This window comes from Marinovum algicola (assembly GCF_900109145.1).
GTDB lineage: Bacteria > Pseudomonadota > Alphaproteobacteria > Rhodobacterales > Rhodobacteraceae > Marinovum > Marinovum algicola.
The window spans coordinates 333,102-534,010 of sequence record NZ_FNYY01000002.1 but is presented as its reverse complement, the minus strand read 5'-3'; the positions used below and the strand labels follow the sequence as shown (position 1 = coordinate 534,010).

Genomic DNA, 200,909 nt, shown 5'->3' with positions numbered 1-200,909 from the left:
CGCACATCCTCCTGCGCACGGTGGCTTAACGGTTCCTTAAGCCATGCATAGAAGCCGGAGAAATGGACCCGCAGAACCCGGCACATGGCCCGGACGCCGAACTCTCCGGGATGCGCCCGGATGAAGGCGTACTTCATTGGGACCCTCGCGCGAAGTACACCGTTGCCTTCGTCAGGGAAACGCCCCACCGGGGCCTTTCCTGATCCTCCTCAGTTTAGGATATCGCGCTCCTCGGTCACCCTGGCCAGCTCGCGCTTCAGCCGCCGGTTCTCGGCCTCATGATCCACGACCGGAACCTTTGGCGCGGGATCACCGAACAGCTTCATCCACTTGTAGAGCGAATGAGTGCTGACCCCCAATCGCCGGGAAACCTCCCGAACCGGATACCTCCGCACCATAATCTGATCACCGCATCGCGCTTGAAATCGTCGCTGTAATTGCTTGTCCCCATGTCGGCCCCCTTGCCTCAAAGTTTGGGGGCAAAGCGTCTACAAATCTAGGGGCATCTCAATTCGCTACACCGAGCGCTTGGTCGAGGCCGGACTGGAGCCATCGGTGGGCAGCGTCGGCGACTCGTATGACAACGCGCTGGCCGAAACGGTCATCGGCCTGTTCAAGACCGAGGTCATCCACCGACTTGGACCGTGGAGATCGGCCGATGCCGTGGAATGGGAAACACTGAAATAGGTCGAATGGTTCAACAACCGCCGCCTTCTCGGGCCGGTCGGGAACATCCCGCCAGCCGATGCCAAGCGCAACTTCTATGAAACGATCGAAGGAGTTAATATGGTCGCCTGAGACCAAGCAACCTGCCTCCGATGGAACCGGGGCGGTTCAAATCGCCGAGGCGTCGGGGTCGGTCTACGAAGTCATGGCGCACTTGTCGCACAGCGACCCGAAGACCGCCGCCATCTACGCCAAACGGATCCATCGCGCGCGCCTCGCCGAGCGTGCCGCGCGTAGAAGAGAGTGCGGAAAACGCCGCGGAAGCCAAGAGTGTCCCACGCCACGAAAATCGTGGGACACTGAACGAGGTAACGTCCAGTAAAACAATGGGTATTGAGAAAAAGTGGCAGCCCGTAGGGGAATCGAACCCCTCTTTCCAGGTTGAAAACCTGGCGTCCTAACCGATAGACGAACGGGCCACTCTGTGTCGCTGCGGGGTGGGCGGTGTGGCCAACCCTGCGGCGTGAGGCGGGTTCTAAGTAATGCGGTGGGATTGCGCAAGCGGAAAAATGAAAAAAATCCCGCGCGGGTGCGATTTTTTTCGGCGCAGCGCAGCGGCGGGTAAGCCTTTGATATCCTTCACTTGAGAGGCGGGGATTCTGCGGAAAACGATCCACAGGCGCCGAATCACCCGGTGGCGCGGGCCGCGTCGTCGAGGCGCAGCTGCACTTTCTGACGGCCGCCCCAGGTGTTGATGTCGAGCTTGCCCGCCAGATGAAACCGTGCGCCGCCGTGGTCGAGCAGGGTCTGGCCCAGCGGGCCGTCGAAGGCGCCAAAGGCGATGGCGTCGAGGGGCGGCGTCAGCCCGTCGGAAAAGCTCAGCCGCAGGTGGCTCTCGCCGGCGCGTTTGGCAAAGCGGATCGCCATGTCGGGAAAGGCAAAGCGCGGGGCCGGGGCCGAGGCGCCATAGGGGCCGGCGTCTTCCAGCCGGGTCACCAGTTCGGCCGTCGCCGCACCGGGCATCAACGCGCCGTCACAGCGCAGATCGGCCGGGCCCGCGTCGCCGGCGCCCTGGCGGGCGAGCAGCTCGGACAGGCGCTCCATCGCCGGCGCGAGCTGCGCGCGGGTCAGGCTGAGGCCGGCCGCCATGCGGTGGCCGCCGCCCTTGGTCAGGTGGCCTTCGGCGGCAAGTTTCTGAATCGAGACGCCGAGGTCGACGCCGGCCACCGAACGGCCCGAGCCCTTGCCCTCGTCACCGTCAAAGCCGATCACGATGGCCGGACGGTTGGTCAGCTCTTTCAGCCGCGAGGCGACGATGCCCACGACGCCCGGGTGCCAGCCTTCGCCGGCGGCCCAGACCAGCGGCGCATCGAGGCCACGTTCCTCGGCCTGGGCCAGCGCGGCGGCGCGCACTGCCGCCTCGATCTCGCGGCGGTCGGCGTTCAGCTCTTCCAGCCGGTCGGCCATGGCGCGGGCCTCGGCCGCATTGTCGGTGGACAGGAGCCGGGCGCCCAGATCGGCCTTGCCGATGCGGCCGCCGGCATTCACGCGCGGGCCCAGCACATATCCCAGGTGATAGGCGGCCGGGGCACAGTCGAGCCGGGCGGCATCGCAGAGCGCCACCAACCCGGTCCTCTGCCGGCCCGCCATGACCTTGAGCCCCTGGCGCACCAGCGCCCGGTTGACCCCGGTCAGCGGTGCCACATCGGCCACGGTGGCCAGCGCCACCAGATCGAGCAGCGCCATCAGGTCGGGCCCGCGCTCGCCGGCCTCGCGCAGCTGTCGCCCGGCTTCGACCAGGCAGAGAAAGACCACGGCGGCGGCGCAGAGATGGCCCAGGGCGCCATCCTCGTCCTGGCGGTTGGGGTTCACCACCGCCACCGCATCGGGCAGGGTCTCGCCCCCGAGGTGATGGTCGAGCACCACGACGTCAGCGCCCCGGGCGGCGGCGATCGGCCCGTGCGAGAGCGTGCCGCAATCGACGCAGAGGATCAGGTCATGGTCGCGCGCCAGGGCGGCCATTGCCGGTTCATTGGGGCCATAGCCCTCGTCGATCCGGTCCGGCACGTAAAGCGTCGCCTGCCGCCCGAAATGCCGCAGCCAGGCGATGAGCAGCGCCGCGGAAGATCCGCCGTCAACGTCGTAATCGGCAAAGATCGCAATGCGTTCGCCGGCCTTCAGCGCCCGCAGCAGGCGCGCCGCGGCCTTGTCCATGTCGCGCATCTGGCGCGGGTCGGGCAGAAGATCGCGCAGCTTCGGTTCGAGAAAGGCCTGGGCCTCGGCGGCCTCGACCCCGCGGCGCGCCAGCACCTGCGCCAGAGCGCGGGGCAGGGCGGTGGCCTGCTCCAGCAGATCGGCCTGGCGTTCGACGGCCAGGCCGGGGCCGATCCAGCGGCGGCCGGTAAGCGAGCGCTCGACATTCAGGAATGCGGTCATCCGGCGCCCCCGGTGATTTCGGCGGTGCTGCGGGCGGTGACGAACTCGCCATGCAGATGGCTGATGGCGGCGTCGTGGATCGCCTCGGGGTCGGGCGCGACAAGGCCCGCCCGCCACGAGGTGTCGGCATTGCCGGCAAAGGCGGCGCAGGCGTCATGCGCCAGCGTCACCGCGAAGTCGAGGTTGGCGGCCATGCGGCAGGAGGTCGAGACGCAATGCGGCGTGGTCAGCCCGCAGATCACCAGATGCGTCACGCCCTGCGCGCGGAGGCCGGTCTCGAGCCCGGTGCCGATGAAAGCGGAATTGACCGATTTCTCGTGCTGCGCCTCGCCGGCCAGCGGGGCGAACCCGGGCAGAAAGGCGATATCGCCGGTTTCGGGGTGCAGCGGACTGCCGGGGGTGGTGCTGAGATGGCGCACCATATGCAGGGGCCAGCCCTGCGCGCGCGCGTGATCCGCCAGCCGCAGGGCCTGGGCCTCTGCGTCGGGGTTGTTGCGCGCCCCCCAGGCCGGATCGCGAAACCCGGCCTGGAAGTCGATCATCACAAGGGCGGTTGCCGCCATCACTCTTCCGGGTGACGATAGATCATGCGGCGCACCGATCCGGTCTTGGACCGCATCAGCAGCGTCTCGGCGGTGGTCCAGCCCGGCGTGCGCTTGAGCCCCGGCAGCAGCGAGCCCGAGGTGACGCCGGTTGCGGCAAAGATCACATGGTCGGTCACCATGTCGTCGCGGGTGTAGACCCGGTCGAAGTTGGTGATCCCGGCCTTCGTGGCGCGGCCTTTTTCATCGTCGTTGCGGAACATCAGCTTGCCATAGATCTGCCCGCCCATGCATTTCAGCGCCGCCGCGGCCAGCACGCCCTCGGGGGCGCCGCCAGAGCCCATGTACATGTCAATGCCGGTCAGTTCAGGTTCGGCGCAATGCATGACACCGGCGACGTCGCCGTCGGTGATCAACCGGATCGCGCAGCCGGTGGCGCGCAGCTCGGCGATCATCTCTTCATGGCGCGGACGCTCCAGCACGCAGACGGTGATGTCGGTGGTGGAACAGCCCTTGGCGGCGGCCAGCGCCGAGACCCGCTCGGAGGGGCTCATGCTCAGCGTCACCACGCCGGGTTTGAAGCCGGGGCCGATTGCCAGCTTGTCCATGTAGACATCGGGCGCATGCAGCATCGAGTCGCGCGGACCCATGGCGATCACGGTCAGGGCGTTGGGCATGTCCTTGGCGGTCAGCGTGGTGCCTTCCAGCGGGTCGAGCGCGATGTCCACCGCCGGGCCCTTGCCGGTGCCGACCTCTTCGCCGATGAACAGCATCGGCGCCTCGTCGCGTTCGCCTTCGCCGATCACCACCGTGCCCTGGATGTCGAGCTGGTTGAGCTGATCGCGCATCGCGTTGACGGCGGCCTGGTCGGCGGCTTTCTCGTCCCCGCGGCCAATCAGCTTGGCGCTGGCGATGGCGGCCTGTTCGGCCACCCGGGCGAGGCCCAGAGACAGCATGCGGTCGTTGAAATCCTTGGGAGCCATCGGCGAAATCCTTTGCAACAGAAGCGTCGGCCTCTGACTACCTTGTGCGGGGACGGGGCCGCAAGTGGGTTGCGGCGTGCCGGGCGCGCGGGGCGGCGCATTTCCGGCCGCTCAGGGCGCGCGCACCGTGTGCCGGGCCAGCGCCGCCATGAAATCGGTGCGGGTGACGATGCCGATGATCCGGCCACGGTCCAGGACCGGCACCGCATCGATCCCCGCGCCAGCCATCATCGGCATCAGCGCGGCGATCGGGGTTTCGGCGGTGGCGCGCGGCCCGGCAACCGACATGATCTCGGCGGCCGCCACCGGCCGGTCGCGGTCGCGGTCGAGCAGCCGTTTCAGCGCCGGCCCGAAGCCCCGGTCGAGGCGCAGGGCGTCCTCGCGGGCGCGGGTGATCAGGTGGATCTGAAAGATCACCCCCAGAAACCGCGCCCCGGGCCCGACCACCGGCAGGGCGGTGAAACGGTGCCGGGCAAAGAGACGCGCCACCTCGGTCAGCGGGGTCTCGGGCGTCACGGTGACCAGATCGCGCGACATGATGTCGGCAGCCGCGAGCGGCCCGGTGCGATGGGACGCCGCCTGAAGCTCGGCGGCGCCGATCAGCCGGGCCAGATCCTCGACCCCGAGGTTGAGGGATTGGCGATAACGTTCGAGGATCGCCGCCAGCTCTTCCTCGGACAGCCCCAGTCGCTCGACCGGATCGGCATCCTCGGTGCCATGGTGGCCGGGGTCGTCGAATTGCCGCAGCGGATAGTGGCGCCCGGTCAGCCGGGCATAAACCGCCGCCAGGGCCACCAGCGCCGCCGTGCCGAGGGCGATCGGCGCCAGCGCAAACCAGAAGCCCAGGCGTTCGACCGCCTCGGGGCTCATCGCCGCCGTCATCGCCACCGCGCCGGCCGGCGGATGTACCGCGCGGCACAGGATCGTCACCGTCACCGCCAGCCCGACCGCAAGCGCGATACGCAGCGCGGACTCGGGCAGCAGAAGCGCCACCGTGACCCCCACCAGCGCCGCCAGGGTATTGCCGACGATGGCCGACCAGGGCTGCGCCAGCGGGCTGTTGGGCACTGCGAACAGCAGCACCGAGGAAGCCCCGAAAGGCGCAACCAGATAAAGCCCGAGTTCGAGATCGACCACCGGCGAGAGCAGGAACAGCCCGACGAGGGCAAGGCCCGCAAAGGCGCCGACCCCGGCGCGCAGCGCCTCACCGGACGCGGGGCCGGCCACGGCAGGGCCAAGAGAACGCAGAATGTGCAAGACGGGGCCCCTTTTGCGACTGCGCGCAAAATTTCAGCAAACCGCCCGAAGTTCAAGCATCGCGCAATTCGCGCCGCGCCCCGTCGTCAGACCTCTTCGATGCGCAGCGCCACCGGATCGCCCAGCACCACATCGGTCGTGCTGATGGCATCCAGCGCCTCGTTCAAGGCCGAGCGCTGGGTCTTGTGGGTCACGATCAGCACCGGCGCGGCCTCGTCGGCGTGATCGTATTGCCGCATCCGGTCGATCGAGATCCCGGAGGCGCCGAGCAGCGTCGCCACCTTGGCCAGGGCGCCCGGCCTGTCGCGCAGGGTCATCCGCAGGTAATAGGGCGCGGGCGCGGCGCTCTGTGCCGGCTGCGCCTCGGACAGGGTCTTTGCCGGCTGGCCGAAGGTCGTGACCCGCAGCCCGCGCGCGATGTCCATCACGTCGCCCATCACCGCGCTGGCGGTCGGGCCTTCGCCGGCCCCCGGCCCGCGCAGCACCACCTGATCGACCGCGTCGCCTTCGATCACCACCATGTTGGTGCCGCCCTCGAGCTGCCCCAGCGGCGAGGCGGCCGGCACCAGGCAGGGCGACATCCGCTGCTCCAGCCCGCGGCCGGTCATCTGCGCCACGCCCAGAAGCTTGATGCGATAGCCCATGTCGGCGGCGGCGCGGATGTCCTCGATCAGGATGCGGCCGATGCCCTCCAGCTCGACCCCGGCGAAATTCACCTGGGTGCCAAAGGCGATCGACGACAGCAGCGCCAGCTTGTGGCCGGCGTCGATGCCGCCGACGTCCAACTCGGGATCGGCCTCGAGAAAGCCCAGCTGGTTGGCCTCTTCAAAGACCGTGTCATAGGGCAGGCCGGCGCTCTCCATCCGGGTCAGGATGTAGTTGCAGGTGCCGTTCATCACGCCCAGCACGCGGGTCACCTCGTTTCCGGCGAGCCCCTCGGTCAGCGATTTGATCACCGGGATGCCGCCGGCGACCGCCGCCTCGAAGCGCAGAACCGCGCCATGGTCCTCGGCCAGCTGCGCCAGCTCCTGGCCATGCAGCGCCAGCATCGCCTTGTTGGCGGTGACCACGTCCTTGCCGGCCTTGAGCGCCGCCTCGGTCGCGGCCTTGGCCGGCCCGTCCGAGCCGCCCATCAGCTCGACAAAGACATCCACGTCATCGCGCTTGGCCAGGGCCACGGGATCGTCTTCCCAATCGTAGGCCGCGAGGTTCACGCCGCGATCCTTGTCGCGGGTGCGGGCCGAGACGGCGCTGATCTCGATCGGACGCCCGGCGCGCACGGCCAGAAGATGCGCCTTCTGCCGGACGATCTTGACCGTGCCGGTGCCGACCGTGCCAAGCCCGGCGATACCAAGGCGTAGGGGTGTGGTCATGGGGGGTCCTCCGGCAAGATCAGGCGTTTCGCGCGATGTATCGCCAAGTGCGGCAGGGTGCAACGGCAAGGATGCGCCCTGCCGTCTATTCGGGCAGGACGATCTCGCCGACGCCCCGGGCCATGCGCGCCCGGGTGCCCCGGTCGATCGCCGGACGGCGCAGCCGCGCGGTGCGCGCTTCGAGCCCCCGAATGCGCGCCAGCAGACCTTCGGCCAGGGCGGTCGAGGTGGTGGCCTCCGGCACGGCGGCCAGTTCCTCGACGCTGAGCAGCCGGGGATAGGGCGCGGCGTCCACCGCCGGGCCCTCGCTGTCGGCCAGTTCGGGAAACTGGGTACAGGCCGCCAGGCTCAGGCAGAAACTTAACCGGATCAGGCGCATGAGGGCTCCGCAAATTGCTCCCTTCCTCATGCCGCATCGGCGGCGGGAGGGCAAGGATTGGTGATTGATCTGAACGTTTGTTCAGTTCATTGTGGCGCCATGGCACGCACCCAAGGCTCGCATTCCGACATTACCGGCCCCAAGGTCCGCGACGCGGCGCTGCGGCTTTTTGCCCGGCACGGCTTTGCCGCCGTCTCGATGCGCCAGATCGCCGGCGAAGTCGGGGTCCAGGCCGGGGCGCTCTACAATTACACTCCCGACAAACAAAGCCTGCTGTTCTCGCTGCTCAAGGGGCACATGGACGATCTGCTGGCCGCCTGGGCGGCCGAACCGACCGCGCGGGATCCGGTCGAAAGCCTCGCCCGGTTCACCCGCTTCCACATCCGCTTCAACATCGAGCGGCCGGAGGCGATCTTCATCTCCTACATGGAACTGCGCAACCTCGCCCCCGAGAATTTCGCGGTGATCGAGAAGCAGCGCCGCGCCTATGAGGACGAGCTCGAGGCGATCCTGCGCGCCGGCGTCGCCCAAGGCTGTTTCGAGGTGCCCGATCCCAAGATCGCCACGCTGGCGGTGATCGCCATGCTCACCGGGGTCAATACCTGGTACCGGGCCGGCGGCCGGCTGTCGCTGGACGAGGTGCAACAGATCTACTGGGACATGGTGCGCCGCGCGGTCGGCGCCTGAGCCGCGTCTGGTCTTTCCTCTTGCCGAAAATACCGCGGGGGAGTCGCGGCCTGCCGCGACGGGGGCAGCGCCCCCATAGGCCGTGCGCTTTCCTGTCCCATCGCCCGCGTCCCGAACCTGCCCCGGGACCTCGCCGCCAGCCCCGAGGCGCGATGTCAGTTGCCGCGCCGTTTCGCGCGCAGGGTGGGATCGGCCTCGCGCGGATCCTCCGGCCAGGGATGGCGCGGATAGCGGCCGCGCATGTCGCGGCGGACATCGGCATAAGAGCTGTCCCAGAAACCGGGAATGTCCATCGTGGTCTGCACCGGGCGGTGCGCCGGCGACAGCAGGGTGACGCGCAGCGGCTGGCCGGCCACCGTCGGATGGCGGGTCTGGCCGAACATCTCTTGCAGCCGCAGGGTGATCTCGGGGTGGGCGCCGGAGTAATCGATCGGGATCTTCCGGCCCAGCGGCGTCACGAATGCGGCGGGCACCGCCCGGTCGAGCGCCTGGATCTGATCCCAGGAGAGCCGTGCCACCAGGGCATCATGCGGATCGAATCCCTTCCATTGCTCCGCCGTCCGGAGGCCGGTGATATAGGGAAGCAGCCATTCCTCGAGCTCCGCGAGCAGCGCCGCTTCGGAGACATCCGGCAGATCGACGCCGCCATCGCGCGCCACCTCGATCCGGGCCACCAGCCGGGTCGCGCCCTTGCTCATCTTCAGCCCCAGCTCGCGCACCCCGTCGAGCATGGCGCGGGCCACCCGGTCCTCCGGTGCATCACTCCAGATCCGGTCCTGAAGCGCGATCTGCCCCAGCCGCTCCTGCTGTCGCGCCACCACCCGCCGTTCGCGTTTCGACCAGTCGCAGAGATCGACCCAGGCGATCTGATCGGCAAAGAGCGCGCGGATCTCCGCCTCGGAGATGGCGATGGCCTGGCGGATGCGGGCCTCGCGCGGGTTGCCGTCTGTGTCGGTCACCACGATCAGCCGCTGGCCGGCCAGCGGATCGGCGGGCTCCATCACCGCCCCCTTGCCGCCCGACAGCACGTAGCGCGGCGCGTCCCCCTGGCGGCGCAGCCCGATGCGGTCGGGATAGGCCAGCGCCGCCATCTGCGCGGCGCTCAGCGCGCCCGCAGGGCCGCGCCCCGCGGCACGGGTCAGGCGCTTCGCCTCCTGGTTGATGCGGTCGAGCGCCGGGCGGTGCAGCTCGTAGGGCCGGCGCTGGCGGAAGCCGCGCGGATCGCGCAGCGCCTCGAGCCTGAGCGCCAGGTCCACCGGCGCGCCGCGCAGCGGATCGCGGTCGGCCAGCAGCGCCGCCAGCGCCGCCGCCTCGGGCCCGGCCTCGGCCAGCATATGCGCCAGTCGCGGATGCAGCGGCAACGCCGCCAGCCGGCGGCCATGCGCGGTGATCCGGTTGCCGGCATCAAGCGCGCCCAGCATCCGCAAGAGACCCTGCGCCTCGGCCCAGCTGCCGGGGTTGGGCGCGGTGAGGAAAGGCAGCTCGTCGGCGCTGGCGCCCCAGAGCGCCAGCTCCAGCGCCAGCCCCGCCAGGTCGGCCACCTCGATCTCGGCCGGGGCAAAGGCCGGCAGCGCACCGTCCTCGCCCCGGGTCCAGAGCCGGTAGGCCACCCCCGGCGCCACCCGGCCGGCGCGGCCCGCCCGCTGGGTGGCCTCGGCGCGGCTGACCTTTTCCGTCACCAGCCGCGACATGCCGGAGCCGGGATCGAAGCGCGCGCGCCGTGCCCGGCCGGCATCCACCACCACGCGGATGTCCTCGATGGTCAGCGAGGTCTCGGCGATCGAGGTCGCCAGCACCACCTTGCGGCCCTGGCTCTCGGGCCGGATCGCAGCGCGCTGCCGGGCAAAGGGCAGGGCGCCATAAAGCGGCCGCAGCTGGCAGTCGCCGGGCAGGCGCGCGCTCAGCAGGGTCTCGCAGCGGCGGATCTCGCCCTCACCGGGCAGAAAGACCAGCACGCCCCCCTCGGTCTCTGCCACCGCCCGGGTCACCAGATCGGCGCAGGCCTCGGCGATCCGCGCCTTGGGCCCCAGCGGCCGGTCGAGCCAGCGGGTCTCGACCGGGAAAGAGCGGCCCTCGGAGGTGATGACCGGCACATCACCCATCAAGGCCGCCACCGGTGCGGCCTCAAGCGTTGCCGACATCACGATCAGCCGCAGGTCGTCGCGCAACGCCTCGGCGATCTCGAGGCAGAGCGCGAGGCCCAGATCGGCATTCAGCGAACGTTCGTGGAATTCGTCGAAGATCACCGCGCCGACGCCGGAAAGTTCCGGGTCGCTTTGAATCATCCGGGTCAGGATGCCTTCGGTGACCACCTCGATGCGGGTGTGTCTGCCGATGCGGCTCTCGCCCCGAATCCGGTAGCCCACGGTCTCGCCCGCCGTCTCGCCCAGGGTTTCGGCCATGCGTTCTGCGGCGGCGCGGGCGGCCAGCCGGCGCGGCTCGAGCATCAGGATGCGGCCGTCGACCAGCCCGGCCTCGAGCAGGGCCAGCGGCACGCGGGTGGTCTTGCCGGCGCCGGGCGTCGCCTGAAGCACGGCGCGGCCCTGGGCCGCGATCGCCGCCAGAAGTTCGGGCAGCGCGTCGTCGATGGGAAGGGGCAGGCGGGGCGTCATGCCGGCCTTATCGCCGAATGAGCAGCACCCGTCCACGCAGAGTTTTGGCGTCGATCCGGCTGACCTGCCAATGACCCGAGGCCGCCGGCGCATAGGATAGCTCGAAGGGGAAGGTCCGGCCTTCCTTCAGCGCCTTGCGGGAAAACCCGCCTTCGCGGATATACCGGCCCTTGCAGACCACCCGATCGGTGGCGCGGCTGTCTTCGGAGGTGGTCAGCCGGATGCGCCGCTCGCCGTCGAAATAGACGGTGTCGAGCCGGCAGAGATCGTCGCCATCGCGCGCCCGCAACAACTGCCAGAAGGCGGTCAGCGGATCGAGCGCGTCGCCCTGGCTGCGCGGATCGAGCCAATGCGCGTCGGGCTCTTCGCTTTCCTCCAGCACCGGCAGGCCGCCGCGATAGGCGATCACCTTGTCGCTGCTGCGCCGCCCGGTATCGAGGCTCTCTTCATAGCGCAGCGGCGCATAGCTGTCGCCATTCACCCGTCCGGTCACGTCGGCACGGTAGCGAAATCGGGCGATCGCGGCGATCAGGCCCGAGGATTTCACCCGGCCTGTCGCCGCGTACTGCCCGTTCTCGCGGGTCATTGCAAAGCGCACCTCGCCGGCCTTGAGACCGGCAAAATAGACCTCGAATCTGCCGGTTTCCGAGGCCGGCTGCGCTGCCGTCGCGCTGCCTGCGCCGAATGAGGCGGCCCCCAGCGCGAAAAAGGTTGTCAGGGCACAGAGCCTGTGCCGCATATGCTGCCCGATCATCTGTGGTGTTCCCGAGTCCTGCGCGGAAATGCATTGTCCGGTGGATTGTCGCCACCGCTCTGGACTAGAGGTACAAGCCGAGGCAGAAATTGCCAGCCGGTCCGCCTGCCGGGCCGCCAGCGCGCGAATTCCCGCGTATGCGGGGCGGGCTCTGTGCGGAAAGATGCCGGTCGCAGTAAAGTGAGGGACGAGATGGAGATTGCCGAACTGGCCGAGCGGGTTCTTGCCGGAGAGAGACGGGCGCTGTCGCGGGCGATCACGCTGATCGAAAGCCAGCGCGCGGATCACCGGGCCAGGGCCACCGAGCTGATGGAGCATCTGCGCGAATCCGACCGGCAGGCGCTGCGAATCGGGCTTTCGGGCACGCCCGGCGTCGGCAAATCCACATTCATCGAAAGCTTCGGCCTGATGCTGACCGGGCAGGGCAAGCGGGTGGCGGTGCTGGCGGTCGATCCCTCGTCGGCCCGTTCCGGCGGATCGATTCTCGGCGACAAGACGCGGATGGAACAGCTCTCGCGCGACCGCAACGCCTTTATCCGCCCCTCGCCCAGCCAGTCGCATCTGGGCGGCGTGGCGCGGCGCACCCGCGAGGCGGTGCGGCTCTGCGAGGCCGCCGGGTTCGACGTGGTGCTGATCGAGACCGTTGGTGTGGGCCAGTCCGAGACGGTGGTGGCCGAGATGTCGGACCTCTTCCTGCTGTTGTTGGCGCCGGCGGGGGGCGACGAGCTGCAAGGGGTCAAGCGCGGCATCATGGAAATGGCCGACCTGATCCTCGTCAACAAGGCCGATGGTGACCTGAAAGCCACCGCGACGCGAACCTGCGCGGATTATTCCGGCGCCCTGCGCCTGTTGCGCAAGCGGCCTCAGGATCCGCCGGGCTATCCCAAGGCGCTGACCGTCTCGGCGCTCGAGGAACAGGGGCTGGAGACTGCCTGGGACGAGATGCAGGCCCTGACCGGCTGGCGCCGCGACGAGGGCCATTTCGACGCGCGCCGCGCCGATCAGGCACGCTACTGGTTTGCCGAGGAGGTGCGGCAGGCACTGCTCGCGCGATTGCAAGCGCCGGCGGCCCGCGAGGCGATGCAGGCGTTGTCAGACGCGGTGGCCGAGGGCCGCACGACCCCGGCGCAGGCGGCACGGGACATGGTGACCCGGCACCTCGGCGGATGAGGTCGGAGACCCTCTTTGACGGGGCGCTGCTGCGCGCCACGCTGTTCAATCCGGGCCAGCGCGGGCTTTTTGTCAGCTTTCGTCAAAGACTTGCCGAGCCGGGCCACTTTGGCGATCCGCGACCGGTGCGCAGTTTTACCAATGCGGGCATGAGCCACCTGCACCTGCAATCGCGTTGGAACGACTGGTACATCAACCCGGAGACCGAGGCGCTGGAGGCGGCGCTTGTGGCGCATGCGGCGGGCTATGACGACGCCTGCGCGATGGGATTCTCCATGGGGGGGTATGCCGCCTTTCGCTTTGCCGCGGCGCTGCGGCTGCGCCGGATCATCGCGGTGTCGCCGCAATTTTCGATCTCGCCGCGGCAGGTGCCCTTCGACCGGCGCTACCGCGATTGCGCCAGCGGCTTCGACGACGTGCTCGGCGATCTGTCGCCGCGTGGCGCACCGGTGCAGGGGGTGATCCTCGCCGATCCGTTCCGGCCGCTCGATATCCGCAATGCCGCGCTGATCGGGATGGCCTTTGCCGGCATGCGGATCGCCCGGCTGGCCGGTGGCGGACATCCGGCGACGGCGGTGCTGCGCGACGCCGGGCGGTTCGGCAAGTTGCAGGCGCAGCTCGGCAAGCCGCGGGTGCCGGCGCGGCGGATCGTGATGCTGCATCGCAATGCCCGGCGCCGGAGCCCGACCTATTGGCGCCATCTGGCTGCGCAGGCAGAGAAAACCGGGCGCCACGCGCTGGCCCGCACCGCCCGGGCCCGGGCGGCCACGCTGGCGGCGGAGCCGGGTTGAAGAACCGCCCGGCTTTGTCACGAGGCTCTTGACGATCCCCGGCCGCGCGCGTAATAGCCTGCAAACCAGATTCCGGGCGCGGCCTATGCGGCGCCCTTTGATATTTGCGGGGCGCGTCCGGGCCAAGGGGTTCGATGTCCTGCTCTGAAACGATGAGGATGATCACATGTCGCGCCGCTGCGAACTGACCGGAAAAGGCCCGATGACTGGCAACAACGTCAGCCACGCCAACAACAAGACCAAACGTCGCTTTCTGCCCAACCTGAACGACGTGACCCTGCAATCCGAAACGCTGAACCGCGGCATCAAGCTGCGGATTTCGGCCTCGGCCCTGCGCTCGGTGGACCACCGTGGCGGTCTCGACAAATTCCTGGCGAAAGCCAAGGACGCCGAGCTGTCCGATGCGGCGCTCAAGATCAAGAAAGAGATCATGAAAGCGCAAGCCGCCGAGGCCTGAGCTTTCTGATGTACCGCGGCCTTTCGGGGCCGTCAGACCCTCGTCGGCCCACCCGGCGGGGGTTATTCTTTTTGCGCCTGTGCCAAGTGCGGCGCGCCGGGCAGGGCGCCGGATATTTCCAGAACCAGCTTGCGCTTGACCGCCTCGGCAAAGGAGGCGCGGCTTTCGGCGGTGACCACGAAGGCCCCCATGCCGCCGATGATCCGCTGTTCATAGAGCGCCTCGAGCCCGCCCTGGGCGCGCCCCGGATCGCCGGGCCGCAGGATCGGCAGGGCATTGATCGTGACCCCCGCCGCCAGCACCTGCGCCCGCGCTTCGGCAATGCCCGGCCCGGAATGATTGTTGGCGCTGTCGCCGGAAAAATCGATCACCCGCCGCCAGCCCTGGATGTCGTTTTGCTCGATCTGCCGCAGCCCTTCGAGCAGCGCGCCGCCAATGGCGTTGCGGCCCCGCGCCTGGCGCGGCTGGGCCAGCAGATGGGCGGCGAATCCCGCTGCCGCCTCGGCCCCGTCGATCCGCGTCCAGGGGGCAATGACGGCGGTGGTTTCGGCCCATTCGATATAGGTCACGGCGATGGTGCCATAGGCGGTGCCGGCGATTGCGGCCAGAACCTCGGGGTCGGTCAGGGCGGCGGCATAGCCCTGGCGCTGAAAGGCGATCTCGCGGCTGTCGATCGAGCCGGAGGCATCGGCCAGCAGCACCAGTTCGAGATCGGTGTCCTGGGCCAGCGCGGCGGCGGGCAGGGCGAGGAGGAGGCAGAACAGAAGCTGGCGCATGGTGCCACGATAGCGGCATGCGGCCGGCGGGCGGCTCACGTTTGTGTCACCGGGCGGGGCGACTATCCTTCGGGATAGTCAGCTTCGCCCAATGCGCTTTTGCGCTGCGGCGGCGGGGCGCGCTATACCAAGGACACGCGATATGTGATCCGCCGCAAAGCGCACACCCCTGAAGCGGTATCGGGCCGGAAGGTCAGAGCCGCTACGCGGCGGGGCGGGTCACTTCTCGTCAAAATATCAACCCTCCATTGTGAACGGCGATGGGGCGGCCCTGAACAGGCCGCCCCATGTGCCCTGCGCGGGTCACTTGGCCTTGGGCGTCCCGATGTTGAGCGGTTTTCCGAGGCCCGAATGCGCGGTGGCGAGGACCTTGGGTTTTTCCTGCTTGGGTTTCTTGGCTTCTTTGTTGCCGCGGTTCTTGTGTTTGGACATGGGTGATCTCCGAGGGATATCCCGCAGCGGAATTGCCACGGGCCGTCGCATCGTCAGACGATCAGGGTTGCCCGTTTCGGCGGGGCGATGATCCTTGGGAAGCGGCAGGGGTGAGTCGTCCTCACCGGGGCTGCGGCGGGGAATTTACGCCTGTGGCGGAGCGCTCGCAAGAGGGATGATGGGGGGGTGCGGTTGTGCGATGCGCGCGGCGGTCGCCCATCTCACCCGGCCCGGAATCAAGGCCGCAGGCCGCCGGTCTCTCGGCGCTTGCCTTGCAAACGCCTGCCCGCTCGATCGGGCTGGCGCTTTGGCTGGTCTTGCTGCTCCGAATGTCTGGGGGAAGTGCTTGGCTGGGATAAAGCGCTTTCGAACGGAGGGAGCAGCGCCACCCCGCGGGCAGGCGTTGGCCCGGCTTTCCATCTAACCAAGAATACGGGTTTCAACGTTGCTGTACGTAATTCTACGCTCAAGACTCAGGCTGTTCTTCAGGATACAGGTGTCGAGTTTTGCGGTCGAAAGTGCTATCGCATCGCGGGCATATTTGTTTTCGGAAATTTTGAGGATGCAATTGCAGAGCTATCTGCGACCCATCTGTTTCAAGGCATAAAGTGCAAATTGGGTTTCCGACTGGATTGCCATCAAGCTGTTTATACCAACTGTCGGCAATCTTTATCAGGTCTCCTTTCTCTACCAATCTCTTGGCTAATTCTTTGAGTTCCTGATCTTTTGCATGCATAGCCGTGGCTAACTCGGTGAGGTTGATTTGCGTCTCGGCTAGCTTCGAAGACAGCTCAGCAATCCTCAACTTGTAGTCGGCCTCATCCAGTTGGCGATCAATACTGTTTAGTTCCCTTACCAAACCAATACTGGCTGTCAGCGATGAGATAACCGCGCCAACGTCCATAGATATTCTCCTTTAAAAATCCAACTCTTCGACAAACTTCGCATTCGCCTGGATATATTCGAACCGCTTCTCCGGCTTCTTGCCCATCAGCCGCTCCACCAGGTCGCCGGTCTCGCCGGGCTCGTCCTCGTCGATCGACACCCGGATCAGCTTGCGCGTCTCGGGGTTCATCGTGGTTTCCTTCAGGTCCTTGGCGTCCATCTCGCCCAGACCCTTGAAGCGCGAGACCGAGATATTTCCCTTGCCGCCGAGGCCCTTCTCCAGCCACATGTCGCGCTCGGCCTCGTCGAGGCAATAGATCCGCTTGGCCCCCTGGGTCAGCCGGAACAGCGGCGGGCAGGCGAGGTAGAGGTGCCCGCGGTCGATCATCGGCCGCATCTGGGTAAAGAAGAAGGTCATCAAGAGCGCCGCGATATGGGCGCCGTCGACGTCGGCGTCGGTCATGATGATGATCTTGTCGTAGCGCAGATCGTCGATGTTGAACTTGGTGCCCAGCCCGACGCCAAGGGCCTGGGACAGATCGGAAATTTCGGCGTTCGAGCCAAGCTTGGACGAGGCCGCGCCGAGCACGTTGAGGATCTTGCCGCGCAGGGGCAGCAGCGCCTGGGTCTTGCGGTCGCGCGCCATCTTGGCCGAGCCGCCAGCCGAATCGCCCTCGACGATGAACAGCTCGGTGCCCTCGCGCGAGGTGGCCGAGCAATCCACCAGCTTGCCGGGCAGGCGCAGCTTCTTGGTGGCGGTCTTGCGCGCGGTTTCCTTTTCCTGCCGCCGCCGCAGCCGCTCTTCGGCGCGCAGCACCAGGAAATCGAGGATCGCGCCGGCGGATTTCGTGTCCGAGGTCAGCCAGTGGTCGAAATGGTCGCGCACCGCGCCCTCGACCAGCTTCGAGGCCTCGGTGGTGGCCAGCCGGTCCTTGGTCTGGCCGACGAATTCCGGCTCGCGGATGAAGCAGGAGACCAGCGCGCAGCCGCCGGTGATCAGGTCGTCTCGGGTGATCTGCGCCGCCTTCTTGTTGTTCGACAGCTCGCCATAGGCGCGGATGCCCTTGAGGATCGCCGCCCAGAAGCCGGCCTCATGGGTGCCGCCCTCGGGGGTGGGGACGGTGTTGCAATAGGACTGGATGAACCCGTCGCGCGAGGGCGTCCAGTTGATCGCCCATTCCACCTTGCCCGGGGTGCCGAATTTCTCCTTGAAATCCACCGTCCCGGCAAAGGGTTTCTCGGCATAGGTCGACGCGCTGCCCAGGGTCTCGGTCAGGTAGTCCGACAACCCGCCGGGAAAGTGGAAGGTGGCTTCGGTCGGGGTCTCGCCATCCTCGATGGCGCTCTTCCAGCGAATCTCGACGCCCGAGAACAGATAGGCCTTGGAACGCACCATCTTGAGCAGGCGGGCGGGTTTGAAGCGGTGCTTGCCGAAGATCTCCTCGTCAGCGTGAAAGGTCACCGTGGTGCCGCGCCGGTTGGGGGCGGCGCCGACCTTGGCAACCGGGCCCAGCGGCAGGCCGCGGGAAAACCGTTGCTCGAAGAGCTCCTTGTTGCGCGCGACCTGGACAACCATGGAATCGCTGAGCGCATTGACCACCGAGGCGCCGACGCCATGCAGACCGCCGGAGGTCTCGTAAGCCTTGCCCGAAAACTTGCCGCCGGCGTGCAGCGTGCAGAGGATCACCTCGAGCGCGGATTTGCCGGGGAATTTCGGGTGCGGGTCGATCGGGATGCCGCGGCCGTTGTCGCGGATGGTGATGGCAAAATCTTCGTGCAGCTCGACCTCGATGCGGTTGGCATGGCCGGCGACGGCCTCGTCCATCGAGTTGTCGAGCACCTCGGCCACCATGTGGTGCAACGCGCGTTCATCGGTGCCGCCGATGTACATCCCGGGCCGCTTGCGCACCGGTTCCAGCCCTTCGAGCACCTCGATATGGCTGGCATCGTAGTCAGAAGGGTCCACCGGTGTAAGAAGATCGTCGGCCATGTCCGCTGCTCTTTGTTGCTCTTGATTGGCGCGCAGTATGGCAGAGCGCGCCGGGCGGGGGAAGGGTGCGGATCGCCCACTGCGCCCGAACGGGCTTGTCATTGGCGCCATGGTGGCGATTATCCGCAGAACCACAATCAGGGAGGCAGACATGCGCATCGCATTCACCGGCGGCAACGGCAAGGCAGGCAGGCATATCGTTCCGTGGCTTCGCGAGCGGGGACACCGGGTGCTCAACCTCGATCTGAATGCCCCGCAGGAGCCCGACAACCTGTCGGTCGATCTCACCGACAGCGGCCAGGTGTTCAATGCGCTCTCGAGCCTGTCGGGGTTCGACGAGCTTGACCGGCCCGAGGTGCCGAAGTTCGACGCCGTGGTGCATTTCGCCGCGCTGGCGCGCATCCTGATCCAGCCCGACAACGAGACCTTTCGGGTCAACACCCTGTCGACCTACAACATCCTGGAGGCGGCGGTGAAACTGGGCATCCCCAAGGTGATCTTTGCCTCGTCGGAGACCACCTATGGCATCTGTTTCGCCCAGGGCGAGGTAAAGCCCGACTACCTGCCGGTGGACGAGGAGCATCCGGTGGTGCCGCATGACAGCTATGCCATGTCCAAGGTCTGCAACGAGGCTTGCGGGCGGTCGTTTCAGGCCCGGTCCGGGATCGACGTCTATGGCCTGCGGATCAACAACGTGATCGCGCCCGAGGAATACGCCAGCGACTTCCCGGCCTACATGGCAGATCCCTCGCTGCGGCGGCGCAACATATTTGCCTATATCGACGTGCGCGACCTGGGGCAGATGGTCGAGAAATGCCTCGAGACCGACGGGCTGGGTTATGAGGTGTTCAACGTTGCCAACGACGACCTTTCGGTCGAGTTGACGAACGCAGAGGTCCGTTCGCGGTTCTACGACGGTGTGCCGCTGCGCCGCGAGATGGGCGAGGCCGAGACCTTCTACAGCAACCGCAAGGCCAAGGAGATGCTGGGCTTCCAGCCCGCGCATTCCTGGCGCGAGGTGCTCGGATAGGGCTCAGCCGGCCTGGCCGCGCAGCCATTCGGCAAAGCTCGCCTCGTCCAGATGGCCCTGGGCGAGGCGGATGATGCGATCGCCGATGTCCTGAACGTCCCACTCCAGTTCGATTCCGTGAATTTCCAGACAGAAGTTCATGGTGTCGAAGGCGGTGCGCTTGTTGTCGTCATTGAAGCAATGGCCAGTGGCAATCGCCGTGGCATACGCAGCGGCGAGATCGAAGATGTCGTCGATCAGACCGTAGACGAGGCGGTTTTCAACCCGACCCAAGGCGCCTTCGAGGGATTTGTCACGCGCGCGCCCGGCAATCTCTCCGGGATTGAGCGCGGCGTCGTGCAGCGCTTCGACCATCTCGGCGGTCAGCAGTACTGGGGTCATTTGTCCTTGAGATAATCAAGAACGGGCTGCACCCGTGGCCGCGACTTTGCGATGTAGGATTTGACCTCATCCATCGAGGCAAACCGAGGTTCGCCGTCGAGCGTGGCCTCTTCCGGCACCAGATAGCCCACGCATTTCGAGTTCTTCATGATCGCCACCGGCTCGCCGCCGGCGCGGTCAAAGACCTTTTGCGGCTCGCGCAGCTCGGTCATGGTGCAGATGTTGCGGGTGTGAAGACGGGTGACCATGGCGGTGTTCCTGATTGGAATGTGTATTTCAATATACACTTTTCCGCACGTTTTGCAAGGCAGGGCAGGGCTCAGGGCCGTACCGTCTCGACCTCGAACTGAAGGAACAAGGGCACTGGCTCCGCTGCCTTCTTCTTGCGCGAGAGCGAGATGGCGGCGCGGGTCGTGTCGCCGAACCCCGCCGTTGCCAAAAGGTCGGCCAGGCCCTGCGGACCGGCCGGCGCGGCGCGGCTGCGTGCCACCGCGTCCTGCGCGAGGAATGACAGATCCTCGACTGCCGATCCCGCGGCCGCCGGCGAAACGACAACGATCACCCGCTCGCGGCCGAAGCTGTCGCCGGTGATCAGGATGTAATCCTCGTCAAGCCTGTCGCCCGGCTGCATCCGGCCATTGTCGATAAAGGTGATGGAATAATCGGAACCGACGTAGAGAATGTTGAAATCCACCGGCGCCTCGGTGGGATTGGCCAGCTTGAGCCCCAGGGTGTCGTCCGGCACCAGCCGCGGCACCGAGGCGCCGGAAAACGCCACGCGCGAGGCCGGCAGCACCTGTTCACGCGCAGCGTCGTAGCGGCCGCGTACCATCTCGGCCTCGACCCGGAGCGCCGAAGCGCCGGCAGTTGCCGCGCCTACCTTCATCAGGTTCAGGGCGCGTGACATCCGGGTCAGGTTTTCCGCCACCATCCGGGCTAGTTGCGTCGCGTCCTTGTCGCCGGTCGTCACCGAGGGCACCTGCGCCAGCTCGTCGATATCGACGATACCGGCCGCCGACATGAACCAGAGCGCATCGGGCCGCGGGCTGTCGGCAAAGACCGCGAGACGCAGATCGGCTTCGGGATCGCCGGCGGGGACAAATCGGATGCGTGGGCCGGTCAGGCCGTCGCGCGCGATCACCCCAATGGCGGCATCCAGGGCCTCGGCCGGGGCCGTTCCGGGCGCCGGCAGGGCGACGGTCAGCGACAGGTCGAGCGCGGTGCCGATCTTGCGCAGCACCGCGCCGGGGGGCAGCGCATCGAGACTGTAGTCGCCCGTTGCCTGCGCCGAAAAGGTGGTGAGGGCGCTGACGGTGAACCTGGCCAGCGTCGCGTCATCGGCATCGGCGGGCGAGGCCAGCAGCAGCAATTCGCTGCCCAGGTTCAGCCCGTGCAGCTGCCCGGCGTCGATGCGCAGCGCCGTACCCTGCGGCCGCGCCGGCCATTGCAGGATGCGGTCGCCCGCGCCCTGGCCAAAGACCGGCAGATCGAGGTCGCCTTCGAACAGCGGCGTTGATCGCGCCAGGTTGCCGCTGACGTATTTGCGCAGCACCTCCTGCGCCAATTGCCGATAGGTGATGCCGGGGCGCTCGGCCAAAGTCTCGAACAACGTATAGGTAAAGACGCCCTGAATCCGGCGGTTCGCCTGTCCCTTGGGCATGTTCCTTTCCGGCGTGGTTTCATTGGTCTGGGCCGCGAAAAAGGCCACCAGACGCCCGGTTTCACCATCGTCGCCGACCGTTTCGACCGGCGCATCGGTCGGGCTGCGCGGGTCGGGCAGCGCCCGGCTGCGGCTTGCGGCCTCTGCCATGGCCCCGGCCGGAATGGAGAGCGCATCCGGCGGCAACTGCCGCATCCGCACCTCGCCTGCGCCGGGGGCGGCGCGCGTCGCGGTGCCGGAGTGACAGCTGTCGAAGACAACCCAGACATCGGCGCCGCGCGCGCGGATGGCATCGATCATCTCGCCGATCTCGTCGTCGACCAGCGCGTTTTCGACCTGGCCCACGGTGTCGTTCCAGGGGCCGATGTCCACCGGCAGAAATATCTCGTCGAGCCCGTCCAGCTCGCTCGCCGGATCGGCGGCGGGGGTTTGAGAGCCATGGCCGGAGAAATGCAGGTAGACAAAATCCTCGGGGGCGACCTCTTGGGCCAGCGCGGCGAATTCCGCCCGGATCGCCGCCAGCGTCGGCGCCCTGCCGCCATCTACGCCGTCGGCCAGAACAACGATGTTGTCGGGGGCAAAGGGCAGGACGGGGTTGCTGGCCAGATATCTGGCCACCAGGTCGACGTCATTGGCCGGCCCCTTGAGCCAGAAACGCTCATCCAGCGAAGGATAGGTCGAGGCGCCGATCAGCAAGGCACGGGCCTCGCGTGCGAGCAGCGCGCCGGGGGTGAAACCGATGAACAGGGCGAGGGCGGCGGCGACGGGGCGGAGCATGGCGGGCCTCTCAGTTGGTGATCAGGGAATAGCCGGAATTGCCGCGCCCCTTGTTGCGCACGACCACGGTGAACGGCGCGTCCTGCACCGGGGTCCAGCCGCAATGGGCAATCGCCGAGATGTCCGTATCGGAACAGACCAGCCGCGCCTGGGCGTCATAGACAAAGAGGTTGAGATCGGCCTGCCCGGTGCCTTCGACATAGACATCGGCATATTCGCCGCCGCGATAGGTCATCGGCGGATAGGTGTCGGTGCCGCCATTGCGGATCGCGGTGATCGAATAGAGCTGACCGGTCTTCACCCCGCGCGCGGATTCGGCGCGGATGTCTTCGGCCAGTGTCGTGATGATCGCGTCTTCCGGGGCCATGGCCTCGGCCGTCTCAAGCATCTCCTGCCAGCCCAGCGGTGCCTCGGCCGCGATGTCTTCGGGCTCGGGCATGTCCTTGTCCACCGCCCGCGCGACCTCGGACAGCGCCACGGATTTGCGCAGCCGCGCGGCCGCCAGCACCAGCAGCGGATCGCGCGCCTCGAGACCTGCGAGGTAGAGCTCGGCCGATAGCGCGGCGGTCTGGGCAATGGTGCGGTCGGCCCGCGCGGGGGCTGCGACAAGCGCCAGCGCCAAAGCGGCGGAGGCGAGCAATCGGATCATCTGAAACACTCCCAAAGCAATCACTTTGGCCCGATATTGAGCGGTCGGGGCAGTGTTTCAAAGGATTTGTTGTGGCTTTGGCGCACTTAACGGGGCTTTTCATGTGCGCGATGCGCGGCGGTTGCCTAGCCTTGGCCGGCCACGGGTTTTGCAGGAGACCGTGATGCAGCCCCGCGCCGTCATCCGGCGGATGTGCTTGACCCTGCGACAAATACCCTTTGATCTGGAGGCAGTGATGTCCGTAGAGGAGATGACCTTGGAAGCGGCCGACCCTGCGAAATCTGCGCCCTTGCGCCGTATTCTGATCGTCGAAGACGATGCCGCCGCCGCCCGCGCGCTGTCAGAGGCGGTCCGCGATCTCGGCTGTGCGCCGGTGGTGATGCGCAGCTTTGACGACGGGGTCACGGCCGCCGGTCTGGCCGATTTCGCGGTGGTGGTCTTCGACCGGATGCTGCCCGGCGGCGACGGTGTCGATGCCATCGCCAAGATCAGGGCGGGCGGCTCCACGGCACTGATCCTCGTGGTCTCGGCGCTGGGCCGCGCCGCCAACAAGATCGAGGGGCTGGAAAAAGGCGCCGACGATTACCTCGCCAAGCCTTTCGACCCCGAAGAGCTGCGCGCAAGGCTCAGGGCATTGTTGAGACGGCAGGAGATGACGGTGCTCGACAACGACCTGATCGCCTTTGGCGCCCTGGAGATCCGGATGAAGGCGCGCACCGTGCACGTAAAGACCGAGCATGTGCCGGTCAGCCCCAAGGAGTTCGAGCTGATCACCTATTTCGCCCGCAATGCCGGGCAGGTCGTGACGCGGATGCAATTGCTGGAACATGTCTGGAAGCTGCATTTCGATCCGCAGACCAATGTGGTCGATGTCCATGTCGGCCGGCTGCGCCGCAAGCTCGAGGCGGCGGCGGGGCGGCCGGTGATCCACACGGCGCGCGGCGAAGGTTATATCTTCGATCCCGGCCGGGGCGTTTCATGAGGCGGGTGCCGCTGGCGCGCTCGGCCAGCCTGCGCCTGACGCTGGCGATCGCCGGGCTGATCCTGTTCATGGCGGTGATGGCGATGGCGGTGCAATACCGCACCGCCGCCCAGGCGCTGGAGCGGCAGCAGGCCGATCTGCTGCAATCCGACATCGACAGTTTCGCCGAACTCTACGACCAGCGTCGCATCCCGGCGCTGCGGCAGGCGATCGCCGAGCGCGCCGCGCAGACGCCGCAGGGCCGCGCGCTCTATCTCTTGCAGGACAGCAACGGGCGGACGCTGGCGGGTAATCTGCCGGATTGGCCCGAAGACCTGCCGGCGATGGCCGGCGGCGTCACCGAGGCCGCGCCGCGGGTGTTTTCCCTGCCGCCGGGGCGGGCGGAATACACCGGCATCGCCCGCGTCCTGCCCGGCGGCTTTCCTCTGCTGGTGGCCCGCGCCACAACTGTCACCACCGACACCCTGGCCGAGATGCGTGGCACCATCCTGTGGATGGCGCTGGCGCTTCTGGGTATGGCGGCGCTGACCGGCGGGTTCGTCAGCCGGCTGGTGCTGCGCCGCATCGACCGGGTGAACGCGCTGGCCGACCGGGTGGCGGCGGGCGATCTGGCGGCGCGGCTGCCGGGCGCGCGCAGCGCGGATGAATTCGGCGCGCTCGAGGATCACGTGCATGCCATGCTCGACCGCATCCAGAACCTCAACGCCGCCACCAACCGGCTGTCGGATGCCATCGCGCATGAGCTGCGCACGCCGCTCAACCGCATTCAGCAGAAACTCGACCAGCTTGAAGGCCAGCCAGAGCTGGTGGGCGAGATCCGTGCCGAGCTGCGCGGCACGATCCGCATCTTTGACGCCCTGCTCGACATTTCGGGCGCGCTGGCCGAGCAGGGGCAGCGCCCGGGTCTCGCGCCGCTCGACCTGAGCCGGACCGCGCGCGAGGTCTTTGACCTCTACGAACCGGTCGCCGAGGACCGTGGCCTGTCCTGTCGCATCGAGGCGCCGCCGGGCCTGCACATCCTTGGCGACCGCTCGCTGCTGGCGCAGCTGATGTCCAACCTGCTCGACAATGCGATCAAGTTCTGCGCCCCCGGCGATACCGTCACCCTGCGTCTGACGCCGCAGGGGGCGCGCCATGTGCTCGAGGTGGCCGACACCGGCCCCGGCGTGCCCGAGGAGCTGCGCGCCGATCTTTTCGAGCGGTTCACCCGCGCCGCACGCGACCGCGACAAGGCCGGCCATGGGCTCGGCCTCGCGCTGGTACAGGCGATTGCGGCGCGCCATGGCGCCAAGCTCGACCTGCCGCCGCGGCCGAAAGGTTTTGCGATTGCCATCGCCTTCCCTAAGCTTGATGCAGACTTAATCGATTCGTGAGCACAATTCATGCACCTGGGGAGGGTGGCGGCGCTCGCGCTGGCTATTATGCTTTCCGGCTGCGCCGCTTTGAACAAACCGTTGAACCTTGCGCTGAGCGGGGGGCGCAATACGCCGTTTCCTGCCACCCATGCGGCCGACGCCGGCGAGCTGTATGTCGGCCTCGCCTTTTCCGGCGGTGGCATGCGGGCTTCGGCCTTTGCCCATGGCGTCCTGGAGGAGTTGCGCGCCCTGTCGCGTTCCGAGGCGGCGCCTTTCGGCATGTTGTCCGAGGTGCGGCTGGTCACAGGGGTGTCGGGCGGATCGGTCACCGCGGCGCATTTCGGCCTTTACGGGCCCGGCGCGGTCGAAGGCTACCGCGAGACCTATCTGATCACCGATGCCGAACGCTATATGGCCAATTCGCCGGTCAATCCGCTGGCCATCGCGCGCGGGATCTCCGGCGGCGCAAACGGGCGCGAGACCTTTGGCCGCTATCTCGACGAGGCGCTGTTCCACGGCGCGACCTTCGGCGATCTGGCGCGGCGCTCGAAGATCACCACCTGGATCAACGCCACCGACATCGCCAACAAGGTGACCTTCCTCTTCAGCCCCGAGACCTTCGACGCGCTCTGCTCCGATCTCGACAGCTTTCCGATTTCCGATGCGGTTGCCGCCTCGGCGGCCTTTCCGCTGGTGTTCTCGCCGATCGTGCTCGAGGCGCATGCCGGCAAATGCGGTTATGCCGAGCCCGGCTGGCTCACCGCCGCGCGCCACAACCCGGAGGCGACAGCGGCGATGATCGCCCATGCCGAGGCGCTGGAAAGCTATGCCGGCGGCGCGGTGAAATTCCTCAAGCTGCTCGATGGCGGTATCACCGACAATTTCGGCACCACCGGCCTGGCCGTGGCCCGCGCCCGGGCCGAGATGCCTTATGCGCCGCTGACGCCGGCGCAGGCGGTGACGCTGAAACGCGCGCTGCTGTTGGTGGCCGATGCCGGGGTCCGCCGCGATCTGGCCTGGACACAGCGGCTGCGGGGCCCCGGCGGGGTGCAACTGGCGACCTCGATCGCCAATGCCTCGATGGGCGCGGCCTCTCGGACTGGTTATGATGCGATGCGGTTGCAGGTGGCGAACTGGGAACGTGACCTGGTGGACTATCGCTGTGGTCTGGGGCGGGCCGAGGTGCGCCGTCTGCGCGGCTCGCTCGCGGGCTGGGATTGCCGCGACATCAAGTTCTTTGTCGGCCAGGTCTCGTTCCGCGGCCTGCCGGACGCAATGCGCGAGACGCTCGACGCCATTCCCACGCGGCTGCGGCTGGCGACCGAAGAGGTCGATCTTGCCATTGCCGCCGGCCGGCTCTCGACCCGGCAGAATGCCCAGGTGCAGGGATTTCTGCGCGCCGCAGGGTACGTCGAGACCGCCCCGCTGCTGGCGCAGCGCGGCAGTGGCACGTCGCCGCGCCGTATCAGCCCGATCCGGAGAGAATGACAAATGCAGTCAGCCAGAGGCGCAAAAGTTGAAGCCGGGGGGTGGAGCGGCAAGATCAGGGCCATGACACGCGCCATTGCCGCCCTCTCGTTGTTGATCTTCGCCAGCGCCGCCGCCCCGGCAAGCGCCGAGATCCGCGCGCTTCTGGTCGGGGTTTCCGAGTATCGGTACCTCGATGCCGATCTGCGCGGCCCGGCCAATGATGTCGGCCTGATGGCCCGGGCACTGATGGCACGGGGAGCCAAGGCCTCCGGGATCACGGTACTGGCCGCGCCCTCGGCCCGGCTTCCCGAGGGGGTGACCAACGCCGGCGAACCGACCCGGGCGGCGATCCTGGGCGGATTGGCAGAGCTGGCGGCACGATCCGACGGCGAAACCCAGGCGGTGTTCTATTTCTCCGGCCACGGCACCCAGATGCCGGACCTAAACGGCGATGAGCAGGGCGGATTTGACGAGATCTTCCTGCCGGCTGACGCCAAGGGCTGGAACGGCGCCATCGGCACGGTCGAGAATGCGATCGTCGACGACGAGATGACCGCGCCGCTGCAAGCGATCCTCGATACCGGCGCATCCGTGGTCGCCATGCTCGATGCCTGCTACTCCGAGACCGGCTTTCGCGCCTTGCCCGACAGCGCCGCCGCGCCGGTGGCGCGCTATATCGCGCCATCGCTGCTGGCCATGCCGTCCGACCTGTCCGAGGGTGAAACCGCGGCACCGGCCGCTCCGCCGCTCGTCGGCGATTTCGTCTTTCTCTATGCCGCGCAGCAGAACCAGCGGGCGTTCGAATATCCGCTGGGCGATCCCGCGGATCCGGCCAATTGGTACGGCGATTTCACCCGCGCGGTGGCCATGGCGCTGGAAAGCGGCGCGGCGCTGACCTGGGCCGATCTCCTGCAACAGGCGATGGCCGAGATGAACGCCAATGCCCCGGCCACCCAGACGCCCGACGCCGAGGGCCCGCTGCTCGAGCGGGCGGTGCTGGGCCAGACAGAGCCGCGGGCGCCGGTGATCCGCACCGCGGGCGACAGGTTGCAGGCCGGTGCCTTGCAGGGCGTGCGGCAAGGCGCGATTTACGAAATTTTTGCCTCTTCCGACGGGCCGGCCTTGGCCGAGGCGCGCGTGACCGCGCTCGAAGCCACCAGCGCCAGGATGCAGGCCACCGGGGCGCTGCCGCCCCGGGGATTCGCCCGGCTCAAATCGCCGGGCCAGCCGCAGCCGGTGCGGCTGGCCGGGCCGATCGTCGCCGATGGCGCGGACTATGGCCCGCTGCAACAAGAGATCGCGCGCCTTCGGGCAGCACGGGCTCCCGATGGCGTGGTTTGGACCGAGGGGCCGGCCGATTACACCCTTGTTCTGACGGATGGGGCGCTGGCGCTGGCCGGGCGCGACGGCATCGTCGATGGCGCCGGCCCCGGAAGCGCGCCCCGGGCGATGGCACCGGACGGGCTGCTTGATCTGCTGGAGCGGGCGGTGCGGGTGTTTCAGGTGCGCTCTGCCACGCAGCAGGTGTCCGCCGGGCGTACCGGGCTGACGCTGAGCGGTTTCGGCCCGACATATGGCCTGACCCATGTGCCGGTGACCGGCGGCGGGGCGGGCTGTGACAGCGGCACGGTGCAAGCCGAACAGCCGGTCAGCAAGATGGTGACCGTCCGCCATTGCGATCAGCTCTGGCTGGAGATCAAGAACCCTTCTCGCACGGCACGCGATGTGACCGTGCTGTATATCGACGCCGACAACCGCATTTCGGCGATCTGGCCCGAGGCCGGCCTGTCGAACCGGGTGGGCTTTGACGAAACCGTCGAGGCCGGGCTGCTGATCCAGAACCCGGCGCCACAGCGCCACGGGCTGGAAGAGATCATCGTGCTGACCGTGCCGGCAAGGGACAACGCGCCGCGCACCGTGCTGACCGCGCTGGCCGATCCGGCGCCGACCCGGGCCATTCCCGAAGATACCCCCGGCGCGGCGGCCTGGCTGTTGCAGGCGACCCTGCCGGATGCGGCGACCCGCAATCTTTCGCTTCCCGGTGCTTTGACGCCGCTCGAGGTGACCCGCTTTTCCATCAGGCTGGTGCCGGATTGACCGGCCGAGCCGCCCCTTTCACCCCGCACATTAGCGTCAAAAAAGGATAGAAACCCATGACGGACAAAAAGACCTTCCTCTCCGCCGCACTGGCCGGGCTCATTGCCTGTACCGGCCCGGCCTTTGCCCAGGGCATGCCCGACGGGGCGCAGAGCGATCCCAACACTGTCAATCCCTTTGCCTTTGCCAAATCCGACGCCAAGGAAGCCATGCTCGAAGCGCAGAAGGCCGAGGCCGCGGCGGCGGGCGACCGGGTGATCGGCGGCGAAGTGGCGGCCGATGGCGCCTGGCCCTGGCAGGTGGCACTGATGGTGGCCGGCCAGCCCTCGACCCCCGACGCACAGTTCTGCGGCGGCTCCCTGGTGCTTGACACCTGGGTGCTGACGGCGGCGCATTGCATCTACATGGCCGACGGCAATGGCGGCAATTTTCAGCTCGAGCCGGGACAGTTCGACATTCTCGTCGGCACCAACACCATTGCCGACGGGCAGGGCGATCGGGTGCCGGTGGCCGGGGTCTACCGCCACCCCGAGTATGACGACCGCCTGTTCGACAATGACATCGCCCTGATCAAGCTCGCCCGTGCGCCAAGCGCGGCCTATCAGACGATCAACGTACCCGACACCGAATTCGGCGAACAGCTGGATCAGCAGGGCGTGCCGACGATCGTCACCGGCTGGGGGCTGGTGAACGGTGCCCAGCGGACCGAGGCGATGATGCAGGCCGAGATTCAGATCATCAGCCGTGACGCCTGCAACAGTGCGATGATGGAGGCCCGTGCCGGCTTTGCCGCGCCCCGGGTGATGGAGGCGGCGGGCGCGTTCCAGCTCGACCAGCGGCAGACCGAGGAGGTCTGGTCCGAGATGCTGGCGCGGGCGCCGCTGCCGCTTTCGCCCAACATGATCTGCTCGGGCACCTTCGAGGGTGGCAAGACTTCGTGCCAGGGTGACAGCGGCGGGCCGCTGGTGGTGCCGCTGACCGACGGCAGCTACATCCAGGCGGGTGTGGTAAGCTGGGGGCTGGTCGGCAACGGCTCGACCACCTGTGCCGAGGATGCGATGTTTTCGGTCTATACCAAGGCGTCGAAATTCGTGCCCTGGTTGAACCAGACCGTCAGCAGCAACTGAGGCGGATGGCGCGGCGGCCGCAGACATTCCACCGGGCCGGCCCGCGGCTGGCCCGGCTGCTCTGCGCCGCCTGCCTCGTCCTGCCGGGCCTGGTCGCCCGGGCGGCGGGCGACCTCGCGCCGACGCCCGGCCTGCCGACCGCCGAAGAGATCATTGCCGAGGTCGACGCGGGGCTGAAGCTCCTTCGGGCCGGGGAGCATGAGGCCGCGTTGCAGCGGCTCGAGGCGGTGAACGAGATCACCTATGAAGAGGATTACCCCTCGGTCGCCGATCATTATCCCAATCTCGGGCTGGCCCATTATTATTATGACACCGGCGACTGGCGGGAAGTCTTGCGGTTTTCCGCCTCGGTCGCCACCGGGCTGACGGCCGACGGCATTCCCGACCATCCCAACCGCGTGGCCGCCAGCGTGCTTCAGGGCGCGGCGCTGATCAATCTGTCGCGCGAGGCCGAAGGCGAGGTGCTGTTGCGCAACGGTGTTGCGGCGGCGCGGGGGCGGCCCGACCTGGCCGAGACCTATGGCATCGCGTTGTACAACCTCGCGCTTGTGGTCACCGATCTGTTTCGCGACGACGCGGGCGAGATCACCGATGAATTCCTCGACAACTGGAGCAGCGACTGGCCGATTCCACTGGAGCTGTCTCTGATCATCAACTACCGCGACATCGATCAGGATCATACCAGAGACGATGACCTTGGCCGGGCCATCCGCCGGGCCCGCAACCTGGTGGCCGCCGCTGAAGCCGCCGAAGACATGCCGCTCCGTCGAATTGCCGGATTTCGCGGCTATCTTGGGGCGCTTCTGGCGCAGAACGGCGATTTCGACACCGCGCTCGACCTGCTGCAAAAGGAATACGACTATTACCGCGAGGCGCAGATCACCGGGGCTGACCTGACCAATTGCATCATCTATCTCGGGCTGGTCATCCGGTATGGCCAGACAAGCGCCAAGGCCTATCGGTTCTTTGCCGATGAGGTGCGGATCGCGCGCCAGACCGGCACGCCGCCACATGCCATTGCGCGCATTCTTCTGGAACAGGCCTCGGCCGCAGCGGCCATCGGCAAAGATGACGAGAGCCAGAGGCTCTACCGCGAGGCCTATGCCGAAGTGCGCGCGGTCGACCGCGCCAATCACTGGATCGCCCAGAGCGCGCGGGAAAAGATCGACATCCTGCATCCCGGCATGGCCGATTTCGCCTTCGCGTCAGAGCTTGGCGCGGTGGATGCGGTGCGCTTCGATCTGGCGCCGGACGGCCGCGACGTGCTGCGGCTGTTCTTCGAGGGCAACTACCTGCTGCTCGATCCGGTGCTGGCGCGCCATGCCGGGGCCGCGGGCCGCGGGGCCACGTTCTATCGCCTCAATCGCGCGCTGTCCCTGGCGCTGAAGGGGCATCACGATGCCAGCGTCGCCGCGCTTGCCGAGGCCCGCGAAAGCGCCCTGGCCAGCGGCGCCCTGCCGCCCGGCGCGCCGATCTTCGACCTGATCGATGCGGTTGCACGGGTCTGGGGCACCGGGCACGACCCCGATGCGGCGCAGGACGCCTTTGCCCGGCTTGGCGCGCGGCTGCCGGCAATGAGCGCCGAGCAGCGCAGCATCTACCGCGCGCTCTTGGCCTTCTACCACTTCCGCCGCGATGACAGCGCGGCCATGCGCGCCGTGCTGGCCGATTGGTTCGCGGCGCATGATCCGGCACGTCGCAAGACCCAATGGGACATTTTTGCCGCCACCGTCGTGATGGAGATGGCCTTTGGCCAGATGGACCCCGAATTGAACCGGACGCTGATGGACGAGACCCTTGCGGCGCTTGCCGATTTTCCGACCCTCACCCTGTCGCGCGATTACCTGCGGCTGGTGAAGGTGATGAATTCGCGCACCGGCGTGTTCAGCGACGAGGCCCTGGTCGAACTGGGCACCATCGTCAGCAGCATCGGCGCCATGGTGCCGGAGGGCCATTCGCTGCATTACGCAACACAATTCGCGCTGTCCAATGCCCATGGCTGGCGCGGCAACACGGAGGATGCGCTCTACTGGATGCGGCAGGCGGTCGAGACGATGCGGGCCTCGCGGTATCACCGGGTTGACGAGGTGGCGTATCTGCTGTCGCGCCAATCGGGTCTCTTGCTGGGGCTCGACCGGGTGAACGAGGCGCATTCGCTGTCGCAGGAGGCCCTGCGGCTGATCGATCCGCTGACCGCGCGACCCAACCTGATCGGCGAGATCTATCAGAGCACGGCAACGGCGTTGTGGTGGCGTACGGACAGCCCGGAAAAGGCGGCCGAGTTCATTGACGGCGTGCTGGGCGACCCGGCGATCCTGGCGCGGCTGGAGCCGCTCGACCGGGTGATCCTGCTGCGCATCAAGGCCGACGCACAGGCCAATTACTCCGATCTGCCCGACGTGTTGGCCACGCTCGACCGGGCCGAGGCACAGATCGACGACGACCCGGCGATCGACTGGCGGCGGGAACAGTCCTTCACCCGCCAGTCGCGGGCAATCGCCAACTATTGGAATGGCGCGCTGGCACCGGGATTTGCCGCCATCGTCGAGAGCAACGACATCTATACCGACTGGCTCCTGTCGATCCGTCTGGCCGAAGGCGCGCAGGATGTCGATCCGGGGGGCTACCGCGACCGGGCGATCTGGGAGGCGATGATCGGCTGGGATTATGCCCAGACCCTGCCGGACGAACCCTGAGCCCTAACGATCGCGCCCGCCTTCGCCCACCACCACAAACGGCGCCCAGATGCGCGGATGGGCGAACCGATCTTCGCGGGTGTCGGCGAGGATTTCGAGGGCCGAAAGTTGCAGCGCCTCGGCCCGGCTGCGGGCATCGCTGCCATACATCCGTTCGAGCATGCCGGTGGTCAGCACCGAGGCGGCGTAGTCATCGACTGGCCAATGCGACACCAGAATGGCCCGCGCACCGGCATAGATGAAGGCTCGGGCGAGACCCGAGAGACCTTCGGCCCCGGGGCTGCCGTCCGGCCCGGCGGTGTCGCAGGCAGAGAGGATCACCAGATCGGCCGAGAGTTTGAGTTGCGCCGCCTCGGAGGCGGTCAGCAGCGCATCGTCCAGCGCGGTGGGCGTCTCGGGCGGGGTAAAGACCAGCGCGGGCTCGGCCAGCCCCGGCAGCCCGTCGGCCAGAAGCCCGTGGGTGGCAAAGGCCACCACGTCGGCGCGGTTGAGATCATGCGACTTGACGGCGGTTTCGGTGGCGGCGCGGGCGAGGAACACACTGTCCTCGGGGGCGCCCATGGTGGCGGCGAGCCGGCGCAGCTCGCGCGCGGTATTGGGCAGCGGGGCGAGATCGGCGACCCGGCGCACATCCTCATAGACGCCCCGGGTGACGACCTGTGCCGCCTCGGGCGCCGGCGCCCCGTCTTCGGCCGCCAGCCGGTAGCCCAGCAGGGGATCGCCGAAGCCGAGGAAACTGGGCGCTTTCGCGGCGCGCCGGGGCAGGGCCACCTGCCGCAATGCCCGCAGCGCCGAGACATTGGGCAGGCTGGTGAGCGCGTGCCGCTTGAGCAGCCAGTCGGTCTCGCGCAGGGCCTGCGGCGCGGTGTCCGCGCCCTCGGGCGGGCGGGCGACCAGCACGGCGGGCGGCAGCGACGTGAGCGGCCCGTCGAACACCACCATCAGATGGCGCGCGCCGCCGATCACCGGTTCGAGCGGCGCCAGACTGTGTTGATAGATCCGGTGGGCGGCGGCGCGGTCGAAGCCGGGCAATCTCGACGCACGGGCCGCCTTGTTGAGCGAGACGCCGGCCCGGTTGTCCTGGGCCACACGCAACTGGGTGCGCAGGCCCTGGACCAGCGCGCGCAGATCCGCCCGCGCCAGTTCGGCCCGGGTCCAGGCGCTGGCGGTGGGCGAGACCGCCCAGGTGTAAAGGTAGCTGTCGACCGTCATCGTCATCACCAGCGCCTCGTCCGCGCGCAGAAGCGCCTGCACCTCGGCGATGGACAGCGGGGCAGGGTTGGTCAGCTCGCGAAATTCGGGGAAATCGGCCATCAGCTCGACATCGAGTGCCGCCAGCTTGTCGCGGCCCCGGGCAATCTGGGATTGCAGCCGGCTGACCGAAAGCTCGGCCTCGGCGCCGGGCTGGGCAGCCAGCTTGGCCAGGGCCGTGCGCTGGTCCGAGATCGCCTTGGAGATGTCCTGCTGTTCGCGCAGGAGCGCCTCGAGCCCGGCGGTGCCGGCGGCAATCCGGCCGGCGGCCTGGGCCAGGGCCTGTCCGGCAGCCGAGGCCTGGGCGCGCTGGGCGGTGACAAAGACCCGGTCGCGAATCTCGGCCCGCGTCTGGGCCGAAAGCGGCGGGGTCAACACCGACCAGAGGACAATTGCCAGGAAAATGTCACGGATCATGCCGAACCTCCGCGATGGGGCGCAAAACCACTCGGAGCCGCAGTTTCTCACGAAATCCGGCGATTTCAAACCCTCGGAATGGTGACAAAATCAGTGCGATAATCCGGTAAATGCCGACAATCTCAAAACATTCGCAATTCTAAGTGAGCATGTTACGCTGATCTCAGCGAGAGGGAGGAGACGGCGCGAGTCGCGGATTGTTTAGCTTTAAACTATCCGCCATGCGCTGCATGCATGAAGGTTATGCGCCCAGGTCACTACGGGGCGCCGCTCTCTTGTGTTATTGCCTCCCCAGTTGCGAGTGCGCCTGCCCGCAGGCCGTCAGCATCCTGAGCCGCTCCGGGCGGCACTAGGCTGGCGAGATGTAGTTTAGTGTTAAACAATAGCGCGAGGGCTCGCGCGAAAAGGGAAGAGGATATATGACAGACCAGACCTCCGACATCGATCCGATTGAATCCCAGGAATGGCAGGATGCCGTCCAGGACGTGATCGAACGCGACGGTGCCAACCGGGCGCATTTCCTGCTCGACAAGGCAGTGCAACAGGCCCGCGCGGCCGGGGCCACGCTGCCGTTCAGCGCCACGACGCCTTATCAGAACACGATCCCCGTGGACGATCAGTACGAGTTTCCCGGCGATCTGGAAATGGAATGGCGCATCCGCACCATCAACCGCTGGAACGCCATGGCCACGGTTGTCCGCCGCAACAAGGTGTCGAGTGAATATGGCGGCCACATCGCCTCTTTCGCCTCTTCCGCCGCGATGTACGATATCGGTCTCAACCACTTCTGGCGCTCGAAATCCGCGATCCACGGCGGCGACCTGGTGTTCTTTCAGGGCCACGTGATCCCCGGCATCTATGCCCGCTCCTTCATGGAAGGCCGGATCAGCGAAGAACAGTTGGAAAACTTCCGCTCCGAGGTGAACGGCAACGGCCTGTCGTCTTATCCGCACCCCTGGCTGATGCCGGATTACTGGCAGTTCCCGACAGTCAGCATGGGCCTCGGCCCGCTGATGGCGATCTATCAGGCGCGGTTCATGAAATACATGCACAACCGCGGCCACATCGACATGGCCGACCGCAAGGTCTGGTGCTTCCTCGGCGATGGCGAGATGGACGAGCCGGAATCGATTGGCGCGATCCACCTGGCGGCGCGTGAAAAGCTCGACAACCTGATCTTCGTGGTCAACTGCAACCTCCAGCGGCTCGACGGGCCGGTGCGCGGCAACGGCAAGATCGTGCAGGAGCTCGAAGGCAACTTCCGCGGTTCGGGATGGAACGTCATCAAGCTGCTCTGGGGCAAGGGCTGGGACGACCTGCTGGAGCGCGACACGACCGGCAAGCTGCGCCAGTTGATGGATGAAACCGTCGATGGCGACTACCAGACCTTCAAGTCGAAGGACGGCGCCTATATCCGCAAGCATTTCTTCGGCAAATACCCCGAGACGGCGGCGCTGGTCGAGGATTGGACCGACGATCAGATCTGGGCGCTGCGCCGCGGCGGGCACGATCCGCAGAAGGTCTATACCGCCTTCAAGAAGGCGACCGAGACCAAGGATCAGCCGGTCTGCCTGCTGGTCAAGACGGTCAAGGGCCACGGCATGGGCTCGGCCGGCGAAGGCCAGAACACCACCCACCAGCAGAAGAAGCTGAACGAGGACCAGCTGCGCGCCTTCCGCGACCGCTTCAAAATCCCGGTCAGCGACGAAGACGTTGCCAAGGCGCCCTTCGTGGCGTTGAACAACGCGCAAAAGGCCTATCTGGCCGACCGCCGCAAGGCGCTGGGCGGTGAGTTCCCGAAACGGACCTCGGATGCGCCCAAGCTGGAAATCCCCGGGATCGAGAAATTCAAGGGCCAGCTCGAAGGCACCGGCGAGCGCGAAATCTCGACCACCATGGCCTTTGTGCGGATCCTGACGACCCTGCTTCGGGACAAGCAGATCGGCAAGCATGTGGTGCCGATCGTGCCCGACGAAAGCCGGACCTTCGGCATGGAGGGCCTGTTCCGCTCGGTGGGGATCTACAACCCGCTGGGGCAGAAATACACGCCGCAGGACGCCGACCAGATGTCCTATTACAAGGAATCGGAAAGCGGCCAGGTGCTTCAGGAAGGCATCAACGAGGCCGGCGCCATGGCCGACTGGATCGCGGCGGCGACGTCCTATTCCAACCACGGCGTGCCGATGATCCCGTTCTACATCTACTACTCGATGTTCGGCTTCCAGCGGATCGGCGATCTGGCCTGGGCGGCGGGCGACAGCCGCGCGCGCGGCTTCATGCTGGGCGGTACTGCCGGGCGCACCACGCTGAACGGCGAGGGGCTCCAGCACGAGGACGGTCACAGCCACATCCTGGCCTCGACCATTCCGAACTGCATCACCTATGACCCGACCTTCCAGTTCGAGGTTGCGGTGATCGTGCATCACGGGCTCAAGCGGATGTATCAGGATCAGGAAGACGTGTTCTTCTATCTGACCCTGATGAACGAGAACTACAGCCACCCCGACATGCCGATGGGCGTCGAGGAGGACATCATCAAGGGGCTCTACCGCTTCTCGAAGGTCGAGAAACCGGGCAAGAAGCACGTCAACCTGATGGGCTCCGGCACGATCCTCGTGCAGGTGATGAAGGCGGCGGAAATGCTGAAGGAAGATTTCGGCGTGACCTCCGACATCTGGTCGGCCCCGAGCTTCAACGAGCTGGCCCGCGACATGCAGGATTGCATGCGTCACAACCGGCTGAACCCGCTGGCTGACGAGAAAGAGCCCTTTGTGACCAAACAGCTGTCACAGGCCAAAGGCCCGATCGTCGTCGCCACCGACTACATGAAGAACTTTGCCGAGCAGATCCGGGCGGCGGTGCCGAACCGCTATACCGTTCTGGGCACGGACGGCTTTGGCCGCTCCGACAGCCGGGTCAATCTGCGGCGCTTCTTCGAGGTGGACGCCAATCACATCGCCGCCGCGGCCATGGTCGATCTGCACCGCGAAGGCGCGGTCAGCAAGGCCGACGTGGAGAAGGCGCTCAAGAAATACGAAATTGACGGCGACAAGCCGAACCCGCGTCTGGTGTAAGCGGGAAGGAGGAACAGTAATATGGCAATTGAAGTAAACGTCCCCGACATCGGCGATTTCACCGATGTCCCCGTCCTTACCGTGCTGGTCTCCGTCGGTGACACGGTGTCCGAAGAAGACCCGCTGATCGAGCTGGAAAGCGACAAGGCGACGATGGAAGTGCCGTCGCCCGCCGCCGGCAAGGTCAAGGAGATCAAGATCTCCGAGGGCGACACCGTCTCCGAAGGCACGCTGATCATGGTGCTGGAAGGCGAAGACGCAGGTTCGGCCGAGGCCGCGCCCAAGGAAGAGGCCGAGCCGGCCGAAGAGGCGCCGAAGGCCGCCGCACCCGCCGCCGGTGCCACGCCGGCACAATCCACCGCCCCGGCGCCGGTCACCGATGCGGGCTTTGGCAAGGCGCATGCCTCGCCATCGGTGCGCGCCTTTGCCCGCCAGCTCGAGATCGATCTGGCCAAGGTCAACGGCTCGGGCCGCAAGGGCCGTATCCTGCGCGAGGATGTGACCAACTATCTCAAATCCACCACCGCGGCTGCTCCGGCAGGGGCGAGCGGCGGCGCGCAGGGCGGCATGGGCATCCCGCCGATCCCGGCGGTCGACTTCTCGAAGTTCGGCCCGGTGGAAGAGGTGGAGATGAGCCGGATCAAGAAGATCTCGGGCCCCGCGCTGCACCGCTCCTGGCTCAACATCCCGCATGTCACCCACAACGACGAAGCGGACATCACCGAGCTGGACAAGTACCGCAAGGAGATGGACACCCAGGCCAAGGAAGAGGGCTATCGCGTCACGTTGCTCAGCTTCGTGATCAAGGCGTCCGTCTCGGCGCTGAAACAACACTGGGAGTTCAATTCGTCGATCCATCCCGACGGCGACAAGCTGATCAAGAAGGACTTCTACAACATCGGCTTTGCGGCCGACACGCCCAACGGGCTGATGGTGCCGGTGATCAACGACGCCGACCGCAAGGGGCTGGTGGAGATCTCGAAAGAGCTGATGTCGCTGTCCAAGGCCGCACGCGAAGGCGAGCTGAAGTCCAAGGACATGCAGGGCGCGACCTTCACCATCTCGTCGCTGGGCGGCATCGGCGGCACCTCCTTCACCCCGATCGTCAACGCGCCCGAGGTGGCCATTCTCGGCCTTACCCGCTCCAAGATGGCGCCGGTCTGGAACGGCGAGGAGTTCAAGCCGCGCCTGATGCAGCCTCTGTCGCTGTCGTACGACCACCGTGCCGTCGATGGCGCGCTTGCCGCACGCTTCTGCGTGACGCTCAAGACGCTGCTTGGCGATATGCGCAAGTTGATGTGGTAAGGAGATAATCAGATGGAAGTCAAAGTACCCGATATCGGTGATTTCTCCGACGTCCCCGTTCTCACCGTTCTGGTCTCTGTCGGCGACACGGTCGCCGCAGAGGACCCGCTGATCGAGCTGGAAAGCGACAAGGCGACGATGGAAGTGCCGTCGCCTGCCGCCGGCAAGGTCACGGAAATCAAGGTCGCCGAGGGTGACAAGGTCTCCGAAGGGTCGGTCATCATGGTGCTGGAAAGCGCCGATGGCGAGGAGGACAAGCCCTCCCCGGCCTCCGAGCCGGGGCCGCGCACCGCCGAAGACAGCGCCCCCAAGGCCGTCGAAGCCACCGGCAGCGCCTCTGGCAAGGGCGACATTCACGCCGAGGTGGTCGTTCTGGGCTCCGGCCCCGGCGGCTACACGGCGGCCTTCCGCGCCGCCGACCTGGGCAAGAAGGTGGTGATGATCGAGAAATATCCCTCGCTCGGCGGGGTCTGCCTGAACGTCGGCTGTATCCCGTCGAAGGCGCTCTTGCACGTTGCCAAGGTGATCACCGAGGCCGAGGAGATGGGTGCGCATGGCGTGTCCTTCTCCAAGCCCGAGGTCGATCTCGACGAGTTGCGCGCCTTCAAGGACAAGGTGGTCGGCCAGCTCACCGGCGGGCTGAAAGGCCTCTCCAAGGGCCGCAAGGTCGAGGTGGTGCAGGGCTATGGCAAGTTCACCGGCCCCAACATGATCGCCGTCGAAGGCGACGATGGCACCAAGACGGTGTCGTTCGATCAATGCATCATCGCCGCCGGCTCGGAACCGGTGAACTTGCCGTTCATTCCGCATGACGACGAGCGGGTGATCGACTCGACCGGCGCGCTCGAGCTGAAGGACATCCCGAAACGGATGCTGGTTCTGGGCGGCGGCATCATCGGTCTGGAGATGGCCTGTGTCTACGATGCGCTGGGCTCCAAAATCACGGTCGTCGAGCTGATGGACCAGATCATCCCTGGCGCCGACAAGGACATCGTCAAACCGCTGCACAAGCGGATCGAGGGCCGCTACGAAAACATCATGCTCAAGACCAAGGTGACGGATGTGAAGGCCCAGAAGAACGGGCTGAAGGTCACCTTCGAGAACGAGAAGGGCGAAGAGAGCGCCGGTATTTTCGACAAGGTGCTTGTCGCCGTGGGGCGCAAGCCCAATGGCAAGCTGATCGACGCCGAGAAGGCCGGTGTCGCGGTCGATGATCGCGGCTTCATCGCGGTCGATGCCCAGCAGCGCACCGGTGTGAACCACATCTTTGCCATCGGCGATGTGGTGGGCCAGCCGATGCTGGCGCACAAGGCGGTGCATGAAGGCAAGGTCGCGGCCGAGGTCTGTGCCGGCCAGAACCGGCATTTCGACGCCCGGCTCATTCCTTCGGTGGCCTATACCGACCCGGAAGTGGCTTGGGCCGGCATGACCGAGACCGAGGCCAAGGCGCGCGGCGTGAAATACGAAAAGGGCGTCTTCCCCTGGGCGGCCTCGGGCAAGGCGCTGTCGAACGGGCGCTCCGAGGGTATGACCAAGCTGCTGTTTGATCCCGAGGACGACCGGATCATCGGCGGGCTGATCGTCGGCACCAATGCCGGCGACCTGATCTCCGAGGTGGCGCTGGCGATCGAGATGGGGGCGGATGCGGTCGACCTCGGCCACACCATCCACCCGCATCCGACGCTCAGCGAGACGGTGAACTTTGCCGCCGAGATGTTCGAAGGCACGATCACCGACCTGATGCCGCCGAAGAAGAAAAAGAAGCACTGAGCGTGCCTCTGTAGGAAAGCGAAAGGACCGGGCAGCGCGCCCGGTCCTTTTTTGTCGCCACGCGGCTCTGGAAACAAAAGCGCCCCGGACATGATCCGGGGCCTCGTGATCGCGATGCGCAGGGGCAGGAGATGTCCCGGGGCAGGCCCGGGACGGGCAGGGGATCAGGCGACGTTTTCGAGCTTGGTTTTCGGCGTCACACCCAGGGCGAAACAGACATCGCGGGTCAGTTCCGGCCGGTTCAGCGTGTAGAAATGCAGCGCATCGACACCTTCGCTCACCAGCGTGTCGCACATTTCGGTGCAAAGCGCGGTGGCCAGAAGATCTTGACGATCGTCCCGCAGGGCCTTGTCAAAGGCATCCTCGAGCCAGGCCGGCACCGGCGTGCCGCAGCCCTTGGCGAATTTGCGCACGCCTTTCCAGTTCTCGATCGGCAGGATCCCCGGCACGACCGGCGCGGTGATGCCGGCGGCCGCACAGCGGTCGCGGAAGCGCAGGAAGGTTTCGGCCTCGAAGAAGAACTGCGTCAGCGCCTCGTCTGCACCGGCGTCAAGCTTGCGCTTGAGCCAGTCGATGTCCGCCTGATCGTCGGCCGCCTCGGGGTGCTTGTCGGGATAGGCGCCGACGCGGATGGTGAAATCGCCGCTGTCCTTGAGCGCCGCAATCAGCTCGCAGCTGTCGGCAAAGCCCTCCGCATGGGGCACGAACCGGTCGACGCCTTTCGGCGGATCGCCCCGCAGCGCGACAATGTCATTCACCCCGGCCTTGGCGAATTCGCCGGCAATGCCAAGGGTTTCCTCGCGGCTGGCATCGACGCACGTGAGATGCGCCGCAACCTTGAGGCCGGAGGATTTGTGCAGCGTCGACACCGCATCGCGGGTCAGTTCGCGGGTGGTGCCACCGGCACCATAGGTGACCGAGACAAAGCGCGGTTCCAGCGGGGCCAGCACCTGAACCGTGTCCCAGAGCCGGAAGGAGGCTTCGAGATCACGCGGCGGGAAGAATTCGAATGATACGGCGGGAGCACTCATGGGTTACGATTCCTGTCAAAGTTTCCTCCTTGTCGCAAATGCGCGCATGTGAGACAAACTCATAAATCTCATCACCATTATGAGCTGGACCATAGGATGCACATCGAGTTTCGCCATCTGCGCACCATCAAGGCCATTCACGAGGCCGGCGGGCTGGCACGCGCGGCCGATCAGCTCAACATCACGCAATCGGCGCTGAGCCATCAGATCAAGGGGCTCGAGGATCAGGCCGGGGTCGAGCTCTTCGTGCGGCGCTCGAAGCCGATGAAGCTTTCGGCGGCGGGGCTGCGGCTGTTGCGTGCGGCCGAGCGTATCCTGCCGGAAATCGAGAAGTTGCAGGACGAGTTTTCGGGGCTGCGCGATGGCAAATCCGGGCGGCTGCACATCGCCATCGAATGCCACGCCTGCTTCGAATGGCTGTTTCCGGTGCTCGAGGCCTTTCGCAAATCCTGGCCCGATGTCGATGTCGATATCCGCCCGGGCCTGGCTTTCGATGCGCTGCCGGCCTTGCAGAAGGAAGAGGTCGATCTGGTGGTCTCCTCCGATCCAGAGAGCCTGCCGCATGTGGAGTTTTCCGAGCTTTTCGACTATGCGCCGGTCTTCGTCGCCTCCAAGGATCACCCGCTGGCGGCGAAATCTTATGTCGACGCCGAGGATTTTCGCGGGCAGACCCTGATCACCTATCCGGTCGAACGCACCCGTCTCGACGTTTTCAGCCAGCTGCTGATCCCCGCGCGGGTCGAGCCGGCGGCAGTGCGCCAGGCCGAGCTGACGGCGGTGATCCTGCTGCTGGTGGCGTCAAATCGCGGCATTTCGGTGCTGCCCGATTGGGTGGTGCGCGAGGTGAAATACAATTCCGATTACGTCACCCGGCCGCTGACGAAAAACGGACTGACCCGCACGCTTTATGCCGCCACGCGCTCCGAGGACGTGGACAAGCCCTACATGCAGGAACTGATTGCGCTCGCCCGGTCCGAGGCGGCGCGGCTCCAGGCGGCCTGAGAAAACAGGGCCTTGGGCAAGGAGGCCCGGCAAAAGGCCGAGGAGAGACCCCTCAAGCCCGGCCGGGCTTTCCTTGCAGTTTTTGGAGGATCAAACCAGCTTGAGATCGGCCGCCATCTGGCGCCCGTCGCGGCCATCTTCCAGCGCGTATTCCACCTTCTGATTGTCCGCCAGCCCGGTCAGACCGGACCGCTGCACGGCTGAAATATGAACGAAAACGTCCTTGCCGCCTTCGCTCGGTTCGATGAATCCATAACCTTTTGTGGTGTTGAACCACTTCACGGTGCCCGTCGGCATGTCCGCGTCTCCTTCAATCTTGCCTTGCCGGAGGTGTCCAGACCTCCGGGTCTTGTCCGTCACAGCCGCCTTTCATGCCCCCGGGCCCGAGAAACCCCGCCCCCAATCGCCTGATTGTCGAAAGTCACGTAGGGGCAAGGATTGCACGCCTTTGTAAAAAATCAAGAACAAGCACTGGCCGCGCCGCGCTTGCGTGATAATTTGCGGAAAAATCCCGGAGGCCTCGATGCAGCTATTTGGACTGAAAACCTGTGACACCTGCCGCAAGGCGCTGAAAGCCTTGCCGAATGCAGAGTTTGTTGATGTCCGCGCCGAGGGCGTGCCGGCCGAGGTGCTGCGCCGCGCAATTGGGCAGTTCGGCGAAAAAGTGATCAACACCCGTTCCACCACCTGGCGTGGATTGTCCGAAACAGAGCGTTCGGCGCCGCCGGAAACGCTTCTGGCCACACATCCGACGCTGATGAAGCGGCCGCTGATCGTCGAGGGCGACCGGATGTATCTTGGCTGGGCCAAGGAGGTTCAGTCCGAGCTGGCAGGCTAGGGGGAAGACCGCCGCCGAATTCCCGGCTTGGAACCGTGGCGGCGATTGCCTACCTCGACATCAGGCAACATCAGGAGACTCCATGCGCAATGCAGCATCGACCCTGGGCGTGATCGGCGGCATCATCGCCATGATCGTCGGGTTTTTCAGCTACGGCTATACCGAGGTCGTCGACCGCTATGGCGAGATCGAGGGGCTGGCGCGGCAGTTCTCCAATGTCGAGCTGATCCGCGCCGCGGCCGTTCTTTCGCCGCTGCTCGCGATTGCCGGCGGGGCCATGGCCAAGGCGCGCGCGCTCTGGGGCGGGGTGCTGATGCTGCTGGCCTGCGGGCTGATGTATGTGGCCTATGGGTTCAACGTCGGCACCATGTTTCCGATCGCCTTTACCGGGCTGGGCGGTGTGCTGGCGCTGCTCGCCGGCAAACCCGACGAACCCAAGGCGCATTTCTGACCGATGGCGGTGTCCTACCCCAGGATCGGCGCGCTGGCCGTGGTGCTTGACGGCGACAGCGTGCTGCTTGTGCGCCGCGCCGCGCACAAGCCCGACGCCGGGCTCTGGGGGTTTCCCGGCGGCCATGTGGAGCCGGGCGAAACCGTCCATGCCGCCGCCGCGCGCGAACTGCTGGAAGAAACTTGCCTTTGCGCCACGCCGGTGGAAACCCTCACCCATCTCGACCTGATCCGCCATGACGCCGAGGGTACGCTGCTCTTTCACTACCTTCTGGTCGCCGTGCGCTGTGCCACCCCGGTCGGAACGCTTGCCGCCTGCGACGATGCCGCTGAGGCCGCTTGGCATCCCGTCGATCACGTGTTGCGCGGCGCGCTGCCGCTCAGCCGCGATGTCGATACCGTGCTGCGCCGGGCGCTGGAGCGTTGAGCGATGTGCGTGGTTTCGCCGATCCCGCGGCGCGGGGCTGGAGCCGCGCCGGCGAATGCACTACCTCACCCGGCAACGAAGGAGAATTGACATGCGTTATCTGATTGTGACCTGCCTCGCGCTCTTGCCCGGCGCCACGCTCGCTGCCAATCCCGACTGCGAGGTGATGGGCGGCATCGTCGACAAGATCGTCGCCGAACGGGTCGAGGGCACCGAGATGATGGCCGCGATGGAGACCGTTGCCGCCGATTACACCGGCGATCAGGAACGGTTTGTCGGCACCATCCCGCATCTGACGGATTGGGTCTACAACGGCCTGCCGGAAGAGCATCTGACCGCCGAGGCCGGGCAGGCTTTTGCCACCCAGTGCGCGGCACAGTAACCGGGCGGACTCGACTCTTCGCGTGGCAGGGCCAATATAAGACCCCATGAGCCTGCCCCCCGGATTCCTCGATGAACTGCGCACCCGCCTGTCGCTTGTCGACGTGGTCGGCCGCAAGGTCATGTGGGATGCCCGCAAGAGCAATCAGGGCAAGGGCGACATGTGGGCGCCTTGCCCCTTTCACCACGAAAAAAGCGCGTCTTTCCATGTGGATGACCGCAAGGGCTTTTACTATTGCTTTGGCTGCCACGCCAAGGGCGACGCGATTTCCTTTGTTCGCGAGACAGAGAATGTCGGCTTCATGGAGGCGGTGGAAATCCTTGCCGGCGAGGCCGGCCTGCCGATGCCCGCCCGCGACCCGCAGGCTCAGCAGAAGGCCGACCGCCGTACCGTCCTGAGCGAGGTGATGGAACAGGCGGTGCAATTCTTCCGGCTGCAACTGCGCACCGGGGCGGCGGGGGCGGCGCGCGCCTACCTCGACCGGCGCGGACTGGCACCGGCCACCCTCGAACGCTTCGAGATCGGCTTTGCCCCCGACAGCTGGCAGGGCCTCTGGGATCACCTGCGCGCCAAGGATGTGTCGGAAGAGCTGATCCTTGCCGCCGGCCTGGCGCGGCCCAGCCAGAAGGGCGGGCGGCCTTATGACACCTTTCGCGGCCGCATCATCTTTCCGATCCGCGATGCGCGGGGCCGGGCGATTGCCTTTGGTGGCCGGGCGATGGACCCCAACGACAACGCCAAATACCTGAACTCGCCGGAAACCGAGCTCTTCGACAAGAGTCGCAACCTCTACAACATCGGCCCCGCCCGCGAGGCCTGTGGCAAGGGGCTGCCGCTGATTGTCGCCGAAGGCTACATGGATGTGATCGCGCTGGTCGAGGCCGGTTTCGGCGGGGCGGTGGCGCCGCTTGGCACCGCGGTGACCGAAGAGCAGCTGCGGCTGATGTGGCGGATGGCGGACGAGCCGATCATCGCGCTCGACGGGGACACCGCCGGCCTGCGCGCCGCGCATCGGGTGATCGACCTGGCGCTGCCGCTGCTCGAGGCCGGCAAATCGCTGCGGTTCGCGCTGATGCCGGAAGGGCAGGATCCTGACGATCTGCTGCGCGCCAAGGGGGCCAAGGCGGTGCAGGCGCTGCTCGATCAGGCGCTGCCGATGGTGCAGCTGCTGTGGCGACGCGAAACCGAAGGCAAGGTGCTCGACAGCCCCGAGCGCAAGGCGGCGCTGGACAAGGCGTTGCGCGAAAAGATCACCCGGATCACCGATCCTTCGATCCGAAGCCATTACGGCCAGGAAATCAAGGAATTGCGCTGGCAGCTGTTCTCCGCCGGCCGACGCAAGCCGGCACCGGGCCAGAAGCGCCCGCCGTGGAAGCCCGGCCAGAAACGCTGGGCCCCGCCAGAGCCGCCGCGCGCCGGCACCAAGGCGTCGCTTCTGGCTGCCGCCGATGAGGCCGCCTTTACCGCGATGCGCGAGGCGGTAATCCTTGCCGCCGCGATCCGCACTCCGGCGGTGGTGCAGAAATTCGAACATGCCCTGGAGAACCTCGACTGCGCGACCCCCGAACATGCCCGCCTGCGCGATCTGATCCTGCGCCATGCCGAGCGTGGCGCCGAGGCGCTTTGTGAAGAAATCGAACATGCCCTGGGTCATGATGCCCTTGAAAATCTGCTCGCCATGCGCCATGTGGCAATCATCCCGTGCATCCGCAAACCCGGCGATATCGATCTGGCCCGCATGACATTGGCTGAAGAATTCGCAAAACTCACCGCGCATCACGGATTGCAGGCCGAGATCGAAGAGGCCGCCGAAGACCTGGGTCACGTGTCCGACGAAGCGGTGACATGGCGGTTGGGGCAGGCGGCCGAGGCGCGCAACCGCGCCGCGTCGGGCTCGCAGGAAGACAACACGGAATATGACACCGGACCCAATGGCGCGCGAATCAATCGGGACGAACGCAACAGACTGAACGCCCTTCTCGACCAGATCGCGCATGCCAAACCGCGCAAATGATGCGGTTTGGAGAGGAAATTGTAGATAATTCGGCGTAGAACGCTGCACGAATCGCTCAGATTCGTTAATGATTCGGATAAGCGAATCACCCGCGCCGCAAACAGGAGCCCCCGCATGGCCGCCAAAGACACCGACGATCAGAAGACCGACGCCCCAGAAGACGTGTCCCTCGACATGAGCCAGGCGGCGGTCAAGAAGATGATCGGCGAAGCGCGCGAGCGTGGATATATCACCTACGACCAGCTGAATTCGGTGCTGCCGCCCGATCAGGTCTCGTCCGACCAGATCGAGGACGTGATGTCGATGCTGTCGGAGATGGGCATCCAGGTCACCGAAGAAGACGAAGACGCCGAGGAAGACGACAACAAGGGCGCGACCGATCTGGTCGAGACCAAGAAGCCGGGCGAGGTTGCGCTCTCTTCCGGCGGCACCGAAAAGCTGGACCGGACCGATGACCCGGTGCGCATGTACCTGCGCGAAATGGGTTCGGTCGAACTGCTCTCGCGCGAGGGTGAGATCGCGATTGCCAAGCGCATCGAGGCCGGCCGCAAGACTATGATCGCCGGGCTCTGCGAAAGCCCGCTGACTTTCCAGGCGATCACCATCTGGCGCGACGAACTTCTCTCGGAAGACATTCTGCTGCGCGACGTGATCGATCTCGAAACCACCTTCTCGGGCCAGCTCGACGAAGAGGGCGGGGTCGAGGAGCCGGTGGTCGAGGCCGCCAATGTCGCGACCGCGCCGAAAAAGGACACCGGCCCCGAGCTCGACGCTGACGGCAATCCGATTGCCAAGGACGACGACGAGGACGAGGACGAGCAGGCCAACATGTCGCTGGCCGCGATGGAAACCGCGCTCAAGCCGCAGGTTCTCGAAACGCTCGACCGCATCGCCGAGGATTATGCCCGCCTGTCGGAAATGCAGGACAGCCGGATTTCCGCCACGCTGAACGAAGATGGCACGTTCTCGGCGGATGAAGAGGCGATCTATCAGCAGCTTCGGTCCGAGATCGTCGAACTGGTCAACGAGCTGCACCTGCACAACAACCGAATCGAGGCGCTGATCGACCAGCTCTACGGCATCAACCGCCGGATCATGTCGATCGACAGCTCGATCGTGAAACTGGCCGACCAGGCGCGCATCAACCGGCGCGAATTCGTCGAGGCCTATCGCGGCTACGAGCTCGATCCCTCCTGGCTCGAGCGGATGGCCGAAAAGCCCGGTCGCGGCTGGCAGATGTTCATCGAACGCTCGGCCGACAAGGTCGAGGAATACCGCACCGAAATGGCGCAGGTCGGCCAATATGTCGGTCTCGACATTCCCGAATTCCGCCGCATCGTCGGCCAGGTGCAGAAGGGCGAGAAAGAGGCCCGCCAGGCCAAGAAGGAAATGGTCGAGGCGAACCTGCGTCTGGTGATCTCGATTGCCAAGAAGTACACCAACCGCGGGCTGCAATTCCTTGATCTCATTCAGGAAGGCAACATCGGCCTGATGAAGGCCGTCGACAAGTTCGAATACCGCCGCGGCTACAAGTTCTCGACCTACGCCACCTGGTGGATCCGTCAGGCGATCACCCGGTCGATCGCCGATCAGGCGCGCACCATCCGTATCCCGGTGCACATGATCGAGACGATCAACAAGCTGGTGCGCACCGGCCGCCAGATGCTGCACGAGATCGGCCGCGAACCGACGCCCGAGGAACTGGCCGAGAAGCTGCAAATGCCGCTCGAAAAGGTCCGCAAGGTGATGAAGATCGCCAAGGAGCCGATCTCGCTGGAGACCCCCATCGGCGACGAGGAAGACAGCCAGCTTGGCGACTTCATCGAGGACAAGAACGCCGTCCTGCCGCTCGACAGCGCCATTCAGGAGAACCTGAAGGAAACCACCACCCGCGTGCTGTCGTCGCTGACGCCGCGCGAGGAACGGGTGCTGCGGATGCGATTTGGCATCGGCATGAACACCGACCACACGCTGGAAGAGGTCGGCCAGCAGTTCTCGGTCACCCGCGAACGGATCCGTCAGATCGAAGCGAAAGCGCTGCGCAAGCTCAAGCACCCGAGCCGGTCGCGCAAGTTGCGTTCGTTCCTCGATCAGTAACCCCCGCGGGCTGCACGGTTCCGCCGTGCGCCCCGTTTCCCCGGTGCAAATCCACCGCGCACCGCAAGCCCCGTAGGGTGCGCAGTTCCTGCGCACCGTCTCGGCCCGCACAAGAGGAGCGCAGCTCATGTCCCTATTCAAGAAACTCTTTGGCGGCGGCAGCGGCGCGGGCGCGGCCAAATCCGACCCCGAGCCCGAAGATTACAACGGCTTTCTGATCTATCCGCAGCCGGACAAGCAATCCGGCGGCTACCGCATCGGTGCCCGGATCGAAAAGGAAATCGGCGGCGAATTGCGCCGTCATGACCTGATCCGCGCCGACATCGTTTCCGACCCGGAAGAGGCCGAGAGGATGTCGCTGCTCAAGGCCCGGCAGGTGATCGACGAACAGGGCGACCGGCTCTTCGGCTGAGCAGGGGCCAATATCGCGTCCTCATGACCATTGACCGGGCGGCAGGTTCCGGGCCAGGCTGAGACCTGCCGTGCCCGGAGGTCGCCTGATGTTCAGATCCCTTGCCCTTGCCGCCATCTGCCTGCCCATGGGCGCCGCGGCCGCCTGTTACGGCGATGCCGGCACGCCGTTGTTTCACTGCACGGTCGAGGGCGGCAAGACCGAGATCCGGGTCTGCCTTCAGGACAGCGCGGCCTATTATGCCTATGGCCCACCGGGGCGGGCGCCGGACATCGTCTTTTCGCGCCATGTACAGGATATCCACATGACGCCCTGGCCCGGGATCAGTCGGACCTATTGGGAAGAGCTGGCCTTTGCCAACGGCGCTTTCGAATACCGCATTCATCACAGCTTCGACCGCAATGGCGAGTTGCCGCAGGACGGGACGCTCACGGTCACCCGCAACGGTTTGCAGATCGCCGAGCTGACCTGTGCCGCCGGGACGATATCAACCGCCGATTTCTCGCCGCTGTTCGACGCCAAGGAGGAAAGCGGCCAGTGCTGGAGCTTCGACAGCCGAAGCTGGGGCCGCTGCCCCTAATCGGCATGTGTCCGGCCCAGCACCGCGCGGCCGATGATCCGGTCGAGCGAGAGCGCGCCGCCGCCCTTGATCACCAGCACCAGCAAGAGGAACATCCAGAGCGCCCGCTGATCGAGGATCGCCGCATCGGGCACCCGGTCGAACCATGTGCCGAAAGTCTCGGGGTGGTTGATGCCGCCATGGCCATAGAGGTCCGTCAGGCTCTGCACCGCGACAAATCCGATCATGCCGAGCGCCGCCAGCCGGGTGGCCAGCCCCAGCAGGATCATCAGCGGCAGCAGGAATTCGGCCCACATGCCGGCGACCACCACCAGCCAGTGAAAGGCGCCGAGCTGGCTGACGTCATATGTCACCGCCTCCATGGCCTTGGGAAAGATCTGCGCATAGGCGCCGGTCGAGGGTTGGAACAGGCCGAGAAATCCGTCCCCCACCTTGGTCAGTGCCGAGTTCCAGAAATAGACCAGCAGAACCGCGGCAAAGACAAGCCGCGCCAGCAGCGGCAAGAGGCTGTCAAACGCGCGCTCTATGGCGTCGGAGATCATGTCATGGAGGTTGATGAGCGCGGTCATGGCGTGCCTTTCTTCAAGTCTGTCAATGCGTTGCCCGAGAGAAGCAGGCTCAGGACCGCGCCCAGATCAAACTCCGGGGTCTGGTCAAGCGCGGCTTCGTAGGCCTGGCCCAGGGTTCTGTCGGCGCGCAGCGCGGCAAGGAACGTGGCGCCGCCGTCGGGCAGGGCATGGGGCACCGGGTCGAACTCGGGCCGCAGGATCAGCGCGTCTTCGGCCACCGGGGCGGGTTTGGGGCTGTCGGGCAACATGTTGAACCGCCAGATCGAGACCACCGGGAAACGCGAACGCAGCAACCGCACGGTGGGGGCCAATTGCAATCGCAGTGCCATCAGCGCCTCGGGATCGAGCGCCAGCGCCTCGGCGGCCAGCGGCGCGGCATCGGCGGCGTGATAGCTCTCTCGCAAGGCGAACTCCAACCGCGCCACATCGCCCAGATAGGGATATTTCGCCAGCGGTTCGAAACCGTCGAGAAAGTCGCCGAAGCCGGAGCCGTAATACATCATGCGGGGCGAGCGGGGCGGTTCGGCGCGCAGGTAACGTGCGGCGACAGCCTTGAAATTGGCCTCGCCCAGGAGCTTGGCCACCGCCGGAAAGCCGGTCGCCAGAGCCTCGCCCAGCGAGGTGGCGATATTGTTGCGATAGACGTCATAGCGGCGCCCGGCGGGCCGCCCGGAGCCATCGACCAGCCCCTGCGGCAATGGCGCGGCGCCATCGAGCAGGGCCTGCCGGAACGCGGCCTCGGTGGTCATGCGGGCACCTGTGCCAGCGCGTCGGCGGCGCGCTGTGCCTCGTCGCGCAGCACCGGCCAGTCGGGTACGTCATTGTCCCATTCCACCAGCAGCGGCCGCGGCCCCGACCGGGCCAGGGTATGGTCGAGCAGCGCCCAGACCGGATCGACAACCGCGCGGCCATGGCTGTCGATCAAGAGCGGCGCGCCGTGGTCGTCTTCATCCTCGTCATGGCCACCAAGGTGAATTTCGCCGACGCGGGCCAACGGAAAGGCATTGATATAGCCCTGCGGCGAAAACCCGAGGTTGGTGGCCGAGACAAACACGTTGTTCACATCGAGCAAAAGGCCGCAGCCGGTGCGCCGGGCGACCTCGTCCAGAAAGGCGGGTTCCTCCCATGTGCTTTCGGTGAAGGCGAGATAGGAAGAGGGGTTTTCCAGCAACATCTGCCGGCCGAGGCTGTCCTGCACCTGATCGATATGAGCGCAGATACGGGCCAGCGTGGCCTTGGTGAAGGGCAGCGGCAGCAGGTCGTTGAGGAAATGGCTGTCATGGGTGGACCAGGCCAGATGTTCGGAAAAGCTGGCCGGTTGCAGCCAGTCGCACAGTCGTTTCAACCGCGCCAGGTGATCGCGGTCCAACGGGCCTTCACCGCCGATCGACAGGCCCACGCCATGCACCGAAATGGCAAAGCGTTCGCTCAGGGCGCGGAGCTGGGCCAGCGGCCGGCCGCCATCACCCATGTAGTTCTCGGCATGGATTTCCAGCCAGTCCACTGGCGCGGCATCGGCAAGGATCGCGCTATAGTGCTGCGGCTTGTAGCCCACGCCGGGGGCGGCGGGCAGAGCATCGAAGTGACGGCTGGCGTCGGGCATGGACATGTCCCTTCAAACGGGGGGTGGGCAATTCTGCCCACCCCCATCATAGCATGGAATGGTGACAGATCAGCCTTGCGGCAGATCGCGCTCGAGCGCCTCGAGCGAGCCCATGCGCGCCGAGCCATCGGCCATCGCCGGAAGCTCGATCTCGGTGCAGGTGCCGGCATCGACCAGCGTCCAGGCGTTGCCCTGGTAGTCATTGACCGAGGTGCCGGCGCAGGTGGTGCCGGGGCCTGCGGCACAGTCGTTCTGACCGGCCAGCGAAACGCCGAAGCATTTTTCTTTTTCCTGCGCGGTGGCGGTGGTGGTTTGCGCGGCCAGAGCGGCTGCAACTGCACCTGCGACGGCAACGGTTTTCACGAATTTCGACATTGATACATCCCTTTTGGTCTTTGGTTCCAAGTATTTGGTCCAATGCCACCCCTGCGGCGGCTGACCCAAGACTAAGGCCATGCCCGGCCCGCGATCACTTCACAGGCCCGTGGATCACGGATGCGTAATCACCTGTCAGACGGGCGTGATGCTGCATCCGCGCAATCATGGAAAAAATCGTTTGAAAACAGTCGGGGCGCCACATGAATTGTGACGCCCCGCAAGGGTCCAGCGCTGGAATGTTACAAATGCGCCGCTCTCCGCGCAAAAGACCTGGCCGCTGATCACGGCGCAGTTGCCGGATGTTACAATCCCTGTGCCGCCTTATGCCGCGTCTTCGCCGCCAAGGTCGGGCGGCAGCGCATCCTTGGCCAGCGCCGTGATCACCTCGTCGACCGATTTCACCTCGGTGCGTTTCTCGCCAAGCCGGCGCACGGTGACCGTCCGCTCCTCGACCTCGCGCGCACCGACGGCCAGGATCACCGGCACTTTGCCCAGCGAATGCTCGCGGACCTTGTAATTGATCTTCTCGTTGCGGATGTCGGCCTCGGCGCGCACGCCTTTGGCCTGCAAGTCCGCCACCACCTCGTTCACGTAGTCATCGGCGTCCGAGATGATTGAGGCGACCACCACCTGCCGCGGTGCCAGCCAGAACGGCAGCTTGCCTTCCCAGTTCTCGATCAGGATACCGATGAAGCGCTCGAAGGAGCCGAGGCAGGCGCGGTGCAGCATATAGGGCCGGTGCTTGTCGCCATCGGCGGCGATATAGCTGGCGCCCAGCCGCTCCGGCAGGTTGGGATCGACCTGGAAGGTGCCGCATTGCCAGACCCGGCCGATCGCGTCGGTCAGGTAGAAGTCGAGCTTCGGCCCATAGAAGGCGCCGTCGCCCGGCTCGAGCGTGTAGTCGCGGCCCACCGCCTTGATCGCGTTCTCCAGCGCGCCCTCGACGTAATCCCAGCTCTCGTCGCTGCCGACGCGTTTCTCGGGCCGGGTGGCGAACTTGATCTCGAACTCGGGGAAACCCAGCTCTTCGTAGACATTGGCGAGGAAGTCGATGAACTTGGCGCATTCCTCCTGAATCTGCTCTTCGGTGCAGAAGATATGCGCGTCATCCTGGGTAAAGCCGCGCACCCGCATGATGCCATGCAGCGCGCCCGAGGGCTCGAACCGCGCGCAGGAACCGAATTCGGCCAGTCGCAGCGGCAGGTCGCGATAGGACTTGAGTCCCTGGTTGAACACCTGCACGTGGCAGGGGCAGTTCATCGGCTTCAGCGCGTTGATCCGGGTCTGGCCCTTGTCCTTGACCGCCGCATCATCGGTTTCGCCGTCGCGGCTCTCGTCCACCTCGACCACGAACATGTGGTGCTGGTACTTGTCCCAGTGCCCCGAGGCTTCCCAGAGCTTGCGGTCGACCACCTGCGGCGTGTTGATCTCGCGGTAGCCGCCGACGCGCTGCTTGCGGCGCATGTAGTCCTGCAACTGGGTATAGATGGTCCAGCCGTCGGGATGCCAGAACACCTGGCCCGGCGCTTCCTCCTGCATGTGGAACAGGTCCATCTCGCGGCCCAGCTTGCGGTGATCGCGCTTTTCCGCCTCTTCGAGGAAGTTGAGGTATTTGCGCAGGTCTTCCTTGTTCTGGAAACCGACGCCATAGATCCGCTGCAACATCTGCCGGTTGCTGTCGCCGCGCCAATAGGCCCCGGCCACGCTCATCAGCTTGAAGCCGTCCGCCGGCACCTGGCCGGTGTGTTGCAAATGCGGGCCACGGCAGAGGTCTTGCCAATCGCCGTGCCAATACATGCGCAGCGGCTCGTCGCCTGGAATGGCCTCGATCAGCTCGACCTTGTAGGGCTCGCCGTTGTCCTCGTAATGCTTGACCGCGCGCGCCCGCTCCCAGACCTCGGTGCGGACCGGATCGCGGCTGTTGATGATCTCGCGCATCTTCTTTTCGATCTCGCCGAGGTCTTCGGGGGTGAACGGCTCTTGCCGGTCGAAGTCGTAATACCAGCCGTTCTCGATCACCGGGCCGATGGTGACCTTCACGTCGGGCCAGATTTCCTGCACCGCGCGGGCCATGATATGCGCCAGGTCGTGGCGGATCAGCTCGAGCGCCGGGGCGGCGTCTTTCATGGTGTTGATCGCGATCTGCGCATCGCTTTCGATGGGCCACTGCAAATCCCAATGCTTGCCGTCGACACTGGCCGAAATGGCCTTCTTGGCGAGCGATTTGGAAATGTCGGCAGCCACATCCGCAGGGGTCACGCCAGCCTCGAAGCTGCGTGCATTGCCATCGGGAAAAGTCAGGGAGATTTGAGCCATATCGGCCTCCTCGTCGGTTTGGCGCCTACAAAACGCCCGGTTGCGGGTATGTGGTCTGCGCGATGTGACCTCTGAGCCGGCGCATGTCAAGCGCCAAGCCCAATCCATCGATGGAACGGCGACCGGAATTTGACCGGGCCGGGCCGGGCGCTAGAACCTTGCGAGCAGAGTCCCAGCGTGGAGCCAGGCCCATATCCGAGCACCTTTTTCACCGCATCTCCGGCGAGACCACCGACAACCGCGAAGCCCGCAACGGGCTGCGCCATGTGGTGGCGCTGACCGCCAGCAAGCTGTCGGACGGGTTGATCGACCCCAAGTTGATCCTGTCCTGGCTGCTCACCTCATTGGGCGCGCCGGCCCTTCTGGTCGGGCTTCTGGTGCCGATCCGCGAGGCCGGGGCGCTCCTGCCGCAAATCCTGTTGTCGGGCTGGTTGCGTCGGCTGCGCTATCGCAAACGCTTCTGGGCTGTCGGCGCCATGGGGCAGGGGGCATCGGCAGCGCTGATCGTGCTGGCGGCGCTGAGCCTCACCGGTTGGGCCGCCGGGCTGGCGATCTGCGCCGCGCTGGCGGCGCTGGCGGTGTCACGGGCGGCCTGTTCGGTGAGCTACAAGGATGTGCTCGGCAAGACAGTCGCCAAATCCCGCCGCGGCGCGGTCACCGGCGCGGCCGGCAGCATCTCGGCCGCTGGGGTGATCCTTCTGGGCGTGCTGCTGCTCACCGGCGTGCTGCGCAGCGAAACCGCGGTATTGATGGCCATCGCGCTGGCGGCCGGCCTCTGGCTGGCGGCGGCGGCGCTGATGTTGCGGCTCGAGGAAGCGCCGAGCGACCCCGACGGCGCGGCGCGGCCGGAGCTCGCGCCGCTATGGCAGGACCGGCAATTGCAGCTCTTCATCCTGGTGCGCGGCCTTCTGGTGCCCACCGCGCTGGCGCCGCCCTATTTCGTGCTGCTCGCCGCCCGCCAAGGCAATCTCGAGCTCAGGGGGCTGGGCGTCCTGGTGCTGGTCTCGGCGCTGGCCTCCTTCGTCAGCTCTTATGTCTGGGGCCGGCTGGCCGATTGGTCGAGCCGCCGGGTGCTGATGCTGACCGGCCTGCTGGGCGCGGCAGCGATGCTGGCGGCGGTGCTGGCGGTCTGGCTCGGGCTGGGCGACACCCCCTGGGCCCTGCCGCTGGCCCTGTTTGCGCTGATGCTGGCCTATCACGGCGTGCGGCAGGGCCGGTCGATCTACCTTGTCGACATGTCCCCGCCGGAAAGCCGCGCCACCTATGCGGCGCTGGCCAACACTGCCATCGGCACCTTGCTGCTGGTGGCCGGTGCGATCGGCGGGCTGGCGGCGCTGATCGGCCCCTCGGTCTCGCTGATCGGCTTTGCCGCGCTCTGCGTCGCGGCCAGCATTGCCGCGCTCTGGCTGAAAGAGGTGGAGGAATAGGGCGTTGCCCTCCGATCGTCGCACAGTCAATATCGCCCCGACACGACCAAACCGGAGCCCCGCATGACCGCGCCTGAGACCCTGACCACGACCCAAGGCCGCCAGATCGCCTATCACAAGACCGAGGGCGACGGGCCCTGCGTGGTCTTTCTCGGCGGTTTCAAATCCGACATGGCCGGCACCAAGGCGGTCTGGCTCGAGGACTGGTGCCGCGACCGGGGCCGGGCCTACCTGCGGTTTGACTATTCCGGCCATGGCGTCAGCTCGGGCAGGTTTGACGAGGGTTGCATCGGCGATTGGGCCGAGGATACCGAAGCAGTGATCCGCGCCACCTGCGAGGGGCCGCTGGTGCTGGTCGGCTCGTCGATGGGGGGCTGGATTTCGCTGCTGATGTCGCAGCGCCTCGATACCGTCGCGGGCCTTGTCACCATCGCCGCCGCGCCGGATTTCACCGAAGACGGCTATTGGGCCAGCTTCACCGAAGCGCAGCGCGCGCAGGTGATGGAGCAGGGTTATTATGATGCGCCGTCGGACTACGGCGCGCCCTATCGGATCACCCGCCGGCTGATCGAGGATGGGCGCAACCATCTGGTCCTGCGGACGCCGCTGGCGCTGCCCTTTCCGGTGCGCTGCGTGCAGGGCACCGAGGACAAGGCCGTCAGCCGCGCGACCGCGCTGCGCCTGCTCGATCATGCCGACAGCCCCGACATGGCCCTGACCCTGCTGAAAGGCGCCGATCACAGCTTTTCCGCGCCCGATTGCCTGCCGCTGATCGCGCGGGCGATCGAAGAGGTGAGCTGAGGCCTCAGACGCCGATTTCCGGCCCGAGGCACATCATCGGCTCGTCATTTTGCCGCGCCTCGTACAGCTCGGTGCTTTCCGGGTCATCCTCGAACCGTGCCACCAGGCCGTCTGCGCCGCGGCGAAACGACCAACATTGGGGGTCGGGCGAATCCTCGTAGACAAAGCAGATCATGCCGCGGCTGTCCTCGTACCATTCGCCCTCGCGGCAGCGGCCATCGAGGAAAGACCAGCGCACCTGCCGGTTCTCCATGTATTCCTCGACCCCGTAGTCGCGGCCGTTAGAGCGGAAATAGAGCGTTTTGCCGGTGGTATAGGCCTCGAACTCCGACGCCGACATCTGCGCGACGGCCGGTGTGGCAAGAGCAAGGGCAACGGCGATCAGCGCATGTCTCATCATGCGGCCAATCTGACAGGAGCGCGCGGCGCGGGGCAAGTCACAAATCTGCGGGACGGCTGCGCCAGCGTTCGGCCAGAGGATCCATGATCTGCCGCCATTTCGCCGGCCAGAGCGCGATCAGCGCCATCACCGGCAGCGAATGCGGCAGGGTGGGCATCCGCGTCTCGTCGAGCCGCAACCCGGGGTAGGCCACGCCGGGGCGGCTGTGGTGATCGGAATGGCGCGGCGCGTTCAGCATCAGCGCCGAGGAACACCAATGCGGCGTGTTCCAGCTGTGGCGCGGGCCGCAGGGTTCGGGTTTGCCATCGGCGCCGCGGCTGCGGGGCAGGCCGTAGTGCTGGACGTAATCGGTGATCATCAGCTGGCTCTGCACATAGGCCGCGAGGGCCAGATGCGCCAGCACACCGGGCAGGCCGGCCAGACCGGCCGACACCGCCAGCGCGAGCAGGCTGATCCCGGCATAGATCGCGAAAGGATGCGGCCCGGACTTGCCGGCGCGGGCGCGACGGGCGGTTTCGGCCGCCTTGCCGGCGCGATATTCGCCGCGCCAGACCCGCCAGATATAGCGGTAGAAGCTTTCCCGTCCGCGTGGCGAATTGGGGTCTTTCGCCGTGCCCACATGCACATGATGCACCAGCGGATGGGCCGAGGCATGATGGCCGTAGAGCACCGAGGCATAGACCGCCACGCCAAGCCGCCGCAGCCGCCGGTCGGCGCGATGGATCAGCTCATGGGCGTTCGAATTGCCGACCTGCCCGAGAAACAGCCCGAAGGCCAGGTAGGCCGCGGCCCGTTCCGGCCACGTGGCGCCGGTCTGGCCCGCCACCACCAGAACGGCCAGCGCCAGCAGCGGAAAATGGATCAGCCCCAGCGCTGCCGAAAGCGTGGTGCCGGCCGGAAAGGCAGTGCCGGGATCGCCCGGCGCCGCCAGCCCCCCCAGCCGGTCGAGCGCAAAGACCAGCAGCGTCAGATAGGCCAGCGCCAGCCAGATCCAGACACCGCCCCAGCCAGCCGCCGCCAGAAGCAGCAAGACAGGGGCAAGAGTGGTGGCGGCAAAGCGGGTCACGGTCGAAATCCTTGTCGTGTCTGACGTCCATATAGGAAGATTTGGTTTCCGATAGGACAATTCATGAAATTATCAGGGCAGCCGGCAACGCGAAAGACAGGCGAGACGTCGCATTTGGCCTCGCAAGGGGCTGTCGGGCTTTCTAAAGTCGCCGCAAGTCAGGGAAGGAAGCAATATGGCACTCGACGATCGCAAGGGCGTCTGGAAATCCGGCCGCGGCAAGGGGCGGCGCACGCCCAAGGGCCGGCAATTCGACGATCAGGCCTTGGCCGAGGTGCAGGCGCTGCTGGGCGACAGGCCGCGCCGCCGCGATCTCCTGATCGAGTTCCTGCATCTGATCCAGGACGCCCATGGCCATCTCTCGGCGGCGCATCTGCGCGCGCTCTGCGAAGAGATGAAGCTGCCGATGGCCGAGGTCTGGGAAGTGGCGACCTTCTATGCCCATTTCGACCCGCTGCGCGAAGACGATACGCCGCCGCCGGCGCTGACCATCCGGGTCTGCGATTCGCTCTCCTGCGAGCTGGCCGGGGCCGAGGCGCTGCGCACCGCGCTGGAAGAGGGGCTCGACCCCGGCGAAGTCCGCGTGCTGCGCGCGCCCTGCATGGGCCGCTGCGACACCGCGCCGGTGCTGGAGCTGGGGCACAGCCATATCGATCATGCCGATGTCGACAAGGTTCAGGCTGCGATTGCAGCCGGCGACACCCATGCGCATATCCCCGGATATCAGGCGCTTGCCGCCTATCGTGAAGGTGGCGGATACAATGCGCTTGCCGAATTGCGCACCTCGGGCGACTGGGAAGAGGTGCAGGAAAAGATCCTGGCCTCCGGCCTGCGCGGGTTGGGCGGCGCCGGGTTCCCCTCGGGCAAGAAATGGGGGTTCGTGCGTGGCAATCCCGGCCCCCGCTACCTCGCCGTCAACGGCGACGAGGGTGAGCCCGGCACCCTCAAGGACCGCTATTATCTCGAGCGGGAACCACATGTTTTCCTTGAGGGAATGCTGATCGCCGCCTGGGCGGTCGAAGCCGAGACCTGTTTCATCTACATGCGCGACGAATATCCGGCGGTGCTGGAGATCCTGCGCCGCGAGATCGCCGCGCTGGAAGCGGCCGGCATCGTGCGCCCTGGCTATATCGATCTGCGGCGCGGCGCCGGGGCCTATATCTGCGGCGAGGAAAGCGCGATGATCGAAAGCATCGAGGGCAAACGCGGCTTGCCGCGCCACCGGCCGCCCTATGTGGCCCAGGTCGGCGTCTTCGACCGGCCGACGCTGGTGCATAACGTCGAAACCCTGCACTGGGTCGCGCGGGTCTGTCGCGAAGGGCCCGAGATCCTCTCGGGTGTCGAATTGAACGGCCGCAAGGGGCTGCGCTCCTATTCGGTGTCGGGCCGGGTGAAGCGGCCCGGCGTGCATCTGCTGCCGGCGGGCTCGACCATCACCGATATCATCGACGCGGCGGGCGGCATGCTCGACGGCCACAGCTTCAAGGCCTATCAGCCCGGCGGGCCGTCCTCGGGCCTGCTGCCGGCCTCGATGGATGACATTCCGCTGGATTTCGACACCTTGCAGCCGCATGGCAGCTTTATCGGCTCGGCGGCGGTGGTGGTGCTTTCGGATCACGACAGCGCGCGGGCGGCCGCGCTCAACATGCTGCGCTTTTTCGAGGATGAGAGCTGCGGACAATGCACCCCCTGCCGGGTCGGCTGTGAAAAGGCGGTCAAGCTGATGCAGGCGGAGAGCTGGGATCAGGGGCTCTTGGAAGAAGTCAGCCAGGCGATGGCCGATGCCTCGATCTGCGGGCTGGGGCAGGCGGCGCCCAATCCGATCCGGCTGGTGATGAAACATTTCCCCGACGAGATCTGAGGCCCGGGCGAGCCCTCGCAGGCTCAGTAATTCTTGTAGACCGCGCAGGAGCAGCCGCGCCTGCGGGCGTCGCGGCAGATCGCTTCCGCGGCGTCACGATCCATCCGGCTGACCCGCGCCATCCAGTAGCCGGGCCGGCCGCGCACGCGGTTTTCCACAAAGACCAGATCGGGGCTGCGGCCCACCACCTCGCGACAGACCCGAGTGACCCGGTCGAAATTGGCGCGGGCGCGTTCCCGGCTGTTGCCAAAGGCCAGCTGCGCGCCCCATTTTCCCAGCTTCGGGGTCGGGCGCAGCCTTGGGCGCAGGCTGGGCAGCGCCGCAGCGGTCAGCGCAGGATCGACCGAGCCGGCCTCGGGCAGGGGCGGAAGCTCGGGCAGCGGCTCGCCCCGGCGTCCGGCGATCAGTTCGCGGCAGGCGGTGGCGAAATCGGCCTCGGCTGCCAGGCGGAACTCGGGCCATTCCTGCGGGTTGTTTCGCCAGTACTCCGGGGTTTCTCCGGTGGTGAGAATGACGAAATCGACATGCGCCGGCACAATGCCTTCGCCCGCCAGGTAACGCTCGACCAGAGCGGCGCCGCCGGACAGCGCCAGGGCGGCGAGGCCGGGATTGCCAAAACGCTCCTGAAGCCCGGCAAGCTGACCGGCGGTGGCGGGGATGGCCAGGCCGGCGGTCATCTCGCCGCGTTCCCAGAGCACCCGGGCAAGGAAGGCGGGGGCCAGCCGCACGGCGCCGGCAACCTCGGCGATACGGGCGCAGGCCGCGGCTCCCTTGGGCGCCGCAGACGCGGGCGGAGGCAGGAGGATCAGAAGACAACACAACAGGATCGCGGGCCGCATGAGGCCAATGTGTGGCGGCGGTGATTCAAGTCAACCAGACCTTTCGCTGCTGACATGAAAGTTATAGGTGAAACACAAAGGAGAACTCTGCCATGTCGTTTTTCGGAAAGCTCAAGGACCGGCTGTTCAAGTCTTCGTCGAAGCTGGACGAGGGGCTTGAGGCAATTGTCGAGGATGGCGGCGAAATCGCGGCGCCCGACCCGGATGTGACGCCGGGCCCGGAGACCCCGCCCGAGCCCGCGCCGGAGATCCAGCCGGAGCCCGATCCCGTGCCGGACCCCGAGCCTGAAACCGTACCGGACCCCGAACCGGAAACCGTGCCGGAGCCGGAGCCCGAGACCGTGCCGGAGCCGGAAACCGAGCCGGAGCCCGAGACAGAGCCGGTGCCACGGCCCGATCCGGTGCCGCATCCGCGGCCGGATGTGACCCCGCCGCCGGCGCCCACCGAGGTGCCGCAACCCGACCGGCCGGCCGGTGTGCCCGGCCCGGCCGGAACCCCGCAGGAGATGCCCGGCACCACCGCGCCGGTCGAGATGCCGATGCCCGAGACCCCCGCCGAGGTGCCGACCCGCACCCCGGGCCTGATCGGCCGGTTGCTGGGGCGGGGCGGGCAGCAGGAGGTGCTGCGCCGCACCCTGGACGACGACATGCTCGAGCAGCTCGAAGAGCTGCTGATCGCCTCGGACATGGGTGTCGACACCGCGCTGCGCGTTACCGCCAACATGGCCGAGGGGCGCTACGGCAAGAAGCTGTCGGTCGGCGAGATCAAGCATTTGCTGTCGGGCGAGATTGCCCGCGTGATGGAGCCGGTGGCGAAACCGCTGCCGCTTTACGCCAAGAAACCGCAGGTGGTGCTGGTGGTCGGGGTCAACGGCTCGGGCAAGACCACGACGATCGGCAAGCTCGCCAGCCAGTTCCGCGCCGCCGGCAAGCAGGTGGTGATCGCCGCGGGCGATACCTTCCGTGCCGCCGCGGTCGAGCAGTTGCAGGTCTGGGGCGAACGGGCTGGGGTGCCGGTGCTGACCGCACCCGAGGGCTCGGACCCGGCCAGCCTGGCCTTCGACGCGATGGAAAAGGCGGCGCGGGATGGCGCCGACCTCCTGATGATCGACACCGCCGGGCGCTTGCAGAACCGCAAGGATCTGATGGAGGAATTGTCCAAGATCGTGCGGGTGATCCGCAAGAAAGACCCCGACGCGCCACACAACACGTTGCTGGTGCTGGATGCGACCACCGGGCAGAACGCGCTGTCCCAGGTCAAGACCTTCCAGGAGTTGGCCAATGTCACCGGCCTGGTGATGACCAAGCTCGACGGCACCGCCAAGGGCGGTGTCCTCGTGGCGCTGGCCGACAAGTTCGGCCTGCCGATCCACGCCATCGGTGTGGGCGAAAAGATCGACGATCTGGCCCCCTTCGATCCCGAGGAGTTCGCCGCCGCGCTCACCGGGCTCGACAGGTGAGGCCTTGTCTAATGAGTGCCCCAGAGGCGCTCGAGCTGTCTCAGCAAAAAGATCACCGACACCACGATCCCCGTGGCCAGGGCCGCCAGCGGCATCTGCCCGGCGCCGCAGCCCAGGCCCACCGCCCCCGCCAGCCAGAGCGAGGCGCCGGTGGTGACGTTCTTGACCTGGCCCTTGGCGGTAAAGATCAGCCCGGCGGCAAGAAAGGCCACCCCGGCGGTGACCGCCTCGATCATCCGCAGCGGATCCTGGCGCTGCTGGTCGTCCTGGCCGAAATCAAGCTGGCTGATCTCGAGCCCGAGAATGACAAACAGGCAGGCGGCGACGCAGACCAGGATATGGGTGCGCAGCCCGGCCGGCTTGTGGCGCCATTCGCGTTCGATGCCGATCAGCCCGCCCAGCACGACGGCCGTCAGCAGGCGCGCCATGGCCGCCCCGACCGGTACCACCGAAAAGGTGTTCTGGAATTCCGCCAGGGCGTCCTGCCACATGAAAGTCGTCCCCTTGTCGTTGCGGGACGAACGCGCAGGACGGCGACCGGTTCCCCAAGACGCCCGCCACGGCCTTTGGGGCCCGCCGCGATCACCCCTGCGTGACTTCCCGTTTCCCTGGCCGCGTGTGCGCCTAGATTCCGGGTTCAGCCGCCCGCCGGCGGCGCTGGTCAACACGTACAGGAGTTCTCATGCATAGCGCGCTTTCGTCCGCCGATCCGTTTCCCGTCACCGAAATCCCGCGGCTTGGCGGCGGCACGATCACCCTCGGCCGCCCGGAGACCGCCGATTGGCAGCTGGTCCTCATCTATCGCGGGCTGCATTGCCCGATCTGCAAGCAATATCTCACCGATCTCGAACCCCGGCTCTCGGAGTTCGCCGAGCTTGGCATCGAGGTGGTTGCGGTCTCGGCCGACCCCGAGGCCAAGGCGCGCAAGTTCCGCGCCGATCAGGGGCTGAGCGTGCCGATCGGTTGTGATCTGTCGATCGAGCAGATGAAGACCCTGGGACTCTATATCTCGGACCCGCGCTCGCCCGAGGAAACCGACCGGCCATTTTCCGAACCGGGGTTGTTCCTGATCAACCCGCAGGGCAATTTGCACATGGTCGACATATCGAACGCGCCGTTCCTGCGGCCCGACCTCGAGAAACTGCCGTCCCGCATCAAGTTCGTTCTGGAGAAAGACTATCCGATTCGCGGCACTCATTCCGGCTGACCCCGCGTGAGCGAGTGGCTGATCTCGCTCGAGGGCACCGAGGCCGGGCATCGGCTGGCGCTGATCCTGGCGGTGAATGCGGCCTTTCTGCACGCGGTCTTTGGCGCGTTGCAGAAAGGCCGCCACGACCCCTGGCTGAGCCGCGGGGCAATCGACGGTGCCTATGGGCTGATGGCGGCGCCCTTCGCGCTTTTTGTCGTGCCCTGGCCAGAGCCGCACATGTGGCCGATCTTTGCCGGGGCCTTCGTGATCCACACCGCCTACAAGCTGTTGCAGGCGATGGCCTATACCCGTGGCGCCTATACCGTGGTCTACCCCGTGGTGCGTGGCACCGGGCCGCTGTTTGCGGTGATCGGCGCCTATCTGATCTTTGACGAGAGTTTTACCCTGGTGCAATGGCTGGGCGTCGGCGTGCTTCTGGCCGGGATCTTCGGGCTTGCGGTCTACAACCTGATCTTTCTCACGGCCGCGCGCGAAACATTGAACGCGGCGCTGGCGCTGGCGGTCTTTACCGGGCTGTTCGTGGCGCTTTATACGACCTATGACGCCTATGGCATCCGCGCGACCGCCGATCCCTTCACCTTTCTCGCCTGGTTCTTCATGATCGACGGGGTGGTGATGCCGGTGCTGGCGGCGCGGCGTTGGCGGCGGGCGGCGCTGAAACCGCCACTCCGCCCGCTGTTGCTGCGTGGTTGGGTCGGCGGGCTGATCGCCTTTGCGAGCTTCGGGGCGATCATGCTGGCCACCCGGCTTGACAAGGTGGGCGAGGCGGCGGTGCTGCGCGAGACCTCGACGGTCTTTGCCGCGCTGATCGGCTGGCTGGTGTTGAAGGAAACGGTGGGGCCGCGGCGCATCGCGCTGATGGCCCTGATCGCGGCCGGGGCCGTGATCGTGGAAATGGGTGGGTAACAGAGGTGCAGATGACAGAGAAACGCGAGATCAACCCGGTGCTGAAACAGGTGCTCGAACTGGGGCCGCCGCTGGCCTTTTTCGGGCTGTACCTCTGGCTCAAGGAAGATGTCTTCCTGTTCGGCGGCCAGGAATATTCCGGCTTCATCGTGGCCACGGTGGTCTTTGTGCCGATCGTGCTGCTGGCGATGGCGGTGAACTGGGCGCTGACCCGCGAGCTGAGCCGGATGCAGGTCTTTACGGCGATCATGGTGATCTTTTTCGGTGCGCTGACCGCCTGGTTCAACGACGAACGGTTCTTCAAGATGAAGACGACGCTAGTCTACGGCTTCTTTGCGCTGCTTCTGGGCATCGGGCTGCTGCGCGGCCGATCCTATCTTGCCTATCTGCTGTCCGACGCGGTGGCGATGCAGCCGGAAGGCTGGATGATCCTGACGCGGCGCATCTGCCTCGGGTTTCTGACGCTGGCGGTGGCGAATGAGGTGGTCTGGCGCACCATGTCGACCGACGTCTGGGTCAAGATCGAGACCTTCGGCTTTCCGATCGCGCTTTTCGCCTTCATCTGGGCGCAATTCGCGGCGCTGCACAAATACATGGACCTCGAAGACGACAAGGGCTGATTGCGCCGTGCCTGCGGCCCGTCAGCCCCGGCGCGCGGCTCCGGGGCGGCGGCAATGGTTGGTCCAGGCCGTCTCGCAATGCCGGGATTCGCCGCGCAGGATGGCGCAGGACAGATCGACGAAGATCCGCACCAGCGCCCAGGCGCAGCGTTTCGCGGCCCATCCCCGTCCGGTCGAGGCGCGGAAGACGCGGGCCGAAAAGGTCATATCGGCATCGCCGCCCAACAGCCGGTTGAGCGCCAGCGACGCTTTGAAGCAGATCACCTCGGTGACCTCATCGTCGATGACGTCGGGCGGCAGCGTCGACCGGTCGCACACCCGGGTGAGCAGCGTGGGCCCCGTCAATCCCGCGCCCGCCCAAGCCAGCCCGGCGCGGGCGCGCCGCCAGCCGAGCCGGGCCCGAAATCCGGCGGTCCCTGAAAGCGGCGCAAGTTGGTTGGACAGGGGCATGCGAATCTCCCACTACATCTTGTGCGAAGCAGTTAGAGATAGCCTATGACGCCCGGGTGAAGCGGCTGTTACAGCACCGTGACGGACTTGACCCCTCGGGCGCAACGGCCTATCACCGGCGCCGTGGCGATTTGTTACCGGATTGCGGGCCACGTAAAAAATTCCGCTAAAAGGTCAGCAACGAAAGCCCCCCGTTCGCTTGGCCGCGCCCGGGGGGCTTTTGGTTTGGAAGGACGAGACATGAGCAATGATTGGAACAGCCGCACCAAGCTGGTGCACGGCGGAATCCGCAGATCCCAGTACAACGAAGTCAGCGAAGCGCTGTTTCTGACCCAGGGCTTTGTCTATGACAACGCCGAACAGGCCGAGGCGCGGTTCCTCGAAGCCGGGCCGGACGAGTTCATCTATGCGCGCTACGGCAATCCCACGGTGGCGATGTTCGAAGACCGGATCGCCGGGCTCGAGGGCGCCGAGGATGCCTTTGCCTGCGCTTCGGGCATGGCGGCGGTGCAGGGCGCGCTGATGGCGCTGCTGAAGGCCGGCGATCACGTGGTCGCGGCGCGCGCGCTGTTCGGCTCCTGTCTCTTCATCCTGGAAAACATCCTGCCGAAATTCGGCGTCGAGGTCACCCTCGTCGACGGCACCGATCTCGAGGCCTGGCGCGCGGCGGTGCGCGAGGACACACGGCTCTGTTTCTTCGAATCGATGTCCAACCCGACGCTCGAGATCGTCGATATTGCCGGCGTCGCCGAGATTGCCCATGCGGTGGGCGCGCTGGTGGTGTCGGACAATGTGTTTTCCACCCCGATCTATTCCGATGCCATTGCCCAGGGCGCCGATATCGTCACCTATTCCGCGACCAAGCATATCGACGGCCAGGGCCGGGTGCTGGGCGGGGTGATCCTCGGCCCGAAAGAGATCATACGCGGCCCCATCGAGGCCTTCATGAAGCACACCGGCGGCGCGCTCAGCCCGTTCAACGCCTGGGTGCTGCTCAAGGGGCTCGAAACGATGGATCTGCGGGTCCGCGCCCAGACCGCCACGGCGCAGCACCTGGCCGAAAAGCTCGAAGGCAACCCGGCGCTGTCGCGGGTGATCTATCCCGGCCTGGCCTCGCATGCCCAGCATGATCTGGCGATGCGCCAGCTTGGCGCCGGCGGCACCGTGCTCAGCTTTGACATCCGGGGCGGGCGCGAGGCGGCCTTTGCCTTTCTCAACCTCCTGGAGATCGCGGTAATTTCGAACAACCTCGGCGATGCTAAGACGATTGCGACCCCGCCGGCCTTCACCACCCACCAGCGGCTTCCCGACGATCAGAAGCAGATTCTGGGCATCACCCCGGGGTTGATTCGACTGAGTTGCGGGCTGGAAGACCCGCAGGACCTGCTGCGCGATCTCGAGGCCGCCCTGGAACACGCGACCGGGGGGCAAGGCTAGCCGCTGTAGCGGAAGGCGGAAATGCCGCTCTCACATGACGCAGTTGGCGGGGCAGTGTGCCGTCACGGCAATCTTTTGCCGAACTCTCGCATGTGCAGAATTTTCTTCTGGCTTTTCGGAGCGTTCCGAGTCATGCCATTCAAGACTCAAGTCAAAAGGTGCGAAATGAAAAAACTGATGATCACTGCCGCTCTGGCGGCATCGCTGGCCGTTCCGGCCGTCGCTCAACAAGCTGCAACCGCAGCCGATCCCTTTGTGTCGACCCAAGGTGCAACCACCGGTCTGGCAGTTGTGGGTGGCGCGACCGCTCTGGTCATCATCGCTGCCGCTGCAAACGGCGAAAGCTCGTCGGGTACAGACTGATAGTCGGCATTTGATGAATTAAAAGCGCCGGATCCTCTGGATCCGGCGCTTTTGCATGTCCAGATGACGTCACAGACCATAGTATTTTCTCCGCGAGGGCTTAATTAGAGCCTGTGTCTGCGCAGAAAGGGGCCTTTGATGAATCTCCCGACACCCGGATTGAACCGCGTTCCCAGCCGCGAAGAGGCCGAAGCCGCCGTCGATCTCTTGCGCCGCTACACCGATGCCACCGGCGCGACCGCGCTGGGCTATCCCGACATGGCCTCGATCTACCCGGCCGAATTCGAGGTGGATTCCACCTACAAGTCCAGTCTGCCCGATCTTCAGAACGGCCCCGCCTCGCTGATCCGCGGTGCCAATGAGCCGATTCAGCATGTCGGTATCTCGAATTTCCGCCTGCCGATCAGCTTTCACACCCGCGGCGGCGGCGATCTGACGCTGGAAACCGCCGTCACCGGCACCGTCAGCCTCGGCGCCGACAAGAAGGGCATCAACATGAGCCGCATCATGCGGTCCTTTTACCGGCATTCGGAAAAGACCTTCAGCTTCGAGGTGATGGAAGCCGCGCTCGACGATTACAAGACCGACCTGGAGAGCTTCGATGCCCGCATCGAGATGCGCTTTTCCTTCCCGGTCCGGCTCGACAGCCTGCGCTCGGGCCTCAGTGGCTATCAATATTACGACATCGCGCTGGAACTGATCGAAAGCCAAGGCCAACGTCGCAAGATCCTCCACCTCGACTATGTCTATTCCTCGACCTGCCCCTGTTCGCTGGAGCTCAGCGAACATGCCCGGCGCGAACGGGGGCAACTGGCCACGCCGCATTCGCAGCGCTCGGTGGCGCGGATTTCGGTCGAGGTGGTGGGCGAGGCATGCCTGTGGTTCGAAGACCTGATCGATCTCTGCCGCGCCGCCGTGCCGACGGAAACCCAGGTGATGGTGAAACGCGAGGATGAACAGGCCTTTGCCGAGCTGAACGCCGCCAATCCGATCTTTGTCGAAGATGCCGCGCGGTTGTTCTGCGCCCGGCTTCAGGCCGAGCCGCGAGTGGGCGATTTCCGGGTCGCCGCCAGCCATCAGGAAAGCCTGCACTCGCATGATGCGATCTCGGTGCTCACCTCCGGCCCGACCTTCGAAACCGCCAGCATCGATCCCCGGTTCTTTGCCACGCTGATCCACGCCGGCTGACCGGGCCCACGATCGATTGCCTGATGCATAAATGCACCGCCCCGCGCATCGTCGGGGCGGGCGACCGGGCGCAAAACCGGCCTGATTTCCACCGTTTGACACACAAAACCCGGGTCGGCCCGCGCCGCGCCGGCCCTGTCATGGCCGTTTTCTCGATATTGCTGGCCCCGCAATCCGTCCAAACCTGCTAGGCTCGGACCAAGGGGGGAAACCGCAGGCCCACGCGATGCGAGGTTTCCTATGCAAGGCACCAACGTGCACTTCCGATTTCCCGAGCCCGGCTGGCGCCAGCGGCTCGACACCTATTTCGCCGGGCTGGGGCAGGGTGTGAACGCCGATCCGCTGATCCGCGCCAGGCTGGGCGAGGTGGCCGGGCTCGAGGCGCTTTCCGACGCGGAACTGGCTGCCTTGGGCATGGACCGCAGTGACATTCCCGCCCGGGTTTTCAAAGACCTCTTTCCTCAGGGCTGAAGCCGGCTTGACAGTATATGCGGGGCAGGCCAACGCTCGGGCGCATGTTTGATATTCGGCCCGTGGGCTATGTGATCGGATTGCTGCTCGCCATTCTCGGCGCGACGATGTTTCTGCCGTTCCTCGTCGATCTGGCCGAGGGGCGCGGGCATTGGCCGGTCTTTCTGCAATCCGGACTGATCACCGTGCTGGCCGGCGGGCTGATCTCGCTGGCCTGCGCCAATGGCGTGAAACAGGGGCTGTCGATCCAGCAGACATTTCTGCTGACCACCGGCGTCTGGCTGGCACTGCCGGTCTTTGGCGCGCTGCCCTTTGTCTTCGGCGCCACCGAGGCGCGGTTCGTCGATGCCTTCTTCGAGGCGATGTCGGGGCTGACCACCACCGGCTCCACGGTGTTCACCGGGCTCGATACCCTGCCCAAGGGGCTGCTGCTCTGGCGCGGGCTGATGCAATGGCTGGGCGGCATCGGCATCATCGTCGTCGCCATGGTCTTCCTGCCGGAACTGCGGGTCGGCGGGATGCAGATCTTTCGCGCCGAGGCCTTCGACACCATGGGCAAGATCCTGCCCCGCGCCACCCAGATCGCCAGCCAGATCAGCGTGATCTATGTCTCGCTCACGCTGGTCTGCGCGCTGACCTACATCGCCTTCGGCATGAACACCTTTGACGCCACGGTGCATGCGCTGACCACCATCTCGACGGGCGGTTTCTCGAATTACGATGCTTCCTTCGCCGCCTTCTCGGGGCCGATGGAATATGTCGCTTCCGCCTTCATCATCCTCTCGGCACTGCCCTTCGTGCGCTACGTCCAGATGATCAATGGCTCGGCCCGGCCCCTGCTGCGCGACAGCCAGGTGCATGTCTTCCTGCTGGTGGTAGCGGCGCTGGTGATCCTCACCGCCATCGCGCTGATGATCTCCTTTCCGCATGCGCCGGAACGCGCCTTCCGCGAGGCGCTGTTCAATGTCACCTCGATCATCTCGGGCACCGGCTATGCCAGCGCCGATTACATGGGCTGGGGGCCGCTCCTGGTGGCGGTCTTCTTCTTCATCGGGCTGATCGGCGGCTGTGCCGGCTCGACGGCCTGTTCGGTCAAGGTCTTCCGCTACCAACTGCTCTTTGCCTCGATCCGGGTGCAGCTCTTGCGCATCCGCTCGCCCAACGGCGTCTTCACCACCCGCTACGAAGGCCGCCCGGTGGGCGATGACGTGCTGTCTTCGGTGATGTCCTTCTTCATGTTCTTCGTGGTCTCGATGGGGGTGCTGGCGGTGCTGCTCTCGGCCACCGGCCTCGATTTTGTCACTTCGGTCTCGGGCGCGGCCACCTCGCTGGCCAATGTCGGCCCGGGGCTGGGCGACATCATCGGCCCGGCCGGAAATTTCGCCACGCTCAATGACACCGCCAAATGGCTGCTTTCGGCGGCGATGCTGATCGGACGGCTCGAGCTGCTGGTGGTCTACGCGATCCTCACCGTGAACTTCTGGCGGGCGTGACCCAGGGCCGCTTCGCGGCGCTTCATGCCTCCGGCGGGGATATTTTCGGCCAGAAGAAAGACTTTCTTTACACTTACATGCCAGGTTGGAGCTGCGGTACAGGCTGGGAAGCCGATGACCGCGCCAGGAGAAGGCCCCCGTTTGCACTTGCGGCGGGGGCTGGATCTGGCGGCGGCGGTCTCAGGGCGACATTTCACCCAAAGGCCGTCCCGGGCTTCTTCTGGCCGAAAATATTCCCGGGGGAGCCCGCAGGGCGGGGGCAGAGCCCCCGGGTCCGTCGGCGACAAAGCGCGCGAACATTGAGCGAACAAGGCTTTTCAGCCCGCGTCCGAACGGGTAAAGTCGCCGCATGAGCAGTTTTGACGACATGGACGCTTTCGAGGCGGCCTCCTCCCTCTCGCAGCGCGCCATGGCGGCGCGTCCCGCGCCTTATCTCGACGGGCTGAACCCGGCCCAGCGCGAGGCCGTGGAGGCGCTGGACGGCCCGGTGCTGATGCTGGCCGGCGCCGGCACCGGCAAGACCAAGGCGCTGACCACGCGGATCGCGCATCTGCTGAACACCGGCAAGGCGCGGCCGAACGAAATCCTTTCGGTGACCTTCACCAACAAGGCCGCGCGCGAGATGAAGCTCCGCGTTGGCAAGCTTTTGGGCCAGGTGGTCGAGGGCATGCCCTGGATGGGCACCTTCCACGCGATCGGCGTCAAGCTGCTGCGCCGACACGCCGAGCTGGTGGGGTTGAAATCGAATTTCACCATCCTCGACACCGACGACCAGATCCGCCTGCTGAAACAGCTGCTTTCGGCGGCACAGATCGATGACAAGCGCTGGCCCGCCCGGCAACTCAGCCACATCATCGACAATTGGAAGAACCGGGCCTGGACGCCCGACAAGGTGCCCGCCGCCGAGGCCGGAGCCTTCAACAATCGCGGGGTTGAACTTTATGCCCAGTATCAGGCCCGGCTGAAAGAGCTGAACGCCTGCGATTTCGGCGATCTGCTGTTGCATTGCGTGACGATCTTCCAGACGCAGGAGGACGTGCTGGCCCAGTATCAACGCTGGTTCCGCTATATTCTGGTGGACGAATACCAGGACACCAATGTTGCCCAGTATCTCTGGCTGCGGCTCCTGGCGGGCGGTCACAAGAACATCTGCTGCGTCGGCGACGACGATCAGTCGATCTACGGCTGGCGCGGCGCCGAGGTGGGCAATATCCTGCGCTTCGAAAAGGATTTTCCCGGCGCCAAGGTGGTCCGGCTGGAGCAGAACTACCGCTCCACCCCGCATATCCTGGCCGCCGCCGGCGGGGTGATCGCCGGCAACACGGGGCGTCTGGGCAAGGAGCTCTGGACCGATGCGCCCGACGGCGAAAAGGTGCGGCTGATCGGCCATTGGGACGGCGAGGAGGAAGCCCGCTGGATCGGCGACGAGATCGAAGCGATGCAGGGTGGCACCCGCGGCATGCGGGGATTTTCGCTGGATGACATGGCGATTCTGGTGCGCGCCTCGCACCAGATGCGCGCCTTCGAGGATCGCTTTCTGACCATCGGCCTGCCGTACCGGGTGATCGGCGGACCCCGGTTCTATGAGCGGATGGAGATCCGCGATGCCATGGCCTATTTCCGCGTCGTGGTCAGCCCCGAGGATGATCTGGCCTTCGAGCGCATCGTCAACACGCCCAAGCGCGGACTTGGCGACAAGGCGCAGCAGACCATCCAGCGTCTGGCGCGCGACACTGGCGTGCCGCTGGTCGAGGGCGCGCGGCTGGCGGTGGAGAGCGGGGCGATCAAGGGCAAGGGCGGCAATGAACTGGCCCGGCTGCTCGACGGGCTTGCGCGCTGGGGCCGGATGACCGGCGAGAAGGACGTCAGCCACGTCGAGCTTGCCCAGATCATCCTCGACGAAAGCGGTTACACCACCCATTGGCAGAACGACAAGACACCCGAGGCGCCGGGCCGGTTGGAAAACCTCAAGGAGCTGGTCAAGGCGCTGGAGGAGTTTGAGAACCTGCAAGGCTTTCTCGAACACGTCAGCCTGATCATGGACAACGAGAGCGAAGAGGCCGGCGCCAAGGTGTCGATCATGACGCTGCATGCCGCCAAGGGGTTGGAGTTTCCCGCGGTCTTCCTGCCGGGCTGGGAGGATGGGCTTTTTCCCTCGCAGCGCAGCATGGACGAGAGCGGCCTCAAGGGCCTGGAGGAGGAGCGACGGCTGGCCTATGTGGGGATCACCCGCGCCGAGGAGGTCTGCACCATCAGCTTTGCCGCCAACCGGCGGGTCTTTGGCCAATGGCAGTCGCAGCTGCCGTCGCGCTTTGTCGATGAGCTGCCGGAGGCGCATGTCGATGTGCTCACTCCACCGGGGCTTTATGGCGGCGGCATGGCCGGGCAGAGCTTTGGCTCGGGCATGGAAAGCCGGGTGGCCGAGGCAAATGTCTACAATTCGCCCGGCTGGAAACGGCTTCAGGAGCGGCAGAGCCAGCGCCCGATGGCGCAGCCCAAAGAGAGCCGCAACACGGTGATCGACGCGACGGCGATCTCGAGCTTCACCATGGGCGAGCGGGTGTTCCACCAGAAGTTCGGCTATGGCGCGGTGGTGGGCATCGAGGGCGACAAGATCGAGATCGATTTCGAGAAGGCCGGCGTCAAGAAGGTGGTCGCACGCTTCATCAACGCCGCCGATGACGTGCCGTTCTGAGCCCGGACTTCGCCGACAATGATCCCGTCCCGGGACGCGCCGCGGGAGCTCTGGCCGGCGGATGCCGCGCCTGCCAAGAGGCCCCGGGTCAGGCCCGGGGCCCTGGCGTGACGGAGAATGGCGCCTCCACCGACTTTACGCTGTCTTGCGGCTCCGAATCCCCGTAGTCTGATCCGGCAAGGTGCCTGCGGTTCTGCCGCGGGAGAATTGGGAAGCCGGTGAAAGACCGGCGCTGCCCCCGCAACGGTATGGCCGGGGGATGTGGTCAGTACCACTGGGCGTCACGCCCGGGAAGGGGCCGCATCCGCAATCCCGCCGAGCCCGGAAACCAGCCTTCGCAGTGACGTCAAACCGCGGGTGGCGGGCAGGGCGCGGGGTCGGGCGCATTGCCTTGCCGCCGTTTCCTCTCTGCCTGCCCGTTCTGCATCAAGGCCACGGGGCGTGGCGGAAAGGATCGAGATGACCAGACCTCTCACCGCAGCAAACGGGAGGGCCGCAGCATGATGCTGGCCCGTATTCTTGCCGATCTGCGCCATGCCGAGACGGGGACCGCGCCCGAGGCCGCGGCGCGCGCCGGTTTTGTCCGCTGGGTGCTGTCGCTGCCACCCGGGGTGCCGGTTTCGGCCGCGGCGGCGGCCGCGGCCGTGCGGGTCCGGCCGCAGGCCGGGCAGGGTCGGGCGGTGGCGCTGTTTCTGAAGTGTCTGGACGAGGCTTGTGTCACGGCGAATATCGCGCCGGAGCGGCGCGGTGGCGCCCGGGCGCGGCGACGGGGGCGCGCGTGACTTCGGACCCCGGAAAGGAACCCCGAAAATAAGAACGGCGGCACGGGAGGTGTGCCGCCGTCTTATTTTGACCGACGCTCCTGAATGCGAGGAGACGAAGCGTCAGTGCCGGTCGGACCTCAGGCCATTTGGGAGGAGGAGCCTTCGGTCCGGGTATTCCCGACCGCAAAGGGAGGAGAGCGGCGGGAAATTCTATGTCTTTGCCGGCGTCACGCATCCGGCGTGGCGGCGGGCCGGAGCCCTGAAACTGCTATGCCCCCGGGGGGAAGAACGGCGGCACGGGAGGTGTGCCGCCGTCTTTTCAACACCAGCGCTCCTGAATGGGAGGAGACGAAGCGCCGGCTGGAGCGGACCGCGGGCCTATTGGGAGGAGGGGCCTTTGGTCCTGGTATTCCCGACCGCTATTGGGAGGAGGGCGGCAGGGAATTCTGTCTGGGCCGCTTGCCGGCCCGGTGTAAAAGGCGGCGACATCAGGGAGGAGGAGAGATGTCGCCGCTGAGACACAGAAGACTCAGGGAGGAGGAGAGAGCCTTCTGATCCGGTATCAGTTATAGGCTGCGTGATAGGCCACGCGGCGGATTTCGCTGCGGCTCAGGCCGAGATCGGCGAGCTCGCGGTTCGACAGGCCTTGCAACTCGTTCATGGTTTCCCGATACACGCGGTACTGTGCATAACGTGCGGTCAGGGACTTGAGCGCAGCCTGGAAGCGTTTGTTCAGTCCGGCCTGAACGGGGGTGTTCGTGGTGATGTCTGCCATGGCGTTTCGCCTTTGTTGTCGTCAGTGTCTGTTCGTTTCGTTGACATCAATGTAGTCGAATGCTGCGTGCGCACAATCCCAAGTGCGATCAATGCTGCTATGCAGCAATTGCATGTGTAAGCGCTTAGACGCGAGTAGACCTTAAGACTAAAGTCGTAATTTACTCGCATAGGTTGAATATCGCGGTTTTGTGAGGTGATACGCGGCACCGCGACCCAGATTGGGGCAGGAAAATCATGGAAGAGATCATCCGAAAAGAGCTGGCTAGGTTCGAGATTCCCGGTGGCGGAGACCTGATTTCGCGCGATTTGATTCGAGCGCTGAATATCGAGGACGGTGTGGTGCGCTATGTGATCGAGGCGCCCTCGCCCGAGATGGCCCGCCAGATGGAGCCGCTGCGCGCCGCGACCGAACGGGCCGTGGCTTCGATCTCCGGCGTGCGCGAGGTGCATGCGGTGCTGACCGCGCATGAGGCCAAGGCCCCGCCGAGCCTCAAGGTCGGCGGCCATCCCAAGCCCCAGGCCGGCCCGATGAAACCCGCGGGCGTCAAGCGCATCATCGCCATCGCCTCGGGCAAGGGCGGGGTGGGCAAATCCACCGTTTCGTCGAATCTCGCCGTGGCGCTGGCCCGCGCCGGCAAGAAGGTGGGCCTGCTCGACGCCGATATCTACGGCCCATCACAGCCGCGCATGATGGGCGTGTCGCAACGCCCCGCCAGCCCCGACGGCAAGATCATCGAACCGTTGGTGGCGCATGGCGTGACCATGATGTCGATCGGGTTGATGCTCGATCCGGCCAAGGCGGTGGTCTGGCGCGGTCCGATGCTGATGGGGGCGTTGCAGCAGATGCTGGGGCAGGTGGCCTGGGGCGAGCTTGACGTGCTGCTTGTCGATCTGCCGCCGGGCACCGGTGACGTGCAGCTGACGCTGTGCCAACGCTCCGAGCTGTCGGGGGCCATCGTCGTCTCGACGCCGCAGGACGTGGCGCTGCTGGATGCGCGCAAGGCGGTGGACATGTTCCATACCCTGAAGACCCCGATCCTGGGAATGATCGAGAACATGTCGCTGTTCCATTGCCCGAGTTGCGGCTTCGAGGCGCATATCTTTGGCCATGGCGGCGCGGCGCAGGAGGCCAGCGACATGGGCGTGCCGCTTCTGGCGCAGCTGGCGATCGATCTCGACACGCGGCTGGCCGGTGACAGCGGAACGCCGGTGGCGGCGGGAACCGGGCCGATGGCCGAGGCCTATGCGCAGCTGGCCCAGGGCATGATTCGCGGCGGGCTGGTCTGAAGGGCGCGTGCCGATAAGAGAGGCCGGCCGCCTCTAGCGGAGGCTTTCCAGCGGCTGAAAGATCGGTCCATCCGCGCTGCGGCTGTAAAAGGCGCGCAGGGCAAAGACCTCTTCCAGCCGCTCCGGCGTCAGCACCGCGCCGGGGGCGCCGTCGGCCACGGCGCGGCCCCGGTCCAGCATGACGAGCCGGGTGCAATGCCGCGCGGCGAGGCCGAGATCGTGCAGCGAGACCACGACGGCCTTGCCTTCGGCGGCAATCCGGCCAAAGACCTCCATCGTGGTGATCTGTGCTGCCGGGTCGAGCCCGGCAATGGGTTCGTCCGCCATCAGCAGAGGCGTTTCCTGGGCCAGCGCGCGGGCGATCAGCACGCGGGCCTGTTCGCCGCCCGAAAGGTGATTGGCGGGGCGATGGCGGAAGCTCTCGAGCTTCATCCGCCGGATTGCCCGGTCCACCGCCGCCCGGTCTTCGGGGCGCAGCCGGCCGCCGCGCGGCAACCAGGGGGTGCGGCCCAATGCGATCACCGCCTCGACATCGATGCCCCAGGCGATCTCGCGGCTCTGCGGCATCCAGGCGGCCTGGCGGGCACGGGCGTGCGCCGGCAGATCGGCGATATTGCTTTGGCCCTGATGCGCCAGAAGGCCCAGCGCGGCACGCAGCAGCGAGGTCTTGCCAGCGCCGTTGGGGCCGATCAGGCCGACACATTCGCCCGGGCCGACCCGCAACGAGACATGATCGACCACCGGGCGGCTGCCGCGATGCACCGAGAGGTCTTGCAGAGCCAGAAGGGCGGTCATGCGAACTCCTTCCGGGTCTTGTAGATCAGGTGCAGGAACAGCGGCGCGCCGATCAGCGCCATGACGACACCAAGCTTGAGATCGCGGTCGGGCAGGATCAGCCGCACCGCGATATCCGCCGCCAGTACCAGCACGGCGCCTCCGAGCGCCGAGGCAAACAACAGCCGCGACGGCCGCGCGCCGACCAGCGGGCGGAGGATATGCGGCACCACCAGCCCGACAAAGCCGATGGCGCCCGCCACCGCCGTGGCGGCGCCGACGACGCTGGCGGTGGCGATCACCAGCGTCAGGCGCAGCCGGGTCAGGCGGATGCCCAGCGCCTGGGCGGCGTCTTCGCCAAGGGTCAAGGCATCGAGACCGCGGCCCAGCGTCGCCAGCATGAGCCAGCCCAGCACCGAAAGCGGCAGCGCCAGCCAGACATGGGTCATCGACCTGTCAGCCAGCGAGCCCATCATCCAGAAGACGATTTCCGAGGTGGCAAAGGGGTTGGGCGAGAGGTTCAGCACCAGCGACAGAAGCGCCCCGGCCAACGCCGAGATGGCGATCCCGGCCAGGATCAAAGTCAAGGAGGCGCCGCGCGGCCCGGCCAGCGTCAGGAGAAGCAGCACGCCGAGCAGCGCGGTGCCGAGCGCAGTCAGCGGCAGCGCGAGGGTGAAGGCGGCGGCCAGCCCGGTCTGGAGCGCGATCACCGCGCCGAGCGCGGCCGAGGCGGAGACGCCAATCAGCCCCGGTTCGGCCAGCGGGTTGCGCAGATAGCCCTGCATCGCCGCCCCGGCCATGCCCAGCGAGGCGCCGACGATCACCGCCAGAAGCGCGCGCGGCAGGCGAATCTCGCGCATCACCAGCGTCATCGGCGTGCCGTCATCGAGGATCAGCGCCGAGAGACTGTCCAAGACGCCGACCGGCGCCGGCCCGATCAGCAGCGAGGCCAGGAAGAGCGCGGCGACACCCAGCGTCAGAAGTGGCATCAGCCGGCTCATCGCGTGGCCTCCAGCGCCCGGCGCAGCGGCGCGAGCCCTTCGATGGCGCGCAGCACATGCGGCGTGCCGCAGACCCAGTCGGCATCGGTCACCGCCGCGCCCTGCGCGCCCCGGCGCAGGGCCTCGATGACCGGGTGATCCATGATCCGCTCGGCGCGGCTGGTGCCGGGATAGGGCTGGCCGGTGATGATCGCCTCGGGGGCCGCCAGCGCGAGGATTTCCAGCGGCAGCTTGCCGCCGGTCTCGTAACCGGCGGTGATGGCGATATTCTCGAAGCCGGCGGCGGTCAGGATCTCATGCGCCAGCGACGCGCGGCCCGAGGTGAAACCATTGGCATGATAAAGCGCCGCGCGAGGGCGTCGTGTTACCTCGGCTTGCAGGGCGGCGAGGCGGCTGTCGAAATCGGCCACCATGTCGCGCGCGGCCGCCTGCCGGCCCAGCGCTTCGCCCATCTCGAGCACCGCGCGCCGCACGCCCGCCATGGAGGTGACGATGTCGAAGGTGGCGACCGGAATGCCGAGATTTTCCAGCGCCTCGACCGAGGCCCGTGCAGTATACCGCCCGGCCAGAACCAGGTCGGGCTGCATGAGATAGATTTCTTCGGCGCGGCCATGGTTGATGACATAGTCCTGCGCCGCATCGGCCATCGAGGAGGCGCGCCGGTCGAGCGCCACGAAGGAGACCGAATGCAGCTGGCCCGGCGCGGCCAGCATCATGGCGAGCTGGTCGGTGCAGAGGTTGATCGAGACAACCCTGCGCGGCGCCTCCTGCGCCTCGGCCGCCGCGCCGATCAGCGCGGCGGCGAGCAGGAGCGCCTTACAGAGACGCACGGACCCCGAAATACGCGGCGCGATCCGATTGGCCATAGCCCGGCGCGGTCTGGTATTCCTCGTCAAAGATGTTCTCGATCCGCAGATAGACTTCGGCATCCTCCATGATCTCATAGGTCAGGGTGGAATTCACCACGCCGTAATCGTCCAGATCGTCGGCCCGGTTGCCGGCCCAGAGCCCGGTGACATTGAGCGAGGCGCGTTGCCCCAGATTCGCGGTCACAGAGGCCGAGGCCTGTTGGCCGGGCACAAAGGCCGACCAGCTCGAGGTGTCGAGATCGGCGTCGGAAAAGCTGTCGGTCCAGGTGTAGGAGCCGTCAAACCGCAGCCCCTCGCGCAGCGCGCCGCCAAAGGCCAGCTCCAGCCCCTGCCGGGTCGAAGTGCCCTCGGCCTGCACGTAACCGAAGGTGGTGAAAGAATAGTCGATGATGTCCTCGGCTTCGACATGGAAGGCGGTGGCGCGGACAAAGGCGGTCTCGCCGTAGCGCTTCTCGACGCCCAGATCAAAGCTCTTCGAGGTTTCGGGATCGAGATCGGGGTTGCCGGCAAAGCCGTCGTAAAGCTCGTAGCCCGAAGGCGCGCGGAAGCCGGTGGCGGCATTGGCGCGGAAGATCAGGTCATCCATCGGGCGATAGACGGCCGAGAGACGGCCGGTGGTATGGCCGCCAAATTCGGAATGTACGTCATGGCGCAGCGCGGCCGAGAGGTTCCACATATCGTTCGGTGCCCAGGTCAGTTCGGCAAAGGTGCCGTTGACGGTGGTGTCCTGGCTCTGTCCGTCGACAAAGAGGCCGAAAATCGTGTGGTCCAGCGCCACGGCGGTGTCGAATTCCTCGATCGTGTGATCGGCGCCAAATGCCAGCCGCGCGGTGGCGCCAAGATCGACGCCGCCCTGGTAGCGGTATTCCATCCGGGTGCCGGTATAGTCGAAGCGGTCGTCGGAGATGCCGCCAAAGCTGGCCGAGGTGCCTGTCAGCGTGCGGTCGATGCGGAACCAGGCGGCCGAGACCGAATGATCCACCGCGCCGGTGACGAAATCAAAGCCGATGCGGGCGCCGTTCTGTTTCTTGACCGTCAGCTCGTCGGGGCTGCCGTCAGATACCACGCCGCCCGAGGCCTCGTCATATTCATAGTCCGAGCGCTCGTCGAAGAACGACAGATGCATCACCAGATCGGGCGAGCCCAGTTCGTAAGAGCCGGCAAAGCTCAGCCGGGTGGCCGAAAAGCCGTCTTCCTCGTCATTGCCGTCGTTTTCGTCGGCGGCGGAAAATCCGTCCGAGCGGGCGTGAGAAAAGGTCAGCGCGCTGTCGTAGCCATCGCCGGCCGTGGTCAGGGTCACGGCGCTGCGCAGGGTTTCGTAGCTGCCGTATTCCGAGGCGATCTGCACGCCGAACCCGTCCTTGTCGGCGGTTTTGGTGGTGATGTTGATCACCCCGCCAAGCGCCTCGGAGCCATAAAGCGCCGATTGCGCGCCGCGCAGGATCTCGATGCGCGAGATGTCCGACGTCATCAGCCCGCCGAAATCAAAGGCCACCTGGGTGCCGCTCGGATCGGATACGTCGATACCATCGACGCGCACCTGGATGTTGTTCTGCCCGACGCCGCGAATCGAGACCCCGGCAGAGGTGCCCAGCGGGCCGGTGGCGCGGATCGTCACGCCGGGCTGGCGGGCGAGAAAATCGATCACCCGGGTCTCGCCGGTGGCCTCCAGGTCGTCCTCGGTGATCACGGCGGCGGAAACCCCGGTCTCGTCGGCGGGTGCCGCCTCGAGCCCGGCCGAAAGGATCAGCACGCCGAGATCATAGGCGTCGTCCTGGGCAAGAGCAGGGGTGGCACAGAGCGCGGAGAGCGCGGCGCTGGTCATCAGGGTGGAGCGGGTCATTTTGTATCCCTCGAAGGCCGGTCGGGCCGATTGACGTTTCGGAGGGAACAGCGCCCACCGTTTCAGTGAAGTCACCGCGACGGGGTTGCCGTTATCCGTGACGCGCCCCGCGTCGGGATAGGGTGAGCTCCTGGCAGGTCTCCTGACTTCGCGGGTCGTTGCATCCGCCGGGCCTTCCCGCGGCCGGTGGCCACAGTGGCAGTTTCCGAAGGTGCTCGCCGCTCACAGTTGCGGGGGCAGTCGCGGCTTTGCACCGCGTTCCCTTTTCACGAACCCCTTGCGAGGCCCGAACCAAGACAGGCTTCGTCTAATTGTGCCGGCTCAGCCTGGCAAGACGGCAATTCGCACGCCCCGTCACGCGGCTTCAGGTGCGGCATGGCGGCCACGCCGGCGCCTTTTTGGGAATCCATGGCCGCAGAGGGCCTGAATGGCCCTGGCGGGCGGGCGCGGCCCCGGCGGGAAATCAGGACCGCGCCGGGAAACCATGGGACATACGGGAAATCGTGGGACGGATGGGAATTCATGGCACCGGCCCAATCCGGTGCGGCGACAGAATCAAGAATTGGCTCTCGATTCCGTGATTCGTGTGTGAGTCACAGCGCCGGAATTGCCAAAATCCGCAAAAGCAGGCGCGGCGGAATTTGGGGAAACGGGTAAATCACGGCGCTGCCCCGAAAATTCCGGGATTTCGTGGGAAAAAAGCCACAGCGCCTCAATTACTATATATGGTATGAGCAAAAAGCCGCTTCCGCTATAAATTCCAAAAACAGTATCAATTTTACCCCAAGATGTTGTTTTCCACAGGGGGTGTGGACAATATGATGTGGGTCTTTCCCAATTTTGCCTGTTGATTTCCATAATTTCCCATGGCATCCCTTATATCACGATGAGGGACGGAGATAGGGGCAGCAAACGACCCCGCAACCAACTCCGAACAAAAGCAAAAACAGGTTTCATACAGGCATCCGCCTTTCATCGTGAAACAGAGATCCGGCGCGCGGGCGAGCAGACATCCCCCCAGGTGGCGCGCGCAGCTGGACATCCCGCAAGAGCGGGACAGGCGGCGGGTTGATCAGTGGCAGCAGATCAATCCGCCGTTTTTACATCCAAGACGTGGGGGGTTTCGCGGGGGCGCGAGCAAAGGACGGCAGGACAGTGAGCCGCAGGTTCAGAGGCGAAAGCCGCCACAAGGTGGATACAAAGGGCAGGGTGTCGATCCCGGCCCTGTTTCGCCGTGTGCTGGAAGCTGCTGATCCGAATTGGAAATCCGGCGAAAACCCCGAGCTCGTAATTGTCTATGGCGATCACCGGCGCAACTACCTCGAATGTTACACGATGGAGGCGATCGACGAGGTCGACGCCAAGATCGATGCCATGCCGCGCGGGTCGATGCAGCGCAAGATGCTGCAACGGCTGTTTCACGGCCAATCCTATCCCACCAACGTCGACGAGACCGGCCGCCTGGTCCTGCCCGCCAAGCTGCGGGACAAGATCGGTCTGGAAAAAGAGGCCTTTTTCATCGCCGCCGGTGACACCTTTCAAATCTGGCACCCGGACACCTACGAGAAGGAAGAGCTGGCCAAGACCGAAGAGTGGCTCGACGAGCTGCCCGAGGATTTTGACCCGCTGTCCTTCCTCGATGGACCGGCAGAGGGAGCCTGAGCCATGGCCGCCGCTGCTGTCACACCCCCCGCGGCCCCGCATATCCCCGTTCTGATCCGACCGCTGATCGCGGCGGTCTCGCCGGTGGCGGGCACCTGGATCGACGGCACCTTCGGCGCCGGGGGCTATACCCGCGCCCTGCTTGACGCCGGCGCTGATGAGGTCGTGGCGATCGACCGCGACCCGCTGGCCTTTGAGCTGGCGGCCGACTGGATGGCCGGCTACGGCGCCCGCATCCGCCCGGAACAGACGGTCTTTTCCAAGATGGACGAGGTTGCCGATCAGGTGGACGGCGTGGTGCTCGATCTCGGGGTCTCCTCGATGCAGCTTGACCGGGCCGAACGCGGCTTTTCCTTCATGAAGGACGGCCCGCTCGACATGCGGATGAGCCAGGACGGCCCCAGCGCCGCCGATCTGGTCAATTCCGCCACCGAGCAGGACTTGGCCGAGATCCTCTATGTCTTTGGCGAGGAACGTGCCTCGCGCCGGATCGCCAGGAACATCGTCAAGGCCCGCACCGAAGCGCCGTTTGAAACCACGCTGCAACTGGCCGGGGTGATCGAACGTTCGCTGCCGCGCGCCAAGCCGGGGCAGAGCCATCCCGCAACGCGCTCGTTCCAGGCGCTGCGGATTGCGGTGAACGACGAATATACCGAGCTGTTCGAAGGGCTGATGGCCGCAGAACGGGTGCTGCGGCCGGGCGGCCTGCTGGCGGTGGTGACCTTTCATTCGATCGAGGACCGGATGGTCAAACGCTTCCTTCAGGCCCGCGCCGGACATTCCGGCAATTTCAACCGATACGCGCCGCAGGTCGAGGCGGTGCCGGCCCAGTTCGAGATCGTCACCCGCAAGGCCGCCGGCCCCGACAAGCAGGAACTGGCCGAGAACCCGCGCTCGCGTTCGGCGCGGCTGCGGGTGGCCCGGCGCACCGAAGTGCCGGCCGGGGAGATCGACGCCAAATCCATCGCCATGCCGCAACTCAAGAGGACAAGGTAATGCGCTCCGTTCTGTATGTGATGACAGCGCTGACGGTGATCGGGCTGGCCTTCTGGGCCTACCACGAGAACTACGAAACGCAGGAAGCCATTGAAAAGACGGCCAAGCTTCAGAGCGAGATCGGTGCGGCCCGGGTCCGACTTTCGGTGTTGCGTGCGGAATGGGCCTATCTCAACCGGCCCGACAGGTTGCGCGATCTGGCCGAGCTGAACTTTGACCGCCTCGGCCTGCTGCCGCTGCGGCCGCGGCATTTCGGCAATGTCGATCAGGTGGCCTTTCCGGCGCCGGTGTTCGACGATTTCGCGCCGATCACCAATTCCGTTGTCACCTCCTCGCAAGGCGCAGAGCAAGAGCAAGAGCCATGATCCGCACACCGCTGCGCCCCTTGGCGCGCATCCTCGACGCCCGACAAAAGGGCGAAAACCCCGATGCCATCGAACGCGAGAACCTGCGGCTGCGCCACGAAGAGATTCGCGACCGGCTCCGGTTGCGCGCCGAGCAGCGGCTGTTGTTGCTGGGTATCATGTATTTCTGCGCCTTCCTGGTGATCGCCGTGCGTATGGGCGGGCTGGCCGCCTCCGAGGCGACCGAGCCGCGAGCCGCCACCAATGGCGCGTCGATCATCGGCCAGCGCGCCGATATCGTCGACCGCAGGGGCCGCATTCTGGCGACAAACATGGAGGTCTATTCGCTCTATGCCCATCCGCAGCAGATGATCGATCCGCTGCGCGCGGCCGAGGAACTGGGCAAGATTTTCCCCGAGATCGACGTCGCCGACCTCAAGAAGCGGTTCACCTCCGAACGAAAATTCATGTGGATTCGCAAAAAGCTGAGCCCCGAGCAGAAGCAGGCGGTGCATGACATCGGCGAACCCGGGCTGCTGTTCGGCCCGCGCGAGATGCGGCTCTATCCCAACGGCGCGGTGGCCGCGCATGTGCTGGGCGGCTACGGCTTCGGCCGCGAGGGTGTGCATTCCGCCGAGGTGCTGGGCACCGCCGGCATCGAGAAGTTCGAAGACAAGTTGCTGCGCGATCCGGCACGCGAGGGCGCGCCGCTGGAACTGTCCATCGATCTGACGCTACAGGCGGCGGCCGAAAAGGTGCTTTACGGCGGTATGAAGATCATGGGCGCCAAGGGCGCGACCGCCATTCTGATGGACGCCAGCAATGGCGAGATCCTCTCGCTGGCCAGCCTGCCGGACTTCGATCCGAACGACCGGCCGCTGCCGGCGCTTGGGGATGATCCTTCGATCAGCCCGCTGTTCAACCGGGCGGTGCAGGGGGTCTACGAGTTGGGGTCGACCTTCAAGATCTTTGCCGCGGCGCAGGCGATGGACCTTGGGATCGTCGGGCCCGACTCGATGGTCGACATCCGTGGCCCGCTCACCTGGGGGCGGTTTCGCATCCGCGATTTCAACAATTACGGCAAGGAGTTGTCGGTCACCAAGGTGATCGTCAAATCCTCCAACATCGGCACTGCGCGGCTGGCCCAGAAGATCGGCACACCGCGCCAGCAGGATTTCCTGAAGCGGCTCGGCTTTTTCGACGTCACCCCGGTCGAGTTGCAGGAGGCCAAACACGCCAAGCCGCTGCTGCCGCCGAACTGGTCCGAACTCAGCACCATGACGATCTCTTATGGCCACGGGCTGTCGGTGTCGCCCCTGCATCTGGCCACCGCCTATGCCGCCGTGGCAAATGGCGGGCGCATGGTCGCGCCGACATTGCTGCGCCAGACCGGCCCCAAGCTGGGCGACCGGGTGATGTCGGAAAGCGCCGCCGCGGCCGCGCGCGCCATGCTGCGGCTGGTGGTCAGCCACAAGGAGGGCACCGCGAGCTTTGGCGAGGTCAAGGGCTATGCGGTGGGCGGCAAGACCGGCACCGCCGACAAGCCCAAGCCCAAGGGCGGCTATTACAAGGACAAGGTGATCGCCACCTTCGCCTCGATCTTTCCGATCCACGATCCGAAATACGTGCTGGTGGTGACGCTGGACGAGCCCGAGATCCACGCCGCCGGCGAGTTGCGCCGCACCGCCGGCTGGACCGCCGTGCCGGTGGCCGCCGAGATGATCGAACGCCTGGCACCGCTGCTGGGGCTCAGACCCACGATTGAACCCGAGACGCTGGCTGGTATAACGCTCACCAGTCAGTGACGGGGTCCTTCATGAGCAGAACCAAAACGCTTGCCGATCTGGGCCTCAGCGCCCGGGGGGGCGCCGACGCCACGATTACCGGCATCACGGTCGACAGCCGCGAGGTCGAAGAGGGCTTCCTCTTTGCCGCGCTGCCCGGCGCGCGGGTGCATGGCGCGGAGTTCATTCAATATGCCCTGCGCATGGGCGCGGGCGCGGTGCTCACCGATGCCGAAGGTGCGCGGATTGCCGCCGAGGTGCTCGACGCAAGCCATGTCGCGCTGATCGTCGCCGAAGACCCGCGCCAGGTGCTGGCCTATACCTCGGCGCTCTGGTTCGGCGCCCAGCCAGAGGTCATGGTGGCGGTGACGGGCACCAACGGCAAGACTTCGGTCTCGACCTTCTGCCGCCAGATCTGGATGGCGCTCGACCTGCCGGCGGTCAATCTCGGCACCACCGGCGTCGAGGGCGCCTGGGAGGCGCCGCTTGCCCATACCACACCAGAACCGGTGACGCTGCACCGCACCCTCGCGGCGGCGGCGGAAAACGGCATCACCCATGCGGCAATGGAGGCCTCGTCGCATGGCCTGGCGCAGCGGCGGCTCGACGGCGTGCATCTTCAGGCCGCCGGTTTCACCAATTTCACTCAGGATCATCTCGACTATCATCACACGTTCGAGGCCTATTTCGAGGCCAAGGCCGGGCTTTTCCTGCGCGTTCTGCCCGAGGATGGCACCGCCGTTCTCAACATGGACGACCCCCGGGTCGTCGATCTCGAGCCGGTCTGCGCCGCGCGCGGCCAATCGGTCCTGACCGTGGGGCGGGGCCAGGGCCGCGACCTGCGACTGGTGGCGCAGCGGTTCGATGCCACCGGCCAGGATCTGCGGTTCGAATGGCTAGGCCAGGCCTATCAGACGCGGCTCAAGCTGATCGGCGGCTTCCAGGCCGCCAATGTGCTCTTGGCCGCCGGGCTGGTGATCGCCGCCGGCGAGAGCCCGGCCCGGGTCTTCGAGGCCCTGGGCGAGCTCGGCACCGTGCGCGGCCGCATGCAGCTTGCCGCCACCCGCGCCAACGGGGCCGCCACCTTCGTCGATTACGCCCATACCCCGGACGCCGTAAAAACCGCGCTCTCGGCGCTGCGCCCGCATGTCATGGGCCGGCTGATCGCCATTGTCGGCGCCGGTGGCGACCGTGACACCGCCAAACGCCCACTGATGGGCCAGGCCGCGCGCGACAATGCCGATATCGTCATCGTCACCGACGACAATCCCCGCACCGAAGACCCGGCCGCGATCCGCGCCGCGGTGATCGAAGGCGCCGGCCCCGAGGCGATCGAAGTGGCCGACCGCGCCGAAGCCATCCTGCGCGGCGTCGACATGCTTTCGCCCGGCGATGCGCTGCTGATCTGCGGCAAGGGCCACGAAAGCGGCCAGGTTGTGGGCGACACCACCTATCCCTTCGACGATGTCGAACAGGCCAGCGTCGCGGTCTCGGCGCTTGACGGGGTCAACCCGTGAGCCTCTGGACGGCCGAAGAGGCCGCCGCCGCCACCGGCGGGCGCAACACGACGGGCTGGCAGGCCAGCGGCGTCTCGATCGACACCCGCACACTGCAACCCGGCGATCTCTTTGTCGCGCTGAAGGCCGCCCGCGACGGTCATGATTTTGTCGCCCAGGCGCTGGAGAAAGGCGCCGCAGCCGCGGTTGTCACCCATGTGCCGGAGGGGGTGAGCGAAGCTGCGCCGCTGCTCATCGTCGAGGCCATCATGCCGGCGCTCGAAGCGCTCGGCCGCGCCGGCCGCGACCGGACAGAGGCGCAGGTCGTCGCCGTAACCGGCTCGGTCGGCAAGACCTCGACCAAGGAAATGCTGCGCCAGACGCTCGCGGCCTTCGGCCCCACCCATGCCTCGGTGGCCAGCTACAACAACCATTGGGGCGTGCCGCTCACCCTGGCCCGGATGCCCCGCGACAGCGCCTTCGCGGTGATCGAGATCGGCATGAACCACCCCGGCGAAATCGCCCCACTGGCGGGCATCGCGCGGCCGCATGTGGCGATGATCACCACCGTCGCACCGGCGCATCTCGAGGCCTTCGGTGCCATCGAGGGCATCGCCGAGGAAAAGGCCAGCATCCTGGCGGGCCTCGTCGCGGGCGGCACCGCGGTGTTCAACGCCGAGATCGAGACCGCCGCGATCCTGCGCGCGGCCGCGCGTGCGGCCGGCGCGCGCTACATCGGCTTTGGCGAAACGCCGCGCGCGCAGTATCGGCTGGCGCATGTCGAGATGGCGCATGGCGTCACCGTCGCCCGGGCCCGGGTGCGCCACGAGGATCTGCATTTCAAGATCGCCGCCACGGGGCGGCATTTCGCGATGAACGGGCTGGGCGTGCTCGCCGTAGGGGATGCGCTGGGCCTCGACCCGGCGCTGGCCGCCGCCGCCCTGTCCCGCTGGGCGCCGGTCACCGGCCGGGGCGCGCGCCAGACCATCGCCCTCGATCCCGTCGATCCTTCCAGGGCGTTGGAAGTGATCGACGACAGCTACAATGCCAACCCGGCCTCGATGGAGGCCGCCCTGGCGGTGCTGGCCGCGACACCGGCCGGCGAACGCGGTCGCCGCATCGCCTGTCTCGGCGATATGGCCGAACTGGGCGACACCGCGCCCGAACTGCATGCGGCGCTGGCCGGTCTGCCGGCGATGGACGAGATCGACCGGGTGTTCTGCGTCGGCCCGCTGAGCAAAAACCTCTGGCAGGCGCTGCCGGCCGAGAAACGCGGCAAGTGGCAACCGACGGTCGCCGATATCCTGTCCGACGTCCGCCGGGATCTGCGCGCGGGCGATGTCTTGCTCGTCAAGGGATCGAAAGCCACCGGCCTGTCGGCGCTGGTTGACGCGATCCGCAAAATGGGCCATGGCGCCCCACAATAAGTGGTAGGGAAGGGGCATGAGATGCTCTACTGGTTGACAGCTTTGTCCGATGGCGGGGATTTTTTCAATCTTTTCCGCTACATCACCTTTCGGGCAGGCGGGGCCTTCATGACGGCGCTGATCTTCGGCTTCATCTTCGGCAAGCCGCTGATCAACGTGCTGCGGCGCAGCCAGGGCAAAGGCCAGCCGATCCGCGACGACGGCCCCGAAGGTCATGTCGCCAAGGCCGGCACGCCGACCATGGGCGGGCTGCTGATCCTCAGCGCGCTGCTGACCGCAACGCTGCTCTGGGCGCGGCTCGACAACCCTTACGTGCTGATGGTGCTCTTCGTGACCCTGGCCTTCGGCCTGATCGGCTTTGCCGATGATTACGCCAAGGTCTCGAAACAGAACACCAAGGGGGTGCCGGGCCGGGTGCGGCTGTTGCTCGGCTTCGTGATCGCCGGCATCGCCGCCTATTGGGCGGCGATCTATCACCCCGACGAGCTGCAATTCCGCCTCGCGCTGCCAGTGCTCAAGGACACGCTGCTCAACCTCGGCTGGCTGTTCCTGCCCTTTGCCATGTTCGTCATCGTCGGCGCCGCCAATGCGGTGAACCTGACCGACGGGCTCGACGGGCTGGCGATCATGCCGGTGATGATCGCCGCCGGCACCCTCGGCGTCATTGCCTATGCGGTGGGCCGGGTCGACTTCACCGAATATCTTGACGTGCACTACGTGCCCGGCACCGGCGAGATCCTGATCTTCACCGCCGGGCTCTTCGGCGGCGGCCTGGGCTTCCTGTGGTACAATGCCCCGCCGGCGGCGGTCTTCATGGGTGACACCGGAAGCCTCGCGCTCGGCGGCGCGCTCGGGGCCATCGCGGTGGCCACCAAACACGAGATCGTGCTCGGCGTGGTCGGCGGGCTCTTCGTGGTCGAGGCGCTCTCGGTCATCATCCAGGTGCTCTATTTCAAGCGCACCGGCAAACGGGTCTTCCTGATGGCGCCGATCCATCACCATTACGAAAAGAAGGGCTGGGCCGAACCGACCATCGTGATCCGCTTCTGGATCATCTCGCTGATCCTCGCGATCATCGGCCTGGCCACGCTCAAGGTGCGCTGACGGCGCCCCTCGGCGCGTCTCGTCCCTTCCTCTTGCTGCAAATACCGCGGGGGTCCGGGGGCTGGCCCCCGGTCCGCCCCATGTCGAAGGAACCACCGCAATGATCCCAGTACCCGGTTTCGAAAACGCCCGCGTCGCAATTCTCGGCCTCGGCCGCTCCGGCCTCTCCGCCGCCCGCGCCTTGCGCCAGGGCGGCGCGATCCCGGTCTGCTGGGACGACAACCCGGAAGCCCGCGACCGGGCCGCGGACCAGGGCTTCGAAGTCTTCGACCTGCGGGAAGGGGGCGCCTTCGACGACATCGCAAGGTTGATCGTTTCGCCGGGCATCCCGCATCTCTACCCGGCGCCCAACCCGGTGGTGGTGGCAGCGCAGGCGGCCGGTGTGCCGGTCGACAATGACATCGGGTTGTTCTTTCGCGCGCTGGCCCATGCCGGCTGGGAGGCGCATGACACCCTGCCGCGGGTGGTGGCGGTGACCGGCTCGAACGGCAAATCCACCACATCGGCGCTGATCCACCACGTTCTCGAGGCCTCGGGCCGCGCCGCGCAGCTGGCCGGCAATATCGGCCGTGGCGTGCTCGATATCGATCCGCCGGGGGATGGCGGCGTGGTGGTGCTGGAGCTGTCGAGCTATCAGACCGAGCTCGCAAGGGCGTTGACACCGGATGTCGCGGTCTTCACCAATCTCAGTCCCGACCATCTCGACCGGCACGGCGGCATGGGCGGATATTTCGCCGCCAAGCGCCGGCTCTTTGCCGAGGGCGGGCCGGATCGCGCGGTGGTGGGGGTGGACGAACCCGAGGGACGGTTCCTCGCCGGTCAGCTCAGCGAGGGGCCGGGCGATGACCGGGTGATCCGGGTCTCGGTGGCCGGCAAGCTTGGCGGTCCGGGCTGGCATGTCTTTGCCCGCAAGGGGTTTCTCTCGGAATATCGCAAGGGGCGCCAGGCCGGGTCGATCGACCTGCGCGAGATCAAGGGGCTGCCGGGGGCGCACAACCATCAGAACGCCTGCGCCGCCTATGCGGTCTGCCGCACATTGGGGCTGGCGCCGCGGGTGATCGAACAGGCCTTTCACAGTTTCGCCGGCCTGCCGCACCGGTCGCAGCTGATCGCCGAGGCCGGCGGCGTGGCCTATGTCAACGACAGCAAGGCCACCAATGTCGACAGCGCGGCCAAGGCGCTCAGCGCCTTCCGCAACATCCGCTGGATCTGCGGCGGCTTGCAGAAGGACGGCGGGCTCGAGGGGCTGGCGCCGGGGCTGGCCAATGTGGCCAAGGCCTATGTCATCGGCCGCGAGGCGGCGGGCTTTGCCCTCGGGTTGCCCGGGATCGAGGCCGAGGTCTGCACCGAGATGTCGACCGCGGTGGAACGCGCCATGGCCGAGGCGCAGCCCGGCGAGACGGTGCTCCTGGCGCCGGCGGCGGCGAGTTTCGACCAATACGACAATTTCGAGCAGCGCGGGGTGGATTTCACCCAGAACGTGCTGGCGCGGTTGCCGCAGGCATAGGGTGCAGGGGGCGCTGCCCGGCCGTTGATTGCAGCGTCTACCGGCGGGGTTTCGAACCTAAGGGGCGCGGTCTCAGAGACGGCACCGTGTAGGTTCGAAGGGGGCAGGGGGCGCTGCCCCCGTCGCCTTGCGGCGACTCCCCCGCGGTACTTTCGGCAAAAGGAAAGCTGCGGGAAGATCCCCGGCTCAATCGTGGATCGACTGCCGCAGCCGGTCGAGATGGCCGTGCCGCAGGGCGTCGATATGGATCACGCCGGGCTGCACCGGGATTTCCGGCAGGTCGAGGATGCGGGCGATGGCGTAGCGGTGTTCGCCGCCGCCGCGGCGCAGGGCGCGGCCGTTGCGATCGATATGGACGAAGATGCCGCCGTGCTCGCGGCGGAAATATCCCGGCACTTCCGAGCGCGGCCGCAACCGGCGGCTGCGGCTCACCTCTTCGTACAGCCGGTCGATGCCGGCGTAGCGCCGCTTGAGGTCCTCGAGCGTGCGGCAGCCGTCGGATTCGCCGCGTTTGGCGATGTTTTGCAGGTGGCGCTCGTAGACGCCGGTGTCTTCCCAGGGTTTGCCCTCGAGGAAATGCAGCCGGCAGGCGATGTGTTTGAAGGAGTCTTCCAGCGGTTTGATCGACAGGTCCCAATCGCCGCCGCGGACCAGCCCGCTGTGGCGGCGGCGGAACTCGGGCGCGCCCTTGCCGGGGTCGGGGGCATAGGCGGCATGCACGTCTTGCAGCGGCACGAAGAGCGCCGCGTCCGAGAGCGGCGCCTGGTCGCGGAAGCGCAGGCGGTTGAGGATGTCGCGGACGAATTTCTGCGGCACCTTGGCTTCGAGCGCGCGAAGGAAATTGCCGGGCTTCAGGGGCGGATATTCGATAGGGGCCATCCGGCGCTCCGTTCAGGGTGGCGGCTGTGTAACGGATATGTGGCGGCGGTGTAAATATTCCAGCCCCGCGCGGGGTCAGCCCTGCGCCGCGATCGCCGTGCCCGCCGCATGGCCCGAGGCCCAGGCCCATTGGAAATTGTAGCCGCCGAGCCAGCCGGTCACATCCACCGCCTCGCCGATGGCATAGAGGCCCGGCAGGGCCTTGGCCTGCATGTCGCGCGAATTGAGCCCGTCTGTGTCGATGCCGCCCAGGGTGACCTCGGCGGTGCGATAGCCTTCGGAGCCGGTGGGCCTTTGGCGCCAGTCCGCGAGCGTGGCGCAGAGCGCGCGCAGGCGGCTGTCGGATTGATCGGCGAGGTTGCCGGCGAGGCCCAGCGGGGCGGCGAGGTGATCGACCAGCCGCGCCGGCAGGTGGCGCGCCAGGGCGGTGGTGAGGTTGACCCGGCCGGCCGCTTGCCGGGCGGCGCGCAGATCCTCGTAGAGCCCGGGCGGGGCGAGGCGCAGGGAAATCTCGTCGCCTTCGCGCCAGAAGGAGGAGGCTTGCAGGATCGCCGGCCCGGAGAGGCCGCGGTGGGTAAAGAGCAGCGCCTCGTCGAATCCGGTGCCATTGGCGGTGGCCGTGACCGGCAGCGAGACACCGGAGAGCGGCGCGAAGCGCTGGTCGGAGAAGGTCAGCGGCACCAGGGCGGGGCGGGTCTCGGTCACCGCTAGCCCGAATTGCCGGGCGAGGTCATAGGCCAGCCCGGTGGCGCCCATCTTGGGGATCGACTTGCCGCCGCTGGCCAGCACCAGGTTGCGGGCGGTGACCGCTGTGCGCTGCCCGTCCCGCTCGAGCACGACCGAGAAGCGGCTGCCGTCGTGGCGGACCCCGATGACGCTGGTGCCGAGCCAGAGCTCGGCCCCGGCGGCGCGCATCTCGGCCAGCAGCATCTCGACGATCTGGGTAGATTTGCCGTCGCAGAACAGCTGGCCCAGGGTCTTTTCATGCCAGGCGATGCCGTGGCGGTCGACCAGCTCGATGAAATCCCACTGGCTGTAGCGTTTCAGCGCGGATTTGCAGAAATGCGGGTTCTGCGACAGAAAGTTCTCGGGCCCGGTGTGCAGATTGGTGAAATTGCAGCGGCCGCCGCCGGAGATGCGGATCTTTTCGCCCGGCGCGCGGGCGTGATCGATGAGCAGCGTGCCGGGGCCGGCCCGGGCCGCGCACATCAGCCCGGCGGCGCCGGCGCCAAGTATGAGGGTGGTCACATCCATCCGCCAGCGGTGCCCCGAAACGCCGGCAAGCGCAAGGGCCGGCGCCGCGGCGTCACCCTGGGGGCTGGCGGGCGGGCCTTTTTCCTAGCCTTGTCCAAGGGTTTGCGGTAAACTTCGGCGCAGACCCCGATCAACGGGGCGTCCGAGGCAGATTGAGTGGCAGATTCCCATGACTGAGATGGTCTATGGCGCGGCTCCCGTGAGGGACGTCGAGCCTGTGCTCCCCAAGTGGTGGCGCACGATCGACAAGATGTCGATGTCCTTTATCCTGATCCTGTTCACCATCGGCATCCTGCTGGGCCTCGCGGCCTCGCCGCCGCTGGCGGCCAAGAACGGCTTCGAGCCGTTTCACTACGTCACCCGGCAGGCGGTGTTCGGCGGCGCGGCGCTGATGGCGATGCTGCTGACCTCGATGATGACGCCGGTCCTGGTGCGCCGGCTGGCGGTGGTGGGCTTTGCGCTGGCCTTTGTCGCGCTGGCCCTGCTGCCGGTGTTCGGCACCGATTTCGGCAAGGGGGCGGTGCGCTGGTACAGCCTCGGCTTTGCGGCGGTGCAGCCGTCGGAATTCCTCAAGCCCGGGTTCGTGGTTGCCGCCGCCTGGATGCTGGCCGCCAATCAGGAGATCAACGGCCCGCCGGGGCGGCTCTGGTCCTTCGGGCTCTGCCTGACCATCGTACTGATGCTGGCGCTGCAACCCGACTTCGGCCAGGCCTGCCTGGTGCTGTTCGGCTGGGGGGTGATGTATTTCGTCGCCGGCGCACCGATGCTCTTGCTGGTGGGCATCGCGCTCCTGGTGGTGCTGGCCGGCACCGTGGCCTATTCCAATTCCGAACATTTCGCCCGCCGTATCGACGGTTTCCTGACCGCCGATGTCGATCCGAACACCCAGCTGGGCTATGCCACAAATGCGATCCGCGAAGGCGGGTTTGTCGGCGTCGGCGTCGGCGAGGGCCAGGTCAAATGGTCGCTGCCCGACGCGCATACCGATTTCATCATCGCCGTGGCGGCCGAGGAATACGGGCTCGTCCTTGTGCTGGCGATCATCACACTCTATGCGGGTATCGTGCTTTCGTCGCTGCTGCGGTTGATGCGCGAGCGCGATCCCTTTATCCGGCTGGCCGGCACGGGGCTTGCCTGCATGTTCGGAGTTCAGGCCATGATCAACATGGGTGTCGCGGTGCGGCTTCTCCCGGCCAAGGGCATGACCCTGCCGTTTGTCAGCTACGGCGGCTCGTCGCTGATTGCCACCGGTATCGCGGTGGGCATGTTGCTGTCGTTCACCCGGACCCGGCCGCAGGGCGAAATCGGTGACATCCTGCGGAGCCGCGTCAGGTGAGCTTCGCCGCATGGCATAGGGGTTCGGAGTGATGGAGCGGCAGAGGCTACTCGTGATCGCGGCCGGCGGCACTGGCGGGCATATGTTCCCGGCGCAGTCGCTGGCGGAAGAGATGCTGTCTCGCGGCTGGCGGGTCAAGCTCTCGACCGATGCGCGCGGGGCACGGTATACCCAAGGCTTCCCCCATACGGTCGAGATCGATCAGATCAGCTCGGCCACCTTGGCCCGGGGCGGTCCTGCGGCCAAGGCGCTGGCGCCGCTGCGTATTCTGGGCGGGGTCTGTTCCGCCGTATTCGGCATGCTGCGCGACCGGCCCGACGTGGTGGTGGGCTTCGGCGGCTATCCGTCGATCCCGGCGCTCTCGGCGGCTTTCCTGCTGCGCCGGCCGCGGATGATCCACGAGCAGAACGGCATCCTCGGCAAGGTCAACACGCTGTTTGCCAAGCGCGTCGATGCCATGGCCTGCGGCACCTGGCCCACCGACCTGCCCGAGGGCGTCGCGGGCCATCACAGCGGCAACCCGGTGCGCGCCGCCATCCTCGAGCGCGCGGGGGCGAGCTATATCGCGCCCGGCGACTATCCGATGTCTATCCTGGTGATGGGCGGAAGCCAGGGCGCGCGCATCCTCTCGGACGTGGTTCCGCCGGCGATTGCCGGCCTGCCGATGAGCGTGCTGGAAAACGTCCGCGTCAGCCATCAGGCGCGCGGCGAAGACCATGAGCGCGTTGCGAAATTCTACGAAGACCACAATATCGACGCCGATGTGCAGCCGTTCTTTCAGGACGTGCCGCGGCGGATGTCGGAGGCGCAGCTGGTGATCAGCCGCGCCGGCGCCTCGTCGATCGCCGATCTCACGGTGATCGGCCGGCCGGCGATTCTGGTGCCCTATGCCCATGCCACCGGCGACCACCAGAGCGCCAATGCCCGCGGCATGGCCGAGGCCGGCGCGGCGGTGGTGGTGTCCGAGGGCGAACTGCACGTCGAGCCGCTGACCGCCACCATCCATGACATTCTGCGCCAGCCGGAAGAGGCCCGCCGCATGGCGATGGCCGCCCTGGCGCTTGGCAAACCCGATGCGGCCCGCGAATTGGCCGCGATGGTCGAGACGCTGGCCGGCGGCCAGAGTCCACAGCCCGGAAAGGACCCCGTATGAACGCTGCCGCCGCCACCAAACTGCCCACCGATGTCGGGCCGATCCATTTTGTCGGCATCGGCGGCATCGGCATGTCGGGCATCGCCGAAGTATTGCTCAATCTGGGCTACCGGGTGCAGGGCAGCGACCTCAAGGGCTCGAAGATCACCGAACGGCTCGCGGGCCTCGGCGCGAGCATCTTCACGGGGCAGGCGGCCGAGAACCTGGCCGAAGCCGAGGTCGTGGTGATCTCGACCGCGATCAAGCCGGGCAACCCCGAGCTCGACGAGGCCCGCGCCCAGGGCCTGCCGGTGGTGCGCCGGGCCGAGATGCTGGCCGAGCTGATGCGGCTCAAGTCGAACATCGCCATTGCCGGCACCCACGGCAAGACGACGACAACGACGATGATGGCCGAGCTGATGGTCGCCGGCGGTTTCGATCCGACGGTGGTCAACGGCGGCATCATTCATGCCTATGGCTCGAACGCGCGGATGGGGCAGGGCGAATGGATGGTGGTCGAGGCCGACGAAAGCGACGGCACCTTCAACCGCCTGCCGGCCACCATCGGCGTGGTCACCAATATCGACCCCGAGCACATGGAGCATTGGGGCGATTTCGACCGGTTGCGGCAGGGCTTTCTCGATTTCGTGTCGAACATTCCGTTTTACGGCCTCGCCGTCTGTTGCACCGATCACGAAGAAGTCCAGCGGCTGGTGGGCAAGGTCACCGACCGGCGGGTGGTGACCTATGGCTTCAACTCCCAGGCCGATGTCCGCGCGGTGAACCTGCATTACACGGGCGGGGTGGCACATTTCGACATCGCGCTTCAGGCCGAGGGGCTGATGATCGAGGGCTGCGCCTTGCCGATGCCGGGCGATCACAACGTCTCCAATGCGCTGAGCGCGGTTGCCGTCTGCCGGCACCTGGGCATGAAGACCGAAGAGATCCGCGCGGCGCTGGCAAATTTCGGTGGCGTCAACCGCCGGTTCACGAAAGTGGGCGAAGTCGACGGCGTGACGATCATCGACGACTACGGCCACCACCCGGTGGAAATCGCCGCCGTGCTGCGCGCGGCACGGCAGGCCAGCGACGGCCGGGTGATTGCCGTGCACCAGCCGCACCGCTATTCCCGGCTGTCCGATCTGTTCGAGGATTTCTGCGGCTGCTTCAACGAGGCCGATGTTGTGGCGATCGCCGATGTCTTTGCCGCCGGAGAAGATCCGATCCCCGGCGCCTCGCGCGATGACCTGGTGGCCGGGCTGCGCCGCCATGGCCACCGCCACGCCGCCGCGCTGGTCGGAGAAGAGGCGCTGGTCGATTTCGTGCGCGCGAATGCCGGGCCGGGCGACATCGTGGTCTGCCTCGGCGCCGGCACGATCACCGCCTGGGCCAATGCGCTGCCGAAGCAACTGGCGTCATGACGACCTCGTTGATCCTGGCCTGTCTCTGGGCGCTGGCGGCCAATCTTCTGGCGGCAATGCCCTCGCGCGACAATCACTGGCGCCGCGCCTATGGGCTGATTGCCGTTGGCGTGCCGCTGCTGGGCTATGTGACCTATCAGAACGGCCCCTGGGTCGGGCTCCTGGTGCTGATGGCCGGCATGAGCGTGCTGCGCTGGCCATTGGTCTACGTCACCCGCTGGATGCGGGGGCGGGTGCGGCGCGGCGCGTCGTAACACCAGCCCGGGTTTGCCGCGGCGGACCGGCGTTGCTAGGCTGGGGCCTGTCCTGCCAAGCCCCCGCAGAAAGGCGCGCCCATGGAGCCGGCACAGATCAGGATCATCCTCTTCGTGGCCGGGGTCGCCCTGGTGTCGGCGCTGCTCGGCTATCTTCTGATCCGAAAGCGGGTGTTCGTTGCCTTTTTCGGGCTGATCGTGGCGGCGCTGGCGGCCGGGGTGTATTTCATGCTGCTCGCCCGCGCCGGCCAGGGCTGGGATGCGCTGGGCTATTTTCTCATCGTCCTGCTGCTGGTGGCGCCGGCGATGGCGGGCCTGGGGATCGGCGGCGGGATCGCCTGGTGGCGCGGGCGCATGGCCCGGTGATCGCCCCTTTTCGTGGCGCGTGTTCCGTCTTATGACGGGGAAAACCCAAAGGGGCAGGCAATGGATGACCATTTTCACATGCCGCAGGTGCGCGGGCGGCTGACCGAAGGCCGGATGCTGGCCGATCTCACCTGGCTGCGCGTGGGCGGGCCGGCGGACTGGTTGTTCCAGCCGGCCGATGTCGCCGATCTGGCCGATTTCCTGCGTGATCTCCCGGAGGGGCTGCCGGTGTTTCCGATGGGCGTCGGGTCAAACCTGATTGTCCGCGACGGCGGCTTGCGCGCAGTGGTGATCCGCATGGGGCGCGGCTTCAACGGCATTTCCGTCGCGGGCAACCGGGTCACCGCCGGCGCTGCGGCGCTTGATGCCCATGTGGCGAAAAAGGCGGCCGAGGCCGGCGTCGATCTGACTTTCCTGCGCACCATTCCGGGCGCCATCGGGGGCGCAGTCCGGATGAACGCCGGCTGCTACGGCTCTTATATTGCGGATCATTTTGTCGAGGCCCAGGCGGTGACGCGGCAAGGCGAACAGGTCACGCTCACCGCCCGCGACCTGGATTTCCGCTACCGTCAGACTGATCTGCCCGAGGGCTGGGTGATCACCGGCGCCACATTCGAGGGCCCGCCGGGCGATCCCGAGGCGCTTGCGCAGAAAATGGCCGATCAACTGGCCAAACGCGACGCCTCGCAGCCCACCAAGGATCGCACGGCGGGCTCGACCTTTCGCAATCCGGCCGGGTTTTCCAGCACCGGCAAGGCGGACGACACCCATGATCTCAAGGCCTGGAAGCTGATCGACGACGCCGGGCTGCGCGGTTTCAGCATCGGCGGGGCGCAGATGAGCGAAAAACATTCCAACTTTCTGATCAATACCGGGGCGGCCACGGCGCAGGATCTGGAAACGCTGGGCGAGGAAGTGCGAAAAAGGGTTTTTCAAACCAGTGGAATAGAGCTACACTGGGAAATCATGCGGGTCGGCGAAAAAGCCTGATCCGCCAAGGCCGAAACGGCCCGCCCAGAGTACCGAATCCCGACAGGGGTCGGGGCGGCTGAGGCAAGAACCGGCAGGTTCATCATAAAAACGCGCCGAAACGGCGCAAAACAAACGAGGACCGGGCAGGTCCAGACAAGTTGAGGCACGAGTGGGCATGTCGAGCAGGGCAGGCTCCCGAGTAGCGGTGTTGATGGGTGGCCCTTCTGCCGAGCGCGAAGTGTCACTGTCTTCCGGGCGCGAATGCGCCAAGGCGCTCAGGAGCGAAGGCTTTGAAGTCGTTGAAATAGATGCCGGGCCGGATCTGGCCGCGCGGCTCGCCGAGGCGCAGCCCGACGTTGTCTTCAACGCGCTGCACGGCCGTTGGGGCGAAGATGGCTGCGTGCAGGGCCTGCTGGAGTGGCTGCATCTGCCCTATACCCATTCCGGCGTGCTGGCCTCGGCGCTGGCGATGGACAAGCAGCGTTCGAAAGAGGTCTATCGCGCCGCCGGGCTGCCGGTGGTCGACAGCGTGATCGCCACCGCCGCCGAGGTGCGCCAGCGTCACGTTCTGCCCCCGCCCTACGTGGTCAAACCCAACAACGAAGGCTCTTCGGTGGGCGTCTACCTGATCGACGCGGAAAACAACGGCCCGCCGCAGCTCTCTGACGACATGCCGGAAGAGGTGATGGTCGAGGCCTTTGCGCCGGGCCGTGAGCTGACCACCACGGTTATGGGCGCCGGAGAGAACGATCCTGGGGCGCTGGCGGTGACCGATATCCTGACCACCGGCTGGTATGACTACGACGCCAAGTACAAGGAAGGCGGATCGCGCCACGTGGTGCCTGCCGACATCCCGCAGGAGATCGCCGACGCCTGTCTCGACTACGCCCTGCGCGCCCATGTGGCGCTGGGCTGTCGCGGGGTGAGCCGCACCGATTTCCGCTGGGACGAGGGCAGGGGGCTTGCCGGGCTGATCCTGCTCGAGACCAACACCCAGCCCGGCATGACACCGACCTCGCTGGTCCCCGAACAGGCGGCGCATCAGGGGATCGATTTCGGCAGGCTCTGCGCCTGGATGGTGGAGGATGCGTCATGCCACCGCTGAACGAGCCCCCCCGCAGCCGCATCCACCGCGCCTATCACCCGGCCCATGGCGGCCCCGAGCCGAAGCCCTTGCCGCACCCCGCGCCGCGCCCCAAGGCCGATCCGGCGCCCTCGCGCTGGGCCTACCGGATGCAGCGGCTGATGCTGACGCCGCTGTTTCGCCAGGGGCTGCGCCTCGGTCTGCCGTTGGCGGCGGCCTTTCTGATCGGCAGTATCTATTTCGCCAGCGACACCCGCCGCGAGGCCTTCAACCAGACCCTGAGCGACATGCGCGACGCCATCGAGCAGCGCGAGGAATTCATGGTCAAGCTGATGCAGGTCGACGGTGCCGGCGAAGAGGTGGCGCAGGACATCCGGGAAATCCTGCCGGTGGAATTCCCGGTTTCCTCCTTCCATCTCGAGCTCGACCACATGCGCGACACCATTGCCGGTCTCGACGCGGTGGAGCGGGTCAGCCTCAGGATCAAACCCGGCGGCGTTCTTCAGGTCGACGTGACCGAGCGCATTCCGGCGGTGGTCTGGCGCTCGGCGCAGGGGCTCGAGCTTCTGGACGACGGCGGGTTTCGCGTGGCGCAGCTGAAAAGCCGCTACGACCGGCTCGACCTGCCGGTGATCGCCGGCGCCGACGCCGACAAACACGTGGACGAGGCGCTGCGCCTGATCTCGGCGGCGGCGCCGGTCTCGGGGCGGCTGCGCGGGCTCGAGCGGATCGGCCAGCGGCGCTGGGATGTGGTGCTGGATCGCGGTCAGCGCATCCTCTTGCCCGAAGACAAGCCGGTGCAGACGCTCGAGCGGGTTCTGGCGCTCGATTCCATCACGCCGAACGGCATGCTGGAGCGCGACCTCGCGGTTGTCGACATGCGGCTGGCGCGCCGGCCCACCATTAGACTGAATACCAACGCGGTCGAAGAACTGCGGAAAATCAAGGCAGACGAGCTTGGAGTGACGTCACGATGATCGAGCTGTACGAATCCCAACGCGCGATGCGCAACATGCGCAAGGCGGCCATGCAACGTGGCGTGATTGCCATCCTCGACGTCGGCAGCGCCAAGATCGCCTGCCTCGTCCTGCGCTTTGACGGCACCGAAAAGGTCTCGGACGCCGGTGTCGGATCGCTCGCGGGGCAAAGCGGGTTCCGCGTGATCGGTGCCGCCACCACCCGTTCGCGCGGCGTGCGCTTCGGCGAGATCGCGGCGATGGGCGAGACCGAGCGGGCGATCCGCACCGCGCTGCAATCGGCGCAGAAAATGGCCGGCATCCGGGTGGATCACGTGATCGCCTGTTTCTCGGGCGCCGAGCCGCGCTCTTACGGGCTGGCCGGCCAGGTCGAGGTGCATGGCCAGACCGTGGATGAGCAGGACGTGGCCCGGGTGCTGTCGGCCTGCGACGTGCCCGATTTCGGCCACGGCCGCGAGGTGCTGCACGCCCAGCCGGTGAATTTCGCGCTCGATCACCGCTCGGGCCTCTCCGATCCGCGCGGTCAGATCGGCCATACGCTCTCGACCGACATGCACATGCTGACCGTCGACGGCCAGGCGATCCAGAACCTGGCGCATTGCGTCAAACGCTGCGATCTGGAACTCGCCGGCCTGGCCTCTTCGGCGTATGTCGGCGGCATCGCCGCGCTGGTCGAGGACGAACAGCAGCTTGGCGCGGCCTGCATCGACATGGGCGGCGGGTCGACCGGCATATCGATCTTCATGAAGAAACACATGATCTACACCGATGCGGTGCGCATGGGCGGCGATCACGTCACCTCGGACATTTCGATGGGCTTGCAGGTGCCGATGGCCATGGCCGAACGCATCAAGACCGTGCATGGCGGGCTGGTCGCCACCGGTATGGACGACCGCGAGATGATCGGCATCGGCGGCGAGACCGGCGATTGGGAACATGACCGCCGCACCGCCAGCCGGGCCGAGCTGATCGGCATCATGCGGCCGCGGGTCGAGGAGATCCTCGAAGAAGTGCGGGTGCGGCTCGATGCGGCGGGTTTCGAACATCTGCCCAGCCAGCAGATCGTGCTCACCGGCGGCGCCAGCCAGATCCCCGGGCTCGATGCCCTGGCCAGCCGCATCCTGGGCCACCAGGTCCGCCTGGGGCGGCCTCTACGCGTCCACGGGCTGCCGCAGGCGGTCACCGGGCCGGGCTTTTCCGCGGCGGTGGGGCTCAGCCTCTTTGCGGCCCATCCGCAAGACGAATGGTGGGATTTCGACCTGCCGGTCGATCGCTATCCGGCGCGGTCGCTCAAACGCGCGGTGAAGTGGTTCCGCGACAACTGGTAGGCGCCGAAGCGGCGCAGATTTGTGGACGATTCTACGGAGAAGGTGGCCCGTATCGGGGCCGCCTAGTGGGCGTTGCACAGCAATTCCGCCATATCTGGCGCGCTCTCCGAGATCGGGGCGGATGTGGCAATTTTTTGCCCACATTTTGCGGCGTTTCCGGGTTTTTTACGTGACGCCCGGGTATCGCTCCGTCATAATGGGGGGTAATAGGCAGCAAAATGCCCGGGCAGGGCATGACAAGCAGGCGGACAAGGCGGACAGTTATGACATTGAATCTTTCGGTACCCGGACACGATGAACTGCGGCCCCGCATCACGGTCTTCGGCGTGGGCGGTGCAGGCGGTAACGCGGTCAACAACATGATCGAGAAGCAGCTCGAAGGCGTCGAATTCGTGGTTGCCAACACCGATGCGCAGGCATTGCAGCAATCCAACGCCGAGGCCCGCGTCCAGCTGGGCGTGAAGGTCACCGAGGGGCTGGGCGCCGGCGCCAAGGCGACCATCGGCGCCGCCGCGGCCGAGGAAAGCATCGAACAGATCGTCGATCACCTGGCCGGCGCGCATATGTGTTTCATCACCGCCGGCATGGGCGGCGGCACCGGCACCGGCGCCGCGCCGATCATCGCACAGGCGGCGCGCGAACTGGGTGTTCTGACCGTCGGCGTGGTCACCAAGCCGTTCCAGTTCGAGGGCTCGAAGCGGATGCGCCAGGCCGAGGACGGCGTCGAGGCGCTGCAAAAGGTCGTCGATACGCTGATCATCATTCCCAACCAGAACCTGTTCCGGCTGGCGAATGAAAAGACCACCTTCACCGATGCCTTCTCGATGGCCGACGATGTGCTCTATCAGGGCGTCAAGGGCGTGACCGACCTGATGGTGCGCCCGGGCCTGATCAACCTCGACTTTGCCGACGTCCGTGCGGTGATGGACGAGATGGGCAAGGCGATGATGGGCACCGGCGAGGCCGATGGCGAGGATCGGGCGATCCAGGCCGCCGAGAAGGCGATCGCCAACCCGCTGCTCGACGAAATCTCGCTGCGCGGCGCCAAGGGCGTGCTGATCAACATCACCGGCGGCACCGACCTGACGCTGTTCGAGCTGGACGAGGCAGCCAACCGCATCCGCGAGGAAGTGGACGCGGACGCCAACATCATCGTCGGCTCGACCCTCGACGACGCGATGCAGGGCCAGATGCGCGTGAGCGTCGTCGCCACCGGCATCGACGCCTCGGGCGTGCAGCATGACATCCCCGTGCCGCGCCGGTCGCTGGCCGAGCCGCTCAAGCAGGTTCCGGCCGCCGAAGAGCAGACCGAGGAGCAGGCGGTTGCCGCCCGCGCCGAAGAACCGCAGCAGCCGGTCTACCAGGAGGCCGAGCCGCAGGTCGCCGCCGCCGAAGAGCCCTCGCTCTTCGAAAGCTTCGAGCCGCGCGTCGAAGAGACCGCAGAAGACGACCTGCCGCCGCCGGCTTATCAGCCCGAGGTGCAGCAGTTCGAGCCGCGCGCCCAGCACAGCCCGCAATACGAGGACGACGAGGCCGAAAGCTTCGTGGCGCCCAAGGCCCCCGCGGCCGGCACCCCGTCGCCCGAAGCCATGGCCCGCCTTCAGGCCGCCGCCGCCCGCGCCGGGGGAGGCTTCCCCAAGGAGCAGCAGGCCGCCCCGCAAGAGCCGGCCGAGGTCGAGCGCCCGCGCTTCGGCATCAACTCGCTGATCGGCCGGATGACCGGCAACAGCCAGGACGGGCAGGGGCAGCAAACCGCACGTCGCCAGCAGCCGCCAGTGCAATCGCCCGCGACGAATTACGCGCCCGAGCCGCAGGCCGACCCCGAGCAGGAGCGGATCGAAATTCCCGCCTTCCTGCGCCGTCAGGCCAACTGATCACCGCCCTCGCAAGAGGCCGGCCAAGGGCTCCCGCAAGGGGGCCCTTTTGCGATTCCAGCCGCCGGCAGGGGGCTGGATCACGTGGCATTTTGCCGGTTGAAGTGTTAACATTCCGCTACGGAAAGGCGTTTCGGATCACCGGAATTTATGTCACGGCCGCTGAAATAAGGCCCGTTTCCGGTCACGTTCGACCCTGAAATGGCCTGTGGATGGCTTGATTTATAGTCCTTTATTCAACCACTTACATGACAAACGCGGGTTTCCGCCTGCTGTGTGACGGTTATGTTTCATAGCGTTGCAATACGTTATTTGAGCATCTCCGCCCGAGATCCTAATTCCCTTTCATCGCCGGCTCGCAGTGGGGAACCGCCGGCTCACGCACACCAGACTCTCCACTGCACGCTCGGGCACAGCGCCCGCCGCGACGATGAAGCCGAAAGGAAGACCATGCAGGCCACGATTAAGAATACAGTCCGTTTCGACGGTGTCGGCCTGCACTCGGGCCGTCCGGTCCGCATGGTGATCTCTCCGGCCTCTGCCGGCTATGGCATCTGGTTCAAACGCACCGACATCCGGTTTGGCGATGCCATGGTTCCGGCCCGCTGGGACGCGGTCGACCGGTCGCCGCTCTGCACCCGCATCCGCAATGCCGCTGGCGTCGAGGTCAGCACTATCGAACATGTGATGGCCGCGCTTGCCGGCTGTGGCATCCACAACGCCCTGATCGAGATTGACGGCCCCGAAGTGCCGATCCTCGACGGCTCGGCCGCGCCCTTTGTCGATGCAATTTTGGGCCGTGGCATCCGCCGCCTCGACACGCCGGTGATGGCGATCAAGGTCGACAAGACGGTGACCGTGGAAACCGACAGTGGCTGGGCCCGCCTGTCGCCCGCCGACACATTCACCATGTCGTTCCACATCGATTTCACCGATGCCGCAATCGGCAGCCAGGACAAGCGCCTGGTGCTGTCCAACGGCACCTTCGTGCGCGAGCTTTGTGACAGCCGCACCTTCTGCCGCCAGGCCGACGTCGATGCCATGCGCGCCAATGGCCTGGCCCTCGGCGGCACGCTGGAAAACGCGGTGGTGGTCGATGGCGACAAGGTGCTCAGCCCCGGCGGGCTGCGTCACAGCGACGAGCCGGTGCGCCACAAGATGCTGGACGCCCTGGGCGATCTGGCCCTCGCCGGGGCGCCGATCCTTGGCCATTACACCGGCCACCGCGCCGGCCACTCGATGACCAACATGCTGCTGCATGCACTGTTCAACACCCCCGGCGCCCTGCGTCTGGTCGAGGTTGACGGCGCCGATGCGGCGCGTCTGCCCGGTGTCGGCGTGGTTCCGCAGGACATGCCCGCCGTGGCGTGAAATCCGCGATCGCCGGTTTTTGCGCCCGCCTCGTCTTGGCGGGCGTTTCCATCTCAGACGATGTGTCGTATGCCCTTTCAGAGACTTAACGCTTCGTGTTAGGACGTGACGCAACCCGGGCCGCGCAACAGGCGGGATCGATCCGGGATCTTGGGTGAGGAAGTGACAGGCATGACGGGCGACAGACCGCTGAAAGGCAGGACATCGCGGGCCATCGCTATTGCGCTGGTGGCTGGTCTCACGCTGGCAAGCTGCTCCGGCGGCACGTTCCGCAACGCCCGTGGCAACATCGGTTTCGGCGACACGCCGATCGAGGCCTATACCGCCGAACAGATCTATGAGCGCGGCGAATACGAGCTCGAGCGCAATGCCTATGGCGAGGCGGCAGAGTTCTTTTCCGAGATCGAGCGGCTCTATCCCTATTCCGAATGGGCCAAGCGGGCGCTGATCATGCAGGCCTTTGCCCATCACAAGGACAAGGAATACGAAGAGGCGCGCGCGGTGGCGCAGCGCTATGTCGATTTCTATCCGGCCGATGACGATGCAGCTTATGCCCAGTACCTTCTGGCGCTGTCCTACTACGATCAGATCGACGAGGTCGGCCGCGACCAGGGCCTGACCTTCCAGGCGCTGCAAGCGCTGCGCACGGTAATCGAACGGTATCCCGACAGCGGCTATGCCCGCTCGGCAATCCTGAAATTCGACCTCGCCTTCGATCATCTTGCGGGCAAGGAGATGGAAATCGGGCGCTATTATCTCAAGCGCAAGCATTACACTTCGGCGATCAACCGCTTCCGCGTGGTGGTCGAGGATTTCCAGACCACCACCCACACCGCCGAGGCGCTGCACCGTCTGGTCGAGAGCTATCTCTCGCTGGGTCTCACCCGCGAGGCCCAGACCGCCGGCGCGATTCTCGGCTACAACTACCAGTCCACCGAATGGTACGAAGACAGCTATCGTCTGCTGACCGGGCAGGGGCTGGAACCCGAGGTCTTTGACGGCACCTGGCTGGGGGCCATCTATCGGCAGATGGTCAAAGGTGAATGGCTGTAAGTCATCGGTGGGAACACGTCTCGCGCCACGGAGCATCTGATGCTGCGCACGCTTGATATCCGCGATATGCTGATCATCGATCACCTCGAGCTGGCCTTTCAGCCGGGGTTGAACGTACTCACCGGTGAAACCGGCGCCGGCAAGTCGATCCTGCTGGATTCGCTGGGCTTCGTGCTGGGCTGGCGCGGCCGGGCCGAGCTGGTGCGCGCCGGGGCCAAACAGGGCGAGGTGGTGGCCGAATTCGACCTGCCGCCGGGCCATGCCGCTTTTGCGGTGCTGGAAGAGGCCGGCCTGCCGGTCACGGACGAACTGATCCTGCGCCGGGTCAACACCGCCGAGGGCCGCAAGACCGCCTGGGTCAACGATCGCCGCTGTTCGGGCGAGGTGCTGCGGCAGCTCTCGGAGACGCTGGTGGAACTGCACGGCCAGCACGATGACAGGGGGCTGCTCAACCCGCGTGGCCACCGCCGCATCCTCGATGCCTTTGCCGGGGTCGAGGCCGAGCTGGCGGCCACCCGCGGCGCCTGGAAAGCACTTTCGCAGGCCCGCAAGGCGCTGACCGGGGCCGAAACCGCGCTGGCCGCTATGCGCGAGGAAGAGGATTTCCTGCGCCATGCGGTGGGCGAGCTGGACGCGCTGTCGCCGCAGCCCGGCGAGGATGCCGAACTGGATGCCAAGCGCCGGATGATGCAGCAATCCGAGCGCATCCGCGAAGACATCCAGCGGGCCGGGCAGGCGCTGGGCAATGACGGGGCCGAGGGGGCGATGGGCGACGCCATGCGCTGGCTCGACGGGGTGGCCGACCGCGCCGAAGGCCGGCTCGACGCGCCGCTGGCGGCTCTGGGCCGGGCGATGGAAGAACTCGACCAGGCCGCGCGCGGCGTCGAAGAGACCCTTGAGGCGCTGGCCTTCAACCCGCATGAGCTGGAAGAGGCCGAAGAGCGGCTTTTTGCCATCCGGGGCCTCGCGCGCAAGCATCAGGTGACCTCCGAGGAACTGCCCGATCTGGCCGAGACCCTATCGGCCAAGCTCGCCCGGCTCGATGCCGGCGATGCCGGGATTGCCGATCTGCGCAAGGCGGCGACCGAGGCAGAAGCCAGCTATGACGCCGCCGCCGACGCGCTGTCCCGGGCCCGGCAGACCGCCGCACTGCGGCTCGACGCGGCGGTCACCGCCGAGCTGGCGCCGCTCAAGATGGAGCGCGCGGTCTTTGCCACCCGGATCACCGAAGACCCGGCCGGCCCGGAGGGCCGCGATGCCGTGGCCTTTACCGTCGCGACCAACCGGGGCGCCCCGGCCGGACCGATCGGCAAGATCGCCTCGGGCGGCGAATTGAGCCGGTTCCTGCTGGCGCTCAAGGTCTGCCTGGCCGAGGGCAATTCCGGTGTCACGCTGATTTTCGACGAGATCGACCGCGGCGTCGGCGGCGCCACCGCCGATGCGGTGGGCCGTCGGCTGGCGGCGCTGGCCGCCGAGGGGCAGGTGCTTGTCGTTACCCATTCGCCGCAGGTCGCGGCGCTTGGCGCGCATCACTGGCGGGTCGAGAAACGCGTGGCGGCGGAACAGACCCTCTCCAGCGTCGTGCCGCTCGATGCCGGCGACCGGGTTGACGAGATCGCCCGCATGGTTGCCGGCGACACGGTGACCGACGAGGCGCGCGCCGCCGCCCGGGCGCTGCTCGCGGGATAGCCAAACCGGCCCTGCGGGTGCTGCCTCAATCGCCCTGCGGCACCAGCTTGCCCGGGTTGAGGATGTTCTTCGGATCAAGTGCCCGCTTGATATCGCCCATCACCTGCCAGCCGTCGCCATGTTCGGCCGGCATGAAGTCCAGCTTGCCCATGCCGACACCGTGTTCCCCCGTCGAGGTGCCGCCCAGGGCGAGCGCCCGCCGCACCATCCGGTCCGAGAGCGCGCGCGCCTCTTCGAGTTCTTCGGGGCGGCTCTCGTCGATCAGCAGCACCGCATGGAAATTGCCATCGCCCACATGGCCGAGGATCGGCCCGGGGATCGTGCCCGCGGCGATATCCGCCTGGGTCGCCTCCACCGCCTCGGCCAGCCGCGAGATCGGCACGCAGATGTCGGTGACCAGCGCCCGCGCGCCCCGGCGCGTGGCGAGAATGGCGTAAAAGGCGTTGTGCCGCATCGCCCAGAGCGCCTTGCGCTCCTCGGGCTTTACCGACCAGTCGAAACCCAGCGCGCCATGGTCGGCCGCGATTTCGCCGAAAAGGCGCGATTGTTCGGCCACCGCCGCCTCGGAGCCGTGGAATTCCAGCAGCAGATGCGGCAGCAGCGGCAAGTCCATCCCGGCATAGGCATTCACCGCCGCCGCGCTGGCGGCATCGAGAAACTCGATCCGCGCCATCGGCAGGCCGAGCTGGATGGTGTCGGTCACCGCCGCCACTGCCGCGCCCATGTCGGGAAAGGCGCAGACCCCGGCGCTGATCGCCTCGGGCTGGCCGTGCAGCCGCAGCGTCAGCTCGGTGATCAGCCCCAGCGTGCCCTCGCTGCCCACCATCAGCCCGGTCAGATCGAAGCCGGCCGCGGATTTGCGCGCCCGCGTGCCGGTGCGGATCACCCGGCCGTCGGCCAGCACCACCTCGAGCGCCAGCACATTGTCGCGCATCGTGCCATAGCGCACCGCCGTGGTGCCGCTGGCGCGGGTCGCCGCCATGCCGCCAAGCGCCGCATTGGCGCCGGGATCGACCGGAAAGAACAGCCCCGTGGCGCGCAGCTCCTCGTTCAGCGCCTCGCGGGTCAGCCCGGGCTGGACGGTGACGTCCATGTCCTCCGGCCGCAGCGCGACAAGCCGCGCCATGCGCGAGAAATCCACCACCACGCCGCCCCGCACGGCGAGCGAATGCCCCTCGAGCGAGGTGCCGGTGCCCCAGGCCACCACCGGCAGCTCATGCGCGGCGCAGATCGCCACCAGTTTCGAGACTTCTTCGGTGCTTTGCGGATAGGCCACCGCATCGGGCAGCATCGGGGCAAAATAGCTCTCCGAGCGGCCATGCAGGGCCAGATCCGACTTGGACAGAGACAATCTCTGGCCTAACAAGGACTTGAGTGCCGTAATGGCCTTGTCGTCCTGCGCCCTTTGTCTGGTCATGGTTTCGCCCCTGATCTCGGAAATCGCGCATATCTACCGCAGCGGCTCAGGCGCGCAAAGACGTGATCGAACGATATGGCAAATACCGATAGAAATCCCGCCATTCGCCAGCTGCGCGAGATGCGCGCGGTGTTCGATCGCGGCTGGCAGCTGCTGCGCCATCGCGGGCCCAGCCAGATCCAGTTCTGGTTCATCGCCCTGATGATCGGCATCGCCGCCGGTTTCGCGGCGCTGTTGTTCCGCCGGGCGATCGAATGGCTACAGGCCACGCTCTACGGCACCGACGACATCACCCAGCTGCACACCTTCGCCAATTCGCTCGACTGGTTCTGGGTGCTGATCATCCCCATGGGCGGCGGCGTGACCGTGGGGCTGATCCTGTATTTCTTTACCGATGACGGCCGGGTCCGCGCGGTGGCCGACGTGATCGAGGGCGCGGCGCTGAATGACGGGCGGGTCGAGAAAAAGGCCGGCCTCGCCTCGGCCGCCTCGTCGCTGATCACCCTGTCGACCGGCGGCTCGACGGGGCGCGAAGGTCCCGTGGTGCATATCGCCGCGATGATCTCGTCCTGGGTGTCCAACGTATTGCATGCCGATGGCATCACCGGCCGCGATCTGCTGGGCTGCGCCGTGGCGGCGGCGGTTTCCGCCAGTTTCAACGCCCCCATCGCCGGCGCGCTCTTTGCGCTCGAGGTGGTGCTGCGCCATTTCGCCCTGCACAGTTTCGCCCCCATTGTCGTGGCCTCGGCCGCCGGCACGGTGATCAACCGGCTGGCCTTTGGCGATGTCACCGAATTCACGCTGCCCGGCACCACCGCGCTCGAGTTCTACCTCGAACTGCCGGCCTTCCTGATCCTCGGGCTGGTCTGCGGGCTGGTCTCGGTGATCATGATCCGCGGCATCTTCTGGGCCGACGATCTGGAAAGTCGGATCCAGAGCCGCATCGGCCTGCCGTACTGGATACGCCCGATGCTGGCCGGGGCGATCCTCGGCGGCATGGCGATCTTCTTTCCGCATATCATCGGCGTCGGCTACGAGACCACCTCGCTGGCGCTGACCGGCCAGCTCCTGCTCTGGCAGGCGGTGGTCTATGCGGTGATCAAGGTTCTGGCCGTCGCGGTCACCATGGCCGGCCGCATGGGCGGCGGCATGTTCTCGCCCTCGCTGATGGTGGGGGCGCTGACCGGGCTGGCCTTCGGGCTGATCGCCACCTCGCTGTTTCCCGAGCAATCCGGCGCCTTCACCCTCTATGCGCTGGCCGGCATGGGGGCGGTGGCGGCGGCGGTGCTGGGCGCGCCGATCTCGACCACGCTGATCGTCTTCGAGCTGACCGGCGACTGGCAGACCGGGCTGGCGGTGATGGTTTCGGTCTCGATGTCCACCGCGCTGGCCTCACGGCTGGTCGACCGGTCGTTCTTCCTGACCCAGCTGGAACGCCGCGGGGTGCATCTGGCGGCGGGCCCGCAAGCCTATCTGTTGGCGATGTTCCGGGTGGCCCAGGTGATGCGGCCGATGGACGACCCCCAGGCCCCCTCGGAAGCCACCTGCTGGGAGATGGTGGAAACCGGCGTCTATCTCAACGCCAGTGCCACGCTGGAAACCGCCCTTCCCATGTTCGAGACCTCGGGCGTCGCATTCCTGCCGGTGGTGGCGATCCGTGGCGAAGGCCAGCCGCCCGAATTGCGCGGCGCGCTGTTCCACGTCGACGCGCTCAAGGCCTACAACCGCGCGCTCGCCGCCACGGCGGAAGAGGAACACAGCTAGCCGGCGCTCAGAGCTCTTCGATCTGAAGGTAATCGCCGGGCTGAAAGGCCAGATATCCCTTGATCGCCGCCGCGGCCTCCTTGGGGTCCTCATAAGACCAGACCACATCGGTCAGGGTCCGGTTCTTGGCCTCGATCGAATAATAGCTGGCCGTGCCCTTGTGCGGGCAGGTGGTGACGGTCTCGGAGGGTTCAAGAAAGGCCATGGCGATGTCGCTGCGCGGGAAATAGATCACCGGCTTGTGGCCGTCTTCGAGCAGTTCCAGCGCATTGCTGCTTTCGCCCAGCACGGCGCCGCTGGCACGCACCACCCATTTGCCTTCGGCCTTCACGATCCTGATCGTCATCTCACTCTCCCCAATACGGCGTCCACATAAGATCGCCCGAACATGGCCCGGGCGGTGTAACAGCCTTGTGTCAGATTTCTGCGGTTGCGGCATCCAACCACATCGCCGCCCGCTTGCCCAGCCTTGGCCGCAACATGTGTCGGCAGGTCGCATGATACTGGTTCAGCCAGTCCCGTTCCTCCGCCGTCAGGCGCTCGGCCAGGATCAGCCGCCGGTCGATCGGCACCCAGGTCAGCGTTTCCCAGTCCAGCATCTCCTTGACCGTGCCTTCGGGCAGGGGGGCGGCCTTGCGGACGGCCATCAGGTTCTCGATCCGGATGCCGAAAGCGCCCTCCTTGTAGAACCCGGGCTCGTTCGACAGGATCATGCCCTCGCGCAGCTTTTCCATCCCGGTGCGCGCCAGCCTCTGCGGTCCTTCGTGCACACAGAGATAGGCGCCGACCCCGTGGCCGGTGCCATGGCCGTAATCCTGCCCGGCCATCCACAGCGGCATCCGCGCCAGCGCATCCAGATCGCGCCCCGACAGCCCCTCGGGCCAGCGCGCCCGGCTCATGGCGATCATGCCTTGCAGCACCCGGGTAAAGGCCGCCTGCGCCGCCTCCGGCGCGGCGCCGATCGCCAGGGTCCGGGTGATATCCGTCGTACCGTCCAGATACTGCCCGCCGCTGTCGATCAGCAAAAGCTCGCCATCGGCCAGCTTGCGGTTGCTTTCCTCGCTGACCCGGTAATGCACGATGGCGCCGTTCGGACCCGATCCGCTGATCGTCTCGAACGAGATATCGAGCAGCGCCCCGGTGTCCCGGCGAAACCCTTCCAGCGCCGTCACCACGTCGATCTCGGTCAGATCGCCCGGTGCGGTCTCTTCCAGCCAGGCGAGAAACTCGCACATCGCCACCGCGTCGCGCTCATGTGCGGCCCGCATCCCGGCCAGCTCCTTGTCGGTCTTGCAGGCCTTGGGCAGCACGCAGGGGTCGCGGCCCTCGATCACCTCGGCGCGGATCGCATCGACCACCGCCAACGGCACCGACTCCGGATCGATCAGCACCGGCCCCTCCAGCGCCTCAAGCGCCGCGGCAAAGCCCTCGGGTGGATGACAACGCACCTCGGGGCCGAGATCGACCTCGGAGAGCTTCCCGGCGGCCATGAAGAGATCGACAGTGCCATCGTCGAACAGCAGTGCGAAGCCATGCGCCACCGGGTTGCGCGGAATGTCGCCGCCGCGAATGTTCAGCAGCCAGCAGAGCGAATCCGGCAGGGTGATCACGGCCACACCCGCCCCCAGACCGCGCATGTCCTCGGCCAGCGCCGCCCGCTTGTCGGCCGAGCTGCGCCCGGCCAGCGCATCGGGATGCGTCCTCACCGGCGCCATCGGCGGCCCCGGCTGATCCGGCCAGATCCGGTCCACCAGGTTCCCGACCCGCGACAGCGCCACGCCGGAGCCTTTCAGCCCCGCCTCCAGCGCCCGCTGCTGTTTCAGCGTGTGCAGCCAGGGATCGATGCCCAGCGCGCCCTCGGGCAGATGCTCCCGGATCCAGGCCGCCGGCTGCACCTCGGGCCAGTCCACCGGGGTGAACTCCGCCGCCAATTGCTGGCGCGCCTGCACCCGGTAGCGGCCGTCGACAAAGACGCCGGCCGCCTCCGCCAGCACCACCGCGGCGCCGGCCGAGCCGGTGAAACCGGTGAGCCAGGCCAGCCGGTCATCGCGCGGCGCCACATATTCGCCCTGATGCGCATCCGCCTTGGGCACGACAAATCCGGCCAGCCCCTGATCCGCCATCACCTTGCGCAGCGCCGCCAGCCGCGGCGGGCCCTGTTCGGGCCGGGCCGTTACCTCGAAGGATTGAAACATCGTGCTTCCCAGTTCTTCCTCTTGCCGAAAATACTCTCGGGGGAGTCGCCAAAGGCGACGGGGGCAGAGCCCCCAGGCGCCCCACGCCGGCCCGCGCGGCGCGCCGTCAGCTGGCCTTGCGAATTCCCATCACCCGGGCGCGGGCCCGCGGATCGGTGTCGAAGAGCGCCGCCAGCTGCTCGGTCATCGCACCGGCCAGCTGTTCGACATCGGTGATCGTCACCGCCCGGTCGTAATAGCGTGTCACGTCGTGGCCGATACCGATCGCCAGAAGCTCGACGGCGCGGCGCCGCTCGACCATGGCGATCACGTCGCGCAGGTGTTTCTCGAGGAAATTCGCCGGGTTCACCGAGAGCGTCGAATCGTCGACCGGCGCGCCATCGGAGATCACCATGAGGATCTTGCGCGCCTCGGGCCGGTGGATCATCCGGCGATGCGCCCATTCCAGCGCCTCGCCGTCGATGTTCTCCTTCAACAGCCCTTCCTTCATCATCAGCCCGAGGTTGGGCCGCGCCCTGCGCCAGGGCGCATCGGCGCCCTTGTAGACGATGTGGCGCAGGTCGTTGAGCCGTCCGGGCTGCTGCGCCCGGCCTTCGCCCAGCCATTTCTCGCGGCTCAGACCGCCTTTCCACGCCCGGGTGGTGAAGCCGAGGATCTCGACCTTGACCGAACAGCGCTCCAGCGTGCGGGCCAGCACATCGGCACAGATCGCCGCGATTGAGATCGGCCGGCCGCGCATCGAGCCGGAATTGTCCAGCAGCAGCGTCACCACCGTGTCGCGGAACTCGGTGTCCTTTTCCACCTTGAACGACAGCGGCGTCGTCGGATTGGCCACCACCCGCGCCAGCCGCCCGGCGTCGAGGATGCCTTCCTCGAGGTCGAATTCCCAGGACCGGCTCTGCTGCGCCTGAAGCCGGCGTTGCAGCTTGTTGGCGAGGCGGCTGACCGCGCCTTTCAGAGGCTCGAGCTGCTGGTCGAGATAGGCGCGCAGCCGTTCCAGCTCGGCCGGATCGGCGAGCTCCTCGGCGTGGATTTCCTCGTCGAACTCGGTCGCGAAGACGGTGTAATCCGGGTCGGCCTCCGAGACCGGTGCCGGGGTCGGCGGCTCCAGCGGCGCCTCGCCCTCGGGCAGTTCGGTCTCTTCGCCGGCTTCGGTGTCGGACATGTCGTCCATCGTCACCTGCGCCTGGCTCGGATCCTGCTGGTCTTCCTGGCTCTGTTCCGGGCTGGCCTCGGTCTGATCGTCCTGGTCGTCGTCCTGCCCGGTGCTGTCGGGGTCGCGGTCGTCGTCCTGGCTGTCCTCGGCCTGATCCTCCGACTCGTCCTCGAGATCGTCGGGATCCTCGCCCAGCTGATCGCCGTAGCCCAGATCCTGGATCACCCGCCGGGCCAGCTTGGCGAACTGGCTCTGATCGGCCAGCGTCTCCTGAAGATCGCCGAGCTGGCCGCCGGCCTGATCCTCGATGAACCCGCGCCAGAGCTCCATCACATTGGCCGCGCCCTTCGGCATCTCGCGTCCGGTGGCGAGATGGCGGATCAGATAGCCGGCCGCCACCGAAAGCGGTGCATCCGAGGCCTGGGTGATCTGGTCATAGCCGCGTTTGTCGGCCTCGGCGCCGATCTTGGCGTCGATATTGCCGGCGGTGCCGGGCATGTCGCGCGCGCCCATCGCCTCGCAGCGGGCGGTTTCCATCGCCTCGTAGAGCTCGCGTGCCATGTCGCCCGGCGGCGCATAGCGATTGTGGGTCGCGGCGTCGTGGTACTTGTGCTTGAGCGCCAGCGCATCCGCCGTGCCGCGCGCCAGAAGCACCTCGTCCCGGGTCATCCGTCGGCTGACCTGCGGCAGCCGCATGGCATCGCCCGACACGCCCGAGGGGTCGACGGAATAAGATACCGTGAGCTCGGGATCGTCGGCCATCACCTTGGTGGCCTCGGCCAGCGCCTTCTTGAACGGATCTGCGGGATTGTCGGTCTGCGCCATGGGGTGCCTGCGGTCGGGATTGAAACAGCGTCAACGTAATCGCTCACGCAGGCAATGGCCAGAGACGAGGGCCGGGGATTTGCCGGCCAGGGGCGCAGGCCTCATCGCCGGAGGATCATCCGCCGGCAGGTGTCGATCCGCGAGGCCATGCGGGTGGCGGCCAGGTCGCGCCGTCGCGGGGTGGCACCGTATTGATTGCGGGCCAGCAGATGCGCGATCTGCACCCAGCCATCCACCCGCCAGCGCTGCGCCTGCCGGTCGCTTGCGGCATCGGGCAGCACCGCGCCGAGCAACATGTCGAAATCCTCGCGCATCTGCCCGGTGGCCTGTGACGAAGGGTCGCCCACCGCCGCCTGGCGCACCGACAGCGCCCAGAGCCGGCCGGCGCAGATCGCAAAAGCCTCGGCCCGGTCCCCGGGAGGCGGGGGCGCGGCAGGGGCGGCAGACCAGAACGACAGCACCAGAAAGGCCGCCACCACAAGGGGGCGAAACACGCGGGTCATGTAACAATGCTATGACGGCGCCGCCGTTCCGGTCAACGAAAAGTATATACAAGGTCTATAAGATTTGAGGCATTGTCGCGGCGCCCCCAGCACCTTCGATACCCCGGGTCAGCCCAGCAACAGCCCGGTGCATTCCGCCACGCGCATTTCGGCCAGCATGAGCGCGCGGCGGGCCTCTGCGGCATCCGGGTTGAAGGTGGCCCGGGTCAGCAGCGCCGCCTGCGCCATCTTGGCCTCGATCCGCAGATGCAGCACCTGGCGGCCGGCATCCGCGGGGCGCACCGCCTCCAGCAGACCGATCATCGCCGCGCGCTGCGCCTCGGTCCGCTCCGATCCGGCGCCGTCGAACATCCACTGATGCTCCATCATCGCCGAAAGCCGGCCGACGCAGGTGGCAAATAAGACAACCGGATTGTCCGGCGCCAGGGGCAGGGCCCGCGCTGGCGGCAGGGAGGAGAACACCGCCAGCACGAGACACAAGGCAAAAATTTTCATACCGCTCATGATTTCAGCATAACACCAAAATTTCGTGTCACGTATTGAGCAGAATGAAAACTCTGGCCGGGTGTCGTGCCAGGGTAACGCTTGCAGATGCAGAAACGGCGCCCGAAGGCGCCGCAATTCCGGTTCGCAATGTCGCGGCCCCAATAGGGGCGGAGCCGGGTTTATCCGAGGCTCAGGCTCGCCGCGCTCTCGGGCAGTTCCTCGTCGAAACAGCGCTGATAGAACTCGGCCACGGTCTGCCGCTCGAGCTCGTCGCACTTGTTGAGGAAGGACACCCGGAAGGCATAGCCCACATTGCGGAAGATCTCGGCGTTCTGGGCCCAGGCGATCACCGTCCGCGGGCTCATCACCGTCGAGAGGTCGCCGTTCATGAAGGCGGTCCGCGTCAGATCGGCAACGGTGACCATCTGCTTGACCTTCTTGCGGCCCTTCTCGGTGTTGTAATGCGGGCATTTCGCCAGAACGATGGCACATTCGGCATCAATCGAGAGATAGTTCAGCGTCGCCACCAGCGACCAGCGGTCCATCTGGCCCTGGTTGATCTGTTGGGTGCCGTGATAAAGGCCGGTGGTATCGCCCAGCCCCACGGTGTTGGCGGTGGCGAAGATGCGGAAATAGGGATGCGGGTGGATCACCTGGTTCTGGTCGAGCAGCGTCAGCTTGCCGTCAACCTCGAGCACCCGCTGGATCACGAACATCACGTCGGCGCGGCCGGCGTCATATTCGTCGAACACGATGGCGGTCGGGTTGCGCAGCGCCCAGGGCAGGATGCCCTCCTGGAACTCGGTGACCTGCTTGCCATCCTTGAGCTTGATCGCATCCTTGCCGATCAGGTCGATGCGCGAGATATGGCTGTCGAGGTTGACCCGCACCGCCGGCCAGTTCAGCCGCGCCGCCACCTGTTCGATATGGGTCGATTTCCCGGTGCCGTGGTAGCCTTGGATCATCACCCGGCGATTGTGGGAAAAGCCGGCCAGGATGGCCAGCGTGGTGTCGGGGTCGAACTTGTAGGTGCTGTCGACGTCCGGCACCCGTTCGCTGCGGTCGGCAAAGCCCTTGACCACCATGTCGGTATCGATGCCAAAGACATCGCGGACCGAGATTTCCTCGGAAGGTCTGGTATTGGGGTCCATCTGCCCGTCCGCCATGAGTGCGTCCTTTCCGGTGCCTGATCGCTGAATATGCGCTCCGGTTGGTGCACCATATTCACCGCAGTGGCAAGGGGAGGGGGCGGCGTTTTCGATCGGCTCTTGCTTCGGCCAAGTCGTGGCCTATCCTGTGGACCGAGCGCAGCGCGAACGACTTAAGGAACGACAGACGTGACGGCCCAGGACCTTGATGCATTGTTGACCCGGGTCTCGATGGCCGACCGCAAGGCCTTTGCCGCGCTCTATTCCGCCACCTCGGCGAAACTTTTCGGGATCTGCCTGCGTATCCTCAAGGACAGGGCAATGGCCGAGGATGCGCTTCAGGACATCTATGTCAAGATTTGGAAGCGCGCCGACGCCTATCAGTCCGGCCGGGTTCAGCCGATGACGTGGCTGATCACGGTTGCCCGCAACCACGCCATTGACCTGCTGCGCAAGCGACGCACAGCCGCCACCGACAACGCCGAAGGAGACGAGACCCGCATCGACCGTCTCGAAACCCATGAGCCCGGCCCGGCCGAGCAGCTGCTGCAAAAGGACACCCGGGCGCAGATCTCCGCCTGCCTCGACGAACTGGCCGATGAAAAGGCCGAGGCGGTGCGCCAGGCCTATCTCTACGGGGCCACCTATGCCGAACTGGCGGCGCATTTCGCGGTGCCTCTGAACACCATGAGAACCTGGCTGCGCCGCAGCCTGCAAGCCTTGAGGACCTGCCTGAGCCGATGAGCGACCCGACCGACACCCCTGACGACGATTCCGTGCTGGCCGCGGAATACGTGCTCGGGCTTCTGTCCGAGGCCGAAGAGGATGCCTTTGCCCGGCGGCTGTTCCTCGAGGCCGAGCTGCGCTGGCTCTGCGACGGCTGGAGCGAGTATTTCGCCGCGCTCGCCGACGAGGCGGCGCCGGTGACGCCCCCCGCCGCGCTCTGGCCGGCGATCGAGAAGCGCGTCTATGGCCCGCCGATGCCGGTCTGGCGGCGGCTCAACCTCGGCACGGCGGTGATCGGCACGGCGCTGGCGGCGGGGCTGGCCTTTGCAGCCCTGCGTTTCGGCTGGCTGCTGCCCGAGCCGCTGCCGCTGACCGCCGAGCTCACCAGCGAAACCGCCGGCGAAGTGGCGCGCATCGCGCTCGACCCCGAAAGCGGTTCGGTCACGGCCGAGCTTGTGGGGCTGTTCCCCGAACCCGGCCGCGCCCGCGAGCTCTGGCTGATCCAGGGCGACAACCCGCCGGTCTCGCTTGGCCTGCTGGCGCCGGGCACCGTGGTGGCCTTCGAACTGCCCGAAACGCTGCGCGCGGCGCTCGAGGGCGCGGTGCTGGCGATCTCGGACGAACCGGCCGGCGGCTCGCCCACCGGTCAGCCCACCGGCGCGGTTCTGGCGGCGGGGTCGGTCACCGCATCGTGACCGTCCCGTGACCGCCGGGGCGCAACTTTCCCGGCTTTGGAACGTCTTATCTCCTGAACCCCGGCGCACCGCAGCAGGCCGGCCACGCCCCGCGCGCGGCCCCCGCGGCGCGCCTCCGCAAAGGAGACGACCATGCCCCTCCATCGACGCCAGTTTCTTGCCACCAGCGCCGCCGCGGCGCTCTTGCCCGCCGCCACCCGCGCCCAGGACGACAGTTTCGAAGTCACCCGCAGCGAAGAGGAATGGCGCGCCATGTTGACCGATCTGCAATACGAGGTGATGCGCGAGGAGGGCACCGAACCGGCCTTCTCCTCGCCGCTGCACGACAGCAAGGCCAAAGGCATCTACCATTGCCGCGGCTGTGACCTGGCGGTCTATTCCTCCGAGCACAAATACGACAGCGGCACCGGCTGGCCGAGCTACTGGCAGAGCCTGCCGGATGCGATCCGCACCAAGGAGGACCGCAAGCTCCTGTTCATCGTCCGCACCGAATGCCACTGCCGCCGCTGCGGCTCGCACCTCGGTCATATCTTCGACGACGGCCCCGAGCCCACCGGAAAACGCCATTGCCTCAATGGCGTCGCCCTGACCTTCCAGGCCGCCTGACGGCCCTTGTCAACAGCAGAAGGACCGGCCCGCATGACGCAGGGCCGGTCCTTCTTCTGCTCCCAAATACCGCCGGGGGCAGAGCCCCCGGAACGCCAGCCGCGGGCGGGCCTATTTGTCCGGGAAACTCCGGCTGTCCTTGATCTGGTCCCAGGCCCACATGACCTCGCCCAGCTGCTCTTCCTGGCTGCGGTCGCCGCCGTTCATGTCCGGGTGCAGCACCTTGATCAGCGCCTTGTAGGCCTTGCGGATCTCGACCTTGGTCATGCTCTCCTTGGCCTCGAGAATCTCGATTGCCCGGCGCTCGGTGGGCGGCAGCCTGCGGCCGCCGCTGGCCGCGCCGCGTCCGGGGTTGCGGGTGGCATTCTGGCCCAGCACCTGATGCGGATCCTCGATGCCCAGCCGCGCCCAGGCCTTGGCCTCGGGATCGCGCCAGCCCTTGGTCTTTCGCTCCCAGACCTTGTCGGCGCTTTCCTGGGCATTCATCTCGGCCTCGGTCTTGCCGTCGAAGAAGCTCCATTTCGCATTGTATTCGCGCACGTGGTCCTTGCAGAACCAGAAGAAATCATCGAGCACATCGGGCGCCTTGGGCGCGCGATACAGGCCCTTCTCCTGGCATCCTTCATGGTCGCAGACCCGGGTCGAGGTCTCGGACGCACCGGACATGCCACGCCGGCCGCGCGGATTTTTTTTCTTGGCTGAGGACACGGACATATCAAATCCGAAGGGGTCTGATTTACTCATGGTTCGCACCTTTTCGACTCGGACGTGGCAGTTTAGACCATCGGCAACCAGAGGGAAGGGGCCGAGGGGAAAATCATGTCGAGATCAGAAGAAATTCGCCAACGGCTCATGGCCGCATTTGCACCGGCCGAGCTGCATGTGGAAGATGACAGCGAGGCCCATCGCGGCCACGCCGGATATCAGGAGGGCGGCGAGAGCCATTTCCGCGTGCGCCTGCGCGCAGAGGCCTTTGCCGGCCAGTCCCGCATCGCCCGCCACCGCGCCGTTCACGCCGCGCTGGGCCCCGATCTGATGGCCGCGATCCACGCCCTGGCGCTCGATCTCGACACGCCCTGAGGCCCGCCGCCGGTCATCTGCTCCCGCAGGGGGGCACCCCGTTGCCGGGGCCGCTCACGCCTTCGGCGGTTGCTCACGGCCGTCGTCGGGGGCTTCGCCATCCGTCTCGGTCGCATCGTCGCGCCCGGCCTCCACAGCCGCCGCCACGTCGCCTTCCTCAAAGCGGGCATCTTGCGCCGGTGGTGTCTCCTGCACCGCCCGCGCCGCATCGAGCACCGGGATCTCCTTGGGCGGATCGAGCAGTCGCGGCTCGAAGGCCGCGACCTCGTCCTCGCGGGCCCGCCGGAACACCAGCAGATTGCGGAACACCGTGGTCTTGCCCGACAGGCCCTGGCGCTCTTCGCTGGGCAGGGTCTCGGCGCGGACATATTCCCAGCCGTCCTCGGCCAGATCGTTCAGCACGGATTCCAGCGCAAAGGCGAACCGGCCTTCGGCGCCCTTCACACCCCGGGCCTTGCGCCCCTGGGCGGGGGCGGGAACCACCTTGTAATCATATCTCGTCATGGGCGCCCAAGAGCATACTTCGGCGTCAAGCGCAATCGCTCTCGCCGGACCGGGGCACCCCATGGCGCCAGAGTAGCGGGTCGCGGCGCGACGTCAGCGAAGGTTCGGTGTCTGGGCGCAATCGGTGTGGCGCGCCGCAAAGGCGCGGATCACGTCATTTGGCGGGGTGGCGAAGGCGGGCGGGTTCGAGCCGGCGGGTGTCCCGCTTGCGGATGAGAAAATCCACGCCCAGAACCGCCAGCGCCATCAGGGGGACTGCGATCTCAAAGCTGGTCATCGGGCTCCTCCTTGCGAAGCATACCCGGAATATAGTGCGAAAGGCCGTAAAATGCCAGTCCGATGCCGCCCCAGCGCGCGCAGGATGGCACCGCCGATCGCCCCGGCGCACTGGCATGGGTGAAGCCGGCCAGCGGCTTCCCCCGTTTGTTCTGGATCAGCAGCGCGTCGCCAGACGCAGGGCTCAGAGCCCCAGCTTGGCGCTCACGATCTCGTTCACCGCCTTGGGGTTGGCCTTGCCACCGGTGGCCTTCATCACCTGGCCGACAAACCAGCCGGCGAGCTTGGGGTTGGCCTTGGCCTTCTCGACCTGCGCCGGGTTGGCGGCGATCACCTCGTCCACCGCCGTTTCGATGGCGCCGGTGTCGGTGACCTGCTTCATGCCGCGCGCTTCGACGATCTGCGCCGGATCGCCGCCCTCGGTATAGACGATCTCGAACAGATCCTTGGCGATCTTGCCCGAGATGTCGCCCTTCTGGATCAGCGCGATGATGCCGCCGAGCTGTTCCGGCGAGACCGGGCTGTCGGCCAGCGCGTGGTCTTCCTTTTTCAGCCGGCCGAAGAGTTCGTTGATCACCCAGTTGGCCGCCATCTTGCCGTCACGGCCTTCCGCCACCTTCTCGAAGTAATTGGCCGAGGCGGTCTCGGAGGTCAGCACCGAGGCGTCATAATCCGACAGGCCGTAATCGGCGATGAACCGCGCCTTCTTTTCGTCCGGCAGCTCGGGCAGGGTGTTCCGGATGTCGTCCACCCAGCCCTGTTCGATCTCCAGCGGCAGCAGGTCGGGGTCGGGGAAGTAGCGATAATCATGCGCCTCCTCCTTCGACCGCATCGACCGGGTCTCGCCCTTGTCGGGATCGTAGAGCCGGGTTTCCTGATCGATCGATCCGCCGGCCTCCAGGATGGCGATCTGACGCTTGGCCTCGTAATCGATCGCCTGCTGGATGAACCGCATCGAGTTCATGTTCTTGATCTCGCAGCGGGTGCCGAGATGGCTGAAATCCTGCGTCGCCTGGTATTTCTCGTATTGCCCCGGCAGGCAGACCGAGACGTTGACATCGGCCCGCAGGTTGCCGTTTTGCATGTTGCCGTCGCAGGTGCCGAGATATTGCAGGATCTGGCGCAGCTTGACCACATAGGCCGCCGCTTCCTCTGGGCCGCGGATGTCGGGACGGCTGACAATCTCCATCAGCGCCACGCCGGTGCGGTTGAGATCGACGAAGGACATGTTGGGATCCATGTCGTGGATCGATTTGCCGGCATCCTGCTCGACGTGGATGCGCTCGATCCGCACCTTGCGCGCGGTGCCGTCGCCCATCTCGACCAGCACTTCGCCTTCGCCCACCAGCGGCTCGTAAAGCTGGCTGATCTGATAGCCCTGCGGCAGGTCGGGATAGAAGTAGTTCTTGCGGTCGAAGGCGCTCTTCAGGTTGATCTGCGCCTTGAGGCCCAGCCCGGTGCGCACCGCCTGTTCGATGCAATATTCGTTGATCACCGGCAGCATGCCGGGCATCGCGGCGTCGACAAAGGCGACATTGGCATTGGGCTCGGCGCCGAATTGCGTCGAGGCGCCGGAAAACAGCTTGGCCTGAGAGGACACCTGGGCATGGACCTCCATGCCGATCACCAGCTCCCAATCGTGTTTCGCCCCGGCGATCATCTTGGGTTTGGGGGTCTCATATGTCAGGTCCAGCATGGCCGTCTCCTTCGCGCTCGGAACGAAACGGGTTCTAGGGCAGGGGCGGGAGGGGAGCAAGAGGCAGTTCCCGGTTCCGCCCCGGTGCCGGCCGCCCAGCCCGGCCCCCGGCTCAGGGCGCCGGGCTGGGCTGGCCCTGGATACGGCGAAGCTCGCGGGCCAGCACCGTGCTCAGCGCCTCCCAGGCCTGGCGGGCGCCGATCTCGGCGCCACCCACATGGGCGCTGCCGGGGGTGGCATAGCCGATGTCGGTCAGCGACCAGACCCAGCCATGGGTCTCGCGCATGTCGCTGCGGATCAGACGGGTGCGCATCTTGTCCAGCAGCCGCCGCTGGCTGCGGTCGGGGCCGGTCTCGCGCGTCAGAAGCTGGCTCAGGCAGGCGGCAAAGAGGTTGACCATGTGCTGGCCAGGGTGACGGCGCAGGATATCGTCGATGGCTTCGACGAAATAGCCGGCGTCCAGCGCCGCGAAGGCCGCCGGATCCTGCAACAGCGCATCAAACCAGACCCAGGCATATCCGCCGCTGCCCCAGGTCTCGCCGGTCACCGCCGCCATCCGGCGCGCAGCCAGGTCAAGCGCCTCGTAGCTGCCGAACCAGCAGGGCAGGAGGTGCAGGCCGAAGGCGCGCATATGGCCTGGCATGCCCGGCGCCAGGCCGATCAGCGTTTCGTAACGGTCCACCACCTGGCGTTCGGCCCCCGGCTGGCCGGCCAGAAGCGCGCAATGCGTCGAGGCCAGCAGCGGCGAGCCGGCGGCGGCGTCGGTATATGGCGCGAGGATCGCCTCGGCGCGGGCAAAGGAGCTGCGGAAGGCGGCGACATGCTGTTCCGGGCGACCGCGCCGCCAGCCCTGCTTGTACCAGGCCCAGCCAGCATCCATGTGGCTCAGTGCCACCACGGCGGCGCAGCCTGGGTCGGGCGCCAGATCGGCGGCGATATCGTCCAGCGCCTGAAGCCCGGCAAACATCCGGTGGCCGCGCGACAGGGCGCCGGCGGAAGAGGCGCTTTCGAAGGCGCGGGCCAGGTCAGACCGCGCGCCGGCGGCCAGCAATTCGGCTTCGGGCGTGCCGGCGACGGTGGCGCCCCGGCGGGCATCGGCCGCGGCGACCTCGGCGCACAGAGCTTCCCAGCGCTCCTGGCGGGCCAGATCGCGCCCGCGGTCGAGCAGCGCCTGGCAATCGGCAAGCTCGCGGGTCTGGTCGCGCAGGGGGCGGCCGAGCTGGGCGAGACGCGCAGCGGAAAAGCCCGCCGGATCACCCTCGCACCCCGGTGCAAGAGCCGATCCCGGCTCCGATTTGCGGCCCGATCCCCGGCCGGCGCGGCGGGCGGGCGCGCGGGCGGCGGCCTGGCGCAGCGCGGATCGGGTTTTGTCTGTAATCGAAGTGAGGGTCTCGAACATCTGTACAACCAGTCGGCAATATTTCGCTGCGAACACACTGGCCGGCGTTTGGGGCGTGGTCATGGCAGGAGAAAGATAGACAATGGCAGCAACCCGACAGAGAGCGCCGCTTTGCGGCAATGATCTGTCTTTTGTATCGCTTTTTGTTGAGGTTACCTCGATGCACCGCGGATTGTTGCTGATTCTGCTGATCGTGCTGCCAGTCACCCTGGCCGCCGAAGAAACCGTTCTGGCCAGCGTCGAGTCGACTCGCCTGGCCCCGGCCGCGACGCGCCTGGCCCCGGATCAGAGCCTGCGGCCCGCCCCGCGCAGCCTGCGCGACCCGCGGATGCGCTGGCCCGCCGGCACCCGCGAGGCGGCGCTCTGGACGCAGGTGATGCTCAGCGCGCTGGAACAGGGCCACGCCCGGCCGTTGATCGAAACGGTGCCGCGCGACATCGCCCAATGGTGCCCGGCCTATCCCGACAACCCGGCACCGGCGCGGGCGGCCTTCTGGGCCGGCTTCGCCTCGACCCTGGCGAAATACGAGAGCACCTATCGCCCGCAGGCCGTCGGCGGTGGCGGGCTCTGGCACGGGCTGCTGCAAATCCTGCCGGGCACCGCGCATTTCAACAAATGCACCGCCACCACCGGCCCGGCGCTGCGGAACGGCGCCGCCAACCTCTCTTGCGCGCTGCGGATCATGGCGCGCACGGTGCCGCGCGACCAGGCGATTTCGCTCAAGGACAGCCGCTGGCGCGGGGTGGCGGCGGATTGGGGGCCGATGCGGTCGGAACCCAAGCGCCGCGACATGGCGCGCTGGTTGAGCCAGCAGAGCTATTGCCAGCCGATCCAAAGCACCCGCCCGCGCCTGCGCCCGGCAAGCTGGCCGCCGACGGTCTAGGCCGGGCTCAGTCCCAGCTTTGCCGCAGCGCGACCGCCGCGCGCCGCATCAGCACCGAATCGATGCCGACGGCCAGAAAGCTCCCGCCGGCTTCGGCCACTTCCGCCACAAAGGTCTGATCCGCCGAAAGAAATCCCGCCGGTTTGCCCGCCGCCACGATCCGGCGCACCGCGTCGCAGACCGCGGCGCGCACTTCCGGGCGGCCGGTCTCGCCGGGAAACCCCATCGAAGCGGCAAGGTCGGCGGGGCCGACGAAGATGCCGTCGACCCCGTCGATGGCCGCGATCTCTTCGATGTTGCGGGCGGCGGCTTCGGTCTCGACCTGAACCAGCAGGCAGATCTCGTCATTGGCCTGCTGGGTGTAACCTTCGATCGCGCCCCATTGGCTGGCCCGGGTGGTGCCGGCCACGCCGCGGATACCCAGCGGCGGATAGCGCACCGCCGCCACCGCCGCGCGGGCCTCTTCGGCGGTCTGCACATAGGGCACCAGAACCGTTTGCGCGCCGGCATCCAGCAGCCGCTTGATCTCGACCGGGTCGTTCCAGCCGGGGCGCACCACCACAGAAGTCGGGTAGGGGGCCGCCGCCTGCATGAGCGGCAGCATGGCGCGGGGATCGACCGGCGCATGTTCGCTGTCGATCAGCAGCCAGTCATAGCCGCAGCCGGCCAGCAGTTCGACCAGCCCGCCGTCGGGCAGGGTGCTCCAGAAACCGATCTGGCGTTGGCCGGCTTTCAGGGCGGCCTTGAAGGCATTGCGGGGCAGGTCCATCGGGGCGTCCTTGTGTTTTCGGGGAAGTCTCAGGCGCTGGCGCGCAGCGGCCGGCGCGCCTCGGACCAGGCGCGCACCGCGTCGCCAAAGGCGGAGAACAACGGACGCGACACCGGATCGTTGGCCGCATCCCATTCCGGATGCCATTGCACCGAGAGGGTGAAGCCCGGCGCATCCTGGATATAGGCGGCCTCGGGCGTGTCGTCGGGCGCCCAGCCATCGATGACAAAACGTTTGCCGGCCTGCATCACCCCCTGGCCATGCAGGGTGTTGGTCATCACTTCCGGCGCGCCCATCAGCCGGTGAAAGACGCCACCTTCCGCAAAGCGCACCTTGTGGCGCAGGGCGAATTTCTCTTCGATGGTGCCGTCGGGCGGCATCCGGTGGTTCATCCGCCCCGGCAGATCGCGGATTTCGGGGTGCAGGGTCGAGCCCATGGCCACCGCCACCTCCTGATAGCCGCGGCAGATGCCAAGGAACGGCTGGCCGCGCTCGACACAGGCGCGCACAAGCGGCAGGGCAATGGCATCGCGGGCCCGGTCAAAGGCGCCATGCGCCTCGGTCGCGGCCTCGCCATATTCCTCGGGGTGGACATTGGGCCGCCCGCCGGTGAGCAGGAAGCCATCGCAGGTTTCCAGCAGTTCGGCCACCGTCAGAAAGCGGGGATCGGCCGGGATCAGCAGCGGCATGCAGCCCGAGACCAGCGAGATCGCCTCGGAATTCATCGTGCCACCCGCGTGCGCCGGATATTGATCGTTGATCAGGTACTGGTTGCCGATGATGCCGACAATGGGGCGGGCCATGCGGATCCTCACTCAAAGGGGTTCGGCCCAATATAAGGCGGCGGCGCATGGCTTTACAACGGCCAAGGCCTGTGCGCTTCCGCAGCGTTCCTGTGCAGGAAGGGCCCGGCCGCCCGGCGGCACCGCCGTGCACGGAAAACCTTGCGAAAGGCTTGATGCGCCGCGCGGAAAGGTCCTAATTTTTCGTTAAATAGTAAGTGGTTATGCCCTTATCTCCGGGTAAGCGTTCCCACCCGTCGGGCGGGCATCCCTGCCCACCCTGCCACTCGCGCCCGGGCCGCGCCCGACCCGGGGGTCAGCCCTGCGCTGCCTTCAGCTCCAGCCGCCGGGCGTGTAGCACCGGCTCGGTATAGCCGCTCGGTTGCTCGCGCCCCTTGAACACCAGATCGCAGGCCGCCTGGAAGGCGATGCTGTCGAACTGCGGCGCCATCGGCCGATAACCGGGCTCGCCTTGGTTCTGGCTGTCGACCACGGCGGCCATTTTTTCCATGGCGGCACGCACCTGCGCCTCGCTCACCACGCCATGGTGCAGCCAGTTGGCGATGTGCTGCGCCGAGATCCGGCAGGTCGCCCGGTCCTCCATCAGCGCCACGTCGTTGATGTCGGGCACCTTGGAGCAGCCGACGCCCTGATCGATCCAACGCACCGCGTAGCCAAGAATGCCCTGGGCGTTGTTCTCGACCTCGCGGCTGATCTGATCGGCGGTCCAGGCACGATAGGAGGCCAGCGGAATGTCGAGGATGGTTTCCACATGCGCCCGCCGCCCGGCTTTCTTCAGCTTGTCCTGCACCGCGAAGACATCGATCTTGTGGTAATGCAGCGCGTGCAGCGTGGCCGCGGTGGGCGAGGGCACCCAGGCGCAATTGGCGCCGGATTTGGGGTGCTCGATCTTGGCCTCCAGCATGGCCGCCATCGCATCGGGCATCGCCCACATGCCCTTGCCGATCTGCGCCTTGCCCTGAAGCCCGCATTCCAGCCCGATATCGACGTTGCGGTTTTCATAGCCGGTGATCCAGGCCTTGCGCTTGATGAAATCCTTGCGGCTGAACGGCCCGGCCTCCATCGAGGTGTGGATCTCGTCGCCGGTGCGGTCGAGGAAGCCGGTGTTGATAAAGGCCACCCGGTGTTTCGCGGCGCGGATGCATTCCTTGAGATTGACCGTGGTGCGGCGCTCTTCGTCCATGATGCCGATCTTGACGGTGTGCCTGGGCAGGTCAAGCGCCTGCTCGACATGGTCAAAGATCGCATCGGCAAAGGCCACTTCCTCGGGCCCGTGCATCTTGGGCTTGACCACATAGACAGAGCCATGGGTGGAATTGCCGCCGTCGCGGTTCAGGTCATGCCTGGCGATCAGCACCGTCACCATGGCATCCATCAGACCTTCGAAGATCTCTTCGCCATCGCGGGTCAGGATCGCCGGATTGGTCATCAGATGGCCGACATTGCGCACCCAGAGCAGGGCGCGGCCCTTGACCGTCACCTCTTTGCCCTCGGGGCCGACATAGCTGCGGTCGGGGTTGAGCTGACGGGTCAGGGTCTTGCCGCCCTTCTGGAAGCTGGCCTCCAGATCGCCTTTCATCAGTCCGAGCCAGTTGCCATAGGCCAGCACCTTGTCCTCGGCATCGACGCAGGCCACCGAATCCTCGCAATCCATGATCGCCGAAACCGCGCTCTCGATCACCACATCGGCCAGACCGGCCTGATCGCGGGCGCCGATCATGTGGGTGCGGTCGAACACCAGCTCGACATGCAGGCCATGATTGCGCAACAGAACCGCCTCGGGCGCCTTGGGATGGCCGCGATAGCCGGCGAACTTGTAGGGTTCGGCCAGCGGCATGTCGTCGATCAGCAGCGCGCCGTCCTGAACGTGATAGCGCCGCGCGTCGGCATGGCTGCCGCCGGCGATCGGAAAGGCCTCGTCGAGGAACACCCGGGCGCGGGCCACCACCCGCGCGCCACGGCCGCGATCGTAGCCCCCTTTGGGCGGCAGCGCGCCCATGGCGTCAGTGCCATAGAGCGCGTCGTACAGCGATCCCCAGCGGGCATTGGCGGCATTGAGAGCAAAGCGCGCATTGGTCACCGGCACCACCAGCTGCGGGCCGGGCACCAGCGCGATTTCGGGGTCCACATGCGTCGTCTCGATATGGAAATCCGCGCCCTCGGGCAGCAGATAGCCGATCTGTTCGAGAAACGCCTTGTAGGCCTTGGCATCATGCGGCTGGTTGGCGCGGCCCTTGTGCCAATTGTCGATCTGGCTCTGGATCTCCTCGCGCTTGTCCAGCAGGGCGCGGTTCTTCGGCCCCATCTCATGCGCGAGATCGGAGAGACCCTGCCAGAAATCCTCGGCTGAGACCCCGGACCCCGGCAACGCCTTATCCTCGATGAACGCGGCCAGAACCTCGTCTACCGCCAGTCCGGCCCGGTCAACACGTGTGCTCATGGTCTTGGTCTCCGCTTTGGTGCGCAATGGTATACCACATCCCTTAAGGCATGTGGCGCGGGGCGGGCAAGCTCTGTACCACGCCGGATGACGAATGGACCTTTCGGCTTTCCCGAAGAATGCCCCTGTCGATCCGCCCGCTCGGGCCGAGCTCTTGCCTGTGACGGGAAATGCTGACTAGTCTCGCCTCATTCACCACCGACTCTCTTGTTCACCCTAACATAACAGGACACCGGTCATGCAGCTCGATCCCGACACCGACCTGACCTTTACCCGCACCCTGCCTGTGCCGCCGGCGCTGGTCTGGGCGTGCTGGACCTCGGCCGACCATATCCCGCATTTCTTTGTGCCCAAGCCGCACAAGGTGGTGGCCTGCGACATCGATCTTCGGGTCGGCGGGCGTTTCAACACCACCTTCGAGGTTGACGGCAACCGGATGGAAAACCACGGCGTCTATCTCGAGATCGTGCCGGAACGCCGCCTGGTCTTTACCGATGGCTACACCGAAGGCTGGAAGCCGACCGAGGATCCTTTCATGACCGCGATTCTCGACCTCGCGCCAACCAAGGAGGGCGGCACCAGCTATACCGCCACCGCCCGCCACCGCACGGCGGAAAAGGCCAGGGCCCACAAGGATATGGGCTTTTACGAAGGCTGGGGCGTGGTGGCCGATCAGCTGGTCGACTACGCCCGGACGCTGGAGCGCGTCTAGAGCGCGCGCCAGCCGATGTCGCTGCGGTAGAAGCCGCCGGGCCAGTCGATGGCCTCGACCATCTCATAGGCCCGGGCGCGGGCCTCGGCCAGTGTCGCGCCGCGCGCGGTGACATTCAGCACGCGGCCACCGGTCGCGGTGATCTGACCGTCCCTGGCCGTGGTGCCGGCGTGAAACACCATGTGGCTGCTGTCTTCCGGGAGGGCGTCCAGTCCCTTGATCACGCTGCCCTTTTCGTAGGAACCGGGATAGCCCTTGGCGGCCATCACCACGGTCATCGCATGATCTTCGGCCCAGTTGACCTGGGCGGCGTCAAGCCGTTCTTCGGCCGCCGCATGCATCAGGTCGAGCGCCTGCGCGCCCAGCCGCAGCATCAGCACCTGGCATTCGGGGTCGCCGAAGCGGACATTGTATTCCACCAGCCGCGCGCGGCCGTCCTTGATCATCAGCCCGGCATAGAGCACGCCCTGATAGGGCATGCCGCGTTCGGCCATCACCCGGAGCGTCGGCTTGACGATCTCTTCCAGCGCCTGCGTGGCGATTTCGTCGGTCAGCACCGGGGCAGGCGAATAGGCACCCATGCCACCGGTGTTGAGCCCGGTGTCGCCTTCGCCGACCCGCTTGTGATCCTGCGCCGTGCCGATGGGCAACGCGGTGGTGCCGTCGCAGAGCACGAAGAAACTGGCCTCTTCGCCCGCCATGAATTCCTCGATCACCACTTCCGCGCCGGCTGCGCCAAAGGCGCCGCCGAACATGTCATCGATGGCATCCAGCGCGGTCTGGACATCCGTTGCCACGATCACGCCTTTGCCGGCGGCCAGGCCGTCAGCCTTGACGACAATCGGTGCGCCCTGCTGGCGGATGTAATCCTTGGCTTTCTCGGCATCGGTGAAATGCGCGTAGCCGGCGGTCGGCGCCTCTGCCGCGTCGCAGATTTCCTTGGTAAAGCTCTTCGAGGCCTCGAGCCGCGCCGCCTCTTTCGAGGGGCCGAAGACCAGCATCCCGGCGTCGCGCAGCCGGTCGGCCACCCCTTTGGCCAGTGGCGCCTCGGGGCCGACGATGACGAAATCGATGGTTTCGGCCTCGGCCAGCGCCAGCACCGCGCCGGCGTCTTCGATATCGATTGCGGCGCAGGTGGCAATCTGGGCAATGCCGGCATTGCCAGGTGCCACGATCAGCTTATCGCATTTCGGGTTTTGCAGCGCCGCCCAGGCCAGGGCGTGCTCGCGCCCGCCGCTTCCGAGAATGAGGATGTTCATGGGCGCTCTCCGCTTGGCCTTTGTTGCGTGGCGTTTTAGGGTCCGGGCCGAGCAGATACAAGCGAGCCAAGATGTCCGACCTGATCGACGACGCGCCAGAGGGCCTGAACGCACCGGAATTCAGCGTTTCCGAAATATCGGGGGCGATCAAACGGGTGATCGAGGGCGAGTTCGGCCATGTCCGCATTCGCGGCGAGGTGGGCCGGGTATCGCGGCCCCGATCGGGCCATATCTACCTCGATCTCAAGGACGACCGTGCGGTGATCTCGGGGGTCGTCTGGAAAGGCGTGGCGGCGCGGCTGACCACCTTGCCCGAGGAGGGCATGGAGGTGGTGGCGACCGGACGGGTGACGACATTTGCAGGCCAGTCGAAATACCAGATGGTGATCGACGACATCAAGCCGGCTGGCGTCGGCGCGCTGATGGCGATGCTGGAAAAGCGCAAGGCGCTGCTCGAGGCGGAGGGGCTCTTTGCCGCGGATCGCAAGAAGAAACTGCCGTATCTGCCTGAGATCATTGGTGTTGTCACTTCTCCCAGCGGGGCGGTGATCCGCGATATCCTGCACCGTCTGCGCGACCGGTTTCCGCGCAAGGTGCTGATCTGGCCGGTCGCCGTGCAGGGCGCCAAATGCGCCCCCGAAGTGGCCCGCGCGATTGCCGGCTTCAACGCGCTGAGCCCCGGCGGCGCGCTGCCCCGGCCCGATCTTCTGATCGTGGCGCGTGGCGGCGGTTCGATCGAGGATCTCTGGGGCTTCAACGAGGAAGTGGTGGCGCGGGCGGCGGCGGCCTCGGAGATCCCGCTGATCTCGGCGGTGGGGCACGAAACCGACACCACGCTGATCGATCACGTGGCCGACCGCCGCGCACCGACGCCCTCGGCGGCGGCGGAAATGGCGGTGCCGGTGCGGCTCGAGCTGCTGGCCTGGCTCGAGGGTCAGGGCGGGCGGCTGGCGCAGGGGCTGACCGGTGCCCTGGCGCAGCGCGGCCAGCGGCTTCGCGATCTGTCACGGGCCCTGCCACGGGCAGAAACGCTGGTCGAAGGGCCGCGCCAGAGGCTCGACACCTGGGGCGACCGGCTGCCGGTGGCGCTCGAACGCGGGGTGGCGCGGCGGCGGGTGACGCTTTCGGAATGCGCCGGCGCCTTGCAGGTTTCGGCGTTGCGGCGCATGCTGACGAACGAGCAGCGGCGGCTGGATCACCTGGCGGCGCGGCTGGCGCCCGCGCTCGAGCGCGGGGTGGCGCGCAAATCCGAGCAACTGGCCGGATTGCGGATTTCCACACGGGCCGTGGAAAAGGATATTTCTTATCAGAAAGAACGGCTTGAAAGGGCTTTTTCACGTATTACGGACGCCGGCGCGCGGCAGGTTGGCGAGCTGCGGACCCGGCTGGAGGCCACCGACCGATTGCGCGAAACGCTGGGGTACAGGGCGACCCTGGCGCGCGGCTATGCGGTGGTGCGGGGCGACGCCGGGCTGGTGACCTCCAAGGCGGCGGCGGAACAGGCCACCGGCCTCGAGATCGAATTTGCCGATGGCCGGCTCAAGCTTGGCTCGGGCAAACCGGCGCGCGGCAAATCTCCGCGGAAACCGCCGGAGCAAGGCTCGCTTTTTTGACCGGACATTTGCAAGTGTTCATGTTATGTTCACGTCATGTAAACCTTTGGAGGTCACGATGGAACAGCGCGTATCCCTGATTACCCTCGGCGTGCAGGACATGGCGAATACGGCGGCGTTTTACGAGCGGCTGGGCTGGGCGCGGGTCGAATCGCCTGATGGCGTGGTGGCCTTCGACCTGATCGGGCAGACGCTGGGGCTCTATCCGCTGGACGCCCTGGCCGAGGATATCGGCGTCGCGCCCGGCACCCTGGGGCGCGGCGCGGTGACGCTGGCGCACAACCTGCGTAGCAAGGAAGAGGTGGACGAACTGATGCAACGGGCCGAGGCGGCGGGCGCCACGGTTCTGAAGGCGCCGCAAGAGGCGTTCTGGGGCGGCTACCACGGCTATTTCGCCGATCCCGAGGGCGCGATCTGGGAAGTGGCGTTCAATCCGTTCTCGCCGCTGGCCGAGGACGGGGCGTTCTGCTGGAACGGCTATGGCTGAGCGGGCCTTGACGTGGTGCTCGGGGCCGGAACGGGTGCCTGGCATGAGCCGGCTGTCCGGTTTCGATCGGGGGCGGTGGCCTGAGCGCGGGCGCGCTTCGAAAACCTGCCGCCGCCTGTGATGCCGGGCCGCAGAAGGTCGCCAGGAGCAGAGGCGCCGGGACCAAAGTGAATGCCGGTCCATTGGCCGGCGCGGGTTTTGAGAGCCTGTCGGGCGTTGGCACCCTATCGGTCCTTGAATCCCGTCAGGCCGGAAGCGGAGGGGTGACGGCAATGGAACATCGCGCGGTGGCAGGCTGATGCGCAAACCGGCCAGCATGTGGAGCCTCGAGACGCTGGGGCGCGTGCGGCTGAGCCGATATTTCTACATGCGGGAGTTTCTCTATTCCGAGATCGGCAATATTCACCGCATCCCCAATATTCCCGAGCGCCCCGATCTGGCGCTGGAACGGGGGCGGGCCTTTTGCACCGAGTTGCTCGATCCGCTGGAGGAAACCTTCGGCCGGGTGGCGGTGCGGTCGGGTTATCGCGCGCCGGGGCTGAACCGGTTCGGCAATGAAAACCGGCTCAACTGTGCCCGCAACACATATCCTCAGGAATGCCACATCTGGGATATCGAAGCGGTTCCGGTTGCCGGCGCGAGCATCGTCCTTCCCTGGTTTGCCGATCAGTTCGAGGCCGGCCGCGACTGGCGCGACCTGGCCTGGTGGCTGCACGATCACATCGAGTATTCCGAAATCTGGTTCTTTCCAAAACTCTGCGCCTTCAACCTGTCGTGGCGGCCCGCGCCCTGGAAGGTGATATCCAGCTATATTGCGCCGCGCGGCACGCTTTTGCGCCGCGGCGCGGCGCCGGCGGAAAGCCGGGCCCAACGGCAGGCGCGCTATGCCGATTTCCCGAAGTTCCGCGCCCTCCGCCTGCCGGGCAGCGGGGAATAGCCGGGTCGCACATAATGTTTGCGCGGCGCGGGAGGGGCGCTCAGATGCAGGATATTCGTCACGCGGCCCAGGGCTTTACAGCTCCCCGCCGGGCCGGTGGCTGACGGTTGACGTTACGGCATCGGCGAAAGGCCACCGGCCCCCGTGTGGGCGAGCGATTTCCCGCTGTCATCCGGCATCGCCTGCGTTAGTCTCCGCCCGGACCCTGCGGCCAACGCGGGGCGGGCGAAATGAGAGAGAGCAGGGCCCTAGCGATGCGCGAACCGCTGGTATTGTTGCCGGGATTCATGTGTGATGCGCGGGTCTTCGGGCCCCAGGTCGCGGCGCTCAGCCGCGACACGCCGGTGATGGTGGCACCGGTCACCGAGGGCGACCGCATCGAAGAGATCGCCTCGTCGATCCTGACGGCGGCGCCGGCCAAGTTCGGCGTCGCGGGCATGGGGTTTGGCGGCGCGGTGGCGATGGAGCTGGTCCGCCGCGCGCCGGAGCGGGTGACGCGGATCGCTCTGATCGACGCCTCGCCACTGGCCGAGACGCCGCAGGATGCCTCGGCCCGCGAGGCGCGGATCATCCGGGCGCGCACCGGCCGGCTGCGCGAGGTGCTGGAAGAGGACATCGTCACGGCCGGGCTTGCGGTGTCGCCCTACCGCGGCGACGTGCTGGCGCTGGCGCTCGACATGGGGCTGCATCTGGGCGCCGATGTCTACACCCGGCAGAGTCGCACGCTGATGCGGCGCAAGGACCAGCAGGCGGTGATGCGCAAGTGCAAGGCGCCGGCGCTGGTTGTCTGCGGCGCCGAAAACGCGGTGTTGCCGGTGAAGCGGCACGACTTCCTCGCCACGCTGATCCCGAATGCCCGGCTCGAGGTGATCGCGGGCGCCGGCCATATGGCGGCGCTGGAGCAGCCCGAGGCGGTGATCAACGTGCTCCGCGCCTGGCAGCGCCAGCCGCAGACGGTGTCATAGCGCCCGGCCCACCGGGCGCGGGCGTGATGCCCGCCCGCTTCCGTTTCAGCCCGGCGCAGGGCCTGCATGGTCCGGGCACTCGGAAGGCGGGCGGGCTTGTGCCATTTGAAAGACCGGGCGTCAGTCTTCCATCGCTTCGAGCTCGTCGATGAAGCCTTCGATCATCGAAAGCCCCTTGTCCCAGAATGCCGGGTCCGAGGCGTCGAGGCCGAAGGGCGCCAGAAGCTCCTTGTGATGCTTGGAGCCGCCGGCCTTGAGCATGTCGAAATACTTCTCCTGAAATCCCTCGGGCGCGGCCTCGTAGGCGGCATAAAGCGCGTTCACCAGCCCGTCGCCGAAGGCATAGGCATAGACGTAGAAGGGCGAATGCACGAAATGCGGGATATAGGCCCAGAAGGTCTCGTAGCCCTCCATGAAGTCGAAGACCGGCCCGAGGCTTTCGGCCTGCACCGACATCCAGAGCGCGTTGATGTCCTCGGGCGTCAGCTCGCCGCCGCGGCGGGCGTCATGCAGCTTGCATTCGAAATCGTAGAAGGCGATCTGCCGGACCACGGTGTTGATCATGTCCTCGACCTTGCCGGCGAGCAGGATCTTGCGGGCCTCCTTGGTTTCGGCCTTCTCCAGCATCTTGCGGAAGGTCAGCATCTCGCCGAAGACCGAGGCGGTTTCGGCCAGGGTCAGCGGCGTCGACGACAGCATTTCGCCCTGATCGGCGGCCAGCCGCTGGTGCACGCCATGGCCCAGTTCATGCGCCAGCGTCATCACGTCGCGCGGTTTGCCGAGGTAGTTGAGCATCACATAGGGGTGGACGTCGGTCACCGTGGGATGGGCAAAGGCGCCGGGTGCCTTGCCGGGTTTCACCCCGGCGTCGATCCAGCCATCGTTGAAGAAGGGGTCGGACAGCTCGGCCATGCGCGGATCAAAGCCGGCATAGGCCTCCTGCACGATCTCGCGCGCCTCGTCCCAGCCGACGATTTTTGTCTCTTCCATCGGCAGCGGCGCATTGCGATCCCAGACCTGCATGCGGTCGAGGCCCAGCCACTTGGCCTTGAGCGCGTAATAGCGGTGCGACAGGCGCGGGTAGGCGGCGACCACGGCATTGCGCAGCGCCTCGACCACTTCGGGCTCGACGTCGTTCGACAGGTGCCGTCCGGCCTGGGCCGAGGGCATCTTGCGCCAGCGGTCGATGACTTCCTTTTCCTTGGCCTGGGTGTTGTGGACGCGGGCAAAGGTCTTGATGTTGTCCTGGAACACCCGGGCCAGCTCGCGGCTGGCGGCCTCGCGCTTGGCGCGGTCCTGTTCGGTGAGCAGGTTGAGCGTCGCCTCGATACCCATTTCCTCGCCGTCGACCTCGAAGTGAAGCCCGGCGATGGTCTCGTCGAAAAGCCGCTCCCAGGCGTCGCCGACGACGCCGAGATCATGCAGGAACTTTTCCAGCTCGTCCGAGAGCTGGTGATCCTTCATCGCGCGGATGCGGCGGAACACCGGGGCATAGCGGGCGAGATCGCGGTTCTGCTCCAGCAGCCCGGCGAGGTGATCATCCTCGAGCCGGTTGAGCTCGAGCGTGAAGAACACCAGCGGAGTGGTGTAATTGGTGATCTTTTCCTGGCAATCCGACATGAACTTGGCGCGGGCGCCGTCGGTGGTCTGCTGGTAATAGCGCAGGCCGGCAAAGGACATGATGCGCCCGGCGATGGCGCTGATCTTTTCGTTGCGCTGGACGCAGGTCAGGAAGGCTTCGGCCGAGAGCGTGGCAAGCTTGCCTTCGTAGTCACCGGCAAAAGCGGCGCATTCCTGCTCCAGCCAGTCGAGATCGCGGGCCAGCTCGGGCGCGTCCTCGGAGGCATAGAGATCGGTCAGGTCCCATTCGGGCAGATTGCCGAGGTCGCGCGCGCCGCCGCCTGCATTGGCGTCACGGACGGGAAAGGGGAGGTGCAGCATGAAATTGGCCTTCTGTTCTGGTTGGACACAGATAAGCCCGCCATGGTGCAAGGTTCAAGGGAGGGTCAGGCCGAGGCGGCCTGCGGCTTGCCCAGCAGGGTGTCCTCGAAATAATGGCAGGTGGTCTCGAAGATATGGCGCCGGGTTTCGGCATCCTCCATCAGCACCTCATGTTCGCCGTCCTCGATCACCTCGAGTCGCCCCTGCGGCCAGGCCGCCATGCGGCTGCGGATCTCGGGCACGCTGACGATGCGTTCGTTGCTGCCGAGGAAAGTGATGCAGGGCAGGTCCGGCGCCGGCAGGGCGGCCAGGGCGCGGCATTCGCGCAGGGCCTCGTGCAGCCAGTGCAGCGAGGGGCCGCCAAGCTGCAATTCGGGGTGGTCGAGCACCTGCTGGCGCATATAGGCAAACATCTCGCGGTCGCGGGTCAGCACGTTGTCCTCGAACGGGGCGGTGGCGACATAACTCGCGGCGCCGGTCGAGGGGGCATAGAGGTGGCTGAAGCCGAGCTTGCGGCTGGTCCAGCCCATGGCCCAGGCGGCGGGGCGCACGGGCCCGGCAATACGAATGCCCCACATCGGCCCGGTAAAGACCGCGCCGACCACCGGCAGATGATTGTAGAGCGCCCGGAGGCCGATGCAGCCGCCCATGGAATGGCCGAGCAGAAACAGCGGCTGGGGCAGGTCAAGCTCGGGCAGCGCGGCGCGCAGGGCGCGCACGTCACGCTGATAATCCTCGAAGATGTCGACATGGCCGACGCGGGCATCGGGCAACAACCGGTCGGCCAGGCCCTGGCCGCGCCAGTCGACGGCCAGCACCGCATAGCCCCGCGCCGTGAGGTCGGCGGCCAGCATGCCGTATTTCTCGACATATTCGGTGCGGCCGGGAAAGATCAGAATGGTTCCCCTGGCCTCGGCTTCGGTCGGCCAATGGCCGATCCGAATGAGTTTGCCGTCTTCGGTGGTGAGCCAATGGCACCGGCCGCCCCGGGGCGCGCGCGCCATGTCTTCGAAATAGGGGGCCGGCGTCAGGGTCATCAGGAGAGCGCCTGTCCCAGCTTCATCGCGGTGCCCATGTCGCCATCGACGGCGAGCTTGCCCGACATGAAGGCCGACGTGGGGTCGAGATCGCCGGCGAGGATCGATTCAAAGGTCTCGGCATCGGCGGTCATGGTGACCTCGGCCTCGTCATCGCCGGCGCGGGCGCCGTCCCCGTCGACCATGATGGCGCCTTCGTCCTCGATGACGAACTTGGCGGTGCCGTCAAAGCCGCCGTCGATCTTTGCGTTCAAGGCCTTTACCGCCTCGGCCACAACATCACTCATTTGCACGCTCCTTTGTCTGATCGCGGGTGGTATTTCGAACCCGCTGCGCTACATTGAGGGCACTATGGTCATGATCAGACAGCACATCAAATGTAGCGTTGCGGCATTTCTCGTCCTAGTCACGTATTCCCTACCGTCGGGTGTGCGGGCGCAGGACACGGAGGCTCTCTTGCAGCAGCTGCGCGAGGCCGAGCCGGCCGAAGCGGGGCGGCTGGTGGCCGATATCAGCCGCGAATGGTCCAAAAGCGGATCGGCGGCGATGGATCTGCTGCTGAAACGCGGCCGGGATGCGATGGATGTCGGCGATCTCGCGGCCGCGGCCGAACATTTCACCGCCCTTGTCGATCATGCGCCGGAATTTGCCGAAGGCTATCACATGCGCGCCATGGCTTATTACAACGCCGGCCGGATCGGTCCGGCGCTGGGCGATCTGGAAATGGCGCTGCGGTACAATCCCGACCATTTCGGCGCGCTGCGCGGGCTGGCGGTGATTTTCGAGACGCTTGGCGATGCCGATCGGGCGCTGCGCGGCTATGAAATGGTGCTGGCCTTGCATCCCAACGACGAAGAGGCGCAAAACGGCGTCGAACGTCTGTTGATCACGGCACGCGGCCGCGACATCTAGAATTCTGAACAAGCCCGGGGAGACACCGGATGGCGATGGAACAGCGGACCGTGGCGGTCCTTGGGCCCACCAACACGGGCAAGACCCATTACGCCATCGAGCGCATGCTGGGCTATCGCTCGGGCATCATCGGGCTGCCGCTGCGGCTGCTCGCGCGCGAGGTCTATGACAAGATCGTCGCCATCCGCGGCCCCGGCGTGGTGGCGCTGGTCACCGGCGAAGAGCGCATCGTGCCGCCGCGGGCGCAATATTGGGTCTGCACCGTCGAGGCGATGCCCGAGGGCATGGGCACCGATTTCGTCGCCATCGACGAGATCCAGCTCTGCGCCGATCCCGAGCGCGGCCATGTCTTTACCGACCGTCTGCTGAGGATGCGCGGCACCCATGAGACGCTGTTTCTGGGCGCCGACACCATGCGCGGTCCGATTGCCGCGCTGGTGCGGGGCGTCGAGTTCATGCGCCGCGAGCGGATGAGCCAGTTGAGCTACACAGGTTCGAAAAAGATAAGTCGGCTGCAATCCCGCAGCGCGGTCGTGGGGTTTTCGATTGAGAATGTCTATGCCATTGCCGAGCTGCTGCGCCGCCAGAAGGGCGGAGCGGCGGTGGTCATGGGCGCGCTCAGCCCGCGCACCCGCAATGCGCAGGTCGATCTTTACCAGAACGGCGACGTCGATTTCCTGGTGGCGACCGATGCCATCGGCATGGGGCTGAACCTCGATGTGAACCACGTCGCCTTTTCCGGCCTGTCCAAGTTCGACGGCCGCCGGATGCGGCCGCTGGCACCAAACGAGCTGGGGCAGATCGCCGGCCGGGCGGGGCGGGGAATGCGCGACGGCACCTTTGGCGTGACCGGCGAGGCGCCGCCGCTGGACGAGGGGGTCGCCGAGGCGATCTGCAACCATCAGTTCACCCCGCTCAAGAAACTTCAATGGCGCAATGCGGCGCTGGAGTTCGGCACCATCGACCGGCTGATCGCCGCGCTGGAAAAGCCGCCCGAGGATCCGATGCTGCTCAAGGCGCGCGAGGCCGACGATCTGCGCGTTCTGCGAACGCTGGCGCAGGACGACACGGTCTTTGCCCGCGCCTCGAGCCCGCAGTCGGTGCGGCTGCTCTGGGATGTCTGCCGCATCCCGGATTTTCGCGGCATATCGCATGCGGAACATGCCGGCCTGCTGGGCGTTATCTTTGGCTACCTGCACGAAAGCGGACAGGTGCCGGATGACTGGCTGGCGCGGCAGGTGCGGCGGATCGATCGGACCGACGGTGACATCGACACATTGTCGAAACGATTGGCATATATCCGCACATGGACCTATGTGGCCCAACGAAAGCGCTGGGTCACGGACGAAAGCCATTGGCGCGGGGTGACGCGCGCTGTAGAAGACAGGCTGTCGGATGCGCTGCACGACCGTCTGACCCAGAGATTTGTTGATCGCCGCACATCCGTGCTCTTGCGGCGGTTGAAGCAGAAGGAGGCCCTCTTGGCCGAAGTGAACGAGAATGGTGAAGTAACGGTCGAGGGCGAGTTCGTCGGCCGACTTGAGGGATTCCGCTTCCGGCAGGACAAGGATGCGACCGGGCAGGAGGCCAAGACGCTGAAGGCGGCGTCACTCCAGGCCCTGGCCCCGCATTTCCACCTGCGGGCCGACCGGTTTTACAATGCGCCCGATACCGAGATCGACTTTACCGAGCAGGGTGGCCTCATGTGGGGCGATCAGGCGGTGGGCAAGCTGGTCAAGGGGGCCGATCCGCTGAAGCCCGAGGTCCGGGCCTTTGTCGATGACGAGGCCGGGCCCGACGTGGCGCAAAAGGTGCAGCGCCGGTTGCAGCATTTCATCGACCGCAAGGTCGCGACCCAGTTCGAACCGCTGGTGGCTCTGGGCCGGGACGAGGCATTGAGCGGCTTGGCCAAGGGCTTTGCCTTTCAGATGGTCGAGAGCTTTGGCGTGCTGCCGCGCGTCAGGGTGGCCGATGACGTCAAGGCGCTGGATCAGGAGGCCCGTGGCGCACTGCGCAAGCACGGCGTGCGCTTCGGCCAGTTCACCATTTTCATGCCGCTTTTGCTGAAACCGGCGCCGACGCGGCTGCGGCTGGTGCTCTGGTCGCTCTGGCAGGGGCTGGATGTCTTCCCCGAGGCGCCGCCGCCGGGGCTGGTGACCGTGCCGTCCGATCAGGCCGCACCCGAGGGCGCGGATACCATGTCGGGCTATCGCAAGGCCGGGGCGCGGGCGATCCGCATCGACATGCTGGAACGGCTGGCGGACATGCTGCGCGCCGAGGACACCCGAGGCGGTTTCGAGGCCAAGGCAGACATGTTGTCGATCACCGGCATGACGCTGGAGCAATTCGCCGATCTGATGCAGGGCCTGGGCTATCGCGCTGAAAAAGGCGAGCGCGCCAAGGTCAAGCCGGCCGATGCCGTGGTGGTGGAAGAGGCCAAGGACACGGCCGTTTCCCCCGACACCCCGGTAATGGATGTGGCCCAGCCCGAGCCGGCCCCCGGCACCGAGGCTGCGCCGCAGGTCGAGGCCGAAGCCGAGACAGAGGCCGAGGCGGTGGCACCGACCGAGACGCCCGACATCCCCGAAGCGGATGATGCGGTTCCTGACGTCCAGGCTTCGGACAGCTCCGATGCGGCGGCCACGGTGTCGCCTTCGGAACTCGAGGCCAACGCCGACCCGATCCCGCCGGTCGACAGCGCCGCCGGCGAACTGCGCCCCGGCGAAACCCCGGACAAGGCCGATGCCGGTCCCGAGATGGAGGTGTTTTACACCTTCACCTGGGGGCGCGGAGCGCGCGGCGACCGCAAGCCGCGCGGCGGCCACCGGGGCGACCGCGACGGGGGCAAGCCGCAGGGCAAGGGGCGCCGCGGCGACCGTGGCGACAAGGGCAGGGGGCCGAAAGGTGCCAAGGGCAAGGGCCCGCGCCAGGACAAGGGCGCCAAGACCTATCAGTCGCGCCCGGAAAAGAAGGACCGGATCGACCCGGACAATCCTTTTGCCGCCGCTCTGATGGGGCTCAAGGACAAGGGCTGACCCTTGTCGACCGCGAAACTCCGGCTGGACAAATGGCTCTGGCAGGCGCGGTTCTTCAAGACCCGCACATTGGCCGCCCGCACCATCTCGACCGAGGGGGTGCGGGTTGACGGGACGCGGGTGTCGAAACCCGGCCGCACCATAAGCCCCGGCAATGTCTTGACCTTCGTGCAGGCGAAACGGGTGCGCATCGTGCGCATCCTCGAGCTGGGCACACGGCGGGGCCCGGCGACCGAGGCGCAGGCGCTGTACGAAGACCTGTCACCGCCCGAGCCGCCAAAGGAGGACAGGCCGCCCGCGAATCCGGCCTATGAGGGAAAAGGTCGCCCGACCAAGCAGGATCGGCGCAACCTTGATCTTAACCGGCGTCGCACGCTTGAATGATCCGGCCGGCTGGATTAGCAAACACCCGCGTCAGCAAGAAAGACTCGTCCCATGACCTATATCGTCAACGATGCCTGCATCGCCTGCAAATACACCGACTGTGTCGAGGTCTGCCCCGTGGATTGCTTCTACGAGGGCGAGAACATGCTGGTGATCCACCCCGACGAATGCATCGACTGCGGCGTCTGCGAGCCGGAATGCCCGGCCGATGCGATCCGCCCGGACACCGAGCCGGACATGGAGAAATGGGTGGAGTTCAACCGCAAGTACTCGGAAATGTGGCCGGTGATCATCACCAAGAAAGACCCGCTGCCCAAGGCCGAGGAACACGACGGGGAAGAGGGCAAGCTCGAGAAATACTTCTCGGAAGCGCCCGGCGAAGGCGGTTGACGCCGCGTTAGCGATTCGGCGCTGGCCGGCCAAAGCGGTTGGAAAGCACTTCAACTGCGCGACATAACCACTTGAGATCAGGGGTGTACTCTCTCTGGTCACGGAAATATGCTGGAAATAGCATCCTTTTTGTGCTATATTCCTGTCATATGATTTATTCTTCTCACTCAGGACAGGATCGTCAGCACCTGTTCGGCTGAAGGCGGCATATTGGAAAACCGGGAACGGAGATGAAAATCCCCGTCCGGTTCTTTTGTCGCTTGAGGCGTGGGAACATGCGAGGAAGGACTGCATGACCAAATCGAAGAAATCCGAGTTCCGCCCGAACGATTACGTCGTCTATCCGGCCCATGGTGTGGGCCAGATCGTCTCGATCGACAAGGAGGAAATCGCAGGCATCCCGCTCGAGCTGTTCGTGATCTCGTTCGAGAAGGACAAGATGACCCTCCGGGTGCCGACCAACAAGGCCACCGAGATCGGCATGCGCAGCCTCAGCTCGCCCGACGTGATCGAAAAGGCGCTGACCACGCTCAAGGGCAAGGCGCGGGTGAAACGCGCCATGTGGTCGCGCCGGGCCCAGGAATACGAACAGAAGATCAATTCCGGCGACCTGATCTCGATTGCCGAAGTGGTCCGCGACCTGCACCGCAACGACGAGCAGCGCGAACAGAGCTATTCTGAACGTCAGCTTTACGAAGCCGCGCTCGAGCGTCTGACCCGCGAAGTTGCTGCCGTGGCCGGCGGCGACGAGGTGGCTGCGGCCAAGCAGGTGGACGAGGTACTGCTGTCGCGCGCGGCCTGAGAGGCTGGCGGCTGACACAAGCGCCGATTTGAAATTGAAAGCCCGCGCAACCATTTGCGCGGGCTTTTTCGCGTGATGGGCGAGGGGCCTCAGGCGGCATCGTCCTTTTGCAGCTGGGCCAGCAACAGCGCCTCGAGATCGCGCTCCAGCTCCTTGGCGCGGGCGATATAGGGCTCATTGTCGACCGAGGGGATGTCATCGCGCCAGAGCTTGGCCAGCTCCTGGACCGAATGCCGGTCGTGCTGATAGAACACCCGCTCCGCCTCCGCCGCCTCATATTCCGTCAGCCCGATGTTCTCCAGCACATAGCGCCCGGCGCGCAGCGAGCTGTCGAACATCTCGCGCACGATGTCATTGGCGCCGGCCTGATAGAGCTTGAAGGCATGGGTGCGGTCATGGGCGCGGGCCACGATATGCAGGTCGTCGCGCTCGCGCCGGGCAAAGCTCACAAGACGCAAGGTCGCCGCCGGATCGTCGAGCGCCACCACCAGCACCCGCGCCTCGCGCAGACCGGCGGCATGCAGCAGCTCGGGGCGCGTCGGGTCGCCGTAGAACCCCTTGAAGCCGAAGCGGCGCATCAGCTCGATGGTCTTCATGTTGTGGTCGAGCACCACGGTCTTGAACCCCGAGCTCTGCACCAGACGGTTGACGATCTGGCCGAAGCGACCGATCCCGGCGATGATCACCGGCCCCTGTTCGTCGATCTCGTCGGGTTCAAAGGCCTCGCCACGCTCGGACATGCGGCGCGACAGCAGCTCGTAGAGGATGAAGAGCAGGGGGGTGATCAGCATCGACAGCGCCACCACCAGCAACAGCGTCTGCGACAGGCCGGGCGGCAGGATGTTCTGGGTGACCGAAAAGGAGATCAGGACAAAGCCGAATTCGCCCGCCTGCGCCAGCCCGAGGGTAAAGAGCCAGCGGTTGCGGCCCCGCAGGCCAAAGATCATGGCGAGACAGAGCAGCACCGCGCCCTTGGCGGCGATCACCGCCAGCGTCAGCCCGAGGATCTTGAAAGGGGCCCCGAAGAAGGTGGCAAAGTCGATGCCGGCGCCCACGGTGATGAAGAACAGCCCCAGCAGCAGGCCCTTGAACGGCTCGATGTCGCTTTCCAGCTCGTGGCGGAATTCCGAGTTGGCCAGCACCACGCCCGCCAGAAAGGTGCCCAGCGCCGGCGACAGGCCGACCATGTTCATCAGCGTGCCGATGCCCACCACGATCAGCAGCGCCAGCGCGGTGTTGAGCTCGCGCAGCCGGGCAGTGTGAACGAATTGGAACAGCGGCCGCACCAGGTAGATGCCGGCCAGGATCACAGCCGCCACCGCGCACAGCGTCACCAGCGTCACGCCCCAGCCGGGCAGGCCTTCGACCAGCGACATGCCGGCATGGGCGGCGTCCTCGGCCTCCTTGGCGGGCAGGCTGATTGCCCCGTCGGGCGCGATCACCGCCGAGGGCATCACCGCCAGCAGCGGCAGCAGCGCCAGCATCGGGATCACCGCGATATCCTGCGTCAGCAGCACGGCAAAGGTCGAGCGCCCGCCACCGGTCTGCATCAGCCCCTTTTCGCTGAGCGTTTGCAGCACGATCGCGGTCGAGGACAGGGCAAAGATCAGCCCCACCGCCAGCGCCACCTGCCAGACCAGCCCCAGCACCATGGCGCCGATCATGATCAGCACGGTCGAGAGCCCGATCTGAAGCCCGCCCAGCCCGATCAACTTGTGCCGCATGTCCCAAAGCGTGCGCGGCTCGAGCTCGAGGCCGATCAGGAACAGCATCATCACCACGCCGAATTCGGCGAAATGCTGCAATTCCTGGGTTTCATGCCCGCCGACAAAGCCGAAGACCGGGCCGATCAGGATGCCGGCGGCGAGGTATCCCAGCACCGATCCAAGCCCCAGTCTGGCCGCCAGAGGTACGGCGATCACCGCCGCGGCGAGGAAGATCGAGGCCTGGAGGAGAAAACTTTCCATGATGTCCTGTCCCGTTGCGTCACACTATTTTGCAGGTGCGGCGAGGATTGAACAAGCCGGCATGGCCGCCCTGCGATCATTTTCCCGACAGTCCCGAAAACCCGGTCAGAGCGGCAGCGGCGCATCGTGCTTGAGCTGGTCCATCACGATCTGGCTCTGCACCCGTGCCACCGCCCGATGCGGCAAGAGCACCTCGTGGATCAGCCGGTTGAGCGCCGCCAGATCGGCGCAATAGACCCGGAGCAGGTAATCGGCATCTCCGGTCAGCGTCCAGGTGCTGACCACCTCAGGTTGGGTGGTCAGCAGGCGGGCAAAGCTCTGCGCATCCTCGGGCCGCTGGCTGGCCATCTGCACCTGGACAAAGGCCTGCACCCCGAGCCCCAGCCGCGCCGCATCGAGCTTGGCGGCATAGGCACGGATATAGCCCTCGGCCTCGAGCCGCTGACGTCGTCGCCCGGCCTGGCTGGCCGAGAGGTTCAGCGCCTCGCCCAGCTCATTGGCGGTCAGATGGGCGTTCTGTTGCAAAAGGCCCAGGAGCCTGCGGTCCATGGAATCGAGCATCTGCGAAATCTCCGCGTATTTCGCGCATTTTGCGCGGAAATCCCGCAAAAAGAAAGTCGTGCATGCCGCAGAACGCGCACATTGCCCCCGGCTGTGGAGTTAGCCTTTGGGCAACGGAAAACAGGAGGAGATGCACATGGGTCCTTTCCCGCACGATGCCCCGAAATCCAAGATCACCGCCGAGAACCCGGCCGGCACCGACGGCTTCGAATTCGTCGAGTTCGCCCATCCCGAGCCCTCGGCGCTGCGCGATCTCTTCGGCAAGATGGGCTATGAGCATGTGGCCAACCACAAGTCGAAACAGATCGAGCTCTGGCAGCAGGGCGATATCACCTATGTGATCAACGCCGAGCCGGGCAGCTTTGCCGCCAGGTTCGTCGAAGAGCACGGCCCCTGCGCGCCCGCGATGGGCTGGCGCGTGGTCGATGCGCAGCATGCCTTTGACCATGCGGTCGCCAAGGGCGCCGAACCTTATGAGGGCGATGACAAGACGATGGATGTGCCCGCGATCAAGGGCATCGGCGGCAGCCTGATCTATTTTATCGACCAATATTACGAGACCTCGCCCTACAACGAGGAATTCGACTGGATCGCGCAATCCAAGCCCAAGGGCGTCGGCTTCCATTACCTCGACCACCTGACCCACAATGTCTTCAAGGGCAACATGGACACCTGGTTCCGGTTCTACGGCGATCTGTTCAATTTCCGCGAAATCCGCTTTTTCGACATCGAGGGCAAGTTCACCGGGCTGTTCTCGCGCGCGCTGACCTCGCCCTGCGGTCGCATCCGCATTCCGATCAACGAAGACCGGGGCGAGACCGGCCAGATCGTGGCCTATCTCAAGAAGTACAACGGCGAGGGCATCCAGCACATCGCGGTGGGCGCGCATGACATCTATGACGCCACCGACGAGATCGCCAGCCGCGGCATCAAGTTCATGCCCGGCCCGCCCGAAACCTATTACAAGCTGTCCAGGGACCGGGTGAGCGGCCACGACGAGCCGATCGACCGGATGAAGAAACACGGCATCCTGATCGACGGCGAAGGCGTGGTCGATGGCGGCGAGACCCGCATCCTGTTGCAGATCTTCTCGAAGACGGTGATCGGCCCGATCTTTTTCGAGTTCATCCAGCGCAAGGGCGATGACGGCTTCGGCGAGGGCAACTTCAAGGCGCTGTTCGAATCGATCGAACAGGAGCAGATCGAAAGCGGCGAGCTCGACCCGGTCAAATAACCCCGTCCCGGCCCCGCGCCGGGACCTCGCCCCCAGCCGCAAGAGGCCCCGGATCAGGTCCGGGGCGCGGCCATGAAGGTTCCGCCGCCTCGCACTCCGGCGCCTCCTGTCCCGGCCCCCGCGCCGGGACCTCCCGCCCAGCCGCAAGAGACCCCGGATCAATTCCGGGGCGCGGCGGCCAGCCCGGCAGGGCAGTCTGCCCGCGCTTCCCGGGTGACACCGCCGCCGCACCCCCTATGATCGCCGCCGAAGCAGCGACGAAAAGGGGCACGCCATGACCGATCTCGAAACCCGCATCGCCCAGGGCCGCGGCGATGAACCCGCCGACAAGGTGCTGCGCGGCGGCCAGATCTTCTGCCTGGTGACCGGCGACAGCATCCCGGGAGACGTGGCGATCTGCGGCGACCGCATTGTCGGTATCGGCGCCGATTACGAGGGCCGCGAGGTCGTCGATGTCAGCGGCTTCACCCTGGTGCCCGGCTTCATCGACACCCATCTGCATATCGAAAGCTCGCTGATCACGCCGTACGAGTTCGACCGCTGCGTCGCGCCCCGTGGCGTCACCACCGCGATCTGCGATCCGCATGAGATCGCCAATGTGGTCGGCCTCGACGGCATCCGCTATTTCCAGCAGGCCAGCACCCACACGCTGATGGACATCCGCGTGCAGCTTTCCTCCTGCGTGCCCTCGACCGACATGGAAACCGCCGGCGCGCAGATCGAGGCGGCCGATCTCGAAGAGGTCATGGGCCACCCGTCCGGCATCGGCCTGGCGGAATTCATGAACTATCCCGGCGTGATCCACCGCGATCCGCGCGCCATGGCCAAACTGCGGCTGTTCGAAGGTGGCCATGTCGACGGCCATTGCCCGATGCTCTCGGGCCGCGACCTCAACGCCTATATCGCCGCCGGCATCCGCACCGAACATGAGGCGACCACGGCCGAAGAGGCGCGCGAAAAGCTGCAAAAGGGCATGCGGGTGCTGATCCGCGAAGGCTCGGTGTCAAAGGATCTCGAGGCGCTGGCCGAGTTGCTGACCGAAGGCAGCAGCGCCTACATCTGCCTCTGCACCGACGACCGCAATCCGCTCGACATCGCCGAGCACGGCCATCTCGATTACATGATCCGCCGGCTGATCGAAAAGGGCGTTTCGCCGCTCGCCGCCTATCGCGCCGCCTCGCTTTCGGCGGCCGAGGCCTTCGGGCTGAAAGACCGCGGCCTCATTGCGCCCGGCCTGCGCGCCGATATCGTGGCGCTCGACAGCCTCGAGGACTGTCGCGCCGCCCGCGTGTTCTGCGCCGGCCAGGAGGTCACCGAAGCCGCCTTCGCCGCCCGTGACGGCATCGAGGTGGTCGGCCGCAACTCGGTCAAGGCGCCCAGGGTCGCGGCCGGCGATTTCCACGCCACCGGCAACCGCAGCACCACGGATGTGATCGGCATCATCGAGGGCAAGATCATTACCGACCACCTGTCGGAAGAGATCGCCATCGAGGATGGCGACAAACGCCCCGACGCCAGCCGCGACCTCGCCCGCATCGCGGTCATCGAACGCCATGGCAAGAACGGCAATATTGCCACCGGCTTCGTGCGCGGCTTCGGCATGCGGGCCGGCGCCATCGCCTCCACCGTCTGCCACGATCACCACAATATCGCCTGCGTCGGCATGGACTACGCCGACATGGCGCTGGCCGCCAACCGCCTGTCCGAGATCGAAGGCGGCTTCGTCGTCGCCCGCGATGGCGCGATCCTGGCCGAGCTGCCCCTGCCGGTCGCCGGGTTGATGAGCCTCGCCCCCTTCGAGGAGGTCCACCGGCACCTCGTCGAGCTGCGCGACGCCGCCAAGTCCCTCGGCGTCACCCTGGAAGAACCCTTCCTTCAGCTCGCCTTCCTCGCCCTGCCGGTGATCCCCGCGCTCAAGATCACCGACCGTGGCATGGTCGACGTGATGAAATTCGAGATCATCCCCGGCTGAGCCACCCCAAGGGGGGCTTCTTCTGGCCGGAAATATCCCGGGGGAGTCGCGGCGTGCCGCGGCGGGGGCAGAGCCCCCGGGCCCCGGCCTCAGCCCAGGATCTCCCCCCGGCAGCGGTCGGTCATGAATTCGACGAACCGCCGGATTTTCGGATCCTGCAACCGTCGGTGCGGATAGAGACAGCCAAAGATCGAGGGTTTCGGCGCCGCCTCGCGCAACACCTCCACAAGCGCGCCCGAGGCCAGGTCCCCGGCGATCAGGAAGCGTGGGATATTGGCGATGCCGCGCCCGGCCAGCGCCCAGGAGATCAGCACATCGCTGTCATCGGCGTCGAACCGCCCCGCCACCTCGAGCTTGCGCGGCCCCGCCGGCGTCTCCAGCACCCAGAAATACTCCGGCGAGCGCGGATAGCGCAGCAACAGGCAATTGTGCCGCAAGAGATCGTCCGGCCCCTCCGGCACGCCCTGCCGCGCCAGATAGTCCGGCGCGGCACAGAGCACCCGGTCGCATTCGGCGATCTTGCGCAGGGTCAGCCCCGACTCCTTCGGAATGCCGACAAAAAACGCCACGTCGAGCCGCTCGCCCAGCATGTCCACCGCCCGGTCGGACAACCGCATCTGCACCTGGCATTCCGGATAGAGATCGGTGAACTCCGGCACCAGCGGCGCGATGATGCGCCGGCCGGTCACCAGCGGCGCGGTCACCCGGATCACCCCGCGCGGCGTGTCCGAGAAATTCGCCACCACCGCCTCGGCCTCGTCCAGCGCCGCCAGGGCCTGACGGGCGTGGTCGTAAAACACCCGGCCCACCTCGGTGGGGGTCAGCGAGCGGGTGGTGCGGTTGAACAGCCGCACCCCCAGATGCCGCTCCAGCTCCTTGATCCTCTTCGAGGCCACCGCCGGCGTCAGCCGCAGATCGCGGCCGCCCGAGGTGATCGAGCCCAGCTCGACAATGCGCACAAAGACGCGCAGGCTTTCGACATAAGGCATTGGCAGGGCTCGCATCAGGCTGACATTCGCCCCGAGCATAACGCCGCGCATCGTGTATTATCAACGATCCGTATAAAGTATTTGCCGACTGAAGGCGTATTCGTTGAAGGATAAAAGGCGTAGACCTGCTTCCAAGCCATTGCACGCTTCGGGAGGAACCAGATGCACAGCCGCAACGAGATCCGTTTTCTGCTCAACGGGGCGCCGGTGGCGCTGCCCGATGTCTCTGCCGCGCAGACCCTGCTCGATTTCCTGCGCCTCAACCGGCGACTGACCGGCACCAAGGAAGGCTGCGCCGAGGGCGATTGCGGCGCCTGCACCGTGCTGGTCGGGCGGCTCGCCGGCGGCGTGTTGCGGTATGAGGCGGTCAATGCCTGTATTCGCTTTCTGGCCACGCTCGATGGTTGCCATGTGGTCACCGTCGAGCATCTGCGCGGGCCGGACGGGGCGCTGCATCCGGTGCAACAGGCGATGGTCGAATTTCACGGCAGCCAATGCGGCTTCTGCACGCCGGGCTTTGTCATGTCGCTTTACGCGCTCTGGATGGAACGGCCCGAGCCCACGGCCGGTGAGGTCGAGACCGCCATTCAGGGCAATCTCTGCCGCTGCACCGGCTATGCCCCGATCATCCGCGCCGCCGTGGCGATCAGCCGCTACGGCACGCCCACCGCCGATCTGCTGACCCGGGAGCGCGCGGCGGTGACCGAGGCGCTCACCGCCCTGCGCGACGGTGCGCGGGTCGAGACCGGGCCGGCGGACAACCGCGCCATCCTGCCGGCGGATGTCGATGATTTCGCGGAGCTCTACGCCGCGTATCCGCAGGCGACGGTGGTGGCCGGAGCCACCGATGTGGGGCTCTGGGTGACCAAGTTCTTCAAGCCGATCAGCCCGGCGATCTTCATCGGCCATCTCGAAGGGCTCAAGCGCATTGACCGCGACGGCGACAGCCTGCGCATCGGCGCCGGGGTCAGCTATTCCGAGCTTGGCCCGGTGATTGCCGAACATGTCCCGCATCTGGCGGACTACTGGAGCCGCATCGCCGGCTGGCAGGTGCGCAACATGGGCACCATCGGCGGCAATATCGCCAATGGCTCGCCGATCGGTGATACCCCGCCGGTGCTGATCGCCATGGGCGCCGAGGTAGTGCTGCGTCGGGGCGCGGAGCGCCGGGTGCTGCCGCTCGAGGCGTTCTTCATCGACTATGGCAAGCAGGATCGCGCGCAGGGCGAGTTCGTCGAGGAGATCCGCCTGCCGCTTTCGCAGGCAGGCGAGCGCCACGCCGCCTACAAGATATCCAAACGCCGGGACGAGGATATTTCCTCGGTCGCCGCGGGCTTTCGTGTCACGGTGCAGGACGGCATCATCAGCGATGCCAGGCTGGCCTTCGGAGGCATGGCCGCCACGCCGAGGCGTGCGGTCGCGGCAGAAGCCGCCCTTGTCGGCCAGGCCTGGCACGAAACCGCCTTCGAGGCGGCCGCCGTGGCGCTTGCCGGCGATTTCACCCCGCTCACCGACTGGCGCGCCAGCGCCGAATACCGTGCCGCCGCGGCCGCCAATCTGCTGCGCCGCTTTTTCCACGAGCAGGAGGGCCAGGCGCCCGTCCGGCTGGCCGTGGCATAAGGGAGGGACCACCATGAAAGACCAGATCACCAGCACCGAGGCGATCCGGGGCGCCGTCCACAGCGACCTGCGCCACGACAGCGCCATCAAACATGTCACCGGCCGGGCCGAATATTGCGACGACATCGCCGAGCCGGCGGGCACGCTGCATGCCTATCTTGGCACGTCCGATGTCACCCATGCGCGGATCAGATCGCTCGATCTCTCCGCCGTCCGGGCCGCGCCCGGCGTGATCGGCGTGCTCACCGCCGCCGACATTCCCGGTGCCAATGACATCTCGCCCACCGGCCGCAACGACGAGCCGGTCTTTCCGACCGATCTGATCGAATTCCACGGCCAGCCGCTGTTTGCCGTGGTGGCCGAGAGCCGGGACGCCGCCCGCCGCGCCGCCGAGCTGGCGCAGATGGAGGTCGAGGACCTGCCGCATGCGCTCGATCCGTTGCAGGCACAGGCGGCCGGCTATCCGCATATCACCGATCCGCTCAAGCTCGAGCGCGGCGATGTGGCGACAGGCTTTGCCGAGGCGCCGCACCGGATCACCGGCCGGCTCAACGTGGGTGGCCAGGATCACATGTACCTCGAGGGGCAGATCTCCTTTGCCATTCCGGGCGAGGATGACGATGTGGTGGTGCATTGCTCGACCCAGCACCCGAGCGAGGCGCAGCACATGGTCGCGCATGTGCTGGGCGTGCCGTCGAACGCGGTCACGGTCAACGTGCGGCGCATGGGTGGCGGCTTCGGCGGCAAGGAAAGCCAGATGAACCTCTTTGCCTGCGTCGCGGCGCTGGCGGCGAAAAAGTGGGACCGCCCGGTGAAAATCCGCCCCGACCGCGATCAGGACATGAGCGCCACCGGCAAGCGGCATGATTTTGTCATCGATTACGACGTGGCGTTTGACGAGGCCGGGTGCATTCAGGCGGTCGAAGGCGAATTCGCCGCCCGCTGCGGCTGGTCCTCGGACCTCTCGGGCCCGGTCACCGACCGCGCGCTGTTTCATGCCGACAACGCCTATTTCTATCCGCATGTCCGCCTGACCTCGCGGCCGATGAAGACCAACACGGTCTCCAACACCGCCTTTCGCGGCTTTGGCGGGCCGCAGGGCGTGGTTGCCGCCGAGCGGATGATCGAAGAGATCGCCTTTGCGCTGGGCAAGGATCCGCTGGAGGTGCGCAAGGCGAATTTCTATGGGCCCGAGGGCCGCGACCTGACACCCTATCACCAGCAGGTGACCGACAATATTCTCGAGCGGCTGGTGGGCGAGCTGGAAAAGAGCGCCGACTATCAGGCCCGTCGCAAGGCGATCCTGAAGTTCAACGCGCAGAGCCGCTTCCTCAAGCGCGGCATTGCCCTGACCCCGGTGAAATTCGGCATCTCCTTTACCGCCACGCATTACAACCAGGCCGGCAGCCTGATCCATGTCTATTCGGATGGTTCGATCCACCTGAACCATGGCGGCACCGAGATGGGGCAGGGGCTCAACACCAAGGTGGCGCAGGTGGTGGCGGATGCCTTCCAGGTGGATATCACCCGGATCAAGATCACCAGGACCACCACCGAGAAGGTGCCCAATACCTCGGCCACCGCGGCCTCGTCCGGCTCCGACCTGAACGGCATGGCGGCGCTGGACGCGGCCGAGCAGATCAAGGCGCGGCTGGTAGAGTTCGCGGCGGACAAATGGGAGGTGGACCCCGCCGCGGTCATCTTCCTGCCGAATGCGGTCAAGGTCGGCAACGAGGTCATGGGGTTCGACGCTCTGGTCAAGGCGGCCTACATGGCGCGGGTGCATCTCTCGGCGGCGGGCTTCTACAAGACGCCCGATATCTACTGGGATCGCGCTGCCGGACGTGGCCGGCCGTTCTATTACTACGCCTATGGTGCGTCCTGCTCCGAGGTCTCGGTCGACACGCTGACCGGCGAATACCGGGTCGAGCGTACCGATATCCTGCATGACGTCGGCCGCTCGCTGAACCCGGTGCTCGACAAGGGGCAGGTGGAAGGCGCCTTCATCCAGGGCATGGGATGGCTCACCACCGAAGAGCTGTGGTGGGACAAGCAAGGCCGGCTGCGCACCCATGCGCCCTCGACCTACAAGATCCCGCTGGCCTCGGACGCGCCGCGCATCTTCAATGTGGGTCTTGCCGAGTGGTCGGTGAACCCGGAACGCACCATCAAACGGTCCAAGGCCGTGGGCGAGCCGCCGTTCATGCTGGGCATTTCGGTGCTGGAAGCGCTGTCGATGGCCGTGGCGAGCGTCGCCGACTACCGCGAATGCCCGCGGCTCGATGCGCCGGCCACCCCCGAACGCGTGCTGATGGCGGTGGAGCGGCTGCGGGGGGACAAGTGATGCCGCTGGCTGCGAAACTCCGCGACTTCCTCGCCGCCGATCCGGTGGTCCGGGTGCGGCTGACTGAGGTGAAAGGCTCTTCGCCGCGCGAGGCGGGGACCGAGATGTTTGTCACCGAGGCGGCGCTTTGCGGCACCATCGGCGGCGGCCGGCTGGAGCACATCGCCATCGAGGCGGCACGGGCGCTGCTGGCGGCCGGCGATCTGGCGCAGGTGCTCGACGTGCCGCTGGGGCCGGAGATCGGCCAATGCTGCGGCGGACGGGTCGAACTGGCGCTGCACCGGATGCGCGAGAGCGACAAGACAGCGGCGCTGGCCGATGCCGAGGCGCAGGATGCGGCCGAACCGGCGGTGCATATCCTGGGCGCCGGCCATGTCGGGCGCGAACTGGCGAACCTGTTTCAGCATCTGCCGGTCAGGACCGTGCTGATCGACCAGCGGGCCGGGGAATTGGCGCAATGCAGTGCCGCGGTCGAGAAACGCCAGAGCGCGATCCCCGAGATCGACATCATGACGGCGCCGCCGGGCAGCGCCTTTGTGGTGCTGACCCATGACCACGGGCTGGATTTCCTGCTGGCTTCGGCGGCGCTGGAGCGCGGTGACGCGGCTTATGTCGGGCTGATCGGCTCTGCCACCAAGCGGGCGAAGTTCCGCGGATGGTGCCTGAAACATTGCGATGGGCTGACCATCGAAGAACTCATCTGCCCCATCGGGGCAGGCGGCAGCCGCGACAAGCGGCCAGCCGTGATCGCCGCCTTCGTGGTGGCAGACGTGATCGCGGCGCTGACCTCTGAAACTGCCGCAGAGGCCCCGCACCGGGGCAATGCACCGCTGATCGCGGCGCAATAGCACGCGCGCCCATGGCCGAAGAGGAGCGGCCGGGGTTGCGCTTTCAAAGGAGGAGGTCCCCATGCGGGATGGGAGTTACACTTACAAGCTGGTTTCACGCAGCGATTTCAGCGCCTTCTGGGCACTGTTCACCGACAACCTGATCAACCTGATGGTGCTGGCCGGGATCTGTCAGTTCGTCTTTCAGATGCCGGCCGAGATCGTCTTTGGCCGCATCGTGCCGGGCGCGGCGGTGGCGATCATCGCCGGCATCGCGGTCTATGTCTGGCTGGCCAAACGCGCGGCGGAAAAGACCGGGCGCGACGTCACGGCGCTGCCCTACGGCATCTCGACGCCGGTGATGTTTGTCTATCTGTTCGGCGTCATCGGCCCGATCTACTGGGCGACGAACGACCCGGTTCTGGCCTGGCAAGTCGGCATCGGCGCGGGCTTCATGGGCGGCATCGTCGCCGCCATGGGGGCCATCGTCGGCCCTTGGCTCAAGCGGGTCACCCCGCGCGCCGGCATGCTCGGCACGCTCTGCGGCATTGCGCTGGTCTTCATCGGCACGGTGCCGCTGGCCACGGTGTTCGAGAACCCCTTTGTGGGCTTTGCCTCGATGATCATCATCCTCTGGGGGCTGGTCGGCCGCTTCCGGCTGCCGTTCAACATCCCGGCGGGCCTTCTGGCACTGATCGTCGGCACCCTGGTGGCACTGTCGATCGGTGAGGCAAAGATCAGCTTTGCCGGCGTCGGCTTCTATCCGCCGCTGCCCTATGTCGGTGACCTGATCGCCGGCATCCAGCACCTCTTTGCCAACCCGGAGCTGTTCCTGGTGCTGGTGCCGGTGCAGATCTACAACTTCATCGAAACCATGAACAACGTCGAAAGCGCCGAAGCGGCGGGCGATCATTACCCTGTTGCCACCTGCCAGGTGACCGATGGCGTCGGCACGATGATCGGTGCGCTCTTTGGCTCGCCGTTCCCGACCACCGCCTATATCGGCCACCCGGCCTACAAGCGGATGGGGGCGCATTCCGGCTATATCATCGGCGTCGCGGTGGTGATCCCGGTGGCGGCGATCTTTGGCCTGCTGGCCTTCCTCAACGATCTCATCCCGGTGGCCGCTGCCGCGCCTGTGCTGGTCTTCGTGGCCTTGTCGCTGATCACCAACACGGCGCAATCGGTCAAGCCGGCGCATATGGCAGCGGTGACGATCGCCATGATGCCGCATGTCTCGGCCTTTCTGATGGTCAAATGGGGCTCGCTGATGGGCGCGCTGGGCGCCTCGGGGGTCGAGGGGCTGCCGCGGCTGGGGGACGAGGCGCTGACCGCCGCACTCCTGCAACAGGGCGCGCATTTCCAGGGCCATCTGGCGCTTTCGCAGGGCGCGATCCTGACCGGGCTGATCTGGGGGGCGATTGTCGCCTCGGTGATCGACGGGCGGTTCCGTAATGCCGGCGGCTTTGCCCTGGCGGCGGCGGTAATGTCGCTCTTTGGCGTGATCCACGGCGCCAGCCTGCATTGGCCGGATTTCAACCCGGTGTCGATGGGCTACCTGATCGCCGCCGGCTTCCTGTTCATCTACCCGCGGTTCCACAGCCAGGATGAACCCGCCGAGGATGCGCTGCCGCTGAGCAATGGCCAGGGGACGCCGGCCGAGTAGACGGCCCTCCCTCCAAAGGGCCGCCACCGCGCGGGCCATGCCTTGCATCTCTCCCAGGCATGGCCCGCGCCCATACGAGAAACGAGACAGAGACGATGCTTCAGACATGTGACAAGACGCTGCTGCGCGGCCGCGTGCTGACCTTTCACGCCGCGCCGGCGGACGAGAGCGACACCGAGGCCTACAGCTATCACCCGGACGGTGCCATCCTGATGGCTGGCGGGCTGATCGAGGCGGTGGGCGAATATGCCGAGATTGCCGTCCGTGCGCCGGGGGCCACGCTTGTCGATCATCGGCCCTGCCTGCTGTTGCCCGGTTTCATCGACAGCCACATCCATTTTCCGCAGGTGCAGGTGATCGCCTCCTGGGGGGCACAGCTGCTCGACTGGCTGAACAATTACACCTTTCCGGCCGAAACCGGCTTTGCCGACCCCGCGCACAGCGCTGCCATGGCGGCGCGGTTCTATGACCTGCTAATCGGCCATGGCACCACCACGGCGGTGGCCTTCTGCTCGGTTCATCCCGCGTCGGCCGAGGCCTTTTTTGCCGAGGCCGCGCGGCGCGACATGCGGATGATCGGTGGCAAGGTGATGATGGACCGCAATGCCCCCGAAGGGCTGACCGACACGGCGCAGCAGGGCTATGACGAGAGCAAGGCGCTGATCGCGCGCTGGCACGGGCGGGGGCGGGCGGAATATGCCATCACGCCGCGCTTTGCCATCACCTCGAGCCCGGCTCAGCTGGAGCTCGCCGGCGCGCTGGTGGCGGAACACCCCGATTGCCACGTGCAGACCCACCTGAGCGAGAACCGCGACGAGATCGCCTTTACCCGCGCGCTCTACCCCGAGGCACCGGATTACCTCGGTGTCTACGAACGCTTTGGCCTGCTGCATGCCAAGACGTTGCTCGGCCATTCGATCCACCTCGAGCCGCGCGAGATCGAGGTGCTGGCCGAGACCGGTGCCAAGCCGGTGTTCTGCCCGACGTCGAACCTGTTCCTTGGCTCCGGCCTGTTCGACGATGCCGGCCTGCGGGCGCGCGGCATCGCGGCGGGGATCGCCACCGATGTCGGGGCCGGCACCAGCTATTCGATGCTGCAAACCCTGAACGAGGGCTACAAGATCCTGCAATTGCAGGGCCAGAAACTGCATCCGCTGGCGGCCTTTCACTGGATCACGCGCGGCAATGCGGTGGCGCTGGGGCTGGAGGACCGGATCGGCACGCTGGAGCCCGGGACCGAGGCCGATGTGGTGGTGCTGAACCCGGCCGCGACCGAGGCGATGGCGCTGCGGGCCGAGGCGGCGCAGAGCCTGTCGGAAGAGCTCTTCATCCTTCAGATCATGGGCGATGACCGGGCGGTCGAGGCAGTCTATGTCGCGGGCCGCGCGCAGACCACATCGGTTGCCGGGCTGGTGACCGCCTGACCCCCGCCGGGGCTCACGAGCGCCGGCGGATGAGCCCGGCGACAATCGGCGCCCCGAGGATCACCAGGATGATCCGCGTCAGGTGATGAGTGATGACAAAGCCCAGGTCGGCACCGGAGACGATGGCGAGGACGGTCATTTCGGCCTGGCCGCCCGGCGCGAAGGCAAGGAAGGTCTCGACCGGGTGGGCCAGCCCGAGCCGGGTGGCCAGCGCGGTAAAGCCGGTCGCCAGCAGCGCCAGCAATGCGACATAGCCCACACCGGCGACCACCACGCGCCTCAGTTCGCGGAAGGTGACACCGAGGAAATGCACGCCGATGGCGCAGCCGATGAAGAATTGCGCCACCAGGATCGCCTCGCGCGGGGGGCGGGCGTGGATCAGCCCCGAGAGCGAGAGCAGGGCGGTCAGGATCAGCGGCCCGAGGATCGAGGCGCCAAAGAGGCCGATGCGCGCGCCGCCTTTCCAGCCGATCCAGGCGGCGGCGGCCATCAGCGCAAGTTCCTGCACCGGCAGCTCCGAGGCCGGAGCGCCAATCGGATTGGTCAGCCCGGCGCCATATCCATAGGTCAGGATGATTGGTGCCAGGGTCACGATGATCAGCACCCGCGTGGCATGCACCAGCGAAAGCGCGCGCGGATCGCCGCCCGCCTCGGTGCCAAAGATCACCATGTCCTGCAATCCGCCCGGCATCGCTGCGTAATAGGCGGTTGGCGCGTCAAAGCCCCAGACCCGGCGGAAATAGGGCACGCCGACCAGGGCGATCACCGCGATGAACAGCGGCACCAGCGCGATCGAGGTCACCATGCGCGGCAGCTCGGCAAAGAGCGCCGGAGTGATCGAGGCGCCCACCGCCACGCCGAGGATGGTGCGCGCGGCCAGCGACACCTGGCCGAACCCCTTGATCGGTACATGCGCCAGAGCCGCGATCAGGCAGGCTGCCATCGGCCCGAAGAGGAAGGGCAGCGGCAGGCCGAGCGCCAGAAAGAGCACGGTGCCGAACGCGGCCAGCGCAAAAGTCAGAATCCGGCGTCGGGTGGCGGAGAGCGTGGTTACGACGTCGGACAAGGGGCGGCTCCTGCGGGTTGGCGGCGGGGACTCGATATGTACGCAATTGTATGCGATTGGATACAAAGTACAAGCGGACAATCGACGCACCATACGGCGCCGGCAGCTTGCCGGATCGCTCCCTCACGGCGATGCTGTGCCATTGGCCCGCAGCGTGGCGTGTAAATCCTTGATTATTCATCCATAAGGCGCATTCGGGAATTTTTGTTCCATTTTGTCGCGGTTCGGGTAATGTGACCCGGAAGGAGAGGAGCCCCCATGAACAAGCCTGCCGAGGTACTGAAAGCGCCGGAGAGCGTGTCCGAATTGCTGGAACGGCTCGACGACCGGCTGGAGGATATGCCCAAGCGGCTAAAGCAATGCGCCAGCTTTACCCGCCGGCATCTGCATCTGATCGCGGTCTCCACCGTTTCCGAGATGGCGCAGGCCGTCGGGGTGGCGCCATCGGTCTACATGCGGTTTTGCCAGGCGGTGGGTTTTTCCGGCTATTCCGAGATGCAGGACCTGCTGCGTTCCAAGTTCACGGATTTCCGGCCGACCTATGACACGCGGCTGGCCAACCTGTCGGAAGAGCGCGAGCTCTCAACCGGGCGCTTGCTGGCCGATTTCGCCGAGGCTGGCCATAAATCACTGCTTTCGCTGTCAAATACCGTGACCAGCGACCGGCTTGACCGGATTGCACGCGGCATGGCCGAGGCGCGGGTGATCCATCTGGTCGGCCTGCGGCGCGCGTTTTCGGTGGTCAGCAACATGGGGTATCTGTTCGAAAAGATGGGGGTTCCCGCCAGCGTGCATTTCAAGGCCGGCATGATCGAGGGGCACGGCGCCGTGTTGCCGGGAGACGTGCTGTTCGCGGTTACCTTTGCACCGTTTTCGGACGAGACGCTGCGGCTGGCCAAGGCGACGTCTGCACGGGGCGTCACGGTCTTCGGCCTCACGGATTCCGGGGCCTGTCCGCTGGTCGAAAGCGCCCGCGAGGTGCTGATCGTGCGCGAGGACGAGGTGATCGGATTCAGGGCGCTGAATGCCGCGACCACCCTGACCACGGCGCTTGCGGTATCGGTCAGCGCCTTGCGTCAACGGAGTTGACTTTGCGTCCGATTCGAGAGTAGTGGAATAAACATTCCATTTTGCCGGAGAGGGGCGGAATGGGCCGCCGGCGAGGGCCGGGAAAACCGAGGGGAAAATCCCCCGATCAGGTCAAAGGGAGGACTCATGACCAAATTTCTGAAAACCGCAGCCTTTGCCGCGGCCGTCGGCATGGCCGCGCCCGCGCTGGCGCAGGACATCATCGTCGTCAGCCACGGCCAGGCGAACGACCCGTTCTGGTCGGTCGTGAAAAACGGCGTGGACCTTGCCGCACAGCATACCGGTGCCAATGTGGAATACCGCGCCCCGGAAACCTTCGACATGGTGGCGATGAGCCAGCTGATCGACGCCGCCGTCAACCAGGAACCCGACGGCATCGTCGTCTCGATCCCCGATGGCGACGCGCTCGGGCCGTCGATCATGCGCGCGACCCAGGCCGGCATTCCGGTGATCTCGATGAACTCCGGCTCTGACGTCGCCGCCGAACTGGGCGCGGCGCTGCATGTCGGCCAGTCGGAATTCGACGCCGGCAAGGCGGCCGGCGCGAAGCTGGCCGAAATGGGCGGCACCACCGCGATCTGCGTCAACCACGAGGTCGGCAACGTGGCGCTCGATCTGCGCTGCTCGGGCTTCGAAGAGGGCTTTGGCGGCTCGGTCGAGGTTCTGCCCACCGGCAACGACCCGGCGGAAATCGAATCCAAGGTCTCGGCGGCACTGGCCTCGAACGAAGATGTCGACACGGTGATGGCACTGGGGGCCAGCCTCGCGGGCGAGCCCTCGCTGGCGGCGGCCAAGGCCTCGGGCCGCGATGTCAACGTCGCATCCTTCGACCTCTCGGCCAACTTTCTCGAGTCGATCGCCGCAGGCGACGCGGCCTTCGCCATCGATCAGCAGCAGTTCCTGCAAGGCTACCTGCCGGTCGTGTTCCTGGCCAACAACGCCAAATACGGCCTGATGCCGGGTGGCAATGTGCCCTCGGGTCCGAACCTGGTCACCCAGGAAAAGGCCGGTCAGGCGATCGAGCTGTCGGCTCAGGGCATCCGTTAATCCGCAATTTTTCGATTGCGAACGATGGGGGCCGTGGCGTGTGCCGCGCCACGGCCCCCTTGTATTCGCAGGTCTCAGGAGGAAATCATGTCCGACAGTTCGCCCGCCGTCGATGAACGGCTCAAATCCGAGGGTCTTGGCGCCCGCATCATGAAGCGCCCCGAGCTGGGCGCGATTGCGGGGGTCATCCTTGTCACGGTGTTCTTTCTGGCAACTGCCGACGCCGCGATGTTCACCACCTCGGGGATCATCAACTTCATGACCCCCGCCGCCCAGCTCGGCATTCTGGCCATCGGTGCGGCGCTCCTGATGATCGGCGGCGAATTTGACCTGTCGATCGGTTCGATGGTGGCCTTTGCCGGTCTGTTCTTTGCCGCCGCGACCGTGACCTTCGGCCTGCCGCTGGTGATTGCCATTCCGGCGACCTTTGTCTTTGCCGCCTGCGTCGGATCGATCAACGGCTTTATCGTGATCCGCTCGGGCCTGCCGTCTTTCATCGTGACGCTGGCCTTCCTCTTCATCCTGCGCGGCTTGTCGCTGGTCGGGCTCAAGCTGGCCACCGGCGGTTCGACCCAGCTGCGCGGCGTGCGCGATGCCACCGAAGGCGACTGGCTGGCGCCGTTCTTTTCCGGCGACGCCTTTGGCGGGCTGTTCGCCTGGCTGGCCGAAAAGGGCATCGTCGAGACCTTCAAGAACGGCAATCCCAAGGTGCCGGGCCTGCCGATCGAGATCATCTGGTTCGTGATCATCGCGCTTCTGGCGACCTGGGTGCTGCTGCGCACGCCCGCCGGCAACTGGATCTTTGCCGCCGGCGGTGACAGCAACGCCGCCACCAATTCGGGTGTGCCGGTGCGCCGGGTCAAGATCTCGCTCTTCATGGTCACCGCCTGCTGTGCGGCGCTGGTGGCGATCATCACGGTGATGGACGCCGGCTCGACCGACTCGCGCCGGGGCTTTCAAAAGGAATTCGAGGCGATCATCGCCGCGGTGATCGGCGGCTGTCTGCTGACCGGCGGCTACGGCTCGGCCATCGGCGCGTTCTTTGGCTCGATCATCTTCGGCATGGTGGTGATCGGCCTGACCTACACCGATTTCGATCAGGACTGGTTCCAGGTCTTCCTGGGCGGCATGCTGCTGATCGCGGTCCTGTTCAACAACGCCATCCGCAAGCGCGTCACGGGAGAACGGTAAAATGACCGAGGATACCAAGTTCCACCACGGCGATGCGCCCAACAATGCCGCGCCGATCGTCGAGATGAAGGACATCGAAAAGCACTTCGGCAATATCATCGCGCTCGCCGGTGTCAGCTTTGACGTCAAGCCGGGTGAGTGCCATTGCCTTCTGGGCGACAACGGCGCCGGAAAATCGACCTTCATCAAGACCATGTCGGGGGTCCATAAGCCGACCCATGGCGAGATCCTGTTCGAAGGCAAGACGATGGATTTCTCCTCGCCGCGCGATGCGATGGAGGCGGGGATTGCCACGGTGTTCCAGGATCTGGCGATGATCCCGCTGATGAGCGTGACGCGCAATTTCTTCATGGGACGCGAACCGACCATCGGGCGCGGGCCGCTGAAGCGCATGGACGTGGCCCGGATGAACGAGATCACCATGACCGAGATGCGGCAGATGGGGATCAACCTGCGCGCGCCGGATCAGGCGGTGGGCACGCTTTCCGGCGGCGAACGTCAGACCGTGGCGATTGCCCGGGCGGTGCATTTCGGGGCCAAGATCCTGATCCTCGACGAGCCGACCTCGGCGCTGGGCGTGCGCCAGACCTCGAACGTGCTGGCGACCATCGACAAGGTGCGCAAGCAGGGCATCGGCGTGGTCTTCATCAGCCACAACGTGCGCCATGCGCTGGCAGTGGGGGACCGCTTTACCGTGCTCAACCGGGGCAAGACCCTGGGCACCGCGCAGCGCGGCGAAATCTCGCCCGAACAATTGCAGGATCTGATGGCCGGCGGCCAGGAAATGGCCCAGCTCGAAGGCTCTCTGGGCGGCACGGTCTGAACGGTGTAAGACCGACCCAGGCGGGCGGGGCAGGGCCTCGCCCGTTTTCGTTTCAAGGAGCCTCGACGATGACGCAAGCAGATCCGGACCAGACCCGCGCGGTCTATGAAGCCCAGGCCGCGGCCTATGACGCGCAGCGCTCGCGCAGTCTTTTCGAGGCCCGCTGGCTGGCGCGGTTTGCCGCCTGCCTGCCCGAGGGCGGCCGAGTGCTCGACCTGGGCTGTGGTGCCGGCGAGCCGATCGCGCGCTGGTTCATGGCCGAGGGGTTTACCCTGACCGGGGTGGATTTCGCCGGCGCCATGCTCGACATCGCGCGGCAGCGCTGGCCCGAAGGTGACTGGCGCCAGGCCGACATGCGCAGCCTCGATCTCGGCGAGCGTTTCGACGGGATCATCGCCTGGGACAGTTTCTTCCATCTGACCGAGGCGGAACAGCGCGAGACGCTGCGCCGGATGGCGGCGCATCTGGCGCCCGGCGGCAGCCTGCTGTTCACCGCCGGGCCGGAGGCCGGCGAGGCCAGCGGCACGGTCGGCGCGGCCACGGTCTATCACGCCAGCCTGTCGCCGGCGGGGTATGCCGTGCTGCTCGAAGAGCTGGGGCTGCGGCTGACCGGGTTCCTGGCGGAAGACCCGGATTGCGCCAGCCACAGCGTGATGATGGCGCGGCGGATCACCTAGCGCCGGGCGGGTCGGGCCGTCAGGCGTCAGTCGACGCGGCGCACCATGAGCTGATTGCCGGGGCCCGTGCGGGTCTCGAACACCTTGAGCCGGGCGACCAGATCGCTCAGCTTGCGGTGGCCATAGGAACGGGTGTCGAAATCGGGATTGGCGGCGATGATGAACTGGCCGATCTGGCCCAGGGTGTACCATTCGTCGCCCTGTTCGATCCCCTCCATCGCCTTGAAGATCAGGTTGCGGGCCTCATCGAGCGGCCGGCTCGAGGGGGTTTCGCGGGGCTCTTCCTCGCCGAGGTTTTCGAGAAAGATGAAGCGTTTGCAGGCCTTGCGGAAGGCATCCGGCGTCTTGCGCTGGCCCATGCCGTAGACCGCCAGCCCCTGTTCGCGGATGCGGCTGGCGAGGCGGGTGAAATCGCTGTCGGAAGAGACCAGCACGAAGCCGTCGAAGCGGCCGGTATGCAGCAGGTCCATGGCATCGATCACCAGCGCAATGTCCGAGGCGTTCTTGCCCACGGTATTGGCGGGCTGGTGGTGCGGGACAAGCCCGAATTCGGCCTGCACGCGCGACCATCCGGCCATCTGCTGCGACGAGAAATCACCATAGCAGCGGCGCACGCTGGCCTCGCCCAGCGAGGCGATCTCGTCAAAGATTGCCTTGGTGTATTTCGGAGAGGTGTTGTCGGCGTCGATCAGGACGGCGAGGAGATTGGTATCATCTGACATGCGCGGACCATGAGGCCAAGCGCCGCCAGCGTCAATTTAAAGCGTCATGGCGCGGGCGCTGTCCGGGATGACTTGGGGGCAGGCCGCAGCGCATCGCCGGCCCGGGGCCGGCGATGCGCGTTTGCGCAGGGTGGGATTCACCCCACCGCCCGGATCAATAAACCACGACCGAGCGGATCGACTCGCCCTTGTGCATCAGGTCGAAACCCTTGTTGATGTCCTCGAGCGGCATGGTGTGGGTAATCATCGGGTCGATGTCGATCTTGCCGTCCATGTACCAATCGACGATTTTCGGCACATCGGTCCGGCCACGGGCGCCGCCAAAGGCGGTGCCGCGCCAGACCCGGCCGGTGACAAGCTGGAAGGGCCGCGTCGAGATCTCGGCCCCCGCCGGCGCCACGCCGATGATGATCGATTCGCCCCAGCCCTTGTGTGCCGATTCCAGCGCCGTGCGCATCACCTGCACGTTGCCGGTGGCGTCAAAGGTGTAATCGGCGCCGCCGCCGGTCAGCTCGACCAGATGGCCCACCAGATCGCCCTCGACCTTGGACGGGTTGACGAAATCGGTCATGCCGAACTTGGTCGCCATCGCCTTCTTGTCATCGTTCAGATCGACCCCGACGATCTGATCCGCCCCCGCCAGCCGCAGGCCCTGGATCACGTTCAACCCGATGCCGCCGAGGCCGAAGACGATGGCGCGGCTGCCGATCTCGGCCTTGGCGGTATAGATCACCGCGCCGATGCCGGTGGTGACGCCGCAGCCGATGTAGCAGACCTTGTCGAACGGCGCGTCCTGGCGGATTTTCGCGAGGCTGATCTCGGGCAGGACGGTATAGTTCGAAAAGGTCGAGCAGCCCATGTAATGCAGGATCGGCGTGCCATCGAGCATGGAAAAGCGCGAGGTGCCATCGGGCATCACGCCCTTGCCCTGGGTCGCGCGCACCTTCTGGCAGAGGTTGGTCTTGGGGTGCAGGCAGTATTCGCACTCGCGGCATTCGGCGGTATAGAGCGGGATCACGTGATCGCCGGGCTTGAGATCCTTGACGCCGGGGCCGACCTCGACGACGACGCCGGCGCCCTCATGGCCCAGAATGGCGGGAAAGAGCCCCTCGGGGTCGGCGCCCGAACGGGTGAATTCATCGGTGTGGCAGATGCCGGTGGCCTTGATCTCGACCAGAACCTCGCCTTCCTTGGGGCCTTCGAGGTTCACTTCCATGATCTCCAGCGGTTTGCCGGCCTCAAGGGCCACGGCGGCTTTGGTGCGCATGATCACTCTCCCTGGTAAATGTCCGGCAGACCCTGTGGCAAAGCTTTGCCGGGATCAAGGCCGGCGCGGGGAATTTGCGGGCCGGGGCAGAGGTTTTCTGTTAGCAGGGGGGCGCCGGGGCGGTCTTTTCCCCGGCGTTCCCGCGCCGGACGGCGGAGCACCGGGGCGGGCCAGGATCGGAGGTGCCATGCAATTTCGTCTGTCTTTCGCCGGGGTGATGCCGGCCCTTCTGCTGGCCCTGGCGGGCTGTCTGCCCGAGGACGGAGAGATCGCGCAGGGGGCGGGGCCACAAGATCCGCCGCCGGGGGAGGCGACGCCCTGCGCGCCCGGCGCCCATGCCGGCCTTGTCGGCGAACCAGTGGAGGCGGCCGAGCGTGTTCCGGCGCCCAAGCGGATCCTGCGGCCCGGCGACATGCGGACGATGGATTACCTGCCGGCGCGCACCAACATCGAGATCGACGAGACCGGACGGATCACCCGCGTCTTCTGCGGCTGACGTCCCGGCGGCGCTCGACATCGGGTGACGCGGCTGGTAGGTATGAGAACATATAGCGAACAAAGATGCCTGTTCTGCCATGCCCCGCCGTCTGCTCTCTCTCTGGTTTCCCCGTCTCGGGGCCGAACGCCTGTTGCGTCAGGCGCGCACCGAAGCTGCCTTGCACGAGGTGCCCTTTGCCGTGGTCGAGGATATCGGCAACAGCCAGATCCTGTCGTCGGTTTCGGCGCGGGCCTCGGAGGTGGGGATCTACAAGGGCCAGCCGCTGCGCGATGCCCATGCGGTCAGTGCCGATCTGCGCACCGCGCGGCGCAACCGTCATGCCGAGGCGGGGTTTCTCGAGGCGCTGTTGCGCTGGGCCGGCAAGTTCAGCCCCTGGGTGGCCGGCGATGGCGGCGATGGGCTGATGCTCGACGTGACCGGCTGCACCCATCTCTTTGGCGGCGAGGCGGCGCTTTGTGCGCGGATTGTCGAAGAAACCGGCGACATGGGGCTGACCGCGCGGATCGGGCTGGCCGACAGCCGCGGCGGCGCCTGGGCGCTGGCGCGCTTTGCCGGCCAGGGCGGCGGCCATGCGCGCTCGGGTGATGACATCGATCAGGAGGCCCGCGCCACCCGCTCGCGCGCGGCCCGGCGGCGGCACTGGGAGCGCGGCGGCGCAGCGCCCAGCGGGCGGCTGGCCCCGGCCGAGACCGGCACCATCGCGCCGCCGGGGCAGACCCGTGGCGCGCTCTCGGCGCTGCCGGTGGCGGCGTTGCGGCTGGAGGAGGAGACCGCGGCGCAGCTGGCGCGGCTCGGGCTGCGGCGGATCGGCGATCTGGCGGGCCAGCCGCGGGCGGCGCTGGCGCGGCGTTTCGGCAAGGGGCTGGTGCTGCGGCTGGATCAGGCCTTTGGCGCGGTGCCGGAACCGCTGTCCCCGGCCGCGCCGCCGCAGCGCTACGCCGTGCGGATGACCCTGCCGGAGCCGATCGGGCTGGAAGAGGATGTGGCGGCCGGGCTCGACCGGCTTCTGCCGCGATTGTCCGAGCTGTTGCGCGCCCGGGGGCAGGGCGCGCGGACGCTCAGGCTTCAGGCCTTTCGCAGCGATCACACCATGCAGACGCTCGAGGTGCGGCTGGCGCGGGCCTCGGACGATCCCGAACGGCTGCGGCCGCTGCTGGCGATGAAGCTGAACGAGATCGACGCCGGCTTTGGCATCGACATGCTGCGGCTCGAGGCGGTGCAGGTCGAACCGCTGTCTCAGCGCACCCCGGTCGGCCATATCGGCGCCGGGGCGGCGGTGAACGCCCGGCTGGCGGCGAACACGGCGCTCGACGATCTGATCGGCCGGATTGGCGCGCGGGTGGGGATGGAGGCGATCACCCGCCGCCACCCCGGCGACAGCCATATCCCGGAAAAGACCGAAACCGTGCTGGCCGCCGCCTGGTCGGAGCCGGCTGCCGCCTGGGCGCCGCCGGCGCGGCCCCGGCCGCTGCTGCTCTGGCGGCCCGAACCGGTGCAGGCGCCCGATGTGCCCCGGCCGCCGGAGCGCCTGCGCTGGCGCGGCCGCGATCTGCACCTGACCTCGGCGCAGGGGCCGGAGCGGATCGCGCCGGAATGGTGGCTCGACGATCCCGCATGGCGCTCGGGCCAGCGCGATTACTGGCGGGTGACCTGCGCCGAGGGCGACGCGCTCTGGCTGTTTTATGCCCATGGCGCATCGATGTCCTCGGGGTGGTTCTGCCAGGGGAGTTTCGCGTGACACCCGGGCGTTGGCGTCACAGTTCCGTGGCGCTGCGACGCGGGTGCTTGATTTGCGGCGCAAAGCGCGCAACTCTCCTTGTATGAACAGTTTTTCCCCTTTTCCCGGCGCCGGGCCGGAGGTGGTGGCCTTTCAGCGCGCCGAGCTGGGGGTGATCCTGTCGCTTTACGGCCGCATGGTCGCCGCCGGTGAGTGGCGCGACTACGGCATCTCGAACCTGCGCGAAGTGGCGATTTTCTCGGTTTTTCGCCGCACCGCCGAGAACCCGCTCTACCGTATCGAAAAACGGCCCAAGCTGCGCAACCGGCAGGGGCTTTATGCGGTGATCGGCATGGAGGGGCAGGTACTCAAGCGCGGCCATGACCTGCGCGCCGTCCTGCGGGTGCTGGAACGCAAGCTGATCCGCGCGGTGGAGTGACCGCCGGCGCCCGAGGCGCCCGGTGGGGTGGAGGTCTCCGGGGCCGCAACCCCGGAGACCTCTGGCTTATACAGAGGTGCAGATGTACTTCATTTCCATGAATTCATCCATCCCGTGGCGGCTGCCTTCGCGGCCGAGGCCGGATTGCTTGACCCCGCCAAAGGGCGCCACCTCGGTCGAGATCAGCCCGGTGTTCACGCCGACCATGCCGTATTCCAGCGCTTCCTGCACCTTGGTCACGCGGCTCAGGTCCTTGGCATAGAAATACGAGGCCAGGCCGAAGATCGTGTCATTGGCCAGCTCGATCACCTCGTCGACGGTGTCGAACTTGTAGAGCGGAGCCATCGGGCCAAAGGTCTCGTCCTGCGAGAACACCATCTCGCGGGTGGCGCCAGTGATCACTGTCGGCTCGAAGAAGGTGCCGCCCAGCTCGTGGCGCTTGCCGCCCTGGATCACCTTGCCGCCCTTGGATTTGGCGTCGGCGATGTGCTCTTCGACCTTTTCGACCGCTTCCTGATTGATCAGCGGGCCCACTGTCGGCTCGCCCGAGAGACCGTCGCCGACCTTCATGCCGGCCACCGCCTTGGCCAGCTTCTCAGCGAATTCGTCATAGACGCCCGATTGCACGTAGATGCGGTTGGCGCAGACGCAAGTCTGGCCGTTGTTGCGGTATTTCGAGATCATTGCGCCTTCGACAGCGGCATCCAGATCGGCGTCGTCGAACACAATGAAGGGCGCATTGCCGCCGAGCTCCATCGAGCATTTCATCACCTGATCGGCGGCCTGACGAAGCAGGATGCGGCCCACTTCGGTCGAGCCGGTGAAGGTCAGCTTGCGGACCTTGGGGTTCTCGCAGAATTCCTTGCCGATCTCGGAGGAGCGCGACGAGGGAATGACCGAAAAGACGCCATGCGGAATGCCGGCGCGCTCGGCCAGCACACCCAGCGCCAGCGCCGAGAGCGGCGTCTCGGCGGCGGGGCGGGCGACAAAGGCGCAGCCCGAGGCCAGCGCCGGGCCGGCCTTGCGGGTGATCATCGCATTGGGGAAGTTCCAGGGCGTGATCGAGGCGGCAACGCCGATCGGCTGGGTGATCACGGTGATCCGCTTGTCGCGCTGGTGGCCGGGGATTGTTTCGCCATAGGCGCGCTTGGCCTCTTCGGCGAACCATTCGATGAACGAGGCGCCATACATCACCTCGCCCTTGGCCTCGGCCTGCGGCTTGCCCTGTTCGGCGGTCAGGATCCTGCCCAGATCCTCGGCATGTTCGACCATCAGGTCGAACCATTTGCGCAGCACGCCGGCGCGTTCCTTGCCGGTCCATTGCGCCCAGTCCTTCTGGGCCTTGTAGGCGGCATCGATCGCCTCGGCGCATTCCTCGCGCGAGAGGTCGGCCACCTTGGCAATGACGTCGCCGCGCGCCGGGTTGGTCACGTCAAAGGTCGCGCCATCCTTGGCGTCGCGCCATTCACCGGCCAGATAGGCCTTGGTCGCGATCAATTCGGGATCGTTCAGAAGAGAAGCGAGATCGGTCTGTTGGTCGAGCATGGGAGAAACTCCTAGTCTCAGTTTTCGGTTTCGGGAAAGGGGCGCGCCGCCAGTTCTCCGGCGATGTCATCGTCGAGCGGCGTGCCACAGGTTTTCAGGATAAAGCCCAGCGTGGAATAGAAGCCGACCGTCGCCATCAGGTCGATCATCCCTTCCTTGCCGTAGGTCTCGGCCAGCGCCTTGGCGGTCATCGGCGAGAGCTGCTTATTGTCGAACAGCTCGTCCACCGCCCGCGCCAGCAGCGCGTCGGCCGGCGCCATGGCATCGGTGGCGCCGCGGATCGTGGCGATGCGGGCATCGTCGAAGCCCACCTTGCGGGCGCGCGAGATGTGCTGTTGCCATTCGTACCGCGAGTTCAGCCGCACACCGGTGCGCAGGATCACCACTTCGACAAGCTCCAGCCCCAACGCGCTTTCGAGTACGACGTGCTGGCGAAGATCGGTCCAGGCCCGCAGCAGCGCCGGGTCATGCGCCATGGTGCGATAGACGTTGAGTTTGCCCGCGAAGCCGCCGCTCATGTCGGCGATCTCTTCCGGCCAGTCGGCGTCGGAGATCGGGGGCAGGGGATAGGCGGCGGTCATGGGCGGTGTCCTTTGCGGCAATGAGACATCAGATAGAAGCCTCGATGGCGCGGTCCAGTTTATCGACCAATTCATCGAGCTGGGCCTCTTCGATGATGAAGGGCGGCGCCAGCAGCACATGGTCGCCGCGCCGGCCGTCGAGCGTGCCGGACATCGGGTAACAGATCAGCCCCTCGGCAAAGGCCGCCTTCTTGATCCTGGCCGCCAGCCCGCGCGCCGGATCGAAGGGTTCCTTGCTGTCGCGGTCCTCGACCAGCTCGATGGCGCGGAACAGCCCGCGGCCGCGGATGTCGCCGACATGCGGGTGCTGGCCGAAACGGTCGGTGAGCTTGGCATGCAGTTTCTCGCCCATCTCCTGCACCCGGGGCAGCAGCCCGCGGTCGAGGATCGCCGAGACCACCGCCTTGCCGGCCGCCGCCGCCGCCGGGTGGCCCATGTAGGTATGACCATGCTGAAAGAAGCCCGAGCCCTGGGCGATGGTGTCATAGATCTCGGCGGTGCAGAGCATGGCGCCGATCGGCTGATAGCCCGCGCCAAGCCCCTTGGCGACGCAGAGGATATCGGGGCGCACGCCATCCTGTTCGCAGGCAAAGAGCGTGCCGGTCCGGCCCATGCCGCACATCACCTCGTCAAGGATCAGCAGCACGCCATGGCAGTCGCAGATTTCGCGGATGCGCTGGAAATAGCCCGGCGCCGGGGCCAGTGCGCCGGCGGTGGCGCCCACCACCGGTTCGGCCATGAAACCCATGACATTCTCCGGCCCGAGACGCTGGATTTCCGCTTCCAGCGCATCGGCGGCGCGGCGGCCGTACTCCTCGGGGCTCTCGCCCTCGTGGCGCAGCCGGTATTCGTAGCAGGGGTCGATATGGCTCACGTCGAGCAGCAGCGGCCCGAATTGCGCCCGGCGCCATTCATTGCCGCCGGCGCTCAGCGCGCCGATGGTATTGCCGTGATAGCTCTGCTTGCGGGCGATCAGCTTGCCGCGCTGCGGCTCGCCCTTTTCGACCCAATATTGCCGTGCCAGCTTGATCGCGGCTTCCGTCGCCTCGGAGCCGCCAGAGACCAGATAGACCCGGTCGATGCCTTCGGGCGCGTTTGCGATCAGCAGATCGGCCAGCTCCTCGGCCGGTTCCGAGGTGAAAAATCCGGTGTGGGCAAAGGCCAGCCTGTCGAGCTGGGCCTTGACCGCCTCGACCACTTCGGTATCGCCATGACCCAGGCAGGAGACCGCTGCGCCGCCCGAGCCATCGAGATAGCGCTTTCCGTCTGCGTCGATCAGATAACACCCCTCGCCGCCAACGGCGGTGGGAAGCTTGGCTTTGCTGTGGCGGGGAAAGACATGGTTCATCGGCGGAGCTCCTGATGTGGCAACCGGGTCGGTCCGGCGCAGGGGGCGGACCCGCTCCCCGGGGTAAACCTGAAATCAGGGGCAAGCAAGGCTGGCGACGGGAAAATCCGCCGCCAGCCGGAGTTGGCTTATTCCGCCGCCAGCGCGTGCTGTTCGGCGATGGCCTCGGCCAGCGCGCCTTCGAAGATCACCATGGCTTCCTCGAGGATCGCATCCGATGCGGTCAGCGGCACCATGATGCGCAGGGCGTTGCCATGCATGCCGCAGGCCAGCAGGATCAGACCCTTGTCCAGCGCCTTGGCGATCACCGCCTTGGTCAGCGCGGCGTCGGGCGCGGCGGTGTCGAAATCGGTGACGAATTCCACCGCGATCATCGCGCCAAGGCCGCGAATGTCCCACATCCGGTAGGGCGCGACCCGGGCGCCGATCTCGGCAAAGCGGGCCTTGAACATTTCGCCCAGGGCGGTCGAGCGGGCGAGCAATCCCTCGCTTTCGATCGCCTCGATCGCCGCCAGCGCCGCGGCGCAGGCGACCGGGTTGCCGCCATAGGTGCCGCCAAGGCCGCCGGGGGCCATCGCATCCATCACCTCGGCCCGGCCGATCACACCGGCCACGGGATAGCCGCCGGCCATGGATTTGGCACAGGTGATCAGATCGGGCGCGACGCCGGAATGCTCGATCGCAAACCAGGTGCCGGTGCGGCCGAAACCGGCCTGGATCTCGTCAGAGATCAGCAGGATGCCATGCCGGTCGCAGATCGCGCGCAGGGCCTGGAACATCTCGGCCGGGACTGGATGATAGCCGCCTTCGCCGAGCACCGGTTCGAGGATGATCGCCGCCACGCGGTCGGGCTGGGCATCGGTGAGAAACAGCATCTCGAGCGCCTTGAGGCTGTCCTCGACGGTCACGCCCTGACGCGCGTCGGGGAAGGGCGCGCGGAAGATGTCGGAGGGGAAGGGGCCGACGTCTTTCTTGTAGGGGCTGATCTTGCCGGTCATGCCCAGCGTCAGCAGGGTGCGGCCGTGGTAAGAGCCGTTGAAGGCAATGACGCCGGGGCGGCCGGTATGGGCGCGGGCGATCTTGACGGCGTTCTCGACCGCCTCGGCGCCGGTGGTGACCAGCAGCGTCTTCTTGGCGAAATCACCCGGCGCCAGTTCGTTCAGCTTTTCGGCCAGCGCGACGTAAGGCTCATAGGGCACGACCTGGAACGACGTGTGGGTATAGAGGTCTTCCTGCGCCTTGGCGGCCTCGATGACCTTGGGGTGACGGTGCCCGGTGTTCAGCACGGCAATGCCGCCGGCGAAATCGATGTAGCGCTTGCCCTCGACATCCCAGAGCTCGGCATTCTCGGCACGGGCGGCAAAGACCGGCGCGGCAGAGGCGACACCGCGCGGCACCGCGGCCTCGCGACGGGCCAGAAGCGCGGCGTTGCTGCCGGTCTGCGCAACAACGGGCTTGCTGACCGGCTTGGCGGCAGATTTGGCTGCGGGTTTGGCCGCGGGCTTGCGTGCGGCGGTTTTCTTGTCCTTGTTCGCGGCCCGGCTGGCGCGCGGTTTGGTGCTGGCAGTCATGGGTCCGACCCTCCCGGTGAATGATCAATAAATTAGTACGTTGTGATCAATATTTTTGTCAATCCTGACCATCAGGCTCATCCGATGAATTTTGTAACCCTTTGGAAATTCCTATGTAAATATAGGTGAAATGCGTGTGACCGGCGGGTTTTGGCCACGAATACCGGTTGACCCCGCGCAAAATCGGCGCTTACAATTTCAAACACGCACTCAAAATAAGGCGATGCTTTGGATATCGGCGGAAGACTCAGGGCGGCGCGGGAGGCGCGCGGCATGTCGCAGCGGGAACTGGCGGCGCGCGCCGGCATGACCAATGGCGCGGTCTCGATGATCGAGCAGAACAAGACCAGCCCCTCGGTCTCGTCGCTGAAAAGCCTGCTCGACGCGGTGCAGACCCCGCTGTCGGAATTCTTTTCCGAGGTCGAGGACGCCGGTACGCCCAAGTACTTCTATACCGCCGACGAATTCATCGAGCTGTCGCCGCAGGACATGGGTTTGGGCAAGGGCGCCTCGCGGGTCTCGCTGCGCCAGTTGGGCAATGCCTCGTCGCACAGTCTTCAGGTGCTGCACGAAACCTATCCCCCCGGCGCCGACACCGGCGAGAAGATGCTTAGCCATCAGGCCGAAGAGGCCGGGGTGGTGATTGCCGGGATCATCGAGATCACGGTCGGCGATCAGGTGCGCGTACTCAACCGGGGCGACGGTTATCTGTTCGACAGCCGGCTGCCGCACAAGTTCCGCAACATCGGCGATCAGGATTGCGTCATCATCAGCGCCTGCACGCCGCCGACGTTCTGAGAATGCCCCGGAATTGCGCGCACCGCATCATAAGGAGGCAGGCTCGATTTGCGAGAGTTGAATGTGTCTGCGCCAAAGCTATGCTGATTCAACAAGAAAACCGGATTGCCCCGGGGGGAAAGCCCCTGAAACATGCGCGCCGGGCCGGGCTGGGGGACCGAAATGACCAAGTCTCGCAAGATGAACGCCGGGATGCCAGCGCGCCCGGCACCGGGCTCCGCGCCGCCCCGACCGGCCCTGAACGATCTTGCCTTGCAGTTTGCAGGAAGGCTGACAAGGTGACGGGCCAGACCACAAGACCAGCAGCGGCCGCGAGCCGGGCAGAGACCCGCCGCCACCGCCGCTCAGGGGGGAGACAGAACAACCCGGCGCAGGACATGCCCGCGCCGTGCAAGGAGAAAGAAAGCAGATGACCCCTTTCGCAATCGCCGGCGTACAGATGCATGTCGCGGCGCTGCATTCCAACGTCGAGGGCATGAAAGAGCGGCTCGACGTTCTGATGGCGCGGTTTCCCTGGACCCAGATGGTGGTGTTCTCGGAGCTGGCGGCTTTTGGCCCGCTGCATCAATACGCCTTGCCGTTCCCGAATGACACGCTTCGGATGTTTCAGGACGAGGCGCGCCGCCACAAGATCTGGCTGATCCCGGGCTCGATGTTCGAAAAGGCCGAGGACGGGCGAATTTACAACACTTCGGTGGTGATCAACCCCGATGGCGAGATCATCCGCACCTATCGCAAGATGTTCCCGTTCAAGCCCTATGAGGCCGATATCTCGTCGGGGACCGATTTCTGCGTCTTCGACGTGCCGGGGGTGGGCCGCTTCGGCCTGTCGATCTGCTACGACATCTGGTTCCCGGAAACCACGCGGCAACTTACCAGCCAGGGGGTCGAAGTGCTGTTGCACCCCGTGCTGACCGGCACCACCGACCGCGACGCCGAGATCGCCATCGCGCGGGCCACCGCGGCGCAGTTCCAGTGCTACGTGATCGACGTCAACGGCCTGGGTGCCGGCGGTGTCGGCAAGTCGCTGGTGGTCGATCCGACCGCCACGGTGCTGCACCAGTCTGCCGGGCAAGAGGACATGTTCCCGATCGAGATCGATCTCGACATGGTGCGCCGCCAGCGCGAGACCGGGCTGAAGGGACTGGGCCAGGTGCTCAAGAGCTTCCGCGACCGCGAGGCGGATTTTTCGGTCTATGACCGCAGCAGCGGCACCGACGCCTATCTGACGACGCTGGGGCCGCTGGCCATTCCGCAACAGGGGTCACAGGCCGGGGTGAACACGGCCGATCCGCGCAGCGCGCTGGGGCGCGAGCCGCAGGACTACAAACCAGAGGACAACCTGCCGATCTTCAAGAGGGTGTCCGGCACCGGCTGACCGGGGCCTCCGAGGGGATGGCAGAACAACACGCAGCGCCGCAAAAGGCGCCAACAGGGAGAACGGAATGAACGTACCTGCAAGTGAAAAGGGTCTGCCATCGATCGGAGATTATTACAGTGCCACGCAGCTGCGGGCCGACCGTTGGAGCGCGCTGCGCGAATGCGTGGAGTCTCTGCGGCTCAAGGGCGTCGACGGCCGCTCCGGGCAGCGGCTGGTGCAGACCGCGGAAAAGCTGTTCCAGTCGCTCGCGCCGATCGAGAGCTACTGGGCCTTTCCCGGCCACGCGGCCTTTGAACACCTGCGCCGCCTGCTCGAGACGCGCAATATCGACGATCTGTCGATCTCGGTGCGGCGGGTGGCGCGGGCGCTGACCTCGGGCGCCTATCGCCGCCGACACATTCCGCTGGGCGCCGACGAGATCGACAGCGAGGATTACGAAGACGAAAGCGCGATCTCGCCCGAGGCGCGGGCGCTGGGGCGACCCTATTTCGAGGTGATGATCGTCGACAGCGTCAACGAACATCAGGAGCGGTTCCTGCGCAACGCGTTGCACCGCGCCCGCCGGCCCGAGGATCCGTTCCATTACGAGCCGGTGGTGGTGCCCTCGGTCGAGGACGCGCTGATCGGCATCCTGTTCAACCACAATGTCCAGGCCGTGGTGGTCCGCCCCGGGCTCGTGCTGAAATCGCACAACGAACTGCCGCTGCTGAAGAAATACCTCGACACGCTGGGCACCGAAGGCGAGGTCGAGCATATCACGCCCAGCGAATACGGGCCGGAGGCCTGCCGGCTGATCGCGCGGATGCGGCCCGAACTCGATGCCTATCTGGTGACCGACCGGTCGGCCGAAGAGATAGCCGGCCTCGATCTGGGGCGCTGCCGGCGGGTGTTCTACAACCAGGAAGATTTCATGGAGCTGCACCTCAACATCCTTCGGGGTGTCGGCGCCCGCTTCAAGACGCCGTTCTTTACCGCGCTCAAGGAATATTCCCGCCAGCCCACTGGCGTGTTCCACGCCATGCCGATCAGCCGGGGCAAATCGATCACCCGGTCGCATTGGATCCAGGACATGGGCGCCTTTTATGGCCCCAACATCTTTCTCGCCGAGACCTCGGCCACTTCGGGCGGGCTCGACAGCCTGCTGGAACCGCGCGGCCCGATCAAGGAAGCGCAGGACATGGCGGCACGGGCCTTCGGCTCGAAACAGACGTTCTTTGCCACCAATGGCACCTCGACCTGCAACAAGATCGTGGTGCAGGCGCTGTGCAAGCCCGGCGACATCGTGCTGGTCGACCGCGACTGCCACAAGTCGCACCATTACGGCATGGTGCTGGCCGGCGCGCATGTGGTCTACATGGACAGCTATCCGTTGCATCAATACTCGATGTACGGCGCCGTGCCGCTGCGCGAGATCAAGCATCAGCTGCTGAAACTCAAGGCGGCGGGCAAGCTCGACAAGGTGCGCATGGTGCTGCTCACCAACTGCACCTTCGACGGCATCGTCTACAACGTGCAGCGGGTGATGGAGGAATGTCTCGCCATCAAGAGGGATCTGATCTTTCTTTGGGACGAGGCCTGGTTCGCCTTTGCCCGGTTCAACCCGACCTACCGCCAGCGCACCGCGATGGACGTGGCCAACACCCTGCGCGAATGCCTGCGCACGCCGGAAACGGCGGAGGCCTGGGAAAAGCAGCAGAAAGAGCTGGAGGGCGCGGATGACGAAACCATCCTGAACACGAGGCTGGTGCCGCCGCCGGATGCCCGGGTGCGGGCCTATGGCACCCAGTCGACGCACAAGACGCTGACCTCGCTGCGGCAGGGGTCGATGATCCATGTCAACGATCAGGACTTCAAGGGCGAGGTGGAGCAGGCCTTCCACGAGGCCTATATGACCCATACCTCGACCTCGCCGAACTATCAGATCATTGCCTCGCTCGACGTCGGCCGCAGGCAGGTCGAGCTCGAGGGGTTCGAGTTCACCCAGCGGCAGGTCGAAAGCGCCATGTCGATCCGGCGGGCGATTGCCACCCACCCGCTGTTGTTGAAGTATTTCAAGGTGATCACCGCCGGCGACATGATCCCCGAGGAATACCGCGAAAGCGGCGTGTCCAGCTACTACGAGACCGATCAGGGCTGGACCGACATTGCCAATTCCTGGACCACCGACGAATTCGTGCTCGATCCGACGCGGGTGACGTTGGCGGTGGGCGGCACCGGCTGGGACGGCGATACCTTCAAGACCAAGATCCTGATGGACAAATACGGCATCCAGATCAACAAGACCTCGCGCAACACCGTGCTGTTCATGACCAATATCGGCACCACGCGCAGCTCGGTCGCCTATCTGATCGAGGTGCTGGTAGAGATCGCCAAGGAGCTGGACGAGCTGCTCGACGACGCCTCCAAGATGGAAAAGCGCTCGTTCGAGAACCGGGTCTCGGCGCTGGTCGAACATGTGCCGCCGCTGCCGGATTTCAGCCATTTCCATCCGGCGTTCCGTTATGGCGACGACACCCCCGAGGGCGACATCCGCGCCGCCTTTTTCCTCGCCTACGACGAGGAGAAATGCGACTACATCCCGCTGGACGACAAGTTGCAGACCCGGCTCGAGGATGGCGAGGAGCTGGTCTCGACCTCCTTCATCATCCCCTATCCGCCGGGCTTTCCGATCCTGGTGCCGGGGCAGGTGATCAGCCCGGAAATCCTCAGCTTCATGCGGGCGCTCGACGTCAGCGAGATCCATGGCTTCCGCGCCGATCTGGGGCTTCGGGTGTTCACCAAGGAGGCGCTGAAAGGCTTTTCCTGTAGAGAGCCATGAGCACGAAGAGGAGCGATCGATGGCCAGAAAGACCCTGCGCAACATCTCCGAGATCCGGCGCCACTTTCACACCAATTCCGATCCGGTCTATTTCGTCTCGGCGACGAATTTCAACCTGCTCGGGCTCGACGAATGGGTGCGGAATTTCAAGTACATCTGCTACATGGATTGCTTTGACGGGCGGCACCCGAACGTTCTGGTGCCCTCCGACATGCCGCATGACGAGTTCCAGTCGATCGAGGACATCAACAACTATCTGCTGCAACACAAGGAGGTGGTGGATTACGTCAAGGCGCGCGGCGGCAAGCCGAAGTTTGCCTTTCTGATGTTCGACGAGACCACCGAGCGGCTGGTCAGGGAGCTGGGCGGCGAGCTTTGGTTCCCCAAGGCCAAGCTGCGCAGCGCGATGGACAACAAGATCGAGACCGTGCGCATCGGCAACAAGGCGGGGGTGCCCTCGGTGCCCAACACGCTGGCCGAGGTGGAAAGCTACGCCCAGCTGCGCGAGATCTGCGCGGCGGCCGGGCTGGGCGTTGATCTGGTGCTGCAATCGGCCTATGGCGACAGCGGGCATACCACCTTCTTCATCGCCTCGGAGGCCGATTTCCGCCGCCATGAACATGAGATTGTCGGCCAGGGCGAGATCAAGATCATGAAACGGATCGATTGTCGTGGCTCGGCCATCGAGGCCTGCGCCACGGCCGAGGGCACCATCGTCGGCCCGCTGATGACCGAATTGGTCGGGTTCAAAGACCTTACGCCCTATCGCGGCGGCTGGTGTGGCAACGAGATCTTTGCCACCGCCTTTCCCCCGAAGACCCGACAGAAGGCGCGCGAGCTGACCTATCGGTTTGGCGAACAGCTTCGGAAAGAGGGCTATCGCGGCTATTTCGAGCTGGACTTCCTGATCGACCGCAAGACCGGCGACATCTGGCTGGGCGAGCTCAACCCGCGCATCACCGGCGCCAGTTCGATGACAAATCACGCCGCCTTTGCCCATGCGGATGCGCCGCTCTTTCTGTTTCACCTGCTGGAGTTCTCGAAGAAGCCCTTCGAGATCGATGTCGAAGAGCTCAATGCTCGCTGGTCCGATCCCGAAATGATCGACAGTTGGTCGCAGATGGTCATCAAGCACACCGATGACAGCGTCGACATCATCACCGAGGCGCCGCAATCGGGCATCTACCGGATGCGCGCCGATGGCACGGTGGAATTTGCCCGTTTCGACTATCACCGCCGCGCGGTCGAGAGCGAGGACGAGGCGTTTTTCCTGCGTATCCTCAAGCCCGGCGATTACCGGTACGAGGGCGCCGACCTGGGCATTCTGGTGACGCGGGGCCGCTCGATGACCAAGGGCTTCGCGCTGACCGAGCGGTCGAAACAATGGATCGCCGGGATCAAGGCGGCCTATCGCGCGCGGCCCTTGCCGGCGGCGCAGGTGCTGGGCGATCCGGCGTTCAAGATGCTGTAGGGCCGGCGCGTGTGACCATGCTTTTCCGCGCCATCGCCGAAGACAGGCCCGGGCCGAAATGGGCCGAGCTGTTCGCGCAGTACTGGCCGGCCTATCACCAATGGTGGGCGCGCGAGGGGCTGACGGCACGGCCGACCTATCTGGAATGCCGCAAGGCGATCCGCAAGCACATGCCGGAGATCGCGCAGCTCTGGGAGGAGCTTTGCGATCTGGCCGGCGGCGGCGATGCGGCGGCGCGGTTTCTGAGCTTCTACGGCCCGCCGCCCTATCTCTCGGCCTGTTCGCAGGCGATCTGGCAGGGCGACGCGCCGCTCTTGGTGCGCAATTACGATTACGCGCCGCTGGCCTTCGATGCGGTGGTGCTCAAGACCGGCTGGCAGGGCCGGGGGGTGATCGGCATGTCCGACGGGCTGTTCGGGCTGGTCGATGGCATCAACGATGCCGGTCTTGCGGTCTCGCTCACCTTTGGCGGGCGGCGCAACACCGGGCGCGGCTTCGGTGTGCCGCTGATCCTGCGCTATGTGCTCCAGACCTGCACCAGCACCGAAGAGGCCGGCGCCGCGCTGGCGCGAATTCCCTGCCACATGAGTTACAATGTCACCGTGCTCGATGCCGGGCGGCAGTTCCTGACCGCCTATCTCGCGCCCGACCGCAAACCGGTGCTGAGCCATGCGGCGGTGGCCACCAACCATCAGGAGCGGGTCGAATGGTCGTCGCATGCGCGGTTTACCGCCACCGTCGAGCGCGAGCGCTTTCTGTTGCAACAGCTCAGCCTGCATCCGACCACCGATGACCGGTTTGTCGCGGCCTTCCTGCGGCCGCCGCTCTATTCCACCGCGTTCACCGCCGGTTTCGGCACGCTTTATACCGCCGCCTATCGCCCGCGCGAGGGCCGGCTGGAACTGCACTGGCCGCACCGGCGCTGGGTCAAGAGCTTTGACCATTTCGCGGAGGACAGTGTGCAGGTGGTGATCCCGGCGGGCGGCGGGCTCTAGACAGGCCGGGGCGTGGTAGGGCAGGCGGCGTTCCTGTCATCCGCTGCGCCGCTGCCGCGCAGGCGATGTCGTTTCCTGCAACGATAATTCGCAATCATCCCCATCCGATGCGCCGGTCTGCGCCAGTCTTCCTGCAAAGGAGATCTGCCATGACCGCCACCACTGCAAAGCCCCGGATGCGGGCCGGGGGCCGCGCCGCCCGCCGCAGCCTGCGCAGCACCCGCGATGTCACCATGCTGCCCGGGCTGACCAACCGGTTGCCGTTCTGCGAGGTGATGGAGGGTGCGCAGGTCGCGCAGATCGACGCCGCGTCGATGGATATCCTCGAAAACGTCGGCGTGGTGTTCCGCGATTCTGTGGCGCTGGCCGACTGGCGCCGGGCGGGGGCCAAGGTAGTGGGCGAGCGGGTCTATCTCGACCGGGGGCTGGTGCGCGGGCTGATCGCCTCGATCCCGTCCGAGATCACCTATCACGCCCGCAACCCGGCGAACACCGTCGCGCTGGGCGGGCGTCAGGCGGTGTTCGTGCCAATGACCGGCGCGCCGTACCTGCGCGACCTCGACGACCGGCGCCGCAACCCGACGCTGGCCGATCTGGCGATGTTCCACAAGCTCAGCCACATGAGCCCGGCGTTGCATTCCACCGCGCATCACATCGTCGAACCCTACGACCACCCGATCAGCCAGCGCCACCTGCGGATCACCTATTCCTCGATGAAACATTCCGACAAGATGTTCATGGGCATGACCACCAGCCCCAGGAACGCCGAGGACGTGATGGAGATGTGCGCGCTGCTGTTCGGCGCGGAGTTTCTTGAACACCACGCCGTCACCACCGGCAATTGCAATGGCAATTCGCCACTGGTCTGGGACGAGACCATGCTGGGCGCGATGCGCGCCTTCTGCCGCCGCAACCAGCCGGTGCTCTGTTCGCCCTTCGTGCTGGGCGGGGCCAATACGCCGGCCTCGGTGCCGGCCACGGTGGCGCAGCTCAATGCCGAGGCGCTGTCGGCGCTGGCCTATACCCAGGTGATCCGCAAGGGCTGCCCGGCGATCTATGGCCATTACCTCTCGACCGTCAGCATGAAGAGCGGCGCGCCGATGGCGGGCACGCCCGAAATCAGCCTGATGAACTTCATGATCGGCCAGATGGCGCGGTTCTACGGCGTGCCCTGGCGGACGTCGAGCGCGCTGGGCGGGGCCAAGACCTTTGATGCCCAGGCCGGCTATGAAAGCGCTACGACGCTTTCGGCGGTGCTGCATTCCGGGGCCAATTACATCTGGCATTCCGCTGGCTGGAACGAGGCGGGGATGCATTGCTCGGTGGCTAAATTCGTTGTCGATGCCGAGCAATGCGCCATGGCCTACCGCATGGCCGAAGGGCCGAAATGGAGCGATTTCGACGCCGCGCTGGCGGCGGTGGCCGATGTCGGGCCGGGCGGGCATTACCTGGGCCATCCACACACTCAGGAAAATTTCCAGACCGCCTATTTCATGCCGGAGCTCTTCGACAACAATTCGATCGAGCAATGGGTGGCGGATGGCTCCAAGGAGATCACCGCGCGGGCGCTGGAACATGCGCGCAAGCTCCTGGCGGAGTACCAGGAGCCGCGGCTCGACCTGGCCAGGAACGAGGCGCTGCTGGACTACATCGCGCGCCGCGAGCGTGAGATCCCGGCGGCGGATGCGCTGAACCAGGAGTATTGAGGCGTGGCGTCCCCGGCCGCGCGGCCCCGGGGCAGGCCCGGGGCGGGTGGGGCGAGGCTGCGGCCCCTGCCTCCCGCCCCGGCCGCCGCGCCGGGGCCTCGCCCGCCCCTGCCTATTCCGCCCGCGCGCGCCACTCCCGGAGCCGCAGCAGCGCATTGGCGCCAAGCTGGCGCAAGGGTTGCGGCGGCAGGCGGCGTGGCGCGGCTTCGGTGGCAAAGAAATCGGTGAGCGGGCTCGGCACGCCGGCGGCCAGTTCGGCGGCGGCAATGCCGGTCAGGGTGCCGCGCGCGGTGCCAAGACCGTTCTGCACGCAGCCCGAGACCAGCCCCGCCTCGATCTCGCGGGTCACCGAGACGCCGTTGAGGCTGAGGCAGAGCGGCCCGGCCCAGGCGTGTTCCATCCGAAGGCCGGCCAGTTGCGGAAAGCGCTGGGCGAACTTGCGCCGCATGACCGCCGCCGCGCGGGCGAGATCGCGGCGGCGGGGCCGCATGTCGGGGCGCAGCGTGGCGCAGCTTCGCAGGAGCAGGCGATTGCCGCCCTGGCCGCTGTCGATCCGGCGCACCGTGGTGCCCATCGGATCGGCCGGGGTGACGCCCCAGCGTGGCGCGCCGCCAAGGCGGGCCAGGGTCTCGGCGTCCAGCTCGGGCGTCATCACGGCATAGAGAAAGAGCTGCATCAGCCGGCCGCGCGCCACGCCGAAGCTTTCGAGATGGCCGTTGACGGTGAGAATGATCCGCGAGGTGCTCACTCTTCCGCCCGGCGTCGTCACCTGCCAGCCGGGGCCCTGCCGGGTGAGGGCCCGGGCCGGGCTCGCCTCGTGGATCATCACGCCGGCCGCGCGCAGGCCCCGGGCCAATCCGCGGATATAGCCGGCCGGTTGCAGCATCACCGTGCCCGGCGAAAACAGTCCCGAGCGGTAATGCGGAGATCCGGTCAACGCCCGCATCTCCTGGGCATCGAGTTTTTCGCAGTGCTCGCCAAGCGCGGCGAGGTGGCGGGCATAGCTGTCGTTGTGGGCCTGGGCCGCGGCGCTGGCGGCGCCGTTGATCTTGCCGGCGCGGTCAAAGAAGTTGCGGTCGATGCCGTATTCCTCGACCGCCTCGGCGGCAAAGCCGATGGCCTGACGGTTGCGGGCGATCCAGGCCCGGTCATCGCCGGCTCCGGCGTAATCGGCGGATTGCAGGTCATGCGGCAGATCGATCATGAAGCCCGAGTTGCGCCCTGCCGCGCCTTCGGCCAGGCGCCCGGCCTCGAGCACCAGGATCCGCGCGCCGGGCTGAAGCTGGGTCAGCCGCCGCGCCGCCGAGAGCCCGGCAAAACCGGCGCCGACCAGGACAAAATCCGCCGTGGTGTCACGCGCGAGAGGCTGCACCGCAGGCTCGGCGGGCAAGAGGGCGTTCCAGGCCGCCGGGCCAAGCTGAACCGGCAGCCGGCGGGCCCGGTACCCGGTCACCCTATGGCCTCGTCCGCATCATCGGCGAGATCGATCCAGATCGTCTTGAGCTGTGTGTATTGGTCATGGGCGTGGATGCCGTTGTCGCGCCCGCCAAAGCCCGATTGCTTGTGGCCGCCAAACGGCGTGGTGATGTCGCCCTCGCCAAAGCTGTTGACCGTCACCGTGCCCGCGCGCAGCATTCGCGCGCCGCGGATGGCGCGTTTGGCATTGGCGGTAAAGAGCGCGGCGGCAAGGCCATAGTCGGTGTCATTGGCGGTCTGGATCGCCTCGTCGAAACTGGCCACGGTGATCACCGAGAGCACCGGGCCGAAGATTTCCTCGCGCGCCAGCGCCACGTCGTTGCCCGGCACCTCGATCACCGTCGCGGCGACGCGGCCGTCGGCCGCGGTGCCGCCCAGCAGCACCGGCCCGGCCTGGTCCAGATAGCCGCGAACCTTGTCGTAATGCGCCTGCGACACCAGCGGGCCGAGCCGTACCTCGGGGTCGAGCGGGTCGCCGGTGTTCCAGGCGCGCGAGTGATGGCCGATGCGGTCGAGCAGGGCCGCCTTGACGTCGCGGTGCACGATGAGCCGAGAGCTGGCCGAGCAATTCTCGCCCATGTTCCAGAAGGCGCCATTGACCACATGCGCCGCCACCCGATCGAGGTTCTCGGCGTCCTCCAGCACGATCGCGGGGTTCTTGCCGCCCATCTCGAGCACGACTTCCTTGGCGTTCGAGTCCGCCGCATAAGACAGAAAGCGCTTGCCGGTGGCGGTGGAGCCGGTGAAGGACACCATGTCGATATCCATGTGCCGCCCGATCGGTTCGCCGACCTCGGGGCCGGAGCCGGGCAGCACGTTGAGCACGCCGCGCGGCAGCCCGGCCTCGGCGGCCAGTTCCGCCAGGCGCAGCGCCGTGAGCGAGGTTTCCTCGGCGGGTTTGACCACCAGCGAACAGCCGGCCGCCAGGGCCGGTGCGATCTTCCAGGCCATCATCAGCAGCGGAAAGTTCCACGGCAGCACCAGCCCGACCACGCCCACCGGCTCGCGCACCACCATGGCGATGTGATCGTCCGAGGCGGGGGCGACCTGATCATAGATCTTGTCGATCAGCTCGGCGTGCCAGGTCAGGCAGTTGATGGTTTCGGGCAGGTCGACGGTCTCGCAATCGAGGATCGTCTTGCCGCTGTCGAGGCTTTCCATCACCGCCAGCTCGCGGGCCTCGCGGGTCATCAGCCTGGCCAGCCGGATGAGCACCGCCTTGCGCTCCGACGGATGCAGCCGCGACCAGCGGCCATCCTCAAAGGCATCGCGCGCCCTGGCGACGGCAAGGTCCACGTCGGGCGCGGCGCAGGCGGCGACCTGCGCCAGCTCTTCGCCGGTGGCCGGGTTGATGCTGGCAAAGGTGCGCCCCGAAAGCGCCGGGCGAAAGCCGCCGTCGATAAAGGCCATGCAGGGCAGATCGAGACCGCGCGCGATCCCCCGGTACTCGTCTTTAGTCAGCAAGCTCATGTCTCAGCCCTCCGCCCGGATATCGGCAATCGTCCGTTTCAGCACCCGCACCACTTGGTCGAGCGCGCGTTTGTCATCCTTGTTCAGCGCCTTCAGCGGCGGGCGAACCACCGCGCAGTCGACGCCGGTCATGGTTACCCCGTGCTTGATGGTCTGGATGAATTTGCCACCCTGTTCGAGCACCCGCATCAGCGGCATCATCGCCGACATGATGCGGCGGCCCTTGGCGAAATCGCCCTCGCGCACGCAGGCCTCGTAAAGCGCCACATGCTCGGCCGGCAGGAAGTTGGATCCGCCGCAGACCCAGAAGGGCGCGCCCCAGGCAAAGAACTCCAGCGCCTGATCGTCCATGCCGCAGCCAAGCTGGATATGCGGGTAATCGCGGGCCAGAAGATGCACGCGGTTGATATCGCCGGAGCTTTCCTTGATGCCGCAGAAATTGCGCGAGCGGCCGACCCGGTCGAGAAAGTCCTCGCCCATCATCGTGCCGGTGCGGTGCGGGTAGTTGTACAGCATGATCGGCAGGTCCGCCGCCCGGTCGATGGCCAGCGCGTTGAGCGCGTTTTCGCGGTCGGTCGGCACCGCATAGGGCGGCGAGGCCAGCAGGATGGCATCGGCGCCCATCTCACGCGCCGCATGGGCCAGCGCCAGCGACTCCGCGGTCAGCATGGCACCGGTGCCGATCACCACCGGCACCCGGCCGGCCGTCTTGTCGACGGTGAAGCGCGCGATCTCGATGCGTTCGTCCAGGGTCTGGGCATAATTCTCGCCGGTGGAGCCACCCGAGATCAGCCCGTGGACGCCCTGGCCGATCAGCCAGTCGATCACCGCTTCGAGCGCGTCCCAGCGGACCGAGAAATCGGCGGCAAACGGCGTGACGACGGGGGTGTAGATACCGTCAAAGCGGAAGCGTGGGGTCATGTCTGTCCTATCCGGTTGTCGTCCTGGGAAGCGCGCCGAGCGGCAGGTCGAGGCCGTCGGGCATCACGAAAAGCTCGATCTGGCCCCGTGACAGGTTCCAATGCGCCTCGGCCAGCTGGCCGGCGCGGTCCTCGTCGCCGGCCTCGATGGCGGCGATGATCTCGTCGTGCTGGCGGCTGGCGGCGTCGAGATTGTTGGTCATCTCGGCGGTGCGCGGCCGATAGAAGGTGGTGCCGATGCGGGCATGGTCGATCAGCAGCCGGTGGAACGACGGCAACAGATAGATGTTGCCCGCCATTTCGCCTGTAATCTCGTGAAAGCGGTTGTTGGCCAGCGCCCGGTCGATGGCACTGCCCTGGCGCAGGGTGGCGCGAAACCGCTCCTGCGCCGTCTTGAGCGCGGCGATCTGACCGGGCCGGGCGTTGCCGGCGGCCAGCCGCAGCACCGCGCCATAGATCATCGGCGCGGCGACAAAGAAATCGCGCAGTGTGGCAAAGGACATGTCGGTCACCCGCGCGCCGCGGTTCTCGCGCAATACGACAAAGCCCTCGCCGGCCAGCTGCCGCAGCACTTCGCGCAGCGGCGTGCGCGACAGCGCGAACTCGGCCGAGAGCCGCGCCTCGTCGATATCGTGACCGGGGGGCAGGCGGGTCGAGAGGATCTCCATGCGCAGATGCTCGTAGAGCATCGCCTTGGTGGTCTTGGTATCGGCGGCCATCGGCATCCTCGGGCTCTTGCGGAATTTCGGGCGAATCCGCCCTCTGACCAAGTTTATACACATTGTATAATGTTGTGCGACATGTAAAATGCATCATCCCAAGGAGAGCAGTCAGCATGGCCGCGCAGCATTTCGTCTTTCTTCTGGTCGAGGATCACACCCATCTGACGCTGGCCTGCGCCATCGAGCCCTTGCGCATCGCCAACCTGATTTCCGGCCGGGATCTCTATGCCTGGTCCTATGCCTCCGAAGACGGCATCTCCTCGCGCGCCTCCAATGGGTCGGTCACGCTGGTGGCGCATGGCTTTGGCGCGGTGCCACGGGCCGACCGGTTGTTCGTCATTTCCGGGCTGGGGATGACCGGGCAGATCACGCCGGCGCTGCTGGCGGCGCTGCGCCGGGCGCGATCGACCGGGGTGCGGATCGGCGCGCTCTGTTCCGGAGCCTGGGTGCTGGCGCAGGCCGGCTTTCTCGACGGCATGAAGGCGGCAATCCATTGGGAATACCACGATGCCTTTGCCGAGCGGTTCCCCGAGGTCGCCCTGGAGCGCTGTGTCTTCGTGGCCGACGAGAAACATGTCACCGCCTCGGGCGGCTCGGCCACCGCCGACCTGATGCTGCACCTGATCGAGAGGGATCACGGCTATGACCTCTCGGTCGCGGTGTCGGACATGATGGTCTATGCCGGCGCGCGCGAGGCGGGGGTGGCGCAGCGCATTTCGCTGCAATCGCGCCACGGCATGCGCAATCCGCATGTCGCCCGCGCCATCGAGATCATGCGCGGCGCGCTGGAAGAGCCGGTCTCGCCGATGCTGATCGCGCAGGATCTGGGCATTTCGGTGCGCCAACTCGAGCGGCTTTTCGGCCGCTATTTCAACACGTCGCCGGGGCGCTACTACATGGAGCTGCGGCTCGACCGGGCGCGGCACCTGCTGTTGCAGACCGAAATGTCGGTTTCCGAGATCGCGGTCGCCTGCGGCTTTCAGAGCCTCGGCCATTTCACCCGGCTCTATCGCCGCTCCTTCGGCATCTCGCCCAGCGGCCAGCGCGGGCGGATCGCCTGAGGGCGGCCGCGTGGGGCGGATCGCTGCCGGGGGTGGACGCGACCGGGAGAACTGGTCAAGAGGGGGGCTTGCCCTATCTGTAACGCGGTCTCCGGGCGCTTGACAGAATGATCCGGCGGGCAAGAGGTATGCAGCAGTGAGGGCCAGGTTTGCAAGGCGAGGGCAGGAACGAATTGAACCCGATGGATTTTCTCGCCGGTGAGGGCGAGATGGCGCAGCGGATCCGCGCCTTTGACTGGGCCAGCCATCCGTTCGGGCCGCCCGCCGACTGGCCGCAATCGCTGCGCGCCGCGCTGTCGATCTGCCTCAACTCGGCCTTTCCCACGGCGATTTATTGGGGGCCGGAGCTGCGCCTGCTCTACAACGACGCCTGGGCGCCGATTCCCGGGCCGCGGCATCCGGCGGCGTTGGGCCAGCCGGCGCGCGAGGTCTGGTCGGACATCTGGCACATCATCGACCCGCAATTCGCCCAGGTGATCGAACAGGGGCAGGGGCTCTTCGCGCAGGAGCAGATGCTGCCGATGCGGCGCCATGGCATCGAGGAGGAGACCTGGTGGAATTACAGCTTCACCCCGCTGCGCGACGCGGACGGCGGAATTACCGGCGTCTTCAACTCGGGCAGCGAGATCACCGAGAACGTGATCCAGCGCCGCAATGCCGAATTCCTCGTCGCCGCCAACAATGCCTTTCGCACCGCGCCTTCGCCGGACCAGGCCTTGCGCTTTTCGCTGGCCAAACTCGGCGAGCTGCTCGGGGCCTGCCGCGTCGGCCTGCGCGAGCGGACGCAAATCGAAGGCCAGGTGGCCTTTGCGATGATCTATGAGTGGTGCGCCGAGGGCACGCCGCCCTCGGCGGAAATCGCCATGCCGTCGCAGGTCGGGGTGAGCCTTCAGGAAAAGATCCTGTCGGGTGAGGTGACCGCCGCGGCGCTGAGCGACGCCGATCTCGAACCGGCCAGCCGCGAGTACCTGGAGCGGGTGGGCGTGGTGCAGGGGCTGGGAGTGCCCTGGGTCGAAAACGGCGAGGTGACCTCGGTCATCGGGGTGCAATGGCACAAGGAACGCGTGATCTCGGCCTTCGATATCTCGGCCATCGAGCGGGTGCTGGAAACGACGATGGGCTGGATCGAGCGCGAGCGCGGCCGCGAACGCGAACGAGTGATGGCCAGCGAGATCGATCACCGGGCGCGCAATCTTCTGGCGGTGGTCCAGTCGGTCACCCGGATGACCACCGGCGACGACGTGGCGCAGGTCAAGGCCGATCTGGAGGGGCGTTTCGCGGCGTTGTCGCGGGTGCATGGTCTGCTGGGGCAGAAGCGCTGGGTGAATGTCACCTTTCAGGAACTGGCTGAAGAGGAACTGGCGCCCTTTGGCCCGGATGTCTTTGACCGGATCGAGATGTCCGGCCCGCAGGTGGCGCTCAGCCCGACCGAGGCGCAGGTGCTCGCCATGGTGCTGCACGAGCTGACGACAAATGCGCTCAAACACGGGTTTCTCAGCACCTCCGACGGCCGGCTCGCGCTGAGCTGGGCATTGCCCGACACCAGCCGGCTTGACGTCTGCTGGCATGAAACCGGGGTGCCCACCAACGGTCCCGCCGTCTCGGACGGACAGGAAGGCTATGGATCGGTGCTGCTGCACGAGGTGGTCAAGGGACAGCTCGGCGGCGAAATGCGGCGCGAGGTCGGGCCCGAGGGCATCCGGTTTGACCTGAGTTATCCCCGGCAGGCCGATACGCCCGGCCCGAGCCCCTCCGAAGTGTTGCGGCCGTCACCCGAGGCGCCGGCCCCGGCGCGGTCGGTGATGATCGTCGAGGACGACGTGATCATCGCGATGGACCTGGCCGCCACGCTGGAAGAGGGGGGTTTCGCCCGCTTCGGCGAGTTCCGCGACAGCCAGAGCGCGCTGGCCCGGCTGGAAAGCGAACGGCCCGACCTCGCGGTCCTCGACTGGACGCTGGCCGAGGGCACGTCGGAGCCGGTGGCGGCCTGGTTGCGGGAGAACGGCATTCCCTTTGTCGTGGTCTCCGGGCAGGAGCTTTCCGGTGCCGAGGACGATCCGCGCCGTGGCGCGCCGCTGCTGATCAAGCCGATTTCTTATACCGCCCTGTTGAGCACGCTGGACCGGCTGTAGCTCAGCCCGCCACCGGGCGCAGGAAGGTCACCCGGTCGGGCGCCATCTCGGCAATCACCACGGTGCCGTCCTCGCAGACCGCGAGCCCGTGGCCATAGGTCGAGAAGGTGCGGCAGCGCCCGGTAAGCCGGCCGGCGGCGTCATATCCCGAAAGCCGCGGCGTCTGGTCGGTGACCAGCAGCGTGCCATCCGGCATGAGCGCCAGCGCCATCGGTTTGTGCAGCCCGCCGATCTCGTCGATGTAGCGGCCCTCGGCATCAAAGCGCTGCACCCGGTTGTTCTCGCGGTCGGCGACGCAAAGCCGGCCTTGGCCGTCAAACAGCAGGCTGTGCGGGGTGGAGAAGTCGCCGGCGCCGTGCCCGGGCTGGCCGAAGCTGGCCAGATGGGTCCGGTCGGGTGCAAAGACATGTACCGCGCTGTTGCCATAGCCATCGGCGACATAGAGCCGGCCGTCCGGCCCCTCGGCGCAGTCGCAGGGATGGTTGAACGGTCGGCCCAGCCCTGGACGCGCGTCGCAGTGCAGCTGCTCGCGCGTGTGCAGATCGGGACCGAGCAGGGCGATCTTGTGGCCGTCCATGTCGGTGGCGGCCAGGACCCCGGCCGCAGCCCCGCCCAGTGCGCGCAGCCCGTGACCGCAGACGAAATCCGACAGGTCGCGCTCGGCCAGAATGGTGCCGTCGAAAGCCAGTTCCACCAGCTCCGGAATGCGCCGCCGGAGCACCACGATCCGTCCGCCTGTGACGGCCAGGTCGGTGACCCCTTCGAGCGGCACATGCGCCACCCGGTAGCGCCGGGCACCCAGCGCCACGAAGGCCGGCGGGCGCGGGGTCACAGCCGGCCCGCGAGGGTTTCGGCCAGGGTCAGCAGCGCCGCGTCGCGGCCCCGGGCGGCGGTCAGCATCAGCCCGGCGCCGGGGGTGTCGGTCAGCGGCAGGCTGACCGAACAACCGTCGATCAGGTTGCCGAAGCTGGTGTTGCGCAGGGCCAGCAGGTTGGTCCGGTCATAGGTCGCATCGTCCTCCAGCGCGGCCAGCCTCGGCGGCAGCAGGGCCACCGTCGGCAGCACCACGGGGGTATCGGAAAACAGCCGCTCTGCCTCGGCGATCAACGCGTCGCGCGCGGCGAGGGTGCGGGCAAAGTCGATCGCGCTTACCCCGTCGGCGCGGGCCATGCGCGAGGCGACGCGCGGGTCAAGCCGGTCGCGGGCGCTGTCGTAATGTGCGCCGTGATGGGCGCGGGATTCCACCGCCGAGAACTGCCAGACCGGCAGGGCACGGTAGCGCTCGAAGATATCGAGCGACAGGCGACGCACGGCGACGCCGGCGGCGGCGAGCGCCGTGAGCCCGGTCTCGAAGGCCGCCATGACCTCGGGCTCCACGTCGTCGAGCCCGAAATTCTGCGGCACCACCACCGCCCGCGGCATCGGCGCGGCGGGCAGCGGGGTGTCGCGCAGCACGTTCAGCACCGGGCGCAACAGGCCGATTTCGCGGGTCATCACCCCGACGCTGTCGAGCGAATGCGAAAGCGGCACCGCACCGGCGTGCGAAATGCTGCTGGCGGTGGGTTTGACGCCATAGAGCCCGCAGAAGGCGGCGGGAATGCGCGCCGAACCGCCGGTGTCGGTGCCAAGGGCGATATCGGCCACCCCGCGCGCCACGGCCGAGGCGCCGCCGGAAGTCGAGCCGCCGGCGATGCAGCCGTCGCGCAAGGGGGTCAGCGGCGTGCCGTAATGCGGGTTCAGCCCGAGACCGGAATAGGCCAGCTCGGTCATGTTGGCATGGCCGATCAGACCGGCCCCCGCCGCCCGCAGCCGGGCCACGGTGGCGGCATCCTCGGTCGCGGGCGCATCCCCGGCCCGGACCCGGGTGCCGGCCGGGGTGACCTGGCCCTGGACGTCGAACAGATCCTTGACCGCGACGGTCAGGCCCGAAAGCGGGCCGTCGCCGCTGACCGGATCGTCGAAGACGCGGGTGAAGTCGGGGGCCTTGGCGCGGGCGCGCGCGGCGTCGAGCCTCGTCTGGGGGGTATCGGTCATCACGGGCCTCACAGGGTCTGTTCGACAAGCCAGGTGGCTATGCCGGGGAAGGCGGTCAGCAGGATCACCGCCAGCACCAGGATCAGGAAATAGGGCACGATCATCCGGGTGATTTCGAAGATCGAGCGCCCGGTCAGGTTCTGGATCACGAAGAGGTTGAAGCCCAGCGGCGGCGTGATCTGCGCCATTTCCACCACGATGATCAGATAGACCCCGAACCACACCGGATCGACGCCCACGGCGGCGATGGCCGGCATCACCACCGAGGTGGTCAGCACGACTATCGAGATACCGTCGAGGAAACAGCCCAGCAGCACGAAGAACACCGTCAGCACCGCAATCAGCCCCGGCGCGCCCAGGCCGCTGGCCGAGATGATCTCGGCCAGCTGCGCCGGCAGGCCGGAAAAGCTCATCGCCGAGGTCAGGAAGGCCGCGCCCAGCAGGATCAGCCCGATCATCGCCGAGGTGCGGGTTGCGCCCATCAGCGACGCGGTGAAGGTGGAGAGGTTGAGCGTGCCGCCGATCAGCGCGATCAGCAGGGCGCCGGCCACGCCGATGGCGGCGGCCTCGGTGGCGGTGGCGACACCGGCATAGATCGAGCCGATCACACCGATGATCAGCCCCACGACCGGCAGCAGCAGTCGCAGCCGGCGCAGGCGCTCGCCCAACGGGATGCTGTCTTCGGGGGCGGGGACGCCGTCGGGGTTCATCCGCGACCAGATCGCGATATAGCCCGAGAACAGCGCCATCAGCATCAGCCCGGGCACCACGCCGGCGATGAACAGCCGGTTGATCGAGACCTGGGCGGCCACGCCATAGACGATCATCACCACCGACGGCGGGATCAGCAGGCCGAGCGTGCCCGAGCCCGCCAGCGAGCCGATCGCCAGCCGGTCGGCATAGCCGCGGGCCTTCAGCTCGGGCAGCGAGATGCGGCCGACGGTGGCGGTGGTGGCGGCGGAAGAGCCTGAGACGGCCGCAAAGATGCCGCAGCCCGCCACGTTGACATGTGCCAGCCCGCCGGGCAGCCGGCCGACCCAGGGCGCGAGCCCGGCAAAGAGGTCTTCGGCCAGCCGCGTACGATAGAGAATCTCGCCCATCCAGATGAAGAGCGGCAGGGCGGTCAGCGTCCAGCTGGCCGAATGCGCCCACATGGTGGTGCCGAGGATGGCATCGACCGGGGTCGAGGTGAACATGACGAAGATCACCACCGCCGACGCCAGAAGCGCCACGCCAACCCAGATGCCGAGGCCGAGCAGAAGCAGAAGGGTCACCACCAGAACGGCGGATTGTGTCAGGATATCCATGGTCATTCGCCCCGCGCTTGTTCGGAGATGTCGTCACGTTCGACCGGCAGGCCGAGGATCAGCCGCAGGGTGCGTTCGGCAAAGGCCAGCGCGAAGAGCACCGAGCCCAGCACCATCGCCGATTGCGGAATCCACAACGGCACTGCGACGATGCCCTGGCTGACGTCATTGTAGGTCCAGCTTTCCGCGACATAGCCAAAGATCGCCCAGGCCACCCAGGCCATCATCCCGGTGGCGAATCCGGCGGCAAGGATGTCGGCACCATGGCCCAGCCGGGCGGGCAGAAGCTGACGCAGCGAGGTGACGCGGATGTGGTCGCCATGGAGCAGCGCGGCGGGCAGCGCCAGAAAGATCGAGGCGCTGAGCCCCCAGGCGGCGAAATCGTCGGCCGAGGGGATCTGGCTGCCCATCAGGCGCAGGCCGATCTGCGCCAGGATCAGCGCGGCAATCCCCAAAAGGGACAGCGCGGCCAGGGCTCCGCAGAAGGTGAATAGGTGGCGGGTGAGCACCATGGCGGCAGGCTCCTTTTCAGGACAGCGGCCGGGGCGCGCGCGGGCGCCGCGGCCGGATTGCAGAGAGGCCCGGGCAGGTCAGCCCGGGCCGGAGGGGGATCAGTTCAGCGCGTCAACGATCGTCTGACCGTTCTCGCCGGCCTGGTCCAGCCATTCGGCGCGCATCGTGGCGGCGATCTCCTCGAAATCGGTGGCCAGCCCCTCGGGCGTCGGCAGCACGGTCATGCCGTTGTCGGCCATGGTCTGGGTCGCCTCGGTGGTGGCGGTTGCGGCCATTTCGAAACCGCGATCCTCGGCCAGTTCGGCGGCTTCCTCGAGCGCGGCCTGCACGTCTTCGGAGAGCGCGTCATAGGCGGATTTTTTCACGATCACCATGTTCTTGGGGATGAAGGCCTGCACGTCGTAGTAATGCGAGACGAAATCCCAGGCTTGGCTGTCGACGCCGGTCGAGGGCGAGGTGATCATGCCGTTGATCACGCCGGTCGAGAAGGCCTGGCTGATCTCCGAGGTGGCGATGGTCGCCGGCACGGCGCCCAGAAGCTCGGCCAGACGCGCGGTCGAGGGGTTGTAGGCGCGGAACTTCACACCCTCGAAGGACGTGGCATCGGTCACCTCCTGGTTCATGTAGATGCCCTGCGGCGGCCAGGGCGCGGCATAGAGCAGGACAAGGCCATCCTCGGCCAGTTTCTCTTCGTAGATCGGCCGCGAAGCTTCCCAGAGCGCGCGCGCCTCGTCGAAGGTGGTGGCCAGAAGCGGCACGGCATCGGCGGAATAGACCGCGTCCTCGTTGCCCAGCGCCGAGATCAGCACTTCGCCGATCGGCACGATGCCGCGCTGTACCCCGCGCTTGAGCTCGGGGCGCTTGAGCAGGACCGAATTCGACACGACGTCGATCTCGAGCGCGCCGTCGGAGAGGCGGGCGACGTCATCGGCAAAGGCGCGGATGTTCTTGGTCAGATAGTTGCCGTCGGGCGCATCGGCCGACATCTTCCAGGTTTCGGCCTGCGTCAGACCGGCGGTCAGGGCGGCAATCGCTGTGCCAATGAGGAAATGTTTCATAATGTCTCCAGGTTGGGTTGGTGGTGGTTATTGTGCCCCGTCCGAAGCCCGGGCGGGGCAGGGGGAATGTCAGTCTTCGAGCGGCGGCAGGTCGTGCTCGTCCAGCGCCCACATCAGGCGGAAGGTCTCGGCCTCACGCACGGCGCCGCCAAAGCGTTCGGTAAGTTGGCGCAGGGTGGCTTCTGCAATCGGTTCCGAGGTGACGTCAACCGCCAGGCAGGGCGCAAGCACCCGGCCTTCGGTGGATTCCGACGGCAGCGGCGTCGACAGCGCTTCATCGGGCTGCATGTAATGCACCCGCATCACGCCCGGCTCGGCCATCAGCCCCTCCATCACCGCGCGCAGGGTCTCGTCCTTCACCGCGCCCGGCGCCAGTTCGACCAACGCCAGGGCCGCGCCCCAGCCAAAGCCGCCTTCCTGCGCCACATGCATCACCCGGCGTCGGGTGTTGGACATGCGGCCGAAGTTGGTGACCGACCATTGGGTCTGCTTGGTAAAGGCCTTCTGATAGGCGGCCGAGGTGAAATCGGCCAGGCTGCCGGCGCGGTAGAGCGCCAGGTAACGCCGCGCCGCGCCGGAAACCGCGCGGTAGCGGCGCGCGCCGGTGAACCCCTCGATGCGGACGCGTTCCTCCATGTGCTCGCGGTCGTACCACTGGTTGAAATCGCCTTCGTGATCGGGGTCGATGTCGCTCCAGACAAAGAGTTGGGCCTGGTCGGTGGGGCGGATACGGGTCATGCTGCGTCCTGATCTCTGAACAGACCTCTCCCGGCCCGGGGCACGGGGGGAGTTCCGTGGTCCGGGGTGGGTCGGGCCCTGTCGATTGCTGTTGCCGCACCCTCGCCGCTGGCTGCGATTTCCACAAACGGGATTTTTCAGGGGGGGGTGATCGGGTTTTCCGATCAAGGCGATTTCAGGCTGGTTCCGGCCCGGTTCCGGTCCCGGGCCTCAGCCCTCGGTGGTGGGGCGCCGGGAACGCAGCTGATGCTGTTCGGCGCAGCCCCGCGCCAGATCGGCGATCGCCTGATAGATCGCCGCGTCCGAGCTGCGCCGCCAGACGCAATAGAGCGGCAGCGGCGGCAGGGTGGCATTGACATCGAGTTCACACAGCCCCGGCCCCGAGAGATCGCAGCCGCGCGGCAGGGTGGCGATGCCGATGCCGCGTTCGGTCAGCCGGGCGATGGCCGCCAGCGAGGTGACGCAATGCACCATCGAGGGCCGCAGCCCGGCCTGTTCGAACAGCGCCAGCACATTGGCATGCGGGCGCGAATTGCGGGTAAAGGTGATCAGCGGGCCGGTCACCACATCGGCCAGCTCCAGCGCCTCGCCGCGCATCCCCGCCGGGCCGAACCAGCCCATGGCCAGCGGCGGCAGATCGGCGCAGGTGCTGGTGGCGTCGTGCCGGTCTTCGGTGGTCAGCAGCATGTCGAGCGTGCCGCGGTCGAAGGCGGCGGCAATGTTGGGTGTGGGCTCGATGGTCAGCTCCATCTCGAGCCGCGGATAACAGCGCGCGACCTCTTCGATCAGATCGCAGAGCCAGGTGTGCACCACCGAGGACACCAGCCCCAGACGCACCCGCCCGGCGGCGGTGGCCGGATCCGAAAGCGTCATGTGCAGCTTGCGTTCGGCGGCGAGGATGTCCTGCGCCTTGTCGAGGATCAGCGCCCCGGCGACGGTGATCCGCGTGGCATGGAATTCGCGGTCGAAGAGATCGACGCCCAGCTCGGTCTCCAGCGCCGAGATCCGGCTCGACACGGTGGCCTGGCTGACATTGAGCCGGTCGGCGGCGGCACGGAAGCTGCCCAGATTGGCCACCGTGACGAAGGTTTCCAGAAATCGCGTATTCACCCCGGTGCCCCCTTGGCCATCCTGACCGCGTGACATAAGCGCAAATTCGGGTCTCGGCAACGCTGGCCAATTCCGGCGTCGCGTCTTATGCCATTGGGCAGGGGCTTTTACCAACAGGGAGAACGGCATGCGCATCGATTTGAACGCGGACCTGGGCGAAGGCTTTGGCCCCTGGCGGATGGGCGACGACGCGGCGATGCTGGACCTCGTCAACAGCGCCAATATCGCCTGCGGCGGCCATGCCAGCGACCCCGAGACGATGTACACCGCGTTGAAACTGGCCGCCGCCAAGGGCGTCGCCGTGGGCGCGCATCCCGGGTTCAACGACCGCGAAGGTTTTGGCCGGCGGGTGATTCCCATGCCGCCCGAGGAGATCGGGCGCATGGTGGCGGCGCAGATCGGCGCGCTGATGGCGGTGGCGCGGCTGGTGCCGGTCACGGTGCGCTACGTCAAGCCGCATGGCGCGCTGGGCAACCTGGCGGCACGCGACATCGACGTCGCGCGGGCGATTGCCGCGGCGGTGCGGCAGATCGACGATCGGCTGGCGATCCTGGCGATTTCCGGCACCTGCACCGAAACGGCCGCGCGCGCGGCCGGTGTTCCGGTCTATTCCGAAATCTTCGCCGATCGCGGCTATCTCAGCAGCGGGCAATTGGTGCCGCGCGGCCAGCCCGGCGCGATGATCGAGGACGCCGGCGCGGCGGCGGACCGGCTGATTTCCTTCTTGCGGACCGGGCTGATGCCGGTGATCGACGGCGCGCCGATCAAGCTGGCGGCGCAGTCGATCTGCGTGCATGGCGACAGCCCCGGCGCGGTGGCCATGGCGCGCGGGGTCCGCGCGCGGCTCGAGGCCGAGGGGGTCACCTTCGCCGCCTTCGGAGAGGTCTGATGGCCGCCGTCACCTTCACCCCGGTCTCCGATCACGCGCTTATGGTGCAGCTCGGCGACGAGATCAGCGACGCCCTGACCGCGCGGGTCCAGCAGCTCGACAGCGCGATCCATGCCGCCGCGCCGCAGGGGCTTCTGGAAACCGTGCCGGCCTTCGTCAATCTGATGATCACCTTCGATCCGGTGGTCACCGATCATGCCGAGATGGAACAGGCGGTCCGGGCGCTGTTGCAGGAGGGCGCGGCCGCGCAGGTGCCGGGCGCCGAACGGGAGGTGCTGGTTTGTTACGACGACGATCTCGCCCCCGATCTCGCGGCGGTGGCCAAGGCGGCGGGCCTGAGCCCCGAGGCGGTGATCGAACAGCATCTGGCAGCGGAATACCGCGTCGGCATGTATGGCTTCGCGCCGGGCTATGCCTATCTGTCGGGCGTGCCCGAGGCACTGCAATTGCCGCGCAAGCCCAAGGCGCTGCGTGATATTCCGGCCGGCAGCGTGCTGATTGCCGGGCCGCAGTGTCTAGTCACCACGCTGACCATGCCGACCGGCTGGTCGATCATCGGCCGCTCGCCCACCGAGATCCTGCGCAACGATCCCGAGCGGCCCTTTCTGTTCGACGTCGGCGATCGGGTGCGCTTTGCCCGCATCGACCGAGACCGATACGAGACGCTGTGCAAGGGAGGCACCGCATGACCCAGGCCAGCTTGAAGGTGCGGTTTGCCGGGCCGCTTGTCACGTTTCAGGACGGCGGCCGGCCGGGGCAGATGCGATTCGGCGTTTCGGCCTCGGGGCCGATGGACCGGCTGGCGGCGACGGCGGCGAATGTGGCGCTGGGCAATGCGCCCGGCGCGACGCTGATCGAAGTGTCGATGGGCGGGCTGGTGCTGGAATGCACCGAAGGCGCGCTTTCGGTGGCGGTGACCGGCGGCGATTTCACGGTCGAGCATGGCAGCGCGGCCGTACCCTGCTGGAGCATCCTCGCGCTGGAGCAGGGCGACAGCCTGTCGATCCGCCCGGGCAAGAGCGGCAGCTGGGCCTATCTGGCGCTGGCCGGCGAGGTCGCGGCCGAAAGCTGGCTGGGCAGCTCGGCGACGCATTCGACCTCGGGGTTTGGCGGCGGTGCGCTGTCGGCGGGACAGGTGATCGAGGTCGATGAGGCGCGGCTGCGCGAGGACCGCCACGGCGCCATCGCCCGGCCCGACTTTCTGCCCGAGGACCGGCAGATGCGGGTGGTGCTGGGGCCGCAGGACCGACATTTCACCGCCGCGGCGCTGGCGGCCTTCCGGTCCGAACCCTTCGCGCTGACCAATGCCTTCGACCGCATGGGCGTGCGGCTTTCGGGGCCAGAGCTGCCTAGTGCCGGCGCGCTCTCGATCCCGTCCGAGCCGATCACCCGCGGTGCGGTCCAGGTGGCCGGGGATGGGGTGCCGACGGTGCTTCTGGCGGATCACCAGACCACCGGCGGCTATCCCAAGATCGCCACGGTGATCGGCGATGACATCGGCCGGCTGAGCCAGCTGCGCGCCGGCGACAAGCTGCGCTTTGCCCCGGTCGAGGCCGCGCAAGCGGTGCGGATCGCCCGCGAGACGGCCGAGGCGCGCGCGGCCTATCTGGCGGCAATTGCCGTGCCCAAGGGCACCCTGGCGCAGCGGCTGATGCGGGCCAACCTGATCAGCGGCGCGATCTCTGGCGAAGAGGCGGTGCCGGACTGATTGCAAGGCGCGTCTTTTACAGCGAAGCTGGCCCCGTCGAGAGCGGCAGTCAGGGAGAGCTGTGATGGCGGGCAGGACGGAGGCCCCGAACCGGGCGAGCTATGACGTGGTCATCGTTGGCGGCGCGATCATGGGCGCCTCGACCGCCTGGTTTCTGAGCGATGACAAGGACTTCGACGGCCGCGTTTTGGTAGTGGAACGCGACACCAGCTATCAGTTCTGCTCCACCGCCCATACCAACAGCTGCATGCGGCAGCAGTTCTCGACCGAGCTCAACGTGCGGATCAGCCAGTTTGCCGCCGACTTCGTCAAGAACATGCGCAGCTACATGGGCGGCGATGCCCGTGTTCCGGCGTTGTCAGTTCGCGCCTTCGGCTACATGTATCTTGCCGACACCGAGGAGTTCGCCGAGGTGCTGCGCCGCAATCAGAAGGTGCAGCTTGCGGCCGGGGCGGCGACCGAGCTGCTGACCCCCGAGGAGATCGCGGCGGCCTATCCATTCTACCGGGTCGATGATCTTGTCCTCGGCTCGATCAACCGCGTCGACGAGGGCTATTGGGAGGGAGCGGCGGTGTTCGACTGGTTTCGCCGGCAATCGCGCGAACGCGGCGTCGAATACATCGAGAACGAGGTGGTGGCGATCACCCGCAATGCCGCCGGCACCCGGGTCGAAAGCGTGACGCTGAAATCGGGCGAGGTGATCGCCTGCGGCCAGCTGGTCAATGCCACCGGTCCGCGCGCGGCGCTGACGGCGCGGATGGCAGGGCTCGACCTGCCGGTGGAGCCGCGCAAACGCTATACTTGGGTGTTCAAGGCGGCGCAGCCGCTGGACCGCGACCTGCCGCTGACGATCGACCCCTCGGGTGTGCATGTGCGCGAGAACGGCGGCGGCTCCTATCAATGCGGGGCGCATGAAGTCGCCGACCCGG

At 66.5% G+C, this 200,909-nt stretch carries 177 protein-coding genes, 1 tRNA gene, 3 pseudogenes and 3 riboswitches (1 of these 184 only partly in view); of the genes and pseudogenes, 103 read left to right on the top strand and 78 right to left on the bottom strand.

The genetic code is table 11. From position 1 onward, the window contains the following. Window positions 1-451: pseudogene (locus BMW90_RS26950) on the bottom strand (transposase); the annotation flags it as partial. 44 nt (window positions 452-495) lie between these two features. On the opposite strand from BMW90_RS26950, the pseudogene BMW90_RS05465 reads away from it, so the two are divergent. Then, window positions 496-798: pseudogene (locus BMW90_RS05465) on the top strand (IS3 family transposase); the annotation flags it as partial. A gap of 272 nt (window positions 799-1,070) precedes the next feature. Here the strand turns inward: BMW90_RS05465 and BMW90_RS05460 are convergent. The 7 genes from BMW90_RS05460 to BMW90_RS05430 form a co-directional block, all read right to left on the bottom strand. Beyond that, window positions 1,071-1,145: transfer RNA gene (locus tag BMW90_RS05460), tRNA-Glu, on the bottom strand. Window positions 1,146-1,353: 208 nt separating this feature from the next. Then, on the bottom strand, window positions 1,354-3,102 hold the full coding sequence (gene recJ, locus BMW90_RS05455) for a single-stranded-DNA-specific exonuclease RecJ (protein ID WP_074835414.1): 1,749 nt from the start codon (window positions 3,100-3,102) through the stop codon (window positions 1,354-1,356). Continuing rightward, a complete protein-coding gene (locus tag BMW90_RS05450) occupies window positions 3,099-3,665 on the bottom strand; it encodes a cysteine hydrolase family protein (protein ID WP_074835413.1) in 567 nt (188 codons plus the stop codon). Before BMW90_RS05450 ends, recJ begins: the two co-directional genes overlap by 4 nt. Then, window positions 3,665-4,627, bottom strand: a complete 963-nt coding sequence (gene glpX / locus BMW90_RS05445; RefSeq protein WP_074835411.1) for a class II fructose-bisphosphatase — start codon at window positions 4,625-4,627, stop codon at window positions 3,665-3,667. The genes BMW90_RS05450 and glpX overlap by 1 nt, the downstream gene beginning before the upstream one ends. 111 nt (window positions 4,628-4,738) lie before the next feature. Beyond that, window positions 4,739-5,884, bottom strand: a complete 1,146-nt coding sequence (locus tag BMW90_RS05440) for an HPP family protein (RefSeq protein WP_074835410.1) — start codon at window positions 5,882-5,884, stop codon at window positions 4,739-4,741. Between the two features lie 86 nt (window positions 5,885-5,970). After that, the gene (locus BMW90_RS05435; protein WP_048530495.1) at window positions 5,971-7,257 is read right to left on the bottom strand and encodes a homoserine dehydrogenase; all 1,287 of its coding nucleotides are present in this window, start codon (window positions 7,255-7,257) and stop codon (window positions 5,971-5,973) included. Between the two features lie 85 nt (window positions 7,258-7,342). Then, window positions 7,343-7,636: a hypothetical protein gene (locus tag BMW90_RS05430; protein WP_074835408.1), complete on the bottom strand. Its 294-nt coding sequence runs from the start codon at window positions 7,634-7,636 to the stop codon at window positions 7,343-7,345. Window positions 7,637-7,735: 99 nt separating this feature from the next. Here BMW90_RS05430 and BMW90_RS05425 point away from each other — a divergent pair, with 99 nt between their 5' ends. Next, the gene (locus BMW90_RS05425) at window positions 7,736-8,323 is read left to right on the top strand and encodes a TetR/AcrR family transcriptional regulator (RefSeq protein WP_074835406.1); all 588 of its coding nucleotides are present in this window, start codon (window positions 7,736-7,738) and stop codon (window positions 8,321-8,323) included. 155 nt (window positions 8,324-8,478) lie between these two features. Here BMW90_RS05425 and hrpB read toward each other — a convergent pair whose 3' ends face one another. Together hrpB and BMW90_RS05415 are read right to left on the bottom strand one after the other, a co-directional pair. Continuing rightward, window positions 8,479-10,935, bottom strand: a complete 2,457-nt coding sequence (gene hrpB / locus BMW90_RS05420) for an ATP-dependent helicase HrpB (protein ID WP_074835405.1) — start codon at window positions 10,933-10,935, stop codon at window positions 8,479-8,481. Window positions 10,936-10,942: 7 nt separating this feature from the next. Further along, window positions 10,943-11,689 (bottom strand): DUF3108 domain-containing protein, encoded by a 747-nt coding sequence (locus tag BMW90_RS05415; RefSeq protein ID WP_074835403.1) that lies wholly within the window; start codon window positions 11,687-11,689, stop codon window positions 10,943-10,945. A 192-nt stretch (window positions 11,690-11,881) separates the two neighbouring features. Between BMW90_RS05415 and meaB the strand changes: the two genes are divergently transcribed. From meaB to rpmB, 3 genes are all read left to right on the top strand, one after another. Continuing rightward, window positions 11,882-12,859, top strand: coding sequence for a methylmalonyl Co-A mutase-associated GTPase MeaB (gene meaB, locus BMW90_RS05410; protein ID WP_074835401.1), 978 nt, complete (start codon window positions 11,882-11,884; stop codon window positions 12,857-12,859). Beyond that, the gene (locus tag BMW90_RS05405) at window positions 12,856-13,650 is read left to right on the top strand and encodes a hypothetical protein (protein ID WP_074835400.1); all 795 of its coding nucleotides are present in this window, start codon (window positions 12,856-12,858) and stop codon (window positions 13,648-13,650) included. Before meaB ends, BMW90_RS05405 begins: the two co-directional genes overlap by 4 nt. A 166-nt stretch (window positions 13,651-13,816) precedes the next feature. After that, complete coding sequence (gene rpmB, locus BMW90_RS05400; protein ID WP_074835398.1) at window positions 13,817-14,107, top strand: 50S ribosomal protein L28; 291 nt, start codon at window positions 13,817-13,819, stop codon at window positions 14,105-14,107. A gap of 62 nt (window positions 14,108-14,169) precedes the next feature. Here the strand turns inward: rpmB and BMW90_RS05395 are convergent, their stop codons facing one another. From BMW90_RS05395 to parE, 4 genes are all read right to left on the bottom strand, one after another. Further along, the gene (locus BMW90_RS05395; protein WP_048530508.1) at window positions 14,170-14,883 is read right to left on the bottom strand and encodes a DUF1194 domain-containing protein; all 714 of its coding nucleotides are present in this window, start codon (window positions 14,881-14,883) and stop codon (window positions 14,170-14,172) included. A gap of 303 nt (window positions 14,884-15,186) precedes the next feature. Beyond that, window positions 15,187-15,315 (bottom strand): hypothetical protein, encoded by a 129-nt coding sequence (locus BMW90_RS27170; protein ID WP_274564490.1) that lies wholly within the window; start codon window positions 15,313-15,315, stop codon window positions 15,187-15,189. 466 nt (window positions 15,316-15,781) lie between these two features. Further along, complete coding sequence (locus BMW90_RS26290; RefSeq protein WP_139211221.1) at window positions 15,782-16,219, bottom strand: hypothetical protein; 438 nt, start codon at window positions 16,217-16,219, stop codon at window positions 15,782-15,784. 12 nt (window positions 16,220-16,231) lie between these two features. Further along, entirely contained in the window at window positions 16,232-18,190 is a 1,959-nt protein-coding gene (gene parE / locus BMW90_RS05390; RefSeq protein ID WP_074835397.1) for a DNA topoisomerase IV subunit B, read from the bottom strand. 151 nt (window positions 18,191-18,341) lie between these two features. Here parE and BMW90_RS05385 point away from each other — a divergent pair, with 151 nt between their 5' ends. Continuing rightward, on the top strand, window positions 18,342-19,220 hold the full coding sequence (locus tag BMW90_RS05385) for an NAD-dependent epimerase/dehydratase family protein (protein ID WP_074835395.1): 879 nt from the start codon (window positions 18,342-18,344) through the stop codon (window positions 19,218-19,220). Window positions 19,221-19,223: 3 nt separating this feature from the next. Here the strand turns inward: BMW90_RS05385 and BMW90_RS05380 are convergent, their stop codons facing one another. The 4 genes from BMW90_RS05380 to BMW90_RS05365 all read right to left on the bottom strand — a co-directional run bounded on the left by BMW90_RS05380 (window position 19,224) and on the right by BMW90_RS05365 (window position 22,687). Continuing rightward, a complete protein-coding gene (locus BMW90_RS05380; protein ID WP_083415960.1) occupies window positions 19,224-19,601 on the bottom strand; it encodes a type II toxin-antitoxin system death-on-curing family toxin in 378 nt (125 codons plus the stop codon). After that, window positions 19,598-19,849 (bottom strand): hypothetical protein, encoded by a 252-nt coding sequence (locus BMW90_RS05375; protein ID WP_048530516.1) that lies wholly within the window; start codon window positions 19,847-19,849, stop codon window positions 19,598-19,600. The genes BMW90_RS05380 and BMW90_RS05375 overlap by 4 nt, the downstream gene beginning before the upstream one ends. A gap of 71 nt (window positions 19,850-19,920) precedes the next feature. Beyond that, window positions 19,921-22,038 (bottom strand): caspase family protein, encoded by a 2,118-nt coding sequence (locus BMW90_RS05370; RefSeq protein WP_074835394.1) that lies wholly within the window; start codon window positions 22,036-22,038, stop codon window positions 19,921-19,923. A 10-nt stretch (window positions 22,039-22,048) separates the two neighbouring features. Further along, window positions 22,049-22,687: a hypothetical protein gene (locus tag BMW90_RS05365; RefSeq protein ID WP_139211219.1), complete on the bottom strand. Its 639-nt coding sequence runs from the start codon at window positions 22,685-22,687 to the stop codon at window positions 22,049-22,051. A 235-nt stretch (window positions 22,688-22,922) separates the two neighbouring features. Between BMW90_RS05365 and BMW90_RS05360 the strand changes: the two genes are divergently transcribed. The 6 genes from BMW90_RS05360 (at window position 22,923) to BMW90_RS05335 (ending at window position 32,414) form a co-directional block, all read left to right on the top strand. After that, window positions 22,923-23,669 (top strand): response regulator transcription factor, encoded by a 747-nt coding sequence (locus BMW90_RS05360; protein WP_244526431.1) that lies wholly within the window; start codon window positions 22,923-22,925, stop codon window positions 23,667-23,669. Next, the gene (locus tag BMW90_RS05355; protein ID WP_074835390.1) at window positions 23,666-25,042 is read left to right on the top strand and encodes a sensor histidine kinase; all 1,377 of its coding nucleotides are present in this window, start codon (window positions 23,666-23,668) and stop codon (window positions 25,040-25,042) included. Before BMW90_RS05360 ends, BMW90_RS05355 begins: the two co-directional genes overlap by 4 nt. A 69-nt stretch (window positions 25,043-25,111) precedes the next feature. Then, a complete protein-coding gene (locus BMW90_RS05350) occupies window positions 25,112-26,512 on the top strand; it encodes a patatin-like phospholipase family protein (RefSeq protein WP_170850510.1) in 1,401 nt (466 codons plus the stop codon). Between the two features lie 63 nt (window positions 26,513-26,575). Further along, complete coding sequence (locus tag BMW90_RS05345) at window positions 26,576-28,591, top strand: caspase family protein (RefSeq protein ID WP_074835387.1); 2,016 nt, start codon at window positions 26,576-26,578, stop codon at window positions 28,589-28,591. Window positions 28,592-28,647: 56 nt separating this feature from the next. Then, complete coding sequence (locus BMW90_RS05340; RefSeq protein ID WP_074835386.1) at window positions 28,648-29,718, top strand: serine protease; 1,071 nt, start codon at window positions 28,648-28,650, stop codon at window positions 29,716-29,718. Between the two features lie 5 nt (window positions 29,719-29,723). Then, the gene (locus BMW90_RS05335; RefSeq protein ID WP_074835384.1) at window positions 29,724-32,414 is read left to right on the top strand and encodes a hypothetical protein; all 2,691 of its coding nucleotides are present in this window, start codon (window positions 29,724-29,726) and stop codon (window positions 32,412-32,414) included. 3 nt (window positions 32,415-32,417) lie between these two features. Here BMW90_RS05335 and BMW90_RS05330 read toward each other — a convergent pair whose 3' ends face one another. Next, window positions 32,418-34,082 (bottom strand): CHAT domain-containing protein, encoded by a 1,665-nt coding sequence (locus tag BMW90_RS05330; RefSeq protein WP_074835382.1) that lies wholly within the window; start codon window positions 34,080-34,082, stop codon window positions 32,418-32,420. A gap of 419 nt (window positions 34,083-34,501) precedes the next feature. Here BMW90_RS05330 and aceE point away from each other — a divergent pair, with 419 nt between their 5' ends. The 3 genes from aceE to lpdA are packed head-to-tail and all read left to right on the top strand — an operon-like array spanning window position 34,502 to window position 40,231. Then, the gene (gene aceE, locus BMW90_RS05325; RefSeq protein ID WP_048530536.1) at window positions 34,502-37,156 is read left to right on the top strand and encodes a pyruvate dehydrogenase (acetyl-transferring), homodimeric type; all 2,655 of its coding nucleotides are present in this window, start codon (window positions 34,502-34,504) and stop codon (window positions 37,154-37,156) included. A 21-nt stretch (window positions 37,157-37,177) separates the two neighbouring features. Then, the gene (gene aceF / locus BMW90_RS05320) at window positions 37,178-38,461 is read left to right on the top strand and encodes a dihydrolipoyllysine-residue acetyltransferase (RefSeq protein WP_074835381.1); all 1,284 of its coding nucleotides are present in this window, start codon (window positions 37,178-37,180) and stop codon (window positions 38,459-38,461) included. A gap of 12 nt (window positions 38,462-38,473) precedes the next feature. Beyond that, the gene (gene lpdA / locus BMW90_RS05315; protein ID WP_074835379.1) at window positions 38,474-40,231 is read left to right on the top strand and encodes a dihydrolipoyl dehydrogenase; all 1,758 of its coding nucleotides are present in this window, start codon (window positions 38,474-38,476) and stop codon (window positions 40,229-40,231) included. Window positions 40,232-40,395: 164 nt separating this feature from the next. On the opposite strand, the gene metF is transcribed toward lpdA, so the two are convergent. Next, window positions 40,396-41,262, bottom strand: coding sequence for a methylenetetrahydrofolate reductase [NAD(P)H] (gene metF, locus BMW90_RS05310; RefSeq protein ID WP_048530541.1), 867 nt, complete (start codon window positions 41,260-41,262; stop codon window positions 40,396-40,398). A 96-nt stretch (window positions 41,263-41,358) separates the two neighbouring features. On the opposite strand from metF, the gene BMW90_RS05305 reads away from it, so the two are divergent. Further along, window positions 41,359-42,264: a LysR family transcriptional regulator gene (locus tag BMW90_RS05305; protein ID WP_048530543.1), complete on the top strand. Its 906-nt coding sequence runs from the start codon at window positions 41,359-41,361 to the stop codon at window positions 42,262-42,264. Between the two features lie 90 nt (window positions 42,265-42,354). Here BMW90_RS05305 and BMW90_RS05300 read toward each other — a convergent pair whose 3' ends face one another. Continuing rightward, window positions 42,355-42,561, bottom strand: a complete 207-nt coding sequence (locus BMW90_RS05300; protein WP_048530545.1) for a cold-shock protein — start codon at window positions 42,559-42,561, stop codon at window positions 42,355-42,357. A gap of 226 nt (window positions 42,562-42,787) precedes the next feature. Between BMW90_RS05300 and BMW90_RS05295 the strand changes: the two genes are divergently transcribed. The 8 genes from BMW90_RS05295 (at window position 42,788) to BMW90_RS05260 (ending at window position 49,464) form a co-directional block, all read left to right on the top strand. Further along, the gene (locus BMW90_RS05295) at window positions 42,788-43,102 is read left to right on the top strand and encodes an arsenate reductase family protein (protein WP_048530547.1); all 315 of its coding nucleotides are present in this window, start codon (window positions 42,788-42,790) and stop codon (window positions 43,100-43,102) included. A gap of 82 nt (window positions 43,103-43,184) precedes the next feature. Next, a complete protein-coding gene (locus BMW90_RS05290; protein ID WP_048530549.1) occupies window positions 43,185-43,553 on the top strand; it encodes a hypothetical protein in 369 nt (122 codons plus the stop codon). Between the two features lie 3 nt (window positions 43,554-43,556). Beyond that, window positions 43,557-43,979, top strand: a complete 423-nt coding sequence (locus BMW90_RS05285) for an NUDIX hydrolase (RefSeq protein WP_074835377.1) — start codon at window positions 43,557-43,559, stop codon at window positions 43,977-43,979. A 91-nt stretch (window positions 43,980-44,070) separates the two neighbouring features. Further along, window positions 44,071-44,361, top strand: a complete 291-nt coding sequence (locus BMW90_RS05280; RefSeq protein ID WP_048530553.1) for a hypothetical protein — start codon at window positions 44,071-44,073, stop codon at window positions 44,359-44,361. A 46-nt stretch (window positions 44,362-44,407) separates the two neighbouring features. Beyond that, on the top strand, window positions 44,408-46,375 hold the full coding sequence (dnaG, locus tag BMW90_RS05275) for a DNA primase (protein WP_074835376.1): 1,968 nt from the start codon (window positions 44,408-44,410) through the stop codon (window positions 46,373-46,375). A 114-nt stretch (window positions 46,376-46,489) separates the two neighbouring features. After that, entirely contained in the window at window positions 46,490-48,472 is a 1,983-nt protein-coding gene (gene rpoD, locus BMW90_RS05270) for an RNA polymerase sigma factor RpoD (RefSeq protein ID WP_048530556.1), read from the top strand. 127 nt (window positions 48,473-48,599) lie between these two features. Beyond that, window positions 48,600-48,884: an HlyU family transcriptional regulator gene (locus tag BMW90_RS05265; RefSeq protein WP_074835374.1), complete on the top strand. Its 285-nt coding sequence runs from the start codon at window positions 48,600-48,602 to the stop codon at window positions 48,882-48,884. An 88-nt stretch (window positions 48,885-48,972) separates the two neighbouring features. After that, the gene (locus tag BMW90_RS05260) at window positions 48,973-49,464 is read left to right on the top strand and encodes a hypothetical protein (RefSeq protein WP_074835373.1); all 492 of its coding nucleotides are present in this window, start codon (window positions 48,973-48,975) and stop codon (window positions 49,462-49,464) included. On the opposite strand, the gene BMW90_RS05255 is transcribed toward BMW90_RS05260, so the two are convergent. From BMW90_RS05255 to thrS, 5 genes are all read right to left on the bottom strand, one after another. Then, complete coding sequence (locus BMW90_RS05255; RefSeq protein ID WP_074835371.1) at window positions 49,461-50,033, bottom strand: DoxX family membrane protein; 573 nt, start codon at window positions 50,031-50,033, stop codon at window positions 49,461-49,463. The genes BMW90_RS05260 and BMW90_RS05255 overlap by 4 nt on opposite strands. Further along, a complete protein-coding gene (locus BMW90_RS05250) occupies window positions 50,030-50,782 on the bottom strand; it encodes an HvfC/BufC N-terminal domain-containing protein (protein WP_074835369.1) in 753 nt (250 codons plus the stop codon). The genes BMW90_RS05255 and BMW90_RS05250 overlap by 4 nt, the downstream gene beginning before the upstream one ends. After that, on the bottom strand, window positions 50,779-51,636 hold the full coding sequence (gene bufB / locus BMW90_RS05245; protein WP_074835368.1) for an MNIO family bufferin maturase: 858 nt from the start codon (window positions 51,634-51,636) through the stop codon (window positions 50,779-50,781). The genes BMW90_RS05250 and bufB overlap by 4 nt, the downstream gene beginning before the upstream one ends. Window positions 51,637-51,705: 69 nt before the next feature. After that, window positions 51,706-52,011: a BufA1 family periplasmic bufferin-type metallophore gene (locus tag BMW90_RS05240; RefSeq protein WP_048530564.1), complete on the bottom strand. Its 306-nt coding sequence runs from the start codon at window positions 52,009-52,011 to the stop codon at window positions 51,706-51,708. Between the two features lie 324 nt (window positions 52,012-52,335). Continuing rightward, on the bottom strand, window positions 52,336-54,330 hold the full coding sequence (gene thrS, locus BMW90_RS05235) for a threonine--tRNA ligase (RefSeq protein WP_074835366.1): 1,995 nt from the start codon (window positions 54,328-54,330) through the stop codon (window positions 52,336-52,338). Window positions 54,331-54,488: 158 nt separating this feature from the next. On the opposite strand from thrS, the gene BMW90_RS05230 reads away from it, so the two are divergent. Next, entirely contained in the window at window positions 54,489-55,757 is a 1,269-nt protein-coding gene (locus BMW90_RS05230; protein ID WP_407657375.1) for an MFS transporter, read from the top strand. A 63-nt stretch (window positions 55,758-55,820) separates the two neighbouring features. After that, a complete protein-coding gene (locus BMW90_RS05225) occupies window positions 55,821-56,558 on the top strand; it encodes an alpha/beta hydrolase (protein ID WP_074835365.1) in 738 nt (245 codons plus the stop codon). 4 nt (window positions 56,559-56,562) lie between these two features. Here the strand turns inward: BMW90_RS05225 and BMW90_RS05220 are convergent, their stop codons facing one another. Together BMW90_RS05220 and BMW90_RS05215 are read right to left on the bottom strand one after the other, a co-directional pair. Next, window positions 56,563-56,955, bottom strand: a complete 393-nt coding sequence (locus tag BMW90_RS05220; protein WP_048533705.1) for a hypothetical protein — start codon at window positions 56,953-56,955, stop codon at window positions 56,563-56,565. A gap of 40 nt (window positions 56,956-56,995) precedes the next feature. Continuing rightward, window positions 56,996-58,024 carry an alkane 1-monooxygenase gene (locus BMW90_RS05215; protein WP_074835364.1) on the bottom strand — a complete coding sequence of 343 codons (1,029 nt, stop codon included), beginning with the start codon at window positions 58,022-58,024 and terminating at the stop codon, window positions 56,996-56,998. A 175-nt stretch (window positions 58,025-58,199) separates the two neighbouring features. On the opposite strand from BMW90_RS05215, the gene BMW90_RS05210 reads away from it, so the two are divergent. Beyond that, window positions 58,200-59,885, top strand: a complete 1,686-nt coding sequence (locus tag BMW90_RS05210; RefSeq protein ID WP_074835362.1) for an NAD(P)H-dependent oxidoreductase subunit E — start codon at window positions 58,200-58,202, stop codon at window positions 59,883-59,885. A 23-nt stretch (window positions 59,886-59,908) separates the two neighbouring features. On the opposite strand, the gene BMW90_RS05205 is transcribed toward BMW90_RS05210, so the two are convergent. After that, window positions 59,909-60,613 (bottom strand): hypothetical protein, encoded by a 705-nt coding sequence (locus BMW90_RS05205; protein ID WP_139211217.1) that lies wholly within the window; start codon window positions 60,611-60,613, stop codon window positions 59,909-59,911. A 203-nt stretch (window positions 60,614-60,816) separates the two neighbouring features. On the opposite strand from BMW90_RS05205, the gene ftsY reads away from it, so the two are divergent. Continuing rightward, on the top strand, window positions 60,817-62,184 hold the full coding sequence (ftsY, locus tag BMW90_RS05200; RefSeq protein ID WP_074835359.1) for a signal recognition particle-docking protein FtsY: 1,368 nt from the start codon (window positions 60,817-60,819) through the stop codon (window positions 62,182-62,184). Between the two features lie 8 nt (window positions 62,185-62,192). Here the strand turns inward: ftsY and BMW90_RS05195 are convergent, their stop codons facing one another. After that, window positions 62,193-62,675 (bottom strand): MgtC/SapB family protein, encoded by a 483-nt coding sequence (locus BMW90_RS05195; RefSeq protein ID WP_048530578.1) that lies wholly within the window; start codon window positions 62,673-62,675, stop codon window positions 62,193-62,195. 191 nt (window positions 62,676-62,866) lie between these two features. Between BMW90_RS05195 and BMW90_RS05190 the strand changes: the two genes are divergently transcribed. The 3 genes from BMW90_RS05190 to BMW90_RS05180 are packed head-to-tail and all read left to right on the top strand — an operon-like array spanning window position 62,867 to window position 64,920. After that, window positions 62,867-63,391, top strand: a complete 525-nt coding sequence (locus BMW90_RS05190) for a peroxiredoxin-like family protein (protein WP_074835358.1) — start codon at window positions 62,867-62,869, stop codon at window positions 63,389-63,391. 6 nt (window positions 63,392-63,397) lie between these two features. Continuing rightward, a complete protein-coding gene (locus BMW90_RS05185; protein ID WP_048530580.1) occupies window positions 63,398-64,300 on the top strand; it encodes an EamA family transporter in 903 nt (300 codons plus the stop codon). Between the two features lie 11 nt (window positions 64,301-64,311). Beyond that, window positions 64,312-64,920, top strand: coding sequence for an inner membrane-spanning protein YciB (locus BMW90_RS05180; RefSeq protein ID WP_048530581.1), 609 nt, complete (start codon window positions 64,312-64,314; stop codon window positions 64,918-64,920). 21 nt (window positions 64,921-64,941) lie between these two features. On the opposite strand, the gene BMW90_RS05175 is transcribed toward BMW90_RS05180, so the two are convergent. Beyond that, the gene (locus tag BMW90_RS05175) at window positions 64,942-65,370 is read right to left on the bottom strand and encodes a hypothetical protein (protein ID WP_074835356.1); all 429 of its coding nucleotides are present in this window, start codon (window positions 65,368-65,370) and stop codon (window positions 64,942-64,944) included. 113 nt (window positions 65,371-65,483) lie between these two features. After that, a riboswitch (SAM riboswitch) is annotated at window positions 65,484-65,560 on the top strand. Between the two features lie 50 nt (window positions 65,561-65,610). On the opposite strand from BMW90_RS05175, the gene metZ reads away from it, so the two are divergent. From metZ to BMW90_RS05145, 7 genes are all read left to right on the top strand, one after another. Beyond that, window positions 65,611-66,807 carry an O-succinylhomoserine sulfhydrylase gene (gene metZ, locus BMW90_RS05170; protein ID WP_074835354.1) on the top strand — a complete coding sequence of 399 codons (1,197 nt, stop codon included), beginning with the start codon at window positions 65,611-65,613 and terminating at the stop codon, window positions 66,805-66,807. A gap of 165 nt (window positions 66,808-66,972) precedes the next feature. After that, on the top strand, window positions 66,973-67,170 hold the full coding sequence (locus tag BMW90_RS26285; RefSeq protein WP_139211215.1) for a hypothetical protein: 198 nt from the start codon (window positions 66,973-66,975) through the stop codon (window positions 67,168-67,170). Window positions 67,171-67,308: 138 nt separating this feature from the next. After that, the gene (gene folE2 / locus BMW90_RS05165; RefSeq protein ID WP_074835353.1) at window positions 67,309-68,358 is read left to right on the top strand and encodes a GTP cyclohydrolase FolE2; all 1,050 of its coding nucleotides are present in this window, start codon (window positions 67,309-67,311) and stop codon (window positions 68,356-68,358) included. A gap of 240 nt (window positions 68,359-68,598) precedes the next feature. Continuing rightward, entirely contained in the window at window positions 68,599-68,829 is a 231-nt protein-coding gene (locus tag BMW90_RS05160; RefSeq protein WP_074835351.1) for a hypothetical protein, read from the top strand. A 44-nt stretch (window positions 68,830-68,873) separates the two neighbouring features. Next, window positions 68,874-70,322, top strand: coding sequence for a TrkH family potassium uptake protein (locus BMW90_RS05155; protein ID WP_139211213.1), 1,449 nt, complete (start codon window positions 68,874-68,876; stop codon window positions 70,320-70,322). A gap of 349 nt (window positions 70,323-70,671) precedes the next feature. Beyond that, window positions 70,672-73,017, top strand: a complete 2,346-nt coding sequence (locus BMW90_RS05150) for an ATP-dependent helicase (protein WP_074835348.1) — start codon at window positions 70,672-70,674, stop codon at window positions 73,015-73,017. A 162-nt stretch (window positions 73,018-73,179) separates the two neighbouring features. Continuing rightward, a riboswitch (cobalamin riboswitch) is annotated at window positions 73,180-73,368 on the top strand. Between the two features lie 149 nt (window positions 73,369-73,517). Continuing rightward, window positions 73,518-73,799, top strand: a complete 282-nt coding sequence (locus BMW90_RS05145; RefSeq protein ID WP_074835347.1) for a hypothetical protein — start codon at window positions 73,518-73,520, stop codon at window positions 73,797-73,799. A gap of 544 nt (window positions 73,800-74,343) precedes the next feature. Here BMW90_RS05145 and BMW90_RS05140 read toward each other — a convergent pair. Next, a complete protein-coding gene (locus BMW90_RS05140) occupies window positions 74,344-74,556 on the bottom strand; it encodes a DUF1127 domain-containing protein (protein WP_048530597.1) in 213 nt (70 codons plus the stop codon). 236 nt (window positions 74,557-74,792) lie between these two features. Between BMW90_RS05140 and BMW90_RS05135 the strand changes: the two genes are divergently transcribed. Further along, the gene (locus BMW90_RS05135) at window positions 74,793-75,845 is read left to right on the top strand and encodes an Mrp/NBP35 family ATP-binding protein (RefSeq protein WP_074835345.1); all 1,053 of its coding nucleotides are present in this window, start codon (window positions 74,793-74,795) and stop codon (window positions 75,843-75,845) included. Window positions 75,846-75,878: 33 nt separating this feature from the next. Here BMW90_RS05135 and BMW90_RS05130 read toward each other — a convergent pair whose 3' ends face one another. Genes BMW90_RS05130 through BMW90_RS05115 form a run of 4 tightly spaced genes read right to left on the bottom strand, consistent with a single transcriptional unit; the run spans window position 75,879 to window position 80,332 of the window. Further along, window positions 75,879-76,640 carry an ABC transporter ATP-binding protein gene (locus tag BMW90_RS05130; protein ID WP_074835344.1) on the bottom strand — a complete coding sequence of 254 codons (762 nt, stop codon included), beginning with the start codon at window positions 76,638-76,640 and terminating at the stop codon, window positions 75,879-75,881. Further along, complete coding sequence (locus BMW90_RS05125) at window positions 76,637-77,620, bottom strand: FecCD family ABC transporter permease (RefSeq protein ID WP_074835342.1); 984 nt, start codon at window positions 77,618-77,620, stop codon at window positions 76,637-76,639. Before BMW90_RS05125 ends, BMW90_RS05130 begins: the two co-directional genes overlap by 4 nt. Next, on the bottom strand, window positions 77,617-78,450 hold the full coding sequence (locus tag BMW90_RS05120) for an ABC transporter substrate-binding protein (RefSeq protein ID WP_244526430.1): 834 nt from the start codon (window positions 78,448-78,450) through the stop codon (window positions 77,617-77,619). Before BMW90_RS05120 ends, BMW90_RS05125 begins: the two co-directional genes overlap by 4 nt. Then, window positions 78,437-80,332 (bottom strand): TonB-dependent receptor plug domain-containing protein, encoded by a 1,896-nt coding sequence (locus BMW90_RS05115; protein WP_074835341.1) that lies wholly within the window; start codon window positions 80,330-80,332, stop codon window positions 78,437-78,439. The genes BMW90_RS05120 and BMW90_RS05115 overlap by 14 nt, the downstream gene beginning before the upstream one ends. A 115-nt stretch (window positions 80,333-80,447) precedes the next feature. Then, a riboswitch (cobalamin riboswitch) is annotated at window positions 80,448-80,643 on the bottom strand. A gap of 844 nt (window positions 80,644-81,487) precedes the next feature. Between BMW90_RS05115 and mraZ the strand changes: the two genes are divergently transcribed. The 8 genes from mraZ (at window position 81,488) to murD (ending at window position 90,652) form a co-directional block, all read left to right on the top strand. Then, complete coding sequence (gene mraZ / locus BMW90_RS05110) at window positions 81,488-81,994, top strand: division/cell wall cluster transcriptional repressor MraZ (protein WP_074835339.1); 507 nt, start codon at window positions 81,488-81,490, stop codon at window positions 81,992-81,994. Between the two features lie 3 nt (window positions 81,995-81,997). Next, window positions 81,998-82,990, top strand: a complete 993-nt coding sequence (gene rsmH / locus BMW90_RS05105) for a 16S rRNA (cytosine(1402)-N(4))-methyltransferase RsmH (RefSeq protein ID WP_074835337.1) — start codon at window positions 81,998-82,000, stop codon at window positions 82,988-82,990. Further along, window positions 82,990-83,355, top strand: coding sequence for a cell division protein FtsL (ftsL, locus tag BMW90_RS05100; protein WP_048530610.1), 366 nt, complete (start codon window positions 82,990-82,992; stop codon window positions 83,353-83,355). The genes rsmH and ftsL overlap by 1 nt, the downstream gene beginning before the upstream one ends. Beyond that, entirely contained in the window at window positions 83,352-85,139 is a 1,788-nt protein-coding gene (locus BMW90_RS05095) for a peptidoglycan D,D-transpeptidase FtsI family protein (protein ID WP_048530612.1), read from the top strand. Before ftsL ends, BMW90_RS05095 begins: the two co-directional genes overlap by 4 nt. Before the next feature lie 11 nt (window positions 85,140-85,150). After that, a complete protein-coding gene (locus BMW90_RS05090; protein WP_074835335.1) occupies window positions 85,151-86,635 on the top strand; it encodes a UDP-N-acetylmuramoyl-L-alanyl-D-glutamate--2,6-diaminopimelate ligase in 1,485 nt (494 codons plus the stop codon). Beyond that, on the top strand, window positions 86,632-88,041 hold the full coding sequence (locus BMW90_RS05085; protein WP_074835334.1) for a UDP-N-acetylmuramoyl-tripeptide--D-alanyl-D-alanine ligase: 1,410 nt from the start codon (window positions 86,632-86,634) through the stop codon (window positions 88,039-88,041). The genes BMW90_RS05090 and BMW90_RS05085 overlap by 4 nt, the downstream gene beginning before the upstream one ends. A gap of 21 nt (window positions 88,042-88,062) precedes the next feature. Next, window positions 88,063-89,145: a phospho-N-acetylmuramoyl-pentapeptide-transferase gene (gene mraY / locus BMW90_RS05080; protein WP_048530619.1), complete on the top strand. Its 1,083-nt coding sequence runs from the start codon at window positions 88,063-88,065 to the stop codon at window positions 89,143-89,145. Between the two features lie 100 nt (window positions 89,146-89,245). Further along, window positions 89,246-90,652, top strand: coding sequence for a UDP-N-acetylmuramoyl-L-alanine--D-glutamate ligase (murD, locus tag BMW90_RS05075; RefSeq protein WP_074835332.1), 1,407 nt, complete (start codon window positions 89,246-89,248; stop codon window positions 90,650-90,652). 186 nt (window positions 90,653-90,838) lie between these two features. On the opposite strand, the gene BMW90_RS05070 is transcribed toward murD, so the two are convergent. Together BMW90_RS05070 and BMW90_RS05065 are read right to left on the bottom strand one after the other, a co-directional pair. Then, window positions 90,839-91,531, bottom strand: a complete 693-nt coding sequence (locus BMW90_RS05070; RefSeq protein ID WP_074835331.1) for a hypothetical protein — start codon at window positions 91,529-91,531, stop codon at window positions 90,839-90,841. A gap of 75 nt (window positions 91,532-91,606) precedes the next feature. Next, entirely contained in the window at window positions 91,607-92,785 is a 1,179-nt protein-coding gene (locus BMW90_RS05065; protein WP_074835329.1) for a BaiN/RdsA family NAD(P)/FAD-dependent oxidoreductase, read from the bottom strand. Between the two features lie 169 nt (window positions 92,786-92,954). Here BMW90_RS05065 and BMW90_RS05060 point away from each other — a divergent pair, with 169 nt between their 5' ends. The 13 genes from BMW90_RS05060 (at window position 92,955) to recN (ending at window position 107,642) form a co-directional block, all read left to right on the top strand. Beyond that, window positions 92,955-94,121, top strand: a complete 1,167-nt coding sequence (locus tag BMW90_RS05060) for a peptidoglycan glycosyltransferase FtsW (RefSeq protein WP_048530623.1) — start codon at window positions 92,955-92,957, stop codon at window positions 94,119-94,121. A 31-nt stretch (window positions 94,122-94,152) separates the two neighbouring features. Next, complete coding sequence (locus BMW90_RS05055) at window positions 94,153-95,274, top strand: UDP-N-acetylglucosamine--N-acetylmuramyl-(pentapeptide) pyrophosphoryl-undecaprenol N-acetylglucosamine transferase (protein WP_074835328.1); 1,122 nt, start codon at window positions 94,153-94,155, stop codon at window positions 95,272-95,274. Then, window positions 95,271-96,674 carry a UDP-N-acetylmuramate--L-alanine ligase gene (murC, locus tag BMW90_RS05050; RefSeq protein ID WP_074835326.1) on the top strand — a complete coding sequence of 468 codons (1,404 nt, stop codon included), beginning with the start codon at window positions 95,271-95,273 and terminating at the stop codon, window positions 96,672-96,674. The genes BMW90_RS05055 and murC overlap by 4 nt, the downstream gene beginning before the upstream one ends. Next, window positions 96,671-96,928, top strand: a complete 258-nt coding sequence (locus BMW90_RS05045) for a DUF2484 family protein (RefSeq protein ID WP_074835325.1) — start codon at window positions 96,671-96,673, stop codon at window positions 96,926-96,928. The genes murC and BMW90_RS05045 overlap by 4 nt, the downstream gene beginning before the upstream one ends. A gap of 81 nt (window positions 96,929-97,009) precedes the next feature. Next, window positions 97,010-97,294: a hypothetical protein gene (locus tag BMW90_RS05040; RefSeq protein ID WP_048530633.1), complete on the top strand. Its 285-nt coding sequence runs from the start codon at window positions 97,010-97,012 to the stop codon at window positions 97,292-97,294. Window positions 97,295-97,354: 60 nt separating this feature from the next. Beyond that, complete coding sequence (murB, locus tag BMW90_RS05035) at window positions 97,355-98,284, top strand: UDP-N-acetylmuramate dehydrogenase (RefSeq protein WP_074835323.1); 930 nt, start codon at window positions 97,355-97,357, stop codon at window positions 98,282-98,284. Window positions 98,285-98,477: 193 nt separating this feature from the next. Continuing rightward, window positions 98,478-99,371: a D-alanine--D-alanine ligase gene (locus tag BMW90_RS05030; RefSeq protein WP_244526429.1), complete on the top strand. Its 894-nt coding sequence runs from the start codon at window positions 98,478-98,480 to the stop codon at window positions 99,369-99,371. Then, the gene (locus BMW90_RS05025; RefSeq protein ID WP_083415957.1) at window positions 99,359-100,327 is read left to right on the top strand and encodes a cell division protein FtsQ/DivIB; all 969 of its coding nucleotides are present in this window, start codon (window positions 99,359-99,361) and stop codon (window positions 100,325-100,327) included. The genes BMW90_RS05030 and BMW90_RS05025 overlap by 13 nt, the downstream gene beginning before the upstream one ends. Then, window positions 100,324-101,655 carry a cell division protein FtsA gene (gene ftsA, locus BMW90_RS05020; protein WP_048530635.1) on the top strand — a complete coding sequence of 444 codons (1,332 nt, stop codon included), beginning with the start codon at window positions 100,324-100,326 and terminating at the stop codon, window positions 101,653-101,655. Before BMW90_RS05025 ends, ftsA begins: the two co-directional genes overlap by 4 nt. 263 nt (window positions 101,656-101,918) lie before the next feature. Then, complete coding sequence (gene ftsZ, locus BMW90_RS05015; RefSeq protein WP_074835320.1) at window positions 101,919-103,529, top strand: cell division protein FtsZ; 1,611 nt, start codon at window positions 101,919-101,921, stop codon at window positions 103,527-103,529. A 450-nt stretch (window positions 103,530-103,979) separates the two neighbouring features. Continuing rightward, entirely contained in the window at window positions 103,980-104,900 is a 921-nt protein-coding gene (lpxC, locus tag BMW90_RS05010; protein ID WP_048530640.1) for a UDP-3-O-acyl-N-acetylglucosamine deacetylase, read from the top strand. Window positions 104,901-105,071: 171 nt separating this feature from the next. Beyond that, window positions 105,072-105,953, top strand: a complete 882-nt coding sequence (locus BMW90_RS05005; protein WP_074835318.1) for an outer membrane protein assembly factor BamD — start codon at window positions 105,072-105,074, stop codon at window positions 105,951-105,953. Window positions 105,954-105,992: 39 nt separating this feature from the next. Next, window positions 105,993-107,642, top strand: coding sequence for a DNA repair protein RecN (gene recN / locus BMW90_RS05000; protein WP_074835316.1), 1,650 nt, complete (start codon window positions 105,993-105,995; stop codon window positions 107,640-107,642). A gap of 25 nt (window positions 107,643-107,667) precedes the next feature. On the opposite strand, the gene BMW90_RS04995 is transcribed toward recN, so the two are convergent. Then, window positions 107,668-109,059 carry an FAD-binding oxidoreductase gene (locus BMW90_RS04995; protein WP_074835315.1) on the bottom strand — a complete coding sequence of 464 codons (1,392 nt, stop codon included), beginning with the start codon at window positions 109,057-109,059 and terminating at the stop codon, window positions 107,668-107,670. 75 nt (window positions 109,060-109,134) lie between these two features. Here BMW90_RS04995 and BMW90_RS04990 point away from each other — a divergent pair, with 75 nt between their 5' ends. After that, complete coding sequence (locus tag BMW90_RS04990; protein WP_074835313.1) at window positions 109,135-110,823, top strand: chloride channel protein; 1,689 nt, start codon at window positions 109,135-109,137, stop codon at window positions 110,821-110,823. Window positions 110,824-110,830: 7 nt separating this feature from the next. Here BMW90_RS04990 and BMW90_RS04985 read toward each other — a convergent pair whose 3' ends face one another. From BMW90_RS04985 to cobS, 6 genes are all read right to left on the bottom strand, one after another. Beyond that, on the bottom strand, window positions 110,831-111,169 hold the full coding sequence (locus tag BMW90_RS04985) for a DUF427 domain-containing protein (protein WP_048530650.1): 339 nt from the start codon (window positions 111,167-111,169) through the stop codon (window positions 110,831-110,833). A gap of 70 nt (window positions 111,170-111,239) precedes the next feature. Then, window positions 111,240-113,018, bottom strand: a complete 1,779-nt coding sequence (locus BMW90_RS04980) for an aminopeptidase P family protein (protein ID WP_074835312.1) — start codon at window positions 113,016-113,018, stop codon at window positions 111,240-111,242. Between the two features lie 106 nt (window positions 113,019-113,124). Then, window positions 113,125-114,999, bottom strand: coding sequence for a cobaltochelatase subunit CobT (gene cobT, locus BMW90_RS04975; RefSeq protein WP_074835310.1), 1,875 nt, complete (start codon window positions 114,997-114,999; stop codon window positions 113,125-113,127). A 101-nt stretch (window positions 115,000-115,100) separates the two neighbouring features. Beyond that, on the bottom strand, window positions 115,101-115,502 hold the full coding sequence (locus tag BMW90_RS26280) for a hypothetical protein (RefSeq protein ID WP_074835309.1): 402 nt from the start codon (window positions 115,500-115,502) through the stop codon (window positions 115,101-115,103). Window positions 115,503-115,610: 108 nt separating this feature from the next. After that, complete coding sequence (locus BMW90_RS26275; RefSeq protein ID WP_139211209.1) at window positions 115,611-116,006, bottom strand: hypothetical protein; 396 nt, start codon at window positions 116,004-116,006, stop codon at window positions 115,611-115,613. A gap of 161 nt (window positions 116,007-116,167) precedes the next feature. After that, entirely contained in the window at window positions 116,168-117,154 is a 987-nt protein-coding gene (cobS, locus tag BMW90_RS04960; RefSeq protein WP_048530658.1) for a cobaltochelatase subunit CobS, read from the bottom strand. A 213-nt stretch (window positions 117,155-117,367) separates the two neighbouring features. Between cobS and BMW90_RS04955 the strand changes: the two genes are divergently transcribed. From BMW90_RS04955 to msrB, 3 genes are all read left to right on the top strand, one after another. Further along, entirely contained in the window at window positions 117,368-117,880 is a 513-nt protein-coding gene (locus BMW90_RS04955; RefSeq protein ID WP_139211231.1) for a sigma-70 family RNA polymerase sigma factor, read from the top strand. After that, window positions 117,877-118,557 carry an anti-sigma factor gene (locus BMW90_RS04950; protein ID WP_074835304.1) on the top strand — a complete coding sequence of 227 codons (681 nt, stop codon included), beginning with the start codon at window positions 117,877-117,879 and terminating at the stop codon, window positions 118,555-118,557. Before BMW90_RS04955 ends, BMW90_RS04950 begins: the two co-directional genes overlap by 4 nt. A gap of 132 nt (window positions 118,558-118,689) precedes the next feature. Beyond that, on the top strand, window positions 118,690-119,163 hold the full coding sequence (gene msrB / locus BMW90_RS04945; protein WP_048530660.1) for a peptide-methionine (R)-S-oxide reductase MsrB: 474 nt from the start codon (window positions 118,690-118,692) through the stop codon (window positions 119,161-119,163). A gap of 111 nt (window positions 119,164-119,274) precedes the next feature. Here msrB and BMW90_RS04940 read toward each other — a convergent pair whose 3' ends face one another. Beyond that, a complete protein-coding gene (locus tag BMW90_RS04940; RefSeq protein WP_048530661.1) occupies window positions 119,275-119,907 on the bottom strand; it encodes a DnaJ domain-containing protein in 633 nt (210 codons plus the stop codon). A gap of 75 nt (window positions 119,908-119,982) precedes the next feature. Here BMW90_RS04940 and BMW90_RS04935 point away from each other — a divergent pair, with 75 nt between their 5' ends. Next, window positions 119,983-120,243, top strand: coding sequence for a BolA family protein (locus tag BMW90_RS04935; protein WP_074835302.1), 261 nt, complete (start codon window positions 119,983-119,985; stop codon window positions 120,241-120,243). Between the two features lie 54 nt (window positions 120,244-120,297). Here the strand turns inward: BMW90_RS04935 and BMW90_RS04930 are convergent, their stop codons facing one another. The 4 genes from BMW90_RS04930 to BMW90_RS04920 all read right to left on the bottom strand — a co-directional run bounded on the left by BMW90_RS04930 (window position 120,298) and on the right by BMW90_RS04920 (window position 124,118). Then, window positions 120,298-120,747, bottom strand: a complete 450-nt coding sequence (locus tag BMW90_RS04930) for a DUF4177 domain-containing protein (protein ID WP_074835301.1) — start codon at window positions 120,745-120,747, stop codon at window positions 120,298-120,300. A gap of 154 nt (window positions 120,748-120,901) precedes the next feature. Continuing rightward, a complete protein-coding gene (locus BMW90_RS27165) occupies window positions 120,902-121,024 on the bottom strand; it encodes a hypothetical protein (protein ID WP_275937317.1) in 123 nt (40 codons plus the stop codon). A 183-nt stretch (window positions 121,025-121,207) separates the two neighbouring features. After that, window positions 121,208-122,719 carry an Asp-tRNA(Asn)/Glu-tRNA(Gln) amidotransferase subunit GatB gene (gene gatB / locus BMW90_RS04925; protein ID WP_074835299.1) on the bottom strand — a complete coding sequence of 504 codons (1,512 nt, stop codon included), beginning with the start codon at window positions 122,717-122,719 and terminating at the stop codon, window positions 121,208-121,210. A 112-nt stretch (window positions 122,720-122,831) separates the two neighbouring features. Next, entirely contained in the window at window positions 122,832-124,118 is a 1,287-nt protein-coding gene (locus BMW90_RS04920; RefSeq protein ID WP_074835298.1) for a hypothetical protein, read from the bottom strand. A 160-nt stretch (window positions 124,119-124,278) separates the two neighbouring features. Here BMW90_RS04920 and BMW90_RS04915 point away from each other — a divergent pair, with 160 nt between their 5' ends. Next, window positions 124,279-125,001: a lytic transglycosylase gene (locus BMW90_RS04915; RefSeq protein WP_139211207.1), complete on the top strand. Its 723-nt coding sequence runs from the start codon at window positions 124,279-124,281 to the stop codon at window positions 124,999-125,001. Window positions 125,002-125,008: 7 nt separating this feature from the next. Here BMW90_RS04915 and BMW90_RS04910 read toward each other — a convergent pair whose 3' ends face one another. The 3 genes from BMW90_RS04910 to BMW90_RS04900 form a co-directional block, all read right to left on the bottom strand. Then, window positions 125,009-125,770, bottom strand: a complete 762-nt coding sequence (locus tag BMW90_RS04910; protein ID WP_048530668.1) for an aldolase/citrate lyase family protein — start codon at window positions 125,768-125,770, stop codon at window positions 125,009-125,011. 29 nt (window positions 125,771-125,799) lie between these two features. Next, complete coding sequence (locus tag BMW90_RS04905) at window positions 125,800-126,573, bottom strand: gamma-glutamyl-gamma-aminobutyrate hydrolase family protein (RefSeq protein WP_074835295.1); 774 nt, start codon at window positions 126,571-126,573, stop codon at window positions 125,800-125,802. Window positions 126,574-126,868: 295 nt separating this feature from the next. Beyond that, window positions 126,869-129,013, bottom strand: coding sequence for a malate synthase G (locus tag BMW90_RS04900; protein WP_074835451.1), 2,145 nt, complete (start codon window positions 129,011-129,013; stop codon window positions 126,869-126,871). Window positions 129,014-129,251: 238 nt separating this feature from the next. On the opposite strand from BMW90_RS04900, the gene BMW90_RS04895 reads away from it, so the two are divergent. Then, window positions 129,252-129,725 carry an SRPBCC family protein gene (locus BMW90_RS04895; RefSeq protein WP_074835293.1) on the top strand — a complete coding sequence of 158 codons (474 nt, stop codon included), beginning with the start codon at window positions 129,252-129,254 and terminating at the stop codon, window positions 129,723-129,725. Here BMW90_RS04895 and purD read toward each other — a convergent pair. Further along, window positions 129,722-130,984, bottom strand: coding sequence for a phosphoribosylamine--glycine ligase (gene purD / locus BMW90_RS04890; protein WP_074835292.1), 1,263 nt, complete (start codon window positions 130,982-130,984; stop codon window positions 129,722-129,724). The two genes, BMW90_RS04895 and purD, sit on opposite strands and share 4 nt — an antisense overlap. A gap of 71 nt (window positions 130,985-131,055) precedes the next feature. On the opposite strand from purD, the gene xseA reads away from it, so the two are divergent. The 4 genes from xseA to BMW90_RS04870 all read left to right on the top strand — a co-directional run bounded on the left by xseA (window position 131,056) and on the right by BMW90_RS04870 (window position 134,986). Further along, window positions 131,056-132,597, top strand: a complete 1,542-nt coding sequence (xseA, locus tag BMW90_RS04885; protein ID WP_074835290.1) for an exodeoxyribonuclease VII large subunit — start codon at window positions 131,056-131,058, stop codon at window positions 132,595-132,597. Window positions 132,598-132,655: 58 nt separating this feature from the next. Then, window positions 132,656-133,084 (top strand): VOC family protein, encoded by a 429-nt coding sequence (locus tag BMW90_RS04880; protein ID WP_074835288.1) that lies wholly within the window; start codon window positions 132,656-132,658, stop codon window positions 133,082-133,084. A gap of 316 nt (window positions 133,085-133,400) precedes the next feature. Further along, window positions 133,401-134,021: a hypothetical protein gene (locus tag BMW90_RS04875; protein ID WP_048533713.1), complete on the top strand. Its 621-nt coding sequence runs from the start codon at window positions 133,401-133,403 to the stop codon at window positions 134,019-134,021. A 254-nt stretch (window positions 134,022-134,275) separates the two neighbouring features. Continuing rightward, complete coding sequence (locus tag BMW90_RS04870; protein ID WP_048530676.1) at window positions 134,276-134,986, top strand: alpha/beta fold hydrolase; 711 nt, start codon at window positions 134,276-134,278, stop codon at window positions 134,984-134,986. 120 nt (window positions 134,987-135,106) lie between these two features. On the opposite strand, the gene BMW90_RS04865 is transcribed toward BMW90_RS04870, so the two are convergent. The 3 genes from BMW90_RS04865 to BMW90_RS04855 all read right to left on the bottom strand — a co-directional run bounded on the left by BMW90_RS04865 (window position 135,107) and on the right by BMW90_RS04855 (window position 138,251). After that, window positions 135,107-136,927: a M3 family oligoendopeptidase gene (locus tag BMW90_RS04865; protein WP_074835287.1), complete on the bottom strand. Its 1,821-nt coding sequence runs from the start codon at window positions 136,925-136,927 to the stop codon at window positions 135,107-135,109. A gap of 65 nt (window positions 136,928-136,992) precedes the next feature. Then, window positions 136,993-137,964, bottom strand: a complete 972-nt coding sequence (locus BMW90_RS04860; RefSeq protein WP_074835285.1) for an alpha/beta fold hydrolase — start codon at window positions 137,962-137,964, stop codon at window positions 136,993-136,995. Continuing rightward, on the bottom strand, window positions 137,964-138,251 hold the full coding sequence (locus BMW90_RS04855; protein ID WP_048530679.1) for an SCP2 sterol-binding domain-containing protein: 288 nt from the start codon (window positions 138,249-138,251) through the stop codon (window positions 137,964-137,966). The genes BMW90_RS04860 and BMW90_RS04855 overlap by 1 nt, the downstream gene beginning before the upstream one ends. A gap of 169 nt (window positions 138,252-138,420) precedes the next feature. On the opposite strand from BMW90_RS04855, the gene BMW90_RS04850 reads away from it, so the two are divergent. The 5 genes from BMW90_RS04850 to BMW90_RS04830 all read left to right on the top strand — a co-directional run bounded on the left by BMW90_RS04850 (window position 138,421) and on the right by BMW90_RS04830 (window position 143,487). Then, window positions 138,421-138,876, top strand: coding sequence for a tetratricopeptide repeat protein (locus BMW90_RS04850; RefSeq protein ID WP_244526428.1), 456 nt, complete (start codon window positions 138,421-138,423; stop codon window positions 138,874-138,876). Window positions 138,877-138,905: 29 nt separating this feature from the next. After that, window positions 138,906-141,911: a helicase-related protein gene (locus BMW90_RS04845; protein ID WP_074835282.1), complete on the top strand. Its 3,006-nt coding sequence runs from the start codon at window positions 138,906-138,908 to the stop codon at window positions 141,909-141,911. 3 nt (window positions 141,912-141,914) lie between these two features. Beyond that, entirely contained in the window at window positions 141,915-142,295 is a 381-nt protein-coding gene (locus BMW90_RS04840) for an RNA-binding S4 domain-containing protein (protein ID WP_048530682.1), read from the top strand. A 51-nt stretch (window positions 142,296-142,346) separates the two neighbouring features. Then, window positions 142,347-142,685, top strand: a complete 339-nt coding sequence (gene fdxA / locus BMW90_RS04835; RefSeq protein ID WP_048530683.1) for a ferredoxin FdxA — start codon at window positions 142,347-142,349, stop codon at window positions 142,683-142,685. 292 nt (window positions 142,686-142,977) lie between these two features. Then, complete coding sequence (locus BMW90_RS04830; protein WP_048530684.1) at window positions 142,978-143,487, top strand: CarD family transcriptional regulator; 510 nt, start codon at window positions 142,978-142,980, stop codon at window positions 143,485-143,487. Window positions 143,488-143,576: 89 nt separating this feature from the next. Here BMW90_RS04830 and BMW90_RS04825 read toward each other — a convergent pair whose 3' ends face one another. Further along, window positions 143,577-145,454, bottom strand: coding sequence for a monovalent cation:proton antiporter-2 (CPA2) family protein (locus BMW90_RS04825; protein ID WP_074835280.1), 1,878 nt, complete (start codon window positions 145,452-145,454; stop codon window positions 143,577-143,579). A gap of 105 nt (window positions 145,455-145,559) precedes the next feature. After that, window positions 145,560-146,015 (bottom strand): Lrp/AsnC family transcriptional regulator, encoded by a 456-nt coding sequence (locus BMW90_RS04820; RefSeq protein WP_048530687.1) that lies wholly within the window; start codon window positions 146,013-146,015, stop codon window positions 145,560-145,562. 136 nt (window positions 146,016-146,151) lie between these two features. Here BMW90_RS04820 and hppD point away from each other — a divergent pair, with 136 nt between their 5' ends. Continuing rightward, window positions 146,152-147,249 carry a 4-hydroxyphenylpyruvate dioxygenase gene (gene hppD, locus BMW90_RS04815; protein ID WP_074835279.1) on the top strand — a complete coding sequence of 366 codons (1,098 nt, stop codon included), beginning with the start codon at window positions 146,152-146,154 and terminating at the stop codon, window positions 147,247-147,249. Window positions 147,250-147,523: 274 nt separating this feature from the next. Further along, on the top strand, window positions 147,524-149,221 hold the full coding sequence (ade, locus tag BMW90_RS04810) for an adenine deaminase (protein ID WP_074835277.1): 1,698 nt from the start codon (window positions 147,524-147,526) through the stop codon (window positions 149,219-149,221). 89 nt (window positions 149,222-149,310) lie between these two features. Here the strand turns inward: ade and BMW90_RS04805 are convergent, their stop codons facing one another. Continuing rightward, window positions 149,311-150,210: a LysR family transcriptional regulator gene (locus BMW90_RS04805; RefSeq protein ID WP_074835449.1), complete on the bottom strand. Its 900-nt coding sequence runs from the start codon at window positions 150,208-150,210 to the stop codon at window positions 149,311-149,313. 162 nt (window positions 150,211-150,372) lie between these two features. On the opposite strand from BMW90_RS04805, the gene xdhA reads away from it, so the two are divergent. The 5 genes from xdhA (at window position 150,373) to guaD (ending at window position 158,091) form a co-directional block, all read left to right on the top strand. Continuing rightward, on the top strand, window positions 150,373-151,830 hold the full coding sequence (gene xdhA, locus BMW90_RS04800) for a xanthine dehydrogenase small subunit (protein ID WP_074835276.1): 1,458 nt from the start codon (window positions 150,373-150,375) through the stop codon (window positions 151,828-151,830). Window positions 151,831-151,843: 13 nt separating this feature from the next. Then, complete coding sequence (gene xdhB / locus BMW90_RS04795; RefSeq protein WP_074835274.1) at window positions 151,844-154,174, top strand: xanthine dehydrogenase molybdopterin binding subunit; 2,331 nt, start codon at window positions 151,844-151,846, stop codon at window positions 154,172-154,174. After that, window positions 154,174-155,022 carry a xanthine dehydrogenase accessory protein XdhC gene (gene xdhC / locus BMW90_RS04790; RefSeq protein WP_074835273.1) on the top strand — a complete coding sequence of 283 codons (849 nt, stop codon included), beginning with the start codon at window positions 154,174-154,176 and terminating at the stop codon, window positions 155,020-155,022. The genes xdhB and xdhC overlap by 1 nt, the downstream gene beginning before the upstream one ends. Before the next feature lie 61 nt (window positions 155,023-155,083). Then, the gene (locus BMW90_RS04785; RefSeq protein ID WP_074835271.1) at window positions 155,084-156,667 is read left to right on the top strand and encodes a permease family protein; all 1,584 of its coding nucleotides are present in this window, start codon (window positions 155,084-155,086) and stop codon (window positions 156,665-156,667) included. Window positions 156,668-156,762: 95 nt separating this feature from the next. Next, the gene (gene guaD / locus BMW90_RS04780) at window positions 156,763-158,091 is read left to right on the top strand and encodes a guanine deaminase (protein WP_074835270.1); all 1,329 of its coding nucleotides are present in this window, start codon (window positions 156,763-156,765) and stop codon (window positions 158,089-158,091) included. Window positions 158,092-158,104: 13 nt separating this feature from the next. Here guaD and BMW90_RS04775 read toward each other — a convergent pair whose 3' ends face one another. Continuing rightward, on the bottom strand, window positions 158,105-159,157 hold the full coding sequence (locus BMW90_RS04775; protein ID WP_074835268.1) for an AbrB family transcriptional regulator: 1,053 nt from the start codon (window positions 159,155-159,157) through the stop codon (window positions 158,105-158,107). 258 nt (window positions 159,158-159,415) lie between these two features. On the opposite strand from BMW90_RS04775, the gene BMW90_RS04770 reads away from it, so the two are divergent. From BMW90_RS04770 to BMW90_RS04750, 5 genes are all read left to right on the top strand, one after another. Continuing rightward, the gene (locus BMW90_RS04770; protein WP_074835267.1) at window positions 159,416-160,246 is read left to right on the top strand and encodes a MurR/RpiR family transcriptional regulator; all 831 of its coding nucleotides are present in this window, start codon (window positions 159,416-159,418) and stop codon (window positions 160,244-160,246) included. A 126-nt stretch (window positions 160,247-160,372) separates the two neighbouring features. After that, a complete protein-coding gene (locus BMW90_RS04765) occupies window positions 160,373-161,293 on the top strand; it encodes a substrate-binding domain-containing protein (RefSeq protein WP_074835266.1) in 921 nt (306 codons plus the stop codon). A gap of 87 nt (window positions 161,294-161,380) precedes the next feature. Continuing rightward, a complete protein-coding gene (locus BMW90_RS04760) occupies window positions 161,381-162,484 on the top strand; it encodes an ABC transporter permease (RefSeq protein WP_048530711.1) in 1,104 nt (367 codons plus the stop codon). 1 nt (window position 162,485) lies between these two features. Next, a complete protein-coding gene (locus BMW90_RS04755) occupies window positions 162,486-163,307 on the top strand; it encodes an ATP-binding cassette domain-containing protein (RefSeq protein ID WP_048530713.1) in 822 nt (273 codons plus the stop codon). A gap of 68 nt (window positions 163,308-163,375) precedes the next feature. After that, window positions 163,376-163,984: a class I SAM-dependent DNA methyltransferase gene (locus BMW90_RS04750; protein WP_074835264.1), complete on the top strand. Its 609-nt coding sequence runs from the start codon at window positions 163,376-163,378 to the stop codon at window positions 163,982-163,984. Between the two features lie 26 nt (window positions 163,985-164,010). Here BMW90_RS04750 and BMW90_RS04745 read toward each other — a convergent pair whose 3' ends face one another. Then, entirely contained in the window at window positions 164,011-164,706 is a 696-nt protein-coding gene (locus tag BMW90_RS04745; RefSeq protein WP_048530716.1) for an NYN domain-containing protein, read from the bottom strand. Between the two features lie 154 nt (window positions 164,707-164,860). Further along, on the bottom strand, window positions 164,861-165,973 hold the full coding sequence (locus tag BMW90_RS04740; RefSeq protein ID WP_048530717.1) for an S-(hydroxymethyl)glutathione dehydrogenase/class III alcohol dehydrogenase: 1,113 nt from the start codon (window positions 165,971-165,973) through the stop codon (window positions 164,861-164,863). A 187-nt stretch (window positions 165,974-166,160) separates the two neighbouring features. On the opposite strand from BMW90_RS04740, the gene BMW90_RS26625 reads away from it, so the two are divergent. From BMW90_RS26625 to BMW90_RS04725, 3 genes are all read left to right on the top strand, one after another. After that, a complete protein-coding gene (locus BMW90_RS26625) occupies window positions 166,161-166,469 on the top strand; it encodes an I78 family peptidase inhibitor (protein ID WP_074835263.1) in 309 nt (102 codons plus the stop codon). 79 nt (window positions 166,470-166,548) lie between these two features. Beyond that, window positions 166,549-168,210 carry a Y-family DNA polymerase gene (locus BMW90_RS04730; RefSeq protein WP_074835261.1) on the top strand — a complete coding sequence of 554 codons (1,662 nt, stop codon included), beginning with the start codon at window positions 166,549-166,551 and terminating at the stop codon, window positions 168,208-168,210. Between the two features lie 82 nt (window positions 168,211-168,292). Beyond that, on the top strand, window positions 168,293-168,628 hold the full coding sequence (locus BMW90_RS04725) for a DUF2794 domain-containing protein (protein WP_048530723.1): 336 nt from the start codon (window positions 168,293-168,295) through the stop codon (window positions 168,626-168,628). Between the two features lie 66 nt (window positions 168,629-168,694). Here the strand turns inward: BMW90_RS04725 and BMW90_RS04720 are convergent, their stop codons facing one another. From BMW90_RS04720 to gabT, 4 genes are all read right to left on the bottom strand, one after another. Then, a complete protein-coding gene (locus BMW90_RS04720; RefSeq protein ID WP_048530724.1) occupies window positions 168,695-170,173 on the bottom strand; it encodes an NAD-dependent succinate-semialdehyde dehydrogenase in 1,479 nt (492 codons plus the stop codon). A gap of 17 nt (window positions 170,174-170,190) precedes the next feature. Further along, window positions 170,191-170,754 carry a carboxymuconolactone decarboxylase family protein gene (locus BMW90_RS04715; RefSeq protein WP_074835260.1) on the bottom strand — a complete coding sequence of 188 codons (564 nt, stop codon included), beginning with the start codon at window positions 170,752-170,754 and terminating at the stop codon, window positions 170,191-170,193. Between the two features lie 28 nt (window positions 170,755-170,782). Continuing rightward, on the bottom strand, window positions 170,783-172,102 hold the full coding sequence (locus BMW90_RS04710) for an aspartate aminotransferase family protein (RefSeq protein WP_074835259.1): 1,320 nt from the start codon (window positions 172,100-172,102) through the stop codon (window positions 170,783-170,785). 128 nt (window positions 172,103-172,230) lie between these two features. After that, window positions 172,231-173,673: a 4-aminobutyrate--2-oxoglutarate transaminase gene (gabT, locus tag BMW90_RS04705; RefSeq protein ID WP_083415953.1), complete on the bottom strand. Its 1,443-nt coding sequence runs from the start codon at window positions 173,671-173,673 to the stop codon at window positions 172,231-172,233. Between the two features lie 228 nt (window positions 173,674-173,901). On the opposite strand from gabT, the gene BMW90_RS04700 reads away from it, so the two are divergent. The 6 genes and pseudogenes from BMW90_RS04700 (at window position 173,902) to BMW90_RS04675 (ending at window position 182,842) form a co-directional block, all read left to right on the top strand. Continuing rightward, window positions 173,902-174,471 carry a cupin domain-containing protein gene (locus tag BMW90_RS04700; protein ID WP_048530730.1) on the top strand — a complete coding sequence of 190 codons (570 nt, stop codon included), beginning with the start codon at window positions 173,902-173,904 and terminating at the stop codon, window positions 174,469-174,471. Between the two features lie 409 nt (window positions 174,472-174,880). Then, on the top strand, window positions 174,881-175,849 hold the full coding sequence (locus BMW90_RS04695) for a carbon-nitrogen hydrolase family protein (RefSeq protein ID WP_074835257.1): 969 nt from the start codon (window positions 174,881-174,883) through the stop codon (window positions 175,847-175,849). Between the two features lie 67 nt (window positions 175,850-175,916). Then, window positions 175,917-178,670: an aminotransferase class I/II-fold pyridoxal phosphate-dependent enzyme gene (locus BMW90_RS04690; protein ID WP_048530733.1), complete on the top strand. Its 2,754-nt coding sequence runs from the start codon at window positions 175,917-175,919 to the stop codon at window positions 178,668-178,670. 16 nt (window positions 178,671-178,686) lie between these two features. Beyond that, a pseudogene (locus tag BMW90_RS04685) lies at window positions 178,687-180,141 on the top strand (biotin carboxylase); the annotation flags it as partial. A gap of 17 nt (window positions 180,142-180,158) precedes the next feature. Then, the gene (locus BMW90_RS04680; protein WP_074835254.1) at window positions 180,159-181,136 is read left to right on the top strand and encodes a C45 family autoproteolytic acyltransferase/hydrolase; all 978 of its coding nucleotides are present in this window, start codon (window positions 180,159-180,161) and stop codon (window positions 181,134-181,136) included. 149 nt (window positions 181,137-181,285) lie between these two features. Further along, complete coding sequence (locus tag BMW90_RS04675; RefSeq protein WP_074835253.1) at window positions 181,286-182,842, top strand: trimethylamine methyltransferase family protein; 1,557 nt, start codon at window positions 181,286-181,288, stop codon at window positions 182,840-182,842. A gap of 112 nt (window positions 182,843-182,954) precedes the next feature. Here the strand turns inward: BMW90_RS04675 and BMW90_RS04670 are convergent, their stop codons facing one another. The 4 genes from BMW90_RS04670 to BMW90_RS04655 are packed head-to-tail and all read right to left on the bottom strand — an operon-like array spanning window position 182,955 to window position 187,427. Next, entirely contained in the window at window positions 182,955-184,295 is a 1,341-nt protein-coding gene (locus tag BMW90_RS04670; RefSeq protein WP_074835251.1) for an NAD(P)/FAD-dependent oxidoreductase, read from the bottom strand. Further along, window positions 184,292-185,788 (bottom strand): aldehyde dehydrogenase, encoded by a 1,497-nt coding sequence (locus BMW90_RS04665; RefSeq protein ID WP_074835250.1) that lies wholly within the window; start codon window positions 185,786-185,788, stop codon window positions 184,292-184,294. Before BMW90_RS04665 ends, BMW90_RS04670 begins: the two co-directional genes overlap by 4 nt. A 3-nt stretch (window positions 185,789-185,791) precedes the next feature. Next, on the bottom strand, window positions 185,792-186,709 hold the full coding sequence (locus BMW90_RS04660) for a dihydrodipicolinate synthase family protein (RefSeq protein WP_074835248.1): 918 nt from the start codon (window positions 186,707-186,709) through the stop codon (window positions 185,792-185,794). A 7-nt stretch (window positions 186,710-186,716) separates the two neighbouring features. Further along, on the bottom strand, window positions 186,717-187,427 hold the full coding sequence (locus tag BMW90_RS04655; protein ID WP_074835446.1) for a GntR family transcriptional regulator: 711 nt from the start codon (window positions 187,425-187,427) through the stop codon (window positions 186,717-186,719). A 116-nt stretch (window positions 187,428-187,543) separates the two neighbouring features. Here BMW90_RS04655 and BMW90_RS04650 point away from each other — a divergent pair, with 116 nt between their 5' ends. Both BMW90_RS04650 and BMW90_RS04645 read left to right on the top strand, forming a co-directional pair. Continuing rightward, entirely contained in the window at window positions 187,544-188,491 is a 948-nt protein-coding gene (locus BMW90_RS04650) for a GlxA family transcriptional regulator (RefSeq protein WP_074835247.1), read from the top strand. 182 nt (window positions 188,492-188,673) lie between these two features. Beyond that, window positions 188,674-190,623, top strand: a complete 1,950-nt coding sequence (locus BMW90_RS04645; RefSeq protein ID WP_074835245.1) for an HWE histidine kinase domain-containing protein — start codon at window positions 188,674-188,676, stop codon at window positions 190,621-190,623. 1 nt (window position 190,624) lies between these two features. Here the strand turns inward: BMW90_RS04645 and BMW90_RS04640 are convergent, their stop codons facing one another. From BMW90_RS04640 to BMW90_RS04610, 7 genes are all read right to left on the bottom strand, one after another. Next, entirely contained in the window at window positions 190,625-191,455 is an 831-nt protein-coding gene (locus tag BMW90_RS04640) for an NHL repeat-containing protein (protein ID WP_074835243.1), read from the bottom strand. After that, the gene (locus tag BMW90_RS04635; protein WP_074835242.1) at window positions 191,452-192,657 is read right to left on the bottom strand and encodes an amidase family protein; all 1,206 of its coding nucleotides are present in this window, start codon (window positions 192,655-192,657) and stop codon (window positions 191,452-191,454) included. Before BMW90_RS04635 ends, BMW90_RS04640 begins: the two co-directional genes overlap by 4 nt. A gap of 8 nt (window positions 192,658-192,665) precedes the next feature. Further along, window positions 192,666-193,964, bottom strand: coding sequence for a TRAP transporter large permease (locus BMW90_RS04630; protein ID WP_074835240.1), 1,299 nt, complete (start codon window positions 193,962-193,964; stop codon window positions 192,666-192,668). A gap of 2 nt (window positions 193,965-193,966) precedes the next feature. After that, window positions 193,967-194,476 carry a TRAP transporter small permease gene (locus tag BMW90_RS04625; protein ID WP_048530753.1) on the bottom strand — a complete coding sequence of 170 codons (510 nt, stop codon included), beginning with the start codon at window positions 194,474-194,476 and terminating at the stop codon, window positions 193,967-193,969. Between the two features lie 99 nt (window positions 194,477-194,575). Next, entirely contained in the window at window positions 194,576-195,535 is a 960-nt protein-coding gene (locus BMW90_RS04620) for a TRAP transporter substrate-binding protein (protein ID WP_083415952.1), read from the bottom strand. Window positions 195,536-195,604: 69 nt separating this feature from the next. Next, window positions 195,605-196,273 carry a DUF4286 family protein gene (locus BMW90_RS04615; RefSeq protein WP_074835237.1) on the bottom strand — a complete coding sequence of 223 codons (669 nt, stop codon included), beginning with the start codon at window positions 196,271-196,273 and terminating at the stop codon, window positions 195,605-195,607. Between the two features lie 210 nt (window positions 196,274-196,483). Then, window positions 196,484-197,383, bottom strand: coding sequence for a LysR family transcriptional regulator (locus BMW90_RS04610; protein WP_074835236.1), 900 nt, complete (start codon window positions 197,381-197,383; stop codon window positions 196,484-196,486). Between the two features lie 127 nt (window positions 197,384-197,510). Between BMW90_RS04610 and BMW90_RS04605 the strand changes: the two genes are divergently transcribed. The 4 genes from BMW90_RS04605 to BMW90_RS04590 all read left to right on the top strand — a co-directional run. Continuing rightward, the gene (locus BMW90_RS04605) at window positions 197,511-198,272 is read left to right on the top strand and encodes a LamB/YcsF family protein (protein WP_074835234.1); all 762 of its coding nucleotides are present in this window, start codon (window positions 197,511-197,513) and stop codon (window positions 198,270-198,272) included. After that, window positions 198,272-198,961 carry a 5-oxoprolinase subunit B family protein gene (locus BMW90_RS04600; protein WP_074835232.1) on the top strand — a complete coding sequence of 230 codons (690 nt, stop codon included), beginning with the start codon at window positions 198,272-198,274 and terminating at the stop codon, window positions 198,959-198,961. The genes BMW90_RS04605 and BMW90_RS04600 overlap by 1 nt, the downstream gene beginning before the upstream one ends. After that, entirely contained in the window at window positions 198,958-199,980 is a 1,023-nt protein-coding gene (locus BMW90_RS04595) for a 5-oxoprolinase subunit C family protein (protein ID WP_074835231.1), read from the top strand. Before BMW90_RS04600 ends, BMW90_RS04595 begins: the two co-directional genes overlap by 4 nt. Window positions 199,981-200,044: 64 nt before the next feature. Continuing rightward, a protein-coding gene (locus tag BMW90_RS04590; RefSeq protein WP_074835230.1) for an NAD(P)/FAD-dependent oxidoreductase crosses the window boundary here: on the top strand, window positions 200,045-200,909 show its 5' portion. Its footprint extends 353 nt past the window's final position; 865 of the gene's 1,218 nt are visible here — the first part of the coding sequence; the start codon lies at window positions 200,045-200,047; its stop codon lies beyond the right edge, outside the window.

Excerpts from the sequence above, each read along its gene's own strand:
- recJ (WP_074835414.1), bottom strand. The coding sequence starts at position 3,102 with ATGACCGCATTCCTGAATGTCGAGCGCTCGCTTACCGGCCGCCGCTGG.
- BMW90_RS05450 (WP_074835413.1), bottom strand. The coding sequence starts at position 3,665 with ATGGCGGCAACCGCCCTTGTGATGATCGACTTCCAGGCCGGGTTTCGC.
- glpX (WP_074835411.1), bottom strand. The coding sequence starts at position 4,627 with ATGGCTCCCAAGGATTTCAACGACCGCATGCTGTCTCTGGGCCTCGCC.
- BMW90_RS05435 (WP_048530495.1), bottom strand. The coding sequence starts at position 7,257 with ATGACCACACCCCTACGCCTTGGTATCGCCGGGCTTGGCACGGTCGGC.
- BMW90_RS05430 (WP_074835408.1), bottom strand. The coding sequence starts at position 7,636 with ATGCGCCTGATCCGGTTAAGTTTCTGCCTGAGCCTGGCGGCCTGTACC.
- BMW90_RS05425 (WP_074835406.1), top strand. The coding sequence starts at position 7,736 with ATGGCACGCACCCAAGGCTCGCATTCCGACATTACCGGCCCCAAGGTC.
- hrpB (WP_074835405.1), bottom strand. The coding sequence starts at position 10,935 with ATGACGCCCCGCCTGCCCCTTCCCATCGACGACGCGCTGCCCGAACTT.
- BMW90_RS05415 (WP_074835403.1), bottom strand. The coding sequence starts at position 11,689 with ATGATCGGGCAGCATATGCGGCACAGGCTCTGTGCCCTGACAACCTTT.
- meaB (WP_074835401.1), top strand. The coding sequence starts at position 11,882 with ATGGAGATTGCCGAACTGGCCGAGCGGGTTCTTGCCGGAGAGAGACGG.
- BMW90_RS05405 (WP_074835400.1), top strand. The coding sequence starts at position 12,856 with ATGAGGTCGGAGACCCTCTTTGACGGGGCGCTGCTGCGCGCCACGCTG.
- rpmB (WP_074835398.1), top strand. The coding sequence starts at position 13,817 with ATGTCGCGCCGCTGCGAACTGACCGGAAAAGGCCCGATGACTGGCAAC.
- BMW90_RS05395 (WP_048530508.1), bottom strand. The coding sequence starts at position 14,883 with ATGCGCCAGCTTCTGTTCTGCCTCCTCCTCGCCCTGCCCGCCGCCGCG.
- BMW90_RS27170 (WP_274564490.1), bottom strand. The coding sequence starts at position 15,315 with ATGTCCAAACACAAGAACCGCGGCAACAAAGAAGCCAAGAAACCCAAG.
- BMW90_RS26290 (WP_139211221.1), bottom strand. The coding sequence starts at position 16,219 with ATGGACGTTGGCGCGGTTATCTCATCGCTGACAGCCAGTATTGGTTTG.
- parE (WP_074835397.1), bottom strand. The coding sequence starts at position 18,190 with ATGGCCGACGATCTTCTTACACCGGTGGACCCTTCTGACTACGATGCC.
- BMW90_RS05385 (WP_074835395.1), top strand. The coding sequence starts at position 18,342 with ATGCGCATCGCATTCACCGGCGGCAACGGCAAGGCAGGCAGGCATATC.
- BMW90_RS05380 (WP_083415960.1), bottom strand. The coding sequence starts at position 19,601 with ATGACCCCAGTACTGCTGACCGCCGAGATGGTCGAAGCGCTGCACGAC.
- BMW90_RS05375 (WP_048530516.1), bottom strand. The coding sequence starts at position 19,849 with ATGGTCACCCGTCTTCACACCCGCAACATCTGCACCATGACCGAGCTG.
- BMW90_RS05370 (WP_074835394.1), bottom strand. The coding sequence starts at position 22,038 with ATGCTCCGCCCCGTCGCCGCCGCCCTCGCCCTGTTCATCGGTTTCACC.
- BMW90_RS05365 (WP_139211219.1), bottom strand. The coding sequence starts at position 22,687 with ATGATCCGATTGCTCGCCTCCGCCGCTTTGGCGCTGGCGCTTGTCGCA.
- BMW90_RS05360 (WP_244526431.1), top strand. The coding sequence starts at position 22,923 with ATGTCCGTAGAGGAGATGACCTTGGAAGCGGCCGACCCTGCGAAATCT.
- BMW90_RS05355 (WP_074835390.1), top strand. The coding sequence starts at position 23,666 with ATGAGGCGGGTGCCGCTGGCGCGCTCGGCCAGCCTGCGCCTGACGCTG.
- BMW90_RS05345 (WP_074835387.1), top strand. The coding sequence starts at position 26,576 with ATGACACGCGCCATTGCCGCCCTCTCGTTGTTGATCTTCGCCAGCGCC.
- BMW90_RS05340 (WP_074835386.1), top strand. The coding sequence starts at position 28,648 with ATGACGGACAAAAAGACCTTCCTCTCCGCCGCACTGGCCGGGCTCATT.
- BMW90_RS05335 (WP_074835384.1), top strand. The coding sequence starts at position 29,724 with ATGGCGCGGCGGCCGCAGACATTCCACCGGGCCGGCCCGCGGCTGGCC.
- BMW90_RS05330 (WP_074835382.1), bottom strand. The coding sequence starts at position 34,082 with ATGATCCGTGACATTTTCCTGGCAATTGTCCTCTGGTCGGTGTTGACC.
- aceE (WP_048530536.1), top strand. The coding sequence starts at position 34,502 with ATGACAGACCAGACCTCCGACATCGATCCGATTGAATCCCAGGAATGG.
- aceF (WP_074835381.1), top strand. The coding sequence starts at position 37,178 with ATGGCAATTGAAGTAAACGTCCCCGACATCGGCGATTTCACCGATGTC.
- lpdA (WP_074835379.1), top strand. The coding sequence starts at position 38,474 with ATGGAAGTCAAAGTACCCGATATCGGTGATTTCTCCGACGTCCCCGTT.
- metF (WP_048530541.1), bottom strand. The coding sequence starts at position 41,262 with ATGAGTGCTCCCGCCGTATCATTCGAATTCTTCCCGCCGCGTGATCTC.
- BMW90_RS05305 (WP_048530543.1), top strand. The coding sequence starts at position 41,359 with ATGCACATCGAGTTTCGCCATCTGCGCACCATCAAGGCCATTCACGAG.
- BMW90_RS05300 (WP_048530545.1), bottom strand. The coding sequence starts at position 42,561 with ATGCCGACGGGCACCGTGAAGTGGTTCAACACCACAAAAGGTTATGGA.
- BMW90_RS05295 (WP_048530547.1), top strand. The coding sequence starts at position 42,788 with ATGCAGCTATTTGGACTGAAAACCTGTGACACCTGCCGCAAGGCGCTG.
- BMW90_RS05290 (WP_048530549.1), top strand. The coding sequence starts at position 43,185 with ATGCGCAATGCAGCATCGACCCTGGGCGTGATCGGCGGCATCATCGCC.
- BMW90_RS05285 (WP_074835377.1), top strand. The coding sequence starts at position 43,557 with ATGGCGGTGTCCTACCCCAGGATCGGCGCGCTGGCCGTGGTGCTTGAC.
- BMW90_RS05280 (WP_048530553.1), top strand. The coding sequence starts at position 44,071 with ATGCGTTATCTGATTGTGACCTGCCTCGCGCTCTTGCCCGGCGCCACG.
- dnaG (WP_074835376.1), top strand. The coding sequence starts at position 44,408 with ATGAGCCTGCCCCCCGGATTCCTCGATGAACTGCGCACCCGCCTGTCG.
- rpoD (WP_048530556.1), top strand. The coding sequence starts at position 46,490 with ATGGCCGCCAAAGACACCGACGATCAGAAGACCGACGCCCCAGAAGAC.
- BMW90_RS05265 (WP_074835374.1), top strand. The coding sequence starts at position 48,600 with ATGTCCCTATTCAAGAAACTCTTTGGCGGCGGCAGCGGCGCGGGCGCG.
- BMW90_RS05260 (WP_074835373.1), top strand. The coding sequence starts at position 48,973 with ATGTTCAGATCCCTTGCCCTTGCCGCCATCTGCCTGCCCATGGGCGCC.
- BMW90_RS05255 (WP_074835371.1), bottom strand. The coding sequence starts at position 50,033 with ATGACCGCGCTCATCAACCTCCATGACATGATCTCCGACGCCATAGAG.
- BMW90_RS05250 (WP_074835369.1), bottom strand. The coding sequence starts at position 50,782 with ATGACCACCGAGGCCGCGTTCCGGCAGGCCCTGCTCGATGGCGCCGCG.
- bufB (WP_074835368.1), bottom strand. The coding sequence starts at position 51,636 with ATGCCCGACGCCAGCCGTCACTTCGATGCTCTGCCCGCCGCCCCCGGC.
- BMW90_RS05240 (WP_048530564.1), bottom strand. The coding sequence starts at position 52,011 with ATGTCGAAATTCGTGAAAACCGTTGCCGTCGCAGGTGCAGTTGCAGCC.
- thrS (WP_074835366.1), bottom strand. The coding sequence starts at position 54,330 with ATGGCTCAAATCTCCCTGACTTTTCCCGATGGCAATGCACGCAGCTTC.
- BMW90_RS05225 (WP_074835365.1), top strand. The coding sequence starts at position 55,821 with ATGACCGCGCCTGAGACCCTGACCACGACCCAAGGCCGCCAGATCGCC.
- BMW90_RS05220 (WP_048533705.1), bottom strand. The coding sequence starts at position 56,955 with ATGAGACATGCGCTGATCGCCGTTGCCCTTGCTCTTGCCACACCGGCC.
- BMW90_RS05210 (WP_074835362.1), top strand. The coding sequence starts at position 58,200 with ATGGCACTCGACGATCGCAAGGGCGTCTGGAAATCCGGCCGCGGCAAG.
- ftsY (WP_074835359.1), top strand. The coding sequence starts at position 60,817 with ATGTCGTTTTTCGGAAAGCTCAAGGACCGGCTGTTCAAGTCTTCGTCG.
- BMW90_RS05195 (WP_048530578.1), bottom strand. The coding sequence starts at position 62,675 with ATGTGGCAGGACGCCCTGGCGGAATTCCAGAACACCTTTTCGGTGGTA.
- BMW90_RS05190 (WP_074835358.1), top strand. The coding sequence starts at position 62,867 with ATGCATAGCGCGCTTTCGTCCGCCGATCCGTTTCCCGTCACCGAAATC.
- BMW90_RS05180 (WP_048530581.1), top strand. The coding sequence starts at position 64,312 with ATGACAGAGAAACGCGAGATCAACCCGGTGCTGAAACAGGTGCTCGAA.
- BMW90_RS05175 (WP_074835356.1), bottom strand. The coding sequence starts at position 65,370 with ATGCCCCTGTCCAACCAACTTGCGCCGCTTTCAGGGACCGCCGGATTT.
- metZ (WP_074835354.1), top strand. The coding sequence starts at position 65,611 with ATGAGCAATGATTGGAACAGCCGCACCAAGCTGGTGCACGGCGGAATC.
- BMW90_RS26285 (WP_139211215.1), top strand. The coding sequence starts at position 66,973 with ATGAAAAAACTGATGATCACTGCCGCTCTGGCGGCATCGCTGGCCGTT.
- folE2 (WP_074835353.1), top strand. The coding sequence starts at position 67,309 with ATGAATCTCCCGACACCCGGATTGAACCGCGTTCCCAGCCGCGAAGAG.
- BMW90_RS05160 (WP_074835351.1), top strand. The coding sequence starts at position 68,599 with ATGCAAGGCACCAACGTGCACTTCCGATTTCCCGAGCCCGGCTGGCGC.
- BMW90_RS05155 (WP_139211213.1), top strand. The coding sequence starts at position 68,874 with ATGTTTGATATTCGGCCCGTGGGCTATGTGATCGGATTGCTGCTCGCC.
- BMW90_RS05150 (WP_074835348.1), top strand. The coding sequence starts at position 70,672 with ATGAGCAGTTTTGACGACATGGACGCTTTCGAGGCGGCCTCCTCCCTC.
- BMW90_RS05145 (WP_074835347.1), top strand. The coding sequence starts at position 73,518 with ATGATGCTGGCCCGTATTCTTGCCGATCTGCGCCATGCCGAGACGGGG.
- BMW90_RS05140 (WP_048530597.1), bottom strand. The coding sequence starts at position 74,556 with ATGGCAGACATCACCACGAACACCCCCGTTCAGGCCGGACTGAACAAA.
- BMW90_RS05135 (WP_074835345.1), top strand. The coding sequence starts at position 74,793 with ATGGAAGAGATCATCCGAAAAGAGCTGGCTAGGTTCGAGATTCCCGGT.
- BMW90_RS05130 (WP_074835344.1), bottom strand. The coding sequence starts at position 76,640 with ATGACCGCCCTTCTGGCTCTGCAAGACCTCTCGGTGCATCGCGGCAGC.
- BMW90_RS05125 (WP_074835342.1), bottom strand. The coding sequence starts at position 77,620 with ATGAGCCGGCTGATGCCACTTCTGACGCTGGGTGTCGCCGCGCTCTTC.
- BMW90_RS05115 (WP_074835341.1), bottom strand. The coding sequence starts at position 80,332 with ATGACCCGCTCCACCCTGATGACCAGCGCCGCGCTCTCCGCGCTCTGT.
- rsmH (WP_074835337.1), top strand. The coding sequence starts at position 81,998 with ATGGCCGCCGCTGCTGTCACACCCCCCGCGGCCCCGCATATCCCCGTT.
- ftsL (WP_048530610.1), top strand. The coding sequence starts at position 82,990 with ATGCGCTCCGTTCTGTATGTGATGACAGCGCTGACGGTGATCGGGCTG.
- BMW90_RS05095 (WP_048530612.1), top strand. The coding sequence starts at position 83,352 with ATGATCCGCACACCGCTGCGCCCCTTGGCGCGCATCCTCGACGCCCGA.
- BMW90_RS05090 (WP_074835335.1), top strand. The coding sequence starts at position 85,151 with ATGAGCAGAACCAAAACGCTTGCCGATCTGGGCCTCAGCGCCCGGGGG.
- mraY (WP_048530619.1), top strand. The coding sequence starts at position 88,063 with ATGCTCTACTGGTTGACAGCTTTGTCCGATGGCGGGGATTTTTTCAAT.
- murD (WP_074835332.1), top strand. The coding sequence starts at position 89,246 with ATGATCCCAGTACCCGGTTTCGAAAACGCCCGCGTCGCAATTCTCGGC.
- BMW90_RS05070 (WP_074835331.1), bottom strand. The coding sequence starts at position 91,531 with ATGGCCCCTATCGAATATCCGCCCCTGAAGCCCGGCAATTTCCTTCGC.
- BMW90_RS05065 (WP_074835329.1), bottom strand. The coding sequence starts at position 92,785 with ATGGATGTGACCACCCTCATACTTGGCGCCGGCGCCGCCGGGCTGATG.
- BMW90_RS05060 (WP_048530623.1), top strand. The coding sequence starts at position 92,955 with ATGACTGAGATGGTCTATGGCGCGGCTCCCGTGAGGGACGTCGAGCCT.
- BMW90_RS05055 (WP_074835328.1), top strand. The coding sequence starts at position 94,153 with ATGGAGCGGCAGAGGCTACTCGTGATCGCGGCCGGCGGCACTGGCGGG.
- murC (WP_074835326.1), top strand. The coding sequence starts at position 95,271 with ATGAACGCTGCCGCCGCCACCAAACTGCCCACCGATGTCGGGCCGATC.
- BMW90_RS05045 (WP_074835325.1), top strand. The coding sequence starts at position 96,671 with ATGACGACCTCGTTGATCCTGGCCTGTCTCTGGGCGCTGGCGGCCAAT.
- BMW90_RS05040 (WP_048530633.1), top strand. The coding sequence starts at position 97,010 with ATGGAGCCGGCACAGATCAGGATCATCCTCTTCGTGGCCGGGGTCGCC.
- murB (WP_074835323.1), top strand. The coding sequence starts at position 97,355 with ATGGATGACCATTTTCACATGCCGCAGGTGCGCGGGCGGCTGACCGAA.
- BMW90_RS05030 (WP_244526429.1), top strand. The coding sequence starts at position 98,478 with ATGGGTGGCCCTTCTGCCGAGCGCGAAGTGTCACTGTCTTCCGGGCGC.
- BMW90_RS05025 (WP_083415957.1), top strand. The coding sequence starts at position 99,359 with ATGCCACCGCTGAACGAGCCCCCCCGCAGCCGCATCCACCGCGCCTAT.
- ftsA (WP_048530635.1), top strand. The coding sequence starts at position 100,324 with ATGATCGAGCTGTACGAATCCCAACGCGCGATGCGCAACATGCGCAAG.
- ftsZ (WP_074835320.1), top strand. The coding sequence starts at position 101,919 with ATGACATTGAATCTTTCGGTACCCGGACACGATGAACTGCGGCCCCGC.
- lpxC (WP_048530640.1), top strand. The coding sequence starts at position 103,980 with ATGCAGGCCACGATTAAGAATACAGTCCGTTTCGACGGTGTCGGCCTG.
- BMW90_RS05005 (WP_074835318.1), top strand. The coding sequence starts at position 105,072 with ATGACGGGCGACAGACCGCTGAAAGGCAGGACATCGCGGGCCATCGCT.
- recN (WP_074835316.1), top strand. The coding sequence starts at position 105,993 with ATGCTGCGCACGCTTGATATCCGCGATATGCTGATCATCGATCACCTC.
- BMW90_RS04995 (WP_074835315.1), bottom strand. The coding sequence starts at position 109,059 with ATGACCAGACAAAGGGCGCAGGACGACAAGGCCATTACGGCACTCAAG.
- BMW90_RS04990 (WP_074835313.1), top strand. The coding sequence starts at position 109,135 with ATGGCAAATACCGATAGAAATCCCGCCATTCGCCAGCTGCGCGAGATG.
- BMW90_RS04985 (WP_048530650.1), bottom strand. The coding sequence starts at position 111,169 with ATGACGATCAGGATCGTGAAGGCCGAAGGCAAATGGGTGGTGCGTGCC.
- BMW90_RS04980 (WP_074835312.1), bottom strand. The coding sequence starts at position 113,018 with ATGTTTCAATCCTTCGAGGTAACGGCCCGGCCCGAACAGGGCCCGCCG.
- cobT (WP_074835310.1), bottom strand. The coding sequence starts at position 114,999 with ATGGCGCAGACCGACAATCCCGCAGATCCGTTCAAGAAGGCGCTGGCC.
- BMW90_RS26280 (WP_074835309.1), bottom strand. The coding sequence starts at position 115,502 with ATGACCCGCGTGTTTCGCCCCCTTGTGGTGGCGGCCTTTCTGGTGCTG.
- BMW90_RS26275 (WP_139211209.1), bottom strand. The coding sequence starts at position 116,006 with ATGAGCGGTATGAAAATTTTTGCCTTGTGTCTCGTGCTGGCGGTGTTC.
- cobS (WP_048530658.1), bottom strand. The coding sequence starts at position 117,154 with ATGGCGGACGGGCAGATGGACCCCAATACCAGACCTTCCGAGGAAATC.
- BMW90_RS04955 (WP_139211231.1), top strand. The coding sequence starts at position 117,368 with ATGGCCGACCGCAAGGCCTTTGCCGCGCTCTATTCCGCCACCTCGGCG.
- BMW90_RS04950 (WP_074835304.1), top strand. The coding sequence starts at position 117,877 with ATGAGCGACCCGACCGACACCCCTGACGACGATTCCGTGCTGGCCGCG.
- msrB (WP_048530660.1), top strand. The coding sequence starts at position 118,690 with ATGCCCCTCCATCGACGCCAGTTTCTTGCCACCAGCGCCGCCGCGGCG.
- BMW90_RS04940 (WP_048530661.1), bottom strand. The coding sequence starts at position 119,907 with ATGAGTAAATCAGACCCCTTCGGATTTGATATGTCCGTGTCCTCAGCC.
- BMW90_RS04935 (WP_074835302.1), top strand. The coding sequence starts at position 119,983 with ATGTCGAGATCAGAAGAAATTCGCCAACGGCTCATGGCCGCATTTGCA.
- BMW90_RS04930 (WP_074835301.1), bottom strand. The coding sequence starts at position 120,747 with ATGACGAGATATGATTACAAGGTGGTTCCCGCCCCCGCCCAGGGGCGC.
- BMW90_RS27165 (WP_275937317.1), bottom strand. The coding sequence starts at position 121,024 with ATGACCAGCTTTGAGATCGCAGTCCCCCTGATGGCGCTGGCGGTTCTG.
- gatB (WP_074835299.1), bottom strand. The coding sequence starts at position 122,719 with ATGCTGGACCTGACATATGAGACCCCCAAACCCAAGATGATCGCCGGG.
- BMW90_RS04920 (WP_074835298.1), bottom strand. The coding sequence starts at position 124,118 with ATGTTCGAGACCCTCACTTCGATTACAGACAAAACCCGATCCGCGCTG.
- BMW90_RS04915 (WP_139211207.1), top strand. The coding sequence starts at position 124,279 with ATGCACCGCGGATTGTTGCTGATTCTGCTGATCGTGCTGCCAGTCACC.
- BMW90_RS04910 (WP_048530668.1), bottom strand. The coding sequence starts at position 125,770 with ATGGACCTGCCCCGCAATGCCTTCAAGGCCGCCCTGAAAGCCGGCCAA.
- BMW90_RS04905 (WP_074835295.1), bottom strand. The coding sequence starts at position 126,573 with ATGGCCCGCCCCATTGTCGGCATCATCGGCAACCAGTACCTGATCAAC.
- BMW90_RS04900 (WP_074835451.1), bottom strand. The coding sequence starts at position 129,013 with ATGAGCACACGTGTTGACCGGGCCGGACTGGCGGTAGACGAGGTTCTG.
- BMW90_RS04895 (WP_074835293.1), top strand. The coding sequence starts at position 129,252 with ATGCAGCTCGATCCCGACACCGACCTGACCTTTACCCGCACCCTGCCT.
- purD (WP_074835292.1), bottom strand. The coding sequence starts at position 130,984 with ATGAACATCCTCATTCTCGGAAGCGGCGGGCGCGAGCACGCCCTGGCC.
- xseA (WP_074835290.1), top strand. The coding sequence starts at position 131,056 with ATGTCCGACCTGATCGACGACGCGCCAGAGGGCCTGAACGCACCGGAA.
- BMW90_RS04880 (WP_074835288.1), top strand. The coding sequence starts at position 132,656 with ATGGAACAGCGCGTATCCCTGATTACCCTCGGCGTGCAGGACATGGCG.
- BMW90_RS04875 (WP_048533713.1), top strand. The coding sequence starts at position 133,401 with ATGTGGAGCCTCGAGACGCTGGGGCGCGTGCGGCTGAGCCGATATTTC.
- BMW90_RS04870 (WP_048530676.1), top strand. The coding sequence starts at position 134,276 with ATGCGCGAACCGCTGGTATTGTTGCCGGGATTCATGTGTGATGCGCGG.
- BMW90_RS04865 (WP_074835287.1), bottom strand. The coding sequence starts at position 136,927 with ATGCTGCACCTCCCCTTTCCCGTCCGTGACGCCAATGCAGGCGGCGGC.
- BMW90_RS04860 (WP_074835285.1), bottom strand. The coding sequence starts at position 137,964 with ATGACCCTGACGCCGGCCCCCTATTTCGAAGACATGGCGCGCGCGCCC.
- BMW90_RS04855 (WP_048530679.1), bottom strand. The coding sequence starts at position 138,251 with ATGAGTGATGTTGTGGCCGAGGCGGTAAAGGCCTTGAACGCAAAGATC.
- BMW90_RS04845 (WP_074835282.1), top strand. The coding sequence starts at position 138,906 with ATGGCGATGGAACAGCGGACCGTGGCGGTCCTTGGGCCCACCAACACG.
- fdxA (WP_048530683.1), top strand. The coding sequence starts at position 142,347 with ATGACCTATATCGTCAACGATGCCTGCATCGCCTGCAAATACACCGAC.
- BMW90_RS04830 (WP_048530684.1), top strand. The coding sequence starts at position 142,978 with ATGACCAAATCGAAGAAATCCGAGTTCCGCCCGAACGATTACGTCGTC.
- BMW90_RS04825 (WP_074835280.1), bottom strand. The coding sequence starts at position 145,454 with ATGGAAAGTTTTCTCCTCCAGGCCTCGATCTTCCTCGCCGCGGCGGTG.
- BMW90_RS04820 (WP_048530687.1), bottom strand. The coding sequence starts at position 146,015 with ATGCTCGATTCCATGGACCGCAGGCTCCTGGGCCTTTTGCAACAGAAC.
- hppD (WP_074835279.1), top strand. The coding sequence starts at position 146,152 with ATGGGTCCTTTCCCGCACGATGCCCCGAAATCCAAGATCACCGCCGAG.
- ade (WP_074835277.1), top strand. The coding sequence starts at position 147,524 with ATGACCGATCTCGAAACCCGCATCGCCCAGGGCCGCGGCGATGAACCC.
- BMW90_RS04805 (WP_074835449.1), bottom strand. The coding sequence starts at position 150,210 with ATGCCTTATGTCGAAAGCCTGCGCGTCTTTGTGCGCATTGTCGAGCTG.
- xdhA (WP_074835276.1), top strand. The coding sequence starts at position 150,373 with ATGCACAGCCGCAACGAGATCCGTTTTCTGCTCAACGGGGCGCCGGTG.
- xdhB (WP_074835274.1), top strand. The coding sequence starts at position 151,844 with ATGAAAGACCAGATCACCAGCACCGAGGCGATCCGGGGCGCCGTCCAC.
- xdhC (WP_074835273.1), top strand. The coding sequence starts at position 154,174 with ATGCCGCTGGCTGCGAAACTCCGCGACTTCCTCGCCGCCGATCCGGTG.
- BMW90_RS04785 (WP_074835271.1), top strand. The coding sequence starts at position 155,084 with ATGCGGGATGGGAGTTACACTTACAAGCTGGTTTCACGCAGCGATTTC.
- guaD (WP_074835270.1), top strand. The coding sequence starts at position 156,763 with ATGCTTCAGACATGTGACAAGACGCTGCTGCGCGGCCGCGTGCTGACC.
- BMW90_RS04770 (WP_074835267.1), top strand. The coding sequence starts at position 159,416 with ATGAACAAGCCTGCCGAGGTACTGAAAGCGCCGGAGAGCGTGTCCGAA.
- BMW90_RS04765 (WP_074835266.1), top strand. The coding sequence starts at position 160,373 with ATGACCAAATTTCTGAAAACCGCAGCCTTTGCCGCGGCCGTCGGCATG.
- BMW90_RS04760 (WP_048530711.1), top strand. The coding sequence starts at position 161,381 with ATGTCCGACAGTTCGCCCGCCGTCGATGAACGGCTCAAATCCGAGGGT.
- BMW90_RS04755 (WP_048530713.1), top strand. The coding sequence starts at position 162,486 with ATGACCGAGGATACCAAGTTCCACCACGGCGATGCGCCCAACAATGCC.
- BMW90_RS04750 (WP_074835264.1), top strand. The coding sequence starts at position 163,376 with ATGACGCAAGCAGATCCGGACCAGACCCGCGCGGTCTATGAAGCCCAG.
- BMW90_RS04745 (WP_048530716.1), bottom strand. The coding sequence starts at position 164,706 with ATGTCAGATGATACCAATCTCCTCGCCGTCCTGATCGACGCCGACAAC.
- BMW90_RS04740 (WP_048530717.1), bottom strand. The coding sequence starts at position 165,973 with ATGCGCACCAAAGCCGCCGTGGCCCTTGAGGCCGGCAAACCGCTGGAG.
- BMW90_RS26625 (WP_074835263.1), top strand. The coding sequence starts at position 166,161 with ATGCAATTTCGTCTGTCTTTCGCCGGGGTGATGCCGGCCCTTCTGCTG.
- BMW90_RS04730 (WP_074835261.1), top strand. The coding sequence starts at position 166,549 with ATGCCCCGCCGTCTGCTCTCTCTCTGGTTTCCCCGTCTCGGGGCCGAA.
- BMW90_RS04725 (WP_048530723.1), top strand. The coding sequence starts at position 168,293 with ATGAACAGTTTTTCCCCTTTTCCCGGCGCCGGGCCGGAGGTGGTGGCC.
- BMW90_RS04720 (WP_048530724.1), bottom strand. The coding sequence starts at position 170,173 with ATGCTCGACCAACAGACCGATCTCGCTTCTCTTCTGAACGATCCCGAA.
- BMW90_RS04715 (WP_074835260.1), bottom strand. The coding sequence starts at position 170,754 with ATGACCGCCGCCTATCCCCTGCCCCCGATCTCCGACGCCGACTGGCCG.
- BMW90_RS04710 (WP_074835259.1), bottom strand. The coding sequence starts at position 172,102 with ATGAACCATGTCTTTCCCCGCCACAGCAAAGCCAAGCTTCCCACCGCC.
- gabT (WP_083415953.1), bottom strand. The coding sequence starts at position 173,673 with ATGACTGCCAGCACCAAACCGCGCGCCAGCCGGGCCGCGAACAAGGAC.
- BMW90_RS04695 (WP_074835257.1), top strand. The coding sequence starts at position 174,881 with ATGACCCCTTTCGCAATCGCCGGCGTACAGATGCATGTCGCGGCGCTG.
- BMW90_RS04690 (WP_048530733.1), top strand. The coding sequence starts at position 175,917 with ATGAACGTACCTGCAAGTGAAAAGGGTCTGCCATCGATCGGAGATTAT.
- BMW90_RS04680 (WP_074835254.1), top strand. The coding sequence starts at position 180,159 with ATGCTTTTCCGCGCCATCGCCGAAGACAGGCCCGGGCCGAAATGGGCC.
- BMW90_RS04675 (WP_074835253.1), top strand. The coding sequence starts at position 181,286 with ATGACCGCCACCACTGCAAAGCCCCGGATGCGGGCCGGGGGCCGCGCC.
- BMW90_RS04665 (WP_074835250.1), bottom strand. The coding sequence starts at position 185,788 with ATGAGCTTGCTGACTAAAGACGAGTACCGGGGGATCGCGCGCGGTCTC.
- BMW90_RS04660 (WP_074835248.1), bottom strand. The coding sequence starts at position 186,709 with ATGACCCCACGCTTCCGCTTTGACGGTATCTACACCCCCGTCGTCACG.
- BMW90_RS04655 (WP_074835446.1), bottom strand. The coding sequence starts at position 187,427 with ATGGCCGCCGATACCAAGACCACCAAGGCGATGCTCTACGAGCATCTG.
- BMW90_RS04650 (WP_074835247.1), top strand. The coding sequence starts at position 187,544 with ATGGCCGCGCAGCATTTCGTCTTTCTTCTGGTCGAGGATCACACCCAT.
- BMW90_RS04645 (WP_074835245.1), top strand. The coding sequence starts at position 188,674 with ATGGATTTTCTCGCCGGTGAGGGCGAGATGGCGCAGCGGATCCGCGCC.
- BMW90_RS04635 (WP_074835242.1), bottom strand. The coding sequence starts at position 192,657 with ATGACCGATACCCCCCAGACGAGGCTCGACGCCGCGCGCGCCCGCGCC.
- BMW90_RS04630 (WP_074835240.1), bottom strand. The coding sequence starts at position 193,964 with ATGGATATCCTGACACAATCCGCCGTTCTGGTGGTGACCCTTCTGCTT.
- BMW90_RS04625 (WP_048530753.1), bottom strand. The coding sequence starts at position 194,476 with ATGGTGCTCACCCGCCACCTATTCACCTTCTGCGGAGCCCTGGCCGCG.
- BMW90_RS04620 (WP_083415952.1), bottom strand. The coding sequence starts at position 195,535 with ATGAAACATTTCCTCATTGGCACAGCGATTGCCGCCCTGACCGCCGGT.
- BMW90_RS04615 (WP_074835237.1), bottom strand. The coding sequence starts at position 196,273 with ATGACCCGTATCCGCCCCACCGACCAGGCCCAACTCTTTGTCTGGAGC.
- BMW90_RS04605 (WP_074835234.1), top strand. The coding sequence starts at position 197,511 with ATGCGCATCGATTTGAACGCGGACCTGGGCGAAGGCTTTGGCCCCTGG.
- BMW90_RS04600 (WP_074835232.1), top strand. The coding sequence starts at position 198,272 with ATGGCCGCCGTCACCTTCACCCCGGTCTCCGATCACGCGCTTATGGTG.
- BMW90_RS04595 (WP_074835231.1), top strand. The coding sequence starts at position 198,958 with ATGACCCAGGCCAGCTTGAAGGTGCGGTTTGCCGGGCCGCTTGTCACG.